The 230,686-nt window shown below is 70.2% G+C and carries 203 protein-coding genes, 4 tRNA genes, 1 pseudogene and 1 riboswitch (2 of these 209 only partly in view); of the genes and pseudogenes, 112 read left to right on the top strand and 96 right to left on the bottom strand.

Features of this window, described 5'->3' with window-relative positions; genetic code table 11:
• The 13 genes from OG266_RS06970 to OG266_RS06910 all read left to right on the top strand — a co-directional run.
• Window positions 1–811, top strand: the 3' portion of a protein-coding gene (locus tag OG266_RS06970) for an ABC transporter permease (protein WP_371543832.1). The gene continues 209 nt to the left of window position 1, outside the view; the window shows 811 of its 1,020 coding nt (coding positions 210–1,020); its start codon lies beyond the left edge, outside the window; its stop codon occupies window positions 809–811.
• Between the two features lie 74 nt (window positions 812–885).
• The gene (locus tag OG266_RS06965; protein WP_371543830.1) at window positions 886–2,622 is read left to right on the top strand and encodes an ABC transporter substrate-binding protein; all 1,737 of its coding nucleotides are present in this window, start codon (window positions 886–888) and stop codon (window positions 2,620–2,622) included.
• Between the two features lie 13 nt (window positions 2,623–2,635).
• Window positions 2,636–3,613, top strand: coding sequence for an ABC transporter permease (locus OG266_RS06960; protein WP_371543828.1), 978 nt, complete (start codon window positions 2,636–2,638; stop codon window positions 3,611–3,613).
• Window positions 3,610–4,635 carry an ABC transporter ATP-binding protein gene (locus OG266_RS06955; protein ID WP_371543826.1) on the top strand — a complete coding sequence of 342 codons (1,026 nt, stop codon included), beginning with the start codon at window positions 3,610–3,612 and terminating at the stop codon, window positions 4,633–4,635. Before OG266_RS06960 ends, OG266_RS06955 begins: the two co-directional genes overlap by 4 nt.
• Complete coding sequence (locus OG266_RS06950) at window positions 4,632–5,690, top strand: ABC transporter ATP-binding protein (protein ID WP_371543824.1); 1,059 nt, start codon at window positions 4,632–4,634, stop codon at window positions 5,688–5,690. The genes OG266_RS06955 and OG266_RS06950 overlap by 4 nt, the downstream gene beginning before the upstream one ends.
• A gap of 46 nt (window positions 5,691–5,736) precedes the next feature.
• Window positions 5,737–7,584, top strand: a complete 1,848-nt coding sequence (locus OG266_RS06945) for an immune inhibitor A domain-containing protein (RefSeq protein ID WP_371543823.1) — start codon at window positions 5,737–5,739, stop codon at window positions 7,582–7,584.
• Between the two features lie 116 nt (window positions 7,585–7,700).
• Complete coding sequence (locus tag OG266_RS06940; RefSeq protein WP_371543821.1) at window positions 7,701–8,264, top strand: GNAT family N-acetyltransferase; 564 nt, start codon at window positions 7,701–7,703, stop codon at window positions 8,262–8,264.
• 110 nt (window positions 8,265–8,374) lie between these two features.
• The gene (locus OG266_RS06935) at window positions 8,375–9,373 is read left to right on the top strand and encodes a LacI family DNA-binding transcriptional regulator (protein WP_266473024.1); all 999 of its coding nucleotides are present in this window, start codon (window positions 8,375–8,377) and stop codon (window positions 9,371–9,373) included.
• Window positions 9,374–9,518: 145 nt separating this feature from the next.
• A complete protein-coding gene (locus tag OG266_RS06930) occupies window positions 9,519–10,868 on the top strand; it encodes an ABC transporter substrate-binding protein (protein WP_371543819.1) in 1,350 nt (449 codons plus the stop codon).
• Between the two features lie 8 nt (window positions 10,869–10,876).
• A complete protein-coding gene (locus OG266_RS06925; RefSeq protein ID WP_371543818.1) occupies window positions 10,877–11,839 on the top strand; it encodes a carbohydrate ABC transporter permease in 963 nt (320 codons plus the stop codon).
• A complete protein-coding gene (locus OG266_RS06920) occupies window positions 11,836–12,711 on the top strand; it encodes a carbohydrate ABC transporter permease (protein WP_266473020.1) in 876 nt (291 codons plus the stop codon). Before OG266_RS06925 ends, OG266_RS06920 begins: the two co-directional genes overlap by 4 nt.
• A 39-nt stretch (window positions 12,712–12,750) precedes the next feature.
• Window positions 12,751–14,361, top strand: a complete 1,611-nt coding sequence (locus tag OG266_RS06915) for a glycoside hydrolase family 13 protein (RefSeq protein WP_371543817.1) — start codon at window positions 12,751–12,753, stop codon at window positions 14,359–14,361.
• An 85-nt stretch (window positions 14,362–14,446) separates the two neighbouring features.
• Entirely contained in the window at window positions 14,447–16,594 is a 2,148-nt protein-coding gene (locus tag OG266_RS06910; protein WP_371543815.1) for a discoidin domain-containing protein, read from the top strand.
• Here OG266_RS06910 and OG266_RS06905 read toward each other — a convergent pair.
• From OG266_RS06905 to OG266_RS06890, 4 genes are read right to left on the bottom strand one after another with little or no spacing between them, the layout of a single operon-like run.
• Window positions 16,566–17,372, bottom strand: coding sequence for an ABC transporter ATP-binding protein (locus OG266_RS06905; protein ID WP_371543814.1), 807 nt, complete (start codon window positions 17,370–17,372; stop codon window positions 16,566–16,568). The two genes, OG266_RS06910 and OG266_RS06905, sit on opposite strands and share 29 nt — an antisense overlap.
• Window positions 17,373–17,392: 20 nt before the next feature.
• Window positions 17,393–18,172, bottom strand: coding sequence for an ABC transporter permease (locus OG266_RS06900; protein ID WP_371543812.1), 780 nt, complete (start codon window positions 18,170–18,172; stop codon window positions 17,393–17,395).
• A complete protein-coding gene (locus OG266_RS06895; protein ID WP_371543811.1) occupies window positions 18,169–18,942 on the bottom strand; it encodes an ABC transporter permease in 774 nt (257 codons plus the stop codon). Before OG266_RS06895 ends, OG266_RS06900 begins: the two co-directional genes overlap by 4 nt.
• Window positions 18,939–19,910, bottom strand: a complete 972-nt coding sequence (locus OG266_RS06890; RefSeq protein ID WP_266473013.1) for an ABC transporter substrate-binding protein — start codon at window positions 19,908–19,910, stop codon at window positions 18,939–18,941. The genes OG266_RS06895 and OG266_RS06890 overlap by 4 nt, the downstream gene beginning before the upstream one ends.
• A gap of 187 nt (window positions 19,911–20,097) precedes the next feature.
• Between OG266_RS06890 and OG266_RS06885 the strand changes: the two genes are divergently transcribed.
• Entirely contained in the window at window positions 20,098–20,913 is an 816-nt protein-coding gene (locus OG266_RS06885; protein WP_266473011.1) for an IclR family transcriptional regulator C-terminal domain-containing protein, read from the top strand.
• Here the strand turns inward: OG266_RS06885 and OG266_RS06880 are convergent.
• The 3 genes from OG266_RS06880 to OG266_RS06870 are packed head-to-tail and all read right to left on the bottom strand — an operon-like array spanning window position 20,864 to window position 23,018.
• Window positions 20,864–21,790, bottom strand: coding sequence for a 2Fe-2S iron-sulfur cluster-binding protein (locus OG266_RS06880; RefSeq protein WP_371543810.1), 927 nt, complete (start codon window positions 21,788–21,790; stop codon window positions 20,864–20,866). The two genes, OG266_RS06885 and OG266_RS06880, sit on opposite strands and share 50 nt — an antisense overlap.
• Entirely contained in the window at window positions 21,787–21,957 is a 171-nt protein-coding gene (locus tag OG266_RS06875) for a hypothetical protein (protein WP_329544403.1), read from the bottom strand. The genes OG266_RS06880 and OG266_RS06875 overlap by 4 nt, the downstream gene beginning before the upstream one ends.
• Window positions 21,954–23,018, bottom strand: coding sequence for a Rieske 2Fe-2S domain-containing protein (locus tag OG266_RS06870; RefSeq protein ID WP_371543809.1), 1,065 nt, complete (start codon window positions 23,016–23,018; stop codon window positions 21,954–21,956). The genes OG266_RS06875 and OG266_RS06870 overlap by 4 nt, the downstream gene beginning before the upstream one ends.
• Window positions 23,019–23,313: 295 nt before the next feature.
• Between OG266_RS06870 and OG266_RS06865 the strand changes: the two genes are divergently transcribed.
• Window positions 23,314–24,801 (top strand): hypothetical protein, encoded by a 1,488-nt coding sequence (locus OG266_RS06865; protein WP_371543808.1) that lies wholly within the window; start codon window positions 23,314–23,316, stop codon window positions 24,799–24,801.
• Between the two features lie 25 nt (window positions 24,802–24,826).
• The gene (locus OG266_RS06860) at window positions 24,827–25,153 is read left to right on the top strand and encodes a hypothetical protein (protein ID WP_266473005.1); all 327 of its coding nucleotides are present in this window, start codon (window positions 24,827–24,829) and stop codon (window positions 25,151–25,153) included.
• Between the two features lie 32 nt (window positions 25,154–25,185).
• On the opposite strand, the gene OG266_RS06855 is transcribed toward OG266_RS06860, so the two are convergent.
• From OG266_RS06855 to OG266_RS06820, 8 genes are all read right to left on the bottom strand, one after another.
• Window positions 25,186–26,523, bottom strand: a complete 1,338-nt coding sequence (locus tag OG266_RS06855; protein ID WP_266473004.1) for a protein kinase — start codon at window positions 26,521–26,523, stop codon at window positions 25,186–25,188.
• Window positions 26,520–27,473, bottom strand: a complete 954-nt coding sequence (locus OG266_RS06850; RefSeq protein WP_371543806.1) for a PP2C family serine/threonine-protein phosphatase — start codon at window positions 27,471–27,473, stop codon at window positions 26,520–26,522. Before OG266_RS06850 ends, OG266_RS06855 begins: the two co-directional genes overlap by 4 nt.
• Entirely contained in the window at window positions 27,467–28,147 is a 681-nt protein-coding gene (locus tag OG266_RS06845) for a VWA domain-containing protein (RefSeq protein ID WP_266474964.1), read from the bottom strand. The genes OG266_RS06850 and OG266_RS06845 overlap by 7 nt, the downstream gene beginning before the upstream one ends.
• 99 nt (window positions 28,148–28,246) lie before the next feature.
• On the bottom strand, window positions 28,247–28,372 hold the full coding sequence (locus OG266_RS06840) for a hypothetical protein (RefSeq protein ID WP_326719421.1): 126 nt from the start codon (window positions 28,370–28,372) through the stop codon (window positions 28,247–28,249).
• Window positions 28,373–28,446: 74 nt separating this feature from the next.
• Window positions 28,447–30,090: a hypothetical protein gene (locus OG266_RS06835; protein WP_371543804.1), complete on the bottom strand. Its 1,644-nt coding sequence runs from the start codon at window positions 30,088–30,090 to the stop codon at window positions 28,447–28,449.
• Window positions 30,090–32,639 carry a GTPase-associated protein 1-related protein gene (locus OG266_RS06830; RefSeq protein ID WP_371543802.1) on the bottom strand — a complete coding sequence of 850 codons (2,550 nt, stop codon included), beginning with the start codon at window positions 32,637–32,639 and terminating at the stop codon, window positions 30,090–30,092. The genes OG266_RS06835 and OG266_RS06830 overlap by 1 nt, the downstream gene beginning before the upstream one ends.
• Window positions 32,636–33,877, bottom strand: a complete 1,242-nt coding sequence (locus tag OG266_RS06825) for a hypothetical protein (protein ID WP_371543801.1) — start codon at window positions 33,875–33,877, stop codon at window positions 32,636–32,638. Before OG266_RS06825 ends, OG266_RS06830 begins: the two co-directional genes overlap by 4 nt.
• Before the next feature lies 1 nt (window position 33,878).
• Window positions 33,879–36,041, bottom strand: coding sequence for a hypothetical protein (locus OG266_RS06820; RefSeq protein ID WP_371543800.1), 2,163 nt, complete (start codon window positions 36,039–36,041; stop codon window positions 33,879–33,881).
• Window positions 36,042–36,470: 429 nt separating this feature from the next.
• Between OG266_RS06820 and OG266_RS06815 the strand changes: the two genes are divergently transcribed.
• Together OG266_RS06815 and OG266_RS06810 are read left to right on the top strand one after the other, a co-directional pair.
• On the top strand, window positions 36,471–38,522 hold the full coding sequence (locus OG266_RS06815; protein ID WP_371543798.1) for a phosphocholine-specific phospholipase C: 2,052 nt from the start codon (window positions 36,471–36,473) through the stop codon (window positions 38,520–38,522).
• 64 nt (window positions 38,523–38,586) lie between these two features.
• Entirely contained in the window at window positions 38,587–39,438 is an 852-nt protein-coding gene (locus OG266_RS06810) for a phospholipid scramblase-related protein (RefSeq protein ID WP_266472993.1), read from the top strand.
• 64 nt (window positions 39,439–39,502) lie between these two features.
• On the opposite strand, the gene OG266_RS06805 is transcribed toward OG266_RS06810, so the two are convergent.
• Together OG266_RS06805 and OG266_RS06800 are read right to left on the bottom strand one after the other, a co-directional pair.
• Window positions 39,503–40,480: a DMT family transporter gene (locus OG266_RS06805; protein ID WP_371543797.1), complete on the bottom strand. Its 978-nt coding sequence runs from the start codon at window positions 40,478–40,480 to the stop codon at window positions 39,503–39,505.
• Complete coding sequence (locus OG266_RS06800) at window positions 40,477–41,328, bottom strand: phosphatase PAP2 family protein (RefSeq protein ID WP_371543795.1); 852 nt, start codon at window positions 41,326–41,328, stop codon at window positions 40,477–40,479. The genes OG266_RS06805 and OG266_RS06800 overlap by 4 nt, the downstream gene beginning before the upstream one ends.
• A 229-nt stretch (window positions 41,329–41,557) precedes the next feature.
• Between OG266_RS06800 and OG266_RS06795 the strand changes: the two genes are divergently transcribed.
• Window positions 41,558–42,172 carry a TetR/AcrR family transcriptional regulator gene (locus tag OG266_RS06795; RefSeq protein ID WP_266472990.1) on the top strand — a complete coding sequence of 205 codons (615 nt, stop codon included), beginning with the start codon at window positions 41,558–41,560 and terminating at the stop codon, window positions 42,170–42,172.
• Window positions 42,173–42,312: 140 nt separating this feature from the next.
• Here OG266_RS06795 and OG266_RS06790 read toward each other — a convergent pair whose 3' ends face one another.
• Genes OG266_RS06790 through OG266_RS06780 form a run of 3 tightly spaced genes read right to left on the bottom strand, consistent with a single transcriptional unit; the run spans window position 42,313 to window position 45,794 of the window.
• On the bottom strand, window positions 42,313–43,284 hold the full coding sequence (locus OG266_RS06790) for a DUF2510 domain-containing protein (protein WP_371543793.1): 972 nt from the start codon (window positions 43,282–43,284) through the stop codon (window positions 42,313–42,315).
• Between the two features lie 55 nt (window positions 43,285–43,339).
• Entirely contained in the window at window positions 43,340–44,494 is a 1,155-nt protein-coding gene (locus tag OG266_RS06785; RefSeq protein WP_371543792.1) for an anhydro-N-acetylmuramic acid kinase, read from the bottom strand.
• A gap of 4 nt (window positions 44,495–44,498) precedes the next feature.
• Window positions 44,499–45,794, bottom strand: a complete 1,296-nt coding sequence (locus OG266_RS06780; protein WP_371543791.1) for an MFS transporter — start codon at window positions 45,792–45,794, stop codon at window positions 44,499–44,501.
• A gap of 258 nt (window positions 45,795–46,052) precedes the next feature.
• Here OG266_RS06780 and OG266_RS06775 point away from each other — a divergent pair, with 258 nt between their 5' ends.
• Window positions 46,053–48,722: an AAA family ATPase gene (locus tag OG266_RS06775; protein ID WP_371543790.1), complete on the top strand. Its 2,670-nt coding sequence runs from the start codon at window positions 46,053–46,055 to the stop codon at window positions 48,720–48,722.
• Here the strand turns inward: OG266_RS06775 and OG266_RS06770 are convergent.
• The 8 genes from OG266_RS06770 to OG266_RS06735 all read right to left on the bottom strand — a co-directional run bounded on the left by OG266_RS06770 (window position 48,719) and on the right by OG266_RS06735 (window position 56,120).
• A complete protein-coding gene (locus OG266_RS06770) occupies window positions 48,719–49,528 on the bottom strand; it encodes an SDR family NAD(P)-dependent oxidoreductase (RefSeq protein WP_371543789.1) in 810 nt (269 codons plus the stop codon). The two genes, OG266_RS06775 and OG266_RS06770, sit on opposite strands and share 4 nt — an antisense overlap.
• 140 nt (window positions 49,529–49,668) lie before the next feature.
• Window positions 49,669–50,814 (bottom strand): 3-oxoadipate enol-lactonase, encoded by a 1,146-nt coding sequence (gene pcaD, locus OG266_RS06765; protein WP_371543787.1) that lies wholly within the window; start codon window positions 50,812–50,814, stop codon window positions 49,669–49,671.
• Window positions 50,811–52,139 carry a 3-carboxy-cis,cis-muconate cycloisomerase gene (gene pcaB, locus OG266_RS06760; RefSeq protein WP_371543785.1) on the bottom strand — a complete coding sequence of 443 codons (1,329 nt, stop codon included), beginning with the start codon at window positions 52,137–52,139 and terminating at the stop codon, window positions 50,811–50,813. Before pcaB ends, pcaD begins: the two co-directional genes overlap by 4 nt.
• Window positions 52,136–52,699, bottom strand: coding sequence for a protocatechuate 3,4-dioxygenase subunit alpha (gene pcaG / locus OG266_RS06755; RefSeq protein WP_371543784.1), 564 nt, complete (start codon window positions 52,697–52,699; stop codon window positions 52,136–52,138). Before pcaG ends, pcaB begins: the two co-directional genes overlap by 4 nt.
• 2 nt (window positions 52,700–52,701) lie before the next feature.
• Complete coding sequence (gene pcaH, locus OG266_RS06750; protein ID WP_266472980.1) at window positions 52,702–53,472, bottom strand: protocatechuate 3,4-dioxygenase subunit beta; 771 nt, start codon at window positions 53,470–53,472, stop codon at window positions 52,702–52,704.
• 10 nt (window positions 53,473–53,482) lie between these two features.
• A complete protein-coding gene (locus OG266_RS06745) occupies window positions 53,483–54,685 on the bottom strand; it encodes an acetyl-CoA C-acyltransferase (RefSeq protein ID WP_371552673.1) in 1,203 nt (400 codons plus the stop codon).
• A gap of 8 nt (window positions 54,686–54,693) precedes the next feature.
• Window positions 54,694–55,338, bottom strand: a complete 645-nt coding sequence (locus OG266_RS06740) for a CoA transferase subunit B (protein ID WP_371543782.1) — start codon at window positions 55,336–55,338, stop codon at window positions 54,694–54,696.
• Complete coding sequence (locus OG266_RS06735) at window positions 55,338–56,120, bottom strand: CoA transferase subunit A (RefSeq protein WP_326719402.1); 783 nt, start codon at window positions 56,118–56,120, stop codon at window positions 55,338–55,340. Before OG266_RS06735 ends, OG266_RS06740 begins: the two co-directional genes overlap by 1 nt.
• Window positions 56,121–56,371: 251 nt before the next feature.
• Between OG266_RS06735 and OG266_RS06730 the strand changes: the two genes are divergently transcribed.
• Window positions 56,372–56,836 carry a MarR family winged helix-turn-helix transcriptional regulator gene (locus tag OG266_RS06730; RefSeq protein ID WP_266472977.1) on the top strand — a complete coding sequence of 155 codons (465 nt, stop codon included), beginning with the start codon at window positions 56,372–56,374 and terminating at the stop codon, window positions 56,834–56,836.
• Window positions 56,837–56,865: 29 nt separating this feature from the next.
• On the opposite strand, the gene OG266_RS06725 is transcribed toward OG266_RS06730, so the two are convergent.
• Both OG266_RS06725 and OG266_RS06720 read right to left on the bottom strand, forming a co-directional pair.
• Window positions 56,866–57,861 (bottom strand): DUF3048 domain-containing protein, encoded by a 996-nt coding sequence (locus OG266_RS06725; protein ID WP_371543780.1) that lies wholly within the window; start codon window positions 57,859–57,861, stop codon window positions 56,866–56,868.
• A gap of 174 nt (window positions 57,862–58,035) precedes the next feature.
• Window positions 58,036–59,106 carry an ATP-dependent DNA ligase gene (locus OG266_RS06720; RefSeq protein ID WP_266472975.1) on the bottom strand — a complete coding sequence of 357 codons (1,071 nt, stop codon included), beginning with the start codon at window positions 59,104–59,106 and terminating at the stop codon, window positions 58,036–58,038.
• Between the two features lie 74 nt (window positions 59,107–59,180).
• On the opposite strand from OG266_RS06720, the gene ligD reads away from it, so the two are divergent.
• Complete coding sequence (gene ligD, locus OG266_RS06715; protein ID WP_371543778.1) at window positions 59,181–60,197, top strand: non-homologous end-joining DNA ligase; 1,017 nt, start codon at window positions 59,181–59,183, stop codon at window positions 60,195–60,197.
• A 55-nt stretch (window positions 60,198–60,252) separates the two neighbouring features.
• Here the strand turns inward: ligD and OG266_RS06710 are convergent, their stop codons facing one another.
• On the bottom strand, window positions 60,253–62,469 hold the full coding sequence (locus tag OG266_RS06710) for an OmpL47-type beta-barrel domain-containing protein (RefSeq protein ID WP_371543776.1): 2,217 nt from the start codon (window positions 62,467–62,469) through the stop codon (window positions 60,253–60,255).
• The gene (locus OG266_RS06705) at window positions 62,469–64,988 is read right to left on the bottom strand and encodes a ThuA domain-containing protein (protein WP_371543774.1); all 2,520 of its coding nucleotides are present in this window, start codon (window positions 64,986–64,988) and stop codon (window positions 62,469–62,471) included. Before OG266_RS06705 ends, OG266_RS06710 begins: the two co-directional genes overlap by 1 nt.
• Window positions 64,989–65,172: 184 nt before the next feature.
• Here OG266_RS06705 and OG266_RS06700 point away from each other — a divergent pair, with 184 nt between their 5' ends.
• From OG266_RS06700 to OG266_RS06690, 3 genes are all read left to right on the top strand, one after another.
• On the top strand, window positions 65,173–66,126 hold the full coding sequence (locus OG266_RS06700; protein WP_371543772.1) for a multicopper oxidase domain-containing protein: 954 nt from the start codon (window positions 65,173–65,175) through the stop codon (window positions 66,124–66,126).
• Window positions 66,127–66,226: 100 nt separating this feature from the next.
• Complete coding sequence (locus tag OG266_RS06695; RefSeq protein ID WP_371543770.1) at window positions 66,227–67,273, top strand: LacI family DNA-binding transcriptional regulator; 1,047 nt, start codon at window positions 66,227–66,229, stop codon at window positions 67,271–67,273.
• A 378-nt stretch (window positions 67,274–67,651) separates the two neighbouring features.
• Entirely contained in the window at window positions 67,652–67,867 is a 216-nt protein-coding gene (locus OG266_RS06690; RefSeq protein ID WP_266472966.1) for a DUF6243 family protein, read from the top strand.
• 190 nt (window positions 67,868–68,057) lie between these two features.
• Here the strand turns inward: OG266_RS06690 and OG266_RS06685 are convergent, their stop codons facing one another.
• Window positions 68,058–69,524: a hypothetical protein gene (locus tag OG266_RS06685; RefSeq protein ID WP_371543767.1), complete on the bottom strand. Its 1,467-nt coding sequence runs from the start codon at window positions 69,522–69,524 to the stop codon at window positions 68,058–68,060.
• A 94-nt stretch (window positions 69,525–69,618) separates the two neighbouring features.
• On the opposite strand from OG266_RS06685, the gene OG266_RS06680 reads away from it, so the two are divergent.
• The 5 genes from OG266_RS06680 (at window position 69,619) to OG266_RS06660 (ending at window position 72,631) form a co-directional block, all read left to right on the top strand.
• Window positions 69,619–70,410 carry a VOC family protein gene (locus OG266_RS06680; protein ID WP_371543765.1) on the top strand — a complete coding sequence of 264 codons (792 nt, stop codon included), beginning with the start codon at window positions 69,619–69,621 and terminating at the stop codon, window positions 70,408–70,410.
• Between the two features lie 200 nt (window positions 70,411–70,610).
• A complete protein-coding gene (locus OG266_RS06675) occupies window positions 70,611–70,859 on the top strand; it encodes a WhiB family transcriptional regulator (RefSeq protein ID WP_371543764.1) in 249 nt (82 codons plus the stop codon).
• Between the two features lie 247 nt (window positions 70,860–71,106).
• Window positions 71,107–71,178 (top strand) — tRNA-Ser (locus OG266_RS06670).
• An 8-nt stretch (window positions 71,179–71,186) separates the two neighbouring features.
• A tRNA-Glu gene (locus tag OG266_RS06665) sits at window positions 71,187–71,258 on the top strand.
• A gap of 35 nt (window positions 71,259–71,293) precedes the next feature.
• The gene (locus OG266_RS06660) at window positions 71,294–72,631 is read left to right on the top strand and encodes an SDR family NAD(P)-dependent oxidoreductase (protein ID WP_266472960.1); all 1,338 of its coding nucleotides are present in this window, start codon (window positions 71,294–71,296) and stop codon (window positions 72,629–72,631) included.
• Window positions 72,632–72,758: 127 nt separating this feature from the next.
• Here OG266_RS06660 and OG266_RS06655 read toward each other — a convergent pair whose 3' ends face one another.
• Together OG266_RS06655 and OG266_RS06650 are read right to left on the bottom strand one after the other, a co-directional pair.
• Window positions 72,759–74,591, bottom strand: a complete 1,833-nt coding sequence (locus OG266_RS06655) for an AAA family ATPase (RefSeq protein ID WP_371543762.1) — start codon at window positions 74,589–74,591, stop codon at window positions 72,759–72,761.
• A gap of 29 nt (window positions 74,592–74,620) precedes the next feature.
• Window positions 74,621–76,021 (bottom strand): hypothetical protein, encoded by a 1,401-nt coding sequence (locus tag OG266_RS06650; protein ID WP_371552671.1) that lies wholly within the window; start codon window positions 76,019–76,021, stop codon window positions 74,621–74,623.
• Between the two features lie 88 nt (window positions 76,022–76,109).
• On the opposite strand from OG266_RS06650, the gene OG266_RS06645 reads away from it, so the two are divergent.
• Window positions 76,110–76,192, top strand: a tRNA-Trp gene (locus OG266_RS06645).
• Between the two features lie 44 nt (window positions 76,193–76,236).
• Here the strand turns inward: OG266_RS06645 and OG266_RS06640 are convergent.
• Window positions 76,237–77,142 carry a hypothetical protein gene (locus OG266_RS06640; protein ID WP_371543761.1) on the bottom strand — a complete coding sequence of 302 codons (906 nt, stop codon included), beginning with the start codon at window positions 77,140–77,142 and terminating at the stop codon, window positions 76,237–76,239.
• 83 nt (window positions 77,143–77,225) lie between these two features.
• On the opposite strand from OG266_RS06640, the gene OG266_RS06635 reads away from it, so the two are divergent.
• Window positions 77,226–80,825, top strand: a complete 3,600-nt coding sequence (locus OG266_RS06635; RefSeq protein WP_371543760.1) for a hypothetical protein — start codon at window positions 77,226–77,228, stop codon at window positions 80,823–80,825.
• Window positions 80,826–80,856: 31 nt separating this feature from the next.
• On the opposite strand, the gene OG266_RS06630 is transcribed toward OG266_RS06635, so the two are convergent.
• The 3 genes from OG266_RS06630 to OG266_RS06620 form a co-directional block, all read right to left on the bottom strand.
• Entirely contained in the window at window positions 80,857–81,834 is a 978-nt protein-coding gene (locus tag OG266_RS06630) for an acyl-ACP desaturase (RefSeq protein ID WP_266472956.1), read from the bottom strand.
• A 224-nt stretch (window positions 81,835–82,058) separates the two neighbouring features.
• Window positions 82,059–82,835 carry a dimethylargininase gene (ddaH, locus tag OG266_RS06625; RefSeq protein WP_266472955.1) on the bottom strand — a complete coding sequence of 259 codons (777 nt, stop codon included), beginning with the start codon at window positions 82,833–82,835 and terminating at the stop codon, window positions 82,059–82,061.
• A 151-nt stretch (window positions 82,836–82,986) separates the two neighbouring features.
• Window positions 82,987–84,621: an ABC-F family ATP-binding cassette domain-containing protein gene (locus OG266_RS06620; protein ID WP_329544334.1), complete on the bottom strand. Its 1,635-nt coding sequence runs from the start codon at window positions 84,619–84,621 to the stop codon at window positions 82,987–82,989.
• A gap of 353 nt (window positions 84,622–84,974) precedes the next feature.
• Here OG266_RS06620 and OG266_RS06615 point away from each other — a divergent pair, with 353 nt between their 5' ends.
• Window positions 84,975–85,652, top strand: a complete 678-nt coding sequence (locus tag OG266_RS06615) for a GPP34 family phosphoprotein (protein WP_371543758.1) — start codon at window positions 84,975–84,977, stop codon at window positions 85,650–85,652.
• A 142-nt stretch (window positions 85,653–85,794) separates the two neighbouring features.
• On the opposite strand, the gene OG266_RS06610 is transcribed toward OG266_RS06615, so the two are convergent.
• A complete protein-coding gene (locus OG266_RS06610) occupies window positions 85,795–86,211 on the bottom strand; it encodes an SsgA family sporulation/cell division regulator (protein ID WP_371543756.1) in 417 nt (138 codons plus the stop codon).
• 295 nt (window positions 86,212–86,506) lie between these two features.
• Here OG266_RS06610 and OG266_RS06605 point away from each other — a divergent pair, with 295 nt between their 5' ends.
• The 3 genes from OG266_RS06605 (at window position 86,507) to mmpA (ending at window position 88,572) form a co-directional block, all read left to right on the top strand.
• Window positions 86,507–87,571 carry an oxidoreductase gene (locus tag OG266_RS06605; protein WP_266472951.1) on the top strand — a complete coding sequence of 355 codons (1,065 nt, stop codon included), beginning with the start codon at window positions 86,507–86,509 and terminating at the stop codon, window positions 87,569–87,571.
• Between the two features lie 72 nt (window positions 87,572–87,643).
• Window positions 87,644–88,363 carry an endonuclease V gene (locus tag OG266_RS06600; RefSeq protein ID WP_266472950.1) on the top strand — a complete coding sequence of 240 codons (720 nt, stop codon included), beginning with the start codon at window positions 87,644–87,646 and terminating at the stop codon, window positions 88,361–88,363.
• A 62-nt stretch (window positions 88,364–88,425) separates the two neighbouring features.
• A complete protein-coding gene (gene mmpA / locus OG266_RS06595; RefSeq protein ID WP_266475083.1) occupies window positions 88,426–88,572 on the top strand; it encodes a morphogenic membrane protein MmpA in 147 nt (48 codons plus the stop codon).
• 36 nt (window positions 88,573–88,608) lie between these two features.
• Here mmpA and OG266_RS06590 read toward each other — a convergent pair whose 3' ends face one another.
• Window positions 88,609–89,826, bottom strand: coding sequence for a trans-acting enoyl reductase family protein (locus OG266_RS06590; protein ID WP_371543755.1), 1,218 nt, complete (start codon window positions 89,824–89,826; stop codon window positions 88,609–88,611).
• Between the two features lie 130 nt (window positions 89,827–89,956).
• Here OG266_RS06590 and OG266_RS06585 point away from each other — a divergent pair, with 130 nt between their 5' ends.
• The 7 genes from OG266_RS06585 (at window position 89,957) to OG266_RS06555 (ending at window position 98,824) form a co-directional block, all read left to right on the top strand.
• The gene (locus OG266_RS06585; protein WP_371543753.1) at window positions 89,957–90,337 is read left to right on the top strand and encodes an MmcQ/YjbR family DNA-binding protein; all 381 of its coding nucleotides are present in this window, start codon (window positions 89,957–89,959) and stop codon (window positions 90,335–90,337) included.
• Window positions 90,338–90,523: 186 nt separating this feature from the next.
• Window positions 90,524–91,663, top strand: coding sequence for a CaiB/BaiF CoA transferase family protein (locus OG266_RS06580; RefSeq protein WP_371543752.1), 1,140 nt, complete (start codon window positions 90,524–90,526; stop codon window positions 91,661–91,663).
• Window positions 91,660–92,802 (top strand): acyl-CoA dehydrogenase family protein, encoded by a 1,143-nt coding sequence (locus tag OG266_RS06575; RefSeq protein WP_371543751.1) that lies wholly within the window; start codon window positions 91,660–91,662, stop codon window positions 92,800–92,802. Before OG266_RS06580 ends, OG266_RS06575 begins: the two co-directional genes overlap by 4 nt.
• 21 nt (window positions 92,803–92,823) lie before the next feature.
• A complete protein-coding gene (locus OG266_RS06570) occupies window positions 92,824–94,038 on the top strand; it encodes an acetyl-CoA C-acetyltransferase (protein ID WP_266472945.1) in 1,215 nt (404 codons plus the stop codon).
• Window positions 94,039–94,070: 32 nt separating this feature from the next.
• Window positions 94,071–96,287: a 3-hydroxyacyl-CoA dehydrogenase NAD-binding domain-containing protein gene (locus OG266_RS06565; protein ID WP_371543749.1), complete on the top strand. Its 2,217-nt coding sequence runs from the start codon at window positions 94,071–94,073 to the stop codon at window positions 96,285–96,287.
• Between the two features lie 107 nt (window positions 96,288–96,394).
• Window positions 96,395–98,020 (top strand): thiamine pyrophosphate-binding protein, encoded by a 1,626-nt coding sequence (locus tag OG266_RS06560; protein WP_371543748.1) that lies wholly within the window; start codon window positions 96,395–96,397, stop codon window positions 98,018–98,020.
• A 63-nt stretch (window positions 98,021–98,083) separates the two neighbouring features.
• On the top strand, window positions 98,084–98,824 hold the full coding sequence (locus OG266_RS06555; protein WP_266472942.1) for an IclR family transcriptional regulator: 741 nt from the start codon (window positions 98,084–98,086) through the stop codon (window positions 98,822–98,824).
• Window positions 98,825–98,966: 142 nt separating this feature from the next.
• Here the strand turns inward: OG266_RS06555 and OG266_RS06550 are convergent, their stop codons facing one another.
• The 3 genes from OG266_RS06550 to OG266_RS06540 all read right to left on the bottom strand — a co-directional run bounded on the left by OG266_RS06550 (window position 98,967) and on the right by OG266_RS06540 (window position 102,662).
• Window positions 98,967–100,454, bottom strand: a complete 1,488-nt coding sequence (locus tag OG266_RS06550) for a sugar ABC transporter ATP-binding protein (protein ID WP_371543745.1) — start codon at window positions 100,452–100,454, stop codon at window positions 98,967–98,969.
• A 1-nt stretch (window position 100,455) separates the two neighbouring features.
• Complete coding sequence (locus OG266_RS06545; protein WP_371543744.1) at window positions 100,456–101,499, bottom strand: sugar ABC transporter substrate-binding protein; 1,044 nt, start codon at window positions 101,497–101,499, stop codon at window positions 100,456–100,458.
• A gap of 104 nt (window positions 101,500–101,603) precedes the next feature.
• Window positions 101,604–102,662, bottom strand: coding sequence for an ABC transporter permease (locus OG266_RS06540; protein ID WP_371543742.1), 1,059 nt, complete (start codon window positions 102,660–102,662; stop codon window positions 101,604–101,606).
• Window positions 102,663–102,803: 141 nt separating this feature from the next.
• Here OG266_RS06540 and OG266_RS06535 point away from each other — a divergent pair, with 141 nt between their 5' ends.
• On the top strand, window positions 102,804–103,529 hold the full coding sequence (locus tag OG266_RS06535; RefSeq protein WP_371543740.1) for an SDR family NAD(P)-dependent oxidoreductase: 726 nt from the start codon (window positions 102,804–102,806) through the stop codon (window positions 103,527–103,529).
• A gap of 21 nt (window positions 103,530–103,550) precedes the next feature.
• On the opposite strand, the gene OG266_RS06530 is transcribed toward OG266_RS06535, so the two are convergent.
• Window positions 103,551–104,249, bottom strand: a complete 699-nt coding sequence (locus OG266_RS06530; protein WP_371543739.1) for a MerR family transcriptional regulator — start codon at window positions 104,247–104,249, stop codon at window positions 103,551–103,553.
• A 159-nt stretch (window positions 104,250–104,408) separates the two neighbouring features.
• Here OG266_RS06530 and OG266_RS06525 point away from each other — a divergent pair, with 159 nt between their 5' ends.
• Window positions 104,409–104,888, top strand: coding sequence for a macro domain-containing protein (locus tag OG266_RS06525; protein WP_371543738.1), 480 nt, complete (start codon window positions 104,409–104,411; stop codon window positions 104,886–104,888).
• 115 nt (window positions 104,889–105,003) lie between these two features.
• Window positions 105,004–105,945: an adenosine kinase gene (locus tag OG266_RS06520; RefSeq protein ID WP_371543736.1), complete on the top strand. Its 942-nt coding sequence runs from the start codon at window positions 105,004–105,006 to the stop codon at window positions 105,943–105,945.
• Here the strand turns inward: OG266_RS06520 and OG266_RS06515 are convergent.
• On the bottom strand, window positions 105,939–107,450 hold the full coding sequence (locus OG266_RS06515; RefSeq protein WP_371543734.1) for a M1 family metallopeptidase: 1,512 nt from the start codon (window positions 107,448–107,450) through the stop codon (window positions 105,939–105,941). The two genes, OG266_RS06520 and OG266_RS06515, sit on opposite strands and share 7 nt — an antisense overlap.
• Window positions 107,451–107,632: 182 nt before the next feature.
• Between OG266_RS06515 and OG266_RS06510 the strand changes: the two genes are divergently transcribed.
• The 3 genes from OG266_RS06510 to OG266_RS06500 all read left to right on the top strand — a co-directional run bounded on the left by OG266_RS06510 (window position 107,633) and on the right by OG266_RS06500 (window position 112,629).
• Entirely contained in the window at window positions 107,633–109,594 is a 1,962-nt protein-coding gene (locus OG266_RS06510) for a Xaa-Pro dipeptidyl-peptidase (protein ID WP_371543732.1), read from the top strand.
• Window positions 109,591–110,874, top strand: a complete 1,284-nt coding sequence (locus OG266_RS06505) for a M14 family metallocarboxypeptidase (protein WP_371543731.1) — start codon at window positions 109,591–109,593, stop codon at window positions 110,872–110,874. The genes OG266_RS06510 and OG266_RS06505 overlap by 4 nt, the downstream gene beginning before the upstream one ends.
• A gap of 81 nt (window positions 110,875–110,955) precedes the next feature.
• Window positions 110,956–112,629: a BCCT family transporter gene (locus OG266_RS06500; RefSeq protein WP_371543729.1), complete on the top strand. Its 1,674-nt coding sequence runs from the start codon at window positions 110,956–110,958 to the stop codon at window positions 112,627–112,629.
• A gap of 60 nt (window positions 112,630–112,689) precedes the next feature.
• On the opposite strand, the gene OG266_RS06495 is transcribed toward OG266_RS06500, so the two are convergent.
• A complete protein-coding gene (locus OG266_RS06495; RefSeq protein ID WP_371543727.1) occupies window positions 112,690–113,682 on the bottom strand; it encodes an FAD-dependent oxidoreductase in 993 nt (330 codons plus the stop codon).
• A 66-nt stretch (window positions 113,683–113,748) separates the two neighbouring features.
• On the opposite strand from OG266_RS06495, the gene OG266_RS06490 reads away from it, so the two are divergent.
• Window positions 113,749–114,768 carry an oxidoreductase gene (locus OG266_RS06490; protein ID WP_266472930.1) on the top strand — a complete coding sequence of 340 codons (1,020 nt, stop codon included), beginning with the start codon at window positions 113,749–113,751 and terminating at the stop codon, window positions 114,766–114,768.
• A 61-nt stretch (window positions 114,769–114,829) separates the two neighbouring features.
• Entirely contained in the window at window positions 114,830–116,470 is a 1,641-nt protein-coding gene (locus OG266_RS06485; RefSeq protein WP_371543725.1) for an ABC-F family ATP-binding cassette domain-containing protein, read from the top strand.
• 241 nt (window positions 116,471–116,711) lie between these two features.
• Here the strand turns inward: OG266_RS06485 and OG266_RS06480 are convergent, their stop codons facing one another.
• Window positions 116,712–119,090 carry a Tex family protein gene (locus tag OG266_RS06480; RefSeq protein ID WP_371543723.1) on the bottom strand — a complete coding sequence of 793 codons (2,379 nt, stop codon included), beginning with the start codon at window positions 119,088–119,090 and terminating at the stop codon, window positions 116,712–116,714.
• Window positions 119,091–119,211: 121 nt separating this feature from the next.
• A complete protein-coding gene (locus tag OG266_RS06475; protein ID WP_371543721.1) occupies window positions 119,212–120,078 on the bottom strand; it encodes a hypothetical protein in 867 nt (288 codons plus the stop codon).
• Between the two features lie 124 nt (window positions 120,079–120,202).
• On the opposite strand from OG266_RS06475, the gene OG266_RS06470 reads away from it, so the two are divergent.
• The gene (locus OG266_RS06470) at window positions 120,203–121,156 is read left to right on the top strand and encodes a GlxA family transcriptional regulator (RefSeq protein WP_371543719.1); all 954 of its coding nucleotides are present in this window, start codon (window positions 120,203–120,205) and stop codon (window positions 121,154–121,156) included.
• Window positions 121,157–121,166: 10 nt separating this feature from the next.
• Window positions 121,167–121,802, top strand: coding sequence for a DJ-1/PfpI family protein (locus OG266_RS06465; protein ID WP_371543717.1), 636 nt, complete (start codon window positions 121,167–121,169; stop codon window positions 121,800–121,802).
• Here the strand turns inward: OG266_RS06465 and OG266_RS06460 are convergent.
• A complete protein-coding gene (locus tag OG266_RS06460; RefSeq protein WP_371543715.1) occupies window positions 121,789–122,544 on the bottom strand; it encodes an enoyl-CoA hydratase/isomerase family protein in 756 nt (251 codons plus the stop codon). The two genes, OG266_RS06465 and OG266_RS06460, sit on opposite strands and share 14 nt — an antisense overlap.
• A gap of 260 nt (window positions 122,545–122,804) precedes the next feature.
• Between OG266_RS06460 and OG266_RS06455 the strand changes: the two genes are divergently transcribed.
• Window positions 122,805–123,311, top strand: coding sequence for an ATP-binding protein (locus OG266_RS06455; RefSeq protein ID WP_371552669.1), 507 nt, complete (start codon window positions 122,805–122,807; stop codon window positions 123,309–123,311).
• 15 nt (window positions 123,312–123,326) lie between these two features.
• On the opposite strand, the gene idi is transcribed toward OG266_RS06455, so the two are convergent.
• The 3 genes from idi to galE form a co-directional block, all read right to left on the bottom strand.
• Complete coding sequence (gene idi / locus OG266_RS06450) at window positions 123,327–123,920, bottom strand: isopentenyl-diphosphate Delta-isomerase (RefSeq protein ID WP_326719358.1); 594 nt, start codon at window positions 123,918–123,920, stop codon at window positions 123,327–123,329.
• Window positions 123,921–124,233: 313 nt separating this feature from the next.
• Window positions 124,234–125,172, bottom strand: a complete 939-nt coding sequence (locus tag OG266_RS06445; protein WP_371543713.1) for a cation diffusion facilitator family transporter — start codon at window positions 125,170–125,172, stop codon at window positions 124,234–124,236.
• Window positions 125,173–125,306: 134 nt separating this feature from the next.
• Complete coding sequence (galE, locus tag OG266_RS06440; RefSeq protein ID WP_371543711.1) at window positions 125,307–126,287, bottom strand: UDP-glucose 4-epimerase GalE; 981 nt, start codon at window positions 126,285–126,287, stop codon at window positions 125,307–125,309.
• 317 nt (window positions 126,288–126,604) lie between these two features.
• Between galE and OG266_RS06435 the strand changes: the two genes are divergently transcribed.
• The 20 genes from OG266_RS06435 (at window position 126,605) to OG266_RS06340 (ending at window position 147,760) form a co-directional block, all read left to right on the top strand.
• Complete coding sequence (locus OG266_RS06435) at window positions 126,605–128,401, top strand: DUF5941 domain-containing protein (protein ID WP_371552667.1); 1,797 nt, start codon at window positions 126,605–126,607, stop codon at window positions 128,399–128,401.
• On the top strand, window positions 128,398–129,150 hold the full coding sequence (locus OG266_RS06430; RefSeq protein ID WP_371543709.1) for a sugar phosphate nucleotidyltransferase: 753 nt from the start codon (window positions 128,398–128,400) through the stop codon (window positions 129,148–129,150). Before OG266_RS06435 ends, OG266_RS06430 begins: the two co-directional genes overlap by 4 nt.
• Window positions 129,138–130,199: an iron-containing alcohol dehydrogenase family protein gene (locus OG266_RS06425; RefSeq protein ID WP_266472913.1), complete on the top strand. Its 1,062-nt coding sequence runs from the start codon at window positions 129,138–129,140 to the stop codon at window positions 130,197–130,199. The genes OG266_RS06430 and OG266_RS06425 overlap by 13 nt, the downstream gene beginning before the upstream one ends.
• Window positions 130,177–130,959 (top strand): CDP-alcohol phosphatidyltransferase family protein, encoded by a 783-nt coding sequence (locus tag OG266_RS06420; RefSeq protein WP_371543707.1) that lies wholly within the window; start codon window positions 130,177–130,179, stop codon window positions 130,957–130,959. Before OG266_RS06425 ends, OG266_RS06420 begins: the two co-directional genes overlap by 23 nt.
• A gap of 8 nt (window positions 130,960–130,967) precedes the next feature.
• A complete protein-coding gene (locus OG266_RS06415) occupies window positions 130,968–131,876 on the top strand; it encodes a glycosyltransferase family 2 protein (protein WP_371552665.1) in 909 nt (302 codons plus the stop codon).
• Window positions 131,877–131,976: 100 nt separating this feature from the next.
• Window positions 131,977–132,906 carry an ABC transporter permease gene (locus OG266_RS06410; protein ID WP_266472911.1) on the top strand — a complete coding sequence of 310 codons (930 nt, stop codon included), beginning with the start codon at window positions 131,977–131,979 and terminating at the stop codon, window positions 132,904–132,906.
• Window positions 132,899–133,678, top strand: a complete 780-nt coding sequence (locus OG266_RS06405; RefSeq protein WP_371543705.1) for an ABC transporter ATP-binding protein — start codon at window positions 132,899–132,901, stop codon at window positions 133,676–133,678. The genes OG266_RS06410 and OG266_RS06405 overlap by 8 nt, the downstream gene beginning before the upstream one ends.
• A 357-nt stretch (window positions 133,679–134,035) precedes the next feature.
• Window positions 134,036–134,938, top strand: a complete 903-nt coding sequence (hpnC, locus tag OG266_RS06400) for a squalene synthase HpnC (RefSeq protein WP_371543703.1) — start codon at window positions 134,036–134,038, stop codon at window positions 134,936–134,938.
• Window positions 134,935–135,885: a presqualene diphosphate synthase HpnD gene (gene hpnD / locus OG266_RS06395; RefSeq protein WP_266472906.1), complete on the top strand. Its 951-nt coding sequence runs from the start codon at window positions 134,935–134,937 to the stop codon at window positions 135,883–135,885. The genes hpnC and hpnD overlap by 4 nt, the downstream gene beginning before the upstream one ends.
• Window positions 135,885–136,025 carry a DUF6380 family protein gene (locus OG266_RS06390; RefSeq protein ID WP_353962480.1) on the top strand — a complete coding sequence of 47 codons (141 nt, stop codon included), beginning with the start codon at window positions 135,885–135,887 and terminating at the stop codon, window positions 136,023–136,025. Before hpnD ends, OG266_RS06390 begins: the two co-directional genes overlap by 1 nt.
• A complete protein-coding gene (gene hpnE, locus OG266_RS06385) occupies window positions 136,022–137,437 on the top strand; it encodes a hydroxysqualene dehydroxylase HpnE (protein WP_371543700.1) in 1,416 nt (471 codons plus the stop codon). The genes OG266_RS06390 and hpnE overlap by 4 nt, the downstream gene beginning before the upstream one ends.
• Window positions 137,437–138,564 (top strand): polyprenyl synthetase family protein, encoded by a 1,128-nt coding sequence (locus tag OG266_RS06380; RefSeq protein ID WP_266472903.1) that lies wholly within the window; start codon window positions 137,437–137,439, stop codon window positions 138,562–138,564. Before hpnE ends, OG266_RS06380 begins: the two co-directional genes overlap by 1 nt.
• Window positions 138,565–138,675: 111 nt before the next feature.
• Window positions 138,676–140,679 carry a squalene--hopene cyclase gene (gene shc, locus OG266_RS06375; RefSeq protein WP_371543698.1) on the top strand — a complete coding sequence of 668 codons (2,004 nt, stop codon included), beginning with the start codon at window positions 138,676–138,678 and terminating at the stop codon, window positions 140,677–140,679.
• Window positions 140,679–141,320, top strand: coding sequence for a 1-hydroxy-2-methyl-2-butenyl 4-diphosphate reductase (locus OG266_RS06370; protein WP_266472900.1), 642 nt, complete (start codon window positions 140,679–140,681; stop codon window positions 141,318–141,320). Before shc ends, OG266_RS06370 begins: the two co-directional genes overlap by 1 nt.
• 5 nt (window positions 141,321–141,325) lie before the next feature.
• A complete protein-coding gene (gene hpnH, locus OG266_RS06365; RefSeq protein ID WP_266472899.1) occupies window positions 141,326–142,348 on the top strand; it encodes an adenosyl-hopene transferase HpnH in 1,023 nt (340 codons plus the stop codon).
• Window positions 142,349–142,352: 4 nt separating this feature from the next.
• Entirely contained in the window at window positions 142,353–143,510 is a 1,158-nt protein-coding gene (ispG, locus tag OG266_RS06360; RefSeq protein WP_371543696.1) for a flavodoxin-dependent (E)-4-hydroxy-3-methylbut-2-enyl-diphosphate synthase, read from the top strand.
• A 28-nt stretch (window positions 143,511–143,538) separates the two neighbouring features.
• The gene (dxs, locus tag OG266_RS06355) at window positions 143,539–145,434 is read left to right on the top strand and encodes a 1-deoxy-D-xylulose-5-phosphate synthase (protein ID WP_371543695.1); all 1,896 of its coding nucleotides are present in this window, start codon (window positions 143,539–143,541) and stop codon (window positions 145,432–145,434) included.
• A complete protein-coding gene (locus tag OG266_RS06350) occupies window positions 145,431–146,831 on the top strand; it encodes an aspartate aminotransferase family protein (protein WP_371543693.1) in 1,401 nt (466 codons plus the stop codon). Before dxs ends, OG266_RS06350 begins: the two co-directional genes overlap by 4 nt.
• Window positions 146,832–146,966: 135 nt before the next feature.
• Window positions 146,967–147,611, top strand: a complete 645-nt coding sequence (locus tag OG266_RS06345; RefSeq protein WP_371543691.1) for a helix-turn-helix domain-containing protein — start codon at window positions 146,967–146,969, stop codon at window positions 147,609–147,611.
• A 32-nt stretch (window positions 147,612–147,643) separates the two neighbouring features.
• Complete coding sequence (locus OG266_RS06340; protein WP_371552663.1) at window positions 147,644–147,760, top strand: DUF6126 family protein; 117 nt, start codon at window positions 147,644–147,646, stop codon at window positions 147,758–147,760.
• 31 nt (window positions 147,761–147,791) lie between these two features.
• Here OG266_RS06340 and OG266_RS06335 read toward each other — a convergent pair whose 3' ends face one another.
• Window positions 147,792–148,589, bottom strand: a complete 798-nt coding sequence (locus tag OG266_RS06335; RefSeq protein ID WP_371543689.1) for a tyrosine-protein phosphatase — start codon at window positions 148,587–148,589, stop codon at window positions 147,792–147,794.
• 204 nt (window positions 148,590–148,793) lie between these two features.
• On the opposite strand from OG266_RS06335, the gene OG266_RS06330 reads away from it, so the two are divergent.
• The 4 genes from OG266_RS06330 to OG266_RS06315 all read left to right on the top strand — a co-directional run bounded on the left by OG266_RS06330 (window position 148,794) and on the right by OG266_RS06315 (window position 154,109).
• Window positions 148,794–150,863 (top strand): alpha-galactosidase, encoded by a 2,070-nt coding sequence (locus OG266_RS06330; protein WP_371543687.1) that lies wholly within the window; start codon window positions 148,794–148,796, stop codon window positions 150,861–150,863.
• Between the two features lie 300 nt (window positions 150,864–151,163).
• A riboswitch (cyclic di-AMP (ydaO/yuaA leader) is annotated at window positions 151,164–151,320 on the top strand.
• Window positions 151,321–151,324: 4 nt separating this feature from the next.
• Window positions 151,325–152,248 (top strand): peptidoglycan DD-metalloendopeptidase family protein, encoded by a 924-nt coding sequence (locus OG266_RS06325; RefSeq protein WP_371543686.1) that lies wholly within the window; start codon window positions 151,325–151,327, stop codon window positions 152,246–152,248.
• 211 nt (window positions 152,249–152,459) lie between these two features.
• Window positions 152,460–153,179 (top strand): DUF6250 domain-containing protein, encoded by a 720-nt coding sequence (locus OG266_RS06320; protein ID WP_371543684.1) that lies wholly within the window; start codon window positions 152,460–152,462, stop codon window positions 153,177–153,179.
• Between the two features lie 144 nt (window positions 153,180–153,323).
• On the top strand, window positions 153,324–154,109 hold the full coding sequence (locus OG266_RS06315) for an SGNH/GDSL hydrolase family protein (protein ID WP_266474952.1): 786 nt from the start codon (window positions 153,324–153,326) through the stop codon (window positions 154,107–154,109).
• Between the two features lie 103 nt (window positions 154,110–154,212).
• On the opposite strand, the gene OG266_RS06310 is transcribed toward OG266_RS06315, so the two are convergent.
• Window positions 154,213–154,833: a TetR/AcrR family transcriptional regulator gene (locus OG266_RS06310; RefSeq protein WP_371543682.1), complete on the bottom strand. Its 621-nt coding sequence runs from the start codon at window positions 154,831–154,833 to the stop codon at window positions 154,213–154,215.
• An 82-nt stretch (window positions 154,834–154,915) separates the two neighbouring features.
• Window positions 154,916–156,094, bottom strand: a complete 1,179-nt coding sequence (locus tag OG266_RS06305) for a Glu/Leu/Phe/Val dehydrogenase dimerization domain-containing protein (protein ID WP_371543680.1) — start codon at window positions 156,092–156,094, stop codon at window positions 154,916–154,918.
• 361 nt (window positions 156,095–156,455) lie between these two features.
• On the opposite strand from OG266_RS06305, the gene OG266_RS06300 reads away from it, so the two are divergent.
• The 12 genes from OG266_RS06300 to OG266_RS06245 all read left to right on the top strand — a co-directional run bounded on the left by OG266_RS06300 (window position 156,456) and on the right by OG266_RS06245 (window position 167,544).
• On the top strand, window positions 156,456–157,670 hold the full coding sequence (locus OG266_RS06300) for an MBL fold metallo-hydrolase (protein ID WP_371543678.1): 1,215 nt from the start codon (window positions 156,456–156,458) through the stop codon (window positions 157,668–157,670).
• 407 nt (window positions 157,671–158,077) lie between these two features.
• Entirely contained in the window at window positions 158,078–160,321 is a 2,244-nt protein-coding gene (locus tag OG266_RS06295) for an ATP-binding protein (RefSeq protein WP_371543677.1), read from the top strand.
• A 74-nt stretch (window positions 160,322–160,395) separates the two neighbouring features.
• The gene (locus OG266_RS06290; protein WP_266472882.1) at window positions 160,396–160,830 is read left to right on the top strand and encodes a roadblock/LC7 domain-containing protein; all 435 of its coding nucleotides are present in this window, start codon (window positions 160,396–160,398) and stop codon (window positions 160,828–160,830) included.
• 2 nt (window positions 160,831–160,832) lie between these two features.
• Window positions 160,833–161,204 carry a DUF742 domain-containing protein gene (locus tag OG266_RS06285; RefSeq protein ID WP_266472880.1) on the top strand — a complete coding sequence of 124 codons (372 nt, stop codon included), beginning with the start codon at window positions 160,833–160,835 and terminating at the stop codon, window positions 161,202–161,204.
• The gene (locus OG266_RS06280) at window positions 161,182–161,781 is read left to right on the top strand and encodes an ATP/GTP-binding protein (protein ID WP_326719336.1); all 600 of its coding nucleotides are present in this window, start codon (window positions 161,182–161,184) and stop codon (window positions 161,779–161,781) included. The genes OG266_RS06285 and OG266_RS06280 overlap by 23 nt, the downstream gene beginning before the upstream one ends.
• Window positions 161,782–161,841: 60 nt before the next feature.
• A complete protein-coding gene (locus tag OG266_RS06275; RefSeq protein WP_266472878.1) occupies window positions 161,842–162,444 on the top strand; it encodes a GAF domain-containing protein in 603 nt (200 codons plus the stop codon).
• A gap of 165 nt (window positions 162,445–162,609) precedes the next feature.
• On the top strand, window positions 162,610–163,638 hold the full coding sequence (tdh, locus tag OG266_RS06270) for an L-threonine 3-dehydrogenase (RefSeq protein WP_326719334.1): 1,029 nt from the start codon (window positions 162,610–162,612) through the stop codon (window positions 163,636–163,638).
• A 99-nt stretch (window positions 163,639–163,737) separates the two neighbouring features.
• Window positions 163,738–164,931: a glycine C-acetyltransferase gene (locus OG266_RS06265; RefSeq protein ID WP_266474950.1), complete on the top strand. Its 1,194-nt coding sequence runs from the start codon at window positions 163,738–163,740 to the stop codon at window positions 164,929–164,931.
• Window positions 164,932–164,987: 56 nt separating this feature from the next.
• Window positions 164,988–165,890, top strand: coding sequence for a LysR family transcriptional regulator (locus OG266_RS06260; RefSeq protein WP_371543675.1), 903 nt, complete (start codon window positions 164,988–164,990; stop codon window positions 165,888–165,890).
• Window positions 165,891–165,986: 96 nt separating this feature from the next.
• Window positions 165,987–166,574 carry a helix-turn-helix domain-containing protein gene (locus OG266_RS06255; protein ID WP_266472874.1) on the top strand — a complete coding sequence of 196 codons (588 nt, stop codon included), beginning with the start codon at window positions 165,987–165,989 and terminating at the stop codon, window positions 166,572–166,574.
• Complete coding sequence (locus OG266_RS06250; RefSeq protein WP_371543673.1) at window positions 166,571–167,116, top strand: N-acetyltransferase family protein; 546 nt, start codon at window positions 166,571–166,573, stop codon at window positions 167,114–167,116. Before OG266_RS06255 ends, OG266_RS06250 begins: the two co-directional genes overlap by 4 nt.
• Window positions 167,117–167,184: 68 nt before the next feature.
• A complete protein-coding gene (locus tag OG266_RS06245; protein ID WP_266472872.1) occupies window positions 167,185–167,544 on the top strand; it encodes an MmcQ/YjbR family DNA-binding protein in 360 nt (119 codons plus the stop codon).
• A 14-nt stretch (window positions 167,545–167,558) separates the two neighbouring features.
• Here the strand turns inward: OG266_RS06245 and OG266_RS06240 are convergent, their stop codons facing one another.
• Together OG266_RS06240 and OG266_RS06235 are read right to left on the bottom strand one after the other, a co-directional pair.
• A complete protein-coding gene (locus OG266_RS06240; protein WP_371543672.1) occupies window positions 167,559–168,470 on the bottom strand; it encodes a transketolase family protein in 912 nt (303 codons plus the stop codon).
• A gap of 65 nt (window positions 168,471–168,535) precedes the next feature.
• Window positions 168,536–169,237, bottom strand: coding sequence for a transketolase (locus OG266_RS06235; RefSeq protein ID WP_266472869.1), 702 nt, complete (start codon window positions 169,235–169,237; stop codon window positions 168,536–168,538).
• 178 nt (window positions 169,238–169,415) lie between these two features.
• On the opposite strand from OG266_RS06235, the gene OG266_RS06230 reads away from it, so the two are divergent.
• Window positions 169,416–169,489: transfer RNA gene (locus OG266_RS06230), tRNA-Pro, on the top strand.
• A 466-nt stretch (window positions 169,490–169,955) separates the two neighbouring features.
• Here the strand turns inward: OG266_RS06230 and OG266_RS06225 are convergent.
• The 10 genes from OG266_RS06225 to OG266_RS06180 all read right to left on the bottom strand — a co-directional run bounded on the left by OG266_RS06225 (window position 169,956) and on the right by OG266_RS06180 (window position 179,619).
• Window positions 169,956–171,737: an FAD-dependent oxidoreductase gene (locus OG266_RS06225; RefSeq protein WP_371543670.1), complete on the bottom strand. Its 1,782-nt coding sequence runs from the start codon at window positions 171,735–171,737 to the stop codon at window positions 169,956–169,958.
• Window positions 171,737–171,997 (bottom strand): UBP-type zinc finger domain-containing protein, encoded by a 261-nt coding sequence (locus OG266_RS06220; RefSeq protein WP_371543668.1) that lies wholly within the window; start codon window positions 171,995–171,997, stop codon window positions 171,737–171,739. Before OG266_RS06220 ends, OG266_RS06225 begins: the two co-directional genes overlap by 1 nt.
• A 6-nt stretch (window positions 171,998–172,003) precedes the next feature.
• A complete protein-coding gene (gene trxA / locus OG266_RS06215; protein WP_371543666.1) occupies window positions 172,004–172,462 on the bottom strand; it encodes a thioredoxin in 459 nt (152 codons plus the stop codon).
• The gene (clpB, locus tag OG266_RS06210; protein ID WP_371543664.1) at window positions 172,459–175,098 is read right to left on the bottom strand and encodes an ATP-dependent chaperone ClpB; all 2,640 of its coding nucleotides are present in this window, start codon (window positions 175,096–175,098) and stop codon (window positions 172,459–172,461) included. The genes trxA and clpB overlap by 4 nt, the downstream gene beginning before the upstream one ends.
• A complete protein-coding gene (locus tag OG266_RS06205; protein WP_371543662.1) occupies window positions 175,089–175,457 on the bottom strand; it encodes a chaperone modulator CbpM in 369 nt (122 codons plus the stop codon). Before OG266_RS06205 ends, clpB begins: the two co-directional genes overlap by 10 nt.
• On the bottom strand, window positions 175,457–176,392 hold the full coding sequence (locus tag OG266_RS06200; RefSeq protein WP_371543661.1) for a DnaJ C-terminal domain-containing protein: 936 nt from the start codon (window positions 176,390–176,392) through the stop codon (window positions 175,457–175,459). Before OG266_RS06200 ends, OG266_RS06205 begins: the two co-directional genes overlap by 1 nt.
• Before the next feature lie 6 nt (window positions 176,393–176,398).
• On the bottom strand, window positions 176,399–176,983 hold the full coding sequence (locus OG266_RS06195) for a nucleotide exchange factor GrpE (RefSeq protein ID WP_371543659.1): 585 nt from the start codon (window positions 176,981–176,983) through the stop codon (window positions 176,399–176,401).
• 10 nt (window positions 176,984–176,993) lie between these two features.
• Window positions 176,994–178,910: a molecular chaperone DnaK gene (gene dnaK, locus OG266_RS06190; RefSeq protein ID WP_371543657.1), complete on the bottom strand. Its 1,917-nt coding sequence runs from the start codon at window positions 178,908–178,910 to the stop codon at window positions 176,994–176,996.
• A gap of 68 nt (window positions 178,911–178,978) precedes the next feature.
• Window positions 178,979–179,254 (bottom strand): hypothetical protein, encoded by a 276-nt coding sequence (locus OG266_RS06185; protein WP_371553183.1) that lies wholly within the window; start codon window positions 179,252–179,254, stop codon window positions 178,979–178,981.
• Complete coding sequence (locus OG266_RS06180) at window positions 179,155–179,619, bottom strand: general stress protein (protein ID WP_371543656.1); 465 nt, start codon at window positions 179,617–179,619, stop codon at window positions 179,155–179,157. Before OG266_RS06180 ends, OG266_RS06185 begins: the two co-directional genes overlap by 100 nt.
• A gap of 101 nt (window positions 179,620–179,720) precedes the next feature.
• Here OG266_RS06180 and OG266_RS06175 point away from each other — a divergent pair, with 101 nt between their 5' ends.
• Both OG266_RS06175 and OG266_RS06170 read left to right on the top strand, forming a co-directional pair.
• Window positions 179,721–181,481 carry a PucR family transcriptional regulator gene (locus OG266_RS06175; protein ID WP_371543654.1) on the top strand — a complete coding sequence of 587 codons (1,761 nt, stop codon included), beginning with the start codon at window positions 179,721–179,723 and terminating at the stop codon, window positions 181,479–181,481.
• Window positions 181,482–181,848: 367 nt separating this feature from the next.
• Window positions 181,849–182,058: pseudogene (locus tag OG266_RS06170) on the top strand (Hsp20/alpha crystallin family protein); the annotation flags it as partial.
• Between the two features lie 613 nt (window positions 182,059–182,671).
• Here OG266_RS06170 and OG266_RS06165 read toward each other — a convergent pair.
• A complete protein-coding gene (locus OG266_RS06165; protein ID WP_371543652.1) occupies window positions 182,672–182,812 on the bottom strand; it encodes a hypothetical protein in 141 nt (46 codons plus the stop codon).
• A gap of 26 nt (window positions 182,813–182,838) precedes the next feature.
• Between OG266_RS06165 and OG266_RS06160 the strand changes: the two genes are divergently transcribed.
• Both OG266_RS06160 and OG266_RS06155 read left to right on the top strand, forming a co-directional pair.
• Window positions 182,839–183,384, top strand: coding sequence for an ABC transporter permease subunit (locus OG266_RS06160; RefSeq protein WP_371543650.1), 546 nt, complete (start codon window positions 182,839–182,841; stop codon window positions 183,382–183,384).
• Window positions 183,385–183,414: 30 nt separating this feature from the next.
• Window positions 183,415–184,215: a sugar phosphate isomerase/epimerase family protein gene (locus OG266_RS06155; protein WP_371543648.1), complete on the top strand. Its 801-nt coding sequence runs from the start codon at window positions 183,415–183,417 to the stop codon at window positions 184,213–184,215.
• Between the two features lie 80 nt (window positions 184,216–184,295).
• Here the strand turns inward: OG266_RS06155 and OG266_RS06150 are convergent, their stop codons facing one another.
• The 12 genes from OG266_RS06150 to OG266_RS06095 are packed head-to-tail and all read right to left on the bottom strand — an operon-like array spanning window position 184,296 to window position 196,650.
• Complete coding sequence (locus OG266_RS06150; RefSeq protein WP_371543646.1) at window positions 184,296–185,507, bottom strand: LLM class flavin-dependent oxidoreductase; 1,212 nt, start codon at window positions 185,505–185,507, stop codon at window positions 184,296–184,298.
• Window positions 185,504–186,865: an NtaA/DmoA family FMN-dependent monooxygenase gene (locus tag OG266_RS06145; RefSeq protein ID WP_371543645.1), complete on the bottom strand. Its 1,362-nt coding sequence runs from the start codon at window positions 186,863–186,865 to the stop codon at window positions 185,504–185,506. The genes OG266_RS06150 and OG266_RS06145 overlap by 4 nt, the downstream gene beginning before the upstream one ends.
• A gap of 12 nt (window positions 186,866–186,877) precedes the next feature.
• The gene (locus OG266_RS06140) at window positions 186,878–187,780 is read right to left on the bottom strand and encodes a fumarylacetoacetate (FAA) hydrolase (protein ID WP_266472843.1); all 903 of its coding nucleotides are present in this window, start codon (window positions 187,778–187,780) and stop codon (window positions 186,878–186,880) included.
• Between the two features lie 35 nt (window positions 187,781–187,815).
• Complete coding sequence (locus OG266_RS06135; RefSeq protein ID WP_371543644.1) at window positions 187,816–189,114, bottom strand: pyridoxal phosphate-dependent aminotransferase; 1,299 nt, start codon at window positions 189,112–189,114, stop codon at window positions 187,816–187,818.
• A 34-nt stretch (window positions 189,115–189,148) separates the two neighbouring features.
• Complete coding sequence (locus OG266_RS06130; RefSeq protein WP_371543642.1) at window positions 189,149–190,837, bottom strand: AMP-binding protein; 1,689 nt, start codon at window positions 190,835–190,837, stop codon at window positions 189,149–189,151.
• Window positions 190,834–191,952, bottom strand: coding sequence for a Glu/Leu/Phe/Val dehydrogenase dimerization domain-containing protein (locus tag OG266_RS06125; RefSeq protein WP_371543640.1), 1,119 nt, complete (start codon window positions 191,950–191,952; stop codon window positions 190,834–190,836). Before OG266_RS06125 ends, OG266_RS06130 begins: the two co-directional genes overlap by 4 nt.
• Window positions 191,953–191,991: 39 nt before the next feature.
• Window positions 191,992–192,555, bottom strand: coding sequence for a type 1 glutamine amidotransferase (locus tag OG266_RS06120; protein ID WP_266472836.1), 564 nt, complete (start codon window positions 192,553–192,555; stop codon window positions 191,992–191,994).
• Between the two features lie 11 nt (window positions 192,556–192,566).
• Window positions 192,567–193,370, bottom strand: coding sequence for an acetylglutamate kinase (locus OG266_RS06115; protein ID WP_266472835.1), 804 nt, complete (start codon window positions 193,368–193,370; stop codon window positions 192,567–192,569).
• On the bottom strand, window positions 193,367–194,422 hold the full coding sequence (argC, locus tag OG266_RS06110) for an N-acetyl-gamma-glutamyl-phosphate reductase (protein WP_266472833.1): 1,056 nt from the start codon (window positions 194,420–194,422) through the stop codon (window positions 193,367–193,369). Before argC ends, OG266_RS06115 begins: the two co-directional genes overlap by 4 nt.
• A complete protein-coding gene (locus tag OG266_RS06105) occupies window positions 194,419–195,270 on the bottom strand; it encodes a RimK family alpha-L-glutamate ligase (protein WP_371543638.1) in 852 nt (283 codons plus the stop codon). The genes argC and OG266_RS06105 overlap by 4 nt, the downstream gene beginning before the upstream one ends.
• A 1-nt stretch (window position 195,271) precedes the next feature.
• Window positions 195,272–195,457, bottom strand: coding sequence for a lysine biosynthesis protein LysW (locus OG266_RS06100; protein WP_266472829.1), 186 nt, complete (start codon window positions 195,455–195,457; stop codon window positions 195,272–195,274).
• A gap of 41 nt (window positions 195,458–195,498) precedes the next feature.
• Window positions 195,499–196,650 carry an isopropylmalate synthase gene (locus OG266_RS06095; protein ID WP_371543636.1) on the bottom strand — a complete coding sequence of 384 codons (1,152 nt, stop codon included), beginning with the start codon at window positions 196,648–196,650 and terminating at the stop codon, window positions 195,499–195,501.
• A 206-nt stretch (window positions 196,651–196,856) separates the two neighbouring features.
• Here OG266_RS06095 and OG266_RS06090 point away from each other — a divergent pair, with 206 nt between their 5' ends.
• A complete protein-coding gene (locus tag OG266_RS06090) occupies window positions 196,857–197,609 on the top strand; it encodes an arylmalonate decarboxylase (RefSeq protein WP_371543635.1) in 753 nt (250 codons plus the stop codon).
• 46 nt (window positions 197,610–197,655) lie between these two features.
• Here OG266_RS06090 and OG266_RS06085 read toward each other — a convergent pair whose 3' ends face one another.
• The 4 genes from OG266_RS06085 to OG266_RS06070 form a co-directional block, all read right to left on the bottom strand.
• The gene (locus OG266_RS06085) at window positions 197,656–198,321 is read right to left on the bottom strand and encodes a response regulator transcription factor (RefSeq protein ID WP_266472826.1); all 666 of its coding nucleotides are present in this window, start codon (window positions 198,319–198,321) and stop codon (window positions 197,656–197,658) included.
• 29 nt (window positions 198,322–198,350) lie between these two features.
• Window positions 198,351–199,505: a transposase gene (locus tag OG266_RS06080; protein ID WP_371543633.1), complete on the bottom strand. Its 1,155-nt coding sequence runs from the start codon at window positions 199,503–199,505 to the stop codon at window positions 198,351–198,353.
• Between the two features lie 623 nt (window positions 199,506–200,128).
• Complete coding sequence (locus OG266_RS06075; RefSeq protein WP_371543630.1) at window positions 200,129–201,361, bottom strand: MFS transporter; 1,233 nt, start codon at window positions 201,359–201,361, stop codon at window positions 200,129–200,131.
• Between the two features lie 96 nt (window positions 201,362–201,457).
• A complete protein-coding gene (locus OG266_RS06070; protein WP_371543628.1) occupies window positions 201,458–202,015 on the bottom strand; it encodes an SDR family oxidoreductase in 558 nt (185 codons plus the stop codon).
• Window positions 202,016–202,199: 184 nt separating this feature from the next.
• Here OG266_RS06070 and OG266_RS06065 point away from each other — a divergent pair, with 184 nt between their 5' ends.
• On the top strand, window positions 202,200–205,823 hold the full coding sequence (locus OG266_RS06065) for a BTAD domain-containing putative transcriptional regulator (RefSeq protein WP_371543626.1): 3,624 nt from the start codon (window positions 202,200–202,202) through the stop codon (window positions 205,821–205,823).
• A 46-nt stretch (window positions 205,824–205,869) separates the two neighbouring features.
• On the opposite strand, the gene OG266_RS06060 is transcribed toward OG266_RS06065, so the two are convergent.
• On the bottom strand, window positions 205,870–206,541 hold the full coding sequence (locus OG266_RS06060) for a ScbR family autoregulator-binding transcription factor (RefSeq protein WP_371543623.1): 672 nt from the start codon (window positions 206,539–206,541) through the stop codon (window positions 205,870–205,872).
• A gap of 181 nt (window positions 206,542–206,722) precedes the next feature.
• On the opposite strand from OG266_RS06060, the gene OG266_RS06055 reads away from it, so the two are divergent.
• The 3 genes from OG266_RS06055 to OG266_RS06045 all read left to right on the top strand — a co-directional run bounded on the left by OG266_RS06055 (window position 206,723) and on the right by OG266_RS06045 (window position 209,756).
• Window positions 206,723–207,685 (top strand): ScbA/BarX family gamma-butyrolactone biosynthesis protein, encoded by a 963-nt coding sequence (locus OG266_RS06055; protein ID WP_371543620.1) that lies wholly within the window; start codon window positions 206,723–206,725, stop codon window positions 207,683–207,685.
• A gap of 222 nt (window positions 207,686–207,907) precedes the next feature.
• Entirely contained in the window at window positions 207,908–209,080 is a 1,173-nt protein-coding gene (locus tag OG266_RS06050; RefSeq protein ID WP_371543617.1) for an acyl-CoA dehydrogenase family protein, read from the top strand.
• Complete coding sequence (locus tag OG266_RS06045; RefSeq protein ID WP_371543614.1) at window positions 209,073–209,756, top strand: HAD family hydrolase; 684 nt, start codon at window positions 209,073–209,075, stop codon at window positions 209,754–209,756. Before OG266_RS06050 ends, OG266_RS06045 begins: the two co-directional genes overlap by 8 nt.
• A gap of 59 nt (window positions 209,757–209,815) precedes the next feature.
• Here the strand turns inward: OG266_RS06045 and OG266_RS06040 are convergent, their stop codons facing one another.
• Complete coding sequence (locus tag OG266_RS06040) at window positions 209,816–210,352, bottom strand: TetR family transcriptional regulator (protein WP_371543612.1); 537 nt, start codon at window positions 210,350–210,352, stop codon at window positions 209,816–209,818.
• A gap of 463 nt (window positions 210,353–210,815) precedes the next feature.
• Between OG266_RS06040 and OG266_RS06035 the strand changes: the two genes are divergently transcribed.
• The 5 genes from OG266_RS06035 to OG266_RS06015 all read left to right on the top strand — a co-directional run bounded on the left by OG266_RS06035 (window position 210,816) and on the right by OG266_RS06015 (window position 215,895).
• The gene (locus tag OG266_RS06035) at window positions 210,816–211,838 is read left to right on the top strand and encodes a substrate-binding domain-containing protein (RefSeq protein WP_371543610.1); all 1,023 of its coding nucleotides are present in this window, start codon (window positions 210,816–210,818) and stop codon (window positions 211,836–211,838) included.
• Between the two features lie 213 nt (window positions 211,839–212,051).
• Window positions 212,052–214,487, top strand: a complete 2,436-nt coding sequence (locus OG266_RS06030) for a nitrate- and nitrite sensing domain-containing protein (RefSeq protein ID WP_371543607.1) — start codon at window positions 212,052–212,054, stop codon at window positions 214,485–214,487.
• A gap of 11 nt (window positions 214,488–214,498) precedes the next feature.
• Window positions 214,499–214,927, top strand: a complete 429-nt coding sequence (locus tag OG266_RS06025) for a roadblock/LC7 domain-containing protein (RefSeq protein WP_266472805.1) — start codon at window positions 214,499–214,501, stop codon at window positions 214,925–214,927.
• A 1-nt stretch (window position 214,928) separates the two neighbouring features.
• Complete coding sequence (locus OG266_RS06020; RefSeq protein ID WP_266472804.1) at window positions 214,929–215,285, top strand: DUF742 domain-containing protein; 357 nt, start codon at window positions 214,929–214,931, stop codon at window positions 215,283–215,285.
• Window positions 215,272–215,895, top strand: a complete 624-nt coding sequence (locus OG266_RS06015; protein WP_371543604.1) for an ATP/GTP-binding protein — start codon at window positions 215,272–215,274, stop codon at window positions 215,893–215,895. Before OG266_RS06020 ends, OG266_RS06015 begins: the two co-directional genes overlap by 14 nt.
• 178 nt (window positions 215,896–216,073) lie before the next feature.
• On the opposite strand, the gene OG266_RS06010 is transcribed toward OG266_RS06015, so the two are convergent.
• From OG266_RS06010 to OG266_RS06000, 3 genes are all read right to left on the bottom strand, one after another.
• Window positions 216,074–216,739 (bottom strand): NAD-dependent epimerase/dehydratase family protein, encoded by a 666-nt coding sequence (locus OG266_RS06010; protein WP_371543602.1) that lies wholly within the window; start codon window positions 216,737–216,739, stop codon window positions 216,074–216,076.
• Between the two features lie 175 nt (window positions 216,740–216,914).
• A complete protein-coding gene (locus tag OG266_RS06005; protein WP_371543599.1) occupies window positions 216,915–217,463 on the bottom strand; it encodes a DUF1062 domain-containing protein in 549 nt (182 codons plus the stop codon).
• An 89-nt stretch (window positions 217,464–217,552) separates the two neighbouring features.
• On the bottom strand, window positions 217,553–217,768 hold the full coding sequence (locus OG266_RS06000; protein WP_371553181.1) for a hypothetical protein: 216 nt from the start codon (window positions 217,766–217,768) through the stop codon (window positions 217,553–217,555).
• A 384-nt stretch (window positions 217,769–218,152) separates the two neighbouring features.
• Here OG266_RS06000 and OG266_RS05995 point away from each other — a divergent pair, with 384 nt between their 5' ends.
• Window positions 218,153–220,132, top strand: a complete 1,980-nt coding sequence (locus OG266_RS05995; protein ID WP_371543597.1) for an ABC transporter ATP-binding protein — start codon at window positions 218,153–218,155, stop codon at window positions 220,130–220,132.
• 74 nt (window positions 220,133–220,206) lie between these two features.
• Here OG266_RS05995 and OG266_RS05990 read toward each other — a convergent pair whose 3' ends face one another.
• The 3 genes from OG266_RS05990 to OG266_RS05980 all read right to left on the bottom strand — a co-directional run bounded on the left by OG266_RS05990 (window position 220,207) and on the right by OG266_RS05980 (window position 223,233).
• Window positions 220,207–220,632: an HPP family protein gene (locus OG266_RS05990; RefSeq protein ID WP_371543594.1), complete on the bottom strand. Its 426-nt coding sequence runs from the start codon at window positions 220,630–220,632 to the stop codon at window positions 220,207–220,209.
• A 493-nt stretch (window positions 220,633–221,125) separates the two neighbouring features.
• A complete protein-coding gene (locus OG266_RS05985; protein WP_371543592.1) occupies window positions 221,126–222,547 on the bottom strand; it encodes an ATP-binding protein in 1,422 nt (473 codons plus the stop codon).
• Window positions 222,544–223,233, bottom strand: coding sequence for a response regulator transcription factor (locus tag OG266_RS05980; RefSeq protein ID WP_266472796.1), 690 nt, complete (start codon window positions 223,231–223,233; stop codon window positions 222,544–222,546). The genes OG266_RS05985 and OG266_RS05980 overlap by 4 nt, the downstream gene beginning before the upstream one ends.
• A gap of 315 nt (window positions 223,234–223,548) precedes the next feature.
• Between OG266_RS05980 and OG266_RS05975 the strand changes: the two genes are divergently transcribed.
• From OG266_RS05975 to OG266_RS05960, 4 genes are all read left to right on the top strand, one after another.
• Window positions 223,549–224,955: a ferric reductase-like transmembrane domain-containing protein gene (locus OG266_RS05975; protein WP_371543588.1), complete on the top strand. Its 1,407-nt coding sequence runs from the start codon at window positions 223,549–223,551 to the stop codon at window positions 224,953–224,955.
• A gap of 99 nt (window positions 224,956–225,054) precedes the next feature.
• Complete coding sequence (locus tag OG266_RS05970) at window positions 225,055–225,297, top strand: hypothetical protein (protein WP_266472794.1); 243 nt, start codon at window positions 225,055–225,057, stop codon at window positions 225,295–225,297.
• Window positions 225,298–225,570: 273 nt separating this feature from the next.
• Window positions 225,571–225,990: a class I SAM-dependent methyltransferase gene (locus tag OG266_RS05965; protein ID WP_371552660.1), complete on the top strand. Its 420-nt coding sequence runs from the start codon at window positions 225,571–225,573 to the stop codon at window positions 225,988–225,990.
• Window positions 225,882–226,175, top strand: coding sequence for a helix-turn-helix domain-containing protein (locus tag OG266_RS05960; protein ID WP_371543585.1), 294 nt, complete (start codon window positions 225,882–225,884; stop codon window positions 226,173–226,175). The genes OG266_RS05965 and OG266_RS05960 overlap by 109 nt, the downstream gene beginning before the upstream one ends.
• On the opposite strand, the gene OG266_RS05955 is transcribed toward OG266_RS05960, so the two are convergent.
• Window positions 226,097–226,261: a hypothetical protein gene (locus OG266_RS05955; RefSeq protein ID WP_266475081.1), complete on the bottom strand. Its 165-nt coding sequence runs from the start codon at window positions 226,259–226,261 to the stop codon at window positions 226,097–226,099. The genes OG266_RS05960 and OG266_RS05955 overlap by 79 nt on opposite strands.
• A gap of 41 nt (window positions 226,262–226,302) precedes the next feature.
• Complete coding sequence (locus tag OG266_RS05950) at window positions 226,303–227,721, bottom strand: ferric reductase-like transmembrane domain-containing protein (protein ID WP_371543582.1); 1,419 nt, start codon at window positions 227,719–227,721, stop codon at window positions 226,303–226,305.
• A gap of 160 nt (window positions 227,722–227,881) precedes the next feature.
• On the opposite strand from OG266_RS05950, the gene OG266_RS05945 reads away from it, so the two are divergent.
• The gene (locus tag OG266_RS05945; RefSeq protein ID WP_371543579.1) at window positions 227,882–228,448 is read left to right on the top strand and encodes a DinB family protein; all 567 of its coding nucleotides are present in this window, start codon (window positions 227,882–227,884) and stop codon (window positions 228,446–228,448) included.
• Window positions 228,449–228,762: 314 nt separating this feature from the next.
• Window positions 228,763–229,725: an NAD(P)H-dependent flavin oxidoreductase gene (locus OG266_RS05940; protein WP_371543576.1), complete on the top strand. Its 963-nt coding sequence runs from the start codon at window positions 228,763–228,765 to the stop codon at window positions 229,723–229,725.
• A gap of 35 nt (window positions 229,726–229,760) precedes the next feature.
• On the opposite strand, the gene OG266_RS05935 is transcribed toward OG266_RS05940, so the two are convergent.
• Window positions 229,761–230,686, bottom strand: the end of a protein-coding gene (locus OG266_RS05935; RefSeq protein WP_371543574.1) for a TerD family protein. It continues 991 nt past the right edge of the window; the window shows 926 of its 1,917 coding nt (coding positions 992–1,917); its start codon lies off the right edge, out of view; its stop codon occupies window positions 229,761–229,763.

Raw genomic sequence — 230,686 nt, 5'->3', positions numbered from 1 at the left:
GTACGGCAAGGACCCGTACACGCTGTACGGCACCGACATCCTGGGCCTGCTCAACGAGTTCAACTACCCGGTCAAGCCCAACGGCGGCATCGACGGCGAGTTCTGGCTCGGCATCGAGCCGCAGCTCGGCCGCGACGTACTCACCCAGCTCCTGTACGGCATCCGCACCTCGCTGCTGATCGCCGCCGCGGTCGTCGTGATCGTCACGGTCGTCGGCAGCCTCGTCGGCATCGCGGCCGGCTACCTCGGCGGCAGGGCCGACTTCGTGATCAGCCGGATCATCGAGGTCACCATCGCGTTTCCTTCGACCCTGCTGTTCATCGCGGTCACCCCGATCGTGCTCTCGTACTTCGTCGCCTCCGACGAGAACACCCCGACCTGGATGCGGGTCGCCACCCTGGTCATCGCACTGTCGCTGTTCGGCTGGACGCGGATCGCCCGGCTGCTGCGCGGCCAGGTCCTCTCCCTCCGCGAGAGCGAGTACATCAAGGCGGCCAAGGTGTACGGCGCGAGCCCCTGGCGGATCGTCACCAGGGAGCTGCTGCCCAACCTCTGGACGCCGATCCTGGTGTTCGTCACCCTCGACCTCCCCGCGATCGTGACCTCCGAGGCCGCCCTGTCCTTCCTCGGCGTAGGCATCCAGGAGCCCACCCCCGACTGGGGCCGCATGATCAAGCAGGGCGCCTCCTACTACCTGGACGACTTCACGTTCATGGCCGTCCCCGGCGTCGCGATGATCGTCTTCGTCGTCGCCTTCAACCTCTTCGGCGACTCGGTCCGCGACGCGCTGGACCCCAAGTCCCACCGCTGACCCACCCGTTGAAGCCTCCCTGCCCTGCCACCACCCTGCCGTTTTCTCCCGTACCCGAGAATGGAACACCCGACATGAACCGCCGACTGTTCCTCCAGTCCGCCGCCGCGATGGTCGCCGGCACCGCGCTCACCACCGCCTGTAGTTCGGGCGGTGGCGGCGGCACCAGCAGCAAGAAGGGTGCGGCCAAGGCCGTCTCCGCCCTGAAGGTGAAGATCGGCACCGCGGCCGACTCCCAGGGTCCGGTCACCGTCAAGGGCGCCACCAAGGGCGGCACGGTCAACGTCATCGAGGCCCTCGACATGGCGCACGCCGACCCCGGCCGGGTCTACGACTCGCAGTCCGGCACCCTCGCGCAGCTGGTGCACCGCCGGCTCACCTCGTACAAGCGCGTCGGCGACGAGCTGATCCTGGTCGGCGACCTCGCCACCGACACGGGCACCGCCTCGGACGGCAACAAGACCTGGACGTACACGCTGAAGGACGGCGTCAAGTTCTCCGACGGCACGGCGCTGACGTCGAAGCACATCAAGTACGCCGTCGAGCGGCTCTGCGACAAGGACATCACCGACGGCCCGACCTATCTGCCGATCTGGCTCTACGGCGAGAAGTTCTCCGGTGCCACCCCGGACGACGACGCCATCGAGACCCCGGACGACAGGACCGTCGTCTTCCATCTCAAGGCGCCGCAGACCGACTTCCCGTTCGCCTGCGCCTTCGCGGTGACCGCCCCCGTCCTGGAGGAGGCGGCGAAGGACAAGGACGCCTTCGACAAGATGTCGATCGGCACCGGGCCGTACAAGTTCGTCAGCCGCACCGACACCGAGATCGTCCTGGAGCGCAACACCCACTGGGACGCCGGAACCGATCCGGTCCGCGCCCAGTACCCCGACCGTTTCGAGTACACGATCGGCACCGCCTCGCCGCAGCTCTCCCAGGAGCTGGCGAACGCCACCGGCGACGGCAGCGCCAAGATGACCAACATCACGGTCGTCGACTCGACCTATCTGCAGCGGGTCAGCACCGACCCCGAGCTGAAGGCCCGCACCCTCAGCGAGCGTGGCATCACCCTGCGGTACGCGGCCGTCAACTGCAGGCGGATCACAGACGTCCAGGTCCGCAAGGCCCTGATGACCGCCTTCCCGAAGTCCGGTGTCCGGGGCATCTTCGGCGGCGCAGCCTGGGGCGACATCGCCACCGACATCCTCACGCCGGTGACCCTCGGCTTCACGAAGAACGACGTGTACGGGCTTCCGGACGCCGGTGACCCGGCCGCCGCCAAGGCGATCCTCAAGAAGGCCGGCAAGAGCGGCCAGAAGATCGTCTTCGCCTACTCGCAGACCGACCAGTGGGACAAGGCGAGCCTCATCGTCAAGAAGGCCCTGGAGAAGGCCGGCTTCACGGTCGTCGTCAAGCCCCTGGACGCCGCCACCTACTGGACCCAGATCGGCGCGACCGACAACGAGTTCGACATGTACGTGGCCGGCTGGACCCCGGACTGGCCGACGGGCGCGGGCACCATACCCACAGCCTTCGACGGCCGGCTGATCTTCGACGGTTCCTCGAACTACTTCATGTACGACAACGACGAGGTCAACGCCGAGATCGACCGCATCAAGAACGAGGTCACGGACGCCGACGAGGCGGGCAGGGCCTGGTCCGCGCTCGACAAGAAGATCATGGAGGACGCCCCGCTCGTCCCGTGGGGCCTGGAGGCCAAGACGTATCTCCACGGCGAGCAGCTGGGCGGCGGATACATCGCCATGTCGCCCACCGGTTTCCAGGGCACGCACGTCTACGTGAAGAAGTAAGGCGCGCCCCGCAATGCTCCGTTATCTCCTGCGCCGGCTCCTGGGCGCGTTCGCGATTCTGCTGGTGGTCGTCGGTGTGACGTACTTCCTGTTCTTCGCGGCGCCCCGGGACCCTGCCCGGCTCGCCTGCGGCACGGTCTGCCCCGAGACCACGCTGAACCAGATCCGCCACGGCATGGGGCTCGACCTGCCCGTGTACGAGCAGTTCTGGATCTACCTCTCGGGCCTCTTCGCCGGCCGGACGATCGGCGGCAAGGCCTGCGAGGCGCCGTGCCTCGGCTACAGCTACTTCAAGCATGAACCGGTGCTCGACATCCTGGCCCAGAAGTTCCCCGCCACGGTCTCGCTCGTGGTCGGGGCGGCGGTCTTCTTCCTGCTCCTGGGGGTGGGTGCGGGGCTGCTCGCGGCCGCCCGGCGCGGCACGAGGACCGACCGGCTGGTGTCCGGCTTCGCGCTGATCGGCGCGGCCGTGCAGATCTACTTCATCGGCCTGGTCGCCCAGTACTTCCTCGTGGACAAGTACAAGATCCTCGACCGGCCCGGCTACACCTCGCTGTTCGAGGACCCGGGAGCCTGGGCGGGCGGACTGCTGCTCGCCTGGCTGGTCCTCGCGATCGTCTACACGGCCTCCTACGCCCGCTACTCCCGCGCCTCGATGATCGAGGCGCTGAACGAGGACGCGGTCCGCACCGCCCGTGCCAAGGGCCTGGCCGGACGGGTGGTCTTCTTCAAGTACGCGGGCCGCGCCGCCGTCACCCCGATCGTCACCCTCTTCGGGCTCGACCTGGGCCACCTCCTCGGCGGCGCGATGATCACGGAGACCACCTTCAACATCCCCGGCATAGGCAAGGCCGCCGTCGACGCGGTCACCCAGAACGACCTGCCGATCATGATGGGCGTCACGCTGATCGCCGCCACGCTGATGGTGCTCTTCACCCTGATCGTCGATCTCCTGTACGCCGTCATCGACCCCCGGGTGCGCATCGCATGAGCCTCATCCATGTAGAGGACCTGAGGGTCCGGTTCGCCACCGAGGACGGCATCGTGAAGGCCGTCGACGGGCTGAGCTTCGACGTCGAACGCGGCCGCACGCTCGGCATCGTCGGCGAGTCCGGCTCCGGCAAGTCCGTCACCAACCTGGCGATCCTGGGTCTGCACAACCGTGCCAAGACCACCGTAGAGGGGTCCATCACCCTCGACGGACAGGAACTCACCACCGCCTCCGAGAAGGAACTGGAGAAGCTGCGCGGCCGCAAAATGGCCATGATCTTCCAGGATCCGCTGACCGCCCTGTCGCCCTACTACACGATCGGCGAACAACTCGCGGACGCCTACCGCAAGCACACCGGCGCCTCCCGGAAGGCAGCCGCGGCCAGGGCGGTCGAGATGCTGGACCGCGTCGGCATCCCACAGCCGGACCTGCGCGCGGAGTCGTATCCGCACCAGTACTCGGGCGGTATGCGCCAGCGCGCGATGATCGCCATGGCCCTGATGTGCGACCCGGAGCTTCTGATCGCCGACGAGCCGACCACCGCACTCGACGTGACCGTGCAGGCACAGATCCTCGACCTGCTCACCGACCTCCAGAAGGAGTTCGGCACGGCGATCATCCTCATCACCCACGACCTGGGCGTGGTCGCGCAGACCGCGCACGACGTGATGGTGATGTACGGCGGGCGCTGCGTGGAGAAGGGCACGGTCACCGAAGTACTGACCGCGCCCCGACACCCGTACACCTGGGGCCTGCTGGGCTCCATGCCGACGCTCGACGGCGACCCGGACGCGGACCTCACACCGATCGAGGGCACCCCGCCCTCGCTGCTCGATCCACCGACGGGGTGCGCCTTCCACCCGCGGTGCGCCTTCGTCGACCGGATCGGCGAGAAGTGCCTCGCCGAACGGCCCGCACCGACCGGGGGCGCGCACTCCGCAGCCTGCCACATCGAGCCGGGGCGGCGCCGCGAGATCTTCCTCCAGGACGTCCTGCCACGACTGCAGGGGAGCACCACATGAACGACACCCCCCTCCTCGAAGTCGAGGACCTGAAACAGCACTTCCCCCTCAAAGGCGGCGGACTCTTCGGCGGTACCTCGGGCCACGTCCGGGCCGTCGACGGCGTCGGATTCACCGTGCGCGAGGGCGAATCCCTGGGCCTGGTGGGCGAGTCGGGCTGCGGCAAGTCCACCACGGGACAGATGATCGCCCGGCTGCTCGAACCCACCGGCGGCACCGTCCGCTACCGGGGCCGGGACATCACCCACGCCTCGCGCAAGCAGCTCGCGCCCATCCGGTCGGAGATCCAGATGGTCTTCCAGGATCCCTACTCGTCCCTCAATCCGCGCCAGACCGTCGGCTCGATCGTCTCGGCGCCGATGGAGGTCAACGGGGTCGAGCCGCCCGGCGGCCGGCAGGCGCGCGTCCAGGAACTCCTGGAGACGGTCGGCCTCAACCCGGAGCACTACAACCGCTTCCCGCACGAGTTCTCCGGGGGCCAGCGCCAGCGCATCGGCATCGCCCGCGCTCTCGCGCTCAGCCCGAAGCTGATCGTGGCGGACGAGCCGGTGTCGGCCCTGGACGTGTCCATCCAGGCCCAGGTGGTCAACCTGCTGCGCAGACTCCAGCGCGAGCAGGGGATCGCCTTCCTCTTCATCGCCCACGACCTGGCGATCGTGCGCAACTTCTCGCACCGGGTCGCGGTCATGTACCTCGGCAGGATCGTCGAGATCGCCGACCGGGACGAGCTGTACGGGAATCCGCATCACCCTTACACCCACGCCCTGTTGAGTGCCGTACCCGAGCACGACCCGCGCAGGCTCGGGCAGCGCGAGCGCATCCGGCTCACCGGCGATGTGCCGAGCCCGGCGAACCCGCCCTCCGGCTGCCGCTTCCGCACCCGCTGCTGGAAGGCGCAGGACGTCTGCGCGAGCGAGGAGCCTCCGCTGGCGCCCATAGCCGACGGCCATTTGACGGCATGTCACTTCCCGGAGGCCCGGGGCGACGACGGCCGGCTGCCGTCCGTGGTGTCCATTGCCTCCGCGTCCCCGGCCGGTTCGGCCGGGGGCTCCTGATTCCCGCTCCTTTCCCTGTTCCCAATTCCCTGAAGGAGGAAGTCCGTTGAGCAAACACAAGCGTGCCCGCAGACCCCTGGCCGCGGTCGCCGCCGTACTGGCCGTCGCCGCCTCGACCGTCACGGTTTCGGTGTACGCCTACGGTGACGAGCAGACGTCGGCCGCCGCGATCGGTGGGCACGACGACGAAGAGCACGACCTGCTCAGCGACAAGGAGCTGACGCTCCGCGAGAACCGGGTCGCGGCGGTCGACAAGGTGTTGCAGGGCGAGGCGACCGCGGAGACCAAGGGCGCCTCGAAGCGGATCGAGTACGCAGAAGGCAAGTACTCGGAGACCAGTCGCACCACGGACCGGGTCTTCGTGCTGCCGGTGGAGTTCGGCGACACCGTCGACACCACGTATGGCGGCCTCGCCGGCCCCTCGCACAACGAGATCGCCGAACCCGACCGGAGCGTGGACACCTCCACGGTGTGGACCGAGGACTACAGCCCCGCCTACTACCAACGGCAGCTGTTCGGCACGGCGAGCGCCAAGACCGGCGACACGCTCAAGTCGTACTACCTGCGGCAGTCGAGCGGCGCCTACGAGCTCACCGGCACCGTCCAGGAGTGGACCAGGGTCGACTACTCGATCTCGCACTACGGCACCGATGCCTGCAAGAAGAACGGCGCCTCGATCTCCACGTACTACTGCAACGAGCAGCTCACCACGGACGGCCTCAACGCCTGGTACGAGGGCCGGCTCGCGGCGGGGCAGACCAAGTCGGAGATCGACAAGTACCTTGCCTCCTACGACAAGTGGGACCGCGACGACTTCGACGCCGACGGGATCTTCAACGAACCCGACGGCTACCTCGACCGCGTGATGATCACGTTCGCGGGGGAGTCCCAGACCAACGGCGGCGGTGTGAACGGCACCAACGCCATCGGCGCGCACCGGGGTACCGTCAGCTACCTCCAGGACGACGCCGACACGCTCGGCCCGGACAACGGCAACCTGGCCGGCGGCAGCGAGGTCGGCGACTCCGGCATCTGGGCCAACGACTACACGATGACCAACGAGAACCGGGGACTTGGCACCATCGCCCACGAGTACGGCCACGACCTGGGCCTGCCCGACCTGTACGACACCTCCGGCGGAGAGAACTCCACGGGCTTCTGGACGGTGATGTCCAACGGCTCGCTGCTCACGGACGATGAGCAACTGTCCGCCCACCCGGGCGACTTGGGCGCCTGGAGCAAGCTGCAGCTCGGCTGGCTGGACTACGAGACCGCCCAGGCCGCCACCGCGTCCACCCACACCCTGAACGCGCTGTCCGTCGACAGTTCGGTCAAGGGCGCCGAAGCCCTCGTGGTCAGTCTGCCCGACGACGCCAACGGCAAGGCCCGCTACTACATCGTCGAGAACCGCCAGTACGTCGGCGACGACCGCTACCTCAAGAACGGTCCCTACAACCTGGGTTGGGCCTCCACCTACCCGAAGAAGAAGGAGCGTCTGTCGTACGAGGAGGGGGTGATGATCTGGTACTGGAACACCGCCTACGCCAACAACAGGACGAAGACGAACGCCGGTTACGGCCGGATCCTCCCCCTGGACTCCCACGCGGAGCCCGCCCTCGACACGACCGGAGCGGTCGTCCGCAACCGCCTCCAGTCCTACGACGCGCCCTTCGGCCTCAAGGACACGACCGCCCTCACCTTCCATCTGGGCGGAGTCGAGGCGACGATCCCCTCGCACGAGGGCGTCGCGGTCTTCGACGACATCAACGGCACCTACCACTACGACACCGCGCCCTACGGCTCCAGCTACGACGCCGACTCCGGCACCACCGTCACGGTGAAGCAGGAGTACGGCGACGGCCGAGTGAAGATCGCGGTGGGTGCCTCGGAATAGCTCCTGGACGACCAGTCGGCCAGGCCCCCGGCCCCGGACACACCGGCGCGCCGGGGGCTGCCGCAGGCTCGCCGCGCCCACTCCGCGGCATCCTCCACGACAGGGAAGCAGCACCGATGACCAGTGACAACATCACCCGCCTCAACTTCGCCCCACAGGTCCGGCTGACCGGTGAGGGACTCGTCCTGCGGGAGTGGGCCGACGCCGATCTGCCCGTCATGGCCGAGCTGTTCGACGACCGGGACATCGCGTACTGGACCCCGCTGGTCTCACCCTTCGACGCGGCCGCGGCCCGCGCCTATCTGGCCAGAGCCCGGCAGGCCCGCGCCGACGGCACAGGCCTGCGACTGGCCATCACCGCCGACGGCGCCCTGCCGTTGGGCGAGGTCCTCATCTTCCGCAAGAGCGCCGACGACCCCGCCGTAAGCCTTGGTTACACGGTCGGGTCCGCCCACCGCGGTCAGCGCCTGGGCTCCCGGGCCCTGAAGCTCCTGACGCACTACGCGCACCACGAACTCGGCCTGCCCCGGGTGACGCTGGGCATCGCGACGGAGAACGCCGCCAGCATCGCGGTCGCCCGCTCCGCCGGCTACCGCCCCACGGACGAGCCGCCGCTCGACGTCGTGACGAAGGGACGCCCCCAGGCCATTCGGACCTGGGCACACGACTGCCGGGACTGAATGGAAGACTGTGTTCCGACGCGGGCGACGGGCCGAGGTCGGCGTAAAGCGCGGCTGAGAAGTCGCACTTTACGCAAGCCGTTTGCATATCTTGCGCTATTCTTGCGCGCATGACGCGACGACTTGCTCAGGTGGCGAAGAAGGTCGGGGTCAGCGAGGCCACGGTCAGCCGGGTGCTCAACGGCAAGCCCGGAGTCTCCGATTCCACTCGGCAGGCGGTTCTCTCCGCGCTGGACGTGCTCGGCTACGAGAGGCCCACGCAGCTGCGCGGTGAACGCGCCCGCCTCGTCGGCCTCGTGCTGCCCGAGCTGCAGAACCCGATCTTCCCGGCGTTCGCCGAAGTGATCGGCGGCGCGCTCGCCCAGCTCGGACTCACCCCGGTGCTGTGCACACAGACCAAGGGCGGCGTCTCCGAGGCGGACTACGTGGAGCTGCTGCTCCAACAGCAGGTCTCCGGCGTGGTGTTCGCGGGCGGTCTGTACGCGCAGGCGGACGCGCCGCACGACCACTACCGGCAGCTCGCCGACCGCAACATCCCGGTGGTGCTGGTGAACGCGGCCATCGAGCACCTCGGGTTCCCCTGTGTCTCCTGCGACGACGCCGTTGCCGTCGAACAGGCCTGGCGCCACCTGGACTCGCTCGGCCACGAGCGCATCGGTCTCGTCCTCGGCCCCGGCGACCACATGCCCTCGGGGCGCAAGCTCGCGGCGGCCCGCGTGCTCGCCCCCGACCTGCCCGACGAGCACGTCGCCCGGGCCATGTTCTCCCTGGAGGGCGGCCAGGCCGCGGCCACCCGGCTGCTCGACCGGGGCGTCACCGGCATCATCTGCGCCAGCGACCCCCTTGCCCTCGGCGCCGTACGGGCCGCCCGCCGCAAGGGACTCACCGTCCCCGGCGAGGTCTCCGTGGTCGGCTACGACGACTCGGCGTTCATGAACTGCACCGAGCCGCCGCTGACCACCGTGCGCCAGCCCATCGAGGCCATGGGGCGCGCGGCCGTCGAGCTGCTCAATGCTCAGATCGGCGGCAGCAGTGTCACCGCCGAAGAACTGCTGTTCGAGCCGGAGTTGGTGGTGCGTGGTTCGACAGCGCAAGCGCCGCGCCACTGAGCAACAGGTGACTGTCAAATAATTCCATATTCTGCGCGACATCTTGCGGACCGATGTCGTCGGTGCTTGAGTGTGCGGCGCCCACCGCTCCAGGCCACGGGTTGCCAAAAGGGTTCCACCCGCTCCTGCCCAAAGGGGTCCACCGATGAGAAGCACCGGGTTCCGCCGTACCTTCATCACGCTCATGGCGTGTTCTTTCGCGCTCACCGCCACCGCTTGCGGTTCGGGCGACGACGACGCGGCCGACGGCAAGACCAGCATCACCGTCAACTGCATGCCGCCCAAGAGCGCCAAGGTCGACCGCTCGTTCTTCGAGGCGGACATCAAGGCCTTCGAGAAGGCCAACCCGACCATCGACGTCGTCGCGCATGACGCGTTCCCGTGTCAGGACCCCAAGACGTTCGACGCCAAGCTGGCCGGCGGCCAGATGGAGGACGTCTTCTACACCTACTTCACCGATGCCAAGCATGTCGTGGACATCAACCAGGCCGCGGACATCACGAGTTACGTCAAGGACCTCAAGAGCTACGACACCATCCAGCAGCAGTTGCGCGACATCTACACCGTCGACGGCAAGATCTACGGCGTCCCGCGCACCGGTTACTCGATGGGCCTGATCTACAACAAGAAGCTGTTCAAGGACGCGGGCCTCGACCCCGAGAAGCCCCCGGCCACCTGGGAGGAGCTGCGCACGGCCGCCAAGGCGATAGCCGGGCTCGGCAACGGCACCGTCGGATACGCCGACTACAGCGCCCAGAACCAGGGCGGCTGGCACTTCACCGCCGAGCTCTACTCGCAGGGCGGCGACGTCGTCAGCGAGGACGGCAAGAAGGCCAACGTCGACACCCCCGAGGGCAAGGCCGTCCTGCAGAACCTCAAGGACATGCGCTGGACCGACAACTCCATGGGCACCAAGCAGCTCCTCATCCTCAATGACGTCCAGCAGATGATGGGCTCTGGGAAGCTCGGCATGTACCTCTCCGCGCCGGACAACATCCCGATCCTGGTCAAGGAGAAGGGCGGCAACTACAACGACCTCGCCCTCGCGCCCATGCCCGGCGGCAACGGCACGCTCGTCGGCGGCGACGGCTACATGTTCAACAAGAAGGCGACGCCGGAGCAGATCAAGGCGGGCCTGAAGTGGCTCGACTCGATGTTCCTCACCCCCGGCGACGGCTTCCTCGGTGACTACGCCCGCGCCAAGCAGAACGACGCGCCCGTCGGCCTGCCCGAGCCCCGCCTGTTCACCGGCGCGGCCGACGAGAAGGACCAGCAGGTCAAGGAAGCCAACGCCAACGTCCCGGTGGAGAACTACCAGGCCTTCCTCGACGGCAACCAGAGCCTGGACATGAAGATCGAGCCCCCGCAGGCCCAGCAGATCTACTCCGTCCTGGACGGCGCCGTCTCCGCGGTGCTCACCAAGAAGGACGCCGACATCGACAAGCTCCTGAGCGACGCGTCCGGCAAGATCGACTCCATTCTGGCCCGGGGCTGACACCGTTCATGAAGACCGCATCGAAGCCCGCGGTGCCTCCACCGACGACTGTACGGCCGGTGGAGGCACCCAGGCCCGGACCTCAACGGCCGCCGCTGCGGCGGCGCCTGGCCGACCAGTCCCGCGCGTACGCCTTCCTCGTCGGCGGCCTGCTCTGCTTCGCGCTGTTCTCGTGGTACCCGGCGATCCGCGCGGTCGTGATCGCCTTCCAGAAGTACACGCCGGGGGCGGAGGCGGAGTGGGTCGGCACCGAGAACTTCACCCGCGTCTTCCACGACCCGGAGTTCACGGCAGCCTGGCGCAACACCCTGACCTTCACGCTCCTCGCCCTGCTCATCGGCTTCGCCGTCCCCTTCGTGATGGCGCTGGTGCTGAACGAACTCCGGCACGCGAAGGCCTTCTTCAGAGTCGTGGTCTATCTGCCGGTGATGATCCCGCCGGTGGTCAGCGCCCTGCTCTGGAAGTGGTTCTACGATCCCGGAGCGGGCCTGGCGAACGAGGCGCTGCGCTTCCTGCACCTGCCCACCTCGAACTGGTCCAACGGCGCCGACACCGCCCTCGTATCGCTGGTCATCGTCGCCACCTGGGCCAACCTCGGCGGCACCGTCCTCATCTACCTGGCCGCGCTGCAGAGCATCCCCGGTGAGCTGTACGAGGCTGCCGAGCTGGACGGCGCGAACATCTGGCAGCGCGTCCGCCATGTGACGATCCCGCAGACCCGCTTCATCATCCTGATGCTGATGCTGCTGCAGATCATCGCCACCATGCAGATCTTCACGGAACCGTTCGTCATCACGGGCGGCGGCCCGGAGAACTCGACCGTGACGGTCCTGTACCTGATCTACAAGTACGCCTTCCTCTACAACGACTTCGGCGGAGCCTGCGCCCTGAGCGTCATGCTCCTCGTCCTGCTCAGCGCCTTCTCGGCGCTCTATCTGAAGCTGACCAGCTCCGGAGGTGAGGACTCATGAGCACCCGCACGCTCGTCTCACCGCTCACCCTGGCCCGCCGCCGAGGCAAGACCCTCTACTGGACGGTCTTCTCGGGCATCGTCCTGCTCTTCGCGCTCGCCTTCCTCTTCCCCGTCTACTGGATGGTCACCGGCGCCATGAAGTCGCCGGATGAGGTCACCCGCACACCCCCGACGCTCGTCCCCGACAAGTGGAGCCTCACCGGCTACACCGACGCCTGGGACCTGATGGACCTGCCCACCCACCTCTGGAACACGGTGGTGCAGGCCACCGGCGCCTGGATCCTTCAACTCGTGTTCTGCACGGCCGCCGCGTATGCCCTGTCCAGGCTGAAGCCCGCCTTCGGAAAGATCATCCTCGGCGGCATCCTCGCCACCCTGATGGTCCCGGCGCAGGCACTGGTCGTCCCGAAGTACCTGACCGTCGCCGACCTCCCGCTGATCCACACCAGCCTGCTCAACGACCCGCTCGGCATCTGGCTGCCCGCCGTGGCCAACGCCTTCAACCTCTACCTCCTCAAGCGCTTCTTCGACCAGATCCCGCGCGATGTCCTGGAGGCCGCCGAGATCGACGGCGCCGGACGGCTGCGCACCCTCTGGTCGATCGTGCTGCCCATGTCCAGGCCGGTCCTGGGAGTCGTGTCGATCTTCGCCCTTGTCGCCGTCTGGCAGGACTTCCTCTGGCCGCTGATGGTCTTCTCCGACACCGACAAACAGCCCATCAGCGTGGCCCTCGTCCAGCTGTCCCAGAACATCCCGCTGACCGTGCTGCTCGCCTCGATGGTGATCGCGAGCATCCCCATGGTGGCGATGTTCCTGGTGTTCCAGCGGCACATCATCGCCGGGATCAGCGCGGGCAGCACGAAGGGCTGACCCCCACCCCTTCCAGAGCTTCACAGAAAGGTAGGCACCGTGGGACAGCATTCCCCTGCCCGCACTCAGGGCGAATGGTGGCGCTCCGCCGTCATCTACCAGGTGTACGTCCGCAGCTTCGCGGACGGCGACGGCGACGGCACCGGCGACCTCGCGGGCGTCCGCGCCAAACTCCCCTACCTCGCCGAACTCGGCGTGGACGCCCTGTGGTTCAACCCCTGGTACCTGTCACCCATGGCCGACGGCGGATACGACGTCGCCGACTACCGCGCCATCGACCCGGCCTTCGGAACCCTCGCCGAGGCGGAGAAACTCATCGCCGAAGCGCGGGAGCTGGGCATCCGCACCCTCGTCGACATCGTGCCCAACCACGTCTCCGACCAGCACGCATGGTTCCGCGCCGCCCTCGCGGCCGGCCCTGGCAGCCCGGAGCGCGAGCTGTTCCACTTCCGCCCAGGACGCGGCGAACACGGCGAACTCCCGCCCAACGACTGGCCGTCCCAGTTCGCGGGCTCCACCGAACCCGTCTGGACCCGGCTGCCCGACGGCGACTGGTACCTCCACCTGTTCACGCCCGAGCAGCCCGACCTCAACTGGGCGCACCCGGCCGTCCGGCAGGAGCACGAGGACGTCCTGCGCTTCTGGTTCGAGCGGGGCGTGGCCGGCGTCCGCATCGACTCGGCCGCGCTGCCCGCGAAGGACCCGGACCTCCCCGACTTCGTCGAGGGCCGCGACCCGCACCCCTTCGTCGACCGCGACGAACTCCACGACATCTACCGCTCCTGGCGTGCGGTCGCCGACGCCTACGACGGCATCTTCGTGGGCGAGGTCTGGCTCCCGGACACCGAGCGCTTCGCCCGCTACCTCCGCCCGGACGAACTGCACACCGCCTTCAACTTCTCCTTCCTGTCCTGCCCTTGGGACGCCGGACGGCTGCGTACGTCGATCGACGAGACCCTCGCCGAGCACGCCCCGGTCGGCGCGCCCGCCACCTGGGTCCTGTGCAACCACGACGTGACACGCACGGTCACCCGCTACGGCCGCACCGACACCGGCTTCGACTTCGCCACCAAGGCCTTCGGCACCCCCAGCGACCTCGCCCTGGGCACCCGGCGCGCCCGCGCCGCCGCCCTGCTCTCACTCGCCCTGCCCGGCGCCGTCTACGTCTACCAGGGCGAGGAACTCGGCCTGCCCGAGGCGGAGATACCGCGCGAGAGCATCCAGGACCCGATGCACTTCCGCTCCGGCGGCACCGACCCGGGCCGGGACGGGTGCAGGGTTCCACTGCCGTGGACCGCCGACGCGCCCCACGCCGGCTTCGGCGGTGAGCCCTGGCTTCCGCAACCCGCGGACTGGCCGGCGTACGCGGCCGACCACCAGGCAGCCGACCCCGCCTCGATGCTGGCCCTCTACCGCGCGGCGCTCCGCATCCGTCGCACGGAGCCCGGCTTCGGCGACGGCCCGCTGACCTGGCTGCCCACCCCCGAAGGTGTTCTCGCCTTCGCCCGCACGGACGGCACGCTCTGCGTGGTCAACCTCTCCGACACCCCCACCGAACTCCCCGGCCACACCCAACTCCTCCTCACGAGCGGCCCCTTGGACGCCGAAGGCCACCTCCCCCAGGACACGGCGGCCTGGCTGCGCGCCTGACGCCGCAGCCCGGCCGCCGTTCCACCCCGCTATCCCGCAACCCCACGATGAAAGGGATCAGCACATGCCAAGAGCTGACAGGAGCATGCCAAAAACAGCAATCGCAGCGGTGACCGTCGCCCTCGCCGCCGGCATGCTCAGCGCCACCACGGCCCACTCCGCGGTCGCCGCCGCGGGCGCCACCCTCCCCTTCACCTCCGTCGAGGCCGAGACCGCCACCTCCACGGGCACGAGGATCGGCCCCGACTACACCCAGGCCACGCTTGCCTCGGAGGCCTCCGGACGGCAGGCCGTACGGCTGACCGCGGGCCAGCGTGTCGAGTTCACCGTCCCCCGAGCGGCCAACGCGGTGAACGTCTCCTACAGCGTCCCGGACGGCCAGTCCGGCACCCTCGACGTCTACGTGAACGGCGTCAAGCTCGCCAAGACCCTCGCCGTCACCTCCAAGTACTCCTACGTCGACACCTCCTGGATCGCCGGCGCCAGGACCCACCACTTCTACGACAACGCCCGGCTGCTCCTCGGCCAGAACGTGCAGGCCGGCGACAAGGTCGCCTTCCAGGCCACCGCCGCCCAAGTCACCGTGGACGTGGCCGACTTCGAGCAGGTCGCCGCTGCCGCCGCCAGACCCGCGGGTTCGGTGTCCGTCACGGACAGGGGCGCGGACCCCACAGGCCAGGGCGATTCGACGCAGGCCTTCCGGGACGCGATCTCCGCCGCACAAGGGGGAGTCGTATGGATCCCGCCGGGCGACTACCGCATCACCTCCTCGCTCAGCGGCGTCCAGAACGTCACCCTCCAGGGCGCGGGCAGCTGGTACTCCGTCGTACACACCTCGCGCTTCATCGACCAGAGCAGCTCCTCCGGAAGCGTCCGGCTCAGGGACTTCGCGGTCATCGGCGAGGTCACCGAGCGCGTCGACTCCAACCCGGACAACTTCGTCAACGGCTCCCTGGGCCCGAACTCCACGGTCTCCGGAATGTGGATCCAGCACCTCAAGGTCGGCCTCTGGCTGACGGGAAACAATGACAACCTTGTCGTCGAGAACAACCGCATCCTCGACACCACCGCCGACGGCCTCAACCTCAACGGCAACGCGCACGGCGTCCGCGTCCGCAACAACTTCCTGCGCAACCAGGGCGACGACTCGCTCGCCATGTGGTCGCTCAACTCGCCCGACACCAACAGCAGCTTCGAGAACAACACCATCTCGCAGCCGAACCTGGCCAACGGCATCGCGATCTACGGCGGCACCGACATCGCGGTGCGGAACAACCTGGTCTCCGACACCAACGCGCTCGGCAGCGGCATCGCGATCTCCAACCAGAAGTTCCTCGACCCCTTCCACCCGCTGGCCGGCACCATCACGGTCGACGGCAACACGCTCGTGCGCTCCGGTGCGATGAACCCCAACTGGGGCCACCCGATGGGGGCGTTGCGGGTCGACTCGTACGACAGCGCGATCAATGCCACGGTCAACATCACCAACACCACGATCACCGACAGCCCGTACAGCGCCTTCGAGTTCGTGTCGGGCGGCGGGCGCGGCTACCCGACGAGCAACGTGAACGTGACCGGCGCGACGGTCAGCAGGGTCGGCACCGTCGTCGTCCAGGCCGAGACGCAGGGCGCGGCGAGGTTCAGCAACGTCCAAGCCACCGGTGTGGGCGCGGCGGGCGTCTACAACTGCCCCTACCCGAGCGGTACTTTCACCCTCACCAACGGCGGCGGCAACTCCGGCTGGGACACCACCTGGTCCAACTGCTCCGCCTGGCCCCAGCCCGGCTCCGGAAACCCGAACCCCGACCCGACCACCAACCTCACCAAGGGCCGCCCCGCCACGGCCACCGGCTCGGTGGACGTCTACACACCCGGCAAAGCCGTCGACGGCGACGCCAACACCTACTGGGAGTCCACCAACAACGCCTTCCCGCAGGCCCTGACGGTCGACCTCGGATCGACCCAGGCCGCGCGCCGGGTCGTTCTGAAACTCCCGCCCGCCGCGGCCTGGGGCGCGCGCACGCAGACCATGTCCGTGCAGGGCAGCACGGACGGCTCCTCGTACTCGACCGTCGTCGCCTCGGCGGGCTACCGCTTCGACCCGGCCACCGGGAACACGGTCACCGTGTCCCTGCCCGGCGGAACGAACCTGCGCTACCTGAGGGTGAGCGTCACCGGCAACACGGGCTGGCCGGCTGCCCAGTTCAGTGAGGTGGAGGCGTATCTTTCGTGAGATCCAGGGGTGTCCCGCGCTTGGCCGCCTGGATCTGCTCGTACACATGGGTCCGCAGTTCGGCGAAGCGCGGGGCGACCCGGGTGTGCAACTGGTCCCGCTCGTCGGGGAGATCGACCTTCAGCTGCTCCTGTACGACGGTGGGGGAGGCGGAGAGGATCAGCACCCGCTCGCCCAGGTAGACGGCCTCGTCGATGTCGTGGGTGACGAACAGGATGGTGATCCCGCGCTCCCGCCACAGCCTGCGCACCAGGTCTTCCAGATCGGCGCGCGTCTGTGCGTCCACCGCCGCGAACGGCTCGTCCATCAGCAGCACATCGGGTTCGTACGCGAGCGCGCGGGCGATGGCGACGCGCTGCTGCATACCGCCGGAGAGCTGCCAGGGGTACGCCCCCGCGGCGTCCGTGAGCCCGACCGACTCCAGTGCGTCGGCGACCAGCTCCCGGCGCCGCGTCTTGCTCAATGCCTTCTGTCTCAGCGGGAGTTCGACGTTCTCGCCGACCCGCATCCAGGGAAACAGGCTGCGCCCGTACTCCTGGAACACGAAAGCCATCCCGGGCGGCGGCCCGCTGACCCGTTGGCCGCCGAGGAGCACTTCACCGGCGGTAGGGGTGAGCAGTCCGCCCATGCATTTCAGGAGCGTGGTCTTGCCGCACCCCGACGGGCCCACCAGACAGACGAGTTCACCCGCCTCCACCGTGAAGGTGAGGTCCCGTACCGCCTCCACCCGGCGCCCGGATCCCTCGTAGACCTTGTTCAGGCCGCGTACGTCGAGCATGGACCGCCCTTTCGCGAGTTTCACGGGGACCGCCGGGAGGAAGCGCGCCGACCGTGGTACCAGCCGAGCACCCGGCGCTCGACCAGCTGGAAGACCACGGAGAGAAAGAATCCGAGCAGGCCCAGGACGAGGATTCCGGTCCACATGTCGGGGATCGCGAAGCCTCGTTGGAACTGGACGATGCTGAAGCCGAGGCCGTCGCTGGCTCCGAACATCTCGCTGATGACCATCAGGATGATGCCGATGGACAGCGCCTGCCGCAGACCCGCGAAGATCTGCGGGCTCGCCGCACGCAGGACCACGTACCGCAGCCGGGCGACCCCCGTGATGCCGTACGAACGTGCCGTCTCGGCCATCACGGAGTCGACCGCCCGCACGCCCTCGACGGTGTTGAGCAGGATCGGCCAGACGCAGCCGATCGCAATGACGATGATCTTCATGGTGTGGCCGATGCCCGCGAACAGCATGATGACCGGGATGAGTACGGGCGGCGGTACCGCGCGCAGGAATTCCAGGACCGGCTCGCAGAAGGCCCGGACCCGCCGGTAGGAGCCGATGACCGTGCCCACCGCCACGCCGACGACCGCCGCCGACGTGTAGCCGGCGAGGAGCCGCAGCACGCTGGGCAGGACGTCGGCGCGCAGCCGTTCGCCCGTCCAGACGTCGGGGAAGGTCTTGAGGATCGTGCGCAGGGGTGGCCAGAAGACGTCGGTGCTGCCGTCGGACGCGAGCCACCAGACCGTGACGAGCAGCGCGGGCAGTGCGACGACGTAGAGCGACCGCAGAAGTATGTGCCTCACACCGCCACCTCCCCGCGCACCGACTGGTGCCAGGCCAGCACCCGCCGCTCCACCGTGCGGGCACCCACATTGATCAGCAGGCCGAGGAGACCGGTGACGACCAGCAGGGCGTACATCTCCGGGACCGCCTGAGAGGCCTGGGCGATCCCGATGTTCTTACCCAACCCCGGTGCTCCGATGACCAGTTCGGCGGTCACGGTGAGGATGAGGGCGACCGCGGCGGCCAGCCGGACGCCTGTCATGACGTACGGGAGGGCCGTTGGCCAGAGCACATGCCGGGTCCGTGCCCAGGTGCCGAGACCGTACGAGCGTGCCGTCTCGTCCGCCACCGGGTCGACGTCCTGGACGCCGTACAGGACCTGGATGAGGATCTGCCAGAACGAGGCGTACACGACGAGGAGGAGGACGGAGCGGAGTTCGGTGCCGTAGAGGAGGACGGCGAGGGGGATCAGGGCGACGGAGGGGATCGGGCGGAGGAACTCGATGGTGGAGGCGGTGGCCTCGCGCAGATGGGGTACGACCGAGATCACGACGCCCGCCAGGATTCCGGCGGTCACCGCGATCGCCAGGCCCAGGGCCCAGCCGGTCAGGGTGTCCCCGAGCGCCGTCCAGAACACCTCGTCCTTCAGCTCCCGCCAGAGCGCTTCGGCGATGCGGCTGGTGGGCGGGAAGTAGTCCTCTTTGACAAGACCGAGCCGCGGCACCGCCTCGCCCAGAGCGAGGAAGGCCGCGAGCCCGGCCGCACCCAGTGCGGCGTTCAGTCCCTTCACGGAAGCAGCTTGTCCAGGTCGGGGGTCGTCTTGAACAGCCCGTCCTCCTCGCCCAGCTTCATCAGCGCCTCGATCGAGGCACGGTTCGGCTCGGCCGGCCACTTCGGCAGGACCACGTTCGCCAGCACCGCCGCGGGGATCTTCGTGTACGTGGTGACGATCTCCCGGGCCTCGTCCGGGTGGGAGTCGGCGTAGGCGAGGGACTCCGCGGTGGCCTCCTGGAACTTCTTCACCAGCTCGGGGTTCTGCTGCTCGTACTGGGTCGACGTGAAGTACATGGCGACCGTGAGGTCCTTCGCGACGTCGACCAGCGACGAGGCGATCTCGACGGCACCCTGGCTCTTCACGGTGGCGAGCGCCGGCTCGACGACCATGGCGGCGTCGATCTGGCCGCCGTCGAGGGCGGCGGGCATCTGGTCGAAGGCCAGCTCCACGAACTTCACCTTGGACGGATCGCCGCCCGCCTTGCGCACCGACTCGCGCACCGCGGTCTCGTTGATGTTCTTGAGGGTGTTGACGGCGACCTTCTTGCCCTCCAGGTCCTTCGCGGACTTGATGGGGCTGTCCTTCTTCACCGTGAGGGCGCCGAAGTCCTTGCCGTCCACGCCCGTTGAGGCGATTCCGTTGGCGACGGCCTTCACGGGCACGTTCTGGGACTGGGCGATCATCAGCGAGGTCATGTTGGAGAACCCGAACTGGAACTGGCCGCTGACCACGCCGGGCACGATCGCCGCGCCGCCCTGAGCGGTCGTCATTTCGAGCTTCAGGCCCCGCTTGCTGTAGAAGCCCTGCTTCTGGCCCAGGTAGATGGGCGCGACATCGACGATGGGGATGATCCCCACCTTGACCGTGGTGGTCCCGCCACCGGACGACGAACTCTTGTCCGACGACCCGGAGTCGGACGAACCGCAGGCCGATGCGGCCACCATCAAGGATCCGACCGCGAGACCGGCAAGCAGACGACGCATTACTCCTCCTGTGCAGACGAGAGTGTTCCGACAGGCTGTGCGCACACCGCACAATAGTGCTCAGCGGGAAACTAGGACCCCGTTTCGACGGGGTCAATCCTTTTCGCTGACAATATTGTTGACAGTTACCGAAATGCGTCCTGGAGTGCGCAGAAGGCGCACTCCGTGCGTCCATCTGGAGGCGACGATGCCTGCAGCAGCCCGCGCGCCCCATTTTGTCCGGTCCTTCGAACGGGGCCTCGCCGTCATCCGTGCATTCGACGCGGACCACCCGGAGTTGACGCTCAGTCAGGTGGCTCGGACCTGCGACATGACCCGCGCGGCGGCCCGCCGCTTCCTGCTGACGCTCCTCGACCTCGGATATGTGCACACCGACGGCCGGATGTTCCGGCTCACCCCGCGTGTGCTGGAGCTCGGCTACTCCTACCTCTCCGGCTTCACCCTGCCCGACCTCGCTGAACCCCATCTGGAGCAACTCGTCGCGCAGGTACGGGAGTCGTCCTCGCTCTGCGTCCTGGACGGCGACGACATCGTGTACGTGGCGCGTGTCCCCACCAGCCGCATCATGACCGCGACTATCACCGTCGGCACCCGCTTCCCGGCCCATGTGACCTCCGTGGGACGGGTGATGCTCGCCCATCTGCCGGACGAGGAGATCGACGCCCGGCTCGCCCGCGCCGAACTGCGGCCCCTGACGGCACGCACGATCGTCTCGGCCGAGTCGCTCAAGGCGGAGCTCCTGCGGGTACGGCGCCAGGGGTACGCCATCGTCGACCAGGAACTGGAGGAGGGGCTGCGCTCGGTCGCCGCCCCGGTGCGGGACCGGGACGGCGAGGTCGTGGCGGCCGTGAACATCCCGGTGCACGCCAGCCGCAACTCCATGGACTCCGTGCGCCGCGACCTGTTGCCCCACCTGCTCGCCACCGTGGCCCGTATCGAGGCGGACCTCAAGGTCACAGGTCCAGCACGAGCCGCCTCTCCAGACAGCGAGAGACGCAGATGAGCATCGTCTCGCCGGCCGCCCGCTCCTCGTCGCTGAGCACCGAGTCCCGGTGGTCCGGGGTCCCTTCGAGGACGTCCGTCTCGCAGGTCCCGCAGGTGCCCTCGGTGCAGGAGTAGAGCACCTCCACGCCCGCGGCCCGCACGGTGTCGAGGACGGAGACATCGGCGGGGACGGTCAGGGTGCGCCCGCTCCGCGACAGCACCACCTCGAACTCCCGGTCCGGGCCGCTCTCCTGGACCTTCGGCTGGAAGCGCTCGACATGCAGGAGCCCGGCGGGACACCGCTTCTCGACCGCGTCCAGGAGCGGGCCGGGTCCGCAGCAGTAGACCAGGGCGTCAGGAGCGTCCAGGGGAGCCAGATCCAGCAGCCCGGTCTCGTCCTGCGGGGCGATGGTCACCCTGTCCCCGTAGCGGCCCAACTCCTCGGTGAACGCCATGGATTCGCGCGTACGCCCGCCGTACAGCAGCGTCCACTCCGCGCCCGCCGCCTCGGCCGCGGCGAGCATCGGCAGGATGGGGGTGATGCCGATGCCGCCCGCGACGAACCGGTAACGCGGGGCGTCCTGGAGAGCGAAGTGATTGCGCGGGCCGCGCACCCGCACCTTGTCGCCCTCGCTCAACTCCTCGTGCACGTACGACGATCCACCGCGCCCGTCCGGCTCGCGCAGCACCGCGATCCGCCATGAACGCCGGTCGGCCGGATCACCGCACAGCGAGTACTGCCGCTCAAGCTCCGGCCCGAGCGCCACGTCGATATGGGCGCCCGGCTGCCAGCCGGGGAGTTCCTCGCCGAGCGGGTGGCGGAGGGTGAGGGCGAGTACGCCGTCGGCGGCGAACTCCCTCTGCTCGACGACGAGTTCGGCCTCGTACAAGGTCATTGTGCCTGTCCTCGTGGCTCGTGGCCTTCGGGGTGGCCGAGCATCCACTCCCACATCTCGATCGGGTCCTGGGCGGCGTGCTCGGCACCGCAGTGACAGGTGCCGTGCAGGATGTCCGTGCCCGGCACCCAGTCGATGCGGTAGATCTCGCCGGTCGGGCTCGTCACAGCACCTTCTCCATCGGCTTGTCGCCCTCCTCGACAAGGCGGGCGAGGATACGGCGGGCGGCCAGGCCGCCGGTGTCGATGTTGATGCTGAGCTCCTGGTAGCCGCCGCGCTCCGAACCCAGCGTCTTCTGCAGCAGGTTGAGCGCGTCCACGTCCTGCATGACGACGGTGTGGTTGTTGCTCCGCAGGAACTCGGTGACCTCGGTGTCGTCCGTGGCCCAGTCGCGCGAGACCGCCCAGAAGTCGTACACCTTGCCGTCCGAGGAGGGCGTGATGGCGTAGGTGATCTCGGTGTGGAAGCCGTTCGGGTCGCTGCCGTCCGCCTCGGGCAGCACACCGGCCGGTGCGATGCGGCTGTGCAGGAGGTAGAGACACGGGGCGTGGTACTCGATGTCCTGCCAGCGGGTGATCCGGCCCTCGATGCCGGTCGAACGGGCGTAGAACGGCGGGCACTCGGCGTCGGCCATGTGCCGGCTGACCCGCACGATCCCCGCGCCCTCGTCGACCTCGGTGGTGATCGGTGTCTCGGCGACCTCGGGGCTGCCGATGTAGCCGCCGTGCAGATACGTCTCGTGCGAGAGGTCGAGCAGGTTGTCCACGAGCAGCCCGTAGTCGGCGTCGATCGGCTCCATGCCGCGGACCGTGAGCCAGTCGGGGGAGTCGAGGTGGCGGGCGCGCGGGATGGCCTCCGGGTCGGCGAGCGCCGGGTCACCGATCCAGACCCAGATCAGGGAGTCCTGCTCGACCAGCGGGTAGGAGGCGACGCGGGCGGTGCGCGGTATGCGTTTCTGCCCCGGCACGTACACGCACGCGCCCGTCGTGTCGTACGTGAACCCGTGGTAGCCGCACACGATCCGGTCGCCGTCGAGCCGGCTCTCCGAGAGCGGGAACCGGCGGTGCACACAGCGGTCGGACAGGGCGACGGCCGTCCCGTCGTCCTCGGTCCGGTAGAACACGAGCGGTTCCCCGAGGATCGTCCGACCGAGCAGCTCGCGCCCCACCTCGTGCGAGTAGGCGGCGACGTACCACTGGTTCCTGGCGAAGGAGGTCATGTGAGGCATGGCGTTCCCGTCCCTGAGAGCGGGGCCTCGTCGCCCCGCTGGGCACCAGGTTCGTGACGGGCACCACAGGTCGGCAAGGCTGCTTCCGTCAGACGGAAGGCTTGGCCGGTGTGGATCGCGGCCCCAGGACCAGGTACCGGAGAACGGTGGGCGGCAGAACGGGAGTTGAGCGAAGTGCTGCCCCGCTACCTGCGCAAGCTCTACCGTGGAAGGAGCGCACAACACCGGATACCGGGATGTGCTGGGCAGCCGCCGGGGGGAACGTATGCCGCTCACCAGTGCCAGTCTCACGCCCTTGCCGAAATACCGTACGGACCTTGTCACACGCCGGCTGTGCGCCACGGTCCATCTCGACGAGGTCCTCGCGCGGGCGGTGTGGGAGGAGTACGTGGAGGACGGGCTGCAGGCGGTGGCGCTGCCGCAGGGGATCAATCTGGTCGCCCTGGTACGGCATACGCAGCAGGCCATCGCCCGGTGGCGGCACCGGGACCAGGCGCTGGCCGTCGCGGCGATCGTGCTGCCGGCGGCGACGGCACTGGCGCTGTGGCAGGTCGTCGCAGGTAACCAGGGCATGGCCGCGGTCTCGGCCGCAGTGGCCGTCGTAACGCTGGTGGCCGCCTGGTGGGTGGCCCACGGGGCCGAGTTGGGGGCACGGCGCGCGGCGCTGGTACTGGGGCGGGAGGGAGCCCCCGCGATGGACCTGGCGCCGCCGCTCGGCCCGGAGGTGGAGCAGCGGCTGGAGTCCATGAAGCGGGCGAACTTCGTCGCGTACAACGCCAAGGTGGAGCGGATCAATCCCTTCGTGGGGAGCGGCTGGCGGATCACCGAGTCGGTCTGGGACGCGGTCGACGTGAGCCGTCCGGCCAAGGACGACCAGGGCCGGGACAAGCAGATCATTCCGTTCGACGCCGCCGATCTGCACCACTACCTGGCCGTCGAGATGCCCAAGATCGTGGGCCTCGAGACACTCCACGCCCGCAATCGCCTGTACGTCCGCGGGCTGCACGTGTCGTACCTGGGGAAGGACGTGCTGCCGGACGCGACCCGCCCGCCGGTCGTCGTCGTGCCCAAGCAACTGGTGAAGAGCGGGACGGTGCAGACGGGCGCGGGCGCGGAGACGTATCTCTGTCTGCGCATGCTGGGACCGGGCGGACGTGTGGTGGTGACCATGCATCTGCGGGCCCATCTGCTGATGCCCCGTCTGACGTGGGAGGTCACCGCGTATGTGATCCCGCCGCTGTCCGAGCGTTTCGACGCGGTGGAGTACCTGCCGACCGGCCCCGTACGGCTGTGGTGGCACACCGTCCGCACGGTCAACCGTGGCTTCCGGCACACACTGTTCGGCGCTCTGGGGCGACTGAACGGGGAGGGTGCGCGGATGCGCCGCAAGGCGCGCCTGCTGAGCCAGATCCGCAAGGAGATCCGCAAGGGCCGGACGGACTGGGACTACGGCGCGGAGAACGGGCTGCGCGAGGCCGTCGCGGACTGGGACCGCATGGGGTACATCGAACGGCGGGACACCTCGCACTACTTCAAGCGGCTGGAGCAGGGTGTGCTCCTGGCGACCGGGGCCTTCCTCAGGGCACACAACGTCGACACCTCCGACTTCGAGGAGACCGAGAAGCGGATCGTCAACGCGCAGACCTACAACTTCGCGGGCCCGATCACCGGCCCCGCGCAGTTCGGCAACCACCTTCAGCAGGTCAACCACCAGCAGCACACACCCCCGCCCGGTCCCGCGCAGGGCGGCGGAGGCCAGCAAGGCCCGCCCGGCCGTCCGTGAGCAACTCCCCGAGGAGGCAGCACCCATGAGCAGCAACTTCAACTTCAACGGTCCCATCAGCGGCCCCGTCCAGGCGGGTGACCACACCGTCCAGCACAACACCGTCTACAACAGCGGGACTTCGACCGCCGAAGCGCTGCGGCTGGCCACCGACCTCGTCCGCGAACTCGGCCCGTCGGCACCGCCCGAGGCCGAAGCGGTACGCGCCGAACTCGCCCGCGCCGAGGCGAGCAACGAGCCGCCCGACCACGGCCGGATCCGGGCCTGGCTCAACACCGTGAGCCTGGGGGTCGGCACCGGCAGCAGCGCGCTGGTCCTTTCCGAGGGCATCATGCGCGCGCTCGGCGGCTGACCGGACCCGACACAAGCCGACGGGCCACCGGTTCAGGACGAGTGCACCACGGCCTCCGCCCCGCCGCCCAGATCCACCCCGAGCCCCGGCCGCAGCGAGACCGAGCGGCCGGGTTCGACCTCGTGCGCCGTGCCGTCCGTACGGCGGGCGTGCCAGGTCTCCTGGGAGCGGTTGGTCAGCCCGAACTGGCCGGGGCGCTTGGGGTTCTCCGACAGTTCCGCGATGACCGCGCCGGGGGAGTAGTCGTGGCGCTTGGGCTCCGCCTCCAGATGATGGCCGTAGAGCCGGGCGTCCCGGCCGAGCCGAACCGTGCGGACGGTGCGCGGATGCGCGGTGGTGACCACCAGCCAGGCGGGCATGACCAGGGTCTTTCCGCAGCTCCAACAGGAGGGGCCGGTCTGGGAGTCGGGCTCGGTCATGTTCTGCCGGCCGCAGTCGGAGCAGATCACGATGGTGTCGCGGATCTTGCTCAGCGTCTCCCGCCACTGCGACTCGCGCACTCGCCGGGACGGCTCCCTGAGCCCCTCCGTGAAACTGTGCACGAACAGATCCTGCAGGGCGGGAGGCGCGGCGCCCCAGGTGGCCAGCACGGTGGTCTGCTCGTGCGCGTCGGGGCGGTTGGACTGATCGGCGGGATCGAAGACGAACACCGGGTTCGTGCCGTACAGCTTCTTCTCGGCGGCCTCGTCAAGGCAGCGGATCCGCAACTCCGCGACGCCCTTCAGGGGGTGATGGTTCATCAGCAGCATGAAGAGGAGTACGGCCAGGGAGTGCAGGTCCGTCTGAGTGCTTGGTGTCGCGCCGTCGTCGCCGCGCACCAACTCCGGGGCCATGAACTCCATCGTCCCTGCGATGCCCGAGACGGCCCCCTCCACCACCGCGTTGTCGTTGTCGCAGACCAGTACGTCCCCGGTGGCCGGGTCGAAGAAGATGTTGCCCCAGGAGATGTCGCGGTAGGCGACTCCTCTGGAGTGCAGGGCCTTGTACGCCTCCACCATGTGGATCCCGGCGGTCACCAACTCCTGGTAATGGACGCTCACTTGGCGGCGGAAGAGCTCCGGCAGACCCCGGAAGCGGTCCGGGCGCAGGTCCATCAGATAGCCGAAGCCCCCGGCGTTGTCCGATACGACCTGCTGGGGCCAGAGGAACCGCTCGTCGGTGAACCCGCGGCCCACCAGATCCTCCACGATCTGCAGTTGCTGATCGGTGGCGCAGCCGGGGTAGTACCACTTCAGGGCACGCTCCCCGGCGGGGGTGCGCACCCGGTAGACCTCTCCCTGGCCCCCGGAACCCAGGAGACCGACGATCATGACACCCGCGCCGTCCTCGTCGGTGAGCGTGGTGCCAGTGGGGAGCATGCCGTTCGTCATTCTTCCTCCGTACCGGTCCAGGTGCTCGCCGCGGTGCCGCTGGGGCTCGCCGCAGTGGCGCTCGGGCTTGCCGCGGTGCCGCTCGGGCCCGCCGCGGCCCGCCAGGCCGCGGCCACCGTCGTGTCGTCGCCCGAGTACTTCGCCGCCTGGGCCAGCCACTTGGGCAGATCGTCCGCGACCGCCGAGGGGCCCTGCTCCCGCAGCCGTTCATAAGTGCCCCGGACGAAGTCCTGGTAGCCCTGGCGGTCCACGAAGCTCTTGGAGAGCCCGTCCGTCGACAGCAGCACCAGCGCGGGCGAACTGTCCGCGGCGGTGATCGGGGACCAGTGCACCCGCATCAGGTCCCAGGCCTGCCGGCTGCACAACGAGTCCGTCTCGTCGCCCAGTTCCGGCCGGCCCGAATCGAGCGGCAGCCGGATCTTCCCCCGCGGGTCGACCATCGCCAGCTCGCCGTCCCCGAGCTGCCAGCCCACCAGGAGCCCCGGGGTGATGACGGCACCGATGAGCGTCGTCCCGTACGGCACCAGATCCTGTTGCCGCACACCTTCCGGGGCGGGCGGCACAGGGCCCGGCCCGGTGGCGTTGCGGCGGGCGTGCTCCAGGACCTCGTCCTGCCAGCACCGGACCAGCTCGCGGGGCATCCGGTCCCGGGCGTCGGCCTTGAGCCGGGGCAGGGGCAGTGAGCCGAGGGCGCGTTCCGCGAACTCCTTGCCCAGCCGGCCGAAGATCTCCACCGCGTAGCGGGCGCCCACATCGCTGTGGGCATGGGCGGCCGAGCCGTGTCCGTCGGCGACCGCCAGCACCGCGGCGTCCTGGCCGGGGACCAGGTCGGCGTACACGCAGTCCTGGTAGTTCTTCTTGTGCGGGCCCATCACGTGTTCGCAGAGGATCCGCCAGTGGTCACCCGAGGACAGGCCGGTCGCTTCAGCCGCGCCGGGCACGGTCACCACACGTCGTCATCGTCGTCGGCCGTCGTCACGGTGGGCGGGGCGTAGGGCGCGTACCCGCCGCCCAGCGTCTTGTTGTCGGCCGCGGCCGCGACCGGGGTGGAGGCCGCCTTGACGGCCACCGTCGAGGCCCAGCGGATGGCGGCGGCCAGTTGCTTGGGGCTGTTGGCGTCGAACGGCTCCAGCTCCGGGTTGGCGAGGAACTCCTTGAGCATGGCCCGGTCGACGTCCTCGCCGATGCCGATCGAGACCCGCACCGCGCGCTTGCCCCAGGGCGTCGCGTCGACCGCTCTGAGACCGGAGCGCCAGTCGTCGGTGGGCTGCCCGTCCGAGACCAGCGCTAGGACCGGCTTCAGGGCCCGCTCCGGCATGGGCGGCATCTCCAGCTCACGGGCCACCAGCTTCAAGGCCTCGCCGAGATTGGTGATGCCGTCCGGCTGGACGTCCTGCCAGTGGAAGTCGTCCACCGGTGTGGAGGTCGGCTGCTGCCAGCGCGCGCTGGTGGAGAAGGTGAGGGCCCGCACCATCAGCGAGGCCGCCGGATTGTCCTTGGCCACCGCCCGCATCTCGGGCAGGGCCTCCTTGATGGCGAAGTTGAGCGCGCCGATCTTTCCGTTGACCCCCATGGAATACGAGGTGTCCAGTATCCAGAAGAAATGGACCGGACGGCTGGCCATCGCTCCGCCTGGGATATCGCTCACGGTTCGTCCCCCTCAGTCTGATCGGCTGTCCGCCTGATCGGCCATCCGCCCGATGCGCGCTGTCCGCCCGATCGGCTATCCGTTCGTGAGAGCGAGGACCAGGGCGCCCAGGGGGAGCAGCAGGACGGCAGCCACCGACACCGCGAACATCCCGAGAATCACGCGGCGCTGCCGGCACACGTGGGTGGGCACCTGCGTCATCTCCGGCTCCCCCTCCGCAGACTCGCCCATTTCCGGGCTGCCTCATCGAAGATACTCGTGGCTCTGAGCTGCCGTCAGGAGCTTTCGGCAACACCCGGATCCGTCGTCGGCCGTGGCGGAATCCGACCGGAGGCAACCGCCGGGCGCGCCTTCTTGATCCGCAGTCCGGTCCGGCGCAGAAGCCACAGGACCGGCTCCGCCGCATGCCGCCGTTCGGCCGGGTGGGGCTGTGTGCCGACGGCGTCCTGCGCACTCAGCGCGGTGAACCGGCAGGCCCCGAAGTCGTGTTCGAGGCCGCGCACCAGATTCTCCAGCCCCACCGCCCGCAGCCAGCCGTCGACGCCGTCGGTCAGTGTCGGCAGTGAGTCCAGTCGGTGGAGCACGTCCTTCTTGGTCACCACGACCGCCACCGGAGTCTGCCGGCGGCGTCCCGACATGGCGGCCAGTTCACCGGAAAGCCGTTCGTAGGTGTGCATCGGGCTCTCCGCCGAAGGGGAGGCCAGATCGGCCCGCGTCCGTTCGTCGGGAGGCAGCCCGTCGTAGACCGAAGGGTCGGCCAGCGCGTCCACGACCAGCACGAGGGCGTCGGCATGGGCGAGATACTCCTGCTCGCGCAGCCGCTCGTGGGATTCGAGGTTCTCGCCCCGTGGGTCGTACAGGTACAGCAGCCGCTTGCGGTAGCGCTTCCCGACGTACAGCATGACCGCGGTCGGCTGGACGGCCGTCGTCTTGCCGATGCCCCCGCCGGACGCCAGCTGGGCCGCGTCGCGTTCGTACTCGCGGCGGTCCGCGTCCCGGGCGAACCGGACCGAGAACTCCCCGCCGTTCATCCGCGCGAGCAGCCCGGCGACCATCGCCTGCAGCAGCATCGACTTGCCCGAGGACGTGCCGCCGATCAGCGGCACATGAACGAGCCGGGCCGAGCCGAGGCCGTCCGGGAGCGGGAGGGAGCACTCGGGGCACTCGGCGTCGAGCCGGTGCCGCCCGGTGAGGAAGCTGGTACGGAGCACCTGGCCGCATTCGCAGACGCGGCGCAGGACGCCGTAGCGGCCGGGCCGCAGCGAACGGTGCGGATGGCGGCAGCCGGGACACCGGTACACGGGGAGCGCCACCGAGTGATAGCACCCCGGGTGGGGGCACTTCATCCGGATCCGTCCCACGACCAGCCGGCCCGAGTCGATGCCGCGCAGGCACAGGGCGGCCAGGACCAGTGCGGTACAGCCGGCGCCGAGCAGCACCCCGAACACCAGCGTCGTGGCGGCGGCGGTCGCGGCGGCGGCGAGGCTGCCGAGGAGCGCGCCCAGGGCGACGCCGACGCTGAAGAACCGCAGGAAGAGCACCTCCCACGTCTCCCGCCTCCCGTACGGTTTCCGGTACAGGTTCCACATCGAGCGGACCCGGTCCTTCATCCATACGTCCACCACGCGCCGCCAGATGTCGGTCGCGCCCACCGCCGTGGCGCTGACGGCGTCCGTCCACGCCTGCTGTGCCCAATAGGCCCGGTAGGCGGGTTCGGTTCCGCCGGGCGGCCGCACCCGGGCGTCATAGGTTCCGGGCCGCCACGGACCCAGGCTCTTGCCGGTCTCCGCGACGAACCGCGCGTACGCGACGGGAGCGGAACGCAGCAGGTTCCAGACGATGACCGGCGACTGTATGAAGAGCAGGACGACGAGGGCCGACACCCACGGGGAGCCGGAGAAGAGATCGCTCGGCGACATCAGTGTTCCTCCGCTCCCGGTTGCGTCTCCACCGTGCCGGGGCCCGCGTCCCGCCAGCTCTTCGACGGGCGGCCGCCGCCGGCTCCGGATCCGCGCCGGCGCCCCCAGCGGCGGGCCAGGCCAGGCCGATACCAGTCCCGCCACCGGTCGGCCCAGGTGCCACTCACCTCGGCCAGCTCCGACTCGGCCGCCGACAGATGGGGTTCCGGCAGTCTGCGTACGGCCGGTTTCAGGAACTGGTCGAGCAGGCGGAGCCGGACGCGGTCCCAGGCCGGGTTGAAGTCGCCGAAGCTGTTCCACGCGATGAACAGGGCCGCCAGGTGACAGGGGTCGCGCTGCAGCCGGTCAAGGGTCACCGAACTCCGGGCCTCTGCCTCGTAGGTGTCCATCAGGCCCTCGTCGCCGTAGCGCACGAGTTGCTCCAGCTCGTCCTTGAGCAGCATCCCGGCCACGCCCGGGCGGACCCTGGCCTCGGGGGCGGCGCCGCTGAGGATGCGGGCCACGAGACCGCGGGCCAGCCTGCGTTCCAGGCTGTCGTCCAGCGGGCGGGCCCGGTCGCGCAGCGCGATGGCGTACGAGGTGAAGCCGCGCTCGGCCTGGCCGGTGCGGATGTCCTCGGCGTGCAGCAGCAGGTTCAGTCCGTCACGCACACGCGGTTCGGTCAGCCCGATGCCCGGTGGCAGGGCGGACAGCAGTTTCCGGGCCACTTCGGGGGCGTCCGGGTCGGAGGCGTCGGCGGCGAGCGCGGTGCGGGCCAGTTGGTGATCGAGACCACTGGCCGTCAGCAGATCCGGCGGGGTCTGGGCAAGGAGCATCAGCGCGTCGTCCATCGACGGCCGCCGCCCGGGCCAGGTCAGCAGGAAGGCGGTCCGCAGGACGGACGGATCGGCGGCTTCCTGCCACTTGGCCTCCCGGATCAGCCGGTTCATCATCCGCAGTCCGCTGTCGGGATCCCGCGTCCCGCGTCCGGCGGCCGCGACCGCGCGCAGATGGGGATAGTCGGCCAGCTCGGCCGGGTCCAGCGTGGCGTCCAGGCCGGCCAGTACGGGAACCACCGGGATCGGGTCGCCGGACAGGGCCACGTCGTTGAGGCGGTCGAGCAGGGCGCCGCGCACTCCCCGCGACCCGGGCCCGGACACCGCGGCCGCCACTTCGCGGGCGGACGGGCCGGAACCGGGGGAGCCGTCCGCGGCGCGCGCCAGCAGATGGTCGGCCAGCCGCACTCCCGGCGCGGCCGGCGGCGGGTGTCCGACGAGGTCGGTGGCCAGCGTTTCGCCCAGACTCAGCAGGGTGAGGAGCCGCTCGGTCGGCACGTCGGGATCGGCGAGCAGGACGGTGAGCCGGGGACCCAGCTCCCGGGCGAGCTCGACACAGGCATCCGGGGTCAGCGCCGAGCGGAGACTGCCGGGCACCGCGCCCCGGCCGTCGATCACGGCGCGCACCGTGCCGCGCGCCAGGGGTTCGGTGACCTCGGGCGGCCACCGGGCAGCGAGGGCGTCCAGCAGCCCGGGCAGCGCGTCGGATCCGGTGCCGTCGGCGTCCTCGGCGAGCAGGGTCTCCAGGAAACGCTGCCAGAAGACCTCGTCCCGCTGGTCCGCGTGGCTCAGCGCCCACGCGGTGCCGGCGGCCCGGCCGGCCGACTCCAGGGGGATGCCCTCGTACAGCGCGTGGGACGCCAGTACCTCCGTGTCGAAGGGCGCGTCGGCCGCCGCCCGCATCAGGAGGTCGGGCCGGCCTGCCAGCCAGACGCGGGCGGCCACCTCCGCCCAGGGCGCGGTGCGGGGCTCGCTCGAGGTGCCGCCGAGGCAGTGGTGGAAGCGGAACTGGTGGCCCAGGTCGGCAGCGGCGTACCCGAATTCGGCGTCCGCGAGCACCCCCACGATCTGCTGTTCGGCGAGGTAGGGGCGACGGGTGTACGTGGTGAAGGTCAGCGTCGGCGCGTAGGCGGGCGGCAGCGCCGCACAGGCCAGGGCGACCCACAGGGCGACTTCCTCCGCACCCTCCTCGACCATCACCAGGGTGGGCGCCCGCTCGTCCTCGAACAGCCGCCGCACGTCCGACAGGAACGGCGCGAGGCGTTCGGACCGGCGCCGGGCGAAGGCCGTGAGCTGCTGCCGTCCGATCCGGTCGCCCGGGCTCAGCGCCTCCAGCGGCGGCGCACCGTCCACCGGCGTGACGCTCCGCCAGTCCGGCGACTCCCAGGCAGCGATGGGCAGCATCCGGCCGGGCAGCCTGGCGCCCGGCGGGACCAGCAGGGCGTGCGCGTGGAAGTTGCCGTAGCGGCCGCTGTAGTCGGCGCCTGTGTAGCGCGTACGGCTGAGCACTCCGGTGCCGTCGGGCAGCAGGCTGAAGCCGAACGCGACGGGGAAGGCGGGCAGTTCGGCCTCGGTCGGCCTGGCCGGGGCGTCGCGCGGCGGCTCGTAGCCAAGGAGTGGTTCGGCCAGCCGCAGCTGAGCGGGGTCGGTGTCCGGGCTCGTGGCGGTGAAGCGGAAACCGGAGCCGTCGGGGCCGGGTGGGGCGGAGGTGTAGTGCAGTTGACGGAGCGTCATCGGGGCTCACGTCCCTTCCGGGCGGTACGGGCCGTGCGGACGGGAAGCAGGCCGCGCCGGCCGAGCAGCCACAGCAGTGGATCCTCGACGCGCAGCGGCCGGGGCCCCGACTTCGGGGCGTCCGAAGGTGATTCGGCGGGCGGTGGCGAACCGAGCGCGGAGAGGCAGAAGAGTGAGAACTCGGCGAAGTCCCGGTCGAGTTGGCGGTAGAGCACCCCGCCGTCCCACTCGTCGAGGAGGGCCCGCGCGTCCTGGTCCACGGCGACCCGGTCGCTGTCGTCCAGGGCTCCCGCGCGGACGGCCGGACGGCCGAGGGTCGATCCGTGTGGCAGCCAGGCACTCAGGACGTCGCTCTTGGTGATCGCCACCGCCAGCGGTGTGGTGACCTTGCCCTTGCCCTCGCCTCTGCGGCGGCCGCGCAACTGGGCGGCGAGGTCGGCGGCTATCTGCTCCGGGGCGGTCTCCACCGGCGGCAACTGCCCTGCCAGCTCCGGCAGTTGCTCCCGTACGGTCCGCAACTGCAGTGGGTCCACCAGCAGGATGACGCCGTCGGCCGCGGCCAGATAGGCGGTGTAGCGGTCCATGGCCTCGGCACTGGCCAGGTCCTCGCCCGCCGCGTCGAAGAACACCAGGGCGGTGTGCCTGCTGCCGTCGCGCAGACCGCCCACTCCGTGCCGAGGTGTGCTCAGCCGGAAGATCAGCGGGTCGTTGAAGCGCATGGCGGCCGGCTGGGTGGGCCCGGGCAGCAGCAGCCGGTGGTAGAGGTCGTCCTCCATGGCCCGGTACCGCTGCTGTGTCGCGCTGCCCATGCTGGCCAGGGCCGCGTTGAACTCCCGCCCCACCCTGTTGCGCAACTCGTGGGCGAGCACGGTGACGTAGGTGCTCTTTCCCGCACTCTTCGGGCCGATCAGGGCGATGATCCGGCTGCTCTGGTCGCAGTAGTCGCTGGGCAGGTCGTTGTGGCAGTTGCGGCAGACCCGCACCGGGGTGCCCACACCGCACGCGGGGCAGGGCGCGCGCCCGCGCCCGGTGCGCAGGCCGCGCGGCGCGTCGAAGCAGGGACCGCGCTGGGCGGCGGGCCCGCCGGCCGGAGCACCGGTGAACGCCGCCCACCTGCCGTCCGGTTCGGGCGCGCAGGGCGCCGCACCGCGCACACCGGTACGCGCCATCAGGCAGCGGTAGGCCAGCCGGGAGGCGCGGTCGGAGGTGAAGCAGTAGGGGCAGACGATGGTCGTCATGTCAGCGCACCACCAGAGTGTCGGACGGCGGATGGTCCAGTTGCGCGTCGGGAGCGCCGGCTCCGAGCAGGAAGCCGCGCAGCAGATAGGGCTTGGTCCGGCCGCGCAGGTCGATCTCGGTGCGCACCGGCTCCCCGGCGGCCAACCGGTCCCCGGTCAGGCGCAGTTCCTCGATGCCGTGCCGCGGATGCAGCGGGGCGATGCTCTCCCGGCCGACCAGCAGGAAGTCCGGGCAGTCGGTCGTGCCGGGTGAGGCGCCGGGGAGTTCGGCCCGCACCTCGACCATGCGCCGCGCGCCTGCCCGCCAGCCCGGTTTGACCAGCCGGTAGGAGAGCCGTATCCGGGACGGCACCCGTATGTGTCCCTCCCCGGAGATCACGAACTCCGCGTCGCCGGAGGGCAGCGGGGCCACGGCCACGTCGAGGGCCTCGCCGCCCGCCGTCAGGCTCAGCCCCTCCCGCAGATAGGCGCTGCGGGTCACCCGCCGCTCCCGGGCCACACCGCTCTGTCGCCATCCGACGAGTACCACGGGGGCCGGATCGGGCCACTCGAAACCGAGCCGCACCGTGTCGCCGGGGCCGCGCTCGGCGGTCATTCCACGGACCGGGGTCTGGGCCTCGACCAGCACACTGGGGCCCGCGACGGCGTGGCGGCCGAGCACCGTCACCGCGGTGATCCGCACCGAGGTGCCCGCCGCCGGCTCGAGCAGGGGAGAGGACAGGGGCGGCTTGGGCAGCTTCGTGGTGAAGCCGTCCGGCAGTTCGGCGCCGGGCTCGGGCGGCGGCCCGCTCCACGCCACCAGCAGGACCTCGCCCCGGGCCGGCGGAATCCAGCTGAGCCGTACCGGACCGGTCGCCGTGTGCTGCTCGCCGGTCAGCGACTCGACCGGCCGGGGCCACTCCTCGACCTCCACGCGGGCGGTCACGCCCAGGGAGCGGACGGTCCGCCGGTCGGGCCCCGCGTACTCGCAGTGGATCTCGTAGGAATACGTTCCGGGCTCCAACGGCCCGTCCTCGAAGCTGTCCTGACGGCATGTCACTTCGGTTTCGCCGCCGCCGTGTTCGCGCAGCGCGCGGATCGCCACCGCCGCGGCGGGTGCCCGCCAGGTGGCGCTGACGCCGTGCCGTCCGGTGGTCAGCGTGAGTTCACGCACCTCGGGGGCGACCAGCAGGGGGTCGCTGATCCGGGGCCGCCCGGCGATCCGTCCGTCCCGCAGCGGGAGGATCGCGTAGCGCACCCTGCTGCCGGGTACGGCGGCCGTGTCGGTCACCTGGGTCGCCGTGCCCGGCACGCCGACCTCGGTGTGCCGGTGCGGCTTGCCCGGTGGGTGGCGCAGGACCCGGTAGAGGATGGTCCCGGCTTGGTCGGTGGCGGCGTTCCAGGTGACCGTCACGCCGTCGTGCCCGGCCTCCGCGCGGACCGGAAGGAGACCCGGGGCCACGGGTGCCCCGGCCTCCGCGGCCCGCAACAGACCGGTGAGCGCCCTCGGTTCGTCGACGGCGTACCGGGCCGTGACCAGATAGCCGGTGGCCGCCTGCCGGTATTCGCCCTTCCGGTGCAGCGTGTCCGCCCGGGCCAGTGCCTCGTCGGTGCCGGCGCGCAGTTCGGCCACGGACGCCAGCAGCCCGCGCAGCTCCGGGTCGGCCATGACCCCGGCCAGCCGGGCCGCGTACCGTTCCGCCCGGCACAACTGCCGACCGGTCAGGGCCTCGTGGATACTCCCGGCCGCCTCCCCGTCGAGCCGCCCGGCCGGCTTCAGGCACGCGGACACGGAGGCGACCAGCTCCGCCGCCTCGTCCTTGTCCACGCCCAGCTCCACGGCGGCCGGGACACTGATTCCGTCGGGGTGGTCCTGGAGCAGCAGCACCAGTTCGTGGACGACGACACGGCGCAGGCCCATCGGGTCGGCGCCCAGGATTTCCGCCGCCCGGTCGAGGAGGGCCGGCGCCTTCGCCCGGTGCGGCCCGCCCTCGCGCCGCCAGTGCTCCCGCTGCGCTTCGACGTAGGCCTCGTCGACGCGCAGCCACGTCATGCCGCGCCCCCGGAACCAGAGTCCGTCGAGCACCTTGAACTCGGGGCGTACGCCCCAGGCGCCGAGCAGTTCGGCGGTGTGCCGGAAGCCGAGGGAGCGCAGCGCCGAGGACCAGGCCGCGTGACCGGTCATCCCAGGAGTCAACGGCAGTTCGAGAGGCGCCCACGCGCTCCCCGGCCGCTTCCCCCGCCCCCCGTGATACGGCACCCCGCGACCCCCCGCCGCATGTCGCCCACCCCTGACCGGTCTTGGGCATCGGCAGGTCCGGGACAGGCTGGAGAGACCATTGCAGCAGATTCGACAGGTGTCCGCCGTGCCTTTGACAGGTCGGACCCGGGCCGCGGAACGCGATGCCGCGGCACGTGCCGACACCGCTCGCAAAGCCGTGCCGCAGGGGCCTCTCGGGAAGCGGCAGTCGCCGAGCATCTCCCGTACCGCCGACTTTCACATCAGCGACACCCGACCCTTTCCTGACGTTTGGTGTGCCTGCAAAACTCCCTTCGCGCAGGTTCCATCATCATCGGGCGATACGCGCCCCGTCAGGACAGAGGTCACCCACCCATGCCTCAAGTGAATCGGCGCCGCTTCCTCCAGCTCGCCGGCGGCACCGCGGCGTTCACCGCGCTGTCCAACAGCATCGAGCGTGCGGCGGCGCTGCCCGCGCACCACGGTTCCGGCACGATCGACGATGTCGAGCACATCGTCGTCCTGATGCAGGAGAACCGTTCTTTCGACCACTACTTCGGCTCGCTCAGGGGCGTCCGCGGCTTCGGCGACCCGGTTCCGGCCACGACGTCGGGCGACAAGTCGGTCTGGTACCAGTCGGACGGCACCAAGGACGTGCTCCCGTTCCGGCCCGACGCCGACGACCTGGGCATGCAGTTCATCCAGGACCTCCCGCACGGCTGGAGCGACGGGCACGCCGCCTTCAACAAGGGCAAGTACGACAAGTGGGTGCCCAACAAGTCGTCGACGACGATGGCGTACCTGACGCGTGAGGACATCCCGTTCCACTACGCGCTCGCCGACACGTTCACCATCTGCGACGCCTACCACTGCTCGTTCATCGGCTCCACCGACCCGAACCGCTACTACATGTGGACGGGTTACACCGGCAACGACGGCACCGGCGGCGGCCCGGTCCTCGGCAACGACGAGGTCGGCTACGACTGGACGACGTACCCCGAGCGCCTCGAAGCGGCCGGCGTCTCCTGGAAGATCTACCAGGACGTCGGCGACGGCCTGGACGCGAACGGTTCCTGGGGCTGGATCCCCGACGCCTACCGGGGCAACTACGGCGACAACTCGCTGCTGTACTTCAACAAGTACCGCAATGCCGAGCCTGGCGACCCGCTCTACGACAAGGCCCGCACCGGCACGGACGCCCGCAAGGGCGAGGGCTTCTTCGACCAGCTGAAGGCCGACGTCAAGGGCAAGAAGCTGCCGAAGATCTCCTGGATCGTCGCACCCGAGGCGTTCACCGAGCACCCCAACTGGCCCGCGAACTACGGCGCTTGGTACATCGCCCAGGTGCTCGACGCGCTCACCTCCGACCCCGAGGTCTGGAGCAAGACGGCGCTGTTCATCACGTACGACGAGAACGACGGCTTCTTCGACCACCTCGTGCCGCCGTTCCCGCCGCAGTCGGCCGCGCAGGGCAAGTCCACGGTCGACGTCGGCCCGGACCTCTACGCGGGCGACGCGAGCCGCACGGCGGGCCCGTACGGGATGGGCCAGCGGGTGCCGATGCTCGTCGTCTCGCCCTGGAGCAAGGGCGGTTACGTCTGCTCCGAGACGCTCGACCACACCTCCATCATCCAGTTCATGGAGCGCCGCTTCGGCGTGCACGAGCCCAACATCTCGCCCTGGCGGCGCGTGGTCTCCGGTGACCTCAGCTCGGCCTTCGACTTCGCCCGCAAGGACACCAGGCCGGTCGCGCTGCCGGACACCGACGGCTACCAGCCGCCGGACGGCGACCGTCACCCCGACTACGTGCCGACCCCGCCCGCGAACCCCGCCCTGCCCAAGCAGGAGCGCGGCTCGCGCCCGGCCCGCCCGCTCAAGTACGCGCCCCTGGTGGACGGTTCGGCGGATGCGGCGGCCGGAAAGTTCACGCTCACCTTCGGCTCCGGCGCCAAGGCCGGCGCCGCCTTCCTCGTCACGTCCGGCAACCGCACCGACGGCCCCTGGACCTACACCACCGAGGCGGGCAGGAAGGTTTCGGACACCTGGAACTCGGCGTACTCGAACGGCGCGTACGACCTGACCGTGCACGGCCCGAACGGCTTCCTGCGCACGTTCAAGGGTTCCGGCAGGAAGGCCGGACCCGAGGTCACCGCGCGGCACACGGGCGGCAACGTCGAGCTGACCCTCACCAACAAGGGCTCCGGCACGGTCGACCTGAAGGTGAGCAGCGGCTACGGCGGCCCGTCGAAGTCGTTCAAGGTACGGGCGGGCGCGACCGTGGAGCACACCTTCGACCTGCGGGCGAGCAAGCGCTGGTACGACCTGACCGTCGTGTCGGCCACGGACGCGAGCTTCCTGCGCCGGTTCGCCGGACACGTGGAGAACGGCCGCCCGGGCGTGAGCGACCCGGCGATCGTGACCGCCTGACGGAGCACAGGATGCCTAACCAACTGCTGGTTGATTTCAAGACATCTCGCGGTAGTGTGCCCCGGTGACCACGCATTCGAACACACCTGCAGGCTGGTACCCGGATCCGAACGGGGCGCCCCAGACACAGCGCTACTGGGACGGCTCGCAATGGACCGAGCACACGAATGCGGACCAGCAGGCCCAGTCCGCGCAGCAGATTCCGCAGCAGCCCCAGCCGGCGTACGCCCCGACGCAGCCCGCCGCGGGTCCCGACCCGCGCGTGCAGCGTCAGGTGCACCAGCAGGCCGGGGTCGCGGCGAACGGCGCGGGCGGCGGCACCCTGTTCACCGAGCCGGTCCTGGTGGTCAACCAGAAGGCCAAGCTCATCGAGCTGACCAACGAGTACAAGGTCATGGACCAGCAGGGCAACCAGCTCGGTTCGGTCGTCCAGGTCGGACAGAGCGCGCTGAAGAAGATCCTCCGCTTCGTCGCCAGCATCGACCAGTTCATGACCCACAAGCTGGAGATCCGTGACGCGTACGGCCAGCCGCAACTGCTGCTGACGCGCCCCGCGAAGTTCATGAAGTCGCGGGTGCTCGTGGCGCGTCCGGACGGTTCACCCGTCGGCGAGATCGTCCAGCAGAACATGATCGGGAAGATCAACTTCGCGATCAACGCGAACGGTCAGCAGGTCGGCGCGATCAAGGCGGAGAACTGGCGCGCCTGGAACTTCGCGATCGTCGACCAGTCGGACAACGAGGTCGCCCGGATCACCAAGACCTGGGAAGGCCTGGCCAAGACGATGTTCACCACCGCGGACAACTACGTCCTGCAGATCCACTACCAGCTCCCCGAACCCCTGTTGAGCCTGGTCGTGGCAACGGCACTGACCGTCGACACGGCCCTCAAGCAGGACTCCCGCGGGCTGGGCTGACACGACACCACAAAGGAAAGGGCGGCCGCGAATATATCCGCGGCCGCCCTTTCCCGTGGCGGTTCTAGTGGGCCGTCAAATGCCCAGGGTTCGGTTGCTGCGGCAGCAACGAGGGTTCGTACGCCGCCGACTCGGGTTCCAGGGCCAGCACCGCGGCGACCGGGTGGTCGTCGACAGCCAGGACTCGGACCGGTAGATCGTCGGCCATGGACGCGAGGACGAGCTCGGGCGCCGACCGCGACAGCGTCACCACGCCCCACGCCGCGACCCCGGCTCCCATGAGAGCCAGCAGTACGCCCGCCGCGCCGCCCTGAAGGCGTTCGCCGAGCAGGGACAGGCCGATCACCGCGGCGGCCAGCGGATTGGCGAGTGTCACGACGGCCAGGGGCGCGCCGAGGCCGCCCCGGTACGCGGTCTGCGACAGGAGCAGTCCGCCCGCCGCGAAGGCCGCCACCAGCACGGCCACCACGATCACCTGGACACTGAGCAGCGACTCCGAGCGGTCCGTCGCGGCCACCGTCACCGTCTGGGTGAGCGCCGAGGCGACACCGGAGGCGAAGCCCGAGGCAGTCGCGTGCCGCAGCCCGGGCCGCGCGCCCCGTCGCGCGAGAGCGCCGATCAGTACGGCCGTCGTGCCGGCGACGGCCAGCGCCTGCGGCACGCTCAGCACGTCGTCGGGCGCGGGCCCGGACGCCGTGACGAGCAGCGCCGCAAGGCCGATCAGGGTGAGCGCGGTGCCGCGCCACTCGACCGGGCTGACCCGCCGCCCGGCGACCCGCGCACCCAACGGCACCGCGGCCACCAGGGTGAGCGCACCGAGCGGCTGCACCAGCGTCAGAGTGCCGTACTTGAGCGCGGCCACATGCAGCAGCGCCGCGGACGCGTTCAGCGCGACCGACCACCACCAGGCCCCGCTGCCCAGCAGGCGCAGCATGCCCGAGTCGGAACTGCGGGAGGCGAGCCGCTCCTGCGCCACGGCCGCGGCGGCGTACGCGACGGCCGAGAACAGCGACAGGACGATGGCGGCGCCGGTGGCGTTCATCGGCCGGCTCCCACAAGCTCCGGTATGTCCCGTACGGAGTCGTCGGCACGTTCCTGAACGCGCCCCGCCGTTGTCGTCGTCCGGTGCGGCAGGTGGATCACCGCGAGGGCGATCCCGAGCAGCGCGGCCGCCACGATCGCGTCGAGCCAGTAGTGGTTGGCCGTACCGACTATCACCGCCAGGGTGACCAGCGGATGCAGCAGCCACAGCCAGCGCCACCGGGACCGGGTCGCGGCGATCAGGCCGATCGCGACCATCAGGGCCCAGCCGAAGTGCAGCGACGGCATCGCCGCGAACTGGTTCGCCACCGCGTCGGTCGCGGGATGCGCCCCGTACACCGTGGGCCCGTACGCCTGCCCCGTATCCACGAGACCCGCGGCCTTCAGCAGGCGCGGCGGCGCGAGCGGGAAGAAGAGGTGCCCGACAAGGGCGGCGCCGGTGACCGCCGCGAGGACGCGGCGCGCCCACACGTAGTGGGCCGGGCGCTTCAGGTACAGCCAGACCAGGAAGGCCACCGTGGCCGGGAAGTGGACGGTCGCGTAGTAGGTGTTCGCGATGTGCACGAGGGTGTCGCTGTGCAGCAGCGCGTTCTGCACGGCGCCTTCGCCGGGCAGGTGGAGGGACCGCTCCCAGTCCCACACGCGGTCCGCGTTGCGGAAGGCCTCGGCGGTGTGGCCGGTGGCCAGCTGCCGGCCGACCTTGTAGACGAGGAAGAGTCCCACGACGAGCAGGAGCTCGCGCAGGAGCGGCGGGCGTGCGGCGGTGTCTTCCGGCGACGCCCGGCGGCGTACGGCCGTGTCGGGCTCCGGTTCTGTCTCGGACTCTGCAGGCTCGGTACGGGAATCCATCCCCCGGCCCCCTTGCTGACGGTCTTGCGCGGGGTGGTGCGTGGTGAGCCCAGGACAAGGTCCACTCCCCGCAGGTCCACTCGACACGGGAGTAGGTCCTGTCCAAGGCTCATCGATACGCCAGTGTACCGATACGCCGCCGTATCGGTACACTGGCGTATCGATTAGACTGTGTGAAGAGCACCACCGGAACGAACCCAGTCGCCCCGAACCGAGCGAGGAGAAGAGCATGACGTCGCAGGCCGCGGACGGACCGGAGACGGTCGTCGCCTCGCGCCGCTCCAAAATCACGCCCGAGCGTGAGCAGGAGTTCTACGACGCCGTGATCGACCAGCTGCGCGAGTGCGGCTACGACGCGTTCACCATGGAGGGCGTGGCGGCCAGCACCCGGTGCAGCAAGTCCACGCTCTACCGGCAGTGGAAGACGAAGCCCCAGTTCGTGGCCGCGGCGCTGCGCGCCAACCGCTGTCCGCGGTTCATGGGTATCGACACCGGCTCACTCGCGGGGGACCTGCGCGAAGCGGCGCGCGCCGCGGGCGAGTGGTCGGGCCAGGACACCCAGCTGCTCCAGGCCCTCGGCCATACCGTGATGGCGGACGAGGAGCTCCAGCGGGCGCTGCGCGAAGCGCTGGTCGAGCCCGAGGTCGCCTCGCTCAAGGAGATGATCGACCGGGCGGTCGACCGGGGTGAGATCGCCGCCGATCACCCGGCGCTCGGGTTCATTCCGGCGCAGATCATCGGCGTCATGCGGGTCCGCCCCGTCCTGGAGGGCGAGTACGCGGATGCGGCGTATCTCACACAATTCGTGGAGGCGGTCGTGATTCCGGCCCTCGGCCTCACCTGAGACCCAGGCCGCCGTCCGCGGGATGACCGGACGTCGGCCTGCTCGCGCCGCACCGTGGGGACGGGGGCGGCGCGCACCCCCCGGCCGGGTGGGGTTCCTCTTGAGCGGAGAGGCGCCTCACCCGGCCGAACTGTTTCCTGCTACACGCCCTGGCCGCTGCCGGACGCAACCTTGATGCCCTTCGTGATCGTGTCGATCACGTCCTGCTTCTCGCTGACGTCGACGCCGAAGCGGATCACGACGAGCTGCTCGGAGCTGAGGGGGGAGGGGAAGGCGAGCGACTCGACATAGCCGTCCTCGCCCTTGCTGGTGACCGCCTTCCAGCGGACCAGGTAGCCCTTCTGTCCGGCCACGGTGACCGCCTTGGAGGCGAGTACCTCGTGCGAGGTGATCTCGCCGTAGGACTTTCCGCCGTAGGACTCCTCCGCGTTCTTGGAGATGTCCTCCTTGGCCGCCGCCTCAGCGGTGGTCGCCTTCAGCTCCAGGGCCAGCGCGGGGGCCGAGTACAACCCGCCGGCGGTGCAGGTCGCCGTGGTGTCGCCGGGGCACTTGTAGGAGTCGTCCGAGGTCACCTGGGCGCCCACCGAGATGCTCGAGCCGGTCCAGCCGTCGGGCACGGGGATGCTGATGCCGTTGACCGCGTCGGTGGCGAAACCGTCCTCGGTCTGCGGCTGCCCGGACTGACCCGGCGCCGGGGTCTGGCCGCCGGAGCCGCCCGAGCCGCCGCCGGGACCACCGGGAGCGCCGCTGGGAGCACCCGAAGGACCGCCCGTACCGCCCTGGAGCCCGCCGGGACCCTGGGAGTTGGCGGTGGTGTCGCTGGAGCCGTCGTCCTTGGTCAGCGCGTACACACCACCTCCGATGCCCGCCAGGACCGCGATCGCCGCGGCGACCGCTATGCCCGTACGCAGCCCCCGCCGCGGTGGACCCGGCGGAAAGGCCGGATACGGTCCGGCGCCCGGTGGGTGCACCGGGGGACCCCATGCGGCGGCCGAACCGACGGGGCGGGTCTGGTCCGTCCATGTCTTGCCGTCCCACCAGCGCTCGGCGGCGGGACTGTCATCTGTCTGCCCGGGGTCGGGATACCAGCCGGGAGGAGTCACCTGCGTCATGGGGCCCACCGTATGAGGCGTGGGTGAAAGACGGATGAGAGGGGGCGGGCAAGGTTCATTTCAGGACCAGTCGAAGAGGTGCCCGATCCGCTCTCGGCAGTGGCGGCAGCCCGTCCCGCCCTGGCGTGACCGAGCCGAGCACGCTGGGATGCCGTGCCCCGGTGCTCGCCGGGTCGGTACCCGCGAGCCCGTGCACCGTCAGAAATCCCAGTACGGCGAAGGCGTACGCCTCCTTGGCGGCCGAGGGCAGGCCCAGCGCGTCGGAGCTGCGCAGGGCGACCCCGGGGAGTTCGGCGCCGAGCATCGCCATGAGTACGGGATTGCGGGTGCCGCCGCCGGACGCGATCACCTCGGTGGCCCGCACCGCCCGCACCGCGTCCGCGACCGTGCGGGCGGTGAGCGCGGTGAGCGTCGCGATGACGTCCTCGGCGGTCAGCGTCCCGAAGCCCGTCAACGCGTCGCGCAGATAGCCGAAATGGAACAGCTCCTTGCCCGTCGTCTTGGGCGCGGGCAGCGCGTAGTAGGGCTCCGCAAGCAGGCGTCGCAGGAGCGGTCCGTGCACGGTGCCGCGGGCGGCGAGGGCACCGTCCACGTCGTGGTCGAGGCGGCCTCCGCTCAGGCCCCGCACCGCGGCGTCGAGGAGCGCGCACCCGGGCCCCGTGTCGAAGGCGGTGCCGTCGGGTGCGGTGAGGTTCGCGATACCGCCGAGGTTGAGCGCCACAGGCGTCCCCGGTCTGCCGCGCAGCCACAGCAGGTCGAACAGGCTGACCAGGGGCGCGCCCTGGCCACCAGCGGCGATGTCGCGCGGGCGGAAGTCGGCGACCACGGGCAGCCCCGTCGCCTCGGCGATCCAGGCGGGCTGCCCGAGCTGGAGGGTCCCGTGCACCCGTCCGTCCGCCACCCAGTGGTAGACGGTCTGGCCGTGCGAGGCGATCAACTCGGCTCCTCCGTCGCACAGTTCGCGGTCGGCGCGGACGGCCGCCGCCGCGAAGGCCTGCCCGATCAGGGTGTCGAGGCGGCACACCTCGGCCAGGCCGGTCGTGGCCGGAGGCAGCGCCGCCGCCAGCGCGCCGCGCAGTTCGGGATCGTACGACTCGCTGACGAGCCCGAGCGGCCGCAGTACGAGGCTGTCCTCGTCGAGGGTCAGCTCGGCGGCCGCCGCGTCGATGGCGTCGTACGACGTGCCGGACATCAGGCCGATCACCCGCACGCTCTCAACTCCCTTGCCTCTGACGCCCCCTGGGGAGCGTAGCCAGTGCGAAGACGCTGACGGCGCAGGTCGCCGCCGCGTAGTACCCGGGAATGTCCACGCTCCCCGTCCGTTTGACCGTCTCCGTGATGATGAGCCCCGCACAGCCCGAGAACACCGCATTGGACAGGGCGTAGGCGAGTCCGAGGCCCGTGTAGCGGACGCTCGTGGGGAACATCTCGGAGAGCATCGCCGGTCCCGGCCCGGCCATCAGCCCCACCACCGCACCCGCCAGGAACACGGCCGCACCCTTCAGCGCATGCGAAGTCCCGCTGTCCTGAAGGAGGTTGAGCAGCGGTACCGCCAGCACGGTGACCAGTACGGCACCCGTGAGCATCACCGGACGGCGCCCGATCCGATCGCTGAGCAGGCCCGCAGGGATGATCGTGGCCGCGAAGCCGAGGTTGGCGACGACGGTGGCGAGCAGCGCCTGCTGGAAGGTGGCGTTCAAGCTGCTCTGGAGGTATGAGGGCAGCACGACCAGGAAGGTGTAGCCAGCCGCCGCCCAGCCCATCACACGCCCTGCGCCGAGCGCGATCGCCCTGACCAACTCCCGTACGGGTGGACGCTCTTGCAGCCGCTCCCGCTCGAAGGCCGGTGTCTCGTCCAGCTTCAACCGCAGCCACAGTGCGCCCAGACCGAGCGGCAGCGTCAGCAGGAAGGGGAGCCGCCAGCCCCAGTCGCCCAACTCCTCGGCGCCGAGCATCGTGGCAAGCAGCGCCGCGATCCCCGCGCCGGCCAGCAGCCCCAGCGCCACCGTGAACGACTGCCAGGACCCGTAGAGACCGCGCCGGCCCGGCGGCGCGAACTCCGTCATCACCGACACTGCGCCCCCGAACTCCCCTCCCGCGGACAGCCCTTGGAGCACCCGGAGAAAGGTGAGCAGCCACGGGGCGAGAGCGCCGACGGTGGCGTATGTGGGCAGCAAGCCGATCAGGGTCGTCGCGGCGGTCATCAGGACGATCACCAGGATCAGCACCGGACGGCGCCCGATCCGGTCGCCGAGCCGGCCGAACAGCGCGGCGCCCACGGGCCGGAAGAAGAACGCGAGTGCGAAGGACGCGTACGTCTTCACCAGGGCCTCGACCTCGCTGCCGCCCTCCGGCGTGAAGAACCGCGCCGCGATGATCGTCGCGAAATAGCCGTAGACCCCGAACTCGTACCACTCGATGAAGTTGCCCATGGAGCCCGCGAGCAGGGCCCTGCGGGAGTGTCCGGGCGGGGAGGCGCGCAGGTCGGAGTCGTGCGCGGGGGCGCTCATGCCGGTTCCTCCCGGGGCGTGCCGGGGCCGGGCGGTGCCGGCCGTTGGCGGAGACGGATGCAGGAAAGTTAGTTTCAATTTATGGGTTTTGACTGTCAATAACTTCCACGCAGGCTGGTCGGCGCTTCGGCGCGTCGCCTTCGCAACCCTGCCGTCACTCGTCTCGGCAACAGCTGCCCCGACCGGCCGACATGGCGACTCCGGGAGGGCTAGGCTCGTTGCCTGTACGTCGTTTGGGCGACCTGGGGAGGTAGCGGGATGACGGAGGCACGGCCAGGAGTGGTCGCCTCGGCTCCCCTGTGGGAGCGCGACGAGGAAGTCGCCACTCTAGAACAGGCGATCGGCGCCCTGTGTGCGGACTCCGACTCTTCGGGAAGCCTGCTGGTGTTCAGCGGCGACGCGGGTCTCGGCAAGACCTCGCTCCTCGCCGAGGCGCGCCGGATCGCGGAGAGCAGCGGCTGCGCGGTGTGGTCGGCACGCGGCGGCGAGACCGTCACGTCCGTCCCCTTCAATGTCGTACGGCAGCTCCTGCAGCCCGCCCTGGTGTCGCTGCTGTCCGAGGAGGCACGCGAGTACCTGGGCGACTGGTACGACATCGCGGGACCCGCGCTCGGCATAGCGGAACCGGGCGACCGCCAGCCCGACCCGCAGGGCGTCTGCGACGGCCTGGTCGCGGCCGTGCGACGGCTGGCCAAGCGCGAGTGGCCGCTCGTGCTCCTCATCGACGACGCGCACTGGGCCGACCAGGAGACCCTGCGCTGGCTTGCCGCGTTCGCCGAGCGCCTCGACGACCTGTCGGTGCTCGTCGTGGTGGCCCGCCGCCCCGGCGGTGTGAGCGGTGTGAGCGCCGGTCATCTCGACACCATCGCCGCCGCGGCCCGGCCGATCGCCAACCTGAGCGCGCTGACCCCCGCGGCGGCCGAAGGGCTGACCCGCGCCACGGTCGGAGAGCACGCCGACGCCCCGTTCTGCCGTGAGGTGTGGGCGGTCACCGGCGGCAACCCGTACGAGACCGTCGAGCTGCTCGCCAAGGTGCAGGACAGCGGACTCGATCCGGTCGAGGGATCGGCCGCCGAACTGCGCGCCCTGAACCGCTCGGCCCGCGGCCGCGGACTCGTCGCCCGCCTCGAAGGGCTCGGCATCGACGCCACGCGGTTCGCCTGGGCGGCCGCGATCCTCGGCACCGGAATCTCCCTCGACCTCGCCGCCCACCTCGCCGGAATGCCGGCCGAGGAGGCACTGCGCTGCGCCGAACGGCTCGGCGCCGCCCGCATCCTGACCAAATCCGAGCCGGTGAACGGCCGGGCGAGCGAGGGCGACCTGGAGTTCGTGCACCCGCTCATCGCCAGCGCGGTCTACCGCTCGATCCCGGACGCGCTGCGCACCGCGATGCACGGCCAGGCCGCGTGGGCGGTCACCGACTCCGGACGCGGCGCCGCCGCCGCGTCCCGCCACCTCCTCGAAGTGCACCCGGACGAGGACCCCGAACTCGTCGAGCAGATGCGCGAGGCCGCCCGCGAACACCTCGCCGTCGGCGCGCCCGACGCGGCCAGGCGCTGTCTGGAACGCGCACTGGCCGAGCCTCCGCCCTCCGAGGTCCACGCGCGCGTGCTCTTCGAACTGGGCTGCGCCACCCTCCTGACCGCGCCCGCCAAGACGATCGGCCATCTGCAGGCCGCGCTCGACCGGCCCGGCCTCGAAGGCGATCTCCGCGTGGACGCCGTCTTCCGCCTCTCCCAGGCGCTCCTCCACAACGACCAGCTGGAAGAGGCCGTCCGCACCGTCGACATGGAGGCCGCCCGGCTCGATCCGGGCCCGGCCCGGATGCGGCTCCAGGCCGTGCACTACATGTGGGAGGGCATCCACGCCGGCGAGGAGCGGACCTCCGGACGCTCCAACGGTCTCGCCGAACTCGCCAAGACCTGCACCGGACGCGACAACTCCGAGCGCGCGCTCCTCATACTGCGCGGCTTCGACGCCATGACGCGCGGCGAGAACGCCGAGGAGGTCGCGGAACTCTGCGACCGCGCCCTCGTCAACGGCCGCCTCGCACCCGGCCTCGGCTGGACCGACACCGAGTGGGGCATCGAACTCCTCCTGATGCTGGGCAGCGCGTACGCCTACAGCGACCGGCTGGACCGTGCCGAAAGCCTGTTCAGCGAGGCCCTGCACGCCTACATGAAGGCCGGCTGGAGCGGCGGCCACCTCTCCCTGGCCAACGCCTACCTCGGCCTCGCACACCGCAGACGGGGCCGCCTCGCCGACGCGGAGACCTACCAGCGCGAATCACTGCGCCTCGCCGAACGGGTCGGGCGCGGGCTGCCCCTGTACTGGTCCGCGACCTGCGGGCTCATCGACACCCTGCTCGCCCGCGGCCATGTCCTGGAGGCCGAGGAGATCGCCGAGGAGTACGGCTTCGCAGCGCCGTACCCGTCCACCATCGTCCTCCCGGACACCCGCTCCGTACGCGGCCGTTTGCTGCTCGCCGCCGGCCGCGCCAAGGAAGGCATCAACGAACTGGAGGCAGCCGAGAAGGCCGCCGCCGTACGAGGTCACCACAACACCGTGCTCGCTCCCTGGGCGGTCGACCTCGCCCGCGCCCTCGCCACGGAGGACCCGGCACGCGCCGCCGCCCTGGCGGCCGACGCCCGCCGCCAGGCCGAGCGCTTCGGCACGGACACGGCCATCGGCGAGGCCCTGCGCTGTGCGGCCGCCCTGGAGTCGGGCCAGCGCGCGGTACGGCTCGCCGGCCAGGCGGTCACCTATCTGGAGGCCTCTCCCTGCCAGTACGAACACGCGGCGGCCCGCGTCGAGTACGGCATTCTGGCCCGGTCGGTGTCCGAGCTCAACAAGGGCCTGACGCTGGCGCGTTCATGCGGGGCGGACGGGGTGGTGGCGCAGGCGCAGCGGGCACTGGACGGCTTCTAGCCGGTCGGGTACGGGCCTTCGAGCAGCCGCTCGGTGGTCGCACCCAGTCGCTTCCAGACCTCGCGGTCGTACGCTTCCTCGTGCGCCCGCGAGGGGCTCGTACCGTCGAAGTACTCGCCCGTGCCCAACTCCGTTGTGGCCAGAGCGAGTACACCCCTGGCGCCGTCGGCCACGGAGGACCAAGGGCTGACACCGGCCTCGCGGACCATCGCGGTGTCCATGTAGGTCGCGGGGTGCAGGACGTTCACCGAGACGCCGCTGCCCGCCAGCTCCTCGCCCAGTGCGAACGTGTGCGCCGCGAGCGCGAACTTGCTGCGGCAGTACGCCGATACGCTGCTGTAGCCGCGGGTGAGTTCGGGGTCGTCGAAGTCCAGCGGTTCCTGGCCGGCGGAGCCGACGTTGACGATGCGGGAGGGGGCGCCCGCACGCAGCGCGGGCAGCAGCGCCCGGGTCAGCGCGACCGGGGCGAGGTAGTTCACCGCGAGGCGGAGCTCGTGCCCGTCGACGCTCTCCTCACGGCCTGCGCCGCGGGAACCGCCGCCGACGCCCGCGTTGTTGACCAGCAGGTCGAGGCGCGGATAGGCGGCCGCGACCTCCGCACCCAGTGCACGCACCTGCGCCAGCGAGGCCAGATCGGCGACGAACCCGTGCGCCTCACCGCCCTCCGCCCGCAGCTCCGAGACAAGCTGCCGGGTACGCGCACGGTCGCGTCCGTGAGCGAGGACGACGTACCCGGAGCGGACCAGCTCGAAGGCGACGTAACGGCCGAGGCCGGAGGTGGCGCCGGTGATCAGGACAGTGGGCACGCGGGGCTCCGTTCGCAGAGGATCTCCGTCCAGCGTAGGCACAGGGCGAGCACCGGTGCCTGGTGCAGTCGTCACCACCCTTGGCAGGGTTGCCGTGCTGAATCGCCTCTGCGGATCAGGCTCCCGATCGCCTCTGCGGATCAGGCTCCCGCCTCGTCCTCCTCGGCCAGTACCCGCTGGGCCACCGCGAATGCCGAGTTGGCCGCGGGGACACCGCAGTACACGGCCGTCTGGAGCAGGACCGCGCCGATCTCCTCGGGCGTGAGCCCGTTGCGGCGGGCCGCGCGGACGTGCATCGCGAGTTCGTCGTAGTGGCCGTGGGCCACGAGCGCGGTCAGTGTGATCATGCTGCGCTCACGGCGGGCGAGCGTCGGATCCGTCCAGATCTCGCCCCAGGCGTAGCGGGAGATGAAGTCCTGGAAACGGGCGGTGAAGGGGGTCTGGCGTGCTTGCGCGCGGTCCACGTGGGTGTCGCCGAGTACCTGGCGGCGTACCTCCATGCCGCGTGGCGCGTACCCGTCGAAGTGCCCGCGCAGCGCGGCGAGCACGGCCTCCGGGCGCTCGGCCGGCGCCAGATGCGAGGCGCCCGGGATCTCGGTGAGCGTCGCGCCGGGCACCGCGTCCGCGATCTCCCGCAGATGCGCGGGCGGCGTCGCCGGATCCTCGCGGCCGGCGATCAGGAGGGTCGGCGCGCCGATCGACGTCAGCCGGTCGCGGAGGTCGAACGCCGCGAGCGCGTCACAGCAGGCGGCGTACGCCTCCGGGTCCGCGGTGCGGTGGTCCTCGACCAGCTCCGGCACGGTGAAACCGGGCGTGAACCAACGGGAGTTCGCGGTCTCCGCGAGCGCGGCAAGGCCCTCGCGGCGAACGGTGGCGGCCCTTTCCTCCCACCCCTTGGCGCCGTTGAAGTGGGCCGAGGAGCAGATGACCGCGAGGGACGACACCCGCTCCGGGCGGTACACGGCCAGGTGCAGACCGACCGCGCCGCCCAACGAGACGCCCGCGTAGGCGAATCGGCCGATGCCCAGCGAGTCGGCGAGGGCCAGCACCAGATCGGCCAGGTCGGCGATGGTCGCGCCGGGCCCGATCAGGTCGGCAGGCGAGCCGCCGTGGCCCGGCAGGTCCCAGCGGATCACCCGATGCGTCACGGACAGCTCGGGCGCGACCTTGTCCCACAGGGCGGTCGACGTGCCGAGCGAGGGCCCGAGCAGCAGCGGGGGAGCGGTGGCCGGCCCCTCGGCGCGGTAGTGCGGCAGCTTGCCGTTCGGGAAGGTCGGCGGTGTCAACGTCGCTCCAGGGCACGGTCGGTGAGGGCTCCCGCGGAGCCCGTGTAGCGGGTGGGGTCGGTGAGGTCCGCGAGATCGAGGTCCTTGAGCTCCGGCTCCTCGCCGAGCAGCTCCAGGAGGGGCCGGTTCTCGGCGACGGCCCGTTTCGCGGTCGCCGTCAGCAGCTCCTTGGCACGGGCCCGCCCGAGCACGGGAGCGAGCGAGGCGGCCAGCCGCTCGGAGACGATCAACCCGTGGGTGAGGCCGAGGTGTTCACGCATGACGTCCGCGTTCACCCGTAGCCCCTCGGCCAGTTCCACGGCATCGCGCGCCGCCCCGCCGACGAGCCGCAACAGGTCCCGCAGCGGCTCCCATTCGGCATGCCAGGCCCCGGCGGGCCGCTCGTCCTCGGCCGCCATCGCCCCGTACAGCGTGGCCGCGAGCTGCGGTGCGCGCCGGGCCCCGGCGGCGATGAGGGTGGCCCGCACGGGGTTGGCCTTGTGCGGCATGGCGGACGAACCGCCGCCGGTACCTTCGGCGAGCTCCGCGATCTCGGTACGGGCGAGCGTGAGCACGTCGACAGCGGTCTTGCCCAGCGCCCCCGCCGTGAAGGCCAGCGCTCCGGCCAGATCACCGATCGGCGTACGAAGGGTGTGCCAGGGCAATACGGGCTCGGCGAGACCGAGTTCACGGGCGTACGCGGCGGTGAGGGCTCGGGTGTCCTCGGCGCCGAACACACTGAAAGCTGCCAAGGTCCCGGCGGCACCGCCCAGTTGGGCGGGCAGCGAGCCCCGTACGGCCGAGACCCTGTCCCTGGCGTCAAGGATCAGCGACCGCCACCCGGCCGCCTTCAGCCCGAAGGCCGTCGGCACCGCGTGCTGGGTCAGCGTCCGACCCGGCATCACCGTGTCCCGATGCTCCGCCGCGAGCCGGGCCAGCGCCCGCTCCGTACGGTCCAGATCCCCCAGGACCAGATCCAGTGTGCGCGCGGCGACCAGCATGGTGGCCGAGTCCATGATGTCCTGGCTCGTCGCACCCCGGTGGACGTACGCCCCGTACTCCTCGCCGACCGCCGTCGTCAGATCCGCGACCAGCGGGATCACCGGATTGCCGCCGTCACGGGCCCGCAGTGCGATCGCGCGTACGTCGAAGCGCGAGGCGTCGGCGGCTGCGTCCACCGCGTCGGCCGCCTCCGCCGGAGCCAGTCCCAGGAACGCCTGGGCGCGGGTCAGCGCGGCCTCCGCGTCGAGCAACCCCTGCAGATACGCGGTGTCGCTGGTCGCCGCCGACGCCGGGGAGCCCGCCCACCCGGGGGCGAGCAGGGCTTCGGAATCACCGAATGTCACTGGAACTCCAGGAAGACCGTTTCGCCTTCGCCCTGAAGGCGGATGTCGAAACGGTACGTCCGGTTCGCGCCCTCGGCCGCGATCAGCGTGGCGCGCCGGTCGGCCGGGAGCGAGTCGAGCAGCGGGTCGGCGCCGTCGGCGAGGTACGCGCGGGTGAAGAGGTGGTTCGTCAGGCCGCGCGCGAACACGCACACGCTGATGTACGGCTGCCCGGTGTTGCCCGGCGGCAGCGTGGAGAGCGCGTAGTGCCCGTCGGCGTCGGTGGGGACCCGCCCGAAGCCGGTGAAGTCGGTGCCGTTGCGGCCCAGGAAGCCGCCCGTGGACGGGTCGCGGCGCATCGAGCCGGGGGCGCCCGTCAGGGAGCCGTCGGGTGCCGCCTGCCAGAAGTCCAGGAGGGCGTCGGGGATCGGCTTGCCCGCGCCGTCGAACACGTACCCGTGCAGGGTGATCGCCTCTGGGTGGCCCTGGGGTGCGACCTGCCCGCCTTCGGGAAAGGGGAGCGCGTAGCCGTAGAAGGGGCCGATGGTGTGGGACGGGGTGGGGAGCAACCGCTCGGTCATGCTCAACGGCCTTCCTCGATCCAGGTGGCGGAGGGACCGTCGAGGACGATGTCCCATTCGTAGCCGAGCGAGAACTCGGGCGCCGAGAGGTCGTGGTTGTAGGTGGCGATCAGGCGGTTGCGGGCCGCCGTGTCCGTCACGGAGTTCAGGATCGGGTCGTACGGGAACAGCGGGTCGCTCGGGAAGTACATCTGCGTCACGAGCCGCTGGGTGAACGCCGTGCCGAAGACCGAGAAGTGGATGTGGGCGGGCCGCCACGCGTTGGTGTGGTTGCCCCAGGGGTAGGGGCCCGGCTTGATCGTGGTGAACGAGTACCGGCCCTGATCGTCCGTCAGGGTCCGCCCCACACCGGTGAAGTTGGGGTCCAGAGGCGCCGGGTGCAGCTCGCGCAGATGGGCGTAACGGCCGGCGGCGTTGGCCTGCCAGACCTCGACCAGTTGGCCGCGCACCGGACGGCCGTCGCGGTCGAGCAGCCGGCCCGAGACGGTCATGCGCTCGCCGATCGGCTCGCCCCGGTGGTGGCGGGTGAGGTCGTTGTCGATCTCGGTGATGTCGGTGACGCCGAAGACCGGACCCGACAGCTCGACCGTCTCCGGGTCGCCACCGCTCACGGCGACCAGCGGCTGCTTGGGGTGGCGCAGCACCGAGCTGCGGTACGGGGCGTAGTCGCGCTGCGCGTGGTTCAGGACCACTCCGCCGCCGGCCACCGCCTTGTCGTACGCGTCCTGGCGGTCCTTGATCTCGACGTCGATGTCCGACTGAGTGAGAGCCATGGTCGACTTCCTATCGTTCCAGGACGAGGGCGAGGCCCTGGCCCACGCCGATGCAGAGGGTGGCGACACCAACTCCACTTCCCTTGCGGGCGAGTTGGTGGGCGACGGTTCCGGCGAGGCGGGCTCCGGAGGCGCCGAGGGGGTGCCCGAGGGCGATCGCGCCGCCCTGCGGGTTGAGGATCTGGGGGTCGAACTCGGGCCACTCGGCGACACAGCCGAGGACCTGCGCGGCGAACGCCTCGTTCAGTTCCAGGGTTGACAGGTCGTCAAATGTCTTGCCCGCCTTGAAGAGTGCGCGGTTGACGGCCTCGACCGGAGCGAGTCCGAAGTACTGCGGCTCGATCGCGGAGACGCCGGTCGCCGAGACGCGGGCCAGCGGCTCGCGGCCGGTGGCTTCGAGCCCCTCCTCGTCGACGAGGAGCAGGGCCGCGGCGCCGTCGTTCAGCGGGGAGGCGTTGCCCGCAGTCACGGTGCCGTTCTCGGTCCGGAACGACGGCTTGAGCTTGGCCATCGCCGTGAGGGAGGCGTCGTCGCGTACGCATTCGTCGGCGCCGAAGACGAGCGGCTCGCCCTTGCGCTGAGGGATGGAGACCGGGGCGAGCTCGCCGTCGAAGAGGCCGTCCGCCTGGGCCCGGGCGGCCTTGCGGTGGCTGGCGAGGGCGAACTCGTCCTGCTGCTCGCGCGTGATCTTGTGCTTGTCGGCGATGAGTTCGGCCGACTCGCCGAGCGGGATGGTCCACTGGGGGTCCATCTTCGGGTTGACCATGCGCCAGCCGAGCGTGGTGGAGTACAGCTCGGTGTGCCCGGCCGGGAAGGGCCTGTCGCTCTTGGGGAGGACGTAGGGGGCGCGGGTCATCGACTCGACACCGCCGGCCAGGGCGATGGAGGCGTCGCCGACCGCGATGGCCCGCGCGGCCTGGATGACGGCTTCGAGCCCGGAGGCGCACAGCCGGTTGACGGTTACGCCGGGCACGGAGGTGGGCAGGCCCGCGAGGAGCGCGGCCATACGTCCGACGTTGCGGTTCTCCTCGCCGGCGCCGTTGGCGTTGCCGAAGTAGACGTCCTCGATCCGGGAGGGGGCCAAGTCCGGTGTACGGGCGAGGAGTTCACGGATGGCGTGGGCGGCCAGGTCGTCCGGGCGGACGGTGGCCAGGGAACCGTTGTACCTGCCGAACGGGGTACGGACGGCATCGACGATGTAGACGTCGCGCAGGCCGGTCATCAGTTGACTCCCTCGGGGATGTGAACCTTCGCGGCGGTCTTCGCCACGATCTCTTCCACCGCCACGCCGGGCGCGGTCTCCACAAGCACCAGGCCCTCCGCGGTGACGTCGAGAACACCGAGATCGGTGATGACCCGGTTCACACACGCTTGCCCGGTGAGCGGCAGCGCGCACTCCTCCAGGATCTTCGGGGAGCCGTCCTTGGCGGTGTGCGTCATGACGACGATGACGGTGCGGGCGCCGTGCACGAGGTCCATCGCGCCGCCGATCCCGGTGATCATCTTGCCTGGGATGGCCCAGTTGGCGAGGTCGCCGCCCGCGGAGACCTGCATGGCCCCGAGTACGGCGACGTCGATGTGGCCGCCGCGGATCATCCCGAAGGACAGCGAGGAGTCGAAGTAGGAGGCGCCGGGCAGGACCGTGACGGTCTCCTTGCCGGCGTTGATCAGGTCGGGATCGACCTGATCCTCGGTGGGGTACGGGCCGGTGCCGAGGATGCCGTTCTCCGACTCCAGGATCACCTCGACGTCGTCCGGCAAGTAGTTCGGGATCAGCGTGGGCAAGCCGATGCCGAGGTTCACGTACTGGCCGTCCTCGAGCTCGCGCGCGGCGCGGGCGGCCATCTGTTCGCGGGTCCAGGCCATCAGCTGCTCACCGTTCCGTTGGCCGCGGGCGCCGAGACCGTCCGCTGCTCGATCATCTTGGCGTTCGCCTGCTCGGGCGTGAGGGCGACGACACGCTGCACGAAGATGCCGGGCAGGTGCACCGCGTCCGGGTCGATCTCCCCGGGCTCGACGAGTTCCTCCACCTCGGCGATCGTCAGCCGCCCGGCCATCGCGGCCAGGGGGTTGAAGTTCCGGGTGGACTTGTTGAAGACCAGGTTCCCGTGCCGGTCGCCCTTGGCGGCCCGTACGAGGGCGAAGTCGGTGCGGATGCCGTGCTCGAGCACGTACTCCGTGCCGTCGAACTCCCGCACCTCCTTGGGCGGCGAGGCGAGCGCGACGCCGCCCTCACCGTCGTAGCGCCAGGGCAGTCCGCCGTCCGCGACCTGGGTGCCGACACCGGCCGGGGTGTAGAACGCGGGAATCCCGGCGCCGCCGGCGCGCAGCCGCTCGGCGAGGGTGCCCTGCGGGATCATCTCGACCTCGAGTTCGCCGGCCAGGTACTGGCGGGCGAACTCCTTGTTCGCGCCGATGTACGAGCCGGTGACGCGGGCGATCCGCCCGGCCGCGAGCAGCACCGCGAGGCCGGACTCCATCGCGCCGCAGTTGTTGGAGACCACTCCGAGCCCGGTGACACCGCGCTCGTACAGGGCCTGGATCAGCACGTTCGGCACGCCGCTGAGGCCGAAACCGCCGACCGCGAGTGTCGCGCCGTCCGGCACATCGGCCACCGCCTCCGCGGCTGTGGCGACCACCTTGTCCATCCGAGAAGCCCCATCTCTCCCGAGCGTCCAGCGCCCCAATTAGTCAGGGCACTGATTATTTCTTCGAGGTTTCAAATACGCTGCCACCCGGACCCACTTCAGTCAAGACCTCCAGGGAATGTGCAGGTGAGAGTCTTGGAACGCGGCGAGACAGGTGGCGGTGTGGCCGGGTATCGTTCAGTACACCAACGAATTTGATCCGTACGAGTGGCGCCTACGCGGCGCCGCACGGGCCGAGCCGAGGAGCGCACATGGCCGCGGTGGACCTCTCCACCCACCCCGGGCACCTGGCCCGGCGACTGCAGCAGGCGCACTACCTGCTGTGGAACACGATGGTGTCCGAGGAGATCACCTCGCCGCAGTTCGCGGTGCTCAACGCGCTCGTCGCGGAGCCGGGCATGGACCAGCGCACGGTGGGGGAGCGGGTGGGCCTGGACCGGTCCACCATCGCCGAGGTCATCAGCAGGCTCGGGCGGCGCGGCCTGCTCGACAAGGTGCGCGACCCGCAGGACGGCCGCCGCTTCCTGCTGCGCCTCACGGACGAGGGGACGCGCACGCACCGCAAGCTGACCGTCCGCACGGCACGGATGAACCAGGTCTTCCTGGCCCCGCTCTCCACCGACGAGCAGGCCCTGTTCTTCGACCTCATCCGGCGCGTCTCGGACGCGGCCGAGGGGCTCCGCAATCCGGCGGAGCCGCTCGTCACCCAGCGCTAGCCACGTGCCCGGACGCTCGGCCTTCGGGGTCAGGCCTTCGCGAAGACCACCCACACCTGGCCCTTCGCGAAGTTCATCGGCGCTCCGTCCGCCGTCGTGAACTCCGTACCGTCCGTGGCGCTGGGGCGCGCCCAGTTCACGTTGAAGACGCGGCCATTGCGCAACACCTTCGCGGTCCCCGAGCCCACCGTCTCCGTGTACGGCGAGTTGCTGCCGAGGATGTCGTGGTACTTGGACTTGCGGACCTTCACGTACTGCACGACGACCGTCGCGGGAGCCACCGTGTTCCCGTCGGTCGTCACCGTCGGGGTTCCGTCCATGGCCACCAGCCAGCGCTGCCGGCTCTCGGACCAGGTGAAGGTGAAGCGGGCCGCGGGGAATTTCACGGTGCGTGAGGTCTCCGGGCTGCCGCCCGCGGGCGCCGTGCCGAAGTGGAACCCGGTGGTGAGGGCCCCGGAGCCCGGTGCGGATGCCGCCAGCCGCTGGGGGCGCAGATAGAGATTGTGCGGGGCGGACTTGCCCGTGCCCCGGTAGTAGGCGTCTTCGGATGCATTGCCGGGCGGGTGTGCGCGCAGCGGCGCCTTGTTGATCAGCGGCAGCAGCTTGCGCTGGGCGCCCGAGAAGGCGAGCGTCGGCTCGTCGAACTGGCGCAGCAGCTCAAGGTCCGACTCGCGCGCGCTGCGCACCGGGCCGACCACCTTCGGCAGCTTGCTCGCGTAGACCGCCATCAGCCGGCTCAGACCGCCCTCGACCTGCTCCGCGTACACGATGTCCGCCGCTTCCAGACCCGTCTGGGGGCGGGCCGCACGCACATTGTCGATCTTCACGGCGAGCACCGAACCGGCGCTCGCGGGAGGGGTGGGGCTCTCGGTCCCCTGGCTCGGGCCCGGGATCTGGTTGTTCCCGCGCCCGTCGTCGATCGCGTCGCCGCCCGCGGTGCAGCCCGTGATCAGGGAGCCCGTCATCGAGGCGGCCAGCAGCGCCGCCGTCATCGCGCCGCGCCGCATCCGCGCCATCTGTCGCATGCCCACCGTGGCCACCCTGTCCCGTGTCATCGATTGTGCGCTTATAGGTTCATCGGTGGCCATACCCGTTCGGTTGTGATTGCGCGCGTCAAGTGAGCTGTTCGGCTCAGCGGGATGCATCGGAGGAGGTTCGGGGCTTCGGGGGAGGGTGGGACGAGGGGCTGATCGGCGTGGTCAGTCCTGTGGGCTGAAGATCTCCGCGAGGTCGTAGCCCACCGGCTCCTCCAGCTGGCTGTACGTGCAGCTCTCGGCGGTGCGGTCGGGGCGCCAGCGGCGGAAGCGGGCCGTGTGGCGGAACCGCACACCGTTCTCCATGTGGTCGTACGCCACCTCGGCCACCCGCTCGGGCCGCAGCGGCACCCAGGAGAGGTCCTTCTTCGACGACCACCGGCTGGGCGCGCCCGGCAACCGTGCCGTCTCGTGCGCCGACTCGTCCGCCCAGGCGGCCCAGGGATGCTCCCCGACGTCCTCGAGACGCAGCGGCTCCAGCTCCTCCACCAGCTCCGCGCGCCGCTTCATCGGGAACGCGGCGCTCACCCCCACGTGCTGCAGGGTGCCCTTGTCGTCGTACAGACCCAGGAGCAGGGAACCGACGATCGGCCCGCTCTTGTGGAAGCGGTAACCGGCGACGACGACATCCGCCGTCCGCTCGTGTTTGATCTTGAACATGGCGCGCTCGTCCTGCCGGTAGAGCAGATGGATCGGCTTGGCGATCACACCGTCAAGACCCGCGCCCTCGTACTGCTCGAACCACTGGCGTGCCACGTCGATGTCCGTGGTCGCCGGGGCGACGTGGACCGGAGCGGTGACGCCGGACAGCGCCATCACCAGCAAGGCGCGCCGGTCGCCCAGCTCGACGTCGAGCAGCGAGCGGTCGGCCAGTGCCAGCAGGTCGAAGGCCACGAAGGAGGCGGGCGTCCGCTCGGCCAGCGTGCGCACCCGGGAGTCCGCCGGATGGATCCGTTCCGTGAGCGCGTCGAAGTCGAGCCGCCCGTCCCTGGCGATCACGATCTCGCCGTCCATCACACAGCGCGCCGGCAGCCGCTCCCGCAGCGCCTCCACCAGCTCGGGAAAGTACCTGGTCAGCGTCTTCCCGGTGCGACTGCCGATCTCGATCTCGTCGCCGTCCCGGAACACGATCGCCCGGAAGCCGTCCCACTTCGCCTCGTAGTGCATGTCCGGCGGAATCTTCGCCACGGACTTGGCGAGCATCGGCTTCACGGGGGGCATCACCGGCAGATCCATGCTTCGATTCTGCGCGGTTCCGGAGCCGTCCGCCCGGTGTGCGGGGCAACCATCGTGGGCCTACCGTGGCTCGCATGGGCGAAGCGGTGGAACTGGAAGCAGCCGGGAGGACGGTACGTCTGTCCAGCCCGGGCAAGGTCTTCTTCCCGGAGCGCGGCTTCACGAAGCTGGACCTCGCCCAGTACTACCTGGCCGTCGGCGACGGCATCCTCCGCGCGCTGCGCAACCGCCCCACCACCCTGGAGCGGTACCCGGACGGCGTCGCGGGCGAGTCCTTCTTCCAGAAGCGGGCGCCGAAGAACATGCCCGACTGGATCCCGACCGCCCACATCACCTTCCCCAGCGGCCGCAGCGCCGACGAGATGTGCCCCACCGAGCCCGCCGCGGTCCTGTGGGCGGCCCAGTTCGGCACGCTCACCTTCCATCCGTGGCCGGTGCGCCGCGACGACGTCGACCACCCCGACGAACTCCGCATCGACCTCGACCCGCAGCCCGGCACGGACTACGCCGACGCCGTACACGCCGCCCATGAACTGCGCGCCGTCCTCGACGAGTTCGGCGGGCTGCGCGGCTATCCGAAGACCTCCGGCGGCCGGGGCCTGCATGTCTTCGTGCCGATCGAGCCGCGCTGGACGTTCACGCAGGTGCGCCGGGCCGCCATCGCCGTCGGGCGCGAACTGGAACGCCGGATGCCCGACCGCGTGACCATCAAGTGGTGGAAGGAGGAGCGCGGGGAGCGGATCTTCGTCGACTACAACCAGACCGCCCGCGACCGCACCATCGCCTCCGCCTATTCCGTACGCCCCCGCCCGCACGCCCCCGTCTCCGCGCCCCTGCGCTGGGACGAGGTGGACGACGCCGTGCCCCGCGACTTCGACCTCGTGACCATGCCCGCGCGGTTCGCCGAACTCGGCGACGTGCACGCCGACATGGACGACCACGCCTTCTCCCTGGAAGCCCTGCTGGATCTCGCCAACCGCGACGAGCACGATCACGGCCTGGGCGACCTGCCGTACCCGCCCGAGTACCCCAAGATGCCGGGCGAGCCGAAGCGGGTGCAGCCGAGCAGGGCCAAGCACGAGGAGAGCTAGTAGCGAACGGGGAGACTCCGGGGCATCCCCGGAGCCTCCCCGCGCAGAGTGTCGGCTACAGCTCCTTGATCCGGATGTCCCGGTACGAGACCACATCCGTGGTGCCGTGCACCTGGAGCCCGACATAGCCGGAGGCGAACCGCCGTCCGTCCGTGCCCGGGTCGTCCGAGCGCGGCGGGGTGAAGTCCTGGCCGCCGATGTTGTCGAACTCGTTGATCAGCACACCGTTGCGGAACACCGAGTAGTGCTGGTCGACCACGCGGATCTCGTAGTCGTTCCAGGTGCCCTTCTGGGTGACGCCCGCACCGGCGAGGCCCACCCGGTCGAAGCCGTAGACCGAGCCCGTCTTGTACATGTCGCCGTCGGGCCGGTCGAGCACCTGCACCTCGTGCCCGTACTTGATGGCGACCCACTCGGGACGCGACTCCTCCGGGTGGTCGTGGACCCACGGGAACCGCACGAACACACCGGAGTTGGCGTTCCCGGTGCCCGGAGCGTCGTCACGCCACTGGAGCTTCAGCGAGAAGTCGCCGTACTTGCGCTGCGGGAACCACAGCATGCCGAGCCCGCCCACCGAGGTGCCGGAGGTGATCGACCCGTCCGCGTTCAGCCCGAACGAACCACCGCCCACCTGCGCCCACTTGGCGAACGACTCCTGTGAACCGTCGAAGATCTTGCTGTAGCCGTCGGTCTGGCCCGGCTTGCCGATGCCGGACTGCCTGGCCGCCTTGTAGACCGCGTTGTACTCCCGCTGGTCGATGACGCCTTCCTTGAGGAGCTTGTCGAGGACGGTCCTCGCGTGCTTGAGGAACAGCGCGTGGGAGGTCCACTCCTTCTCGTCCTCGATCAACTCGTTGATGCGGCAACGGTTGTTGGTCACCCGGTTCGGCACACCCGAGTCGACCGTGCCGACGATCACCGTCAACCGCTCGTCGAATTCAGGGCAGTTGGGCGCCGGAACCCCGCCGCCCGGTGCGACCGTGAAGCTCACGGTGCGTGGCCCGGACGTATTGCCCGCCTTGTCGCTCGCCCGGTACGCCACCGTGTGGGCGCCGACGCGGTCGACCAACACCGGTGCGGTGTACGCCAGATAGGGCCCGGCGTCGAGCGAGTACTCGATCGCGGCGACACCCGAACCGCCCTCGTCCGTCGCGCTCACGGTCACCTTGGCGCTGTTCACGTACGCGCCGTCGGAGTTCTTCGTCCCGTCGACGGTCACCCCGGTCACCGGCGGCGTCGTGTCGGAGACGGGCGGCTCGACCACCGTGAAGGCGACGCTCTTCTCGGGCGCTGTGTTGCCCGCCTTGTCGGTCGCGCGGTAACGCACCTGGTGTGCGCCGAGTGAGTGCACCATCACGGGAGCCGTGTACGGCTGCCAGGCACCGGAGTCGACCGAGTACTCGATGGTGTTGACGCCGGAACCGGTGTCCGAGGCGGAGACGGTGACGGTCGCCATCGACAGGTACTCGCCCTGATCGTTCTTCTCCCCGGTCACGGTCGCCGAGGTCTCGGGCGCGGTCGTGTCGTCCGTCGGCGGGGCGACCACGGTGAACTCCGCCGTCTTCTCCGCGGCTGTGTTGCCCGCTTTGTCGACCGCCCGATAGCGGACCTTGTGGGAGCCGACCTGGTCGATCACGACAGGCGTGGTGTACGGCTGCCAGGCCCCCGTGTCACCGATGGCGTACTCGATCCTGTCGACGCCCGATCCGGCATCGGAGGCGCTCAGCGTCACCGTCGCCGAACCGACGTACGCGCCCGCCGAGTTCTGCGTACCGCTCACGGCGGCCGAGGTCTCGGGCGCCGTGGTGTCCTCGCCGCTGCCCTCGGTGACCACGAGGATGCCCTGCATCGATCCATGGCCCGGAATCGTGCAGTGGTAGAAGTACCGGCCGGGCGTGAGGGTGACCTCGGCGGTGTGCCGGCCGCCCTGGTCGTCGAACGGGTTGGCCAGGATGTTGAGTTCGACGTCGTTGTTGAACTCGGGGTCGGAGGTCACGAACGTCAGGGTGTGCGGCATCCCGGTCGTGTTGCCGGTCGCCGCGCTGTTCTCGAAGACGATCGTGGTCGGTCCCGCCACGGCCGTCACCGGCGCGGACGTGTACTTGGTGATGTCGTCGCCCGCCGTCCAGGTGAGCGTCTGTGCGGCGGCGGCGCCCGAGGGAGCGTCCTCCGTACGCCCGAACGCCGACGTCGACGTCAGCCCGAGCACCATCAGCAAGGACGCCAGCAGGGCCGTCCACAGACGTCCTGTTCTTCGCCTTCGTACGCGCATCACTCCGCCTTCCTGGCGAGCTGGTCGGCGGCCGGAGTCGGCCCACCGCCCGTGTAAGTCACCCTCCACAGCGCCGACTTGGCGTCCGAGGTGAAGAAGCCGCGCCCGTAGTCGAGGACATAGAGCGCGCCGTCCGGTCCGAACTTCCAGTCCATGAGGTTCTTGATGCCGTCGTTGCCGATGGGCACGATCTTCTTCAGCGACTCCGAGTGGATCGGGAGGCCGCCGTCCCCGGCCGTCTTCGGGTCGGTGATGACGGCATTGCGCGGCTGGTCGGAGTCGTAGAAGTCGCCGACGAACCACTTGCCGTCCCAGTAGGCGGGCCATTTCGCGTCGCCCGTGATCGAGGAGTCGTACCGGTAGACCGGCCCGTTCATCGCCGCCTGACCGCCGCCCTTGAGCCACGGCAGCAGGTACGTGGCCTCCTCCTGCTTGTAGGAGGGGATGCCGTTCGCGTCGCGCGGATAGTCCGGGGCGCCGCCCTGGGGCGAGTACCAGATGTTGTTGCCGGTGACCGGCGGGAGGTTGACGAGACCGTCGTTGTTCGGGGACTCGTTCTTCGGGTGGGCGCAGTCGTACCAGCCCAGCGGCTTCGTCGGGTCTGGCAGATTGCGGTCGCGGTAGGGCTGCTTGTTGCCCATGCAGTACGGCCAACCCCGGTTGCCCGCCTTGGTGATGGCGGCGAAGGTGTCGTACTTGGCCGGGCCCCAGGTCGTCGACGGCGCGCTCGCGTCGGGGCCGACCCATCCGGCGTACAGGGTGTCGGTGTTCTTGTCGACGGAGATGCGGGCGGGGTTCCTGACCCCCATCACATAGATCTCGCCGCGCGTCTTGCCGCCGCCCTCGTCGGTCTCCTCGCCCGTGAAGAGGTTGCCTGCCGGCAGCGTGTACGTGCCGTCGGTCTCCGGGTGGATGCGCAGGATCTTGCCGTTGAGGTTGTTGGTGTTGCCCGCGGTACGGCGCGCGTCCGCGAACGAGACGCCCTTGTAGTTGGGTTCGGGGTTGTTGCCCGAGTAACCGCCGCTGAAGCCGCTGGAGTTGTTGTCACCCGTCGCGATGTACAGGTTGCCCTTGGAGTCCCAGGCCATCCCGCCGCCCGCGTGGCAGCAACTGTGGATCTGCACCGGCCACTTGAGGAGCACCTTCTCGCTGCTCAGGTCCAGCTTGTTGGTGGCGGGATCGAGCGTGAAGCGGGAGACCCGGCGCTCGGCCATCCGCGTATCGCGGTTGATCTGCGAGTGGGGTGTGTAGTGCAGATACACCCAGCCGTTCCGCTCGAAGTCCGGGTCGATCTCGATACCGAGCAGCCCCTCCTCGACCTTGACCAGCTCGTCGCCGCCGCCCTTGTTGCCGAACACGGTGAGCGCTCCGGCCAGGGTGACCTTCTTGGTCTTCGGGTCGTAGACGTGGATCTCGCCCCTGCCCTTGCCGATGTCCGGGTTGTTCCAGTCGGTGATCACGGGCTGGGAGGAGTCCGCTCCGCCGCGGCCGATGTAGAGCACCCGTCCGTCGGGCGCGGTGACCAGGCCGTGCGGTTCGCCGATCTGGTCGTTCTGGCCCGGCTGGTTGGGCTGGGTCAGGCGCTCCGCCTTGTAGTTGGCGTTGATCGTCGCCTTGCAGTCGGCCTGGGCGAGGCGGGTCGTCCAGAGCAGGGCGCCGCGCAGATGGGTACGGAAGTCGGTCTCGTCGTACGAGGAGACCGTGCCGCCCATGCCGGTGTAGAAGGAGCGGCCGCCGTCGTAGTCACGGCACCAGCTCACCGGGTGGTCCCAGCCGTTCTTGCTCGCGCCCGGCTGATACGTCGACTCGCGCACCCGCGCCACCGTGTGCACGTCGCCCGAGGGGTTCTTCACCCAGTTGAGCCACTGGTCGGGGCGCTTCCACTGGACCGGCAGATCCTTGCTCGCGGGGTGCTGCCGGTCGCCGACCTCAACGGTCGCTCGCTGCACCGTTGTCGGGCTGGTGCTTGCCGGGCGTGCGCCGACGAGCCCGGTGAACCAGTCCGAGTACGGCTCGGCGCGGGCCGCGTCGTGGATGCCTACGAAACCGCCGCCCGCCTCCATGTAGGCCTCGAGGCCGGCCTCCTGCTCCGGATCGAGGACATCCCCGCCACCCGTCAGGAAGACGATGGCGTTGAGCCGGCCCAGCTTCGTCTCGTTGGTGAAGACCGACGCGTCGTCCGTCGCCTCGACCTTGAACTGCTGTGCGGCCGGACCCGACAGACCGATCTTCTCGATCGCCTCGATCCCGGCGTTGACGACCGGCGACTCGTCCTCGGCGGCCGCCGAGCCGTAGAAGACCAGCACCCTTGCGTTGGCGCCGCCCGGTGGCGACGTGATGGACATCGTTGTCAGAGCCGGATCGGGGGCGGGGCGCGCACTCGCGGACGGCGCCGAGAGCGCCCCGGCGGTGACAGCTCCGGCGGCCAGGGCGGCTGCCCAGGCGCGGCGGTGCCTTCTGCGTCTTCTCGCGCTCAACTCTCGTAAAACTGACGGTGTTTGATGCGATGTGAGCCGCATGTGGTCATCCACTCCTCGTCGGTCACAGACAGCGCAAAGGAAGCTAGACCTCTTTTCGCGGCTCGCCAATAGGTATGACCGGGATGGAACAAACTTTGTCCTGAGTGTGGATAAACGAGGGCGGCGCGGCTACGGTCTCACAGGTTCATCTCCGTAAATTCCGTACCAGCGTGGGGAGTTCGGCATGGACAGACGCGGCTTCAATCGGCGGATGCTGCTGGGCGGGGCGGCGATCGCGACCGGTGCGACATCGTTGTCCTCGGCCACACAGGCCGTGAGCGCCGGTGGTCCGGTGCGGACCGCGCCGGCCGGCGGGGAGGTCCGGCACATCAAGCTGTACGCCGAGAAGCTCGCCGACGGGCAGATGGGCTACGGCCTCGAGAAGGGCATGGCGTCGATACCGGGCCCGTTGATCGAGCTCAACGAGGGCGACACGCTGCACATCGAGTTCGAGAACACGATGGACGTGGCGGCGAGCCTTCATGTCCACGGTCTCGACTACGAAATCTCCAGCGACGGAACGAAGTTGAACAGGAGCGACGTCGAGCCGGGCGGCACCCGCACCTACACCTGGCGCACCCATGCGCCGGGCCGCCGCGCCGATGGCACCTGGCGCGCGGGCAGCGCGGGGTACTGGCACTACCACGACCACGTCGTCGGCACCGAGCACGGCACGGGCGGCATCCGCAAGGGCCTCTACGGCCCGGTGATCGTCCGCCGCAAGGGCGACATCCTGCCCGATGCGACCTTCACGATCGTCTTCAACGACATGCTGATCAACAACAAGCCCGCCCACTCGGGCCCCAACTTCGAGGCCACGGTGGGCGATCGCGTGGAGATCGTGATGATCACGCACGGCGAGTACTACCACACCTTCCACATGCACGGTCACCGCTGGGCCGACAACCGCACGGGGTTGCTGACCGGCCCCGACGACCCGAGCCAGGTCATCGACAACAAGATCGTCGGACCCGCCGACTCGTTCGGTTTCCAGGTGATCGCGGGGGAGGGGGTCGGAGCGGGGGCGTGGATGTACCACTGCCACGTGCAGAGCCACTCCGACATGGGGATGGTGGGGCTGTTCCTGGTGAAGAAGACGGACGGGACGATTCCGGGGTACGAACCGCACGAGCACTAGGCGGTCGTCCCCAACGGGCCTTCGGTGATCCGAGAGCGCTCTCACACGTGGGCGGCGGCGCGGCTATCCTGATCGGCATCCGTCGAGGAGGTGCCCAGAGGTGACCGAGACAGCGTCGCGCCCCACGTTGGAGGCCGTGGCCGCGCGGGCCGGGGTCTCCCGGGCCACCGTGTCGCGCGTCGTGAACGGGGGCGACGGGGTGCGCGAGCCGCTCGTCGAGCGAGTCAGGCGGGCCGTCGAAGAACTGGGATACGTCCCCAACCAGGCCGCCCGCAGTCTCGTCACCCGGCGCCATGACGCGGTGGCCGTCGTGGTCGCCGAACCGGAGACCAGGGTCTTCGCGGACCCCTTCTTCGCACTCCAACTCCGCGGCATCAGCAAGGAGTTGACGGCACACGACTCGCAACTCGTGCTGCTGCTCACGGAGGGCCGCGACGACCACGCGCGCGTCGGCCGCTATCTCGCCGGCGGCCATGTCGACGGCGCACTCGTGTTCTCGCTGCACCTCGACGACCCGCTGCCCGGTCTGATCCATGGCGCGGGCGTGCCCACCGTCTTCGGCGGGCGGCCCGGCTGGGGCGACGGTCCCCGGAACGCCGTATCGGCCGTCTATGTCGACTCCGACAACCGGGGCGGCGCCCGCGAGGCCGTACGTCACCTCGTCGGGCTCGGGCGTACGCGCATCGCCCACATCACCGGCGCCCTCGACCAGACGTCGGCGGTGGACCGGCTCGACGGGTTCCGGGACGTCATGGTCGACGGCGACCCGGGTCTCATCGCCGAGGGCGACTTCACGCCCGCGGGTGGCGAGCGCGCGATGCGGGAGCTCCTGGAGCGCCGCCCCGACATCGACGCGGTGTTCGTCGCGAACGACCTGTCGGCCTCCGGCGCCCTGCGCGTCCTGCGCGACCAGGGGCGCCGGGTGCCCGAGGACGTCGCCGTGATCGGCTTCGACGACATGCTGCCGGTCGCCGAACAAACGGACCCGCCTCTTACGACGGTCCGTCAGGACATAGAGGAAATGGGCCGGTTGATGGCCAGGCTGCTGCTGCGCGGCCTTGACCGCCGGGGCGGCGAGGCGGGTCTGGGAGGCGCGCCGTCCAGCGTGGTGCTGCCGACGACGTTGGTGCGACGCGTTTCGGCGTAGGCATGTGGCGTCGTCCGTCCACCGGACACTCTTCTGCCGCAGAGTCGATCGGCCGGAGAGGACTCCTAAAGGCGGCCCAGTAACGCCCATCTGGACCTGCCCCGGGCGGGCGGCGACCACCGGCGGGTGCCGGCGGTGCTGAGATTCCCGGAAGGAAAAGGCTGACCTCGGGCGCTCGCCGAAGGCCCCGCCGACGCCGGGGCGGCGAAGAGGTTGGTGTGCGGGGCCGACGGAACCGGGTAACGTCCTTGTCATGTTCTTCCAGGCGCCGATTTACGAGTGAGAGCGTGATGGGCCCCTGCTGACGTCCTTCGACGTCGCCGCCCGTCCCCCACCGATGAATCCGTAGATCACTTCACATCACTACCGGGAGAACCCGTGACCGTGAGCAAGAACATCAACAACCCCGTGGGCATGGGCGGCGGCCAGCGCAAGAAGCAGTCCCGCGCCGAACGGCAGAACCACGGTCCGCACCGCAACCTCGACCGCCAGAGTGCAGCCGACAAGAAGGCGGAGCTGGTGCGCAAGATGCGTGAGAAGACAGGCGCAGCTGAGGGCGCCGCGCAGGCGGGCGACGACACCGCACAGAGCTGACGCGCCGCCGCCGCCGGGCGGCACCGCACGGGGCAGGGCCCGGACCGCGTGTCGCGGTCCGGGCCCTGCTTCCGTACCGGGCGCGGCCGGTCCCGCTACGCTCTCGGCCGACCGCCCGGGGCAGCCGCAGATTCGGCAGCCCCGTCACCGCCACCACCCCGCGTCTCCGGCATGATCCGCCGGACAGGCCCTAGGCGCGAAGGTTCGTCAAGGCGTCCTCCAACAGCTCTGTCCGGTCCTGCGCGTCGGGGTAGACGGGGTCGGTGTGCCGGTCGGCCCAGCCGGTCTTCTGCAGGTGGGCGACGCGTTTGATCAGAGCGGTGCGGATCGGGCGCGGCATCCGAGGGTCCGAAGTCCGCGTGGCGGCGAGGGCGACGACCGGCATGAACCGCCAGTGCGGGTCGGGGAGTTCGAGCTCGGTCAGCAGTCTGGGGAACGCGTCCGGCGCGCCTTGGCCGAGCCGGTCGGCCAGGCTCTGGGCGCGAATGGCGGGGACGGCCGAGTCGGCGTGGCGGGCCAGGGCTGAGGACGCGGCGCTCGCGTTGTCCTGGCTGCTGTACTCGCCCCGGTGCAGCGCGCCGGCGGCACACTGCCGCACCTCGTCATCCACGTCCTCGTCCAGCAGACGGACCAGGGCGTCCACCGCCGAGGCCTCCTTCGGGTGCCCCGGGGCGAGATGCGAGAGCCCGAGGGCCGCGGAGCTGCGGACCTGGGCGGCCGGGTGCCGGACCTTGTCCAGGAAGAGATTCAACGGCGGGTCGGGCAGCGGGAGCTCCGCGTGCATGAGGCTGTAGCAGTCCAGGATCTCGCCGAGCGTGAACGGCTCCTGGTCCCGCGAGGCGAGATCGTCCAGGGTTTCGCGCACGCGGTCCCGCCGGATCCCGTCGTGCAGCGTCACCAGACAGCCCAGCACCTCCATACCCAACGCCACCAGGTCCTCTTCGCCGCTCCCGCAGAGCGAGAGCGCCTCATCGACGCGAAGACCGGTCCGGGCGCGGTCCGACCACGAGTCCTCGTCGGGCAGCGCGGCCAGCGGCATGAGCTGATCGGCGCCTTCCGTGCTGCCCCGAGGGTGCGGCAGCGCCTTCTTGAACACGGCTCGTGCTTCCACGCGGGTGAGCTGCGCGTCTTCTTCGGAGAGTGGCGATCCGCGGCGTACGGCGGCATGGATGGCTGAGACGGCAATACCGAATTGCAGTTCGAATATAAATGTTCCCGGTTGGACCCCGGGCAGTCCCTCCGGCGTCCAGCCCTGCTTCCGCAAGGCCTCGAGGCGCAGGCGGGCGTCGTGCCGGAGGTCCGCGTCGATCACCTCCAGGGCCGGCGCTCCACCCAGCTCCGCGACCAGTGCCGTCCACTCACGCAGGACGCCCTCGGGATCGTCCAGGTTCCGCGCGAAGACCCGCACCGCGCGCCCCCGGAGTGCTTCATCCCGGCATAGCGCGTCGGAGAACGCTCCGGTCGCCGCCACGAAGGCGTCCAGTGACGGTTCGTGATCGAGCGCCTGGGCCAGTTCGCGCAGCGCCCACTCCAGGTCACGCGTCTCGGCGACCTCGGCGGAGGCCTTCTCGCGGACCGTGGAGTCGGGCGACCTGAGCCGCTCGGAGAGGGTGAGGAGGAGCTCCTGTCGCTTCTGTGCCCGGCGCCGAGAGAACATCCGGGAATTCTAGGTGGCGGCTCCGCCAGCGATTGTCAGTGGGCGGTGGAAGACTCGGCGGTGCAGGCAACGGGACCCCTCAAAGGAGGGCATTATGCTCACCACCCGTTTTGTCACCGGCGCTCCGAACTGGGTCGATCTCGGCACACCCGACATCGAAGGCGCCACCACCTTCTACGGAGGCCTCTTCGGCTGGCAGTTCCAGTCCGCGGGGTCCGAATCCGGCGGCTACGGCTTCTTCCAACTCGCCGGAAAGTCGGCGGCGGGCGGTATGCAGACCACGCCGGACCAGGGCCCGCCCTCCTGGACCGTCTATTTCCAGACCCCCAACGCGGAAGCCACGGCCAAGTCGACCGAGCAGGCCAAGGGCTCGGTGCTGATGCAGCCCATGGACGTGATGAGCGAGGGCCGCATGGCGATCCTCGCCGACCAGGCGGGGGTGCCCTTCGGTATCTGGCAGCCGGACCAGCTCAAGGGCATCGACGTGGCAGGGGACCCCGGCTCGCTGTGCTGGGTCGAGCTCTACACCCCGGACATCGCCTTGTCGGCCGTCTTCTACAACTCGGTGTTCGGCTGGGAGACCTCGGCCCAGCCGTTCCCCGGTGGCACGTACACCTGTATCAACCCCGCGGGTGCCGGGGAAGAGGACATGTTCGGCGGTGTGGTCCCGCTGGCCGACGACCCGATCGAGGTGGAGACAGGCTCGTACTGGCTGCCGTATTTCGAGGTCGAGGACACCGACGCCACGGTCGCCAAGACCCAGGAACTGGGCGGCAAGGTCCGTATGCCCGCCATCGACGTGGAGGGCGTGGGCCGCATCGCCAAGCTCGCCGACCCGTACGGGGCACGCTTCGCGGTGATCAAGAGCGCGCCGCAGCACGGCTGACGGCCGGCCCCAGGACTTGGGGGCGGGCGGGGCGGGCACGGCCGCCGGGAAAACTCGGCGACCGTGCCGCGCGCCGCCGTGCGGGCCCTGCCCCCGCCGGGCCATCATCACGGATGTCGTGGCGCCTGTAGGCGCCGGATTGACACGGCGTTGATGAGTCATTGATCGAACGTTTTTCGTCGGGCGGCACGATCCTCGCCATGCACACCGACACCATCACCCCGCCCGACATCGCCTGGCAGGACCAGGCGCTGTGCGCGCAGACCGGGGCCGAGTTCTTCTTTCCCGAGCCGGGCAGTTCGGTCCGGGAAGCGAAGCGCATCTGCGGTATGTGCGCGATGCGCTCCGCCTGCCTCGAGTACGCCTTGAACAACGACGAGCGCTTCGGAGTCTGGGGCGGCCTCTCCGAGAAGGAGCGGCTCAGCCTCCGGCGCGCGGAGCAGAACTGACCGGGTTCGTCAGCTGGTCCCTCAGTCGTACGACACCGTCAACTGCCATGTCCTGGCCGGGATGTATGTCTCCCACGCCCCGCGCGAGCACTGCTCACCCAGTACCCAGCGGATCCCGTCACCGGTGGCCTGCTTCAAGGCGTCGAAGGGCGCCCAGAGTTCGGGTACTTCGGTGCGTCGATCCGTTTCGCCGCCGTAAATCGATGCGGCGGCCCGAAGGGCGTGCGGTTAGGATCCGGGGGCGCGTCCGGGCGTAGCGCAGAGGCAGGCGCACCGCCTTGCTCAGGCGAACACGCCGGTTCGAATCCGGTCGCCCGGATCACGCGGGGGCCTGTAGAGCAGAGGCAGACTCACCGCCTTCTCAGGGCGGATACGCCGGTTCGAATCCGGCCGGGCCCACCGAGAACACCAGCAACACGCGGGGGGCGGGACGCATGGCCGACGGCGACGGGATCACCGAGGAGGAACTGGCGGCTTTCCACCGTACGGTCGGGAAGCTGCGGGCACTGCCCGTCGACGACCCCGTGCGACTGCGGGCCGAGCAGGTCGCCGCATCCTTCGCGCGCGACGGGCGGTTGCGCCGGCGGAAGACGCGCGGCGCCGAGGTGACCGTGGCCGATGCGGCCGCGATGGCCGCGACCGCGACGGGCGCGCTCGACCGGCGGGAGGACGCGCCCCTGGACACGCCCGGCGCGCAGGGCGTCTTCGCGAAGCCGCGGGCGTGCTACGTCTGCAAGACGCCCTATCGACAGGTCGACTCCTTCTATCACCGGTTGTGTCCGGACTGCGCCGCCGACAACACCGCCCGGCGTGCGCTCAGCACCGACCTGAGTGGTCGCCGCGCCCTGCTCACCGGCGGCAGGGTCAAGATCGGCTTCCAGCTGGCCCTGATGATGCTGCGCGACGGCGTCGAACTCCTGGTCACCAGCCGGTTTCCGCACGACACCGTGCGCCGGTTCCGTGCCGAGGCGGGCAGTGAGAAGTGGCTGGACCGGCTGACCGTGCTGGCCGTGGATCTGCGGGATCCGCGTCAAGTCCTCGGTCTGTGTGAGCAGTTGAGGCAGGAGGGTGAGCCGCTCGACATCCTGGTGAACAACGCGGCGCAGACGGTGCGGCGGCCTGCCGAGTCGTACGCCGTGCTGGCCGCGGGGGAGTACGCCGAACTGCCCGAAGGCGCCCGGCATGCACCCGGGTTCACGCCGATGCGGGCGTTGGAGGGCGGCGGTGCCTCCGCGCTGCCCGTGATGCTTCACGAGGCCGACGAGGCCGGGCTGCTGCCCGACCCCTCGCCGGAGAACTCGTGGTCCGCCCGGCTGGGTGAACTGGACCCTGCCGAGGTGCTGGAGACCCAGTTGGTCAACGCGCTCGCCCCGGCCCTGCTCTGCGACCGGTTGCTGCCGCTGCTGCTCGCCTCGCCGCACCCGCGCCGGTATGTCGTCAACGTGACGGCCGTCGAGGGGCGCTTCGCCGTCCGTAATAAGACGGCCGGGCATCCGCACACCAACATGGCCAAGGCCGCGCTGAACATGCTCACGCGTACCAGTGCCGGTGAACTCGCGGAGTTGGGGGTGCACATGTGTGCCGTGGACACCGGGTGGATCACTGATGAGAACCCCGCTCCTAAGAAGGAGCGGATGGCGGGGGCCGGGTTTCGTACGCCCTTGGACATCGTGGACGGGGCGGCTCGGGTGTACGACCCGATCGTGCGGGGGGAAGCGGGGGCGCCTGTGTCCGGGGTGTTCCTCAAGGACTACCGGGTGGCGGAGTGGTGAGTGGGGGGTGAGGCGGTGGGTTTTTCGCCCCCTCCGCCCCTACCCTTCCCGTCCCTGGGGACTGCCGCCCCCAGACCCCCGCATCGCGCTGACGCGCTCGTCCTCAAACGCCGGACGGGCTGAAAGATCAGCGCCGCATCCCCACGAATATCTCCGTCCAGAATCGCTGCTGCCCCTCTGTCGCCCCCACCAGGTACGTCGCCCGTAGCTTCGGCGGCAGTAGGGCCACCAGTCGGGCGACCACCTTCCGGTGCTTCTTCAGCTGGGACAGTTCGGCGTTGGCGAGGATCTGGTGGACCACGTCGCTGTCGTCGGCGCCCTCGTCGGAGTGCTCGGCCGCTCGGCGCAGCCGGGCCTCCCAGGTGTCCGCCTCGCGGGCGAGCTCGCGCAGGCCGGTCACGGGGCGTCCGCGCAGCCGGTCGATGAGGGCTGTCAGCGGCACGGGGGCGTACTCGCCGTCGCCGAGGTAGACCGTTCCCATCTCCAGCGGCAGCCCGCGCCGGTGCAGCTTGATGAGCCGCTCCAGGGTCCGCTTGGTGATCCAGGCGCGGCCGTCGTCGTCGATGTCGTGCTTCCACCACTCGAGGACGGTCTCGGCATCCGAGCCGTACCGTGCGAGCAGCCACTCGTTGGCCGGGATGTCCTCGGGATCGACCGTCAGCGAGGCCGTGAAGCGGGTCGCCTGGGCGATGTTGTTCCGGGAGACCAGGAGCTTGCGGCCAAGGTGGTAGGGCGGATTCTGGACGGCTATCTGCGCGCGCAGGTTCTCGATCCGCCGCCCCGCGAGGGACCACTCCTGGGTGATCTCCATCAGTTTGGCGAACGCCGCCTTGTCCTTGGGCCGGTTGTACTCGTCCCAGACGATCGCCTTCGGCTCGGGACCGGTGAAGTTCGCCGCGAGCAGGTTGTCCAGGGTGCCGTCCGCCGACGGGATCGGGGCGCACAGGTCCTCGACGTTGGTCACCGGCAGCGAGAAGTACAGCGGCGGCCGGCCAAGGGCGTCGCGCACCGTCTCCCGTACGAGCTCCGTCTTGCCGCAGCCCGGCGGGCCCTGGAGCAGCACCGTCCAGCGATTGCGCAGTGCGGCTCGCACCACCTGGCGTACGGGATCGGGAAGAGCCGCCGGATTGGACACGCCCAGGTACTCGGCGATCCGGTCCAGGATCTCGGCCGTACGGTTCTGCCCCGGCTTGCCGTCCGGGCGGGGCTCGACGAGGCGCAGCCGGTCGCCGCCCACCAGGGGCAGGCCCCAGCGCAGCGGGAAACCCTCGCGGGCGTTCGCCAGGACGTGGTCCAGGGTGCGCGGCGACAGCAGCTCGCGGAGCGTGGGGGAGAGGGACGCCCACAGGGAGAAGACCGGATTCAGGTCCCACTCCCGGTATTTGGCGGCCAGATTGCTCCGCCACGAGGTGTCGTTCGCCGAGATCCGTATCGTGACCATGCGGTCAAGGAGCGCGAGGTCGCTGCGCCGCGCCGAGGTCTCGGCCAGCGACTCGTTGTCGGTGAGGAAGACGCCGACGCAGCCCAGGGCGCGCAGATCGTGCTCGCCGAGCGTCCAGTCGCAGGCGATCTGCATCAGCTGCGACTGGATCGTCTCGCCCGCCTGGAGCGAGTCGTCGATGAGCAGCACGAAGGGGGTGCCGGGCTTGAGCTGGCTCATCACGAGCTGGCGCAGCACGAGTTCGCCGGTCCGAGGGTCCCGTACCGGAGCGTTGACCAGCAGGTCGTCCGGTGTGAGGTTGGCTGCCGGCACGTAGACCAGCGTGGCGTCGGGGCGGCTGCGTGCCACGTGCGAGAAGAACGTCGCCGTCTTTCCGATGCCGTGCTCGCCGAAGATCTGACCCGTCTGCCCCATGCCGATCATCGCGTCGATGAACGACTCGAGCCGGGAGGGCGCGGGCGGGGTGCCGCCGCTGGGGCTGGGCCGTGAGTTGGGCCTGGGGTTGGTGGCGGTCGTCATCCGTCCTGATCCTGTGCTGAGTTGATGGGTTACCGCGATCCCGTGGTGACGCGATGACAGTCCATGGCCGGTGTATGGGTCTCGGGCCATTCATGACCGCCCTCGGTGATCAGCCAGATCCACTTGTCGGGCTCGGCCGGCGTGATCGGTGGGGCGTATCCGTCGGTGAGCATGACCACGGCGTCCGGACTCGCCTCGCAGAGGCGGCCGTTCACCTCGGCGCGCCCCTCCACGTAGTCCGCGACGGCCTGGAAGCTCGTGCCGCCTCCGCCGTATACGCGTTCGCCCGCCGCGAAGGGCATCACCACGGTGTCGAAGGACAGCCAGTGCGCCTCGACCCCGTCGATCCGTCCGACGAGTTCGGTGAGCCACTCGATCACCCGGTGCGGCATGGAGCCCGAGGTGTCGTACGCGATGACGAGCACCTTGTCGCGCACCGGGCCGCGGCGCGACAGCATCGGGTCCTGGCCGAGCGCCGCGAGCAGCGCGCCCCGCTTCTTCGGGTACACCAGCCGCTCGCCGTCACGCAGCTTCGAACCGAGCACGTCCACCAGCCAGCGCTGCCACCAGTCGACCGTCCGCGTCCGCGTGGTCTCGCCGCGCAGCATCCCGGCGCCCAGCTGCCCCCAGATCTTCGCGGCACGTGCCGAGGCGCCCTCGGTACGGCCCATCAGGTCAAGCAGCTCCTGCTCGGCGCCGGCATGCCCACGGCGGGCCGCGAGCAGAGAGTTGAGCAGCGCGGAGGAGGTCACCTCGTCGACGGTCTCCTGGTCGGCGGGCACGTCGGACGTCAGATGCGCGCACGACGGCCGCACGGGCACGGGCGGCTGTCGCATCCTCCTCAGCTCGCCGTACACCGTCAGATCGGTCTCGGTGAACTCGCCGTACGTGACCGGCTCCAGCCCCTGCCCGAGCAGATCCTCTCTGTACGCCTCGTGGACCTTGCGTGGATCGATGCCCGTCGGACGGCCGTCAAGGAGCGGCATTTCCTCCCGGCCGAGCCGCACCAGCGCCACATGGTTGATGGACACCTCGGTGGCTACCTCGAAGACGGGGTCCGCACGCAGCTCGGGGTCGGCGAACAGATGCCGCTGCACCAGGTGCCGGGCCTCGTGGAACAGCACGAACTTCACGCCGTCCAGGCCGAGTCGTACGAAGAAGTCCGGGTTGTAGAGCAGCAGACAGGAGCCGTCGCCCGAGGCCACCACCGCCGCCGTGTCCACCGCCGTGGTCGCCAGCTGGTGGTGGCACTTCGCGTACAGCCAGGAGGCCACCGCCGACTCCGTCAGCCCGAAGTCCAGCAGCGCGGCCTCCTTGAGCCGCCGCGCCTGCTCCATGACCTCGGCGTTGGCCGGGCGGTACCGCTCCAGCGCCCTGCGGTCCGCCAGATCGACCACGGGGCGATGCCGTCCCCGCACTCCGTACGCCATGACCCGCCCCCCGTGTCGTGTCTCCCCCATTGCCTCCTTGGTACCAGGTGCGACTGACATCGGGCCAAGGCATTACGCTCGGCCCCAAGGGCGGGGCCGTAGCGCAGAGGCAGGCGCACCGGTCTCCAAAACCAGAACACGCTGGTTCGAATCCAGCCGCCCCGCCCCCCATCTGCCGTACGGGAGAAGGATCCCAGAGCGTTCGGACAACGCCCTCAGGCAATCGCCCCCGCCGTGATCACCAGTTCCGGGATCGTCCGGTGGTAGGTCCCGATCAGCTGGGCGAGTACGGCCCAGGCCTCCTCGCGGTCGCCCAAGTGGTCGCGCACGAGCGGCCGTAGCGCGTCCTCGGCCTCCCCGACGCGGGACGGGAACATCGTCCGGCCAAGGGACAGCACTTGCAGCACCTGGGCGGCGGGGTTCCAGGACAGCGCGTACTGCGCGGCGCTGTCGATGACGCCGGCCTGCCGCACCCGGTGAGTGAACTTCGCGTGCGAGCCGAACTGGGTGCGCAGAGCGGGCGGGCAGTCGGGGCGTACGGCCAGGACCCAGCGCGCATAGCCGGGCAGCGGATGCTCCTGATCTGCTTCCGTGACCGCCTGCCAGTCGGCGGCTCCCAGGACCATGGATCCCGCGCTCCTGGCCGGAGCCATGGACGTGGACGCCCGCAGCGCGCCGATGAGCCCGTACTTGGTGAAGTGCTCGGGAACCGGCGGCTCTTGGCTGCGGCTCAGGGGATGCGTCAACGGTACGGGGGTCGTGCGGTCGGCGCCGTACGGGATTCCCCTCGCGATGGCGCGGCGCATCGCGTCGTCCGCGTTCATGTGCCGCCACACGATGGCGTTCAGCTCCGGATCGTCCTCCTCCAGAACCCACAGCAGCACGGAGGACGGCACGGGTGTCTGCGTCCACCGGGAGTACAGCTTGCGGCGCGCGTCCAAGGAGTCCTCGGACTGCTCGTCCTTCTCGGACTTCCTGCCCAGGAACGACTGCAGGCCTGTCCGCTGCTTGCTCTGGAGCGGTCGCAGTCCCATCCGCTGCCGTGCCCGCTCGGCTGCTTCGGCCTCGATCAGACCGAGCAGGAACTCGACCGCCCGTTCTGTCGTGCTGTTGTCATGCATGGCCGAATGATGCCGCAGGTGCACCCGGGCCCGCACCGGGAAATCGGTCCGCCGCACCGCCCCGAGCAGGCACAATCCCCGGCATGACCCGCACCCCGCAGCAGCGCGCCGAGAGTTTGCTGAACGCCCTCGATCCGCTTGCTCATCCGCAGCGTATGCGTGAACTCGCCCTGCGGGTACGGGAGATGGACCAGTTGCGGCCCGTGCTGGAAGAACTCGAAGCCCGCGGCCCCTACGAGCGCGGGATCGCCGTCGTCGCGGCGTCCGTCGGCCGGGACGCCGGGTGGATCGCTGACCGCATCGCCGACCCGGACGCGTTCGTACGCGGTCATGCGCTGCGCGTCGCCGACAGTCTCCAAGTGCCGGACTCCGCCTACGAGTCGGCGCTCGACGACGCCCCGGAGGTGGTCCGCAGAGAGCTGCTGCGCGCCATCGTCGCGGGGCCGCGCACCGCGCTCGCCGACCGGCTGGTGGACGCGCTGCGGCGGGAATGGGGCGATGCGGAGGCGGCGCGGCTGCTGCCCGGCTGCGCGCCGGAGACGGTCGCCAGGCTGCTGCCCGAACTCTTCCACGCCGTCACCGGTTGGAAGGCACTCGCCGAACGGCACCCCGGCGCCCTTCTCGACGTCGCTGAACGGGAGTTGAGCACGCTGCCCGAGGGGCTGCGCGAAACCTGGTGGGACCGGTACGCGCGGGGCGTGGCCGCCACGGTCGCAGTGGAGCCGCTCCGGGTGTTCGACCTGCTGGAACGTTTCGGGCCACCCGCAACCCTGCCGCACCAACTCCGTGACCGCTTCGGCGAGTTCGCGTCGGCCGAACCGGGCCGACTGCTGAGGCTGCTGCTCACCCCGGCCGGACTCGCCGCGCTGCGCGGCAGGGCCCTGAGCCCCGCCGTACTACGCCGACTGGCCCGCTCCGACGCCCCCGAACTCGCCGCGTACGGACAGATCCTGGCCGGGTGGGGCGAACTCGCGCCGCTCGTGAAAGCGCTGCCGCCGGCCGAGCGGCACGCCTTCTACCGGGACGCACACGAGGGCCGGGGAGCGGGACCCGCCACCCTCGACGGAGCCGGACCCGTCACCGTCGACGCGGTCATGCTCGAAGTGCTGCCGCGCAGTTGTGTCGCCGAGGAGGCCCGGCGGATGGCCGCCGTCGCCCGTGAACGCGGCGCACTGTGGGACACCCTGCTGCTCGCCGATTCCTTCCTGCCCGTCACCGAGGTGCGCGAGCGGCTCGTCGAGGCCACCCGGCGCCCGGCCGCCGAAGACCGCGCCAAGGCCTGGCCGTTGCTCATCGCCAATGCCGCGCGCTCCGGCGATCCCGCCGCGATCACCTCCGTACTGGAGGAGATGGCGCGGCTGCGCAACGAACAGGACCCGGTGCGCTCGGCCGCGCTCCACGCGCTCTGCGGAGTCCGGCCCACGCTGTTCACCGAGGACGCCGAGCCGCACCTCGACCGCATCACCACGGACGCCGTCGAGGCCCGCGACTCCTCGCCCGGCACCCGGCAGAACCTCAGCCGGCTGGCCCTCGTCGTCCTGCGTGAGCATGCGGCGGGCGGGCAACGGGACCTGGTGAACTGGGCGTTGCGCACACTGGTCCGAATATCCGGCAACACCGGAGGCGCCGACCTCGGCAGGCTCGACGCGACGCTGCGCCGTGGCCAGGAGCACCAGGTGTACGAGGCGCTGAGCCCCTGGATCGAGGCAGGCGCCGAGAGGGTCGACTACAGCCTCGCCTTCGCGCTCGCCCGCGCCGTGGGACGGCGCGCCGCGGGCATGCCCGAGTTGCAGCAACTCCTGTGGCAGGCCGTCCGGTACGGCAACGACGCCACCGTACGCGCGGCGGTCGCCCTGTGGTTGGAGCCTCCCGCGACCCGGGACGAGCGGGTGGCGCGGATCCTGGCGCTGGAACCCTCCTCCGCCGCGCTGTGGCCCGTCCGCGAGGTCGTCACCCGGCGCCGCACCGATCTCCTCGACCCGCTGCTGGCCGACGCCCCGCCATACGGGCGCTTCCTCACCAAGGGCGCGACCTGGAGCGCACCCGTCGGGCGGGACGTACGGCGCTGGGTGCCGCGTCAACAGGCGGCGGCGGTCCGGCAGTTGGCGTCAGAGGCGGAGGATGCCGGATCGCCGCTGTACCAGCGGACGTCCGCGATCGCACGGTGCGCGTTGATCCCAGGCCGCGGAGCCGATCTCGTACGCCGCTGGACGGGTTCCCCGGAGGTGGTGCTCGCCGAGGCCGCCCTCGGCGCGCTCGCCCGCACCGACCGGCCCGCCGAGGCACTGCCCGAACTGCTGGCGTACGCGGGTGGTGACCGTGCCCGTGTCGCCGTGTACGCGGCCACGCAGGCGTCCCGGTACGCGGCGCCGTCGCGGCTGGCCGAGCAGCTGCGCGCCCTGCTGCTGGCGCCGGACGCCAAGGTGACCAGCCGGAAGGAGGCCGCCCGGCTCGCCGCCGTACGGCTCCCGCTGCCGCGCGCGGCAGAGCTGGTGACACAGGCGTACGCGGCACCCGGCGCTCACCTCGACGTCCGTGCCGCCTGCGTCGCCGTCGCGGGCGTGCTGCTCTCCGAGGAACCGGTCTGGGACCTGCTGCGCGACGCCGCCGGCGCCGAGTCCGTACTCCGCACCGCCGTCCTGCGGACATCGCCCCTGGACCTGCCTGAACCCGCTCGCGAGCGCTACGCCCGCCTGATCCGCGACGTCTGCTCCACCGACGACCCGCAGACAGCCACCCTCGCCTTCGACGCGCTCGCGAGCTGGGCGCCCTGGTCCCCGGACGCCCCCACGGTCCTCGCCGACGCCACCACCGACCTGACGGAACGCACGAGCTGGCGTGCCGCGGCCAACGGCCTGGTGACAGCGGCGGCGGGCTCGCCACGGGGTGGCGTGGGCCTCCAGCAGGCGCTGCGGACCCTCGCCGAGGCGGAGGCGCGCTACGCGGTTGCCGGCGGGGGAGTGCGGCGGTCGGATACGGAGCCCGCAGGCGGTGACGCACAGCGTGACGTTCGTCCAGCCTCGGACCGTGCCGGGACCATCCCCTCAGCAGATGTGATCGACTCCGCCGATGCCGTGGAGCGCGATGCTCCGCCCACCCAAGAGCACGCCGGGACCGTCACCAGCACAGAAACACTCGGTTACGCCGGAGCCGGACTCGATGCCGAAGCCGGCGAGCGCCGTGACCGCCCCGCTCGCCAACGCGTCGAGTACCTCGTCGCCCGCCTCGCCGAGCACGCGAGGACTGCCTCGGGGCCCATCCGGCCCGCGGCCCTCGCCGCGGGCGAGCTGCTCGCCGGGTACGACGCCTTCGTGCCCCAGGCCGCCGCGATCACGGTGTTCCACTTGGACCTGAACGCGGAACCGGGCGGCCTGGACCGCCTGGCCGCGCTCACCGAAGGCCGCCCGGCGCTCGGGGCCCGGACGGCCGCGGAACTCGCGACGCGGCTGCGGGGACGGGGACAGGCGCACGAAGGTGATCCTCAAGTGCTGCTCGACACGGCCCGGCGGCTGACCGCGCACGGCGGTCACGGCGAGGGACTGCTCGCAGCGGCCCTCACCGGGGCGATCGGCACCCGCACGGGCTGGGCCGCGCCCTGGCGGGAGCAGCTGAGAGCACTGCGCCGCCACCCGGTGGCCGACGTGCGGGACGCGGCGTTGGACCAGGTGACGGCGTACGAGTGAGGGCTCCGGAGGGTGTCCGGAGGGTGGGGTGTCAGCCGGCGGCGCGGGCTGCCATGCGGGCCTTGCGGGCCGCGAGCTTCTCGTCGAACTTCGAGGCTTCCGAGTCCAGGCCGTTCATGTAGAGGCCGAGCTCCTCCTGGGCGCGCAGGCCCTCGGGGCCGAAGCCCTCCATCTCCAGGACCCGCAGGTGGCGCAGTACCGGCCGCAGCACGTCGTCGTGGTGGATGCGCATGTTGTAGACCTCGCCGATGGCCATCTGCGCGGCGGCACGCTCGAAGCCGGGCATGCCGTGTCCGGGCATCCGGAAGTTGACGACGACGTCACGCACGGCCTGCATGGTGAGGTCGGGGGCCAGCTCGAACGAGGCCTTCAGGAGGTTGCGGTAGAAGACCATGTGCAGGTTCTCGTCGGTCGCGATGCGCGCCAGCATGCGGTCGCAGACCGGGTCGCCCGACTGGTGACCGGTGTTGCGGTGCGAGACACGGGTCGCCAGCTCCTGGAAGGCGACGTATGCGACGGAGTGCAGCATCGAGTGGCGGTTGTCCGACTCGAAGCCCTCACTCATGTGCATCATGCGGAACGCTTCGAGCTGGTCGGGGTCCACGGCGCGCGAGGCGAGCAGGTAGTCGCGCATCACGATGCCGTGGCGGCCCTCCTCCGCGGTCCAGCGGTGCACCCAGGTGCCCCAGGCGCCGTCACGGCCGAAGAGGGAGGCGATCTCGTGGTGATAGCTCGGCAGGTTGTCCTCGGTGAGGAGGTTGACGACCAGCGCGATCCGGCCGATCTCGGTGACCTTGGACTGCTCCTTGCCCCAGGCCTCGCCGTCCTCGAAGAAGCCGGGGAAGTTACGGGCGTCGCTCCACGGCACGTACTCGTGCGGCATCCAGTCCTTGGTCACCTTGAGGTGGCGGTTGAGCTCCGTCTCGACCACTTCCTCCAGCGCATACAGCAGCCGAGCGTCGGTCCAGTCGGAGGACGGGCTGCCGAGGTGGGGAGAAGTGATCGTCACGGGGGCTCCAGGGGGACGGGAGGGTTGAGCGGTGCTGAGCGGTTTTGAAACCTACGGCATCGTAGGCTACGTATCCGTAGGTTACGAAACCGTAGGTTAAGCACTGTGTAAAGACCCCCTGATCAGCAGGGGTCTCCGTTGGAGATCGAGTACCCTTCGGCACTCGTTCGAACCGGCTTCGGACCCGCAGTTCACGGGGCCGAACGGGCGACTCGATCACCCGTTCAGACGTACAGATCCCGAAGCCGGACCGAGAGGCATGTCACACAGCCTTCGAGCTTTTCGAACTCGCTGATGTCCACGAGAACGGGTTCATGGCCGAGGTCCGCGAACAGCTCCGCGGTCTTCGGGGCGCTCGACGCCATCAGCAGCTTTCCGCCGCCGAGCAGTACCACGTGCGCACCGGACTCCTCCGGCACCGGCAGGAAGCGCGGGAACAGCGAAGGCGTGTCCACCTCGGGGATGTGGCCGATCACCGTCCCGTCCGGCAGCGCCGTCACCGCGGACTTCAGATGCAGCACCTTGCTCACGGGTACGGCGACGACCCGGGCCCCGAGCGGTTCGAGCGCCGCCCGCAGCTGCTGGACCCCGGCCGCGTTGGTGCGACCGCCCCGGCCCACGTACACGGTGTCGCCGACCTTCAGGATGTCACCGCCGTCCAGGGTGCCCGGGGGCCAGATCCAGTTCACCGAGCAGCCCAGACGGGCCACGGCCTCCTCGACCCCGGCGGTCTCGCCGCGCCGGGACTCGGCGCCGGGGCGGGCGATCAGCGCGACGTTGCGGAAGACGACCACGGTGTCCTCGACGAACACGGAGTCCGGGCAGTCGTCGGCCGGATCCACCTCGACGGTCTCCCAGCCGTGCGTACGCAGGGCCTCCGCGTACGCCTCCCACTGCTCGACCGCCAGGTCGACGTCCACCTTCTCGCGCTCGATGTGCGTCACCAGCCCCTCGGCGAGGCGGGGGCTGGGCCGGCGTATGAGCGCTTTCTGGCTGGGCACGTGCGGTCTCCGAATCGGCAGGGGGCGTCGGCGCACATCATGCAGCGCCGATCCGCGCCGACAACAGCCCCCAGGACCACATGAGGCGGTCCTGGCCGGCGAGGCCGGGCGGCCCCTGCCTCCGAAGCTATGCGGTTCCCCGTGCCCGCCGCTAGGAGGGATACCCGACAGCTTCCCGCCCGATTTCTTTCAGTTCTCCTCCTTCCATGAGCAGCCGGCGCGTGATTCCTACCGATTCGAGGAACGGCATGTCGTGACTGGCGATGATCAGCGCCCCCTCGTACGACTCCAGGGCCGTGGTGAGCTGCCGGACGCTCGCCATGTCGAGGTTGTTCGTCGGCTCGTCGAGCATCAGGAGCTGCGGCGCGGGCTCGGCCAGCATCAGCGCAGCGAGCGCCGCGCGGAAGCGCTCGCCGCCGGAGAGCGTGGCAGCGCACTGGTCGGCCTTCGCCCCCTTGAACAGGAAGCGGGCCAGCCGCGCCCGGATCCGGTTGTTGGTGGCGGCGGGCGCGAAGCGGGCCACGTTCTCGACGACGCTCAGCTCGTCGTCGAGGACATCGAGCCGTTGCGGCAGGAACCGCAGCGGCACATGGGCCCGCGCCTCTCCGGACACGGCGTCCAGCTCCCCGGCGATCGTGCGCAGCAGCGTCGTCTTGCCCGCGCCGTTGCGCCCGATCAACGCGATCCGCTCGGGCCCGCGCAGGTCGAAACCACCGGCCACACGCGCGCCGTACCTCAACTCCAGGTCCTGGAGGGTGAGGACGTCACGGCCCGGCGGCACGGCCGTGTACGGCAGCTCGACGCGGATCTCGTCCTCGTCCCGTACGGCGTCCACCGCCTCGTCGAGGCGCTCCTTGGCCTCGGCGAGCTTCTCCTCGTGCAGGCCGCGGTACTTGCCGGCGGACACCTGCGCCGTGCGTTTGCGCACCCGCATGACAGCCCTCGGCTCGCGCTTCTGGTCGAACATCTTCTGCCCGTACCGTTTGCGCCGGGCCAAAGTGACCTGGGCGTCGACCAGTTCACGCTTCTGCTTCTTCATGTCGGACTCGGCGACGCGCACCATGCGCTCGGCCGCCTCCTGCTCGACGGCGAGCGCCTCCTCGTACGCGGAGAAGTTGCCGCCGTACCAGGTGACCTCACCGGAGTGCAGATCGGCGATCTGGTCGACCAGGTCGAGGAGTTCGCGGTCGTGGCTGACCACGACCATGACCCCGGACCAGGCCTCGACGGCCGCGTACAGCCGTCGACGCGCGTACAGGTCGAGGTTGTTGGTCGGTTCGTCCAGCAGGAGTACGTCGGGACGGCGCAGCAGGAGCGCGGCCAGCCGCAGCAGTACCGACTCGCCGCCCGACACCTCACCGATGGTGCGGTCCAAGTCGATGTGGCCGAGCCCGAGTTCGCCGAGTGTCGCGAGCGCACGCTCCTCGACGTCCCAGTCGTCTCCCACGGCGTCGAAGTGCTCCTCGGACGCGTCGCCCGCCTCGATGGCGTGCAGCGCGGCTCGGGTGGCCGCGATGCCGAGCGCCTCGTCGACACGCAGGCCCGTGTCGAGCGTGACGTTCTGCGGCAGATAACCGACCTCGCCCGCCACGCGCACCGTGCCGTCCGCAGGGGTGAGTTCCCCGGCGATCAGCTTCAACAGGGTTGATTTCCCCGATCCGTTGACACCGACGAGTCCGGTCCTGCCGGGGCCGAAGGCGATCTGGAGGTCGTCGAAGACGGCGGTGCCGTCCGGCCAGGCGAAGGTGAGGGAGGTACAGGTGATGGAGGTGGGGAAGGTAGACAAAGTGGCCTCGCGGTTTGCCGGGTGTGGTCAGGGGCACGTGTGGGGGACACCGCGAGGTGGGACGGCCAAGGTACGAGGCAGATCAAGTCCGAGGACGGATCCGGTTCCGAGGACGGATCCGTTCCGAGGGCAGCGAAAAGGCCCTGTACCGGAAGGACGGCTCGTACGCCGAGGTCGCACGCTGCGCACACCGAGGCCGACAGGAGCCGGCTGTGTGACGCGGTGTCTCAGACCTCAGACGAGCAACGTCCTTCTCCAATCGACGGCAACAGGACCGCTACACACGGTAGGAGCGGGCCCTCACCGCTGTCAAAGGAATTAGCGTGGCCGTCAGACGACGCGAAGGAGACCCTGTGCCCGACGACTCGCTCTCGCTGCCCGCCCGGCTCTACCTGCTGTCCTGGGACACCGAGAAGCTCAAGGTCACCGGCGCGACCGACCTCCACCACCTGGTGCGCGCCGGCGCCCTCACCGAACTCGCGCAGCGCGGACTCCTCGCGGACGTGGAGGGCATCGCCACCCCCGTCGATCCCGACGCCTCCACGGGGGATCTCGTCCTGGACGGCCTCCTGGAACTCGTCGAGGAGTCCCGGCCACGGAAATGGAAGGCGTGGGTGACCCTTCGGGCGCGCGTCACCCTGGACGCCGTACGCGCGCAGCTGGTGGCCGAGGGATACCTGCGGGCGGAGAAGAAGCGGGTGCTCGGGCTGTTCCCGTCCGTGGAGTACGAGCTGGCGCGGGCGTCCGCCGTTGACGGACTGCGCGCGGAGGCACGGCAGGTGCTGGTGGGGCCGGTGCCCGTCGCCGACGTCTCCGACCGCGACGCGGCCCTGGTGGCCCTCGCCGCCGCGGCCGGACTCCGTACCCTCCTGCCGGGCAAGGACCGCAAACTCTACAAAGACCGCATCGAGGAACTGACCGACCGCAGCGGCGCGGCGGCTCCGGCCCTGAAGAAGGTCATCCAGGAGGTGCGCACAGCGGTGATGGTCGCGGTGACCGCGGGGGTGGCGACGGGGGCCGCCGGCGGTTGAGGACGCCGGGCGCGTCGTGGTGTCTCGTGCCGCGCGGGAGCTGCGGGGCACGGGAACCTACGACTCGCCGGCGGCAGGGCTCGACCGCACCGAGCTCGACGCGCTGATGAGTGGCAGTTGCTGAGGAAGGTCGGGGAGCCGCTCAGCAGGGGCCGCGCATGAGCTCCGCGAGGTCGTGGTCCAGGTCCACCTGGAGGTGTTCGAGCCCCATGGGCACGAGGTCCGTGGAGCGGCTCAGGAAGCTCCGTACGTCACCCGAGCGCACATGCACCACCGCGGTGCCCTCGGGGGCGTGGAACTCCAGAACGGTGCGGTCGTAGCCGTACGGGCGTACGCGTACGTCGCCGAAGCCCACCGCGCCCTCCAGTCCGGACACGAGAAGCTCGCGCCCGAACGTCCAGCAGACCTCCACGCCTTCCAGGGTGGCCGGGGCGGGGAAGGTCATACGGACGGCGAAGGGATCGCTTCGGTCGTAGTGGAGGGTTGCGGGAATGCTCGGCATCCTCGGCGCGGCGGCGACGAGACGTGCCTCTACGGGCTGCTCGATGACGATGGACAACGCCTTGCTCCCTTTGTGACAGCTGAACGAACTCCGGGCGGATGAGGCCGGTCAATTGAAGAGACGAAAGAACGAGTCGATCCGTGCACATGAAACCTGAGTGACCTGTGTCACCGCTTTCATTTGCTGTGGTGATCCAGTTCCCGTCCTGTGGTGTCCGGACATCCAAGAGGACACCCAGTAGAGGTCTCCGGGTTCCCGGAGGACGCCATCTGGACGTCACCGGGGGAGTGGGCTAGCTTCGCCCGCCATGAGGGGCTTGGGAAAGACGCGACGCACGAGACGTACGAGTCGGATGGCCACCGTGGGACTGTGCGCGACCGCACTCGCCGCCGTGCTGACGGCGGCGCCCGCGCAGGCGCAAACGGTGGCGGAGGCGGCGGCGAAGATGCCCCACTGGGAGCTGAAGGACAGCGGCGCGGACGTACGCTTCCGCGGGCTGTCGGCCGTCAGCCGGAACACCGCCTGGGTGGCCGGTTCCGGCGGCACCGTGCTGCGTACCGTCGACGGCGGCGCGAACTGGCGGAACGTCTCGCCGCCCGGCGCCCAGGACCTGCAGTTCCGCGACATCGAGGCCTTCGACGCGCGGCGCGCCGTGGTCCTGGCCATCGGTGAGGGCGAGGCCTCCCGGGTGTTCAGGACCGATGACGGCGGCGCGACCTGGACCGAGTCGTTCCGCAACACCGACGCCAGAGCCTTCTACGACTGCGTCACCTTCTTCGACAGCCGCCACGGTCTGGCGATGAGCGACCCGGTGGACGGCAAGTTCCGCATCCTTTCCACGAGCGACGGCGGCCGCTCCTGGAAGGTTCTGCCCGACGACGGCATGCCCGCGGCCCAGGCAGGCGAGGCGGGCTTCGCGGCCGGCGGGCAGTGCCTGGTGAGCTCGGGGCCTCGTGACGTGTGGCTTGCCACCGGCGGGGGTGCACGCGCGCGCGTGCTGCACTCCGCCGACCGGGGCCTGACCTGGACGGCCGCCGACACGACCATTCCGGCCGGCGACCCGGCGCGCGGCGTCTTCGCCCTCGCCTTCCGCGACCGCACCCACGGCCTCGCGGTCGGCGGCGACTACCGCGCCGACCAGGCCTCCCCGCAGGCGGCGGCGCTCACCCCCGACGGCGGCCGCACCTGGACGCCCGCGGCACAGCCGCCGCCCGCCTACCGCTCCGGCGTCACCTGGCTCCCGCACAGCCGCACGTCCGCGCTCGCCGTCGGCCCCACCGGCACCGACCTGACGACCGACGGCGGCCGCACCTGGCGCACGCTGGACACCGGCTCGTACGACACCGTGGACTGCGCCCCCGACCTCGGCTGCTGGGCATCCGGCGAACAGGGCCGGGTGGCACGCCTGGAGCGCTGACCTGATCCACGGCCGCTCGGACATGGACAGGCCGCGACCGGCCCGCTTCGTGGTCGTACGCTCGTGCCCACCATGACGACCGTAAGGATCCCCGCGGGCTGGCCCGCCACCGAAGAGCAAGCGCGCGCAGTGCAGGACGAGTTGCGGGGGCGGGTGGTCCTCGGTGAACCGGGACCGCCGCCCGGCACCGGCCATGTGACCGGTGTCGACGTGGCGTACGACGACGAACGGGACGTCGTCGTGGCCGCGGCCGTCGTGCTCGACGCGGCGACGCTCGATGTCGTCGCGGAGGCGACCGCCGTCGGCCAGGTCTCCTTCCCATACGTTCCCGGACTCCTCGCCTTCCGTGAACTCCCGACCGTCCTGGCCGCACTCGACGCCCTGCCCTGCGCACCGGGTCTCGTCGTCTGCGACGGCTACGGCCTGGCCCACCCGCGGCGCTTCGGCCTCGCCAGCCACCTCGGCGTGCTCACCGGGCTGCCCACCATCGGGGTCGCCAAGAACCCCTTCACCTTCTCGTACGAGGAGCCGGGCGCCCGGCGCGGCAGCGCGTCCCCGCTCGTCGCAGGCGAGGACGCGGGCCAGGACGAGGTGGGACGCGCCCTGCGCACCCAGGACGGTGTGAAGCCGGTTTTCGTGTCGGTCGGCCACCGGGTGAGCCTCGACAACGCGTGTGCGCACACGCTCGCGCTCACCCCGAAGTACCGCCTCCCGGAGTCCACCCGACGAGCGGACTCCCTCTGCGGACGGGCCCTCCAGGAGGCAACTCCTGGAGGCCGCCCCGTTGACTGAGTACGTGATCTGAGTATCTGTACGGATGTCGGGGCACGGTCATGATCGGCAGGCTGTGTCCCATGACGACGCACCGCGCCCCGAAGCCCGAAGCCCACCCCACCCAGCCCGTCGAGCGCGCCGTGATGGGCGCGCTGTTCCTCGCGGTGATCGCCGGAGTCGCCTGGATAGGCGGGATGATCTACACGGTCACCGGGTGGGCCCAGTAGAGCCCAAGCCGTTCAAGTGGGCCCAACAGAGCCCGTTCAGAGGGTGGCCGCCACCCGGAACGTGATCCCCGCCCCGCGCAGCCGCTCCGTCAGCGCGTCCCCCATCGCCACCGCCGTCGTGACCTGCCCGGCCGTCTCCGGCAGTTCGTCGAAGGCCAGGGACAGCGCGGCCTCCGCGAGCATCTTGGCGGTCTCGTCGTAGCCGGGGTCGCCACCCGCGACCTCCGTGAAGACGCGGCGCCCGCCGCCCTCACCGACGAACCGCACCGAGAACGAGCTCTTCGCACGCAGCGCGGCGCTCGGTCCGTCCCCGGGCTTGAACCGGTCGGACAACCAGCGGCGTGCGGGCGGCAGTTGGGCGGCCGCGAAGACCGCACCCGCCGCGGCGACGCCGCCCACCGCGATGGGCAGCCGTTCGACGGCCGCGTAGTGGCGGTAACGGAAGTCGGGCCCGTACCGCTCCAGGGCCCGTGCGGACCGCTGCACCACCTGGGGGTCGATCGTGGGCAGCGGCAGCGCCCATGCCCCGACCTCCTTGGCGAACCGTGGTGCGCTCGCCGGCGTGGAAGCCCGGCGGCCCACCAGCCGCGGCTCGTGCCGCCTGCGGTCCCGCGCCGCGGCCAGAATGTGCCGCCCGCGCGAGAATTGGGTGAGCGCCGAGGCGAACGTGCCGCCGGAGAACATGGCGTGGGTGCGCACGTACCCGTCGACCCGCAGCGGAACGCCCTCGGGAAGCTGCCGCACGGTGAAGTAGGCGCCCAGGTCGTGCGGGACCGAGTCGAAACCGCAGGCGTGCACGAGCCGTGCCCCGGTCTCCCGCGCGCGTGCGTCGTGCCGGACGTACATCAGGTCGACGAACTCGGGCTCACCGGTGAGGTCGACGTAGTCGGTACCGGCGTCCGCGCAGGCGGCCACCAGTTCCTCGCCGTACGTGATGTACGGCCCGACCGTCGTGGCCACCACGCGCGCGTGGTGGGCGAGTTCGCGCAGCGACTCCGGATCGGACACGTCCGCGTGAAGGACACCGGGGACACTGGGCGCAGTCGCGGTGCCGGGGACACCGGGGGCTTCGGCCAGCCGCTCCCGCAGCCGCTCCAGCTTCTCCGGGCTGCGCCCGGCGATCGCCCACCGCAGCCCCTCGGGCGCGTGTGCGGCGAGGTACTCCGCGGTGAGCGCCCCGACGAACCCCGTGGCTCCGAAGAGCACGATGTCGTACGCGCGATCCGCGTGATCCGTCCCGTTCAGCCTGCTCATGACACTCCTGCTCGTGATCCGGCCAGCCGTGCGCGAAGCGCCGTTGTCGGTGGCTGAGGCTAGCGTGAGGTACGAGCAGCCGAACGACGAGGTCCGAAGAAGAGGCAGGACGAACAGGCCGGAGGTAGCCGTGGCGGTGCCGAAGAACGCGCTGAAGAAGTGGGAGAAGGTGCGCGAGTTCGCCCTCGGGCTGCCCGGCGCCACCGAGGAGTTCCCCTGGAGCGAATCAGTCGCCAAGGTGAACAAGAAGGTGTTCGTCTTCCTCGGCATGGACGACGGCAGCTATCCGCTGGGCGTCACGCTGAAGCTCAAGGACGAGGAGGCGCACGCACACGCCCTGACCTCGCCCGGCGCCGAGCTCGCCGGCTATGGCCTCGGCAAGTCCGGCTGGGTGCGCATACCCCTGGAGGAGCAAGGGGCTCCGGCAGCGGAGCTGCTGTGCGACTGGGTCGAGGAGAGCTATCGCGTGATCGCGCCGAAGAAGCTGGTCGCGGAGCTGGACGCCCGCTAGTACCGGGCGCCGAGGCGCCGTGCTCGGTTGCCTGCCGGGTGTTCGCGGGCGCGTTCGCGCGCTTGCCGCCGTCTCGATCGCACTGGAATTTAACTAAGCGCTTGCTCGTCAGGGGCTTGCCCGATGTGGAACACGTTCTTAACATCACTGATGTCACATCAGTAGTGTCACAGCGCTGGGGGCTTGATGGGAGTGACAGGTACGGCAGCGCACGGTCCGCTCGCCGGAGTGCGCGTGGTCGAGCTGGCGGGGATCGGGCCCGGCCCGTTCGCCGCGATGCTCCTTGCCGACCTCGGCGCCGACGTCGTGCGGGTGGACCGGCCCGGCGGCGCCGGACTCGCCGTCAATCCCGAGTACGACGTCACCAACCGCAACAAGCGCTCGGTGCTGGTCGACCTGAAGTCGCCCGACGGCGCCGCACGCGTCCTCGACCTGGTCGACCGCGCCGACATCCTGATCGAGGGCTACCGCCCGGGCGTCGCCGAGCGCCTCGGCGTGGGCCCCGAGACCTGCCACGCCCGCAACCCCCGGCTGGTCTACGGCCGGATGACCGGCTGGGGCCAGGACGGCCCCCTCGCCCAGCGCGCCGGGCACGACATCGCGTACATCGCGCTCACCGGCACCCTCGGCATGATCGGCACCCCGGGGGAGCCCCCGCCCGCCCCTGCCAACCTGCTCGGCGACTACGCGGGCGGCTCGCTCTACCTGGTCGTCGGCGTCCTCGCCGCCCTCCACCACGCGCGCGCCACCGGCACCGGCCAGGTCGTCGACGCAGCCATCGTCGACGGCACAGCCCACCTCGCCACGATGATCCACGGCATGCTCGCCGCAGGCGGCTGGCAGGACCGGCGCGCCGCCAACCTCCTCGACGGCGGCTGTCCGTACTACGGGACGTACGAGACCGCCGACGGGAAGTACATGGCGGTGGGCGCCCTGGAGCCGCAGTTCTACGACAGGTTCGTGGACCTTCTCGGCCTCGCGGAATTCGCGGACGCCCGCAAGGACTGGACCCGCTGGGCCGAACTGCGCCGGACGGTCGCGGCCCGCTTCAAGACCCGTACGAGGGACGAGTGGACAGCCGTCTTCGAGGGCTCCGACGCGTGTGTGGCGCCGGTCCTCTCGCTGCGCGAGGCCCCTGCCCACCCGCACCTCGCCGCCCGCGGCACCTTCACCGACCACGGCGGCATCACCCAGCCCGCCCCCGCACCCCGCTTCTCCGTCACCCACACCTCCGTCCGCAGCGGCCCCGCCCAGCCGGGCGCCGACGTCGCGGACGTGGCCCACGACTGGGACGTACCGGACCTCCTGAAGGGCAGTCCCGAATGAAGCGGCAGATCTTCGAGCCCGAGCACGACGCGTTCCGTGAGACGGTGCGCACCTTCCTCGCCAAGGAGGTGTTGCCGTCCTACGAACAGTGGGAGAAGGACGGGATCGTCTCGCGCGACGCCTGGCTGGCGGCCGGGAAGCAGGGGCTGCTCGGGTTCGCCGTGCCCGAGGAGTACGGGGGCGGCGGCAACGCCGACTTCCGCTACAGCGCCGTACTGGCCGAGGAGTTCGCGCGCGCGGGAGCCGCCGGGATCGCGGTCGGGCTGCACAACGACATCATCGGGCCGTATCTGACGGGCCTGGCCACCGCGGAGCAGAAGCGGCGCTGGCTGCCCGGGTTCTGCGACGGCTCACTGATCACGGCGATCGCGATGACCGAACCCGGCGCCGGATCCGACCTCCAGGGCATCACGACGCATGCGGAGGACCGGGGCGACCACTGGCTGCTCAACGGCTCCAAGACCTTCATCTCCAACGGGATCCTCGCCGACCTGGTGATCGTGGTGGCGAAGACGACTCCCGAGGGCGGTGCGAAGGGACTGTCCCTGCTCGTCGTCGAGCGCGGCATGGCGGGCTTCGAGCGGGGGCGCAATCTCGACAAGATCGGCCAGAAGGCGCAGGACACGGCCGAGTTGTTCTTCAACGACGTGACCGTGCCCAAGGAGAACCTGCTCGGCGAGCTGAACGGCGCCTTCGTCCATCTGATGACGAACCTCGCGCAGGAGCGGATGACCATCGCCGTCGGCGGGATCGCCGCCGCCGAACACCTGCTGGAGATCACCACGGAGTACGTCAAGGAGCGCGAGGCCTTCGGACGGCCGCTGTCCAAGCTCCAGCACATCCGCTTCGAGATAGCCGAGATGGCCACCGAGTGCGCCGTCACCCGGACCTTCCTCGACCGCTGCATCGTCGATCACTCGAACGGGGAACTCGACGCCGTGCACGCCTCGATGGCCAAGTGGTGGGCCACCGAGCTGCAGAAGCGGGTCGCCGACCGCTGTCTCCAACTGCACGGCGGCTACGGCTACATGACCGAGTACCGCGTTGCCAAGGCCTTCACCGACGGCCGCATCCAGACCATCTACGGCGGGACCACCGAGATCATGAAGGAGATCATCGGCCGTTCCCTCCTCGGCTAACCCTCCTGAAAGGCTTGACCAGTGAGCACCGAAGCGTACGTGTACGACGCGATCCGCACCCCGCGCGGCCGCGGCAAGGCGAACGGCGCCCTGCACGGCACCAAGCCCATCGACCTGGTCGTCGGGCTCATCCACGAGGTCCAGCGCCGCCTCCCCGGTCTCGACCCCGCGGCGATCGACGACATCGTGCTCGGTGTGGTGGGCCCGGTCGGCGACCAGGGCTCCGACATCGCCCGGATCGCCGCGATCGCCGCCGGACTGCCCGACACGGTCGCCGGCGTCCAGGAGAACCGCTTCTGTGCCTCGGGCCTGGAGGCCGTCAACCTGGCCGCGATGAAGGTCCGTTCGGGCTGGGAGGACCTGGTGCTCGCGGGCGGCGTCGAGTCGATGTCGCGGGTGCCGATGGCCTCGGACGGCGGCGCCTGGTTCGCCGACCCGATGACCAACCTGGCCACGAACTTCGTACCGCAGGGCATCGGCGCCGACCTCATCGCCACCATCGAGGGCTTCACACGCCGCGATGTCGACGAGTACGCGGCGCTGTCCCAGGAGCGGGCGGCCGCCGCATGGAAGGACGGGCGCTTCGCGAAGTCCGTCGTCCCGGTGAAGGACCGCAGCGGGCTCGTCGTCCTCGACCACGACGAACACCTGCGCCCCGGCACCACCGCCGACTCGCTCGCCAGGCTGAAGCCGTCGTTCGCCGACATCGGCGACCTGGGCGGCTTCGACGCCGTGGCGCTGCAGAAGTACCACTGGGTGGAGGCGATCGACCACGTCCACCACGCGGGCAACTCCTCCGGCATCGTGGACGGCGCGTCCCTCGTCGCCATCGGCTCGAAGGAGGTCGGCGAGCGCCACGGCCTCACCCCGCGCGCGCGGATCGTCTCCGCGGCCGTCTCCGGCTCCGAGCCCACCATCATGCTCACCGGGCCCGCGCCCGCGACCCGCAAGGCGCTCGCCAAGGCCGGTCTGACCATCGACGACATCGACCTCGTCGAGATCAACGAGGCCTTCGCGGCGGTCGTCCTGCGCTTCGCGCGGGACATGGGCCTGTCCCTGGACAAGGTCAACGTCAACGGCGGCGCGATCGCGCTCGGCCACCCGCTCGGCGCCACCGGCGCGATGATCCTCGGCACGCTCGTCGACGAACTGGAGCGCCAGGACAAGCGCTACGGCCTCGCCACGCTCTGTGTCGGCGGCGGCATGGGCATCGCGACCATCGTCGAACGCGTCTGAACCCTCCCAACGGATCAACGGAGCAACCCCTGATGAGCACTGAGCCCACCACCATCCGCTGGGAACAGGACGAGACCGGCGTCGTCACCCTCGTCCTCGACGACCCCGACCAGTCCGCCAACACCATGAACCAGGCATTCAAGGCCTCGATCGCGGCGATCGCCGAACGCGCCGAGGCCGAGAAGGACTCCATCCGCGGGATCATCTACACCTCCGCCAAGAAGACCTTCTTCGCGGGCGGCGACCTCAAGGAGATGATCCAGGCCGGACCGGAGGACGCCCAGCAGGCCTTCGACGCCGGTACGGCCATCAAGTCCTCCCTGCGCCGCATCGAGACCCTCGGCAAGCCGGTCGTCGCCGCCATCAACGGCGCGGCCCTCGGCGGCGGTTACGAGATCGCCCTCGCCTCCCACCACCGCGTCGCCCTCGACGCCCCCGGCTCCAAGATCGGCCTCCCGGAGGTCACCCTCGGCCTGCTCCCCGCGGGCGGCGGCGTCACCCGCACCGTCCGCCTGATGGGCATCGCGGACGCGCTCCTGAAGGTGCTGCTCCAGGGCACCCAGTACTCCCCGCAGCGGGCCCTGGAGAACGGCCTCGTCCACGAAGTGGCGGCCACCACCGAGGAGTTGCTCGCCAAGGCGCGCGCCTTCATCGACGCCAACCCCGAGTCGAGCCAGCCCTGGGACAAGCCGGGCTACCGGATCCCGGGCGGTACGCCGGCGAACCCGAAGTTCGCCGCCAACCTGCCCGCGTTCCCGGCCAACCTCAGGAAGCAGCTGAACGGCGCCCCCTACCCGGCGCCGCGCAACATCCTCGCGGCCGCCGTGGAGGGCTCCCAGGTCGACTTCGAGACCGCGCTGGTCATCGAGGCCCGCTACTTCACCGAGCTGGTCACCGGGCAGACCGCGAAGAACATGATCCAGGCGTTCTTCTTCGACCTCCAGGCGGTCAACTCCGGCGCCAACCGCCCCAAGGACATCGAGCCGCGCAAGGTCCGCAGGGTCGCCGTCCTCGGTGCCGGGATGATGGGCGCGGGCATCGCGTACTCGTGCGCCCGCGCGGGCATCGACGTCGTCCTCAAGGACGTGTCGGCCGAGGCGGCGGCCAAGGGCAAGGCCTACTCCGAGAAGCTCTGCGCGAAGGCGGTCTCCCGGGGACGTACCAGCCAGGAGAAGGCCGATGCGCTCCTGGCCCGCATCACGCCCACCGCGGACCCGCACGGCCTGGCCGGCTGCGACGCCGTGATCGAGGCCGTCTTCGAGGACACCTCGCTCAAGCACAAGGTGTTCCAGGAGATCCAGCACATCGTCGAGCCCGACGCGCTGCTCTGCTCCAACACCTCGACCCTGCCGATCACCGTGCTCGCCGAGGGCGTGGAGCGGCAGACCGACTTCATCGGACTGCACTTCTTCTCGCCGGTCGACAAGATGCCGCTCGTCGAGATCATCAAGGGCGAGCGGAGCGGAGACGAGGCGCTGGCCCGCGCCTTCGACCTCGTACGGCAGATCAACAAGACGCCGATCGTCGTCAACGACTCGCGCGGCTTCTTCACCTCGCGCGTCATCGGGCACTTCATCAACGAGGGTGTCGCGATGGTCGGCGAGGGCATTGAGCCCGCGTCCGTCGAGCAGGCGGCCGCGCAGGCGGGCTACCCGGCCAAGGTCCTGTCCCTCATGGACGAGCTGACGCTCACCCTCCCACGCAAGATCCGCAAGGAGTCGAAGCAGGCCGTCGAGGAGGCGGGCGGCACCTGGACGACGCACCCGGCCGAGGGGGTCATCGACCGCATGGTCGACGAGTTCGGCCGCACGGGCCGCAGCGGCGGCGCGGGCTTCTACGAGTACGGCGCGGACGGCAAGCGCGGCAAGCTGTGGCCCGGCCTGCGCGAGCACTTCACGAAGCCGGGATCCGAGATCCCCTTCCGCGACATGCAGGAGCGCATGCTCTTCTCCGAGGCACTGGACACCGTCCGGCTCCTGGAGGAGGGCGTGCTGACCTCCGTCGCGGACGCCAACATCGGGTCCATCTTCGGAATCGGCTTCCCGGGCTGGACCGGCGGCGTCCTGCAGTACATCAACGGGTACGACGGCGGCGCCGGGGCAGGTACGGGCGGTGGGGCCGGTACCGGCCTGCCGGGATTCGTGGCACGCGCGCGTGAACTCGCCGAGCGCTACGGGGAGCGGTTCACGCCTCCGGCGCTGCTGGTGGAGAAGGCGGAGAAGGGGGAGCGGTTCACCGACGCCCGCTGACGACGGCGATGACGTGTCGCTGAGTGACATGCCGCCCTTGCTCCCGGTGGTTCGGGGACCCGACGCTGACCGCGAACCGGTCCCCGCCCCCTGCCGAGGAGTTCCCCATGGGTCGCCGCCCCGCCCTCGCCCTGCTGGAGATCCTGCGCGGCGAGGGCGTGGACCGCGTCTTCGGCAACCCCGGCACCACCGAACTGCCCTTCCTCGCCGCGCTGATGGACGCCGAGGACGCACCCGAGTACGTCCTCGGCATCCACGAGGGCGCCGTCGTCTCCATGGCCGACGGGTACGCCCGCGCCACCGGCCGGCCCGCGTTCGTCAGCCTGCACATCGCGGCGGGGCTCGCCAACGGTCTCATCGGACTGCTCAACGCCCGCCGCTCCCGCACCCCGTTGGTGGTGATGGCGGGACAGCAGGACAGGCGCCACCTCCAGCAGGACCCCATGCTGTCGGGCGATCTGACCGGCCTCGCCGCACCCGCCGTGAAGGCCACCTTCGATGTCCAGCACGCCCGTGACCTGCCACTCGCCGTGCGCCGCGCCTTCGCCCTCGCCGTACGGCCGCCCGCGGGGCCGGTGTTCCTCTCCGTACCCATGGACCTGCTCACCGAGGACACCGAGGTCGAGGTTCCGGCCCGCACCCCGACACCCCGCGCCGGAGCGGCCGTCGGCCTGGACCGTGCCGCGGTCCTGCTCGGCGGCGCGGCCCGCCCGGTGATCGTCGCCGGGGACGGCGTGGGCCGCGAGAACGCCCTCCCTGCGCTCGTACGCGCCGCCGAGGCCTGCGGCGCGCCCGTCCACCATCAGCCGATGGCCGACTATCTGGACTTCCCCACCACACACGCCTTGTACGCGGGCATGCTGCCGCCGCGCCACGAGGCGATCCGCGAGGCCCTCAAGCCGTACGACACCGTCCTCATCGCCGGTGCGCACGCGTTCACCCCGCACCACTACAGCCCGGGCCCTCCGCTGCCGCCCGGCATCACGGTCGTGCAGCTCGACTCCGACCCGGACGAGATCGGCCGCAACTTCCCCGCCGACACCGGGCTCGTCGGCGCCCTCGCGCCCTCGCTCGACCGGCTGGCCGAGCTGCTGGCCCAGCGAGTGCCCGCGCACACCGCGAAGGCCCGGGTGCTGCGGGCGGGTGAACGGCACACGGCCGAGCGCAACCGTACGGAAGCCGCAGCCCGCGCCGTGTACTCCCCGGCGCCGCTCGCGCCCTGGGCCGCCGCCCACGCCGTGGCGCGCGGCCTGCCACCCGACGCCGTGGTCGTCGAAGAGGCCATCACCGTGGGCCTGTTGCTGCGGCGGCTCGTGCGCCTCGACCGCCCCGGCAGCTATACGCATACTGTCGGCGGCGGTCTCGGCTGGGGGATCGGGGCGGCTGTCGGCCGTGCGCTCGCCGAGCCGGAGCGGCCGGTGGTCGCGGTACTCGGCGACGGCTGTGCGCTGTTCGGGCTGCAGGGGCTGTGGAGCGCGGCGCGCAGTGCGGCACCGGTGCTGTTCGTGGTGCTGAACAACGGCGCCTACCGCACCCTTCAGGACACGTACGAGGCCATGGGCGGCCAGGGCCCCTGCCCCGGCACCGAGTTGGGCGCACTCGACTTCACACAGGCGGCACGGTTCTTCGGGATCGACGCGGTGCGGGCGGTGAGCGCGGACCAGCTGCGCGAACTCGTCTCCGACGCAGGCGAGTTGACCCGCCCGATGCTGATCGACGTACCACTTCGGTGAGCGCGGCCGACCAACACTGACCCGCACCTTGTCAACTTCCCCTGGGCGCCCCACCATCGGTCCATGACGGACGGGACGGCGCCCAAGTCGGTGCTCGCTCGCGGAGCGGCGCTGCTACGTGCCTGCGGGGACTCCGAGGGTGCGCTGAGCCTCGCCGAGCTCGCGCTCCGCACAGGGCTGCCCAAGCCGACCGCGCACCGCCTGATCGGCGAGCTGGTCCGGCTCGAACTCGTCGAGCGCACCGACGACGGCCACTACCGGATCGGGCTCGACCTCTTCGTACTCGGCCAATCAGCGCCGTCCGCACGGGAGTTGAGGGACATCGCGCTGCCCTACCTCGGCGACCTCCATGAGGAGACGCACGAGAACGTGCATCTCGCCGTCCCCGACGGGACCGACACCCTCTTCCTGGAAAAGATCACCGGCCGCCGCGCCACCCCGATCGTCTCGCGCGCCGGCGGCCGCCTGCCGGCCCACTGCACCGCCACCGGCAAGGTCTTCCTCGCCCACGACCCCAGGCCCCCGCACCTCTCCCTGCCCCGCCTCACCCCGCGCACCCTCACCCTGCCGGGCCAGCTCGCCCGCGACCTCGCCGCGACCCGAGTCCGCGGCTACGGCGTCAACCTGGAGGAAGCGGAGATCGGCATCTCCGCGGTAGCCGCCCCGGTCTACGAACGCGCCCGCGGCCCCCGCCCCATAGCCTCCATCTCCGTCACCGCGGGCACGCGGCGTTTGGACGTGGACCGGATAAGCGCGCGGGTGTGCGCGGCGGCACGGGCGCTGACGCGCGCGTTGTCGGCTTGAGCTGGAAATCTTCTAGCCCGTCCGGGGGAGATCTTTCAGCCCGTCCGGCGTTTGAGGACGAGGCCGTTCAGGCCGAAGCGGGGGTCTGGGGGCGGCAGCCCCCAGGAGCAAGGGACGGGTAGAGGCGGAGGGGGCGAAAAACCTAGTCCCCAGCCGACCGCGCAACCCCCGACTGCACCGCCACAGCCAACGCATGCTCCGTGAGCCGCTCCCCGTACACCTCACCCACCACCCGCCCCCGCACGAACACCAACACCCGATCGCACACCTCGGTCAGCTCCGCCAAATCCGTCGACGCGAGCAGAACCGCCGCCCCACCCGCAGCCAACTCACCCACGATGCGATGCATTTCGGCCCGCACCCCGACATCCACACCCCGCGTCGGATCGTCCAGAACGACAACCCGCGGCTCGGTGGCAAGCCACTTGGCGAAGACGACCTTCTGCTGATTGCCCCCGGACAGCCGGCCGACGACGTCGTAGGGACCGCCACGCAGCCGCAACCGCTGCGTCAAGTCACCGGTACGCCTGACCAGTTCACCCTGCGAGGGGAGCACTCCACCACGCCCCAGAGCCAGCCAGCTCACCGAGGTCGCGTTCTCCCAGACCGTACGCTCGGCCATCAGCCCGTACCGCTTACGGTCACTGGGCACGAAAGCGACCCCCGCACGGACGGCGTCCCGCAGAGAGCGCGGCAGCCCCTTGCCCCCCACATCGACACGCCCCGCCGAGATCGACGCACGCCCGCACACCACCTCCAACGCGTCGAGATGGCCCGCCCCTTGGAGCCCGGCCACACCGACCACCTCCCCGGCGCGCACGGTGAAGGTGACGTCGGAGAGCCGCCCCGGCACACTCACCTCGGACAGCACCACCGGCGGCGGCCCGTCGGCGACGACCCGCGTGCGGCGTACGGGCGGAGGCGGCTGTCCGCCCAGCATCGCCGTCACCAGCTCCGGCACGTCGACCTCCTCGCGCCGGGCACCGGCCAGTGCGACGCGCCCGTCCCGCAGCACGGTCACGCGCTGCGCGAAGCGCATCACCTCCTCCAGGAAGTGGGTGACGTACAGGACCGCGATGCCCTGCCCGGTGAGGGTGCGCAGCACCTGTTCGAGGCGGTCGACGGCGGCGGCGGGCAGTGCGGAGGTCGGCTCGTCGAGGACCAGTACTTTGGGGCGCCGCAGCAGCGCCCGCGCGATCTCCGTCAACTGCTGGTCGGCCAGGGTGAGTTCGCCGAGACCCGCACCGGGGTCGACGTCGAGTCCGAGCTCGGCGAGGACCGGACCGGCGGCGCGGTCCATGGCACGCCGGTCGAGCAGGCCGAAGCGGCGGGGCGGCCGGTAGGGGTAGAGGTTCTCGCGGACGGTGAGGTCGGGGAAGAGGCTCAACTCCTGGGAGACGACGGCGATTCCACCCGCCCGCGCCTCCTCCGCGAGGTCAACGGTCCCGGCGTCCGCCGCCACCGTGCCCGACAGGATTCGCACCAGCGTCGACTTACCGGCGCCGTTCTCGCCGACGAGCGCGTGCACTTCGCCGCCGCGCAGCCTGATGCCCGCTCCGTCCAGCGCCTTGACCCCGCCGTAGGACTTGACGAGGTCCCGCGCCACGAGCATGTCGTCGCCCTCACTCATCTCAGCGCGCGTCCTTCAGGGGCTTGAGCTGGGCCTCCTGGTCGCCGAGCAGCTTGTCGATCGTCGGTTTGTACCAGTCGTACGCCGCCTCTGGGGTCTTCTGCCGCGCGATGATGTCGTCGATGTTGGTCTTGTCCACGACCCCGCCGGGGGACAGGAACCAGCCGTCGAGCAGCTTGCCGTCGTTCTCGCGCACCGCCTCGATCAGCATCGCGGTCGACAGATAGCCCTTGAGGAAGTGCTGCGGGTCGATGGTGACGAAGTTCGAGCCGTCCTTGACCGCGTCGAGCGTCTTCGGGTCGACGTCGAAGCCGGCCGTGAGCCAGGTGCCCTGCTCGGCCTTCTTGATCTTCGCGAGGTTGTAGCTGTCGGCGTCACCGACGCCCAGGAAGGCGAGCGCGTCGGGGTGCGCGTTCACCTGCGCCGACCAGGAGCTGTAGTTCTGCCCGGGGTCGCTGTACGTCTGGAAGGGGCCCAGGACCTTCACGTTCGGGGCCTCCTTCGCGAAGGTGTCGGAGATGCCCTTGGCCCGGTTGTCGAGCACTGGCGTCCCCGGGTTGGGCACGCCGATGACGATCTCCCCCTTCGGGTCGTCGCCGAGCCGCTTCAGAGCTTCCGTCGCCATGAGCTCGCCGAGTGCGTAATTGTCGTTGCCCACATAGAAGTTCACCTTGCTGCCGTCGGTCGGCGAGGTGTCCAAGGCGACGATCGGGATGCCCTGGTCTACGGCGCGCGCGGCGGGCCGGGTGAAGATCGGCGGGTCGAGGTTCTCCAGGACGATGCCGTCCTTGGCGCGCGCGGTGAGGTTCTGGAAGAGCTGCACCTCGGCGGGCCCGTCGGTGTTGGGCGGACCGACCGCCTTGAAGTCGATGTTCCCCGCGTGGTCCGCCGCGCTCTCGGCGCCGAGGACCATCTCATGGGCGAAGTTCAGGCTGATGTTGGCGACCGCGATGCCCATGTTCAGCTTTCCGCCCGAGCCTGAGCCCGAGCCGTTCCCGTCGCCGCAGCCGGCGGCGGCAGCGAGGAGAGCAAGCGCGGCGGGCACGGCGAACAACGTACGCAATCGGGGGTGCATCACGGCCTCCACATCAGACGGTCCTTGTGACCGGTCCACATCCGACGGTGCTTGGTCCTTGTGACCGGCGGCCATCATCGGCGTCGCCGTCCGCTGCGGCGCAGCGCGCTGTCCGCCGCCACGGCGACGAGAATCACTCCGCCGGTCGCGAACGACGTCCAGTTGATGGGTACTTCGAAGAACACGAGCCCCGAGGCGACGACCGACAGGATCATCGCTCCGGCCACTGCCCCGACCACCGATCCGCGCCCTCCCGCGAGCGGAGTGCCGCCGATGATGCAGGCGGCGATGGCCTGCAACTCGTAGCCCTGGCCTAGAGTCGGGTCACCTGCGCCGTAGAAGGCGAGCGCGAGCGCCGCCGCGCAGGCCGTGGTCAGCCCCGACAGGGCGAGCGCCTGGACCCGGGTGCGGACGACGGGGATGCCGCTGAACTCGGCGGCGTCCGGGTTGGATCCGATCGCCCGCACCCGGGCGCCGAAGCGCGTCCGGGTCAGTACGACCGTCAGCACCACGACCACCGCGACCAGCACCCACAGGGCGAACGGCACACCGCCCGCGTCGCCGCCCGCGAGCGTGAAGAACGAGTCGTTCAGCGGCAGATCGGTGATCTGCTTGCCGTCGGCGAGCGCGAGCCCCACGCCTCGGAACAGCATCAGAGTGCCCAGCGTCACGATGAACGAGGGCAGCGCGAGCAGCGTCGTGACCAGCGCGTTGAAGACACCGAGCAGGGTCCCGGTGAGCAGGATCACGGGGACCGCCAGCCACGGTGCCGTGCCGTCCCGTATCAGCAGCGCCCCGACGACCAGGCACATCGCGTAGGTGCCGCCCACCGACAGATCGACCTCGCGCATGGCGAGCGCGAACACCATTCCGCACGCCATCAGCGAGATGTAGACGGAGTTGTGGGCGGTGGTGAGCAGGTTGTCGGTGTCGAGGAAGTCCGGGTACGGGATACCGATCCCGGCGATCAGCAGCCCGAGGACGACCAGCACGCCCAGCTCGTCCGGGACCAGTCTCCGGACTCGGGACCAGTGCGGCCGGGGCCAGCCGGACGGCAGCCTCAACCGCCGTTCGTCGCCGCCCTGTTCACGGGCGCGCTCGGCGTCGTCCACGGCACGCTCGGTCTCGGTCATCGGGCACGGCTCCCGTACGGCTGACGCTGGCTGGGCGTTCGCCCCGCAGACTGGGCCTCTCGAACGCCCGCGGCAACAGGGCCGTTCCGGCGAGTGGAATGCGCTCTTGCCGACCGACTGACGGTTCATCACACTCGCCCCATGGAGACACGTACCGCCCTGGTGACCGGAGCGGCACAGGGCCTCGGGCAGGAGTTCGCCGTCGCGCTCGCCGGGCGTGGCTACCGAGTCGCGGGGATCGATCTCGTTCCGCAGCCCGAGACGGCCAAACGGGTGCTGGACTACGTGGAGTTGATCGCCGACGTCACCGACGAGGAGCAGATCAGGGACGCGCTGGAGCGTGTCATCGACCGGTTCGGGACACTGCACGTCCTCGTCAACAACGCTGGCGTGTACCCGGAGTTGGACTTCGAGGACACCACGCCCGAGGAGTGGCGTCGGGTCATGCGAGTCAATCTGGAGGCGCCGTTCCTGCTGTCCCGCGCCGTGCTGCCGTATCTGAAGGAGGCGGGCTGGGGCCGGATCGTGAACATCGTGTCGGCGGCCGTTCTGACCGCGCCCCCGACGATGGTCGCGTACGTCTCCTCGAAGGCGGGCCTGATCGGCTTCACGCGCGCGCTGGCCTCCGCGCTCGGGCCCTGCGGCATCACCGTCAATGCGATCGCGCCGAGCATGGTCCGCACCGCCACCGCCGAGCGGACCGTCGGCGCGGACGGCGGCTTCGAGCACGTCCGCGCCCAGCAGGCCGTCCCCAGGACCCAGGAGCCGTCCGATCTCGTCTCGACCCTGCTGTACGTCGTCGACGAGGGCAGCGGTTTCCTGACCGGCCAGACCCTCAATGTGGCCGGCGGTTCCGCCTACTTGTAGTTGCTTGCGGAGCCGGGTGGCTCAGGACTCCTTGAGCCACTCCCGGAGCTCTTCCTTCAGCGAGCGCTGGAACGTGGTCAGCAGCGCCTGCACCACCAGCGGCTGCATATGCGCCGACAGCGACTTCACCGCCGCCACGGACTCGCGCTCGCCCACCGCGTCACGCAGCAGCGCGGACAGCTCGTGGGCCGCCGCGCGCGAGTGCTCAAGGAGTACGGTCCGGGCCGCGAGGATCGTCTCGTGCGCGATGGGTACGTCGAGGAGCTGTACGCCGAGCCGCAGCAACCCCGGGTCCACGCGGAACGAGTCCGCGGTCCGAGTGATGACGCTCATCGCGGCGAGCCGGTCCAGCTCCTCCTCGCCCAGTGAGCGCCCTGCCCGCCGCTCCAGCTCCTCGCGCGTCACGTCCTCCGCCGCGTCGGGCGCCCAGGAGGCCACCACGGCACGGTGGATGGCGAGGTCGTGGGCGCTCAGGCCGGCCGGCAGCTGCTGGAGATGACGCTCGATCGCGGCCAGCGTCATGCCCTGGCGCTGCAACTCCTCGATGAGCGCGAGCCGGGCCAGATGCTCCTGGCTGTAGTGCCCCACGCGCCGAGGACCGATCACCGGCGGCGGCAGCAGCCCCTTGGTGCTGTAGAAACGGACCGTACGGACCGTGACCCCCGCACGCGCGGCCAGCTCATCGACCGTGAGCGCCGGCTCCTCGGTGTCCGTGGTCATGGCGGATCCTGCCTCTCCGGGTTGTGCAGCGGTCGGATGCAACGGGTTGTGCAGCGATCAGGTGCAACAGTATTGCTGTCTCACCAGTGTTGTGAAAGCCGCGCCCCGCTGTCCGCCCGCCCGACGGTCACTGTCAGTGGCACCGCCTACCGTGGCGTCATGTCAGAGATCGCGTACGTTCGCGGTGACGCCACCGTGCCATTGGGGAAAGGCGTCAAGGTGATCGCCCATGTCTGCAACGACATCGGGGGATGGGGGAAGGGCTTCGTACTCGCCGTCTCCCGCCGCTGGCCGGAACCCGAGGCGGCGTACCGAGCCTGGCACCGGGACCGCGCACGCAACGACTTCGGCCTGGGGGCGGCGCAGTTCGTCCAGGTCGAGCGGTACGTGTGGGTGGCGAACCTGGTCGGCCAGCGGGGCATACGCACGGGCAGCAAGGGGGTGCCCGTGCGCTACGAGGCCATCGACGCCGCCCTCGGACTGCTGGCCGGCAAAGCCGCCGGGCTCGGTGCGTCCGTCCACATGCCCCGGATCGGCTGCGGTCTGGCCGGTGGCAAGTGGTCCCGCGTGGAGCCGCTCGTCATGGAGCGGCTGGTGAAGCCGGGGATCGCTGCGACGGTGTACGACCACGGGGGCTGAGTACCGCCAACAGCCAAGCAGAGCAACGGCAATGACTTGCGGAAAGATTCTGCAAGTCATTGCCGGACCTGGCGGACCCTGCTTGACTCACCTGCTCAGAGCCGAGAGGAACCCCATGAGCACCGAGATCGACGTCCTCGTCCTGGGAGGCTCGGGCGTGGACACGATCGTGTACGTCCCCGAACTCCCGCTCCCGTACGCCGACAGTTACATGATCCGGCCCGGCATCGAGACCCGCGCCGGCCAGAGCGGGGACTTCGTCGCCCTCGGCGTGCACACCCTGGGCCTGCGCACGCACCACCTCGACATGATCGGCGACGACCACGAGGGCGAGCTGATCCGCGCGCTGCACCGCGACCGGGGCATCCCGCTCACCGAGGTCCACCAGCCCGGCGGCACCAAGCGCGCGGTCAATCTCGTGGACCCCGAAGGACGGCGGCTGTCGCTGTACGACGAGAGCCGCTCGCGGGAGACCGACCGGCTGCCCGAGGAGACGGTCCGGGCGCTGGCCGGGGCCAGCCGTCACGCGCATGTCGTCATCACCTACCCGTGCGCCTTCACGCTCCTCGCGCTGCGGGAGGCCGGGGTGACCCTCTCGACCGACCTGCACAACTGGGACGGCGAGAATCCCTACCACGAGGCGTTCGCCCACGCCGCCGACGTCGTGTTCGTGTCCACCACCGCGCTGCCCGACCCGGAGCGGACGATGCGGCAGATCGTCGAGCGGGGCCGGGCAGAGGTGGTCGTCGCCATGGCCGGAGCCGACGGCGCGTACCTGCTGGCGGACGACGAGGTGACCCACATCCCGGCGGTCACACCCCCCGCCCCGGTGGTGGACTCCAACGGCGCGGGCGACGCCTTCGCCTCAGGCTTCCTCCTCGGATGGCTGGCCGGCGAGCCGCCCAAGCGTTGCGCCCTGTACGGCGCGGTGGCCGGCGCCCACGCCTGCACCGTGCCGTCGACGCGGGCGGACGCCATCAGCCGCGAGGAACTCCTGACCCGCGTCAAGGAGTTGGAAGCCGATGGCGCCCACCCGCCTCACGTCACACCTCAGTGATCGTGCACCGAGTCGGTCGCGGCGATCTTCTTCCAGGACTTCGGCTGAGAAGGAGTCCCCGAAGCAGCCCCGTCCGTCCCCGCGGCCCGGGCGATCGACGCGCCCTGCGCCGCAGGCGCCCCCGGCTTCGACGGCTGGAACAGCCAGGTGTCGAAGAGCGAGCCGAGCGACAGGCCGGACACGTCCTCCGCGTACTTCTGGAAGTCACCGACCGACGCGTTCCCATACGCGTGCTCGCTCGGCCACCCCTTCAGGACGGCGAAGAACGCGTCGTCCCCGATCTCGTTGCGCAGCGCCTGAATGGCGAGTGCCCCTCGGTCGTAGACCGCGATGTCGAACTGGTTCTCCGGACCCGGATCCCCGGGCGCGACCGTCCAGAAGGCGTCGTCCGCCGGGTGCGACGCGTACACGTAGTCCGCGAGCTCCTGCGCCGTCCCCTCACCCTCGTGCTCCGACCACAGCCACTGCGCGTACCGGGCGAAGCCCTCGTTGATCCAGATGTCCTTCCACCCGGCGACGGACACCTCGTCCCCGTACCACTGGTGGGCGAGCTCATGGACGACGACCGACACGTTCGAGCCGTTCGCGAACTGGCGCGGGCTGTAGAACGGCCGCGTCTGCGTCTCCAGCGCGTACCCGGTGGTGGTGTTGGGGACGTACCCGCCGAGCGCGTTGAAGGGGTAAGGACCGAAGTACTCCGTGAGGAAGTCGGCGACCTCACCGGTGCGCTCGATGCTCGCCCGCGCCGCCCCGGCGTTGTCGCCCAGGTCCTTGCTGTACGCGTTGATGACCGGGATACCGCTCTCGGTCGTCCCGGTCGTGATGTCGAACTTGCCCACCGCGAGCGTCGCGAGATATGTGGCCTGCGGCTTGTTGGACCGCCAGTTGTAGCGCGTCCAGCCGAGCCGTGAACTGGTCGACTGGAGCGTGCCGTTGGAGATGGCCTGGGTTCCGTCGGGAACGGCCACGGACACGTCGTACGTCGCCTTGTCGAGCGGGTGGTCGTTGCTCGGGAACCACCACCACGCCGCCTCGGGCTCGTTCGCGCCGACGCCGCCGTCCGGCGTGCGGTGCCAGCTGGTGAAGCCGTACGCCGTCTTCGACGACGGCACACCGCTGTAACGCACCACGATGGTCACGGTCTTGCCCTTGGCCAGCGGCGTCTTCGGGGTGATCTCCAGTTCGTGCTCCCCGGAGGTGGCGAACGACGCCTTCGCGCCATTGACCCGCACCTCGCTCACATCGAGCAGAAAGTCCAGATTGAAGCGGGAGAGATCCTGCTTGGTGGTCGCCAGGAGGGTCGCCGTACCCTCCAACTCATCCGTCTGCGGCTGGTACTGGAGCCGCAGATCGTAGTGCGAGACGTCGTATCCGCCGTTGCCGTAGGCCGGGTAGTAGGGGTCGCCGATGCCCGGCGCCCCGGGGGAGTAGCTGGCCGCCGATGCCGGGATCGCCAGCAGGAAGGAGGCCGCGAGAGCGCCCGGGGCGATGAGTCTGCGGTGCACGTCAAGCTCCAAGTCGTAGGGCCGTGAAGTCTGTCCGGAGCCTATTCAGACCCTGTGGCCCCGGTCATGTCCACGGCCACCCCTGTCACACGATCGCCATTCGGCCGTCATGAGCAATCCCGCCCCACAGACCTTTCACAGACCCTCTTTTGCACGGGAGTTGACCGGGGTACCTTCCGCGCATGCCGATACGTGCGCGCCGTATGCGCTTCACGACCTGGAGAACGCTCGCGACGGCGGCCACGGCCGCCCTGATGGCAATCCTGCTCACCCCGGTCGCTGCACACAGTGCCCCGCGGGAGAGCACCCCGATCTACTCGTACGACAACGCGATCCGCGAATCCGTGTGGGTGGACACCGGCCTCGACGGCGACAGCGACGGGAAGGCCGACCGCGTCGCCGTCGACATCGTCCGGCCCCGCGAACTCGCCGCGCAGGGCCGCAAGATACCCGTGATCATGGACGCCAGCCCGTACTACTCCTGCTGCGGACGCGGCAATGAGAGCCAGAAGAAGACGTACGACGCGAACGGCAACGTCGTCCAGATGCCGCTGTTCTACGACAACTACTTCGTGCCCCGCGGCTACGCCTTCGTCGGCGTCGACCTGGCCGGCACCAACCGCTCCGACGGCTGTGTGGACGTGGGAGGCCGCTCCGACATCCAGTCCGCGAAGGCGGTCGTCGACTGGCTCAACGGCCGGGCCAAGGCGTACACCACCCGCACCGGGACCGCCACGTCCAAGGCGACCTGGACCAACGGCAAGACCGGAATGATCGGCAAGAGCTGGGACGGCACCATCGCCAACGGCGTTGCCGCCACCGGCGTCAAGGGCCTGGAAACCATCGTGCCGATCAGCGCCATCTCCTCCTGGTACGACTACTACTTCAGCGAGGGCGCCCCACTCTACGACTCAGGCCCTGACTGGCTGTCCGACTACGTCGACAGCCCCGACGCCCGCGCCAAGTGCGCCGCCGTCCAGCAGAAGATCGTCGACGGGGCGCCGCGCACCGGTGACTGGACCCCGTTCTGGACCGAGCGCGACTACGTGAAGGACGCGAGCAAGGTCAAGGCCAGCGTCTTCCTGATCCACGGTGCTCAGGACCTCAACGTCCGCACCCAGCACGTCGGCCCGTGGTGGGACGCCCTCGCCGAGAACGGCGTCGACCGCAAGATCTGGATCTCGCAGACCGGCCACGTCGACCCCTTCGACTTCCGCCGCGCCGAGTGGGTCGACACCCTGCACCGCTGGTTCGACCACGAACTCCTCGGTTACGACAACGGCATCGACGACGAGCCCATGGCCGACATCGAGCGCCACCCCGACCAGTGGGTGACCTCCGGCGTCTGGCCGCCGCGCGCCACCGACACGACCACCCTCCGCCCGGCCACGGGCTCCGCGGCAGGCGTCGGCACCCTCGGGCTGACCAAGGGCTCCGGAGCCGAGACCTTCACCGACAACCCGCAGCTGAGCGAGACCGACTGGGCCGCCTACATCGACCAGCCGACCCCCGAGAAGGCCGGCTTCGTCACCCAGCCGCTGACGAAGGACCTGCGTCTGTCCGGCTCGTCGAAGGTGACGGTCACCGCCACCCCGACGTCCTCAACGGCCCATCTCACCGCGGTACTTGTCGACCTCGGCCCGGACACCATTCGCGACTACGCCGCCTCCGGTGAGGGCATCACCACCCTCACCGACCGCACCTGCTGGGGCCCGAGCACGACCGGCGACAGCTCCTGCTTCAAGGTGACGCAGTCGAAGAACGCGGACGTCGACTACACGGTCTTCAGCCGCGGCTGGGCCGACCTCGGCAACTACGCCTCGGAGGCCAAGGGCGTGCCGCTCACCCCCGGCAAGGCGTACACGATCACCCTCGACCTCGCCTTCACCGACCACGTCGTCCCCAAGGGCCACCGGCTCGCCCTGATCGTCGCGGGCACCGACAAGGACCTCATCGACCCGCCGTCGAGCACGCCGACCCTGACGCTCGACCTGACCCGTACCTCGGCCAAGGTCCCGCTGGTCGGCGGCGCCAAGGCCTTCACCAAGGCCACGTCGGGCTCCGTCGCGGCTCCGAGCGCCTCCGTCCTCGACGGCGTACGCGACCCGAGCACCGCCCTCCGAGTCCCGGGAGAGACCAGTTGACCGGCTTACGCATCAGCGCCCTGGCCGTGGCGGTCACCGCCACGGCCCTGGCCGCGCCCCTGCTGACCGCACCGGCGTACGCGGCGGAGACCCCGCCGCGCACCGGCTTCGAGCAGACCGACGGAGCCCGCTGGACCAGCCAGCCCGAGGAGCAGGACTTCCTGGCGGTCGTCGACCGGGCGAGCGACCGTGTCTCGGTGGCCCGGATCGGCACGACCAAACAGGGCCGCCCGCTGCAACTGGTCCGGGTGGGCGCCCAACGCGCGGCCACCACCGTGCTCCTGGTGTGCAGCCAGCACGGCGACGAGCCGTCCGGGCGCGAGGGCTGTCTCACCACGATCCGCGACCTGGCGTACGCGCGGGATCAGAGCACCGAGCGCTTCCTGAGGAGCACCACCCTGCTCGTCGTGCCCACCGCCAACCCGGACGGCCGCGCCGCCGACACCCGCGGCAACAGCGACGGCCTCGACATCAACCGCGACCACCTCGCGCTCCAGACCGCCGAGGCCCGCGCGATGGCAGCGGTCGTCCGCGACCGCGAACCCGACGTCGTCTACGACCTGCACGAGTACGGCGCCACGCCCCCGTACTACGACAAGGACCTCTTCGACCTCTGGCCGCGCAACCTCAACACGGACACGGCCGTGCACGACGAGGCGCAGACCCTGTCGCTGGACTACGTACGGCCCGCCGCCCAGGGAGAGGGGTACTCGACGGGCACGTACGGCATCTGGACGGACCCCGTGACCGGCGATCCGATCCAGCAGGTGGCGGGGGACGGCCAGGAACGCATCCTGCGGAACATGTCGGGTGTCAAACACTCCGCGGGACTCCTCATAGAGAGCCGCGTCGACCCCCTCACGGATGCCGAACAGGCGGACCCGGCCCTGAACAACCGTCGCCGGGTCGACTCCCAACTGGCCGCGCTAGGGGGCCTGTTCACCTTCACCGGTGAGCGTCGGCAGCAGGTCGAGGCAGCGACCTCGGCCGCCAGGCTCACGGGCTATCTGGACACCGGCCCGGTCTACCTCGGCGGCGCGGACAACGACCCGGCCGAACCCGCCGAGGTGATCCAGGACCCGCCCTGCGGATACCGGCTCACGGCGGACCAGTACACGGACCTGCGCGACGAACTCGCCCTCCACGGCGTCCGCGTACAACAGGAGGCCGACGGCGTACTCGTACCCCTTCGGCAGTCCCTGCGCGCACTCGTCCCGCTGCTCCTCGATGAGCGCGCTCCGTACCACCTCACGGCAGGGGAGCCCGACACCGACTGCTGAGACGCGGAGAACGGCCGTGCCTGTGATAGGGCGTATGGGTGCAATAGCACCCATACGCCCTACCCGCGAAAGGCGCTGCCCATGACGGGGCAAAGAGACGAGACGGCCCACGGCGGGCGGACCGATCGCGTGGTGTTCGGCGTCACCGCCGTGCTCACCGTGGCGTTCGTGATCTGGGGCTCGGCCGCGACCGACTCCCTGGAGAGCGTCTCGACCAGGATGCTCAACGGGCTGATCCACAACGGTGGTTGGGCCTTCATGCTGGCCGCCTCCTGCTTCGTGGTCTTCGCCCTCTGGCTCGCGATCAGCCGCTACGGCAGGATCCACCTGGGCGCCGAGGGCGAGGAACCCGAGTTCCGTACGGTGTCGTGGGTCGCCATGATGTTCAGCGCCGGCATGGGAATCGGCCTGATGTTCTACGGCGTGAGCGAGCCGCTGTCGCACTACACGACGCCCCCGCCGGGTACCACCCCCGCCGACTCCGGTGAGCGCATGGAGACGGCGATGGCCACGACCCTCTTCCACTGGACACTGCACCCCTGGGCGATCTACGCGGTGGTCGGCCTCGGCATCGCCTACAGCACCTTCCGCAAACGCCGACGCCAGACGATCAGCGCGGTCTTCACCCCACTCATCGGCGAGCGGCACGCCAACGGAGCCGCGGGCCGGGTGATCGACATCCTCGCGATCGTCGCCACCGTCTTCGGCTCCGCCGCTTCCCTCGGCTTGGGCGCGCTCCAGATCGGCTCCGGATTCACCGAGCTGGACTGGATGGACAAGGTGAGCGACGGTCTGCTCGTCGCGATCATCGCCGTGCTGACGGTGGCGTTCGTCGCCTCGGCCGTCTCCGGCGTCGAGAAGGGCATCCAGTGGCTGTCCAACATCAACATGGTGCTGGCCCTGATCCTCGCGGTCTTCGTGTTCATCGCGGGCCCGACCATCATCGTCCTCGACCTGCTGCCCACCTCGATCTTCGCCTACCTCGGTGACCTGCCCCAGCTCGCCGGACGCACCGAGGCCAGCGGCGGCGAGGGCGTCGCGGCCTGGCTGGGCAGCTGGACCGTCTTCTACTGGGCGTGGTGGATCTCCTGGACGCCGTTCGTCGGCATGTTCATCGCCCGCATCAGCCGCGGCCGCACCATCCGGCAGTTCGTCGGCGGCGTGATCCTCGTCCCCAGCACCGTCAGCCTGGTCTGGTTCGCGGTCTTCGGCGGTACGGCGATGAAGCTCAAGGAGAGCGGACAGCTCGCGGGGGAGTCGACACCCGAGGGCCAACTCTTCGGTGTGCTCGCCGAGTTCCCGATCGCCCCCGCCACCAGCCTCCTCGTGATGATCCTGGTCGGCATCTTCTTCGTCTCCGGAGCAGACGCCGCGTCCATCGTGATGGGCACGCTCTCCCAGAAGGGCGCGCTCGAACCCGGCCGGTTCGTCGTGGTGTTCTGGGGTGTCCTGACCGGCGCAGTCGCCGCCATCATGCTGCTCGTCGGCAGCGAGGGCGACGCGCTCACCGGCCTCCAGAACCTCACGATCCTCGCCGCCGCCCCATTCGTCCTCGTCATGATCGGCATGTGCGTCGCGCTCATGCGTGACCTGCGCAAGGACCCGCTCATGGTGCGGGGGGAGATGGCGTCCGAGGCCATCGAACTCGCCGTGATCGAGGGGCACAAGCAGTACGACGGCGAGTTCGAGATCAGTATCGGTCCGGGGCCCGGTACGGACACGGAGGGGGATCCGATCGGTCACGACCACGGGTGACCAGGTCTGCTCTTCGGCGGCGCCGCGATCGGCGACACCGGGTGTGATCGCAGTCGACCGTCAGCGGGAGGCGAGCGCCGCCGCCTCCCACGCGCACCCCCACGCCACCGTGACGCCCGCACCGCCGTGACCGTAGTTGTGCACCAATACCCGGCCGTCCGGCAGCGGTTCACGCTCCAGCCGGACCGTGTCGCGCACCGGCCGCAGCCCCACCCGGTGGCCGAGCACGCGCGCTCCGGCGATCTCGGGGCGCAGCGCCGCACACCGTTTGACGATCTCGGCGGCCACCGCCGGATCGGGCGTCAGCGACCAGTTGTCCTCATCCGCCGTACCGCCAAGGACCAGCCGGTCCCCGTGCGGGAAGAAGTAGGTGCTGTTCCCGGTGTCCGAGTCGGTCGAGGCGAGCCAGGTGGTGACACCGGGGTTCTCCACGATCACGAGCTGCCCGCGCACGGGCCGTACGGCCGGATCCGGGACGAGCTCGCGGGCGCCGAGCCCCGTGCAGTTGACGACGACGGGCGCCGCCACGTCCGCGAGGTCGGTCACCAGGCGGACCTCGACCGCCCCTCCCCCAGACTTCGTCCGGAGGGACCCCCATCTCGCTTCGCTCGCCCGCAGGAACCGCTCACGCAGCCACCGCAGATGCACCGGCATGTCCAGCAGCGGCAGCCGCGCCCACAGCCCGGTCCCCGGGTACTCCTCGGCCGTCGAGGCCCGCAGCCCCGGCACCCGGGCGGCGGCCCATGGACCCTGCTCGTCCAGCCGCGACTCGCCCAGTACGCCCTCGACCATGCGTACGCCCGTCTCCTCGGGCCGCGCCGCCAACTCCTCGTACACGGAGAGTGATTGAAGAGCCCAGTGGCGGGCAAGTGCCTTGGGCCGGATGAGGTGCGGCCACCACAGCGCACCCGCAACCGCCGAGGTGGTCCGCTCGGCGGGCTCCCGCGTCCACACCCGTACGCGTCTGCCGCTCTCCGCCAGCACCACGGCCGTCGTCAGCCCGATGACACCGCCGCCCACCACGATCACATCGCCGCTCGGATCGATCCCCACGCGGGGACGGTAGCGGAATATGTCATGCCGTGCTCAGATCACTCCCACTCTGGGGATACTCACACCATGTCTGCCGAGTACGCGACCTTCGGCCTGGCACCGGCGATGCGTGCCGGTGGAGTCCTCGCCAACGGTGACTACCAAGTGCACCGGGACTTCGTCGACTTCATCGTCGACGGACGCCCGCTGCTTTTCCACCTCTCCGACCTCGACGCGGTGTCCCCGCTCGCCTCCGACGTACCACCCGCGATCTTCACCGCGCAGGTGCGCAGCCTCCTGCTGGAGGCCGACGCTCCGCTCACCGGCGGCCGGTACGTCATCTACGGCTGCCCTGAGTGCGAGGGCCTCGAATGCGGTGCCGTCACCGCCGTCATTGAGAAGGCGGGCGACGACTATGTGTGGCGCGACTTCGCCTGGCAGACCGACGAGCGGCCCGATCTGGAGCTCAACGGCTACCACGGGATAGGGCCGTTCCGCTTCCACGGCGCCGAGTACCGCAGCGCCCTGAACTCCCTGCTGAACGGCGACGCAGGACCCCGCCGCCGCGTCCTCCTCATCGGCGCGCGCGTCGCCGTCCTCGCCAAGCTCGCCGCCGCCCTGCGCACCATCGGCATCGGCGCCGACATCACACGGGACGCCACGAACGTCCCGGCCGACGAACTCCGTACATACGGCGCGGTGGCCTTCGGACGCGCTGTCGGAGAGGAGGAACGTGCCGCCGTACGCCGCTCCTTCGAACACGCGAACGTCGAGGTGGCATACGTCGAAGGCCTCGCCCCGATCATTCCGCTCCTCGTCGCCCAGATAGAACACGCCCTGGACCGCAGCCCGCGCGAACTGCGCCGGCTCACGCGCCTGGTCGCCGCCGACGGCGAGGCCGGCATCGAGGTCACCTCGACCTGCCGCGTCCAGCTGACGGCCTACCGCCTCGACCGCCTGTACCGCACCCACGCGCAGGAGGTCTTCGACGGAGTCCTGGAGACGGGCCGGCACCGGCTCGCGCTGGATGCCAGGGCCGTGCGGGGAGAGTCCTTCATCGTGGCGCGGACATCGGGGAGTGTGCTGGTGGAGCCGATGGCCCACTGACTGTGAGCACGGAAAACCGGGGCGAGGGGAGGGCGGCCGGGCCGTTAGGATCGGCGTCCTGATGACTGCCACCCTCGTCGCCAAGAATCTCGCCGCCGGACATGGCGACCGCTCCCTCTTCGCCGGGCTCGACCTGGTCGTCGCGCCCGGCGACGTGATCGGGCTGGTCGGTGCCAACGGCGCGGGGAAGTCCACGCTGCTCCGACTGCTCGCCGGTCTCCTCACCCCCGAACAGGGCGAGCTGCGGCTTTCGCCGCCGTCCGCGACCGTCGGTCACCTGCCGCAGGAACCGGAGCGGCGGGAGGGCGAGACCGTACGGGACTTCCTCGCGCGCCGCACGGGTGTGGCCGAGGCGCAGCGTGTGATGGACGAGGCCACGCAGGCGCTCGTCGACGGCGCGCCCGGCTCGGACGACGCGTACGGGACCAGCCTGGAGCGCTGGCTCGACCTCGGCGGCGCCGACCTCGACGAGCGCGCCGAGGAGGTCACCGACTCCCTCGGGCTCGGCGTCGGCCTCGACCAGCTGATGACCTCCCTCTCCGGCGGGCAGGCGGCCCGCGCCGGACTCGCCTCGCTCCTGCTCTCCCGCTACGACGTGTTCCTCCTCGACGAGCCGACGAACGACCTGGACCTGGACGGCCTGGAGAGGCTCGAGCGATTCGTGAGCGGCCTGCGCGCGGGCACGGTCGTCGTCAGCCACGACCGCGAGTTCCTGACCCGAACGGTCACCAAGGTGCTCGAACTCGACCTGGTGCAGCAGCAGATCACGCTGTACCGCGGCGGTTACGAGGCGTATCTGGAGGAGCGCGACACCGCGCGACGGCACGCCCGCGAGGACTTCGACGAGTACGCCGACAAGCGGTCGGCGCTCGAAGGCCGAGCCCAGATGCAGCGCTCCTGGATGGACAAGGGAGTGAAGAACGCCCGGCGCAAGGCGAGCAACGACAACGACAAGATCGGCCGCAAGTTCCGCAGCGAGGCCAGCGAGAAGCAGGCCTCGAAGGCGCGGCAGACCCAGCGCATGATCGAACGGCTCGACGTCGTCGAGGAGCCGCGCAAGGAGTGGGAGCTGCGCATGGAGATCGCGGCGGCACCGCGATCCGGCGCGGTCGTCGCCACACTGCGTGACGCGGAGGTGCGTCGCGGTGACTTCGCCTTCGGCCCGGTGACGCTGCAGATCGACTGGGCGGACCGGGTCGCGGTCACCGGCGCGAACGGCGCGGGCAAGTCGACGCTCCTGGGCGCCCTGCTCGGCCGCGTCCCGCTGGACGCCGGCCATGCCTCCCTCGGCCCCGGTGTCGTCGTCGGCGAGGTCGACCAGGCTCGCAAGCTCTTCCTCGGCACCGAGTCGCTGCTCGACGCGTTCTGCGCGGCCGTCCCCGACACCGAGCCCGCCGAAGTCCGCACCCTCCTGGCCAAGTTCGGCCTCAAGTCCCACCACGTCCTACGCCCGGCAGCCACCCTCTCCCCGGGCGAACGCACCCGCTCCGCCCTCGCCCTCCTCCAGGGCCGAGGCGTCAACCTCCTGGTCCTGGACGAGCCGACGAACCACCTCGACCTACAGGCGATCGAGCAACTGGAGTCGGCCCTCGACTCGTACGAGGGCACACTCCTGCTGGTCACCCACGACCGCCGAATGCTGGACGCGGTCCACACGACCCGCCGCCTGGAGGTCGCGGCCGGCAAGGTGACGGAGCGCTAGCGGCGGGTGGGGTTTTTCGCCCCCTCCGCCCCTACCCATTCCCGTCCCTTGGGGGCTCCGCCCCCAAACCCCCGCTCCTCAAACGCCGGACGGGCTGAACACCTTCAGCCCGTCCGGCGTTTGAGGACGAGGCCGTTCAGGCCTACAGCGGGGGTCTGGGGGCGGCAGCCCCCAGAAACGGGACGGGTAGGGGCGGAGGGGGCGAAAAACCCTCCACCCCAGCCCCGGCGCCACAGAAACGTCAGCCCCGCCCCCGCTTGGGATCCGTCAACCCCGCCCGCCGCAAAGCATCCGCCATCGCACTGTTGGCAGGCGGCGCCGCCTGCCGAGACCCCCCGCCGGAACGGCCCTGCCCCTGACGCGCCTGCTGCTGCCGCTGCTGAGGAGGCCGCCCCCCACGCTGAGGCCGCTCACCCTGAGCCTCCGCAGCCACCGCCTCATCATCCAACCGCAGCGTCAACGAAATCCGCTTCCGCGGAATATCGACCTCAAGCACCTTCACCTTGACGATGTCCCCGGGCTTCACCACATCCCGCGGATCCTTGACGAAGGTCTTGGACATCGCGGACACGTGCACAAGCCCGTCCTGGTGGACGCCCACATCCACGAACGCCCCGAACGCGGCGACATTCGTGACGACCCCCTCAAGGACCATCCCGGACACGAGGTCGGACAGCTTTTCGACGCCGTCCTTGAAGGTCGCCGTCTTGAAGGCGGGCCGGGGGTCACGCCCGGGCTTCTCCAGCTCCTTCAGGATGTCCGTCACGGTCGGCAGACCGAACTTCTCGTCCACGAAGTCGACAGGCTTGAGCGACCGCAGCACCCCGGAGTTGCCGATCAGGGAAGCGACTTCGTTCCCCGCCGTCTTCACCATGCGTCGCACCACGGGGTACGCCTCGGGGTGCACGCTGGACGCGTCCAGCGGATCGTCCCCGCCGCGGATCCGCAGGAAGCCCGCGCACTGCTCGTACGCCTTCGGTCCGAGCCGGGCCACGTTCTTGAGGGCGGTACGGGACTGGAAGGGCCCGTTCGCGTCACGGTGGGACACGATGTTCTCGGCGAGTCCGGAGGTGATGCCGGAGACGCGGGAGAGGAGCGGCGCCGACGCGGTGTTCACGTCCACACCCACGCCGTTCACACAGTCCTCGACCACCGCGTCAAGGGACCGGGACAGCTTCACCTCGGACAGGTCGTGCTGGTACTGCCCGACCCCGATGGACTTCGGGTCGATCTTCACCAGCTCGGCCAGCGGGTCCTGGAGCCGGCGGGCGATGGACACGGCGCCGCGCAGCGACACGTCCATGTCGGGCAGCTCCTGGGAGGCGAACGCGGACGCCGAGTACACGGACGCACCGGCCTCGGAGACCATCACCTTGGTGAGGTTCAACTCCGGGTGCTTGGTGATGAGTTCACCGGCGAGCTTGTCCGTCTCGCGGGACGCCGTGCCGTTGCCGATCGCGATCAGCTCGACCGTGTGCTCCTTGGCGAGCCGTGCGAGCTTGGCGACGGCCTCGTCCCACTTGTTGGCGGGGACGTGTGGGTAGATGACGTCCGTGGCGAGGACCTTGCCGGTCGCGTCGACCACGGCGACCTTCACGCCCGTACGGAACCCGGGGTCGAGGCCCAGCGTCGCGCGCGTGCCCGCCGGGGCGGCCAGCAGCAGGTCCCGCAGGTTCGACGCGAACACGTTGACCGCCTCGTCCTCGGCGGCCGTACGCAACCGCAGGCGCAGGTCGATGCCGAGGTGCACCAGAAGGCGGGTCCGCCAGGCCCAGCGGACCGTGTCCTTGAGCCACTTGTCGCCGGGACGGCCACGGTCGGCGATCTGGAAACGGTGGGCGACGATCCCCTCGTACGAGGACGGTCCTGGCTGCTCGGCAAGCTCCTCGGGCTCCAGGACGAGGTCGAGGACGTCCTCCTTCTCGCCGCGCAGCATGGCCAGGACACGGTGCGAGGGCAGCGCCTTGAAGGGCTCCGCGAAGTCGAAATAGTCGGAGAACTTCGCGCCCGCCTCCTCCTTGCCGTCCCGCACCTTGGCGACGAGCCGTCCGCGCACCCACATGCGCTCACGGAGCTCGCCGATCAGGTCGGCGTCCTCGGAGAACCGCTCGGTGAGGATCGACCGGGCACCGTCGAGCGCGGCCTGCGGATCGGCGACGCCCTTGTCGGCGTCGACGAAGGCCGCGGCCGCGGCGAGCGGATCGACCGAGGGATCGCCGAGCAGGCCATCGGCCAGCGGCTCCAGGCCTGCCTCGCGCGCGATCTGCGCCTTCGTGCGCCGCTTCGGCTTGAACGGCAGATAGATGTCCTCGAGACGCGCCTTCGTGTCGGCGCCCCGGATCTGCGCCTCGAGCTCCTCCGTGAGCTTGCCCTGCTCGCGCACCGACTCGAGGATCGCGGTGCGCCGCTCCTCCAGCTCCCGCAGATAGCGCAGCCGCTCCTCGAGGGTGCGCAGCTGCGCATCGTCGAGCATCTCGGTCGCTTCCTTGCGGTAGCGGGCGATGAAGGGCACCGTCGATCCGCCGTCGAGCAAGTCGACGGCGGCCTTGACCTGCCGCTCCCGTACGCCGAGTTCCTCGGCGATCCTGCCTTCGATGGACCCTACGAGGGGTGTCGTCACGATCCCGTACCGCCTTCTCCACTGAGGTTGCGCGGCAATTGTGGCAGGTGACACCGACAACGGTGGATCAGGGCGGCACGGGACGCGGGGACCGCCCCGGAAACGGAGCGGTGCCGGCGGCTCACCCCTTGCCGATCATGCCCTCCGGGAATGCGCCGGCGGCGAACGCCGTCATCAGCAGTTCCTTCGCCAGCTCGGTGAGCCGTTCCACGCCCGCGGCGCCGAGATGCTCGTACGGCGCACGGTCCAGGCGGTCCGTGCGTGCCTCGATGTCCTTGCGCAGGGCCGTGCCGGCGTCGGTCAACTCGCCCTCCGCGTCGAGCAGTCCGCGCTCCCGCAGCCGTGCGACCGCCGCCTCCCAGTCCCCGCGCGACCAGCCGCGCGTGCCGAGCGCCCACTTCGGGGTCATGCCCCTGCCGGTGGCGGTGTGGCTCACCAGGGCCTCGACCGGGTCGAGTTCCGCGTCGAGCAGCGCCGCGAGGTGACCGTCGCCGCGGTGCTCACGCAGCAGGGTGGCCGCGTGGTAGAGCGCGAGGTGCGGCGCGTCGGGGACGGGCAGGTCCGCGTGGGCCGCGTACAGGGGGCGCGCGGACCTGCCGCAGGCCTCGGCCGCCCGCAGCGCGAGGTCCGCCGCCTCGGCCAGCTCCTTGGAGGCGATGACGTCCTCGCCGAGCAGCCGCCGCAGCGTCGCGTCGACGGCACGCGTGCGTGCCGCGAGCACGGTCTCCGGGGAGGCCACCTGCCACACCGCGGGTACGTGCTCCGCGATCAGCTCGTGGCGGAAGTTGTAGAACGTCGCCGTCACCGTGCCCGGGCCCACCGCGCCCATGGCCGCCGCCCGCGTCGCGAAGTACGCGCCGTTGCTGTCCTCGATCCCGATATCGGCCAGTTCCCGGCCCAGGTCGGGTGAGAAGTACAGCGTCGCCGCAATCGAATTGAGGACGTTGTGGCAGCGCCGCCCGGCGCGCTCCGGCAGAGGTGTCGTCATGACCCGCACGTTACCGACTGGTTGGTACGGAGGGAATCCCGGGGGACCCAAGGGCACGGACATGGCAGGAAAGGAGGGGTACTCGTCATTGCGGACACCTCCATGCCCGCCAACAATCGAGGACATGCGAACCGTCCTGGTCGTCCTCTTCGACGACGTGCAGAGCCTCGACGTCACGGGCCCCGTGGAGGTCTTCGCGGGCGCCGAGGCCGGCCGCGCCGGGTCGTACCGCATCCTCACCGCCTCCCTGGACGGCGCCCCGGTGCGCACCTCCAGCGGCCTCACCCTCGTCCCGGACCACGCGCTCGCCGACGCACCCGCCCCGCACACCCTGCTCGTCCCCGGCGGCGCGGGCACCCGGCACCTCGACCCCCGCCTGACCGACTGGCTGCGCGAGCACGGGCCGCGCGCCGAGCGGCTGGTCTCCGTCTGCACCGGAGCCATCCCGCTCGCCGCGGCGGGGCTCCTGGACGGCCGCCGCGCCACCACCCACTGGGCGTACTGCGACAAGCTCGCCCGCGACCACCCGGCGATCGACGTCGACCCGGACCCCATCTACGTACGCGACGGCCAGGTCTCCACCTCGGCGGGCGTCACCTCGGGCATCGACCTGGCCCTCGCCCTCGTAGAGGAGGACCTGGGACGGGACGCCGCACTCATGGTGGCGCGTTACCTGGTCGTCTTCCTGCGGCGTCCGGGCAACCAGGCCCAGTTCAGCGCCCAGCTCGCCGCCCAGACCGCCCAGCGCGAACCCCTGCGCGAAGTCCAGCAGTGGATCACCGAACACCCCGACGCCGACCTGAGCGTCGAGTCCCTCGCCACCCGCGCCCGGCTCTCGCCCCGCCACTTCGCCCGCGCCTTCCAGGCAGAGACCGGCATGACGCCGGGCCGGTACGTCGAACGGGTCCGCCTCGAACACGCCCGGCGCCTGATGGAGGACACCGCCGACGGCATCGAGGAGATCTCCCGAACCTGCGGCTACGGCACCCCTGAGGCGATGCGCCGCGCCTTCGTCAGAACCCTTGGCTCGGCACCGGCCGAGTACCGACGCCGGTTCAGCCCGGCATCCACCCGCTGAGGAGAACCTCATGCAGATCGCCATCGTCCTGTTCGACCGCTTCACCGCCCTGGACGCGGTGGGACCGTACGAAACCCTCGGCCGGCTGCCCGGCGCGGAGGTCGTCTTCGTCGCCGAGCAGACCGGTCCCGTCCGCACCGACACAGGCAAGCTGGCACTCACCGCGGACAAGACCCTGGCCGAGGTGGAGCACCCCGACATCGTCGTGGTCCCCGGCGGCCCGGGCCAGACCCCGCAGATGGAGAACCAGGCCCTCCTGGACTGGCTGCGGGCCGCCGACGCCACGAGCACCTGGACGACATCGGTGTGCACGGGCTCGCTGCTCCTGGCCGCCGCCGGGCTCCTCGAGGGCCGCCGCGCCACCTCGCACTGGCTGGCGCTCGACTTCCTCAAGCAGTTCGGTGCCGAGCCGACGGGGGAGCGGGTCGTGTTCGACGGCAAGTACGTGACCGCGGCCGGTGTCTCGGCCGGCATCGACATGGGGCTCACCCTGCTCGGCCGGATCGCGGGCGACGAACACGCCCAGGCCGTACAGCTGTTGACCGAGTACGACCCCCAGCCGCCCTATGACGCGGGATCCCCCCAGAAGGCGCCCGCGCACCTCGTCGAGGAGTTCCGCGCCAACAGCCGCTTCACCCTGACGTAGACACACTCCACGTGAAGCGCGGCGGCCGGCGCTCCAGGAAGGCGGCGACCCCCTCCGCGGTGTCGCCGCTGCCCCGCGCCCGCTCCGCCCAGTAAGCGTCCCGGTCCGTCCGCCCGTTCGCGAACTCCTTGGCCGCCGCCTGTGTCAGCAGCGAGCGCCCGGCCAGTACGCGCGTGAACTCCCCGACGCGCTTGTCGAGTTCGCCCCCGGGCAGCACCTCGTCGACCAGGCCGGTCCGCAGGGCCCGCTCCGCGTCGATCAACTCGCCCGAGAACAGCAGGTACTTCGCGGTGGCCGGACCCACCAGCGACACCAACCGCCGGGTGGAGGAGGACGGATAGACGATCCCCAGCTTCGCCGGAGTCACCCCGAACAGCGCCCCCTCCTCCGCGAACCGCAGGTCGCAGGCCGCCGCGAGCTGTGACCCGCCGCCCACGCAGTACCCGCGGATCGCCGCGAGCGTCGGCTTCGGGAAGGCCGCGAGCGCCTCCTCGGCGAGCACGGCCAGGCCCTGTGCCTCGTCCGGCGAGCCCCGCAGCGTCGAGATGTCGGCCCCGGCGCAGAACGTGTCGCCCTCACCGGTGAGCACCAGCGCGTGTACATCGGCGTCATCGGTCAACTCGTCGAGCAAGGGCGGTAGCGCCCGCCACATGCCGGCCGTCATGGCATTGCGCTTGGCCGGGTGGTTGATGACGACGGTGGCGACCCCGTCCGTGACGCTGTGCGGCAGCTGCGGCTCCATGTGCCGGATGCTATCCACACGGAGGTGGCCACTCCGCACGGGACGGACAGGGCGAGCCCGGCGTCAAACCCGTACAACCCGAATAGTTTCCGAAGTCGGCACAACCGGTACAGGATCAGTCCCACAAGTGACCGTGTCATGCGCCGACGATCAGAAGCTGTCGATAGTCGCTGACTTCTGTTCAGTACTCCGGTGCGGACGGGCCCAGTACCAACACTCATTGGGTGGTGACAATCGAGCGCAAGGGTGGCGACCGGACGATGGAGAACCTCGGGCGGGGGTCCGACCCGAGCCCTGAAGTCGGCGGGGAGATCCCTCCCGACGGGAGACCGCCGGGCCCGTTGCCGTACGAGGGAGTGTGGCGGTTCACCGCTCCCGCCGTCGACGCCTCGGTACCGCAGGCGCGGCACGCCGTGCGGGACCTGCTGGTCCGCCAAGGAGTGCCCGTCTCGGACGAGCTCGTCCAGGGTCTCCTTCTGATCGTTTCCGAACTCGTCACCAACGCGGTCCGGCACGCGGCGCTCCTCTCACCGGTGCTGGCCGTGGAGGTCGCCGTAGGCGCCGAGTGGGTGCGGGTCTCCGTGGAGGACAACCACCCCTACCGCCCGACCGCCCTTGAAGCGGACCACGGGCAGACCGGTGGCCGGGGCCTGCTGCTCGTGCGGGAGGTCACCAGGGAATCGGGCGGAGTGTGCGACGTCGAGCACACCTCGGGCGGCGGCAAGGTGATCTGGGCCGCCCTGCCGCTCACCACCGGCGTGATCTAGCTCAGCGGACTGTTCTCACCAGTCGGCGGAGGGGCCGGTCAGCTCCCGGACCGCCGGACGGGCCGCGTCCAGGACCGTCATGAACCACGACGAGAAGGTCTCCTTCGCGTGCCGCTCCGCCAGCTCGGCGGCGGTCACGAACGCGGTCGCCTCGACCTCCTCCGGGTCGGGGCGCAGTGGCGACTGCACCATCCCGACGAAGAGGTGGTTGTACTCCTGCTCCACCAGGCCCGAGTCCGGGTCCGGGTGGTTGTATCGGACCGTGCCGGCCTCGGCGAGCAGCGAGGGGGAGACCCCGAGCTCCTCGTACGTCCGCCGGGCCGCCGCCGCGAAGGGCGCCTCGCCGGGGTAGGGGTGGCCGCAGCAGGTGTTGGACCAGACGCCGGGGGAGTGGTACTTGCCGAGGGCGCGCTGCTGGAGCAGCATCCGCCCGCGCTCGTCGAAGAGGAACACCGAGAACGCTCGGTGCAACTGCCCGGGCGCCTGGTGCGCGGCGAGCTTCTCCGCCGTACCGATCGTGTTGCCGTCCTCGTCGACCAGTTCCAGCAAGATCGCTTCAACGGTGCCGTTCGACGAACTGTGCGTCGCGGTGGCAGGTGTGATCGGCATACCCATCCTTCGCATCGGTCTTCGAGCCCCAAGTCTGCCGTACGAAACCGGCACTCCCGGCACTTCGCTGCTCCCCGCATGTCCCGCTCCGGGAGCTCGGACCGGGACGCGCGGGGCGGCGTACGTCACGCACCGAAAGCGCCGGATACCTGTTCGTGCCCGGTGCCACGGACGAGGAACCGTCCGGGACAGGGGCCATCGGGTGTTCGGGCGGCAGGCGAAATCCGGGCCGGATGCCGTACTCCGAAGCGGGCGGACTGCCGTACTGGGCGTACAGCGGCCGGTCCGTCCCCTCCGGGTCCGCGGGGCCGGGTCAGTGACAGAGCTTCGCCTCGTGCTCCGCGTGTCCGCTCGGCTCCAGCTGGAACGTGCAGTGCTCGACGTCGAAGTGGTCGCCGAGGCAGACCTGGAGTTCGTGGAGCATCTTCTCGTGACCGATGGCGTTCAGGACGTCCGAGCTGACGACCACGTGCACGGAGAGGACCGGCATACCGGAGGTGATGGTCCAGGCGTGCAGGTCGTGGATGTCCTCGACGCCGGGCAGCGCCAGTATGTGCGCGCGCACCTCCGCCATGTCGACGCCCTTGGGAGCCGCCTCCAGGAGCACGTTGAGCGTCTCCTGGAGCAGCTTCCAGGTGCGCGGGACGATCATGAGGCTGATGACGATCGAGGCGATCGGGTCGGCGGCCTGCCAGCCCGAGGTCAGGATGACCACCGCGGCGATCAGCACCGCCACCGAACCCAGCGCGTCGGCCACCACTTCCAGGAACGCGCCCCGCACGTTCAGGCTGTCCTTCTGCCCGCGCATCAGCAGCGTGAGCGAGATCATGTTCGCGACCAGGCCGATCAGAGCGAACACAACGGTCAGACCGCCGTGGGTGTCGGCGGGCGTCATGAAGCGCTGGATCGCCTCGTACAGGACGTAGCCGCCGACGCCGAGCAGCAGCAGGCAGTTGGCGAGGGCGGCGAGGATCTCGGCCCGCGCGTACCCGAAGGTGCGGTTCTCGCTGGGCGGGAGGTTGGCGAAGTGGATCGCGAGCAGTGCCATGCCGAGGCCCAGCGCGTCCGTCGCCATATGGGCCGCGTCCGCGATGAGCGCGAGCGAATCGGCGAGGACGCCGCCCACGATCTCGACCACCATGACGGTGAGCGTGATCGACAGCGCGATGCGCAGCCTCCCGCGGTACGCCGCTGCCGCCGTACCCGTGGTGGGAGCACCGTGCGCATGCCCGTGATCGTGCCCAGCCCCCATGGAAGCCGCCTCCTTCGCTCTGCCCGGAATCACAGTGAACTACGGGCGGGGGGTATCGGGCAACGCGGCACTGAACACCGTTGTCATATGCTCTGACCTGCGGAAACGATTCGCAGGTCAGAGCACCCACAAGATCACACGGCTGGTGTCCTGGAGTGGTGCAGCTGCCACCCCTGCCATGCCGACTCGACCATTTCGCGTACCCCGCGCCGCGCGCTCCAGCCCAGCTCCCGCGCGGCAAGCTCGGCCGAGGCGACCGCGCGCGGCGCGTCACCGGGACGGCGCGGCCCGACGACCGCGGGTGTGCTGTCGCCGCTCACCTCCGCGATGACCGTGATGAGTTCGCGGACCGAAACACCCTCCCCGCGACCGATGTTGACCGTCAGGTCGCCCGTCGCCCCTTCGGTGAGCCGCCGGGCCGCCGTCAGATGGGCCTCGGCGAGATCGGCGACATGGATGTAGTCGCGTACGCAGGTGCCGTCCGGTGTCGGATAGTCGGCACCGAAGATCCGGGGGGCCTCGCCGCGGGTGAGGCGGTCGAAGACCATCGGGATGACGTTGAACACGCCGGTGTCCGCCAGCTCGGGTGCGGCCGCGCCCGCCACGTTGAAGTAGCGCAGGCACACCGTCGCGATGCCGTGCGCCCGGCCCGCCGCCCGCACCAGCCACTCCCCGGTGAGCTTCGTCTCGCCGTACGGGCTCATCGGGGCGCAGGGGGTGTCCTCCGTGATGAGGTCCACATCCGGGTTGCCGTAGACGGCCGCCGAGGAGGAGAAGAGGAAGCGCTTGACGCCCGCCTCGGCGACCGCCTCCAGGAGTGTCGCGAGACCGCCCACGTTCTCCTGGTAGTAGTACGCCGGCCGGTCCACGGACTCGCCGACCTGCTTGCGCGCGGCGAGATGCACCACACCCGTCACGTCGTACTCGGCGATGACCTTCCTCACCAGGTCCCCGTCCAGCGACGAGCCCCGCACCAGCGGGACGCTTTCCGGGAGCCGGCCCGGAACGCCCGCCGAGAGGTCGTCGAGGGCGACGACGCGCTCCCCGGCCCCGGCCATTGCCCGCGCCACGTGTGCGCCGATGTATCCGGCCCCGCCTGTGATCAGCCATGTCATGGGCGCCAACCCTATGCCGGTCCGCTGTTCCGGCAGCTCGGCGCCGGTGCGGCCGGGGCGTGAGGGCCCGCCCCTGATGTCGTAATTGGTAAGAAATGGCGGCACGGTTTGTGGCGCGGCCCTTGGATCCCTGATGATGATCGCGGCGGAGGCGGCTAGGCAGATCTGGTTGATCGGGCCGTGAACGGGTGGTGAACGCCCGCTTCCATTCATCCGATAGCCTCTGCCGACATGTCGCCCGGTCCAGGCCGCCGGGTGCCCCATCACCTACAGCCCCGGTGCGGCAGGCCGTGCCGGCCACCCAGGGAGTGAGTTCGCTGTCGACCGCCATCCTCACCGGCCAGCCGGTTCCCGGATCGTCGATCGAGGGCGATCTGCGTTCGCTCGGCTTCGACGTGCGGCTCGCCTCCGACGCGGGTGACACCGGGACACTTCTGGCCGCCGTGCCGGCCGACCAGCGGGTCGCCGTCGTCGACGCCCGCTTCGTGGGACACGTGCACGCGCTGCGCCTCGGCCTCACGGACCCCCGGTTCCCCGTCGCCGCGGTGCCCGGCGCCGTCTCGGTGCAGCCCGCCGCACGCCGTGCGCTGAGCAGGGCGATGGCCCACGAGAGCTCCGCCGCGGGCGGCGTCGCCATAGCCACGGAGAACGTCGCCGACCGCATCGTCACGGCCCTCGACGCGGACGGCGTGGACGTGCACCGCCCCGAGCTCGGCACGCTCGTCGCAGCCGTCCCGGCCGACCCGCAGCAGCGCAACGAGATCCGGCAGGCCGTCTCCGCCGTGGACGACGAGGCCGTACGTCTGCGCAGCGCCGTGAAGGCCCGCGACGGCTTCTTCACCACCCACTTCATCAGCCCGTACTCGCGCTACATAGCCCGCTGGTGCGCCCGCCGAGGCCTCACCCCGAACCAGGTGACGACCGCCTCACTCCTCACCGCCCTGATAGCCGCGGGCTGCGCCGCCACCGGCACCCGCGCCGGCTTCGTCGCCGCCGGCCTGCTGCTCCTCTTCTCCTTCGTCCTGGACTGCGTGGACGGCCAGATCGCCCGCTACTCCCTCCAGTACTCCACGCTCGGCGCCTGGCTCGACGCGACCTTCGACCGAGCCAAGGAGTACGCCTACTACGCGGGCCTCGCCCTCGGAGCGGCCCGCGGCGGCGACGACGTATGGGCACTCGCCCTCGGCGCGATGATCCTGCAGACCTGCCGCCACGTCGTCGACTTCTCCTTCAACGAGGCGAACCACGACGCCACCGCCAACACCAGCCCCACCGCCGCTCTCTCGGACAAGCTCGACAGCGTCGGCTGGACGGTCTGGGTGCGCCGCATGATCGTGCTGCCCATCGGTGAACGCTGGGCGATGATCGCCGTACTCACCGCGCTGACGACACCGCGCATCACCCTGTACGCGCTGCTCATCGGCTGCGCCTTCGCGGCGACGTACACCACGGCGGGCCGCGTACTGCGCTCGCTCACCCGTAAGGCCCAACGCACGGACCGCGCGGCCAAGGCCCTCGCCGACCTCACGGACTCGGGGCCGCTCGCCGAGCTGCTGACCCGCTTCACCCGCGGGGTCGCAAGCCTCGGTCCGGCGTACGTCGCCTTCGTCGCCGGAGCCCTCGTCGTGCTCGGCGCCGCGCTCGCCCCGTACGGCAGCTGGTGGCCCGTTCTGGGCGCCGTGATCTACGTACTGCTGTCGCCCGTGGCCCTTGCGAGGCCGCTCAAGGGCCCCCTGGACTGGCTCGTTCCGCCGATCTACCGCGCGGCCGAATACGGCACCGTTCTCGTCCTCGCAGCTGAAGCGGAGGTGAACGGAGCACTTCCCGCAGCTTTCGGCCTGGTGGCCGCTGTCGCCTACCATCACTACGACACGGTGTACCGCATTCGCGGCAACGCCGGCGCGCCGCCGCACTGGCTGGTGCGGGCGATCGGCGGGCACGAAGGCAGGACGCTGCTGGTCGTCGTGCTGGCCGCGCTGCTCACCGCCGCGCAGTTCAAGGTCGCGCTCACGGTTCTCGCCGTGGCCGTGGCACTGCTGGTGCTCGTCGAGAGCATCCGCTTCTGGGTGTCCTCCGGGGCGCCCGCCGTACACGATGAAGGAGAACCCGCATGATCGGCCTCGTGCTGGCGGCCGGCGCCGGCCGGCGTCTGCGCCCCTACACCGACAGCCTTCCCAAGGCTCTGGTGCCGGTGGGCCCCGCGGGTGCGGAGGACAGCATCACGGTTCTGGACCTGACCCTCGGCAACTTCGCGGAGATCGGTCTGACCGAGGTCGGCATCATCGTCGGCTACCGCAAGGAAGCCGTGTACGAGCGCCAGGCGGCCCTCGAGGAGAAGTACGGCCTCAAGCTCACCCTCATCGACAACGACAAGGCCGAGGAGTGGAACAACGCCTACTCCCTGTGGTGTGGACGTGACGCCCTCAGGGACGGTGTGATCCTCGCCAACGGCGACACCGTGCACCCGGTCTCCGTCGAGAAGACGCTGCTGGCCGCCCGCGGCGACGGCAAGAAGATCATCCTCGCCCTCGACACGGTGAAGAAGCTCGCCGACGAGGAGATGAAGGTCGTCGTGGACCCCGAGAAGGGCGTCCGGAAGATCACCAAGCTCATGGAGCCCGCCGAGGCCACCGGCGAGTACATCGGTGTCACCCTCATCGAGGGCGCGGCCGCCGACGAGCTGGCCGACGCGCTGAAGACGGTGTGGGAGACCGACCCGCAGCAGTTCTACGAGCACGGCTACCAGGAGCTCGTCGACCGCGGCTTCCAGATCGACGTCGCGCCGATCGGCGAGATCCCGTGGGTCGAGATCGACAACCACGAAGACCTTGCCAAGGGACGTGAGATCGCGTGCCAGTACTGACGAGGCTCATCCCCTCGCCGGTCGTCGTCGACATCCGTCCGGGTGCCCTGGACGACCTGGCGGGGGTGCTCTCCGACGAGCGGATCTCGCACTCGGGGAAGCTGGCCGTCGCGGTGAGCGGCGGCTCCGGCGCCAAGCTGCGCGACCGGATCGCCCCGGCACTGCCCGGCGCCACCTGGTACGAGGTCGGCGGCGGCACCCTCGACGACGCGATCGAGCTGGCCGGCGCCATGAAGGCCGGGCACTACGACGCGGTCGTGGGCCTGGGCGGCGGCAAGATCATCGACTGTGCGAAGTTCGCCGCGGCGCGCGTCGGTCTCCCGCTGGTCGCGGTGCCCACGAACCTGGCGCACGACGGCCTGTGCTCGCCGGTCGCGACGCTCGACAACGACGCGGGCCGCGGCTCGTACGGTGTGCCGAACCCCATCGCGGTCGTCATCGACCTCGATGTGATCCGTGAGGCCCCCGCGCGTTTCGTGCGCGCCGGAATCGGCGACGCCGTCTCCAACATCTCCGCGATCGCGGACTGGGAACTGGCGAATCGTGTCAACGGCGAGCGGATCGACGGCCTCGCCGCCGCGATGGCGCGCCAGGCCGGTGAGGCCGTCCTGCGACACCCCGGCGGCATCGGCGACAACGCCTTCCTCCAGGTGCTCGCCGAGGCCCTCGTCCTCAGCGGGGTGGCCATGTCGGTGTCGGGCGACTCACGCCCCTCCTCCGGCGCCTGCCACGAGATCAACCACGCCTTCGACCTCCTCTTCCCCAAGCGCGCGGCGAGCCACGGCGAGCAGTGCGGCCTGGGCGCGGCCTTCGCGATGTACCTGCGCGGGGCGCACGAGGAGTCGGTGTACATGGCCGAGGTGCTCCACCGGCACGGACTGCCGGTGACACCGGAGGAGATCGGCTTCACCGTCGACGAGTTCTGCCAGGTCGTGGAGTTCGCTCCGCAGACCAGGCCCGGCCGCTACACGATCCTCGAACACCTAGACCTGAAAACCCACCAGATCAAGGACATCTACGCCGACTATGCCAAGGCCATCAGTAGCTGAACTCCGCCCCGTCGTTCACCCCGAAGGGGTGAAGGACCGGCGCAGTGGTGAGCACTGGGCGGGACGCCTGTACATGCGAGAGATCTCGCTGCGGGTGGACCCGTTCCTGGTCAACTCCAGGATCACGCCCAACCAGCTCACCTACCTGATGGTCGTCGCAGGCGTCCTGGCCGGTGCGGCACTCCTCATACCTGGCCTGACCGGCGCGCTGCTCGGCGCGATCCTGATCCAGCTCTATCTGCTGCTCGACTGCGTCGACGGCGAGATAGCCCGCTGGCGCAAGCAGACCTCGATCACCGGCGTCTACCTCGACCGCATAGGCCACTACCTGTCCGAGGCGGCCCTCCTCGTGGGCTTCGGTCTGCGGGGCGCGGACCTGTGGGACGGCTCAGAGGGCCCCGAGTGGCTGTGGGCCTTCGTGGGCACCCTGGCCGCGCTCGGCGCGATCCTGATCAAGGCCGAGACCGACCTGGTCGACGTGGCGCGGGCCCGCAGCGGTCTGCCCGCCGTCAAGGACGAGGCGTCCACGCCGCGCTCCTCGGGGCTCGCCCTGGCCCGCCGGGCGGCCGCGGCCCTGAAGTTCCACCGGCTGGTGGGCGGCGTCGAAGCCAGCCTCTTCGTACTCTTCGTCGCGGTCCTCGACCTGATCGGCGGCGACCTCTTCTGGACCCGCCTCGGCATCGCGGTCCTGGCCAGCATCGCGATCCTGCAGACCCTGCTGCACCTCGTGTCCATCCTCGCCTCGAGCAGGCTGAAGTGAGCGCGGCGATGGAGGCGGGTGCGGTGACGAACGCGGGTCCGGGCGCGAAGGTGGGCGCGGTCATCATCACCATGGGCAACCGCCCCGAGGAACTCCGAGCCCTACTGGACTCGGTCGCCAAGCAGGACGGCGACGCGGTCCAGGTGGTCGTGGTCGGCAACGGCTCGCCGGTGCCCGACGTCCCCGAGGGCATACGCACGGTCGAACTGCCCGAGAACCTCGGCATCCCCGGCGGCCGCAACATCGGCATAGAGGCCTTCGGCCCCGGCGGCAGCGACGTGGACGTCCTCCTCTTCCTGGACGACGACGGCCTCCTCGCCCGCCACGACACCGCCGAGCTGTGCCGTGAGGCCTTCACGGCCGACCCGAGGCTCGGCATCATCAGCTTCCGCATCGCCGACCCGGAGACGGGCGAGACCCAGCGCCGCCACGTCCCGCGGCTGCGGGCCTCCGACCCGATGCGCAACTCCCGGGTCACCACCTTCCTCGGCGGCGCCAACGCCGTACGTACGAAGGTCTTCGCCGAGGTCGGAGCCCTCCCGGACGAATTCTTCTACGCACACGAGGAAACCGACCTGGCATGGCGTGCCCTCGACGCGGGCTGGATGATCGACTACCGGTCCGACATGGTGCTGAACCACCCCACGACCGCGCCCTCCCGGCACGCGGTCTACCACCGCATGGTGGCCCGCAACCGCGTCTGGCTCGCGCGCCGCAACCTCCCGGCCCCCCTCGTCCCGGTCTACCTGGGCGTCTGGATGCTCCTGACGCTGGCCCGCCGTCCATCGAGGCCCGCCCTGAGGGCCTGGTTCGGCGGCTTCCGGGAAGGCTGGACCAGTCCATGCGGCCCCAGGCGTCCCATGAAGTGGCGTACGGTGTGGCGGCTGACCCGACTGGGCCGACCTCCTGTCATCTGACAAGCTCATTTCTGAGAGCATTCGTGGCCGTACCCCGGTCCCTGGCTCATGCCTATGCCCGACCAGGCTGTGCGCATCTTGAAGACGAAAGTTTCCACTTGTGAGTGAGACAACGCATGACGGCGGAGTCGCGGTGAGCGAACGACCGTCGCCCGATGACGGGCTCTCCGCGGCCGAGGTGGCCGCCAAGTACGGGCTCGCGGTCAGCGGTGCCCGTCCCGGGCTCGCCGAATACGTGCGTCAGCTGTGGGGCAGACGGCACTTCATCCTCGCCTTCTCGCAGGCGCGACTGACCGCGCAGTACAGCCAGGCCAAGCTCGGCCAGCTGTGGCAGGTCGTGACGCCGCTGCTCAACGCGTTCGTGTACTTCCTGATCTTCGGGTTGATCCTGCAGGCCGACCGCGGCATGTCGATCGACGTGTACATCCCGTTCCTGGTGACGGGTGTCTTCACCTTCACCTTCACCCAGAGCTCGGTGATGTCGGGAGTCCGGGCGATCTCCGGGAACCTCGGGCTTGTCCGGGCGCTGCACTTCCCGCGCGCGGCGCTGCCCATCTCGTTCTCGCTGCAACAGCTCCAGCAGCTGCTGTTCTCGATGATCGTGCTGTTCGCCGTGGCGATCGGCTTCGGCAGCTACCCGAGCCCGTCGTGGCTGCTGATCTTCCCGGTCCTCGCGCTGCAGTTCCTCTTCAACATCGGCCTCGCGCTGATCATGGCGCGGCTGGGTTCCAAGACCCCGGACCTGGCGCAGCTCATGCCGTTCGTGATGCGTACGTGGATGTACGCGTCCGGTGTCATGTACTCCATCCCTGTGATGCTCGCCGACAAGCCGCAGTGGATCGCCGACGTCCTGCAGTGGAACCCGGCCGCGATCTACATGGACCTGATGCGCTTCGCCCTCATCGACTCCTACGGCTCCGAGAACCTGCCCCCGCACGTCTGGGCGGTCGCGGGCGGCTGGGCCGTACTCGTCGCGCTCGGCGGGTTCGTCTACTTCTGGAAGGCGGAAGAGAGGTACGGCCGTGGCTGAGCCGAGCAAGGACTCCCACATCCCCACCGTCATCGCGGACGAGCTGCACATCGTCTACCGCGTGAACGGCGCCAAGACGGGCAAGGGCAGTGCCACCTCCGCCCTCAGCCGCATCCTCAGGCGCGGCGAGGAGCGCGGCGTACGCAAGGTGCACGCCGTCCGGGGCGTCTCCTTCACCGCCTACCGGGGCGAGGCCGTCGGCCTGATCGGCTCGAACGGCTCCGGCAAGTCGACCCTCCTGCGCGCCATCGCCGGGCTGCTGCCCGCGGAGAAGGGCAGGGTCTACACAGACGGCCAGCCCTCCCTGCTCGGCGTCAACGCCGCTCTCATGAACGATCTGACGGGCGAGCGGAACGTCATTCTGGGCGGGCTCGCGATGGGCATGACCCGCGAGCAGATCAAGGAGCGGTACGAGGAGATCGTCGACTTCTCGGGCATCAACGAGAAGGGTGACTTCATCACCCTCCCCATGCGCACCTACTCGTCCGGCATGGCGGCCCGCCTGCGCTTCTCCATCGCGGCCGCCAAGGACCATGACGTCCTGATGATCGACGAGGCCCTCGCCACCGGCGACCGCAAGTTCCAGAAGCGCTCCGAGGAGCGCATCCGCGAGCTGCGCAAGAGCGCCGGCACGGTTTTTCTGGTCAGCCACAACAACAAGTCGATCCGCGACACCTGCGACCGCGTGCTCTGGCTGGAGCGCGGTGAGCTGCGGATGGACGGCCCGACCGAAGAGGTCCTCAAGGAGTACGAGAAGTTCACGGGCAAGTAGCCCGTTTCGCCCAGGGCCCCGCCGGAACTCTTCGGCGGGGCCCTGCGTCTGCAAAGGAAACGCCAACTCCTGGCGGCCTTAGGAATCTTGACGCCAATCGGTGTGTTGTTGTGATGTGCAGGACACCCCGACGGACTGTGCCGCGTTGTACAACGTAAGCTGTACCGGTGCTGATTCGCGGCAAGTAGGGCGATAATGCGCGCACCCGGCACGGCAGCGCCGCGCGGACGTCCGGGCGGCGTGTCCGAAATGGGCACTATTGGGTCAGCAGTGTAGAACGGGAGATGTGACGGCAATGGCTACGGAAACTCTCCAGCTCCGCGATGCGTGTGCCGTCCCCGCGCCGGGCGGCGAGCGGTGACCGAAGCCGGGACGGCGCGTACCGGAGACCCGGAGCGCGGCACCCTCGACAAGGCCGCGGACGAGAACTTCCCGGTGGCGCCCTTCTTTCTGCCCAAGGCCTGGCGTGACGATCTGATGGCCGTGTACGGCTTCGCCCGCCTCGTCGACGACATCGGTGACGGCGACCTGGCCCCCGGGGGCGCGGACGCCCGCCTCCTCGGCGTGTCGCCCACGGAGGCCGAGGACCGCGTCGTCCTCCTCGACGCCTTCGAGACCGACCTCCACCGGGTGTTCGACTCGACCCCGCGCCACCCGTTGCTGCGCCGCCTCCAGCCCACGGTCCGCCGCGCCCGCCTCACCCCCGAGCCCTTTCTCGGCCTGATCGCGGCCAACCGCCAGGACCAGCTGGTCAAGCGGTACGAGACCTATGACGACCTGGTCGCCTACTGCGAGCTGTCCGCCAACCCCGTCGGCCGCCTCGTGCTGGCCGTCACGGGCACCGAGACCCCGGAGCGCGTCCGTCGCTCCGACGCGGTGTGCACGTCACTGCAGATCGTCGAGCACCTCCAGGACGTGGCCGAGGATCTCGGCCGCGACCGTATCTATCTGCCCGCCGAGGACATGAAGCGCTTTCATGTCCAAGAGGCGGATCTGGCCCCGGCCACGGCAGGCGCATCGGTGCGCGCACTGGTTGCATACGAAGCAGAACGCGCCCGGAACCTCCTGAATGAAGGCACCCCCCTCGTGGGTAGCGTCCACGGCAGACTGAAGCTGCTGCTCGCGGGGTTCGTTGCGGGGGGAAGGGCGGCAATCCGTGCGATTGCCGCCGCCGAATACGACGTACTTCCAGGCCCGCCCAAGCACGGCAAGCTCCAGCTGCTGCGCGAGGTGGGAGTGACTCTGCGAGGAAAGGGGTGATCCGGACCGTGGAGTCTGAACAACACGTGCCCGCACCGGTACTCGCCGCTTACAGCTACTGCGAAGCAGTAACCAGTCAGCAGGCCCGTAATTTCGCGTACGGCATCAGACTTCTGCCGACGTCCAAGCGCCGCGCGATGTCGGCGCTGTACGCGTTCTCACGTCGTGTCGACGACATCGGCGACGGCACGCTCGCAACGGACGTGAAGGCGTCCCGTCTCGAGGACACCCGGGCCCTGCTCGCCCGGGTCCGCGAGGGTTCCGTGGAGGAGGACGACACCGACCCGGTCGCGGTCGCCCTCAGCCATACCGCCGAGTACTTTCCGGTACCCCTCGAAGGCCTCGACGAACTCATCGACGGCGTCCTCATGGACGTACGCGGAGAGACGTACGAGACCTGGGACGACCTGAAGGTGTACTGCCGGTGTGTGGCCGGGGCGATCGGGCGGCTCTCGCTCGGCGTCTTCGGTACGGAGCCGGGGGCGCGCGGAGCTGAGCGTGCGCCGGAGTATGCCGACACACTCGGGCTCGCGCTCCAACTCACCAACATCCTGCGGGACGTACGTGAGGACGCCGAGGGCGGACGTACCTATCTGCCCGCCGACGACCTCGCCAAGTTCGGCTGCTCGGCCGGGTTCAACGGGCCGACACCACCGCCCGGCTCCGACTTCGCGGGCCTCGTGCACTTCGAAGTGCGCCGGGCCCGCGCTCTCTTCGCCGAGGGCTACCGGCTGCTGCCGATGCTGGACCGGCGCAGCGGCGCGTGCGTCGCGGCGATGGCCGGCATCTACCGCCGCCTCCTCGACCGCATCGAGCGCGAGCCCGAAGCCGTGCTGCGCGGCCGTGTCTCGCTGCCCGGACGTGAGAAGGCGTACGTCGCCGTGCGCGGCCTCTCCGGCCTGGACGCCCGGCATGTGTCCCGCCGGACCGTCAGGAGGCGTACCTGATGGACAATTTGGGCCAAGGTGATTCCAACGGCGAAAAGTGGCACGCAACCCTCCGGAGCCGCGGGGCGTCCCTGACTGCAATGGCCTGCCGCACACCGCTCGAACACCGCGGCACGGCCGAGGGGGAGGGTGCACGATGAGCGAGGTCACGCGGCCCGTGGACACCACGGGCCGCCCGGACACGGCAGCCGCCGTGGTGGTCGGCGGAGGGCTCGCCGGCATCACCGCCGCGCTGGCGCTCGCCGACGCCGGGGTGCGTGTGACGCTCCTCGAAGGCCGGCCGCGGCTCGGCGGGCTCGCCTTCTCCTTCCAGCGCGGCGATCTCACCGTGGACAACGGACAGCACGTGTATCTGCGCTGCTGCACCGCCTACCGGTGGTTCCTCGACCGCGTCGACGGAGCCTCGCTTGCGCCACTGCAGGATCGTCTCGACGTGCCCGTTCTCGACGCCGAGGCGAAACCTGGGCGGCGGCTCGGCAGAATCGGCCGCACCGCGTTGCCCGTACCACTGCATCTGGCGAAAAGCCTCGCGACCTATCCACACCTGTCACTCGCCGAGCGCGCCAAAGTCGGGCGTGCCGCCTTGGCGCTCAAGGGGCTCGACCTCGCCGATCCGGCGCTCGACGCGCAGAACTTCGGCAGCTGGCTGGCCGCGCACGGTCAGTCCGAGCGTGCCGTCGAGGCACTGTGGGACCTGGTGGGGGTCGCCACCCTCAACGCGGTGGCCAAAGACTCCTCGCTCGGGCTCGCCGCGATGGTGTTCAAGACCGGTCTGCTGTCCGACCCGGGCGCGGCCGACATCGGCTGGGCGCGCGTCCCGCTGGGCGAACTGCACGACACTCTGGCTCGCAAGGCGCTCGACTCCGCGGGCGTCCGCACCGAAGTCCGTACACGCGTCACCTCCATCTCCCAGAACGAGAACGGCCGCTGGAGCGTTCGGGTTCCCGGCGAGACGCTCGACGCCGACACGGTCGTCCTCGCCGTACCGCATCGCGAGGCCCACGATCTGCTGCCCGAGGGCGCGCTCGACGCCCCCGAACGGCTCCTTGAGATCGGCACGGCGCCGATCCTCAACGTCCATGTCATCTACGACCGCACGGTGCTCACCCGGCCGTTCTTCGCGGCGCTCGGCTCCCCGGTGCAGTGGGTCTTCGACCGCACCGAGGCCTCCGGGCTCCGGGAGGGGCAGTACCTGGCCCTCTCGCAGTCGGCCGCGCAGGACGAGATCGACGAGCCCGTGTCCGTGCTGCGCGAGCGCTATCTGCCGGAGCTGGAGCGGCTGTTGCCCGGCGCGCGCGGCGCGGAAGTGAAGGATTTCTTCGTGACCCGGGAGCGTACGGCGACGTTCGCCCCCACCCCAGGCGTCGGGCGGCTGCGGCCCGGCGCTCGCACCAAAGCTCCCGGTCTGTACTTGGCCGGAGCGTGGACCGCCACAGGGTGGCCCGCGACCATGGAGAGTGCGGTCCGCAGTGGTGTCAGTGCGGCGGGAGCCGCGCTGGGCGCCCTGGGCCGGCCTCGCGATCACCTCTTCGAAGTCGAGGAGGCGGCCTGATGCTCGATCAGCGCGCGGCGGACCCCCGCACCCCCGGTACCGCAAAAAGAGGAGAGACTGTGCCCACTGTGCCCCCGGCCGAAACGGCTGCCGACGCGGTGGACGTGACCGCGCTCCTGGAGCGCGGCCGGACCCTGGCCACACCGGTGCTGCGGGCGGCCGTCGACCGCCTGGCGCCTCCCATGGACACTGTCGCCGCCTACCATTTCGGCTGGATCGACGCCGAGGGGAACCCCGCGGACGGTGACGGCGGCAAGGCCGTACGCCCCGCGCTCGCCGTTCTGTCCGCGCAGGCCGCCGGTGCCGCCCCCGAGGTGGGCGTGCCGGGTGCGGTCGCCGTCGAACTGGTGCACAACTTCTCGCTGCTGCACGACGACCTGATGGACGGCGACGAGCAGCGCCGCCACCGCGACACCGTCTGGAAGGTGCACGGCCCCGCCCAGGCGATCCTCGTCGGCGACGCCCTGTTCGCGCTGGCCAACGAACTCCTGCTGGAGCTCGGCACGGTGGAGGCGGGCCGCGCCACCCGGCGCCTGACCACCGCCACCCGCGCCCTCATCGACGGCCAGGCCCAGGACATCTCCTACGAGCACCGCGAGCGGGTCACCGTCGAGGAGTGCCTGGAGATGGAGGGCAACAAGACGGGCGCCCTGCTCGCCTGCGCCTGCTCCATCGGCGCGGTGCTCGGCGGCGCCGACGACCACACCGCCGACACCCTCGAGAAGTACGGCTACCACCTCGGCCTCGCCTTCCAGGCCGTCGACGACCTCCTCGGCATCTGGGGCGACCCGGAGGCCACCGGAAAGCAGACCTGGAGCGATCTGCGCCAGCGCAAGAAGTCCCTGCCGGTGGTGGCCGCGCTCGCCGCGGGCGGGCCCGCCTCCGAGCGCCTCGGCGAACTGCTTGCCGCCGACGCCAAGGCCAGTGACTTCGAGAACTTCTCCGAGGAGGAGTTCGCCGCGCGCGCCGCGCTCATCGAGGAGGCCGGCGGCCGCGACTGGACCGCCCAGGAGGCGCGTCGCCAGCACGCGATCGCCGTCGAGGCCCTCGACGCGATCCATATGCCGGAACAGGTACGGGCCCAGTTCGTGGAGCTCGCCGACTTCGTCGTCGTACGGAAGAGATGATCAGTATCGGTCGAATAAACCTCGCGTAGTCGCCGGCCGGTGCCGCGGGAAACGCGCACCGGCCGACGGCGGACCCACAGCAGAGACATGCCACTGCACGAAGGGGAAGCCATGACAGCGACGACCGACGGAAGTACCGGGGCCCTGCCGCCCCGCACTGCCTCGGCCCGCGAAACCGCAGAAACGACAACTCCCGGGGCGGCCGGGACAGTCGAGACCCGAGACGCCGCCACGCGCGCGATAGAGCGCGCCACAGATTTCCTGCTCTCGCGGCAGGACGCCCAGGGCTGGTGGAAGGGCGACCTCGAGACGAACGTCACGATGGACGCCGAGGACCTGCTTCTCCGTCAGTTCCTGGGTATCCGCGACGAGACGACCACACGCGCCGCCGGACTCTTCATCCGCGGTGAGCAGCGCGAGGACGGCACCTGGGCCACGTTCTACGGCGGACCCGGCGAACTCTCCACCACCATCGAGGCGTACGTCGCCCTGCGGCTGGCCGGCGACAGCCCGGACGAGCCGCACATGGCGAAGGCGTCCGCTTGGATCCGCGAGCGGGGCGGCATCGCCTCGGCCCGTGTCTTCACCCGGATCTGGCTCGCCCTGTTCGGCTGGTGGAAGTGGGACGACCTGCCCGAACTCCCGCCGGAGCTCATCTACTTCCCGAAGTGGATGCCGCTCAACATCTACGACTTCGGGTGCTGGGCGCGGCAGACGATCGTGCCGCTCACCATCGTCTCGGCGAAGCGTCCGGTGCGGCCCGCGCCGTTCGCGCTAGACGAGCTGCACATCGACGCCCGCAATCCCAACCCGGTCAAGCCGCTTGCCCCGGTGGCGAGTTGGGACGGCGTGTTCGAGCGACTCGACAAGGTTCTGCACCAGTACCGCAAGGTGGCGTCGCGTCGCCTGCGCAGGGCCGCGATGAACACCGCGGGGCGCTGGATCATCGAGCGGCAGGAGAACGACGGCTGCTGGGGAGGCATCCAGCCGCCCGCCGTCTACTCGGTCATCGCGCTTCATCTGCTCGGCTACGACCTCGAACACCCGGTGATGCGTGCCGGGTTGGAGTCGCTGGACCGTTTCGCCATCTGGCGGGAGGACGGCGCCCGGATGATCGAGGCCTGTCAGTCGCCGGTGTGGGACACCTGTCTCGCCACCATCGCGCTCGCAGACGCGGGCGTTCCCGCGGACCATCCGCAACTCGTGAAGGCGGCGGACTGGATGCTGGGGGAGGAGATCGTCCGGCCCGGTGACTGGTCGGTGAAGCGGCCCCGACTCCAGCCCGGGGGCTGGGCGTTCGAGTTCCACAACGACAACTACCCCGACATCGACGACACCGCCGAGGTCGTCCTCGCGCTGCGCCGGGTCAAGCACCACGACCCGGAGCGCCTGGAGAACGCCATCGGACGTGGAGTGCGCTGGAACCTCGGCATGCAGTCGAAGAACGGTGCCTGGGGCGCCTTCGACGTCGACAACACCAGCGCCTTCCCCAACCGGCTGCCGTTCTGCGACTTCGGCGAGGTCATCGACCCGCCGTCCGCCGACGTCACCGCGCACGTGGTGGAGATGCTCGCCTACGAGGGGCTCTCGCACGACCCGCGCACCCGCCGGGGCATCGAGTGGCTGCTCACCGAACAGGAGGCGAACGGCTCCTGGTTCGGGCGCTGGGGAGTCAACTACGTATACGGAACAGGGTCGGTGGTGCCTGCACTGGTCGCCGCCGGACTGCCCGGTTCACATCCGGCGATCCGCCGGGCCGTGGCCTGGCTGGAGACCGTGCAGAACGAGGACGGCGGCTGGGGCGAGGACCTGCGCTCCTACCACGACGTCGCCGAGTGGAGCGGCCGCGGTGCCTCGACGGCCTCCCAGACCGGGTGGGCGCTGCTAGCGCTGCTCGCGGCGGGGGAGCGGGACTCCAAGGCCACCGAGCGCGGGGTCGCCTGGCTCGCGGAGACCCAGCTGGCGGACGGCTCCTGGGACGAGCCGTACTTCACCGGCACCGGGTTCCCGTGGGACTTCTCGATCAACTACCACCTCTACCGCCAGGTCTTCCCGCTCACCGCGCTCGGCCGGTACATCCACGGCGAGCCGCTCATCGAGGCCAAGGGGGGCTGATGGACAGCAAGCCTGCGCCGGCCCCGCTCCTCATCGCCTGCGCGCTCGGCATCGAGCACCTCGCCCTGCGCAGCGGCGACCGAGGCGGTGCCGACGGGCCCGTCACCGTGCTGCGTACGGGCATGGGCCCCAAGGCCGCCGAGCGCTCGGTGACGCGGATCCTCGCGGACCCGGCGCTGCGCGAGGCGGCGGTCCTGGCCACGGGATTCTGCGCGGGGCTCGCCCCGGGCATGCACCCCGGGGACCTGGTCGTCGCCGAAGAGACCCGGGACCCGCGCGGCATCACGCCGTGCGTGGGTACCGAGCTGCTGGTCAAGGAACTGGTGCGTGCCCTGCCCGGGCGCACCGTCCACACGGGGCCGCTCATCGGCTCCGATCACGTCGTCCGCGGTCACGAGCGGTCGGGTCTGCTCGCGACCGGCGCGATCGCGGTCGACATGGAATCGGCGTCCACGCTCCACAGCGCCGTGCGCACGGGCGCGCGCCCGGTTGCGGCCGTACGGGTGGTCGTGGACGCTCCAGAACATGAACTCGTCCGAATCGGGACGGTGCGCGGTGGAATATCAGCTTTCCGTGTTCTTCGTGCCGTCCTTCCCGCTTTTTTTGAATGGCACCGTTCTTTGCTGCTCCCTCGGAGGTGAGCCAGATGGCCATGCCGCTTCGGCAGTCCATGAAGGTCGCTGCATACCTGTTTGAACAGAAGCTCAGGAAGCGGGACAAGTTCGCGCTGATCGTCGAGCTGGAACCCCTCTTCGCATGCAACCTCGCGTGCGAGGGCTGCGGGAAGATCCAGCACCCCGCCGGGGTGCTGAAGCAGCGGATGCCCGTGGCCCAGGCCGTGGGCGCGGTGCTCGAATCGGGTGCGCCGATGGTGTCCATCGCCGGCGGCGAGCCGCTGATGCACCCTCAGATCGACGAGATCGTGCGGCAGTTGGTGGCCAAGAAGAAGTTCGTCTTCCTCTGCACCAACGCGATGCTGCTGCGCAAGAAGATGGACAAGTTCAAGCCCTCGCCGTACTTCGCGTGGGCCGTGCACATCGACGGGCTGCGTGAGCGGCACGACGAGTCCGTCGCCAAGGAAGGCGTCTTCGACGAGGCGGTCGAGGCCATCAAGGAGGCCAAGCGGCGCGGCTTCCGCGTCACCACCAACTCGACGTTCTTCAACACCGACACCCCGCAGACCATCATCGAGGTCCTCAACTTCCTCAACGACGACCTGAAGGTCGACGAGATGATGCTCTCGCCCGCCTACGCCTACGAGAAGGCTCCCGACCAGGAGCACTTCCTCGGCGTCCAGCAGACCCGCGAGCTGTTCAAGAAGGCCTTCGCGGGCGGCAACCGGCGCCGCTGGCGGCTCAACCACAGCCCGCTCTTCCTGGACTTCCTGGAAGGCAAGGTCGACTTCCCGTGCACGGCCTGGGCGATCCCGAGCTACTCACTCTTCGGCTGGCAGAAGCCCTGCTATCTGATGAGCGACGGGTACGTGCAGACGTACAAGCAGCTCCTGGAGGAGACCGACTGGGACGCGTACGGCCGCGGCAAGGACGACCGGTGCGCGAACTGCATGGCGCACTGCGGCTACGAGCCGACCGCCGTGCTCGCCACCATGAGTTCCCTCAAGGAGTCGCTGCGCGCCTCCCGTGAGACCTTCACGGAAAGCCGCGGGTGACGTCATGACCGCCGTTTCCTTGGGCCTCCCCGAGGTGCCGGTCCGACCGATCGCGGAGCGCCGTGTTTCGCGGCAGATCCAGGTCGGACCGGTGGCGGTCGGGGGCGGAGCGCCTGTTTCCGTGCAGTCGATGACGACGACGCGTACGTCGGACATCGGCGCCACCTTGCAGCAGATCGCGGAACTCACCGCGTCCGGCTGCCAGATCGTCCGCGTCGCCTGCCCTACGCAGGACGACGCGGACGCCCTCGCGACCATCGCGAAGAAGTCGCAGATCCCGGTGATCGCGGACATCCACTTCCAGCCGAAGTACGTGTTCGCGGCCATCGACGCGGGGTGTGCGGCGGTCCGGGTGAACCCGGGCAACATCAAGCAGTTCGACGACAAGGTGCGGGGGATCGCGCGGGCGGCCCTGGACGCCGGCACCCCCATCCGGATCGGGGTCAACGCAGGGTCGCTCGACCAGCGGCTGCTGAAGAAGTACGGCAAGGCGACGCCCGAGGCGCTCGTCGAGTCGGCGCTGTGGGAGGCGTCGCTCTTCGAGGAGCACGGGTTCCGGGACATCAAGATCTCGGTGAAGCACAACGACCCGGTGGTCATGGTCAACGCGTACCGGCAGCTGGCGGCGCAGTGCGACTACCCGCTGCACCTCGGTGTGACGGAGGCAGGACCGGCCTTCCAGGGGACCATCAAGTCGGCCGTCGCCTTCGGGGCGTTGCTCAGCGAGGGCATCGGGGACACCATCCGGGTCTCCCTGAGCGCACCGCCCGCAGAGGAGTGCAAGGTCGGCATGCAGATCCTGGAGTCGCTGGGGCTGCGGGAACGGCGCCTGGAGATCGTCTCGTGCCCGTCCTGCGGGCGCGCCCAGGTCGACGTGTACAAGCTGGCCGACGAGGTCACGGCCGGTCTGGAGGGGATGGAGGTCCCGTTGCGCGTCGCGGTCATGGGCTGCGTCGTCAACGGTCCCGGCGAGGCGCGGGAGGCGGACCTGGGGGTCGCCTCCGGCAACGGCAAGGGGCAGATCTTCGTCAAGGGCGAGGTCATCAAGACCGTGCCCGAGTCGAAGATCGTGGAGACCCTCATCGAAGAGGCGATGAAGATCGCCGAGCAGATGGAGAACGACGGCGTCGCGTCCGGCGAACCTGCCGTCACCGTGAGTTGATCAGCACGGACCGAGAGGGGGCCCGAGCGTGACGATTCTGGAGAGCATCCGGGGACCACGCGACCTGAAGGCGCTGTCCGAGGCGGAGGTCGGTGAACTGGCCGATGAGATCCGGGAGTTCCTGGTGCACGCGGTCGCAAGGACCGGCGGTCACCTCGGGCCCAATCTGGGGGTGGTGGAACTCTCCATCGCACTCCACCGGGCCTTCGAGTCGCCCGTCGACCGCATCCTGTGGGACACCGGCCATCAGAGCTACGTACACAAGCTGCTGACGGGACGTCAGGACTTCTCCAAACTGCGCGGCAAGGGCGGCCTGTCCGGCTACCCGTCGCGTGAGGAGTCCGAGCACGACATCATCGAGAACAGCCATGCCTCCACGGCGCTCGGCTGGGCGGACGGCCTCGCCAAGGCCCGCCAGGTGCAGGGCGAGAAGGGGCACGTCGTCGCGGTCATCGGCGACGGAGCGCTGACCGGCGGCATGGCGTGGGAGGCGCTGAACAACATCGCCGCCGCCAAGGACCGGCCGCTGATCATCGTCGTCAACGACAACGAGCGCTCGTACTCGCCGACCATCGGCGGTCTCGCCAATCACCTGGCGACCCTGCGTACGACGGACAGTTACGAGCAGATCCTCGCCTGGGGCAAGGACGTACTCCTGCGCACACCGGTCATCGGGAACACCGTCTACGAGTCGCTGCACGGCGCGAAGAAGGGGTTCAAGGACGCCTTCGCCCCGCAGGGCATGTTCGAGGATCTGGGGCTCAAGTACGTCGGGCCGATCGACGGGCACGACGTGGGGGTGGTGGAGTCCGCGCTGCGACGGGCGAAACGGTTCCACGGGCCGGTTCTTATCCACTGCCTGACGGAGAAGGGGCGCGGCTACGAGCCCGCGCTCGCGCACGAGGAGGACCACTTCCACACGGTCGGTGTGATGGACCCGCTCACCTGCGAGCCCCTCGCGCCCTCCAACGGGCCTTCCTGGACGTCGGTGTTCGGTGACGAGATCGTCAGGATCGGGGAGGAGCGGGAGGACGTCGTGGCGATCACGGCGGCCATGCTGCATCCGGTGGGGCTCGCCAAGTTCGCCGAGAAGTTCCCCGACCGGGTGTGGGACGTCGGCATCGCCGAGCAGCACGCCACGGTGTCGGCGGCGGGCCTTGCCACCGGCGGGCTGCATCCCGTGGTCGCCGTCTACGCGACCTTCCTCAACCGGGCCTTCGATCAGCTCCTGATGGATGTGGCCCTGCACCGGTGCGGCGTGACCTTCGTGCTGGACAGGGCCGGAGTGACGGGCGTGGACGGCGCCTCGCACAACGGCATGTGGGACATGTCGATCCTCCAGGTCGTGCCGGGGCTCAGGATCGCCGCGCCGCGCGACGCCGACCAGCTGCGGGCGCAGCTGCGGGAGGCGGTCGCCGTCGACGACGCGCCGACGATGATCCGCTTCCCGAAGGAGTCGGTGGGGCCGGCGATTCCGGCGGTCGACCATGTGGGCGGGATGGACGTCCTGCACAGGGGGGAGCGGCCCTCGGTGCTCCTGGTGGCCATCGGAGTCATGGCACCGGTCTGCCTCCAGGCCGCCGAACTGCTCGAAGCCCGCGGAATCGGGTGCACCGTCGTCGACCCGCGCTGGGTCAAGCCGGTCGATCCCTCGCTGCCGGGGCTCGCCGCCGAGCACCGCCTGGTGGCCGTCGTCGAGGACAACAGCCGGGCGGCCGGGGTCGGCTCGGCGATCGCGCTGGCGCTGGGGGACGCCGAAGTCGACGTACCCGTACGGCGGTTCGGCATTCCGGAGCAGTTCCTCGCGCACGCCAAACGTGGTGAGGTGCTGGCCGACATAGGTCTCACGCCCGTGGAGATCGCCGGTCGGATCAGCGCCGGTCTGGCAGTCAAGGACGAGCTGTCCAAGGAGAAAAAGGAATGACCACGCCTTCCGGGAAGCAGGAGTTCGACCTCGGCGCGCTGCTCGCCGAACGCGGGGCCGAGCGCTACGAGCTGCACACCAAGTACCTGAACCACCAGCTCCCGCGCATGCTGCACACCATCGGCTTCGACAAGGTGTACGAGCGAGCCGAGGGCGCGCACTTCTGGGACGCGGACGGGGAGGACTACCTGGACATGCTCGCCGGGTTCGGGGTGATGGGCCTTGGCCGACATCACCCCGTGGTCCGCAAGGCGCTGCACGACGTCCTCGACGCCTCGCTCGCCGACCTCACCCGCTTCGACTGCCAGCCGCTGCCCGGACTCCTCGCGGAACGGCTGCTCGTCCACAGCCCGCACCTGGACCGGGTGTTCTTCGGCAACAGCGGTACGGAGGCCGTCGAGACCGCGCTGAAATTCGCCCGGTACGCGACCGGGAAACCGCGGATCCTGTACTGCTCGCACGCCTTCCACGGGCTGACCACCGGGTCGCTGTCCGTGAACGGCGAGGACGGTTTCCGGGACGGCTTCGCACCGCTGCTGCCCGACACGGCCGTCCCGCTCGGTGATCTCGACGCCCTGGCAGGGGAGTTGAAGAAGGGCGACGTCGCCGCCCTCATCGTCGAACCCATCCAGGGCAAGGGGGTGCACGAGACACCGCCCGGATATCTGCGCGCCGCACAGGAGTTGCTGCACAAGCACAAGGCGCTGCTCATCGTCGACGAGGTGCAGACGGGTCTTGGGCGGACCGGGGACTTCTACGCCTATCAGCACGAGGAGGGTGTGGAGCCGGACCTGGTGTGCGTGGCCAAGGCGCTGTCCGGCGGTTACGTGCCGGTCGGTGCCACGCTGGGCAAGGACTGGATCTTCAAGAAGGTCTACTCGTCCATCGACCGGGTCCTCGTGCACTCGGCGAGCTTCGGGTCGAACGCGCAGGCCATGGCGGCGGGGCTGGCCGTGCTCTCGGTCATGGAGAACGAGCAGATCGTGGCCAACGCCCGGGCCACGGGTGAGCAGTTGAAGTCCCGGCTCGCGGCGCTCGTGGACAAGTACGAGCTGCTGAGCGACGTACGCGGCCGGGGACTGATGATCGGCATCGAGTTCGGGCGGCCCAAGTCCCTGAAGCTGCGCAGCCGCTGGACGATGCTGCAGGCCGCGCGCAAGGGTCTGTTCGCGCAGATGGTGGTCGTACCGCTGCTGCAACGGCACCGCATCCTCACCCAGGTCTCCGGCGATCACCTGGAGGTGATCAAACTGATCCCGCCGTTGGTCGTCGACGAGCGGGACGTGGACCGCTTCGTGGAGGCCTTCACGGCCGTGATGGACGACGCGCACGGCGGCGGCGGACTGATGTGGGACTTCGGGAAGACGCTGGTGAAGCAGGCGGTGGCGAACCGCTGAGAGAGCGGGCGGTGCCGGACCGCTGGCAGAGCAGGCGATGGCGGACCGGAAAGAGCGGGCGATGGCGAACCGTCGGGTTTTTGCCTCTGAGGTAAGAAATTTGCCCCAGAGGTAAGGCTCGGGCTCAATGGAGGCATGAGCACCGCCGAGGGTTCGAACCCTTCCCCGCAGAGGGCCGCCGACGACCTCCATGTCGTCGCACCCCAGCTGCGTGAGCTGCGCCGCCGTGCCTCACTGACCCTGGAGGCCGCGGCCCGCGCCGCCGGGCTCTCGCCCGCCCACCTCTCGCGCCTGGAGACCGGGCAGCGCCAGCCCTCACTGCCGATGCTGCTCGCACTCGCTCGTATCTACGGTACGACCGTCTCGGAGCTGCTCGGCGAGACGGTCGCGGAGCGGGACGCCGTGGTGCGTGCCGCCGACATGGAGCCGACAGCGGCGGGCGGCTGGACCTACTGGCAGGCCGGCGCCTCCGGGCGCGGGATGCAGGCCCTGCGGGTGCATGTCCCGTACGGCTCGCAGGGCGACATCGTGCGGGTCCACCCCGGCGAGGAGTGGCTCCATGTCCTGAGGGGGCGGCTGCGGCTGCGCCTCGGTGACACCGCGCAGGTGCTCGCGCCGGGGGACAGCGCGCACTTCGACTCGCTCACCCCGCACCGCATCGCCGCCGCCGACCGGGACGGCGCCGAGCTCCTCTTCGTACACACCCTGCTGCAGAGCCCCACCGCCGCGCTGTGCCTCGGCCCGGCGACGGGGCACCCCACCCTGGGAGAGACACCATGACCGAACCGACGGAATCCGGCCCCCGCCGCGACATGGACGACAGGCTCCCCCGCGCTCTGTGGGTGCGGCTGATCATCTACGTGGCCGTCGGCCACCTCTTCGCGGCCTTCGTGTACCTGCTGTTCACGCTGGGCGCGCAGAACCAGTAGGGGCCGCTCGGAGGGGACCAGGAGGCCTTCGTCAGTCGACGAGCCGCTCGCGCAGCCGGTCCCGCAGCTCCGGGGTGCCCCCCAGCGCCTGCTCCAGATAGGCGTCGACTCCGCCCCAGGTCTCCTCGATCGTCTCGAAGGCCGCCGTCAGGTATTCGGCGCGCGCGTCGAACAGCGGGCTGAGCAGTTCCATGACCTCAGGGGAGTACGCCGAGGCGGAGGCGCTGCTGCGGTGGACCTTGTAGCGCCGGTGCGCGGCGTTCGATTCCAGGTAGTCGGCCACGATGGCCTCACGCTCGACGCCGACGGCGAGGAGCGTGATGGCTATGGAGAGGCCCGCGCGGTCCTTGCCCGCTGCGCAGTGCATCAGGGCGGGCACGCTGTCCTCGGCGAGGGAGTGCAGCACCTGGGAATGCTCCGCGGTGCGCTGCTTCACGATGGCGCGGTAGGAGTTGATCATTCGGTTCGCCCCCTTGCCGTCCGCGAGGAGAGCGCGCAGCTGGTCGAGATCGCCGTCGCGGACCATCTTCCAGAACTCGGCGCCGTCGGCCGGGTCGGTCAGCGGAAGATTCACGTTCCGCACGCCCGGCAGCTCGACGTCCGGGCCCTCCAGCTTCTGGTCCGAGGCATTGCGGAAGTCGAAGATCGTGTGCAGGCCGAGGGAGGCGAGGAACGCGGCGTCCTCATCGGTGGCGTGCGCGAGGTGGCCGCTGCGGAACAGCACCCCGTACCGCACCCGTCGGCCGTCCACGGTGGGCAGACCGCCCACATCGCGGAAGTTGCGCACTGCGGCCAGTTCGGGCTCGGTCGACGGGATCTGCTGCGTCACGGGAACTCCTCCCAATAAACCGTCGGCGCTGCTCGGCGTCGCCCGCCGACGGACGTTGCGCTATCGACGATACGACATGGGTACCTGGGGCAATGAGTTGTCCACAGGCGCCGTCTTCGCAGGTGCGGAGGCGTTGCCTCCAGGGCACGGAGCGCGTGATGATGTTGGTACCTGATCGCACCTGTTCGTATCTGTGGGGGATTGATGACGGAGATCGGCGCGGACGGTCGTACCTGGCTTCTTTCGGGGCCGACGAGCAGCTATGCACTGCGGCTCACCGAACTCGACGAGCTACTGCATCTCCACTGGGGCCCGCGCATCACGCTCGCCGACGCCGAGGCGCTGGCCGCCCTGCCGGCACCCCAGTACTGGCCGTTCGAGTCGCCGCTCGACGGGCGTGAGGAGTACCCGGTCGAGGGCGGCCCCCGCTTCACCCGCCCCGCCCTGTCCGTGCGGACGGACGAGCGGCGCGGGACCGAGTGGCGCTTCGAGGAGTACGAGGCGGACGGGGACGAGCTGCGGCTGCGCTTCTCCGACTCCGGGCTCGCCATCACCCTCCACTACCGGATGCGCGGCGATGTCGTCGAGCGCCGGGTGAGCCTCGTCAACGCCGGGCCCGCCCTGGAGCTGCTGCGCGCCGACTCCGCGACCTGGACACTGCCCGAGCGTGACGGCTGGCGGCTGTCCCAGCTGCACGGGCGGTGGGCGGCCGAGTCCCGGCTCGTACGATCGCACCTCACCTACGGCGAGAAGGTCATCGGCAGCCGACGCGGGCACACCGGGCACCAGCACCTGCCGTGGGTCGCGCTCGACAGCGAGGCGACCGAGGAGAGCGGCGAGGTGTACGGGTGCGCGCTCGGCTGGTCGGGCTCGTGGCGGATCTCCGTGGCCCAACTCCCCGACGCGCGCGTGCAGATCACCGGCGGCGCCGGGTACGACGACTCGGGTCTGCTGCGCCTGGAGCCGGGGGAGTCGTTCACCACGCCCGTCTTCGCGGGGCTCTGGAGCGACGGCGGCTTCGGCGGGGCGAGCCGCGCCTGGCACGCGTACCAGCGCATGTACGTCATCCCGGACGTGGACCAGGACCGGCCCGTGCTCTACAACTCCTGGGAGGCCACCGACTTCGGCATCTCGGAGGACCAGCAGCGCAAGCTCGCGCGGCGGGCCGCGGCCATGGGTGTCGAGCTGTTCGTGGTCGACGACGGCTGGTTCGGGGCGCGCACCAGCGACCGCGCGGGGCTCGGCGACTGGACGCCCAACCCGGACCGCTTCCCGGCCGGCCTGAAGCCGCTCGCCGAGGACGTACACGCGCTGGGTATGCGGTTCGGCATCTGGGTCGAGCCGGAAATGGTCAATCCGGACAGCGAGCTGTACCGCGCGCACCCCGACTGGGTGCAGTTCCAGCAGGGGCGAACCAGGACGGAGTACCGCAATCAGCTCGTACTGAATCTCGCGCGCCCGGACGTCCAGGAGTACCTGTGGGAGCAGCTCGACGGACTGCTCTCCAGCGCCCCCATCGACTACGTGAAGTGGGACTTCAATCGCTGTTTCACGGATGCGGGTTGGCCGGGCGAGCGCTATCCGCAGAAGCTGTGGGTGGCGCACGTGGAGGCCCTGTACGGCCTTCTGGACCGGCTGCGGGCCGCGCACCCCGGTGTCGCGTTCGAGTCCTGCTCGGGCGGTGGCGGCCGTATCGACCTGGGTGTCATGGCCCGTACGGACCAGGTGTGGACCTCCGACAACACCGACCCGCTCGACCGGCTCGCCATCCAGGACGGCTTCAGCCAGATCCACCCGGCCCGGATCATGGCCGCCTGGGTCACGGACAGCCCGAACACGCAGCTCAACGGGCGGGTCAGCTCGCTGCGCTTCCGGTTCGTGAGCGCGATGGCCGGGGTACTCGGCGTCGGCGGCGACCTGAGTGAGTGGAGTGAGCAGGAGCTCGCCGAAGCGCGGGACTGGGTGGAGCTGTACAAGGAGATCCGGCCCGTCGTGCAGCGCGGTGACCTCTACCGGCTGCGGCCCCCGGAGGGTGGGCTGAGCGCGGTGCAGTACGTCCATGGCGACGAGGTCGTCGTCCTCGCCTGGCTCCAGGCCCAGCGTCACGGTGAGCCGGTCGCGCGGCTCCGGCTACGCGGACTCGACCCGACACAAGCGTACGAGTGCCGCGAAACGGGCGAAATGCACAGAGGTGCGGTACTGCTGCATCACGGGGTGAGGGCGGGGCTGCGCGGGGATCTCGATGCGACGGTTATCCGCCTGCGTCGCATGTGACTGTTCTGTCCGAATTAGCTGCTTCATTACAACTGGCCCTGGAATAAGGTGCCGTGGGTCGACGTGCGTGAGCAGCGTCATATTCGTGACGATGTGTTGCGACACCTTTTTGTCAACCTGCCCGAATTCCCGGGCTATTTGAGAGGCCGGAAAGGTCATCAGTCCACAGAGGGTGACGGGAATTCCGGCATGGATCAAGGGGGTGACGTCCACAGAAAGCCCACATGGTTGTCGACGCGCTCTCATTTCGCTTACGTTCGCCATCAATCCGGACGGACGCCCAATCCTGCCGCCGCCCGGAATCCGCACTCACCCGTATGTGGCAGGAGCGGGGGACCCACAGGTAAGACGCCTGTTCCGGTCTCCGGAACGGCTAGGGGTATAGCCGCGCAGCCGCGTGGCCGGGCATCTCCAGCCCGCACCCGACAGCTCACCTCGCAGGCGCCGGAGAGGAATTCGTCATGCCCGCGAAGGGTAAGCACCGCCGTCCCAAGTCCCAGCGTTTCACGCGCTCGATCGCCGTTGCCGGAACGGGTGGCGCCGCGCTCGCGCTGCCACTGATGGGGGCCACCGGTGCCCATGCAGCGACTCCGACGGCCACGGTTTCCTCGACTCAGGAAAAGGCCGCAACGGCTCAGGAAAAGGCCGCCACCTCTGCTCCGGCCGCCGCCAAGAAGACCGCGACGAAGACCTACGCGGTAAAGGCGGGCGACTCTCTTTCGAAGATCGCCACCGACCAGAGTGTCAGCGGCGGCTGGAAGAAGCTGTACTCGGACAACCGCAAGGCTGTCGGCGAGGACCCGGCTCTCATCCATCCCGGCCTGAAGCTGACGATCGGCAAGAAGGCCGCGTCGAGCGGCACCACTGAGTCGTCCGCCAAGTCGAAGTCGTCCACCCAGTCGTCCAAGTCTTCCGAGTCGTCCACCAAGACGGCCGCCGAGACCACGACCCCGGCGACCGACACGGCGAGCAGCTCCGGCTACACCCTGCCGGTCGAGGGCGCCACCGTCGGCACCGCCTACAAGACCGCCGGCAGCATGTGGTCCAGCGGCTACCACACCGGCGTGGACTTCGTGGTCCCGACCGGCACCACCATCAAGTCCATCGCCGCGGGCACCGTCGTCTCGGCGGGCTGGGGCGGCGCGTACGGCAACCAGGTCGTCATCCAGCACGCCGACGGCCAGTACTCGCAGTACGCCCACATGTCCTCCCTCTCCGTCTCGGCGGGCCAGACCGTGACCGAGGGGCAGCAGATCGGCCTCTCCGGCGCGACCGGCAATGTCACCGGACCGCACCTGCACTTCGAGATCCGCACGACGCCGGACTATGGCTCGGACGTGGACCCGGTCGCGTACCTGCGCGCGCACGGTGTCACCGTCGGCTGACGCCTCTCCCTCACCTCCGAAGGCCGGACCCCACGATCCCCGGGGTCCGGCCTTCGGTGTTTCGTGGCCGACGGACCGCGTTCCTTCGGATTCATGAGCGGCACATTGCGGTCTTGTGGACAGCCCGGACGAGGTGTCGACAGACGTGCCGCGGTGGCCGCACAGTGATCTCCGTAAGCGCTTTCTAATCGCCTCGGAGGTCCGCTTTCCCGTGACGACCACTCGTAGAACCTTCGGAGCCCTGGCCGCCGGTGCCGCTCTCGCGGCGCTCGTCCCGGCCACCGCCGCGAGCGCCTCGCCGCGCTACCGCCGGGGCGAGCTCCTGGCCCACGACAGCTTCCGGCACGGACTCGGTCAATGGGCCGCCGAACTGGAGAACGGCGGCACGGTCATGGCCTCGCGCGGTGTCCTGGACATCGACGTGCCGGACGGCGCGACGGTCTGGTTCAGACGGAAGCTCGAAGGGCCGTACGTCATCGAGTACACCGCGACGCCGGTCTCCGCGGGCGGTGTCAACGACCGGGTGTCCGACCTGAACAACTTCTGGAACGCCGTCGACGTCCGCTCCCCGGAGGACCTCTTCGCCACGCCTCGGGGCGGCGCGCTCGCGGAGTACGACTACTTGAAGGCGTACTACGTCGGATACGGCGCCAACACGAACACGACGACGAGGCTGCGCCGTTACGTCGGCGAGGCCGGCGTGCGTCCACTGATCAGCGACTACACGGAGCCGCTGCTCACGGCGAACGAACCGAACCGGGTGCGGATCGTGTCGGACGGCTCCACCGTCCAGTGGTGTAACAACGGGCGGCTGGTCTTCGACTACAGCGACCCGGAGCCGTACACGAGTGGGCACTTCGCGTTCCGCACCACCTGGAGTCACTTCAGGATCACGGACTTCCAGGTGTGGCGGCTGTTCAACCGCCCCTGACAGGCCCTTATTCCGAGCTTGACCCAGACTTTATGAGTGGCTTATCTCACCACACGTCAACCCCTTCCTACGGTCGCGTAGCTCACACCCGAAGGTGAATCATGGGCCGATGTGGCAGACGATTCGAAGAGTGTCAACAGATCAGTGATCGGGTCGTACGTGGCGGTGGGGGACAGCTTCACCGAGGGCGTCGGCGACCCCGGGCCTGACGGGGCCTTTGTCGGCTGGGCCGACCGGTTCGCGGTACTTCTCGCGGACCGGCAGCCCGAAGGCGACTTCAACTACACCAATCTCGCCGTGCGCGGCAAACTGCTCGACCAGATCGTCGAGGACCAGCTCTCCAGGGCGAAGGAACTCGCGCCGGACCTGGTCTCCTTCTGCGCGGGCGGCAACGACATCATCCGGCCCGGCGTCGACCCCGACGAGGTCGCGGAGCGTTTCGAGCGCGCGGTCGCCGATCTCACCTCACATGTCGGCACCGTCATGGTGACGACCGGATTCGACACCCGTGGCGTGCCCGTGCTGAAGCACATGCGCGGCAAGATCGCCACGTACAACGGGCATATACGGGCCGTCGCCGACCGGTATGGCTGCCATGTCCTCGACCTGTGGTCCCTGAAGACGATTCAGGACCGCCGCGCCTGGGACGGCGACCGTCTGCACCTGTCACCCGAGGGCCACACCCGCGTCGCGCTCCGGGCCGGCCAGGTCCTCGGCCTCGAAGTGCCGGCCGACCCGGACCAGCCGTGGCCGCCCCTTCCGCCGCGCGGCACGCTCGAGGCCAGGCGCGACAACATCCACTGGGCGCGCGAGTACCTGGTCCCGTGGATCGGGCGGCGCCTGCGCGGCGAGTCCTCCGGGGATCATGTGGCGGCCAAGGGGACGCTCTCGCCGGACGAGATCAAGACGTGGATCGACGCGGTGGCCTGAACCGGGGCGCGATGCCGGGCTCGACGGCTGAGTGAGGGGTGGTTGGTGGTGCCGGGACCCGGCACCACCAACCACCCCTCGACGTTCCGGAGAGGCGCGTGCCTCAGCGCACCGCCGCCGTCAACGCCTCGCGGTCGAGGCCCAGTTCGCGTGCGAGCGCCTCGTCCACCCACTCGTGGGTCCGCGCTCGCGAAACGGCACCCGCGTACGAGGTCATCTGGACGGCGAGACCGTCGAGCAGCGCGGTGAGCCGCAGGGCCGTGCCGGTGGGGTCCGGGCAGCGGAACTCACCCGCGGCCACTCCCTCCGCGATTACCTCGATGATCGCGGCCTTCCACTGCTTGTCGAGGTAGCACGTGACCTCCCGCAGCGCGGGCTCGCGCAGTGCGGCCGCCCAGCCCTCGATCCACAGCCGCCAGCCCTTGGCCTGCCCGGTCGGCGCGTACCAGCGCACCGCGGCCCGCAGCCGTCGCAGCGCCGACGTACGACGGCCGAGCAGCTTGCGCAGATGGGCCAGATCGTCCTCGGCCGCGTATGTGAACGCCTCGGCGACCAGCTTCTCCTTGGTCGAGAAGTGGTACAGCACCAGCGCGTTGCTCACTCCGAGTGCCGAGGCAACATCGGCGATCCGTACCGCCGCCACGCCGCGCGCCTCGATCTGTTCGACGGCGGCGCGCAGCAACTCCTCACGCCGCTCCGCCACGTTCAAACGCACTCTCGCCACGCGGCAACCCTAATCCCTCGCCAGAGGTGGTGTTGGAGCCGGGTCTCCTTGGTTCGCGCTGGTCGTGCCGGTGGTCCCGCCGTCATCCGTACCAGCCGAACCGCTCCGCGATCACCGGCAGCCGGTCGGCGACGATGGCGTGCGCGGCGGCCCGCGGTGTGATCCCGTCGGCCTCCGCGCGGGCCAGCGTCCGGTCGATGAGGGCGCGCATGGAGTGCCGTGTGTACGCGAACGCCTCGTCCGCGTCCGCGCCGATGTCGCCGAACAGCGTCCACCACCACCAGGCGTTCGTCCCGGAGTTGACCACGACGTCCGGCAGCACGATGACCCCGCGCGCCGCGAGCAGTTCCTCCGCCTCCGCCAGAACCGGCATGTTGGCCGCCTCGACGACCCAGCGGGCGGTGATCCGGCGCTGGTTCACGGTGTCGATCGCGTACGAGACCGCCGCGGGCACCAGCACCTCCGCGTCGACGGACAGCCAGGCGTCGCCCGGCAGTTCACGGTCGGCCGGGCGCAGCGCCGAACGGTCGACCGTCCCGTACGCGTCCCGTGCCGCGAGCAGCGCGTCGACGTCGAGGCCCTCAGGGTTGGCGATCGTGCCCTTGATGTCGGCGACGGCCACCAGCGTGAGTCCCGCGCGCGTGAGGAAGCGTGCCGTGGCCCCTCCCATGGTGCCAAGTCCCTGCACGGCGAAGCGCGTTCCCGCGTACGGCGTCCCGGCGCGGTCCAGAGCCGCGAGCACCGACTCGGCGACACCGCAGCCGCCGACCAGCTCGTCGAGCCCGATCCCGTCCACCTCGACCGCGAAGGCGTCCGCGAGCCGCCGTCTGGCCGCCACCTCGTCGTCGAGCAGCGGGTACACGGCCTGGATGGACGAGACGAGCCCCGCCTCCTCGGCGGCCCTGTCGACCAGGTCCTGGGTGAGGCCGAGATCCTCGCCCGTGGTCCAGAAGCTCTCGATGTACGGGCGCATGGCGCGCAGGTAGCGCACCAGAAGGCCGTACGCCGCCGGGTCCTGGGGATCGCAGTCGATGCCGCCCTTGGCGCCGCCGAGCGGGATGTAGCGGCCCTCGGGGTTGTAGTGCAGGGCTTCTTTCATGGTCATGCCCCGGGCGAGCCCCGCGACCTCGTCCAGCGTGCAGCCCGCCCGCATCCGCAGCCCGCCGCTGGCGACGCCCCGTACGAGCCGGTCGACCACGAGGAATCCCTGGTGGCCGGTGACGTGGTCGGTCCAGGTGAGCAGCATCAGGGGGGCGGTCACGGGGTCTCCTCGGTACGGCGGTCAGGGGGCTGGAGGGCCGGCGCGAGGCCCACCGCCGTGGGGGTGTCGGAGTCCTCGGTACATGGTGTCTCCAAAGGCGGCCGGATGTACGGGGCCGGACGGTCACATTACGCGTACTGAACCGTCAGTCAGTAACCGGGCTCGCGTCGTGGAACCGAACACGCGTCCGCCCCGTGGACGGCGGAACGCGCGTCCCGTGGCCAGGAAGAAGAGCGGGCGCCGTGGGGTTGTGGAGATACAGGCCATGGGGTCACGGAAATTGTGCTGTGACAGGGCCGACCCGGCGCTGTCAGAGGCGGCGACCATAATGAAAGCCTGACTGACTCCACCTGGAGGTACTGTGACCGGTTTCCGTACCCTGAGCTCCGGGCTCCGCGCGCTGCGGCCCGCCGCCTTCGGCGCGGATCCGGCGGGTGAGCGCCTGGAGCGCATCCGCAGATCGCCGAACTTCGCGGACGGTGTCTTCAAGAACCCGGCGGGTACCCCTCGGCCGGACGGCGCGATGCGCGAGTTCGCGAAGACCTTCTTCCGCAAGGAGGAGCGGGTCCTGCGCGCCCCGGCGGGCACGGTGCCGGTGCACGCCACGACGCTCGCCGACCTGGGTAGGCCCGCGCCCACCGGGCTACGGCTCACGTGGATGGGGCACTCCAGCGTCCTCGCCGAGATCGACGGGCACCGCGTGCTGTTCGACCCGGTCTGGGGTGAGCGCTGTTCTCCGTTCGACTTCGCCGGACCCAAGCGGCTGCACCCGGTACCGCTGCCGCTGGCCGCGCTCGGCCCGGTCGACGTCGTCGTCATCTCGCACGATCACTACGACCATCTCGACCTGCCCACGATCAAGGCCCTGGCCGACTCGGACACGCTGTTCGCGGTGCCGCTCGGTGTCGGCGCCCACCTGGAGCGCTGGGGTGTGTCGGCGGACCGGCTGCGTGAGCTGGACTGGAACGAGTCGACGAAGGTCGGGGGAATCACCCTGACCGCCACGCCGGCCCGCCACTTCTGCGGCCGGGGCCTGCGCAACACCCAGCACACGCTCTGGGCGTCCTGGGTGGTGGCGGGCGATGAGCACCGGATCTACCACAGCGGCGACACCGGCTATTTCGAGGGCTTCAAGGACATCGGCGCCGAGCACGGCCCGTTCGACGCCACGATGATCCAGATCGGGGCGTACAGCGAGTTCTGGCCGGACATCCACATGACGCCCGAGGAGGGCATGCGCGCCCACCTGGGCCTTCAGGGCGGGCGGACCAGCGGCGTCATGCTGCCGATCCACTGGGCGACGTTCAACCTGGCGGCCCACCCGTGGGCGGAGCCCGGCGAGGGGTCGATCGCGGCCGCGGACGCGGCCGGTGCGCGGGTCGCGCTGCCCCGCCCCGGAGAGCCCTTCGAACCGACGGCCGAGACCGTTCCGTCCGAGCCCTGGTGGCGCGCCGTGGCCGTCACGCCGGAGGGTGGCTGGCCCGCTGCTCAGAAGACCACGGTCAGCACACCGGGTGACGTCGCCGCCGGGACCAAGGAAGGCACCGGGGAGCCGGAAACGGTGCCCGCGGGCTGATTCTCGGATCACGGGGGCTGATTTTTCGATCGACGGCGAGGGCCGGGGAGCGCACTGCTCCCCGGCCCTCGCCGTTTGTTCCCGACCGCTTCTGACCAGCTCTGATCGAATCCGGACCGCGACGCGAACACGTGTCCGAGGGTGTTATCGGTCTGTCGTACGAGGCCTCATACCAGAGCGGGACCCTGGCCGTGGGAGTTTGTCAACTGCCCACCGCACATGATGCGTTGCCGACTACTGTCAGTTGCCGTCGGGCGACGCGGGGTCGAATTTTTCGGCTCTCTCGACCGGCACCGCGATGACGCACGACCGAGTCGCGCAGACCTGCGGGAGCCCCAGGGGGCATCCGACCCGTCTCCGACCCGTCAGAGGCCCCCCACCCCCGACGTACCAGTACGAGGACGCCGATGTCTCACCTTCGCGCACCGGCCGCACGCGCAGACCGCCGTGAGGGCGGACGGCACGGACGGCCGGTCGCCCACACCGCACCCTCGCTGCCCGAGACCCACCTGCGGCCCCAGCTGCTGCGCCTCGCGGTGCTGCCGCCGACCGCGGTGGCCCTCAGCGCGTGCGCGGCTGTGCTCTTCACCGTCCGCTCGACCGGCGCACGCCCCACGCTCATCCTGTGGGCCGTGCTCGCGGGCGCCGTGGGCGTGGCGCTCGCGGGCATCGTGATCGCCGCCGTGGCCGCCGACCGGGCCGCCACGTCCGTGCACGAGCGGATAGGCGCCCTGCGCCGCACAACCGCCCGCACCGAGGGCGACCTGCGTGCCCTCGTGGAAGGACTGCGCCGAGGCGAGAGCCCGCCGGCGCGCAAAGCGCGTCGCCAGCCCCCCGCCGACGCCGACGACTTCGAGCTGCTCGCGGCCGACCTCTCGCGCGCCCACGACGGCGCCGTCACCGCCGTCGTACAGGCCGCGCAGCTCTCCAGCCACGCGGGCAGCGAGCAGAAGGTCGAGGTCTTCGTCAATCTGGCGCGGCGGCTTCAGTCTCTCGTGCACCGCGAGATCTCGATCCTCGACGAGCTCGAGAACGAGATCGAGGACCCGGATCTGCTCAAGGGGCTCTTCCACATCGACCATCTCGCCACCCGCATCCGGCGGCACGCCGAGAACCTCGCCGTGCTCGGCGGCGCCGTCTCGCGCCGGCAGTGGAGCAACCCCGTCTCCATGACCGAGGTGCTGCGGTCCGCGATCGCCGAGGTCGAGCAGTACTCGCGGGTGAAGCTGGTGCCTCCGATCGACGGCACCCTGCGCGGGCACGCCGTCGCCGACGTCATCCATCTGCTGGCCGAACTCGTCGAGAACGCCACGGTGTTCTCGGCCCCGCACACCCAAGTGCTGCTGCGCGTCAATCTCGTGACCTCCGGACTCGCCGTCGAGGTCGAGGACCGGGGCCTGGGCATGCCGCTCGGCGAACAGAACAAGATGAACGCCCTGCTCGCCGATCCCGACCAGGTCAATGTCGCCAGCCTGCTCCAGGACGGCCGCATCGGGTTGTTCGTGGTCTCGCAGATCGCCCGGCGGCACGGCATCCATGTGCGGCTGCAGAACAATATCTACGGCGGTGTCCAAGCCGTACTCGTCGTGCCGCAGGCGCTGTTGGGGACGGCGCAGGGCGACCCCGGAGTACTCACACGGGCGCAGCCGCAGGAGCCGGGCGCGGACCGGCGCCCGCCGGCCAGACCGCAGGCCGTGCAGGCGGGTCCGGTGTCCGCCCCGCCCGGGGGCGTGTCTCCTGTGCCTCGGCAGGCGCCGCGGGAGCAGGCTTCGCGGGACCAGACGCCGCGGAACCAGGCGTCGCGGGGCGCGGGGGCCATGGGGCGCAGCGGTCCGGCGCCGCTGCCCGTGCGCGGTAGCCACCTGGAGCGGCCCAACCCGGCGGAGGCCGTGCCCGGCATCCGCCCCGACGACCGGCACGCGGTGACGGAGCACGCGGGCAAGCCGCCCACGGCGCGAGGTGGTGCGGTCCGCGGCACCATGGGCAAGCCCCAACTGCCCACGCGGCGCGCCCAGGAACACATCGTCCCCCAGCTGCGTGAGGGGCCCGCACCCCGCCAGGACGCGGAGCACGTCGCCGGTCACGACCCCGGCCTCATGGCGGCGTTCCAGCGGGGGATCGGGCTCGCGGAGGCGGCCCATGCGGAGTCGGCGCGCACCGAGGCTCCGCGGGACCGGGCACACCTGGACCTGGTGGACACGGGTTCGCTGCCGCCGCTGGAGATGGTCCGGGTGGATGTGCCGATCGTGGGTGCGGGGGGTAGGGACACCGCCGCCATGGACAGCGCCGCCATGGACTCCGGCCACATGGATACCGCCCCTATGGATGCGGGCCATAGGGGTGCGGAGCACATGGACGTCCCCGATGCTCCGCGCGTTGAGCAATCACACGTGGATGCCTCACATGTGGATGCCTCCCACATGGAGCGACCGCACAGGGAGCGCCCGCATATGGATGGGCTGCACATGGACGGAGCGGCCCGAGTCGACGGAGTACCCGGAGCGCCCATCGGCGCGGCGCACATAGCCGAAGCGCACACGGCCCATGCGCCCGCGCCGCACGAGGCGCAGGGGGCGCGCGACGCCGCGCCCGCGCCTGCGCCGGGACAGGACTTCACCACCCGGCACGACGGGAGCGCACCGGCCGGATGACCAGTGGCCTCTCCACCCCCACACCCACCCCCTCCGCTCCCACAGACCTTCGTACCTCAAGGAGTCGATCCACCATGGCGAGCGATGCGCCGACCGGCCAGGTATCCGATCTCGACTGGCTGATGAGCGGCCTCGTACAGCGCGTACCGCACACCACGAGCGCGGTACTCCTGTCCTGCGACGGACTCGTGAAGTCGGTCCACGGCCTCGACACGGACAGCGCCGACCACATGGCGGCGCTGGCCTCCGGCCTCTACTCCCTCGGCCGCAGCGCGGGCATCCGCTTCGGGGACGGCGGCGACGTACGCCAGATCGTCGTCGAACTCGACTCGACCCTGCTGTTCGTCTCCACGGCCGGCTCGGGCACCTGTCTCGCCGTACTCGCCGGGCGCGAGGCCGACGCGGCGGTGCTCGGCTACGAGATGGCGATGCTGGTCAAGAGCGTCCGGCCGTATCTGATCACCGCCCCCCGGCAGCCCGCGGCCGAACCCTCGGCGATGAGGCCTTGAGCGTGGCCGCGGCCGGCGACGGGCCCTGGCTCGACGACGCGGCCGGCCGGCTGGTGCGCCCCTACACGGTCAGCAACGGCCGGACCCGGCCCACCACCGCGCTCGACCTCCTGTCGCAGGTCATGGCCACCGGCGCCACCCCCCTCGGCTACCTCGGGCCCGAGCACTCCCAGGCACTCGAACTGTGCCGGGCCCCCGTCTCGGTCGCGGAGATCGCCGCACACCTGAAGCTGCCGGCGGCGGTCACCAAGGTGCTGCTGTCCGACCTCGTCGACTGCGGGGCGCTGACGACGAAGCCTCCGACCTTCCACCACAACCCCACTGACCAGTCTCTTCTGGAGGCAGTGCTCGATGGACTACGACGACAGCTCTGACCCCTTCCCCACCGCACTGAAGATCCTGGTGGCGGGAGGGTTCGGGGTCGGCAAGACGACCTTTGTCGGCGCGGTGAGCGAGATCGCGCCGCTCAGTACCGAGGAGCTGCTCACCACGGTCAGCACCGCGACCGACAGTCTCGACGGCATCGAGAACAAGGTCGAGACGACCGTGGCGATGGACTTCGGCCGCATCACCCTCGATCCGGAACACGTGCTGTATCTGTTCGGAACGCCCGGACAGGAGCGGTTCTGGTTCATGTGGGACGAGCTCTCCGAGGGTGCGCTCGGGGCGGTGATCCTCGCCGACACACGACGCCTGGAGGACTGCTTCGCGGCCGTCGACTTCTTCGAGCAGCGCGGTCTCGGCTTCATCGTCGCGGTCAACGAGTTCGACGGCTCCTACCGCTACGACCCCGAGGAGGTGCGCGCGGCCATCGACCTCGACCCCGGGATCCCCGTCGTGCGCTGCGACGCCCGGATCTCCAGCTCGGGCGTGCAGACCCTGCTCGTTCTGGTGCGGCACCTTCTGGCGCATGCGCCGGCACCCGCGCCGAGCCACGGGGCCCACATGTGAGGCCCGCACCGAACCACGGAGCCCGTGTATGACATCTGCCCCAAGTCGTGGAGTCCGTATATGAGTTATGAGCCCGCGCGTCCTGCCGGTCGTCTGCTGCTGACCCCGCAGGACAAGGACGTCGCCGCCCGGGTGCGGCGGCTGCGCAGGCTGGGCCTGGGGGCGCGCGCGGAGCCTGCCTTCGACGCCTTCGCGGACCGGCTCGCCGAGGTCACCGCCGTGCCGTACTCGATGGTCAACTTCATCGACGAGAACCGGCAGTTCTTCGCGGGCCTGCACACTCCGGACGGCGGTGACCTGGACGGTGGCCTCGGCGGAGAGCTTGGCGGGGAGCTTGGCGGTGGTCCTGGCGTGGGCCGCTATATGGCCCGCGACTATGGCTTCTGCCCCCATGTGGTGGTCCGACGCAAGGCGCTGGTCCTTGAGGACGTCTGCGACTACCCGAGGTTCGCCGGGAATCCGGTCGTCGACGAGATCGGTGTCCGTTCCTACCTCGGCGCCCCGCTGATCGACCACACGGGCATCGTCCTCGGCACGGTCTGTGCCGTCGACATCGAGCCGCGCCCGTGGGGGAGAGCGGGCCTCGAGATCATCAAGTCGATGGCGGCGGAGCTGGTCGAGCAGATCGAACTGCGGGAGGGCGGGGGGCTGCCCGAGGGGTGAGGCGCACGGCGGCGTGAAGCAAAGCTGCGGCGGTGCTTAAGAAATCCTCGATGGACCAGGGCGCCGTCGTACGGCAGATTTCTACGGGATCTCACCCCTCTCCCCGGTACGGGCCGGCCGTTCCGGCGTGCCCTGCTTCGGGACCTCACCCACAGGAGCCGTTGCGTGAAGGCGCTGGTCAAGGAGAAGGCGGAGCCCGGGCTCTGGCTCGTGGACGTTCCGGAGCCGCAGGCCGGCCCCGGCGATGTACTGATCAAGGTCCTCAGGACCGGGATCTGCGGCACCGATCTGCACATCCGGTCCTGGGACGGCTGGGCGCAACAGGCCATCAGTACGCCGCTGGTGCTCGGGCACGAGTTCGTCGGCGAGGTCGTCGAGACCGGTCGCGATGTCGCCGACATCAAGATCGGTGACCGGGTCAGTGGCGAGGGCCATCTGGTGTGCGGCAAGTGCCGCAACTGTCAGGCCGGGCGGCGCCACCTCTGCCGTGCCACGGTCGGCCTCGGCGTCGGCCGCGACGGCGCGTTCGCCGAGTACGTCGTCCTGCCCGCCGCCAATGTGTGGGTGCACCGCGTCCCCGTCGACCTCGACGTCGCCGCGATCTTCGACCCGTTCGGCAACGCCGTGCACACGGCCCTATCCTTCCCGTTGGTCGGCGAGGACGTACTGATCACCGGCGCCGGACCCATCGGCCTGATGGCCGCCGCGGTGGCCCGGCACGCGGGCGCCCGCAACGTCGTCGTCACCGACGTCAGCGAGGAGCGCCTGGAGCTCGCCCGCAAGATCGGTGCGAGCCTCGCCCTCAATGTCTCGAACGCCACGATCGCCGACGGCCAGCGTGAACTGGGGCTGCGCGAGGGCTTCGATATCGGTCTGGAGATGTCGGGACGTCCCGAGGCGATGCGCGACATGATCGCCAACATGACGCACGGCGGCCGGATCGCGATGCTCGGCCTGCCCGCCGAGGAGTTCCCGGTCGACTGGTCCCGGATCGTCACCTCCATGATCACGATCAAGGGCATCTACGGCCGCGAGATGTTCGAGACCTGGTACGCGATGTCGGTCCTCCTCGAAGGCGGCCTCGACCTCGCGCCCGTGATCACCGGCCGGTACGGCTACCGCGACTACGAGGCGGCCTTCGCCGACGCGGCGAGCGGTCGCGGCGGCAAGGTCATCCTCGACTGGGCTGTCTGAGACCTTCCCTGGCCGTCCGAGATCTTCCCTGGCCGTCCGAGACTTTCCCTGGCTGTCCGACACTTGCCCGGACCGCTTGAGACTTCTAAGGAACTGATGATGTTCGATTCCGTACGCGACGATCTGCGCACCACCCTCGACGAGATCCGCGCCGCCGGTCTCCACAAGCCCGAGCGCGTCATCGGCACCCCGCAGTCGGCGACGGTGAGCGTCACCGCGGGCGGGCGACCCGGCGAGGTCCTCAACTTCTGCGCGAACAACTACCTGGGCCTCGCCGACCACCCCGAGGTCGTCGCCGCCGCCCACGCGGCCCTCGACCGCTGGGGCTACGGCATGGCGTCCGTGCGCTTCATCTGCGGTACGCAGGAGGTGCACAAGGAGCTGGAGCAGCGGCTGTCCGCGTTCCTCGGCCAGGAGGACACGATCCTCTACTCCTCCTGCTTCGACGCCAACGGCGGCGTCTTCGAGACCCTCCTCGGCGCCGAGGACGCGGTCATCTCCGACGCCCTGAACCACGCCTCGATCATCGACGGCATCCGCCTGTCCAAGGCACGCCGCTTCCGGTACGCCAACCGTGATCTGGCCGATCTGGAACAGCAGTTGAAGGAGGCGGCGGGCGCCCGGCGCAGGCTGATCGTCACGGACGGCGTCTTCTCCATGGACGGGTATGTGGCCCCGCTGCGCGAGATCTGCGACCTCGCCGACCGCTACGACGCCATGGTCATGGTCGACGACTCGCACGCCGTCGGCTTCGTCGGCCCCGGCGGCCGCGGCACCCCCGAACTGCACGGCGTCATGGACCGCGTCGACATCATCACCGGCACGCTCGGCAAGGCACTCGGCGGTGCCTCCGGCGGTTACGTCGCCGCCCGCGCCGAGATCGTCGCACTGCTGCGCCAGCGCTCGCGTCCGTACCTCTTCTCGAACACGCTCGCCCCGGTGATCGCGGCCGCCTCCCTCAAGGTCCTCGACCTGCTGGAGTCGGCGGACGACCTGCGGGTACGGCTCGCCGAGAACACCGCGCTGTTCCGCCGCCGGATGACCGAGGAGGGCTTCGACATCCTCCCCGGCGACCACGCGATCGCGCCCGTCATGATCGGGGACGCGGCGAGGGCGGGACGCCTGGCGGAGCTGCTCCTGGAGCGCGGCGTGTACGTGATCGGCTTCTCGTTCCCTGTCGTGCCGCAAGGACAGGCGCGTATCCGGGTTCAGCTGTCCGCCGGGCACTCGACCGAGGACGTGAACCGCGCGGTGGACGCGTTCGTGGCCGCCCGCGCGGAGCTGGACGCCTGAGCGAGGGCCGTTCCGGTTCGCCCGACCTGTTTGCCCGACCTGAGAGAATCGGTCGCATGATCGAAGCGCGGCGGCTCCACATCCTCCGTGCGGTGGCCGACCACCGCACGGTGACAGCGGCTGCCGCCGCGCTCTATCTCACGCCCTCGGCCGTCTCCCAGCAGCTGACCGCCCTGGAGCAGGAGACGGGTCACCGGCTCGTGGAACGCGGCGCGAAGGGCGTACGGCTGACTCCGGCCGGGGAGATCCTGCTCAGCCACACCAACACCGTCCTCGCCCAGTTGGAGCGGGCCGAGGCGGAGCTCGCCGCCTACAGCTCGGGCGCGGCCGGCACGGTCACCGTCGCCTCCTTCGCGACCGGCATCGCCCTGGTCGTGGCCCCCGCGGTGGCCCGCCTCGCCGTGTCGGCGCCCGGCATCCGCATCCGCGTCCAGGACGCCGAGGGCGACGCCAGCCTGCCGATGGTCCTCGACCGGCAGGTCGACGTCGCGGTCTCCGTCGAGTACCGCGGGGCCCCGCCCGCCGACGACCCCCGCCTGACCCACGTACCTCTGTACGCCGAGCCCTTCGACGCGGTCGTCCCGGTCGGCCACCGCCTCGCCGACGCCGACGAAGTGCCGCTCGCGGAGCTGGCCAAGGACACCTGGATCGGCCCGTACCCCGGCAATCCGTGCCACGAGGTGGTGGTTCTGGCCTGCGAGAGCGCCGGCTTCCAGCCCCGCCTCGAACACTCCTCGGACGACTTCCGCGCGGTGGTGGCCCTGGCCTCGGCCGACGCGGGAGTGGCGCTCGTACCGCGCTCGGCACTGCGCGGCATGGACCTCACCGGTGTGGTGGTCCGCCCGGTCGACGGGGTGGCTCCGACACGGCGGGTCTTCGCGGCCGTACGGCGGGGAGCGGAGGGGCATCCGCTGATCCGGCCGGTGCTGGACGCGCTCCGGGGTGCCGCGGAGGGGTAGCGCGGGCCGCTTGTACGGGCCGGTGCTGCTGTTGCGTGAGACGCACCTGCCAACTCCGCTCCCGGCGTTTCTCGGATATGGGATATCGTCCCTGATATGAAACGGCCTGATGGAGACGGTCTTGCCCCGGACCCCGTCGATGCCCGGCTCGCCGCACGCCTCGGGGAGCTCCGGGCCGAACGCGGCTGGTCGCTCGGGGAGCTGGCTGAACGCAGCGGGGTGAGCCGTTCCACCCTGTCCCGGGCCGAGCGCGCCGAGATCAGCCCCACCGCCTCGCTCCTCAACCGCCTGTGCGGTGTCTACGGGCGCACCATGTCGCAGCTCCTCAGCGAGGTCGAGGCGGAGCCCGCGCTGCTGGTGCGCGCCGTCGAGCAGACGGTGTGGGAAGACCGGGACTCCGGCTTCGTACGGCGTTCGGTGTCGCCGCCGCACTCCGGGCTGCGCGGTGAACTCGTCGAGGGACGGCTCGCGGGCGGCTCCGACATCGCGTACGACCGACCCCCCGTACCCGGCCTGGAGCAGCACATCTGGATCCTGGAGGGGGCGCTGGACGTGACCGCCGGGGACGTCGAGCACCACCTCGGCGTCGGTGACTGCCTACGGCTGCGGGTGTGGGGGCCGACGCGGTTCCGGTGCCCCGGCCCCGACGGCGTACGGTACGCGCTGGTCGTGGTGGAGCCGTGAACGCCGTCTCAAGGCTGAGCGCGCCCGAACTCCTGGCCTGCGCCGAGGAGTTGGCCGACCTGCTCGCCGACACTGTGGACGGTGGCGCCTCGGTCGGCTTCCTCGCTCCGCTCAACCGCGCCGCGGCCCTGTCCTGGTGGGAGGACCGCGCGGACGCGGTGTCGTCCGGCCACCTCGCCGTCTGGGTGGCACGGACCGAGGGCCGGCTGCTCGGCACCGTGAGTCTTGCCTTCCCCGACAAGCCCAACAGCCGCCACCGCGCCGAGCTCGTGAAGCTGATGGTGCACCGGGCCGGCCGTGGACGGGGCCTCGGCCGCACCCTCCTGACGACGGCCGAACAGGCGGCAGCCGCGGCGGGAGTGACCCTCCTGCACCTGGACACCGAGACCGACAGCCCCGCCGAGTCCTTGTACTGCTCCGCGGGTTGGACCCGGCTCGGGGCGATACCCGACTACGCCGCGACGCCTTCGGGCGAGCTGCGGCCGACCACGATCTTCTACAAGAGGGTGGGGACGGGGAGTGTCGGCGCAGGTGACAGGTGAGGGGTGGCCGGACTGGGTGGGGCGGTGGGGCGGGGCGACTGTCGGTGCCATTGACTACGGTGCTTCTCATGCCGGATGCCGAAGACGTACGACGTATCGCCCTCTCCCTGCCGGACACGACGGAGAAGATCGCCTGGAGCATGCCCACATTCCGGGTCGCGGGAAAGATGTTCGCCACGCTGCCCGAGGAAGAGACCTCCATCGCCGTGCGCTGCCCGAAGGAGGAGCGGGACGAACTGTCCAGGGCCGAGCCCGGGAAGTTCTGGATCGCCGATCACGAGGCGGGCTTCGCCTGGGTCCGCGTCCGCCTCGCGGCGCTGGAGGACACCGACGAGCTGCGCGACATCCTCGCCGACTCCTGGCGCCAGGCGGCCCCGACCCGACTGCTCGAGTCCTACCCGGAGTTGGGTCTTCCGGCCGTCGACTGAATCTGACCTGACGTTCACCGGCGGACGCTTGCTCCCAGGAAGCCGCTGATCCGCTGCCGCAACGAGCCCGCGTCGAGACCGTGTGCGGTCAGGTGCTCGTCGACCTGCCCGTAACGGCGCAGCTCACGGCGGCCCACGCCCAGGCCGAGGACGCGGTGGGGCACGTCGGCGAGAGCGTCGCCCGCGAAGGCCGTGGACGTGCCGGCCAGGTATGGCTCGACGAGGACGACATCGGTGCCCGCCGCCTCACTGGCCCGGCGCAGCGCGGCTGTGTCGAAGGGGCGGACGGTCGTCGCGTACAGGACGGTGACGTCGAGCCCTTCCGTGGCGTCGAGCACGGCGTCGAGCATCGGGCCGACGGCCAGGACCACCCCGGCGCGCCCTTCGCGGACGGTGATGAAGCGCGCCCCGTCGACCGGAAGCGCCTGCGCGTTGGACTGCACCGACAACCGGACGTACACCTTGTCGTCCCCGGCGGCGATCGCGTGGCGCAGCAGGGTCTCGGCCTCGTCCGGGTGGCCCGGCACATGCACGGTCCAGCCGTCCAACGTGTCCAGCAGGGCCACATCGCCGGGGGCCATGTGCGTGTACCCGCCCGCGGGCCAGTCGAAGGACGCGGACGCGCTGACCAGCACCGCACCCACGTCCTGGTGCCCGAGGTCGAGCTTGACCTGCTCGAAGGGCCGCTCGACGAGGAAACTGGCGAAGGTGTGCACCACGGGCCGCAGCCCGGTCAGCGCCAGGCCGGCACCCGCCCCGACGAGCAGCTGTTCGCGGATGCCGACGTTGATCACCCGCTCCGGGTGCCTGCGCCGAGCCTCCGTGAAGCCGTCCGTGCCGATCTCGGCGAGAACGACGGCGACGCGTGGATCCTCGTCGAGCAGCTGGGTGACGACAGGGGCGAAACGGTCACGCATGGTGTCCATGGGTACTCGTGTCCTTCCAAGGGGCTTACGGAACGGAGAGGTGCGGGACGGGGCACGGCCGAGCCTCAGTCGAGCTTCGGCTCGACCTGGGCGACGACCACCCGCGGACGGCCCGGGTGAGGGGCGGTGAAGGCGGCGTACAGCGCCTCGTGGTCACGGCCGTCGACGGTCGCCGTGGACCAGCCGGCCGCCTCGAACCGCGCGGCGATGCCGCCCGGCCGGGCATGGCTGGCCGAGGAGTTGTCGATCACGACGGTGTGCAGCCGTTCCAGACCGGCCGGACCGGCGTACGCGATCGCCTCGTGGTTGCTGCCCTCGTCCAGCTCGGCGTCGCCGGTCAGCACCCATACGCGCGGTTCGTCCAGCCCCTGCGCCCGCAGCCCCAGGGCCATGCCGACGGCGATCGGCAGCCCGTGCCCCAGCGACCCGCTCCCGATCTCGGCACCCGGCACCAGCACCCGGTCCGGGTGGTGCCCGAGCGGCGAGTCGTACGACCCGAACCCGGGCAGCCACGCGACGGGCACGAACCCCTTGGCCGCCAGCACCGCGTAGTACGCCATCGGCCCGTGCCCCTTGGACAACAGGAACCGGTCCCGCTCCGGATCGCCCATCCGCTCCGGCCCCACCCGAAGCACCCGGTCGTACAGCACCCACAGCGCGTCCAGGGTGGACGTCGCCGCCGGCCCGTGCTTCTCGTCGCCGGTCATCAGCCCCATCAAGTGGGGCAGGTCCGCGTACACGTAGCTCTGTTCCGCTGTCGTCGTCATACAGACGACTCTGCAACCTCAACCAAACTTCAGGTCAACTCGGGACGCGGGCCCTCGTACGACCCGTATAGACGCAGGCCCTCGCACGGCCCGTATAAACGAGGGCGCGATCAGCAGCGCGAGTGCGGTATTGTTTCGATGCACGTTCAGCCGGGGGAAACCCCAGGTCAGACGGCACCGGGACGTGGCGCAGCTTGGTAGCGCACTTGACTGGGGGTCAAGGGGTCGCAGGTTCAAATCCTGTCGTCCCGACGGTGCGAAGGGTCTTCGCAGGCGAGAGCCTGCGGGGGCCCTTTTCGTATGAGGCGTTGCCGATCTTCGGGGTTGAGCACGCCGCTCATAGGCGCCTTCACTCGGAGGCCGGCGAAAATGCTGCTACTGGACCTGGACAAGATCACTGCGGGATTGTCGAAGACCTGGTCGGGGTTTCCGCGGGACTGGGATCGCTCGCTGCGGTCGGGGAATTACCTGGAGACCACCCGGTACAACTACCTGCTGGCGGCCGCGCAGTTGGGCCGCTACCTGGGGGAGTGTTCGCCGTATCCGGAGGTGCCTCATCCGGATACGGGCGGGAGAACGCCCTCTACCTCCACTCACAGGGGTGGAACGTCATTGCCAAGGGGCCTGTCCTGCATTTCGCCAGCACGGTGGCGCCGGACGGGCGTGGCCGTTCCCCTCGCCGCATTCTCCGTCTTGTGATCTCGTCGCCCGCTGGGTGTCACGCGAGCCAAGCGGACTCCTTCGGACGGATGTGCGGGGAGCTGTCGCTGCCGCCTGGCGCGGCCGTGTGGTCCAGGTAGCGGTGCACGAAGTGGATGCTCATCGCGCCTTCGCCGACCGCGGAGGCCACGCGCTTCACCGAGCCGCTGCGGACGTCGCCGGCGGCGAAGACGCCAGGCAGGCTGGTCTCCAAGGTCAGGCAGTCGCGGCCCTGGCTCTGCCACAGTTCGGGAACGGAGCAGGCTTGTGCCTCCGCGCCGGTGAGCACGTAACCGCGTGCGTCGAGGGCGAGCGCGCCGGACAGCCACTCGGTGTGAGGGTCGGCGCCGGTGAAGACGAACAGGGCCCGCACCTCGAGGTGGCGGTGCTCGCCCGTACGGTGGTCGACCACGTTGACCGCCTCCAGCGCCTTGTCGCCGAGTGCCTCCGCCACCTCGGTGTGCAGCAGGACGCGCACCCGCGGGTGGCGCTCGATCTGATCGATCAGGTAGCGGGACATGTGCGCATCGAGGCTCGGCGCACGGACGAGCAGGTACACCTGCGGTGCGTACCCGGCCAGGAAGAGCACGGCCTGGCCCGCGGAGTTGCCGCCGCCGACAACCGCCACCGGGTCGGTACGGCACTGCTGGGCCTCGTAAACGGTCGCCGAGTAGTGGACGCCCGTGCCCTCCAACGGCTCGATGCCGGGCACATGGAGGCGGCGGTAATGGGCGCCGGTGGCCAGGACGACGGTACGGGCGGTGATCTCGCTGCCGTCGGCGAACCCGACGGCGTAGTGGCCGTCCCGCCGTTCGAGCCGGGCCGCCTCCGCCGGGACACTGATCCGGGCACCGAACTTGCCCGCCTGGAGCACCCCGCGCTCGGTGAGTTCGGCGCCGGAGATGCCGGAGGGGAAGCCGAAGCAGTTCTCGATGCGGGAGGACGTCCCGGCCTGGCCGCCGGTGGCCATCGCCTCGACCACGGTCGTGCCGAGGCCCTCCGAGGCGGCGTTCACCGCGGCGGCGAGCCCGGCCGGTCCGGAGCCGACGATCAGGAGATCGCCGCGGCCGTTGCCCGACGGCAGGGGCGGCAGGCCGATCAACCGGGCCAGTTCGGCGTTGCTCGGATTGCGCAGCAGGGTCGTGTCCCGCCAGATCACCAGCGGCGTCTGCTCCGGACCGACCGCGAAGCGGCGCAGCAGCGCCTCGGCCTCCGAGTCCGACTCCAGATCGATCCAGCGGTGCGGCAGCCGGTTGCGGGCGGCGAACTCGCGCAGGCGCCGGGTGTCGGGCGAGTAGCGCGAGCCGATGATACGGAAACCGGCGCCCTGTCCGACGAGCAGGGCACGGCGGCCCAGGCAGGCGCGCAGCACCACGTCACCGAGGGTGGAGTCCCGGGTCACCAGGTCACGCAGCTGGTCCATGGACAGGGCGAGGATCTCGCCGGGGTCCCTGACCACGGCGGTGTAGAAGGCCACCTGTCCGTTCAGGAGGCCGAGTTCGCCGATGAAGCGGCCAGGGCCGTGCACACGCAGCAGGCGTTCACCGGGCGTGCCGTAGCCCTCGACGATGGCGACCGAGCCGCTGAGGACGACGTAGAACGTCTCGCACCGCTCGCCCTCCCGGATCAGCACGTCACCGGCGTCCACCGGGCGCCTGCGGCCATGCTGGGCCAGACGGGCCATCGTGTCGTCCGGCAGGCGGGGATAGGCGCCGTAGATGTCGGGGGTCTCGAAGGGGACGCTCTCCTCCGCCTCCTCCGGCACGGGCGCTTCGCCCGTCCGCGTCTCGTCGCCGGGCATCACACGAACGCCTCGTGGACGTAGCACCACCGCCAGTCCTCGCCGGGCTCCAGCGACGCCACGATCGGATGGCCGTCGGCGGCGGCGTGACGGCGGGCGTGCCGGTTCGGAGAGGAATCGCAGCAGCCGACGTGGCCGCAGGTCAGGCAGAGCCTGAGGTGGACCCAGGGGGAGTGCGTGGCCAGGCATTCCTCGCATCCCGCGGCGCGCGGGGTGACGGGGCGTACGAGGGCGAGGTGGGGGTCGGTCCGTACGGTCATGGCCGATCATCCTTTCCCGGCCGGTTCGCGGCCGGCGATCGACTGCTCCACCCACCGCCGCAGGGCAGGGGCAGGTGCGGCACCCGCCTGCCGGGCGATGGTCCGTCCTTTGTCGAGGACCAGCAGCGTCGGTACGGCCTGGACCTCGAACCGCCGCGCCAGGCGCGGGTTCTTGTCGATGTCGACCTTGACCAGCTTGATCGTTCCCGCGAGATCGGCGGCGACGTTCTCCAGCGCGGGGCTCACCATGCGACAGGGGCCGCACCAGGTGGCCCACAGGTCCACGACGACGGGCACGGTGGCCTGCTCGACGACCTCGGTGAAGTCGTCGTCGCCTGCGTCGGCCATCCACGGCAGAGGCTGCTTGCAGTTGCCGCACCTGGGACGGCCCTCGGCGGCCACGGGTACCCGGTTGATGCGCCCGCATTGCGGGCAGGTGACGGTGGTGGCCTGCACGGTACTCATGCCGCCCTCGGTCCCTTCACGTCCTCGGACTGGTCGTAGGTGACCACCAGCTCGCCGTGCTCGGCGTCGACGCGCACCGTCGCGCCGTCCTGGACGTCGCCGCGCAGCAGGGCGCGTCCGACCAGTGTCTCGACCTCGTGGGAGATGTAACGCCGCAGCGGCCGGGCCCCGTACACCGGGTCGTAGCCCTGGTGGGCGATCAACTCGCGAGCCGCATCGGTGAGTTCGACGGTGATGCGGCGTTGGGCGAGCCGCTGCCGCAGCTCGTCGAACTGCAGCTCCACGATCCGCTCGATCTGCCGCTCACCGAGCGGCTTGAACAGCACGATGTCGTCGACGCGGTTGAGGAACTCCGGGCGGAAGTGCCCGCGCAGCTCGCCCATCACCAGGGCGCGGGCGTCCGGCTTGATCTCCCCCTCGGCGGTGGCGCCGTCGAGGAGGTGCTCGGAGCCGATGTTGGACGTCATGATGATCACGGTGTTGCGGAAGTCGACCGTGCGGCCCTGTGCGTCGGTGATGCGGCCGTCGTCGAGGATCTGCAGCAGGGTGTTGAAGACATCGGTGTGCGCCTTCTCGATCTCGTCGAACAGCACGACCGAGTACGGCTTGCGGCGTACGGCCTCGGTGAGCTGGCCGCCCTCCTCGTAGCCGACGTATCCGGGCGGTGCACCCATGAGCCGGCTGACGGTGTGCCGCTCCTGGTACTCGCTCATGTCGAGGCGGACCATGTTCTCCTCGGAGTCGAACAGGGTCCGGGCGAGGGTCTTGGCCAGCTCGGTCTTCCCGACGCCCGTGGGGCCGAGGAAGATGAACGAACCGATGGGGCGGCGAGGGTCGCGGATGCCGGAGCGGGCGCGGATGATGGCGTCGGTGACGAGCTTGACGGCCTCGTCCTGGCCGATGACGCGCTCGCGCAGGATGTCGTCGAGGCGCAGCAGTTTCTCGCGTTCGCCCTCCTGGAGGCGGGAGACGGGGATGCCGGTCCAGGCGGCGACGATCTCGGCGATCTCCTCCTCGGTGACGACCTCGCGCAGCAGCCGGTTCTGCCCTTGTTTGGCGGCCAGTTGCTCCTCCTCTGCGGCGAGTCGGCGCTCCAGGCCCTGGAGGCGGCCGTAGCGGAGTTCGGCGGCGCGGTTGAGGTCGTAGGCGCGTTCGGCCTCCTCCGCCTCGTGGCGGACCTGCTCCAGTTCCTGACGCAGCTCCTGCACGCGGCGGATCGCCTGCCGTTCGGCCTCCCACTGGGCGTGTTTGGCGTCAGCCTCGCCGCGCAGGTCGGTCAGTTCCCTGCGCAGTTCCTCCAGGCGGGCCTTGCTGGCGGGGTCGGTCTCCTTGGACAGGGCCGCGTCCTCGATCTCCAGGCGGGTCACCCGGCGGGTGATCTCGTCGAGTTCGGCGGGCATGGAGTCGATCTCCGTACGCAGCCGGGCACAGGCCTCGTCGACGAGGTCGATGGCCTTGTCGGGCAGGAAACGGTCGGTGATGTAGCGGTGGGAGAGCGTCGCTGCCGCGACCAGCGAGGTGTCCTGGATCTTGACACCGTGGAAGACCTCAAGGCGTTCGCGCAGGCCGCGCAGAATGGAGATGGTGTCCTCCACGCTGGGTTCCTCGACCAGTACCTGCTGGAAGCGGCGTTCGAGGGCGGCGTCCTTCTCGATGTGCTGCCGGTACTCGTCCAGGGTGGTCGCGCCGATCATGTGCAGTTCGCCGCGCGCCAGCATGGGTTTGAGCATGTTGCCCGCGTCCATGGCGCCCTCGGCGGCGCCCGCGCCGACGACGGTGTGCAACTCGTCGACGAAGAGCAGGATCCGCCCCTCGGCTGCCTTGACCTCGCTCAGTACGGCCTTGAGGCGTTCCTCGAACTCGCCGCGGTACTTGGCGCCCGCCACGAGCGAGCCCATGTCGAGGGCGAACACCGTCCTGTCGCGCAGGCCTTCGGGGACGTCGCCGCGAACGATGCGCTGGGCCAGGCCCTCGACGATGGCGGTCTTGCCGACGCCGGGGTCGCCGATCAGGACGGGGTTGTTCTTGCTCTTGCGGCTGAGGATCTGGGTGACGCGGCGGATCTCGGCGTCCCGGCCGATGACGGGGTCGAGCCGCCCGGCCCTGGCCTCGGCGACCAGGTCACGGCCGTACTTCTCCAGGGCCTCGTAAGCCACTTCGGGGTTGGCAGAGGTCACGCGCTGGTTGCCGCGGACCTGGGTGAGCGCGCCGAGGAAGGACTCCCGGGTCACGCCATGCTCCTTCAGCAGATGCCCGGCGGCGGTCGCCGAGCCCTCCTCGGCCAGGGCCAGCAGCAGGTGTTCCACGGACACGTACTCGTCCTTGAGGCGTTTGGCCTCCCGCTCGGCCGAGTCCAGCAACCGGGCGAGGCGCTGGGTGACGAAGACCTGGCCCGGCGTCGCGCCCGGGCCGGTCACCTTGGGCCGGCGGGAGAGCTCCTCGCGTACGGCCGCACGCAACTCCTTGGGCTCGGTGCCCGTCTGCTGCAGCAACCGCGGGATCAGGCCCTCCTCCTGGTCGAGGAGGGCGAGCAGCAGATGCTCGCCGTCGACCTCGGTGTGCCCCAGTCGGCCGGCGGCGCTCTGGGCCTCCTGCAGGGCTTCCTGGGACTTCTGGGTCAGGCGGTTCATGTCCATGGTGGTAGATCACTCCTCATGCCTGCACGCCGCAGTGCGGCTTCGAGCAAGCTGATGTGGTCGAGCAGGTCGAGCACCAGACCGATGGATGCGTAGTTCAGGCACAGCCCTGTGCGCAACCGCTGGACGCGGGCCAGGGCGGCCGGAGCCGTGGGAGCGAACACCATCCGTCCGGAGGCGTCGAGGCCGGCGTCCACCAGTCCGAGGGCGACGAACCGACGGATCAGGTCGGGATGGAGGCCTGAGCTGCGGGCCACGGCCTCCAGGGAGAGCACGGGCACTGGCACGATCGCGTACTGCACGCCCACCTCGGTCGTGCGTACGCGGGACGGGCGGGCCTCGGCCGGTCGGTCGCTCATCAGGTCCTCCTGGGGTCGAACGAGGAGACAGCGGCAAGTTCCTCCAGCAGCTCGCGCTCCCGGTCGCTCAGCCGTGGCGGCACCATGATCCGCAGCTCCGCGTACAGGTCTCCGTTCGCGCCGCGCGGGCCCGGCATGCCCTCGCCGCGCAGCCGCAGGCGCCGTCCGCTGGAGGACCCGGCGGGCACGGTCACCTTCGCCGTGGCGCCGCTCGGAGTGGGCACCGGTACGGTCGCGCCCAGCGCCGCCTCCCACGGGGTGACCTGAAGACTCACGTGGACGTCCCGGCCGTCGAGGCGGAACTCGGGGTGCGGCCGGATCCGCACCCTCAGGTACAGGTCCCCGGCGGGAGCGTCGTCGCCGCTCCCGCGCCCGCCCTCCCCGGCCAGCCGGATGCGCTGCCCGTCGGTGGTGCCGGGCGGCACGTCGACCTGGTAGCGCCGTTGCCCGGCCGGCCCGGCGAGGGTGACCGTACGGCGGCCGCCCCGATAGGCCTCCTCGACGGTGAGTGGCAGTTCGGCCTCCTGGTCGGCGCCGGGCACACGCATCCGCCCGGCACCGCCGAACAGCGAACCGAACAGATCCTCCACGTCGACCCCCTCGCCCCCGAAGCCTGCCGTGGAGTACCGCACCCGGGGACCGCCGCCGGTGGTCCAACGGGAGCCGTTGCCGGCTCCCGCGCCGGCGGCCACGCGCTCTTCCCAGTCCTCCGGGACCTGCCGGAAGTCCTCGCCGAAGCGGTCGTACCGGGCTCGCTGCTCGGGATCGGACAGGACGCTGAAGGCTTCGTTGATCTCCTTGAACCGCTCCTCCGCCTGGGGGTCCTTGTTGACGTCGGGGTGGTACTTGCGGGCCAGGGTGCGATAGGCCCGCTGGATCTCGTCCCGGTCGGCGGTGCGCGAGACACCGAGCACCTCGTAGAAGTCGCGTGACATGGACGGTCACTCCCGCTTGGCGACGGTCACGGCGGCCGGCCGCAGCTGCCGTTCGGCCTCCCCGTAGCCGGGTCGCACCACCTGGACCACGGTGTTCGGATCGGCATCGGGATCCTGGACCACGCCGACCACCTCGTGCCGGGCCGGGTCGAACGCCACGCCCTTCTCTGCGTGGCGCGGGTAGCCCAGCCGCTCCAGGACGTTCACGGCCTGGTCACGCACGGCCCGGACGCCTTCGACAATCGCACCGGGGTCGGCGGCCGCGTGGCTCAGGGCAAGTTCCAGGTTGTCGATGACGGGCAGGAAGGCCGCAGCCGTACGGGCGCGTTCGGCCGCGGCCTCCCGCTCCAGCTCCCTGGCGTGGCGTTTGCGCAGGTTGTCGAGGTCGGCCAGGGCGCGGCGCCAGCGGTCCTCGACCTCTGCCAACGCGGCCGCGTATGCGTCGTCAGGTGCGGCGGCGCCGGTTGCGGCGTCGGGCCCCGGCTCGGCCTCCTCGGTCGGCTGTCCGGACTGCGCAAGATCTCCGCGCGGCGGCTGTACGGCGCCTTCCGGCGGCGGGTGGGGCTCTGGGTCCTGCGGTGGGATGGGCATGGCGGGCACCTCAGCCCTTGTCGAACTCGGCGTCGATCACATCGTCGTCGCCCCCGGCGCCGCCCGGCGCGGCGCCGCCGGTACCGGATCCGTCCGGTGAGCCGGTGCCCGCCGGACCGCCCGCGGCGGATCCCGCCTGGTGGGCCGCGAGCCCCGCGAAGACCTGCTGGAGTTCGGATGTCAGCGGCCGGACCTTGTCCACCCCGGCCTCGTTCTTGACCGCCTCGCGAGCCTCGGCCACCAGCATCTCGGCGCGGGCCTTCTCATGTGCGGGTGCGGCGTCGCCGAGCTCGCCGAGGCGCTTTTCGACCTGGTAGGCGATGGCGTCCAGTTCGTTGCGGGCGTCGACTGCCTCGCGCAGGGCCTGGTCCTGGTCGCGGTTGTGTTCGGCCTCCTGGACCATCCGCTCGACGTCGCCGCGGTCGAGGTTGGAGCTCTCGCTGATGGTGATGCCCTGCTCCTTGCCGGTGTCCTTGTCCCGCGCGGTGACGTTGAGGATGCCGTTGGCGTCGACGTCGAAGGTGACCTCGACCTGCGGCTCGCCGCGCGGCGCGGGGCGGATGTCGGTGAGCTGGAAGCGACCCAGGACCCGGTTGTCGGCGGCCCTCTCACGCTCGCCCTGCAGGACGACGACGTCGACGGCGGGCTGGTTGTCCTCGGCGGTGGAGAAGGTCTCGGTGCGGCGTACCGGGATGGTGGTGTTCCGCTCGACGATCTTCGTCATCACGCCGCCGCGTGTCTCCACACCCAGCGACAACGGGGTGACGTCGAGCAGTAGGACGTCCTTGACCTCGCCCTTGAGGACCCCGGCCTGGATCGCGGCACCCAGCGCCACGACCTCGTCGGGGTTGACACTCATGTTGGGTTCCTTGCCGCCGGTCAGCCTCCGCACCAGGGCTTGGACGGCGGGGATGCGGGTGGAGCCGCCGACGAGGATGACCTCGTCGATGTCGTTGTCACTGACCTTGGCGTCGTCCATGGCCTGCCGTACCGGGCCCAGGCAGCGCTCCACCAGGTCGCCGGTGATCTGCTCGAACGTGGACCGCATGATCGTCGTGGTCAGATGCTTGGGCCCGGAGGCGTCGGCCGTGATGAACGGCAGGCTGATCTGCGTCTGGGTCACCGAGCTGAGCTCGGTCTTGGCCTTCTCGGCGGCCTCGAACAGGCGTTGCAGCGCCTGGGGGTCCTGGCGCAGGTCGATGCCGTTCTCCTTCTGGAAGCCGTCGGCGAGCTGGTCGACCAGCCGGCGGTCGAAGTCGTCGCCGCCCAGATGGCTGTCGCCCGCCGTGGACCGTACTTCCACCACGCCGTCGCCGACGTCGAGGATGCTGACGTCGAAGGTGCCGCCGCCCAGGTCGAAGACGAGCACGGTTTCGTGCTCCTTCTTGTCCATCCCGTAGGCGAGCGCGGCCGCGGTCGGCTCGTTGATGATCCGCAGCACTTCCAGGCCGGCGATCCGTCCGGCGTCCTTGGTAGCGGTGCGCTGGGCGTCGTTGAAGTAGGCGGGCACCGTGATGACCGCCTCCGTGACCCGCTCTCCCAGCTGCTTGGAGGCGTCGTCGGCGAGCTTGCGCAGCACCTGCGCGCTGATCTCCTCGGGCGCGTGGAGCTTGTCGCGCACCTTGAAGCGGGCGGCGCCGCCGTCTCCCTCGACCACGTCGTACGCGACGGCCCTGGCCTCTTCGGAGATCTCGTCGAAGTGCCGGCCGATGAACCGCTTGGCCGAGTAGATGGTGCCCTTGGGGTTGAGGATCGCCTGGCGGCGGGCCAGCTGGCCCACCAGGCGCTCGCCGGTGTCGGTGAAGGCCACCACGGACGGTGTCGTGCGGTTGCCCTCGGTGTTGGGCACGACTGTCGGCTCGCCGCCCTCCCAGACGGCGATCACCGAGTTCGTGGTGCCCAGGTCGATGCCTACTGCCTTGGCCATGAGGAACTCCTTCCGCGACGGACGGTCCCCGTTTGCCCTCGGGGTCGCGCCCGGTCTTCCGCATTCGCTCAGGTGGCGGCGGGACCGCTCCGCGGGAGGCCGCCCTTCCGAGCCCCGCTGCTGGTGCCGGTCCCGCTGCGCAGCTCGGCCGGCAGCTGCACCGCCTCGTCGGTGGCGACGTCGTACCGGCCGGGCTGCGTGCAACTCACCGGGGCGAAGTCCCGGCGGCCACGCTGGGCCGCGTTCACCAGCAGGCCGGACAGAGCGCTGACGAGTGCTCGGAGAACCAGCCCGTACAGGGCGAGTAGCAGTCCCGACACGAGCAGGTCCAGCCGGTTGAGCAACCCGGAGACCCCCCGATCGGTGCCCCGCTCGCCGCGCCGTGCAGCGCGGCCCCGCCATGTCCCATGCGGCCGGTCATCTGCTCCACCAGGCGCACGTCCTGCCTGATGGCCGGCCTCTGGACCGGGAAACCCGGATCGGAAAGGTGATCGACGGCGCGTTCAGCCTCTCGGTAGTCGTGTACGAGGCGATGGTCCTGCGGGCCTCCTCGTCCATCAGCCAGTCCTTCCTGCCATGGCCACCGATGCTCCAGGCGATGCCTGACAAGCCCAGAGTGGCAAGAGAGCAGCGCGCTCCGCCTGCACCCGGCAGGTCGGAAATCGACGCAGCCGGTCGGTCCACGAGAACAAGTCCCAAATTGGGACAAGTCGCATTTCCTTGCCTAGGCTGGGTGCTCAGGGCTTGCCCAGGCGTGGATCCCGCAACTCGCTCGACGGCCTCCGATGACCGGGGGAAATGGAGTGATCTATGGCCCGCCATCCGTCACAGAGGCTGTCCCCTCACGTCTCCGACCAGGAAGTGGTGCGCCACCCGAGCAACACCGCAGGCACCGAACGGCACGACCCCCGTCCGCTCGCGGCGCTGGACCCACACGGACTGCTGGTGCTGTCCCACACCCTGTTCACCTGCGCGGAGCAGAGTGAGATCGTGCGGTTGGCCATGCGGCATGTCAGTGCCCTTGGGTCCTATCACGCCGAGGCCGGATACCTCGCGACGGGCGACGGTTTGTCCCGCGTACCCGGCCATGACGCGGGAGCATCAACGGTCGACGACACACAGATGAAGGAGTTGGGCGAGGCCGACGGCTCCGTATCCCTTCCAGAGCGGTCCTGGAACTGGGCGTTCGGCCTGCGCGGAGTCGGCGGTCTGCTCGGCTACATCGTGGTTTCCTCCCACTCCCGGCCTGATGAGCAGGGGCACATCCTCCTCTCGACCCTCATGGGGCTCACATCGGTGGCCCTGTCACTGGCGGGCACGCGCACCGTGCACCACGACGACGTCGGCGAACTGAGCCGACTCCGCACCGAACGGGACACCGCACTGCGGCAGTTGGACACAATGCGCTCCGAGCTGAATCTGCAGAGGACCGTGCACGAGACTCTCGCCCGTGTCACTGCCCGGGGCGGCGGCGAGGACGCCATCACCCAAGCGCTGTACGAGCTCACCGGGCTGCCGACGCTCATCGAGGACCGGTTCGGCAACCTGAGGTCCTGGGCCGGTCCCGACCGGCCCGACCCGTATCCGGTGCGGTCCCAGACCCACCAGGAAGAGATGCTGCAGCAGGTCGCGCGCGAAGCGGGCCCGGTCAGAGTCAAGGACCGGCTGATCGCCCTGGCCCGGCCGCGCGGCGACGTCCTCGGTGTACTCGCCGTCGAGGACCCCGAGGCGACGGCCAACGAGCACACCATGTTCGCCTTGGATCACGCCCAGCGGCTGCTGGCCCAAGAGCTCATGCATATGCGCGAACTCACCGAGGTCGAACTGCGACTGCGGCGCCAGCTGATCGACGACCTGTTGGAGGGTACTGACCGGAAGAGCGCCTACGCCCGGGCCGAAGCCGTCGGCCATGACCTGCGACGCACCCATTATGTCGTCGTGGTGCATTCGCCGGGCAACGCAGCAAGCGACTGCTTCGCCCGTGCTGTCGAGCAAGCGACGGCCACGACAGCGGCCCGTCCGCTGATCACCCGTCGCGGCGACCAGGTGGTTCTGCTGACCGAAGCGATGCCCAACCACGATGCCGTACACGCGGCGCTGGCCCATGAGCTGGTGACGCCCGACGGAGCGATCGGGGTGAGCACCCGCTGCGACTCTCCGGACAGCGTTCCCCGTTGCTATCAGGAGGCACTGCGGGCCCTGGAGGTGCGGCAGAACTCCCGCCAGCGCAGCGGGACGACGTTCTTCGACAACCTCGGGCTGTACCGGATCCTGGGACCCGGCAACGATCTCCAGGAGCTCGAAGGCTTCGTGCGAGAGTGGCTCGGCCGGCTGATCGACTACGACGCACGGCACGACACGCAGTTGGTGGAGACGCTCACGCGCTACTTCGACTGGGGAGGCAACTACGATGACGCGGCTGTCGCGCTGACGGTCCACCGCAGCACCCTGCGCTACCGGCTGCAGCGCATCCGTGAGATCAGCGACCGGGACCTGGCGGATGTGGACACCCGGCTCAATCTGCAGGTGGCAACGCGCGTCTGGAAGATCATTCTGTGTGGCGGGCGCTGACCGCGGACATCCGGAGGGCCGGCGTTGCGGGTCGGCCCGGCACAGAGTCGATGTCGACCAGTCCCCCCGGCCGTCCCGGCGATTCGAGGTACAGGCGGTGCTCACCCTGCTGTTGCTCCGCAAAGGGCAGGTCATCCCCCGGCGGGGCGGCGCGGCACCCGCGGACGTCCTGCGCCCGTGGGTCGAGCAGACCCTCCCCGGACACCGGCCCGGCCCGCCTCCGCAAGGGGCATGAGGACTGTCCAGGCCGGCCTGCGCCGGTTCGTCGACGGCGCCGACCGGGTGCTGATGTCCGCTGCCGCCGGGCCCTCCACGCCGTCACGGTTTCCAGGGCGGCGGGCACGGCCGGCCACCCTGAACTGGGCTTTCACCGGATGGTGCACAGTTGATCGCGGCCGAACGCCCGACCGGGACGTGCAGCCGTCAGCTGTTCCTCGGCGACAGCCTCGACACTGAGCGGATCGACGCCTCGTACGACGCCGGGGTCCTTACGCTCCGCATCCCGGTGGCCGAGCAAGCCAAGCCGCGGAAGATCCAGATCTCGGGCGGCGAGCCTCCGAAGCAGATCGACGCGTGAAACGGGCTGCACCCGGTTCCCGGCAGGAGCCCTCGCTTTGCACTGCCGGGGCCGGCAGCCGGCCCATCTCGTACACGCACCGGCAGACCCCGGATCAGGCTTTGAACCCGTACACCACTTCCCAGGACGCAACCCGCGGCCGCTGGGAGGGTAGGGGCTCGACGAAGATGTTCCTTTGAACGACTCGCACTGCCAGATGGGGTCTCGACGGCATGTTGGCCAGAGTCGCCGCAGAGTGTAAGGAACGTATACGTGTTCCGAATTGCTGGCTCTTGGCAAGCGAGACGATGGAAAGGTCAGAGTTCGTTGCGGTTCCCTCGATGAGCGGAAGTTGAGGCGCGAGGCGGTCCGGCGGAGGCCTGAGTGCACGGACTCTTTTACTCGGCTGAGTACGCTGGACACTGACCTCGAAGAGCGCCCCATCGCACGCCGCTCAGGGGCTCCGCAACTGGGGGTCAAGGGGTCGCAGGTTCAAATCCTGTCGTCCCGACGGTGCGAAGGGTCTTCGCGGGCGAGAGCCTGTGGGGGCCCTCTTCGTGTGGGTTGTTTCCGATCTTCGGGGTTGAGTACGCCGCTCAAGGCGCCTCTACTCGGAGGCCGGCGAAGATCCCCGTCACTCGGGCGTGTCCGGCGCGCCCGACATGAGCCGGTGGACCACCGTGGTCAGTAGGTCGGTGCCCGCGCTGATGTCCTGGTCGTTCGTGGACTCGCCCTCGTTGTGGGAGATTCCCTCGATGCTGGGCACGAACAGCACGATCGGGACCGTGGCGGCAACTGCAGATGATCACCCTGCCGTTGCTGTCGTCGGTCAACAAGGTGCTGGTCCTCGTGATGTTCCTGCACACCTTCAACGACTTCAGCACCCCGTTCGCTCTGTTCGGCGGCTCGGCACCGCCGGCGGGGGACCTGATCTCCGTGCACATCTACCAGACCTCGTTCGCCACCTGGAACTTCGGCCTCGTGTGGATGCTGGTCGGGTACTTCGACACCGTTCCGCGCGACCTCGACGAAGCGGCGAAGGTGGACGGCGCAGGACCGCTGCGCACCCTGCTGCAGGTCATCGTGCCCGCCGCGACACCGGGAATCGTCGCCGTGTGCATCTACGCGTTCATGACGGCCCAGGGCGAAGTGCTCTTCGCCTCGGTCCTCACCGACACACAGACCCGCACACTGGCCGTGGGCCTACAGGCCTACTCGACCGAGGCAAACGTCTACTGGAACCAGGTCATGGTCGCCTCGCTGGTCGTGTCCGTTCCGGTGGTCGCCGGATTCCTGCTGCTCCAGCGCTTCCTCATCACCGGATTCACCGCCGGTGCGGTGAAGTGACCAAGTGGCCCCGACAGATTGGAACTTGGCATGCCGGCCATCGGCTTGCAGCTCTACACGTTGATGAACGTCCTGGAGGACCGTCCCGCCACGCTCGCCAGGATCGCCGACCTCGGGGTGACCTCGGTGGAGCCCTTCCGCCTCGGCCGCAGCGAGCTGAACCGTGCAGCGCGCCTCGCCGAAGCACGCTCGCTGAAGGCCGACATCGATGCCGCCGGCCTCACGGTCTCCTCGACCCATGCCCGGCTGCCCGACGCGGAGGATCCCGGCTGGTTCTTCGAGGAGATGGCCGAGGCGGGCGTGCCCATCGCCATCGCCTCCACCCCCGAAGCCCTCCCCGGGTTCACACGTGACGCCCTGGTCTCGGCCGACGGGGTGCGCCGGTACGCCGACCGGCTCAACGCCCTGGCCGAGGCGGCGGCCGCCCACGGTCTGCGGGTCGGCTACCACAACCACGACTGGGAGTGGACCCCGATCGAGGACGGCCGCTACGGCTACGACGTGCTGTGGGACGCCCTCGACCCGTCGGTCGTCGCCGAGGTCGACCTCTACTGGGCGCAGACCGCGGGCCAGGTCCCCGCCGAGGTGGTCGCCAGGCTCGGCGAGCGAGTCGAACTCGTCCACGTCAAGGACGGCCCGGCGGTACGCGGCGAACCCCAAGTCGCCGCCGGGCAGGGCTCGGTGGCCCTGGCGGACGCGCTCGACGCAGGCCGGGACTCGATCCGCGTGCACATCATCGAGGCGGACGGCATCGCCGAAGGAGCGGACATCTTCGACCTGGTCGGGGAGAGCGTGGCTTGGCTGAAGGAGCGGCAGGGCGGCGGGGCGTGAGTCACTGCCCTGCCAGGGGTCCGGACGCGATATCTCTGCGGCGGGGCGGTGAACGGGATCGCCGGCTGCCAGTGTGATGGTCAACTCGCGTGCGCGTAACGGCTGTTCGGGCGTGCCAGACCCAGGTGTCCGCGCAAGGTCGTGGCGTCGTACGCGGTGCGGAACGCGTCGCGTCGCTGCAACTCCGGGACCAGGGCACGGGTGATCGCGGCGAGGTCGTGCGGCAGGGTGCCGGGGCGCAGGCGGAAGCCGTCGAGGCCGGCGGTGCGCCAGTCGAGCAGCAGGTCGGCGAGGTCGCCGGGCGTGCCCGTGAAGATCTCGGCGTCCGAGGCGAGTTCGGCGCTGTCCAGCGCGTCCAAGGAGGCCTTGCGGCGGGCGGCGGCGCCCGGTTCGTCGTCCAGGAAGACGAGCAGGTCCGCGAACCGCTTGAGCGGCCGGGCCCGTACGTCCCGGCCCACCGCCGCCACCGCCTCGTCGACCTGCCCGAGGATCGCCCCGGCACCCAGCCGGTCGTGGGGGGTCACGAACACGACATCGGAGGCGTGCGCCGCGAACTCGTACGGCGTGGAGGCGTGCGCCAGGCTCACGACCAGCGGCTGGCCCTGCGGCGGACGGGGCGTGATCGAGGGGCCCTTGACGGTGAAGTGCGGGCCCTCGAAGCCGATGTGGTGCAGCTTGCCGCGGTCGATGAAACGGCCCGTCGCCGTGTCCCGTATCTCCGCGTCGTCCTCCCAGCTGTCCCACAGCCGCCGCGCCACTTCCACCACGTCGACGGCCTCGGCGAACAGCGGTCGCAGCCGCGCCGCGATCAGTTCAGGGTCGCGCACATCGTCGTCGGTCAGCTGCGGTGTCGTACGGCGGCCGAAGTGGGCGGCGTCGGCGGCGCGTGCGGAGATCTGCGGGCGCCAGCCGGCCCGGCCCTCGGCGGCGTGGTCGAGGGTCGCGATGCCGATGGCGAGGTGGAACGGCTCGGTGTGCGTGACGTTCGTGGTGGGGACCAGGCCGATGTGCGTGGTCAGCGGGGCCAGATGGGCCGCGAGCAGCACCGCGTCCAGCTGGCCCCGGACCTGGTCGACGCGGTCGTCGGGGCGATGGAAGGCCGCGGACTGCGGGCCCAGGGCGTCCTCCAGGGTGACGAAGTCGAGGAGGCCCCGCTCGGCCTCGGCCACCAGGTCCGCCCAGTATCCGGGCGTGAACAGCTCGCCGGGCCGGGCGCCCGCGGCGCGCCAGGCCGCCGGATGCCAGCCGGCGCCGTCCAGGGCGACGGCGAGGTGCAGCGGGGTGCCGGTCAAGAGTCCTCCTCGGTGGACGTGCGGGTGCGCGGGCGCAGGCCCAGGTGGTCCCGGAGCGTCGTCCCCGTGTAGTCCTCGCGGAAGACGCCCTTCTCCTGCAGCAGCGGCACCACCCGGTCGACCACGTCGTCGAGGCCGCCGGGCGTCAGATGCGGGACGAGGACGAAGCCGTCGGCCCCGTCGCTCTGCACGAAGTGGTCGATGGCGTCGGCGACGGTGCGCGGGCCCCCGACGAAGGTCTGGCCGCCGTGGACCTCGATGACCAGCTCGCGGATGCTCAGCCCCCGCTCCTCGGCCAGCTTGCGCCACCGCCGTGCCGTTTCCTCCCTGCCCTTGCGGAACACCGAATGCCCCTTCAGGAGCTGGGAGTCGGGCTCCGGGTCGACGTCGGGCAGCGGCCCGTCCGGGTCGTACGCCGACAGGTCGCGGCCCCACACCGCCTCCAGGTGGGCGATCGCGGTCCCCGGGCTCACCTGGGCGCGGGTGATCTCCTCGGCGTACGCCACGGCCTCCGCGTCGGTGTCGGCGACCACAGCGGTGGCGGTCGGGACGACCAACAGGTCCTCGGGGCGGCGGCCGTACCGGGCCAGGCGTCCCTTGACGTCCCGGTAGAAGGTGCGGGCCTCGTCGAGCGTGTTGTACTTGCTGAAGATGACGTCGGCGTCCCGCGCGGCGAACTCCCGCCCCGCGTCGGACTCCCCGGCCTGGATGACCACAGGGTGTCCCTGCGGGCCGCGCGGCGTGTTGAACCGCCCCGAGATGTCGAAGTGGGGCCCCCGGTGCGCGAACGCACCCGCGCCGGAGCCGGCGAACTCACCGGCCCGCGCGTCCGCCCGTACCGCGTCGTCGGCCCAGCTGTCCCACAACTCCCGTGCCGCACGCAGGAATTCGGCGGCCCGGGAGTAGCGGTCGGCCTCGGCGAGGAAGCCGCCCCGGCGGAAGTTCTCGCCGGTGAACGCGTCGAAGCTGGTGACCACGTTCCAGGCCGCCCGCCCGCCGCTGAGGTGGTCCAGGGTCGCGAGCCTGCGCGCCACCTCGTACGGCTCGTTGAAGGTGGCGTTGACGGTGGCGGCCAGTCCCAGCCGGTTCGTGACGGCGGAGAGCGCGGCGAGCATCGTCAGGTTCTCCGGGCGGCCCACGACGTCCTGGTCGTAGAACTCGCCCTTGTGCTCGCGCAGTCGCAGTCCCTCGGCGAGGAAGAAGAAGTCGAACCTGCCGCGTTCGGCGGTCCGCGCGAGCCGTACGAAGGAGTCGAGGGCGATCTGGCTCCGTGACCGCGGGTCGGACCAGACGGTCACGTTGTGGATGCCGGGCAGCTGCGCCGCGAGGTGCACCTGTTTTCTGACGACCGCGGTCATGGGGCCTGCCTCTCAGACGAGGGGAGCGGGGGAGACGTACCGCACCGTGTTGTCGAAGGCCACGCCGTGGCTCTTGACGTCGATGGCGATGCGGTCGCCGTCGGCGATCCGGAAACCGTCGTGGAAGCTGGCCTCATCGGCGCCCAGGAGAACGTAGTTGACCAGTCCGGGCCGGCGTACCGCGGGGAACGAGAAGAGGTGCTCCGCCATGTCCCGGATCCGGAAGTACAGGGCGTCGTCGCCGCAGTCGAAGCTGCCCTCCCAGGCGGTCGCGCCGTCCCGCTCGATGGTGACCCGGCCGGTCACCGAGGCCGGCGGCTCGCCGAGGAACAGCCAGGGCGTGAGGGCGGTGTCGCACAGCTTGCAGTACGGGTTGTATCCGGGGTCCTGGCGGTGCAGGCCGATGTCGCACAGGTCGTTGCCGAAGGTGTAGCCCGCGTAGTGCGGGGTGCCGTCGGCGTCGTTGACGTAGACGAGGGCGACCTCGGGCTCCTCGATGAGGGCGACCGGGTTCGCGGGCACGGTCAGCGGCTCGCCCGGGAGCCGCACCCAGTCGCCGAAGCCCTTGAAGAACCACTTGGGCGGCGTGAACTCGCCCTCCGGGGCGCTCTTTCCGCCCCACTTCTTCTTGTGCGTGCCCATGAAGCCGCTCAGCAGGGCGTTCCCGGTGGCCGTCGGCAGCAGCGGCGGCAGCGGCCGCACCTCCGGGTCGCCGACGGTGACGGTGACCGTCTCGGCGCCTTCGGTGACGGCGGCCTTGATCGCGTCCGCCGAGCCGTCGGTGGCGATGAACGCCGCCGCGAGCTGCCCGTCGGCGACCCGGTACAGGGTCTGCTCGGTGCCCGGCTCGGGGAGGCCGAAGCCGACGTGACGTTCGCCCTGGTAGAGGGCTTCGAAGAGGATCGGGTCAGACATGGGGAAGGTTCTCCTGGGCTCGTGGGAGTGGGGAATCAGGACTGCGGGGTGAGGGAGAGAGCGGTAGTGCCGGTGAGGTCGGTCAGGATCGCGCCCACGCGATCAACTGCCTCACGGATCCACGGCAGTTCGAGAGGGTCGGGTGCCGCGAGGGCGGCCCGGCGCTGCTCGTCCGTGTCGCCGTAGAGGCGGCTGGTCGCGGCCCGGATGCGCAGGGCGTGCCGGGACTCGCCGAAGGCGCTCGCGGGGAGTACGCCGAGGCCGTGTCGCTCGGAGAGGAAACGGGCCAGGTCGTTGCCGTCGAGGATGCCGTGCGTCCGCGCCAGATGATCCCGGAGGTGTTCGAAGTCCGGGTAGAGGTAGCAGGTCGCGCGGACCGGGGCCAGGGTGGCGCCGGCCGCGGTGAAACGGGCGGCGACCGCGCGCACCACCGCCTCGTGCAGCCGACGGCTCGCCGCGATGTGCCCGGTGATCTCCGGGGGCTCGCCGAAAGCGTAAGCGGCCGCCGTCTGCACGGGTGCCGTCGGGCTGGACCAGATCTGGCTGGCGATCGAGACGAGCCGGCCGTGCAGGGCCCGCCCGAGCTCGCTGTCCGGCAGCCGGGCCACCCCGGTGCGCCAGCCGCCCAGCGCCAGGTTCTTGGTGAGCCCGGTGGTGACGACGGTGCGCTCGGGGGCGTGCCGGGCCGGGGAATCGGCGGGCGCCGAAGGGGCGTACACGAGGTCGCAGTAGATCTCGTCCGAGATGATGACCAAATCCAACTCACGTGCCACCAAGGCCAGTTGACGCACCACTTCGGGCGAGGCGACGGTGCCTGTCGGGTTGTCCGGCACCGTCACCACCACGGACCGCGGGTCCTGCCCCGCGGCACGCGCCACGGTGACCGCCTCGCGCAGCCGCTCCGGGTCCGGTACGCCGCCCTGGCCCGGCAGGGTCGGTACGCCGAGGGGGCGGGCCCCCGCGAGCCGGGCCTGCGCCGCGTAGCTCACCCAGCTCGGCACGGGCACGACCACGTCGCCGCCGACGGCGAGCAGCAGCGCGAACAGCAGCGGCTTGCTGCCCGGCCCGGCGACGACGAGTGCGGGATCGGTGGCGAGTCCGCGGCGCCCCCAGTACCCGGCGGCGGCCGCACGCAGCGCCTCACTGCCGGGCACGGGGCCGTACGCGTTCTCGTCCGCCGCGGCGGACAGCCGCTCCCGCAGGGCGGGGTGGGCGGGCAGGCCGATCTCGCCACTGGTCATCGACAGCACCTGCTCCCCGGCGCGACGCCGCCGGGCCATGGCCTCGTCGGCGGCGAGCGTCGCCGACATGGCGACCGGTGCGGGTTCGGGCATTTCTGGCTCCAACAGGGAGGGGGAGGAGGGGAGTTCAGCTCGTCGGCGCGGCGTACCGCTGCCGCAGCTCCGCCTTGCGGACCTTGCCGGTCAAGGTCTTCGGGAGAGCCGGGAGCAGTTCCAGACGGTCCGGGAGGAAGCGGGGGTCCTGGCCCGACTCGTTCAGGTGCCTGCGGATGCCGTCGAGCGACGGGTCCGCGCCGCCTGCCGGGACCACCACCGCGCAGATCTCGGTCCCGCCGGGGGCCGTCTCCGACGGCAGACCCACCACCGCGGCCTCGACCGCGTTCGGGTGGCTGCCGATCAGCGCCTCCAGCTCCGTCATCGGCGCCACCAGGCCGTCGCGGACGATCGCGTCACGGGCGCGGCCGATGATGCGGATGCCGCCCCGGCCGTCGTCCCGCGCCAGGTCCCCGGTGTCGAACCAGCCGTCCGCGCCCAGCTCCGCCGCGAACGCCTCCTCGCGCCGGTGGTAGCCGAGCGCGAGGGACGCGCCGCGCACCCGGAGCCGGCCCACGGAGTCGCTCTCGCCGTTGATGTCCGACAGGTCGACGCGGGTCTCCATGGCGTCGATGGCCCGGCCGTTGCTGTGTGCCGCCCAGTCGGCGGGGTCCTCGGGCCGCGTCATGGTGACCGGACCGTTCTCCGACATGCCCCACAGGGAGTGGGCGCGGGCGCCGAGGGCGTCGTGGACCTCGGCGGCCAGCTCGGCGAGGACCGGCGCGGAGCCGATCACCACGTGCTTCAGGGAGCTCGTGTCCCGCTTCCGGGTCCGCTGCGAGGCGGCCACGTCGGCGAGGGTGGCGGGCGGCCCGTACAGGAGTGTGGCGCCGTAGTGCTCGACCAGGTCGAGCAGCGCCTCGTTCCTGCGGATGTCCTGGAACGCCACCGTGCCGCCGAGCATGACGCCCGCGAGGACGCCCTGTGCGAAGCCCGAGTAGTGGACGAGCGGCGTGGACACGGCGGCGACCCAGTCGTCGCCGAGCCCGAAGGCGTCCACATAGCCGCGTACGGCCGAGTGGACGGTGTTCTGGCTGTGCAGCACGCCCTTGGACTCGCCCGTGGTGCCGGAGGTGAACAGCACGACGAACGGCTCGTCGGCCGTCAGCGCCAGGCCGTCCAGGTCGGCGGCCCCGAGCCCTTCGCCGGCCCCGAGCTCCTCGCGGGCCGTGGCCACGAAGTGGTCGTGGAAGGACAGCGCGCCCTCGGGAGCCTGCCCGTCCACCACCAACACGTGGTCGAGGGAGGGGAGTTCGTCCTTTAGGCCGGTGACGATCTCCGCCAGCGGGGTGCCCGACCACTCCGGGAGCGTCACGCACACCCGGGCCTCGGTGAGGCCGAGACGGTGGCGCAGCTCGTCCTCGGGGCAGACCGGCGACATGGGACAGATGACGGCGCCGACCCGCATGCAGGCGAACATCAGCGCCACCATCTCCCACTGGTTGGGGAGCTGGACGGCGACGAAGTCCCCGCGCCGCACGCCGAGTTCGAGCAGGGCCAGAGCGAACCGGTCGGTGAGGCGGGCCAGTTCGGCGTAGTCGAGGGTGTCGGTGCGGGACTCGGCGATCCGGCGGCCCGCGATCGCGAGCTTGTGCGGCCGTAGCTGTGCCTGGCGGTGCAGGTCGTCGAGGAAGGTCTCGTCCCGCCACCAGCCCCGGCGCCGGTACTCGGCCGTGTGCGGGGCCGGGTCCGGGGTGGCGCGCTTGGTCGCCGCCGTGGTCATCCGCGCTCCTTCCCGCGGACGTCGAGCAGCTCGGTCAGAGGGTCGCCCGGACTGGCGGCGGCGATCTCCAGCAGATCCCGGGTGTTGCGGCGTACGCAGTCGCCGACCCAGTCGAAGACCCATGCCTTCCGGGCCTCCGCAGGCAGGTCGAAGGGCACTACCCGGGTGACGGCCAGGGCGGCGGAGCCGGCCCCGCCGATGTTGGCGATCACGCCCGGCACCAGGAAGGCGCCCGAGGCCCGCACCTTGTCCCGCGCCTCGGCGGTGGAGCTGATGTTGCCGCCCTCGACCACAAGACCGGCCCGCAGCCGGTGGGCGTTGTCCGCGTTCAGCGCGTGCTTCTGCGCCGCCAGGATCAGCAGGTCGGCGTCGACGTCGAGCCAGGCGTCCGGTTCGGAGGTGACGGTGACCTGCTGCGGCAGCCGGGAGCGGTCGATCCGCCCGAACTCGTCGGTGACGGCGACCAGATCGGCCACCGGCAGCCGGTCGGCGCTGATGGTGCCCTCGACGTCGGCGACGCCCACGATCACATGCCCGCGGTCCTCCAGGAACCGCGCGACCGCCCGGCCCACCGCGCCGAAGCCCTGCACCACGACCCGGGCCGAACCGGTACGGCCGCTCGCCTCCAGGGCGGTGACCGCCGCGACCCCGACGCCGTGTCCGGTGCAGTCGATCAACGGCTCGTAGTAGGTGCGCCAGTCGATCGGCATGTCCGGGGCGCCCAGTCGGTAGCGGGGGTCGTAGCCGGCCGTGTCGAAGAACACGGCCCGGTCGGCCGGGGTGACGCCCATGTCGATGCCGAGGTGGATACCGCCGTGCAGCAGCGGCTTCACGGTGCGGCCGAAGGTACGGAAGGTCTCCTCGCGGTCGGTGCCGTCGGAGACGATGCCGCCCTTGGCGCCGCCGATGGGCAGCCCGGCCAGCGTGAACTTCTGGGTCATGTCACGGGCGAGGCCGGCCACCTCCTCCTCGGTGACCCCCGGGGTCATCCGTACACCGCCCATGGCCAGACCGTCGTACAGCGTGTCGACGACCACCCAGCCCTTGAGCGCGCCGCCGCTGCCGTTCAGATGGACCGTGAACGCGGGGTCCTGCGAGGTTTCCAGATCACTCATTGCCTAGTCCAAATCCTTGAGTACGGGGATGCGGGGCCGTCACCGGTAGAGCTGGGCGAAGCCGCGCAGGATCTCCAGGCCGTCGCTGCGGAACTCGAGATGCGCCTGGGCGCCGAAGATGCGGCCGTCGTCGGAGCGCAGGAACTCCACGGGCGCGTGCTCGGAGCGGCCGATGGAGCGGAAGCCCTCGGGGGCCTCCTGGAGGTAGAGGGTGTGCCGGTGGAAGACCGTCACCGTCGGCTTCACGTAGGTGAAGAGCGGCTCCGACTTGTCGACCTGCGCCTCGTGGCCGCCGACCCGCTGCGGCCCCTCGGCGAGCCGGCCGCCGGCCGCGACCGCGAGGATCTGCATGCCGCCGCAGATCCCGAGGACCGGGACGTCGGAGGTCATGACGAGGTCCACGAGCGGCTTGTAGTAGTCGCGGTCGTAGGCCCGCACCTTGGTGCCGCTCAGGACGATCGCCTGGTAGCGGCCGTCGAGCCGGGCGGGCACCGACGCGGCGTCGACCGCCTCGGTGTCCGAGCCCAGCTCCTCGAACCGGGTGCGGAGCTGCTTCAGGGACAGCGTTCCGTTGTTGACGACGAGTACGCGGGAGTGCGCCACGTGCTTGCTCCTCAGGTGCGGGTGATGGCGGTGCCGGTACGGGCGGCGAGCAGGTCCGTGACGGTCGCGCTGCCGATGACGACGCGCTCCACGCCCCCGTCCAGTGCCTCGCCCGCGGCACGCAGCTTCTTGCGCATGCCGCCGGTGGCGCCCTTGTCGCGGAAGGTGCCCGCGGCCTTCGCGGTGATCCGGCGCACAGGCTCCCCGTCGATCAGCAGATGGGCGACATCGGTGACGAGCACCAGGTCGGTGGCGCCGGTGGCGGCGGCGATGGCGGCGGCGGCCCGGTCGGCGTCGGTGTTGACCTCCTGGCCCGCCGCGTTCCTGGCCAGCGGGGTGACGAGGTAGGCGTGGCCCGGCTGGAGGTTCTTCAGCGCCGCCGGGTCCACCCCGGTGATCGGGCCGACCAGGTTCTCCAGCTCGACGAGTTGCCTGTCCTGCCACCACCAGCGCTCGCCCTCGCCGGCGGCGACCAGCCCGTCGCTGCCGAGCAGCCGTTCCCCGGTGATGCCGCGCTGTTCGAGGCGGCCGAGGACGTCCTCGCCAAGGCGGGCGCTGACGGTCTTGATGTCCGCGATGACCTCGGGCGTGGTCCAGCGGCTCTGGTTGCCGTACCGGTCGCGCAGGATCGCCGACGGCTCGCTGTAGCGCGGGCTGAGCCGCTTCAGCGGCTTGGACCAGCCGTGCACCAGGACCAGCGGCCGCTCCCGGCCGTGCCGGGCCAGGTCGTCCCACCAGTCGCCGGCCAGGTCGTCCAGGCAACTGCCGCCCAGTTTCACCACGGTTGGTGTGGTCCCGGATGTCGTCTCGCTCATGCGGGCATCACCGGCTGCATCGTCAGACCTGTCTCCTCGGGCAGCCCGAACCGGATGTTGGCGGCCTGGACGGCCTGGCCCGCCGCGCCCTTGACCAGGTTGTCGAGGGCGGCGAGTACGACGATCCGGCCGCCCTCCTCGTCGTGCAAAGCCGTCACGTCGCAGTAGTTGGAGCCCAGCACGGCCTGCGGGTCGGGTACCGGGATCAGCGTCTCGGCGTGCCGGCGCACCCGCACGAAGCGGTGCTCCTTGTAGTAGCGGATGTACGCCCGCTGCAGCTCGCGCTGGTCGACGGGGTCGTCGGTGAACACGTAGGAGCTGGTGAGCAGGCCGCGCACATGTGAGACGCCGTACGCGGACATGCTCAGCGAGCCGATGGTTCCGGGCTTGCCGCGCTCCAGGAAGTCGCCGACCTCGGCGGCGTGCCGGTGTCCGGTGGGGGAGTACGGGGTGATGGCGCCGCTGCGGAACGGGTGCAGGTCGGAGGTGCGCAGCTGCAGGCCGCCGCCGCTGGAGCCGCTCTTGCCGTCCACCACCACGGTCTTCAGGTTCAGCCCGAGGCCGAGGGTGAGCGGGGCGAGGCCCAGGGTGATCGCGGTGGCGTAGCAGCCGGGCAGCGAGATCAGCGCCGCGTCCGCCAACTGGTCGCCGATCAGCTCCGGTACGCCGTACACGAAGCGGTCCGCGAGGTCGGTGCGCCGCTTGACCTTCGGGTACCAGCGGTCGTGCAGCTCCGGGGTGCGGATCCGGAAGGCGCCGCTGAGGTCCACGACGGCCGGTACCCGGTCAGCGAGCAGCGCGGCCAGCTCCGCCGACACGGGTGCCGGCGTGGCCAGGAATACGACGTCGACCTGGTCGGCGATCTCCTCGGTGACCGGCTGCACCGTCAGTCCCAGGTCGAGACGGAGATTCGGGTGCAGCTCGGCCGGGCGCCGGCCGATGTTGGAGGAGCCGCCGAGGAAGGTCAGCTCCATATCGGGGTGTTGGGTGATCAGTCGGATGAGATCGCCGCCGGCGAGCCCGGAGGCGCCGACGACTCCCGCGCGGATCATGCGATCAGCTCCTGGACGTAGCGGGCGACGGCCGACGGGATGTCCGCCCCGGTCGCCGAGGCCACCGCCCGGAAGCCGGGCGCGTGGTTGACCTCGTTGACGACGTAGCCGTCGGGGGTGCCGAAGAGGTCGACTCCGTAGATCCCGGGCCCGAGTTCGGCCACCACCCCGTCGACGATCTTCAGTACGTCGGGGTCGTGGGCGACGGCGCGGCTGCTGTTGCCGAGCGCCGCGTTGTTGCGCCAGTCGGTGCCGCCGGAGGCGAACTCCGCGGCGCCGACCAGCTCGTGCCCGACGACCAGGCAGCGCACCGAGGTGCCGCCGCCGAGGTACGGCTCGACCAGGCAGGCCTGCTCGAAGGCGTGGCCGAGATCCTCGACGTAGTCGTACACGGACTGGGCGGTGTCGGCGTGCCGGATCAGGGTGACGCGCTTGCCCATGCCGCCGTAGACCGGCTTGAGGACCAGGGGCAGTTCCAGTTCCTCGAGGGACTTCTCGAAGTCCTTGCGGGACAGCACGAGCCGGTACTCCGGCACGGGCACCCCGGCGGTGCGCAGCACCGTGCGCAGGACGGCCTTGTTCTCACAGGCGCTCACCGCCCTCGCGGTGTTGAGGACCGGCACGCCGGCCCCCTCGGCGAGGGTGGCGATCAGGCCGCCGCGGGTGTAGCTGCGGCTGCGCAGCAACAGCGCGTCGTAGTCGCGCACGGACGGGGCGTCCGGGTGGCCGAGGCACAGGGACTCGTCGTTGACCCACTCGATGTTCAGGCCGAAGTCCGGCCCGGCCTTGATCAGTTCGCGTTCCTCCCAGCTGATCCGGTCCGCGACGATGGCTACCGACTTGGTCATCTCACTGACCCCAGTCGCGCAGCTGCACCTCGACCATCTGGAGGGACAGCCGCCCGTCCTGGACGTCCTCGACGCGCAGCGTGAGCATGCACTCGGGGCAGGAGAGGGTCTCGCCCCGGTCGATCGGCGGCACGGTCAGGTCGGTCTCGCACTCGGGGCAGACGCCGTTGAGAGTGGCGGTGGGCATGGCACAACTCCTGGTGTGTCGAAGTGAATCGGGGTGGGTGTTCAGGCGGCCTGGAAGTCGATGGCGGCCTTGCGGATGGCGTCCCGGTCGAGCAGCGGGCTGTCGGCGCGCTCCTGCCGGCCGACCAGCCACGGTGTGAACGCCTCGACGTCGACGAAGACGCCCGAGCCGTCGAGCGCCCACTTGACGAGCGCGGGTGTGAGGCGGCTGCGGACCCGCAACTCGCGGGCGTTGCCGACGAGTTCGGCGGGCAGCGTCTCGTACGCCGCCGGATGGTTGAGCTGGCCGGGCAGCTCGTAGGCGAAGGCGTGCGGTGTGGTCGGCCCGGACTGGAACGCCTCGCCGAGCCCGGCGCCCTTGAGCGCGACACGCGACAGCTCGGTGAGATGGCTCAGGTCGAAGCGGGTGTCGCCGTGGATGACGCGCAGCGAGGTGAGCAGCTCGGCCAGCGGTGCGTTGCCGCCGCGCTCGCCGATGCCGCCGACGGTCGCCGAGATCCACTGGGCTCCCGCGCGGACGGCGGCGAGGGAGTTGGCCACGGCCATGCCGAGCATGTTGTGGGAGTGGATCTCGATCTCGGAGCCGTCGATCGCGGTGAGACCGGCGATCACCTTCTCCATCTGCCAGGGCGACAGATACGCGACGGTCTCCGCGAGCCGGAACCGGTCGGCCCCGGCCTCGAAGCCCGCGGCGACATAGGGAACGAGCCGCTCCTTCGGAGTGCGGGCGCCGTCCTCGCCGCTGAAGGTGACGTGGAAGCCGCGCTCCTTGGCCTGCGTGATCGCCGAACGGGCCAGCGTCTGCAGGAACTTGGGGCTGGACGAGCCGAGCTTCAGCTTGGCGTGCTCCTCCGAGGTGGGGATGGAGTACATGATGTGGCGTACGCCCAGCCGCTCGGCCTCGTCGAGGGCCTTGGCGACCTGCTGGCGATCCCGCACGACGACCAGCGTCATGCTGCGCTCGGGGCCGACGGCCTCATGGGTGGCGAGGACGAGATCGGCGTCCTTCGAGCCCGGTCCCGACACCATGCCCACCTCGACCAGCTCGATGCCGGTCTTCACCAGCAGCCGGGCGATGGTCGCGGCGTCCTTCGGGCCGAACTCCACGCCGGCCATGTGCGCGGAATCCCGCAGGGTCGCGTCGGAAATGCGGGGCTGCGCCGGTATTTCCTCGGGGATTACTTCGGTGGTCATTGCCTTCACTCCTCAAGGGTTCGGCAGGCCGTGGTCCATACGCTCTCCCGAACTCCGGTGCAGAACAAGGGGATTGGGGTCAGGTCTCTGTGAGGGAATGTCAAGGAGTGTCAAGTAGGAAAGAGAGTGCAAGGCCGGTGTGCGCCCGACGTCATTTCCGGGGAAGTTGTCCGCCGCCGCTGTGACGCGCGTCCTACGGTGCTGTCATGGACCTTTTTTCACTGCCCAGGCTCGGGCTCGTCGTCCCGCCGGAAAACCCCACCGCGGAACCGGAGTTCAACCACTTGGCCGGCGCCGGAATGAATGTGTTCACCGCGCGTTTCCCGGTGACGCCCGGCACGGAACTCAGGGAAATGCTGGAGACGTACAACCGCGTGCTCCCCGACACCCTCGGCGACTTCGGTGAACTGCGCCTGGACGCCGCCGTGGTGGCCTGCAGCGCTTCGCACTACCTGCTGAACCCCGACGGCGACCGGGCGCTGTGCGAGGAACTGTCGGAGCGTGCGGGCTATCGCGTGGCGTCCTCGACGCAGGCGATCCTCGCGCTGTGCGAGGCGCTCGGCGTGGCCCGCCTGACACTTGTCTCGCCCTACCAACCGTGGCTCACCGACACCTCCCGCGCCTTCTGGGAGCGGGCCGGGCTGAAGGTCGACGACGTGGTGCTCGTCCCGGCGGCGCGGAACCAGGACGGGAGCGAGCACTACGACCCGTACCGGGTGACCACGCGGGAGATCCTGCGGCGCATACGGGAACGCAGGGTCGCCGACGGCACCGCGCTGCTGTTCACCGGCACGGGCATGGGCACCCTCGCCACCCTCACGGAGCTCGCCCGCGAGGACCCCGGCCGCCCCATGTTCTCCTCGAACCTGGCGTCCGTCTGGTGGGCCCGGCGCGCACTGGGCGACGACACCGCCGCCGCCCACCCGCTGCTGCGGGGCCTGGACGACCGGATGGCGTGACACAGCAGAGGGCCCCGGGTGACCTTCGTCGCCCGGGGCCCCTGTCTCAGCCGGCGTGGCCCATTCGATAGCCGACGCCGCGGACCGTGATGATCCATCCGCTGGATCCGAGTTTCGCCCGCAGACTGCTCACGTGCGTGTCGATGGTGCGACTCGTCCGTGACCAGTTGCTGCCCCACACCTTCGCCATCAACTCCTTCCGGGTCACCACGGTTTCCGGATTGGCGGCCAGCAGATGAAGCAGCTCGAATTCCTTCGACGTGACGTCGACTATCCGGTCGCGCACACGCACTTCCCGGGTTCGCGGATCGATGTGGAGCGGGCGCAGCGAAATGGTCTCGGAAATGATCGACCGTGGCCGGGTACGGCGCAGCACCGCCTCGATGCGGGCGCCTATTTCCCGGAATCCCCAGGTTTTCACGACACAGTCGTCCGCGCCCGCCCTGAGGGCGAGAACCCGTTCGAGTTCCTCGTCGATGCGCGTGAAGGCGATCATGGGGATGTCACTCTCGGCCCGTAAGGACTGACACACTTCCAGCCCGTCGATATCGGGCAGTTCCAGGGAGAGCAGGACGAGATCGGCGTCACGGTAGATGCGAAGGGCGCGCGCACCGGTGTCGACACTGAGTGTGGTGTATCCCTGCCGGCGCAGATCACGCATGAGGGCTTCGGCGGTGCAGGCGTCCTGCTCCACCACGAGTACGTTGCTCATATGTGGGGGGCCTTCCTCTTCGCGGCGCGTCAGCTCGCGGCCATGGCCGCCGCGGCGGGTACCGGCGCCACGGGTGCCAGGCCTGGGCCGGCGGGGAGATTTCGGAAGGCGTACGCGGCCGAGGCCATGGTCATGTGGTGGTGCCAGCCGGGGAAGGAGCGGCCTTCGAAGTCGAGGGCGCCGAAGTCCTTCTGCAGTGCGGTGACGGCCGTGTGGACGGCGGCGCGGCTGCGTACCGGGGCGATGACTTCCTCCACGCTCCGGTCCGTGAGGCTGGTGATCCAGTACCGGGCGGCCCGGCGTCCGTCCGGGGCACGGAGCTTCAGGATGCGGTAGCTGACCGAGCTGTCGTCCCGGCCGGTGCTGCGCCGCGGCAGGCGCACGGTCCCGGCGTAGGCGTGCATCGGTATCGCCTTGATGGTGCCGTCCGCCGCCTGCCGCGTGATCACCTGCGGCTGCCGGGCGTACCGGCCCTCCATCAGCTCGCCCACGGTGATCACCGTCGGGAAGCTGTCCCCGGTGAACACGATCTGGCCGGGGTCGACCTCGCAGACGATGTCCAGCCGCTGCCTGGCCAGCCCGGCCAGGACGCCGCTCGCGTCGTCGCAGCGCGTCAGGTCGAGCACCCAGGGCACGGCGGGCAGCCGGGGCCGCGCCACGACGTCGGCGGCGAGGTCGAGGACATGGCCGCCGACGGGACGCGCGGTCTCCGACTCCGGTATTCGTGCCCGGAGTCTGCGCTGCCGGTCCCGGCCCCAGGTGTCGTTCAGTACGAGACTCCAGTCCACGGGGAAGCAGTGGGCGCCCGCGGCCAGGAACAGCCCCACCGCGCGCTGGCAGTTGACGGTCAGTCCGGTCCCGGCGTCCAGGCGGCGGTGCACGCCCACCGAGTGCTCGCCGCGCTTGGGGATGATGAGTTCGGCGACGGTCCAGGCGTACGGCGTGGTGCTCGCGGCGACCCGCAGAGCGAGCCGGCCGCGGACCGGCGCCCAGTCCCACGGGCTGGCGTTGATGAACTGGTGCAGGCCCTGTGCCGCGGCCGGCGGCAGCGCCTCGGCCCGCGCCATCCGCCGTGGCGTCTTCCGGCAGGTGCCATGGAGCAGGCCCCGTAGATACGCCCGGGCCCAACGGCGTTGTTCCGCCCGGTGGAGCGGGCTGAAGATCTCCTCGAGGAACGTCTGCATGCGGGCCTCTTGGCCCGCAGCGGCCGCACGTATCTCTCCTGACGACATCTGACGTCACGCCCCCTAGAACTAGATCGCTCGCACCCCGGCAGGTGTACCGAGCATCCTCGCGGCCACAAAAATACCTTCTCGAAGGAAAATTTCACGGGCTGCGCGGCGACTTCGCGACTTCGCCCTCTGACCAGGGCGGAAAGGACACCGGGAGGTGTGACGGGTGGCACACATGCCGGAGAACCGGCTTGCGGGGAGTGTGCTGTCCGGGGGTCGGACGCAGTGTCAACAGATCGTGAACAAAAGGCCGATGACCGCCGAAGGCCGGGGGAGGTACCTTCGGCGGCCGTTCATGGCCCGGCGGGGACGCGTCGGCATCCGGCCGCCAGGGTGTCGGTCGGCCGCCCGACGGGCAGCCCACGACCGGGGGTTGGTGGAGGCGCGCGTTGCGGCCGGCGCCGTCCGCCGCCGCGTACGGCAGGTGCGGACGGTCCTCCAGGAGCTCCAACTGCTCACCCCGGCCGACGAGATGGTCCTGACGCCCGGTCCGGTCACCGGAAGGCGCGGCCCATCACCGGGACGGCCCCCGAACTCCCCTGAGGCGGGGGGACGTTCGGAGGCCGTCCGGTGTCCTACGCGCCGAGGCGCTTCGCGGGGAAGCCGTGGTTGCGAGAGAGGACGACGACCACGAGCACCGGCAGCAGGAGCAGCAGCATGGTCCAGGGGAAGGAGCCGGGGCCGCTCACGTCGAGCAGGATGCCGCCGATGACACCGCCGGCCGCCATGGCGACGTTCCACAGCGTGACCAGCATCGCCTGGGCCGCGTCGGCCGATTCGCCGCCGGCCTCGCCCGCGGCGGTCTGCAGCAGGGTCGGCACGCCGCCCCAGCCCAGGCCCCACAGGAGGGCGGCGACGTACACCAGGGCGGTGTTGTCGGAGAGCACGGCAAGGAGCGCCGCCGACACGGCCACCAGCAGGGTGCTGGCGATGGTGAGGGAGCGCAGCCGGAGGTGGATCTGGGCGCCCACGATCCAGATGCTGAGCAGGGAGGCGGCACCGAAGACGAGCAGCACCACATCGGTGTCGCCGCCCATGCCCAGGTCCTCAAGGAACGTGGCGACGTAGGCGTACAGGATGGTGTGGGCCAGCACGAAGGCCAGCGTGACGAACAGCACCGGGGCCACGCCCGGGACGCGCAGTGCGTCCCGCATCTTCGGGCGCTCACCGGCCTGCTGCCCGGGGTAGTCCGGCACGGCCACCAGGATCCATCCCAGCAGCACCACCGTGAGCACCGTCATCGCCACGAACGCCGTGCGCCAGCCGAGCGTCTCGCCGAGGAAGGTACCGGCCGGCACACCGAGCGAGAGCGCCAGCGGAATACCGGCCATGGCGACGGCGATCGCCTTGCCCTGCAGCGCGACGGGCGCCATGCGCCGTGCGTATCCCGCGAGCAGCGCCCAGGCCACACCGGCGGCGACACCCGCGACGAACCGCGCCACCATCGTCAGACCGTAGTTCGACGACACGGCGGTGACGGTGTTGGCCACGGCGAAGCCCGCCATGGCGGTCAGCAGCAGCACTTTGCGCCGCCAGGCGGCGGTGGCCGCGGTCAACGGGATCGCGGTCAGTGCGGTGCCGATCGCGTAGATCGTCACCGTCTGGCCGGTCGCGGACTCGCTCATGTGGAGGTCGTCGCTCATCGCGGGGAGCAGGCCCGCCGGGAGGGTCTCGGTGAGGCTGGTGATGAAGACGGCCGTGGCGAGGGCCAGCAGGGCGAAGAGCGGGAGCTTCTGCCGTTCCTCGCCATCGGGTGCGGCGCGGGTGTCCTTGCCGGGGGTGGTCGTGGTGTTCGACGACGTGCTCATGCCGTGATCTCCGGATCATCTGGGGACGGGGTGCGTCCGGGTTTCTGTGTGCGGGGCTTTTCGTGTGCGGGGCTCTTGTGTGTGCGGGGCGAACGGCTAGGGGTGGCCGAGACCGCCGTCGACGGGGAGTTGGGCGCCGGTTGTGAACGTCGCGTCCGTGGCGAGGAACAGCGCGGCCCGGGCCACCTCCTCGGCGGAGCCGAGGCGCCCCAGCGGGGGCAGCGGTGCGGCGTCGCTGGCCGGCGCCTCGATACAGCTCGGGGCCACCGCGTTGACGCGGATGCCGCGCGAGACGAGCTCGGCGGCGAGCGTGCGTACGGAGGCCGGGGTCGGGGCGGCGGCGGTGAGCACCACCGCGCCGCCGTCGTCGAGGTGCGGCAGCAGCGGACGAGCGGTCGGTACGGCGTCGGCGAAGACGAGGTCGACGCCGCGGTGGCCGGTGCCGTCGACCGGTCCGAGGGCGGACTCGACGGCGTCCGGGGCGACCACCCGGGCGGCGGAACCCAGTTCGGCGCTCGCATACGCCCGCTCCTGCGCGGTGCCCGCGGTCAGCAGGACCTCCGCGCCGCCCTCCACGAGCCGCTTGGCGATGGCCAGACCGATCCCGTTGGCCTGGTCGACGACCACGGCCCTCCTGCCCGCGTACCTGGTCATGGCTGCCGCTCCTTCCTGATGATTCCGCTGCCGGGCACCCCACGTCGCCCGGCGGGAACGACTGTGCGCGCCGGCGCTTCGGAGAGACTTCGGAGCCGCTTACGGTTCGCTGACGGTCGACCGTCGCCGCAGGTGGGCGCCCTGCACGCGGGCCCGCCGCAGCCGGACATGTACGGTTGCCCGCATGCGGTTCGGGGTGCTCGGGGCACTGGTGGTGTGGGACGACGAGGGGGAGACGGTCAGGGTCCCCGAGCTCAAGGTCCGGGCACTGCTGGCCGATCTGCTCACGCACGACGGGAAGCCGGTCTCCGCCGACCGCCTCGTCCAGGACCTGTGGGGCGACGAACCGCCGGGCAAGCCGACCGGCGCACTCCAGGCCAAGGTCTCCCAACTGCGCCGGGTCCTCGGCCGGGACCGCGTCGTACTGCAGGCCCCCGGCTATCGTCTGCGGCTCGACCCCGCGGCCGACGAGGTGGACGCCGGCCGGTTCCACGCCCTCGTGGCCGAGGCCCGCCCCGTCCGGGACCCGCACACCCGGGCCGTGCTGCTCACCGAGGCGCTCGACCTGTGGCGGGGGCCCGCCTACGCCGACTTCGCGGACGAGGAGTTCGTACGGGGGGCCGTGCGGCGCCTCACCGAACAGCGGCTCTCCGTACTGGAGGAGCAGGCCGAGGCCCGCCTCGAGTCCGGGGACCATGTGCTGCTCGCCGGCGAACTGGCCGACCTCGTGGCCAGCCACCCCCTGCGCGAGCGTCTGCGCGCCCTCCAGATGAGGGCGCTCTACCTGGCCGGCCGCCAGAGCGAGGCCCTCGCCTCCTACGAGTCCCTGCGCTCCCGCCTCGCCGATGACCTCGGCGTCGACCCCGGCCCCGCCCTCAGCGCCCTCCACCAGGCGGTACTTCGCCAGGACCCGGGGTTGGGCCAGACCTTCGGCATGGCGCCCGGAACGGGCATGCGGGCACCCGGTACAGGCGTGCGGGCCCCTGGTACGGCTGCGGTGGCGCCGGGTGCGGGTGCGACCTCCCCCGGTGAGGCCGCGGTTGACCGCGGCGGCGCTGCGGGGCTGTCCGGTACGGCCACGACGGCACTGGGCACGGGTGCGATCTCCCCCGATGAGGCCGTGGCTGACCCCGGCGGCGCTGCGAGGGTGTCCGACACGGCCACATCGGCACCGAACGCGCCCGCTCCTGCCCTCGGTACAGATGAGGCCACAGCCGTACCCGGCAGCCCTGCGGAGCCGTCCGACACGGCCACAACGGCACCGAGCGCACCCACTCCCGCCCCCCGAACCACCGCGACGCCCCCCGCCCTCACCCCGCCGGCCCCGAACCCCCTCACCGGACCACCCCACTCGAACCTCCCCGCCCCCCTGACCCCCCTCATCGGCCGCGCCGAAGCCCTGACCGGGCTCTCCCAACTCCTCACCACCGCCCGCCTGGTGACCCTCACCGGCCCCGGTGGCGTGGGCAAGACCCGGCTCGCGGGGGCGGCGGCCGGGACGGCGAGGGCGGATGAACTCCCCGACGGCGTCTGGCTCGTGGAGTTCTCCGGAGTCCGGGGCGGTACCGCCGCCGACCTCGCCCAGGTCGTGGCCTCCGCTCTCGGGATCCGGGACGACGCCCCGTCCGCACTGCCGGGCGCCGGGGCCGGGGTACCCTCGCCGTCCCCGGCGCACCGCCTCGCCGCGGTCCTGCGGGACCGCCGCACCCTGCTCGTCCTGGACAACTGCGAGCACGTGGTCGACGCCGCCGCCGAACTCGCCGAGCTGTTGCTGCGCACCGCGCCCGGGCTGCGGGTGCTGGTCACCAGTCAGGAACCGCTCGGCTTGGCGGGCGAGGCCGTGTTCCTCGTGGAGCCGCTCGGAACCGACGACGCCGTACGGCTGTTCACCGAGCGTGCCGCCGCCTCCGCACCCGGCTTCCCGCTCGACCCGGACACTGCCGACCCGGACGACCGCGCCGCCGTCGCCGAGATCTGCCGCCGCCTCGACGGCATCCCGCTCGCTCTGGAGCTCGCCGCCACCCGCGTACGCGCCCTGGGCGTAAGGGAGTTGGCGGCCCGGCTCGGCGACCGGTTCCGGATCCTGACCGCCGGGCAGCGAGGTGCGCCCGCCCGTCAGCAGACGCTGCGGGCGATGATCGACTGGAGCTGGGAGCTGCTCAGCGCACCCGAGCGCATCGTCCTGCGCCGCCTCGCCGTACACAGTGACGGCTGCGACCTGGCCGCCGCCGAAGCGGTGTGCGCGGGCGACGGCGTGGCCCGCGAGGAGGTCCTCGACCTGGTGACCCGGCTCGTCGACCGGTCGTTCGTGGTCGTCGTGCAGGGCCCCACCGGCCCCCGTTACCGGCTCCTGGAGTCCGTCGCCGCGTACGCGATGGAGCGCCTGCACGAGATGCAGGACCTGACCGCCGTACGCGACCGCCATCTGCGCCACTATCTCGCGCTCGCCGAACGCGCCGAGTCCCGGCTGCGCTGTGCGGGCCAGCGATCCTGGCTCGCCCGCCTGGACGCGGACGCCGGCAATCTGCGCGCGGCGCTCGACGAGGCGGTGCGCCGCGCCGCCGACGGGCAGCCCGAGGAGGCCGTACGACTGGCCACCGCGCTGTCCTGGTGGTGGCTGCTGCGCGGCCGCCTCACCGAGGCACGCCGCAGCCTGTCGACTGTCCTCGCCGCCGCTCCGGACGCCGCCGCCCCCGAACTCACCCTGGTGCACGCCGCGTTCGCGCTGCTCACCGGCGACCCCACGGAGGCGACGGCCACGGCGGCGGCCGACGCCGTCCCCGATCCGGTACGCCGGGCCCGCGCCCTCTGGCTGTGCGCGTACGGCCTGTTCAGCGCGGGCGAGGCGACCGCGAGCGCGGAGCTGAACGCCCGGGCCCTCGACCTCTTCGACACGGCCGACGAGCAATGGGGTACGGCTGCCGCGCTCGGCCTGCGGGCCACGCTCGCCCTGGTCCGCGGCGACCTCGGCGCACTCGGCCGGGACGGACTGCGCAGCGCCGAGCTCTTCGGTGAACTGGGCGACCGCTGGGGCGAGTTGCAGACCGTGTCACCGCTCGCCGCGCTCGCCGAGATCAAGGGCGAGTACGAGGAAGCGGCCCGCCTGCAGCGGGAAGGGCTGCGCATGGCACGGGAGTTGGGCCTGGAGGCGGAGGTGTCGGCGCGGCTGTCCGGGCTCGGCCGGCTCGCGCTGCTCGCCCGCGACTGGGATCAGGGCCGGGCCCTGCACGAACAGGCACGTCGCAGCGCCGCCGAGCAGGGCTACAGGTACGGCGAGATCCACGCGGAGATGGGCCTGGCACTCGGCGCCCGCCGCTCGGGCGACCTCGATGCGGCGCAGGCGCACCTGCTGCACATCCGCGACGGCCACGCCGACGTCTCCTCGGAGGCGGGCGACCATCTGCTCCTCGCGGAACTCGGCTTCATCGCCGAAGTCCGCGGCGACGCCGGTCAGTCGGTCCGTCATCACCTGCACGGCCTGGACGTCGCCCGCTCCCTCGGCGAACCGCGGGCCCTCGCCCTGTCCCTGGAGGGCCTCGCGGGCGCGGCCTCCCTGGGCGGACCGGGGATGCCGGCCGAGTGCGCCGCGCTGCTGCTCGGGGCGGCGGACGCGGCCCGCAGAGGGGTGGGCGCCCCGCTGCCGCCCGCCGAGCGCGGCGACGTCGACCGCGTCGCGGCGGCGGCACGGGCTGCCCTGGGCGGACCGGCCTTCACGGAAGCTTTCGAGTGCGGCGCGCGGCTGACCGCCGAGGAAGCGGTGCGCCATGCCCATACGGCCCTCGACTGGCCGGAGAACACGGCCGGTTGAAGGTCGTCCCACAGTTCGGTGTCCTGACAGTTCGGTGTCCGGAGCCTCAACATCGTCGTGGCGCGGACGGACACAGCTGGATGTCCTCCTCGGCCGACGGAATGATCGTCCGCACCAGCGCGGTCGTGCGCTCCACCAGGTCGGCACGGTCGTCGAGCACCCAGGAGATGTGCTGGGCGCCGAAGAAGGCGGAGACCAGCACGGTGGCGAGCGTGTCGGGCGGCGGAAGTTCGTCCCGCGCACCCGTCTCGCGATCCCTGGCCAGCCACGAGGTGATCAGCTCGGTGTACCCCTGGAAGGGCAACGGAAGCCGAATGCCGATCAGTTGGCGTTCGAGCTGGAGTCGTGCCCCGGCCTGGAGGACCGTCTCGTCCCGGAACGCCGTGGCCGTCCGCAGCAGCAGCTCGGCCACGGAGCCGATGGGGGAGAGGTCCAACTCCTCGACCGCGTCGGCGATCTCGCCGATCCGGCGGTAGAACAGGTCGGTCACCGCGAGCGCGAGGGCGTCCTTGTTCTCGTAGTGGAAGTAGACGGCGCCCTTCGTCATGCCGGCTGCCTCGGCCACGTCCAGGATCGTGACCGCGGGATAGCCCTTGGCGGCGAACGCCTGGGCGGCGGCCGCGAGTATGCGCTCCCTCGTCCGCACCGCCCGCTCCTGCTTCAGCTCCCTGGTGCCCGCGGGGAGTTGAGGGCCGAAAGCATCGCCGGCGATTCCCATGATGATCCACTTTCGCTCTTTTGAAGAAACCTGCTCGAAGGTATATTTGGCGACCGGGGGGCAGGCTGCGTCGGCTTGACCCGATTTTTAGGGGGAGACGAGGATGTATCAGGGTCGGCTACGGCGAGAAACTCCAGGTGAACCGGTCCTTGCGGATCCGGAGCTCGAATTCCAGCGGACGGTGGCCCGACGTCTTGTGCACCGGGCCGCCGTGGCGGAGGTCTTCGTCACGGATGCGGTGGTGCTCGGCGAGGACCACTTCCTGATCGGCAGCCAGTGGCCGCGCGACCACACGCTCTATCATCCGGACGTCCACCGGAGAAGCGACCCGCTGCTGTTCGCCGAGACGATCAGACAGGCGCTCGTCTACCTCGCCCACTGGCACTACGGAGTCCCGCTCAGCCACCGCTTCGTGGGGTACGACATGGACTTCGAGATCACCGACCCGGGCGCCATGTGTGTGGGCGGCAAGCCCTTGCCGGTGGAACTGGACGCGCGCTGGCAGTGGACCGACCGCAGGCCGCCACGCCGCTACGGCGCCCGCCTCGAGGTGACACTCTCCGTCGGCGGCCGGAGCTGCGGCCGCGGCAGTCTGCGGGTCGTCGCGCTCGACGAGCGCAGCTATCGGATCATCCGCGGGCGCATCGGCGGAGCCGAGTCCGCCGCCGTCTCGCCCGAGGAGCCGAGCCTTCGGCTGGCGCCGGGCCTGGTCGGCCGGCTGCGGAACAAGGACAGTGTGCTGGCCCCCGGTTCGTCGGCCGCCGAATGGCTGCTGAGACCGGACCTCGATCACGCCGTTCTCTTCGACCACCCCACCGACCACCTGCCGTTGATGGTCCTGTTGGAGGGTTTCCGCCAACTCGGCCACCTGATGACCCAGCCTGCGACGCCGCACCCCGGCGGTCCCGCACTCACCCTCGTGTCGGCGGCCGTCGACTGTCTGGCCTTCGGTGAAGTCGGCGTACCCACCCGCCTCGTCGTGCGCGAGGACGTGACGGCCGTGGACCCATGGGCCGAACGCCGACTGCGCCTCGACGCGCTCCAGGGCGACACGCCGATCGCGAGCTGCGCTTCGGTGTGGGCTCCGATGCGACCGGCGACGGCAGGGGAACTGCCGGTCGGTCTGCCCGTGCCCTGTGCCTGAGGTCTGAGCGCGGACGTCACCGTCCCGCACGGGCACGCACCAACTCCCCATGCCCCGCCTCCACTTGTTGTCTGCGGCATGGTCGGCGAGCCGCCACATACCGTCGGGAAGGAATTGTACTGAAGGGTGGCCAAAAATCGAAGGCTTCCCTGTACGCGCTTTCCATGCCTGGCGGCATGCCTCAACAGCCCACGTCTGATTGCCGATTGACAGAAGGACGTCATGACTGACGCCGAAATACGACGAGTTCGCGCCACACCGCTCGGTCAAGGCGGCGCGCTGAGCCCGGAAGCCGTTCGGCGGGCGGCCGACACGGCCCGTCGGGACTCCCGTGAGGCCCAGCGCGAGCGGCGGTTGACACCGGGGACGGTCGCCGCCCTGGAAGCCGCGGGCTTCGCACGCCACTTCGTCCCCCGGCGCTGGGGCGGCGAGGAAGGGACATTCGGCGAGGTGTTCCGCGCGGCCGTCACGGTGGGAGAGGGATGCGCCTCGGCCGCATGGTGCGCGGTCCTGTGGGCGGCACACGGACGGTTCGCGTCGCTGCTGCCCGAGGAGGGGCAGAAGGAGATCTGGGGCGAGGGGCCCGACGTCCGGATCGCCGCCGCCCTCATGCCCCGGTCGGGCAGCGCGTCCAGGGCGCCCGGAGGATGGCTGCTGCACGGCGAATGGGACCTGGCCAGCGGCGTCGACGGCGCCCACTGGATCCTGCTGGTCGCGCCGGAGGTGACGGAGCCGGACCGTCCGGCACGCCTCTTCGCTGTCCCCAGAAGCCTCGTGACCGTCCACGACACCTGGAACGCCACGGGCCTGCGCGCCACCGGCAGCAACACGGTCGTTCTCGACGCGACCGTGGTGCCCGAAACCCGCAGCATCCGCCTCGCCAAGTTGTTGGCCGGCGACGACACGGGCGTGCCCCGGTGCCACGCGGCGCCCGCCCATCTCGCGGGCGGCCTCATGTTCTGCGCGCCCGCGGTCGGCGCCGCCCGCCGCGCCCTGGCCGTCTGGACCCGGTGGGCCAAGGCGGACACCCCCGGTGACGTACGGCCCCTGGACCGCCCCTCCGTGCAGGAGCGTCTGGCCCGCTCGGCCGCCGAGATCGACGCGGCCGAGCTGATGCTGCGTACCGCGGCGCAAAGGGCGGACACCGAACCGATCACTCCGGGGGCGGTCGCCGTCAACCGCCGGGACGCCGCCGTGGCCGTGGAGTGGCTGGCCACCGCGGTCGACCGGCTGTTTCGCACCGGCGGCGCCCATCTTCGCGACGTGGACGGTGAGTTGCACCGGCATTGGACGGACGTCCTGACCGTCGCCTCCCACGGCGCACTGCGCCTGGAACCCGCCGCAGAAGCCTTCGCCCGTTCCCTCGACACCGTCGGCGGGTCCGAAGATGCCTGACACACCCCGCCGGCTGGTGTTCAGCGACGTCGACGAGACGCTGATCAGCGGCAAGAGTCTGTTCGACTTCCTGGACTTCTACTTCGCCGCCCGGCACGGCACCGACGGAGCCCTGCACGCGGCCGGAACACGGCGTCGTATCGCCGCCCTGGTGGCCGGAGGCGCCCCGCGCGAGGTCGGAAACCGTGCGTACTACGAGGCCTGGAGGGGCGAACGCCTCGACGTCGTGACGGCCTGGGGAACCGAATGGTTCGCGCAGCGCAGCGCCATGCCGGGCTTCTATGTGCCGGCCACGCACACGGCACTTCGCGAGCACCGGGAGGCCGGGGACCGGCTCGTTCTGGTCTCGGGTTCCTTCCCCGCGGTGGTGGACCCCGTCGCGGCCGACATCGGCGCCTGCCATGTGCTCTGCACCCGCCCCGAGGCGAGGGACGGGATCCTCACCGGAGCGGTGACCGGAGAGCCGTGCATCGGGGAGGGCAAGCGGAGAGTGGTACGGGACCTGGCCGAGGGGTACCCGGACCTCGACTTGGCCGACTGCTACGCGTACGGAGACCATCCGTCCGACCTGCCGATGCTCACGGAGGTCGGACACCCTGTTGTGGTGGGCGGCAGCGCGGAGTTGCTGGCTGCGATTCCCGGGGCCCGGGTTCTGCCGGTGGGTGCGGTGGTCTGAGACTCCGGGGGACTGGAGCCGCTGGGGAGTGTCTGCCGTTGTTCCGCCCCGGTCTGCCGTCACTCCGTGTCATTGACGGAGAGCAATTGCCAGACCTGGCGCACCTGTTCGGCGTTGTCGCCGATTCCGGTCGCCGGTGCGGTGTAGTACATCCCGAACATCAGGGCCACCACGAGCGAGCTGATCAGTTCCGGATGCTGCCGGTTGGTCAACTGCTCCTTCTCCTGGGCGTCGCCGACGAGCCGGGTGAGCGCGGCCGAAATGTCGACGATGAGGGCCGGTACCCGTCCCTGGGTGCAGGCCTCCTCGGATGCGAGTCGGAGACCGGCGCGGAAGCGCAGGTCCGACTGCATACGTCGGACGAAGCCGATCGTGACGTGGCGCAGGCTCGTCAGCGGCGGGTCGCCCTCACCGATCTCCTGCAGCAGCTCGTGCCCCACCCGGTCGAACGCGGCGGTGAACACGGCGGCGAGAGCGTCCTTGGACGGGAAGTGGGCGTACAACGCCCCCTTGGTCATGCCGACATGGGCTGCGATGCGCTGGAGATTGGCGCCCGCGTAGCCATGGCGCGAGAACTCGTGGGCCGACGCGTCCAAGAACCGCTCATGAGTCCTCGAAGCCCTTTCCTGTTTCACCATGATGCCCCTCCGTCGACACTCGGTCACTCGCAATAACAGTCGCTGACGAATCTTTTCTTGCCGACGGACCGCTTACAAGCCTGGAAGGGGGATACGGCTCAGTTGTGACTGCGGCTGGTCGGGCTGCGGGAGCCGCGCAGGTCGTCGAGGGCGTGGCCGACGCTCGTCGGCGAGTTCGTGGCGGGTGCGGCGGATCGGGCCGGAGGGAAGCCCCCTGCAGGCCGGTTGGGCATGCCGGACCTCGTGTCTCAGGCATGTCCGCCGGACACCCTGAGCAGGTGCTCACTTGACTACCAGGCGTCACACGCGCTTTGCTCCGGCAAGCGATAGTCAGACAGTCGGTCCACATCTCGCCGACGGTCGTACCGACTTGACGCCCCCCATCCGCTTGCCCGGCCGCACAGCGAGGTGCTGCACCACCATGAACATGACTCCCTCACGTCACCTGTCCGGCAGTTCCGTGCGCGGCACGGCCCTGGCCTCCGCCTTCGCCGCCGTCTGCCTGCTCGCCGCAGGCTGCTCCGCCTCCGGCGGGTCGGAATCCGGCAGCGACGCCGCCCCGGCAGGCCAGGCGGGAACTCCCCGGCTCAAGATCGCCCTGATCACCCACAGCGCCCCGGGGGACGTGTTCTGGGAGCTGGTGCAGAAGGGCGCGCAGGCGGCGGCCGCGAAGGACAACATCGACCTGACGTACACGAACGACCCCGTCGCCACGGGTCAGGCGGACCTGGTGCGGGACGCGGTCGCCGACCGGGTCGACGGCATCGCGGTGACCCTGGCCAAGCCGGAAGCGATGAAGAGCGCGGTCGGCCAGGCCGAGGCGGCCGGCATCCCCGTCGTCGGCCTCAACTCCGGTATCGACGCCTGGCAGTCGGAGGGCCTGCTCGAGTACTTCGGCCAGGACGACAGTGTCGCGGGCCAGGCCGTCGGCGACAGACTGGACGGCTACAACGCCAAGCACGCCCTGTGTGTCATCCACGAGCAGGGCAACGTCGGACTGGAGGCGCGCTGCGCCGGTGTGAAGAAGACGTTCGGCGGCGACACCGAGAATCTCTACGTGAACGGCGCCGACATCGACACGGCGACCGAGGCCATCACGGCCAAGGTGCGGCAGGACCCGACCATCGACGAAGTCGTCACGAACGGGGCGGGCTTCGCACTCGCTGCGGTGAAGTCCGTGAAGGAGGCGGGCAGTAAGGCCAAGGTCGCCACCTTCGACCTCAATACGGACCTGGTCAAGGCCGTGCAGTCGGGGGATGTGCAGTTCGCGGTGGACCAACAGCCCTATCTGCAGGGCTATCTCGCCGTGGACTCGCTCTGGCTGTACAAGACCAACGGCAATCTCAGCGGCGGCGGAGTGGCTCCGGTGCTCACCGGTCCGGCGTTCGTCACCAAGGAGAACGTCGCCGCGGTCGCGGAGTTCGCGGCCAAGGGGACCCGCTGATCCGCCGCCGTCATATAACGGCGTGACCAAGGTTTCGGGTACTCACCGTGTGTACGGTCACTTGTACGGATAGCATCCTGCACACCCCTTGGGGTTGTACGGACATACGGTCACCCCCGCCGCGCTCGTCCGAAACCCCTCCCCCGCTCACCATGCCCGCTCCCTCGCCCCCCCCGCAGCCCACATCCGCTTGTTGATCGCCCTAGGACGACCATGTCTCCACGGACAGGTGCCCGGCGCCGTCTCGGGTCCATACGACTCTCGCTGATCCTTCTGGCTCTGGTCCCCAGCGTCACCCTCGCCGCCATCTGGGGTGTGACGACGATCCAGATGTTCTCCGAGGGTCTGCGGCTGCTGGACCAGACCGGACTGAGCAAGTCGACCGGAGCCATGGGCACCGAGGCGACGCTCGCGCTGCAGCAGGAACGCAGCCTGTCGGCCGTGCTGTTGGCCTCGCCCGACAGCTCCCGGACCGCCCTGGACGAGCAGCGGAAACGTACCGACGAAGAGGTCGCCAAACTGGTCGGCCAGTCCGATGCGATCCAGCAGGCCCCCGAGCGGATCGCCGACCGGATGTACTCGGTCATCGCCTCGATGGGGAGCCTGGAGTACTACCGGGGTCAGGTGGACAACCCCACCAACATGACCGGCGACCAGGCACTGGCCCAGTACACCTCGATCATCGACGACCAGATCCACGCCTTCCAGGAGCTCTCCCAGGTCGACGACGGTGACCTCACCTCGCAAGCCGGGCCGCTCGTCGCCCTTGAGCACTCGGCGGAACTGGTCTCCCAGGAGGACGCCCAACTGCACCTGGCCTGGCCGTCGGGGCGGCTCGACGAGAAGTCGTGGGACCAATTCACGCAGCTGGTCAACGTACGGCGCTGGCTCGTCGAGGACCAGCTCCAGCCCTCGGTGCGCGGCACGTTGAAGACACAGACCGAGCGGGTCCTCCAGAGCCCGGAGTGGAAGACCCTGGAGGCCGTCGAGGACCAGGTGCTCGCGGCCCGGGCCAAGGGCCTCACCGATGACCGTGAGATCGCTCTGCCGGACGCGCAGAAGCGGTGGAGTGCCGCACTGGCCAAGCTCTCGGACGAGTACACGATCCTGATTCGCCAGGAGACGGCCGCACTGCTGGAACGCAGCGACGACAAGGCGCAGGGACTGCTGATCAAAGCGGCCTCGCTGAGCGCCGGCGGACTCGTCGCCCTGCTGGTGTGCGTCGTGATGTCGTGGCGCATCACCCGGTCCCTTTCCCGTCGGCTGCGCGGACTGCGCATCGCCACCCTCAGCCTGGCGGAGGAACGGCTGCCCGACGTGGTTGCCCGGCTCGACCGCGGCGAGAAGATCGACATGGCGTCCGCCGCGCCCCCGCTGGACTACGGCAGGGACGAACTCGGGCAGGTGGCACAGGCGTTCAACACCGCGCAGCGCACGGCCGTGCACACCGCGGTGGAACTCGCCGACACCAGACGCGGCTTCCAGAAGGTGATCCTGGGCATCGCCCGGCAGAGCCAGAACCTGGTCAACCTGCAGCTCAGCAAGCTCGACACCCTGGAACGCGAGCACCAGGACCCGCAGATCCTCAAGGGCCTGTACGAACTCGATTCCAACGCAAGCCAGTTGCGCCGGTACGAGGAGAACCTCGTCATCATCAGCGGCGGGCAGCCCCGGCGCAGCTGGACCGAACCGGTCGCGCTGATCGACATCCTGCGCAGTGCCATCGGTGAGATCGCCGAGTACCAGCGGGTGGAGGTGCACACCGACGAGGAGGTGTTCCTCACCCCGCCCGCGGTGGCGGACGTCATCCACCTGCTGGCCGAACTCATCGACAACGCGACCGCGTACTCACCCGCGCCCAGCCCGGTCGGGATGCGGGCCGGGATGGTGGCCAAGGGACTCGCCGTCGAGATCGAGGACCGCGGCCTGGGTATGTCCGAGGAGGACTACGCGGCGTTCAACGCCCAGTTGGCGGTGCCCCCGCAGTTCGACGTGGTGGCGCTGGCCGACGACCTGCGGCTCGGCATGTTCGTGATCGCCCGGCTAGCCACCCGGCACGGCATCGCCGTCACGCTGCGCTCCTCGCCGTACGGAGGGACCACCGCGATCGTGCTCATCCCGCACGACATCGTGGTGCGGGAGCCCGGCGAATCCCCTTCCACGGACAAGGAGTCGGCGGGTTCGGCGGACTCCCCGGCCCGGGAGTCGGCCGCAGCCGCGAAGGGCTCCACTGCGGACACTCCCGGCCCGGAGCGGCAGACCCACGAGCGCTCGCGGGAGACCCAGCCCGTCGCCCGGGTTCGGACGGCCGCCGCCTCTCCGACCGCCGACGCGTCCCGGTCCGCCTCCGGGATGCCCCACCCGGACTCGAGCGGAGCCGACAGTGGCGGTGACCTTTCTCCGCTGCCGCGCCGGGTACCGCAGACCAGCCTGGCCGCCGAGCTGCGGGAGGACTCCGGGCCCACCGTGGCCGCTGACGACGCCTTCGAGGACTTCAGCGCCGAGCGCGCGGCCTCCTCCCTCGCCGGCTTCCAGCGCGGAACGCTCCAGGCGCGTGACGACGCCACGGATACGACGGGCGACCAAGGGGAAGAAGCCGCACCGGAAGGCGCATCCGTCACCTCGACTCCGCCCGCAGACCGCTCATGAAGGACAGAGAAATGACACGTCCCGTTCCCGCTACGCACAGCCAGCTCGACCAGCTGCTCACCGGACTGGTGGAACGGGTCGCCGAGGTGAACCACGCCGTCGTGCTCTCCGAGGACGGACTGGTCGTCAGCAGGTCCACGGGCTTCCTGCGGGACGACGCCGAGCGGCTGGCGGCGACCGCGTCCGGCCTGATGAGCCTCAGCAAGGGCGTCAGCATGGACTTCCGAGGCGGCCCCGTGCGCCAGGCACTCATCGAGATGGCCAACTGCTATCTGATACTCAGCACGGCAGGACCCGGCGCCCACCTCGCGGTGCTCACCAGCCAGGGCGCGGACGTCGGCGTGGTCGCGTACCAGATGAACATGCTGGTGAAGAAGATCGGCGAGCACCTCAGTGCGGCACCCCGCGCCGGCATCGCCATCACCGACAACGGCGAGTGAGGTGAACGGAGGCGACGCGGCGGGCCGTCTGGTACGGCCGTTCACGCTGACCGGCGGTCGGACCCGGCCCAGCCGCGCCGACTTCACCCTCATCACGATGGTCACCGCGGTGGACCCGCCGCCCGACCGGGCCGCCCGGCCGCAGCCCGAGCACACGCGGATTCTGCGGCTGTGCGCGCAGCCGGTCGTCGTGGCGGAGCTCGCCGCCAAGCTCGACCTGTCGGTGAGCGTCGTCTGCATCATGCTGTGCGATCTGCTGGAAGAGGGCCGGATCACCGCCCATGCGCCGCGCCAGATCTCCCGAACCTCGGACATGGACCTGCTGCAGAAAGTGAGGGACGGCCTTGGCCGGCTCTGACCCCGTCACCCAGGGGACCTCGGCACCCGATGCACCGGACACGGTCAAGATCCTGATCGCCGGAGGATTCGGTGTCGGCAAGACGACCATGGTCGGGTCGGTCAGCGAGATCGTCCCGCTGCGCACCGAGGAACCGCTGACCTCGGCCGGCCTTGGCGTCGACGACCTCAACGGCATCCCGGAGAAGCACGCCACCACCGTGGCCCTGGACTTCGGCCGGATCACGCTCAGCCAGGAACTGATCCTCTACCTCTTCGGCACGCCCGGGCAGCAGCGGTTCTGGTTCATGTGGAACGACCTCGCCATCGGCGCTCTGGGCGCGGTGGTCCTCATCGACGTACGCAGGCCGGAGTCCAGCTTCGCCGCGATCGACTTCTTCGAGCGGCGGGACATCCCGTTCGTCGTCGGCGTCAACGGCTTCCACGGAAAGCATCCGTACGACCCCGAGCAGATCCGTGACTCCCTGGCCCTGCCGGAGGGAACTCCCGTACTCCTCTGTGACGCGCGGGACCGCGAGTCGTGCCGGGACGTACTGATCGCCCTGATCGACCAGTTGATCGCCACCTCGGCCCAGAAGAACAGAAACGGCAGGCCCAGCCGGAGTCTGTGACGCACACGCTCCTCGGGCTGTCGCAGGAGAACGCGGCGCCGCTGCCGAGGCCTGGGCCGGATGCGGATCGGCATCGAGCCGCTTCCCTCTGTCGTCGGACCGTCAAGGTCCCGGCCGCGCCGGTGAAGTGCCATCGCTGGATTCGGGTGATTTCCGGCGGCCTGCCGCCCGTACCTCTCTACGCGCCGAGCCGGGTGATCTCGTCCGTCCGTAGAACGCGGGGTCCGGAACCGTCGAGCCGGGCGACGGCGATCATCGCCCGCCCGAGGTGCTCGGTGCTGGTCACGTAGCGGGGTGTCACGCGGCGCAGGAGTGGATAGAGCCAGGACGTGATCCGGTAGGCCACTCGGTACCACCGTGTTCGGGAGGTCTCCCCGTGGACGGGCTGGATCCATCCGGGACGGAAGGCGTACGCGCGCATGTCCATGGCCATCAGCGCGTTCTCCGTCCGGCCCTTCACCCGGGCCCAGAAGGCTCGCCCCCGTTCCGTGCTGTCGGTGCCTTCCCCCGACACGTACACGAATGTCAGGTGCGGATTCCCGGCCGCCACGACTCGCGCCGCCTCCATCGCGTAGCCGTACGTGATCCTCTCGTACTCCTCGCGATTGCGCCCCACCGACGACACTCCGAGGCAGTAGAAACACGCGTGCGCCCCTGACAACTGCGCCGCGATCGGGGTGAGATCGGAGAGGTCATCGTGCCGCACTTCGCGAAGCTTCGGCGCGTTCTTGCCGAGCGGTCGCCGTACGACGGCGATGACCTCGGCCACCTCGGGGTCTTCCAGGCATGCGCGCAGGACGCCTTGCCCGACCATGCCCGATGCACCGAAGAGAACTACCTTCACGTCGACTCCGTTCCAGGTTTCGTACTTGAGGGTTCCATGATCAGCCCATTGCAGGTGAACGGTCGCCACCGGAATCCGGTGTTTTCCGCGTACGACCACATACCGAGTGCCGCGTTCGGTGGACCAGGGCCTGTCCGGCGCGTCTTGCCGGACAGGCCCTGGTCCCGAGGAGGGCTCAGCGTTGGAGCGTGAAGGTGAAGTCGCCGGAGAGCTTGCCGCTCAGCCGGACGGCCGAAACGAGCTTCCCCTCCGTGATCAGTCGCTCGACCTCGGCCCGCGAAAGACCGCAACCTTCAGCGATCAGTCGCACCGGCCGGACCGGGATCCGCGCCGCGAAGCGGACCGATACGTCGATCACCTCGCGGTCCAGGTGATCCGATCCGCCGGTGTCGAGGCGCCAGGCGTCGTCCCAGTCGAGGGCGATGCGATTACGGCGCCGCACGACCGGATCCTGGAGCAACTCAGCCGCCAGACCAGGGTCGTTGTCGTGCATCCGGTCCAGCAGCTCAGGTCGTACGGAGCGCACATTCATCCGCTCCAGGACCGTGAGCTTGGCCGTGTCCCCGCAACCCGTACAGAGCACGAGGAGCCAGGCGTCGAGGAGTTTGTGGTTTGCGTTGACGCGAAATTTTCCGCTGGTCCGGAAGCGTTCGGACGCGCACGCGTGGCAACGGCGGAGAACGGTTGGCAGGCAGGTGGGCATGACCACCCAGCTATTGAGCACAGAAGTACACCGGTTTCAGTGAGAAGTCCGCAGCAAAAAGGAGCGCGGCGCACATGCGCGACGCGCGACAGATCAGCTCTCGGGAGGTCTCACAGGGTGTACAACGGCACGTCCTTACCCAGACGACTTGGCTCGGCAGCACGGTAGTGGCGCACAGCGGCGCCGTTCCACTGGTTTTTCGAACGACTCAGCTCGACAGGATCTCGACGTACCCGTCCGTCCATCAGGCCGCCGACCTCCGTCACCAGGCCCGCGATTCCGACGAACAGCGGCGACCAGCTGGGGTCCGTGTAAGCCGTGACCATGCTCCGTCGCACGGCCGGTCCCACCACTGGTTCGACGTGACCGCGAATTCAGATGCGGTGGATAACTGCCTCGCCGTCGTCTTCTTAAACTCGCCTCAAGAAGGCCTCCTAATGTCTTCCGTGTCGAAGCCGGACGGCTCCGGCGAAAGGAACCACGCAGCAGGTGAGCTGCGCTTATGGAGGAAATATGAGCTTCAAGAAGGTTGCCGCCATCAAGCACGTCAAGGACGCCAAGCCGGCGAAGCCTGCCAAGACCAAGACGGCGAAGCCGAAGCCCCGCAAGCGCCCGATCAAGCACTGAACGGTTCCGGGGTGAAAGGCGGGTCCGCGGCAGCAAGTCGCGGGCCCGCTTCTGGCATGTCGGAGCCCGATTCAGGAGTGGCAGTGACCTCATACGACGATCAGCAGACGATGCAACTGCGCCTGGCGCAGGTGCCACGCGTAAGAGGCCGTCACCGCCGAGCCGGTCTCCTGCGCCCGCACGGCACCCAGACACTCGTGGGACTTCAGCCGGAGCGTGTAGCCGCCGACCCCGCCGAGGCGGAGGGCGGCGACACGGCCGCGGCGCCCCAGCTCACCATGCGGCAGGCGTTCTCCCGCTTCTGGCCACTGACGAACGACGACCGGCGGTGGCTGGTGCTGATCTGCAGCTGTGTCGTCGTGGCCGCGCTGTGCGAGACAGCGGCGATCCTGCTGTTCGGTGAACTGACCGACCACGCGCTCCAGAAGGGCTCACTCAGCGCCTTCTGGGCACCGGCGGGCCAGTGGCTGGCCGTCGCGCTCCTCGGCGCCGCTGTCGGATACGCCGGCAACTCGGCTGCCGTGTGGACCGCGGAGCGCTTCGTCATGCGGCTGCGTGCCCGCGTCTTCGGGCACGTCCAGGACCTGCCGCCGGACTTCTTCCAGCGACACCGCCAAGGCGACCTGGTGGAGCGGTTGACGGGAGACGTCGAGTCCATCGAGGAGATGGTCGTCTCCGGCGTCGTCGGCATCGTTTCCGCGATCTTCAACGTCGTACTGTTCTCGGCCGCAGCCCTGTGGCTGCGCTGGGACCTGGCCCTCGCCACCTTCACCCTGGCCCCTGTCCTATGGTTCACGGCCAGGAAGTTCTCCGCGCCCATCAAGTCGGTCGCACGCGAGGAGCGCGTCGCCGACGGAGCCATCACCTCGGTCGTCGAGGAAGCACTCGGCAACGTCGTGCTCACCCAGGCCTACAACCGCAAGAACGCCGAGGAGAAGCGGCTGCGGCGCGAAGCCCGCGCATGGATGCGGGCCTCAGTGACCGGGGCACGCATGAGTGAGCTCTACGAACAGGCCGTGGAAGTCATCGAGACGGTGTGCGTCCTCGGAGTGATCGGACTGGGCGCCTGGGAAATCTCCCAGGACCGCATGACCATCGGCCAACTCCTGTCCTTCGCCGCCTTCCTGGGCTATCTGTACCCGCCGCTGCGCAGCCTCGGCCAACTCGGCCTGACCGTCACCGCGGCCACCGCGGGCGCCGAACGGCTGCTGGAAATCCTCGACACACAGCCGGCCGTCACCGACCCGCCCGCGCATCTGGCCATCACCCCCTGGCGCGTGCGCGGGACCGTACAACTCGACCGGGTCGGCTTCCGCTATCCGGGACAGGACGCGCCCACCCTCCACGACGTATCCCTCACCGCACGGCCCGGTGAATTCGTCGTGGTCACCGGACCGAGCGGCGCGGGCAAGTCCACCATCGCCAAGCTGCTCCTGCGCTTCTACGACCCCACCGAAGGAAGTGTCCGGCTCGATGGTGTTGCCCTGGACACCATCCCGGTGTCCTACCTGCGCGAACACGTCACTCTGCTGCCCCAACAGACCTTGATCCTGCACGACACCATCCGCGAGAACATCGCCTGCGGCCGCCCCGGTGCCACCGATCGGGAGATCGAACAGTCGGCCCGCTCCGCGGCCGCCCACGGCTTCATCGCCACACTCCCGGAGGGCTACGACACCCCCATCGACCCCCACACCGCCCGGCTCTCCGGCGGGCAACTGCAGCGCATCGCGATTGCCCGTGCGATGCTTCGCGACGCGCCCGTACTGATCCTGGACGAGCCCACGACCGGACTGGACGCCCTGGCCGCCCGTCGTGTGATCGGCCCGCTCCGCGAGCTGATGTCCGGCCGTACGACCCTCATGATCACTCATGACCTGCAGCTGGCTCCGCAGGCCGACCGTATCGTCGTACTCGACCACGGGCGGCTGGTGGAAGGCGGGACACATCACGAACTCCTCGCCCGCCGCGGGGTCTACGCGGAACTGCAAGGAGCACCCCACGGCGTCCGGCTCAAGAAGTCCGGACCCACCGACGCCCGCTTCGACGAAACCAGTTGGTGAATGCCGTACGACCGCCCCCGCCAGGCGAAGCCGTACGACGGTGTCGGCTCACCACCAGGTATCACCACCAGGTATCACCACCAAGAGGTGGGATAGACCTCTCGCTGCAGACGGGCGGAGACCATCTGCACCACGACGAGCAGCACCGCACCGGCGGCCAGCAGGGGTACGAAGCGGTTGGCGGACGGGTGGGTGACCATGATCATGACTGCGGTCGCCATGGCGGGCGGATGGGCCGCCTTGAGCACGAGCACGAGTCCGCAGGCGATGCCGCAGGCCACGGCCGCGGCCCACGGGCCGTGCCAGCCGAGGGCGAGTACCGCGAAGCAGACGAGGCAGGACAGCATGTGGCCGCCGATGACATGGCGGGGCTGAGCGAGAGGCGACTCGGGAGTCGCGGTGACGATCGCCATCGTGGCGGCGAGCGGTGGCACAAGCACCGTCTGGTGAGTGAGCGTCCCCAAGGCCACCAACACGGCCAGCCCGACGGACGTGGTCACGGCCGCCGATGCGACCGTGCGCCGTGGCGGGCGTGGTTCGCCGTTTTCCCGACGGCGAACGGGAGGCCGCTTCGCCAGGCGGGTCGGGGCGTTCACGGCTTCCCGTATCCCGGGCGCGTCACACGCCATGAATACGACATACCTGTCCCGATGGAAGGCCGACAGTTGCAGCAAGGCCGACAGCCGTAGATCTGCCCAGCCGACAGCGCGCGGCATGCCTCCGCGGCAGGTGGGGAGAAGGAGCGATCTCGGTCCTGCCGGGTGGGGCGCACACCTTCGGGGCGCACGGAAGCAGCAAGGGAACTCCTCGGAACCGTCCCCGCTTCCGGCCCACGGCGGCTCGTCGTCCGTGAAGACGGGGATCACGCCCTGAATCCTGACGTCGCAGGCCAACGCCTGTCCAAGCCCGCCTCGTTATCGCTCGATCGAGGGCCTCTATCGAACCGCTTGTGCCGAGGCCACCGAGCAACAGCCGTTCCCCGCCTCCATGGTTCTATCCACGTCGGGAGTGCGCGGGGGGAGTGACACGGGCGGAGGCAGGAGCGGCCTGTCGCAGGGGGATGGCCAGCGTCGCTTGGAGCCCGCCGCCGTCGGCGTCTCCCAGGGTGAGTGTGCCGCCGTGGAGTTCTGCCTGCTGCTGTACCAGGGCGAGTCCGAGACCGGAGCCGTGGCTGCGGGGCCGACGGCCCCGTGCGAAGCGTTCCTTGACGGCTTCCCGTTGGTCGGCGGGGATGCCGGGCCCGTCGTCGGTGACGGAGAGGTAGGCCAGCGACGAGTCCCATACGAGGGATGCGTGGACCTGCCCGTGGGGTTGCCGCCCGTGCAGGGCCGCGTTGTTGAGCAGGTTGTCCACGGCCAGCCGCAACCCGGCGGGCCAGCCCTGGACGCGGGGAGCGCTGCCGGCAGCGAGGGACAGGGAGTAGGTGGTCGTGGGATGCCGGTGCTGCGCATGTCGTACGGCTTCATCCAGCAGCGCGGGCAGATCCACCGTGGCACGGGGCGGGAGCGCACCGGCATCTCCACGGGCGAGGATCTGCAGGCCCTCCAGCAGTGTCGTGATGCGGTGATGCTCGACGACCATCGCGTCGAGGGCTTCCTGTCGCTGGGCGGCGGGGAGGTGCGGGTTGCGCTGCAGGGTTTCCAGGTTCATGCCGATGGTGGTGAGGGGGGTGCGCAGTTCGTGCCCGGCGTCGGCGGTGAAACGGCGGGTGGCGTGCATGCTGGTCTGGAGCTGGCCCAGCATGCGGTTGAGGGAGGCGGACAGGTCCGCCACCTCCTGCGGCCGGGTGACTGTGGGCAGCTCCTGGTGGGTGTCGGCGGGGCGGATGCGTTGTGCGCCGGTGCGGAGCCGCTGTAGAGGCTGCAGGACCACTCTGGTGATCAGCCACACGCCGCCTGCCGTGAACAGCATGGACAGCACGGCGACGCCGGCCACGATGCGGGTGTTGTCGGCCAGCCGCTGCTCGATGGGGCCGAGGTCCTGAAGCACCTGAAGGCGTTCGCTGCCGGTGTCTTCCACGGGCTGCACCAGGGAACGCCAGGTCTGGCCACCGGCTCGGATGGTGCTCAGGCCGTCCGAGGCGGGGACCGGAATATCGACCGTGAGCTGGTCACCGCGCTGGGCGACGATCTCGTTGCCGGAGATGAGCCGGACCAGGGACTGGCTGCCGGCGAGGAGGCCGCCGTAGTCGTCGCTCCCGACCCGGTCGGCGCCGTCTCCCGTGGAGAGGAGTTTGTCGGCGTCCTCCTGCACCTTGGTGGCGCGGGCGGTGAGCTGCCGGTCGACGTCGGTGCGGTCACGGTGGTCGATGCGGTCCACGATGACGAGGCCGGCGACGCCGACCACGAGGACCACCAGGAGGGCGACACTCGCGGTGATCTGTGAGCGCAGGCTGCGCGGCAGGGGGAGCCTCATGTCCGCAGCGCGAATCCGACGCCGCGCACCGTCTGCAGGATCCGCTTCTCGCCGTCGGCCTCGAGCTTCTTGCGGAGGTAGCCGATGAAGACGTCGACCACGTTGGTGTCCACGTCCCAGGTGTAACCCCACACCTGCTCAAGGAGCTGGGCGCGGCTCAGAACCTGGCCCGGGCGCTGGGCGAGCGCCACCAGGAGATCGAATTCGCGTGTGGTCAGCCCCAGCTCACGGCCCGCGCGCGTGGCCTCCCGGCGGGCGGGTTCGATGGTGAGGTCACCCAGCAGGAGAGGGCGCTGCCGACTGCCCTCGTGGAGGCGGACCAGCGCGTGCAGCCGGGCGGCGAGCTCGGCGACCGAGAACGGCTTGACCACGTAGTCGTCGGCGCCGGCCGCAAGACCCGCCACCCGGTCGTCGACCTCGTCGCGTGCGGAGAGCATGCACACCGGGATGGTGCGCCCTTGCAGCCGCATGCGCCGTACCGCCTCCACCCCGCTGATGCCGGGCATGACGACGTCCAGCAGGACGACCGAGGGCAGCTGCGCGGCAATCGCGTCCAGACCGGCCTCCCCGTCGGGGGCCTCGTGGACGTCGAAGCCCTCGACGGACAGTCCCAGCCGCAGGGCCTGGCGGACGCCTTGGTCGTCGTCCACCACAAGCACCAGCGGCTTTCGCCGGGAAGCCGACATCGCCCCTCACTTTCCGTGCCGGGCGAGACACCCAAGCCGTATCGCAATTGCGGATGACCGGGCCCGGACGAGACGGACGGGCCCGTCCGGCCAGCCACGACCAGGATGGCTGATCTTTCACAAAACAGATTAAGAACGGCGGGGCCACGCCGCTGCCTGCGCCTTCTCAAAGGCGTCATGCCTTCTCGAAGGAGCCGCGACTCCTTAAGGCGCCACGCCTTCTTAAAGGCGCCACAAAAACGCCCTCCACGCTGGTCGTCGAAGCGCCCACCAGGGTGCCTGTCACCCCCGTCACATGTCCGAGGGAAGGTAGTGATGACCACATCCAATGCGGCGGCCACCGGCCACCGAAGGCCGCCCGCGCCGCAGCGCGGCGCCCTCAGGTTGAGCCTCGCCGACCTGTTGGGGCCGGCCGCCATCGCCTCAGTGGTCGCCGTCGTATTCCTCTGGATCCGCAATCAGGGCCTGCTGAGCCTGACCACCGTGGACACCGCCGTCGGATCGCTCGGCCTGCTCACCGGGCTGGTCTCCGCCGATCTGATGCTGCTGCAGGTCGTGCTCCTGGCCCGGATCCCCTGGGTCGAGCGGTCCTGGGGCCACGACCTGCTCACCCGGCGGCACCGCTGGATCGGGTTCGCGTCGTTCTGGCTGATGATGGCGCACGTCGTCCTCTTCGCAGTGCAGCGCATCTCCCGGGACCCGGCCAGTGCTCTGGACGAGCTGTGGAAGCTGTTCATCACCGACCCGTGGATGCTGTTCGCCACGATCGGCACCATCGCGGTGATCATGGTGGTCGTCACGTCCGTCCGGGCGGCCCGCCGCAGGCTGCGCTACGAGTCCTGGCACCTGCTCCACCTGTACGCCTATCTCGGCGTCGCCTTCACCTTCCCGCACATGCTGGAGGACGGCGCCGACTTCCACGAGGCCTGGGCCCGCACCTACTGGTGGACCCTGTATCTGTTCGCGGCGGGCGTCACCGTCCTCTATCGGCTCGGCTGGCCCGCCTGGCGCTCCCTCTACCACCGCCTGCGCGTGGCAGAGGTACGCCCCGAAGGGCCCGGGATCTTCTCCGTCACCATGCGCGGACACCGGCTGGACAGACTGCGCACCGAGTCCGGACAGTTCTTCATCTGGCGCTTCCTCGACGGCCCCGGCTGGTCCCGCGGCAATCCGTACACCCTCTCCGCGGCGCCCACAGCCGACCGCCTGCGGATCACGGTGAAGATCGCCGGAGACGGAAGCGAGCGCCAAGCCCGGCTCAAGCCCGGCACCCGCGTGCTGATCGAGGGCCCGTACGGCACGCTCACGGCACGGCAGCGGCGTCACCCCCGCATGCTCCTGATCGCCGCCGGCATCGGCGTCACTCCCATGCGAGCCCTGCTCGAGGACACCGCCTACGCCCCCGGGGAAGCAGTTCTCCTCTACCGCTACACCGAGGCGGAACACGCCGTGTGCGCCGACGAGTTGAGGCAGATCGCCGGCCGGCGCGGTGTCGAACTGCACTTCATGCCCGGCCCCCGCCGTGCCGACGACTCGTGGCTGCCGGCCGGCGTCGGCACCCATGCCGATGACGCCCAGGTGCTCAAGGAACTCGTCCCAGACGTCGCCAACCGAGATGTGTATGTCTGCGGTCCGCCTGCCTGGCTTTCCGCGGTTCGCAAGGCAACCAGGTCCGCCGGCGTGCATCGAGACAGCCTGCACACCGAGGAATTCGCCTGGTAGCCCGTAAACCGTAGTTCATAACCCGAAATCGATAACCCGTAATCCGGTGGAATCCGCCAATCCGCCAACCGTAATTCGCAAATATCCGAAGGAGTAATCATGCGCCGCATCACCCTTTGGCTCACGGCCACCCTCGCCGTGACCGCCCTTCTCTTCGCCTACCAACTCAACCTTTCCGGGAGCGGTGCGAAGGGAGGCGAGACCAAGGACGAGGAACCCGTCGCGACGGCCCCTGCCAGCCCTGGCACCGACGCGTCCGCGAGCCCCGTCGATCAGGCGAAGCCCGGTGACGACACACCCGGAGACGGCGAGCACGCCGGCAAGCCGGGCGAGAACAAGTAGCTCACCGCCTTGCGCCCTGCCCGCAACATCCTGAGCTGCTGGGACCGCCCTTGACGGGACCGACGGTCCCAGCAACTCGCCATCCCGAGCCGCACCTTGGACCGGGATCACCGCACCTACGTCCACGGTGCGCTGCCCCCGAACGTCCACCCGCTCCGCCGACCCACTCGGATTCATCAGCAAGGCGAAGGTGCCCACGTGACGACCTCGACCGCATCAGCTGCTGTGGCAGAAGCTCTGGCATTTCTCCGGCAGTTCACCCGAACCGCGAAAATGACGGGATCCATCGCGCCCAGCGGAGCCGCCCTGTCCCGTGCTCTCACCCGCCACGTCCAACCGGGCAGCCCGGACCAGCCGCGTGCCGTGCTGGAAGTCGGACCGGGCACCGGAGCTGTTACCCGCCACCTCGCGCAACGCCTCGGCCCCAACGACACACTCGAACTCGTCGAGGCCAACCGCCCGTTCGTCGACCACCTGGCGGCGGCTCTGCGGCACGACGCACGGCTGGCAGCCATCGCCCCGCGTACCCGTCTGCACCACGGCCTCATCCAGGACCAGCAACTCGGGCACTACGACCACATCGTGTGCGGACTGCCCTTCGCGAACTTCCCGCCCTCGCAGATCGAAGCCGTCGTCCGCCAACTCCTGGCGTCGCTCAGACCTGGTGGCCGGCGCGTCCGGGGCGAGTCCTGACACGTGAGTGGCTGCTCAAGTCCCTCTGGGGCGAACAGGGGGGACCCACCTCCAACACCGTCGACTTGTACGTCATGTACTTGCGCCGCAAACTTGAGGCGGGCGGTTACTTCCTTTCCGTACCTGGAGCCGGCATGTGGGTGCCCTGCTCCTTGTCGTTGTCGGTCGGTACCGCGGGGTTGTAGGTCAGACCGCCGGCGTTGACCATGTAGCAGACGACCAGGCCGATGGCGGAGATGACCAGAGCACTCCACAGGGTGATGCGATGCATGACGGCTTCGCTCCTTGGGACCGGGACAGGGACGGTTACGGCTACCAGGCGAAGACTTCGGTGTGTATGTCTTCCTCGCGGACGCCCGCGCGGCGCAGTGTCGCGTGGACCGCGGAGGCCCACGGGGGAGGGCCGCACACGTAGACGTCCCGGCAGGTCAAGTCGGAAACGGCGTGACGCAGTACGGGGATCTCATCGGGTTGGGCGCCGAAGTCGGCCGGCAGCCATGAGCCGTCGGGGCCGCGTCCTCCCGGCAGCAGGACCAGGTCGACGCCGCGGCGTGTGACGAGCTCCTGCAGCTCCGTTGTGAAGAGCCGGTCGTCTTCACTGCTGAAGCGGTAGATCAACGTCGCCTCGCCGGGGCCGTATCGCGTGTCCTCCAGCAGTGCCCGCAACGGCGTGATGCCGATTCCGGCCGCGAGGAGCAGCATCTTCGGCCAGCGGCGCCGACGCGCGGTCATGGTGCCGTAGGGCCCTTCGATCAGCGCACGGGTACCGGGCCGCAGCGTGGCGGCGCGGGCGCTGCCGTCGCCGGACTCGCGGACCGAGATACGGAGCCGGTCGTGCTGAGGTGCCGCGGACAGGGCGTAGGGGTGGCCGCGGGTCCAACCGGGTCCGTCCATGAAACGCCAGATGAAGAACTGCCCCGACCTGGCGTGCAGTTGGTCCAGCCGACGGCCCGTCAGCGTAATCGACACCACGCCGGGCGCTTCGGTGCTCACTTCCTCGACCCGGAGCCGGTGGTACAGAGTCCGGCACAGCGGCAGACCGAGACGGAAGACAAGGATGCAGGCGGCGGCGAGGACGTATTCGGTCCACAAGTACGCCCGTGCCCACTGCGCGTGGAACTCCGGGCCGGTCACGAGCATGTGCGGCAGGATGAGAATCAGGCCGAGGTAGGTGTAGAGGTGCAGCAGGTGCCAGCCCTCGAAGCGCAGTCGCCGACGGGCCCAGCGCATCGACGTGACCATGACGCCGATGATGAGGACGGTGCCGACGGTGGCCGCGAGCATCCACGGTTCAACTACGTAGAGCTCGTAGGTCCGTTGCAAGGCGGTCGACCAGTCGCGGGAGACCCGCTCGAGGGTCTGGGCCACGAGGTGCGCCATCATGAACCAGAAGGACGCGAACCCGATCCAGCGATGCTGTCGAGCCAGGCGGTCGTGCCCCCAGGCTCGTTCCACCCATGGGATCCGCGCCAGGAGGACGACCAGCAGGAGCATGAGCTGCGTCGCGATGAGCGAGGACAGCAGCCCCAGCATGCCGACCGTGGACTTCATGCCCAACGGCAGGGGCAGCCCGTGGTTCAGCAGCCACAGGCCGACAGGGGCGACGGTCGAAAAGACCGCGAGGGTGCCGAGCAGGTCTCCCCACCCGGGCCGGTAACGCTTTGGACGTGGTGACGTTCCGTCCGGAGGCTGGGGCGATCGGTCCGGAGATACCTGATGAATCGTTCCCATGGACACCCTCTCATCACACCCGAGGCGTGTAGCCCAGTCCCGCTACGTGGATGGCGCTGCGCAAATCAGGATGATGGAGTTTTTTGTGACCACTTTAAGAAGGGCCACCCGCTCTTCCGGACCGAAACTCATTGGCGAACTCGGGCCCTCACAGACGAACATGGCACGCATGAGTGACCAACCCGCGCGATGGAGCCAGGCGACCGTCTACCCCGACATGTGGGCCGACCCGGACGACGATCCCCGCAATGAAGACGTCAATCCGGACGGGGAGCTTGCGACGCTGCTGGACTTCCTGGCGAACTACCGCCTGACCCTGCGGATGAAGTGCGAGGGCCTGGACGCGGAGCAACTTGCCCGCCGGTCGGTTCCGCCGTCGACGATGTCGCTGCTCGGCCTGCTTCGCCACCTTGTCGAGGTGGAACGGGACTGGCACAACTGGATCGGCGACGGCGATCCGCTGCCGAAGCTGTACGGCGAGCGCGACGCGGACTTCGACGGAGCCGTCGCCGATCAGGCCCAGGTCGATGCCGCGTACTCCGACCTGGCGCGCGAGCAGGCCGCGACCGACGCCGCGCTGGCCGGGCACCCGGATCTGAGCGAGCGTCTGGGGGAGGACGGAATCACGGTTCGGGGGCTGATGGTGCACAGGGTCGAGGAGTACGCCCGGCACTGCGGGCACGCCGACCTGTTGCGCGAGTGCATCGACGGAAGGGTGGGCCAGTAACCCGGGCCGTGACTTCGCCCTTGGCGGCCGGGGCCGAAAGCTTGAGCTCACCGGACCGGACCTTGGTGAAGGTCCAGACGGATAAATTCCGAAGGCGCTTTCTCTGCCTCATTCATGAGGGTTCCTCAGGTGAATGTGAGAGGTGTTCATAAAATTTCCGCGCGCAGCCGGATGCACGACTCTCCATTTGGTGCGATCGGAATGTTTCCGAATGAATCCGAGCGTCTCCGAGTGTCTCCGAGTGTGAGAAAACGCCTAGGATGTATTTCTCTCAGCCTTGGGTGCCGACGAGTGCGATGCGCGATGATGTGGGCATGGCGTTGTCGACGGCGTTCACGGAACTGTTCGGGGTGCGGCATCCGATCGCGCTGGCACCGATGGGCGGGTCTGCCGGTGGTGCGCTGACGGCAGCCGTCTCGCGGGGCGGCGGGCTCGGGTTGCTGGGCTCGGGGAACGGGGATCCGGACTGGCTGGCCCGCGAAGTGCCGCTCGTCGAGCAGGGCACCGACAAGCCGTGGGGCATCGGCTTTCTGACCTGGCAGATCGACACGCGCGCGGTCGAGCGGGCACTCGAACACCGGCCCAGGGCGGTGATGTTCTCCTTCGGCGACCCCAGCGCGTACACCGAACGCGTCCGCCGGACCGGCGCGGCACTCATCATTCAGGTCACCGACCTGGAAGAGGCAAGACAGGCCGTGGACCTGGGCGCTGACGTCATCGTGGCGCAGGGCACCGAGAGCGGTGGGCACGGGGCCCGGCACGGGCGGTCCACCTTGCCGTTCGTGCCGGTGGTGGTGGATCTGGCAGCACCGGTGCCGGTGCTGGCGGCCGGCGGGATCGCCGACGGCCGCGGCCTGGCGGCCGTCCTGGTCCTCGGGGCCGCGGGGGCGCTCATCGGCACCCGCTTCCAGGCCACCGCCGAAGCCCTGGTCCACCCCTCGACAGTCACCGCAATCGTCGAGGGGCACGGGCAGGACACCGAGCGCAACCGCGTGCTCGACATCGCCCGCGGCTCCCGGTGGCCCGCCCGGTACACCGCCCGCACGCTGGGCCATCGCTACCTCGACCAATGGCGGGGCCGGGAGGCGGAACTCGCCGCGGACGCCCGGGCCCAGACGGAGTATCAGGACGGCGTCGCCCGGGGCGACTTGCCGCCGCTACCGGTCTGGGCGGGTGAGGCGGTCGACCTCATCACCGACCAGCCACCCGCAGCCGACCTCGTCGGCACCCTGGCCACACAGGCGGAGGACGCCCTGAACCGCGCGGGACGGCACTGAGCACAGCACCCGCCCATGCCCGGCGTGGAGTGCGTTCAGTCAGTGATGTCGACCCCGTATCCGCGCGCCAGGACATCGAGCCCATGGTCATAGCCCTGGCCGACAGCGCGCAGGCGCCAGACCGGACCCCTGCGGTAGATCTCCGCAAGCAACATGGTGCGTTCGGTCGTTGCGGCGTCCAGGGTGGCCCGGGCGAGTGGTGCCCCGCTGCTGCCGGGCGCCGCACCGATCTGGATCGCGCCGACGGTCCCGAAGGTGGTGGCGCCGTCGATGGCCGCGGCGATGACGACCTTTCGGGTTGCGGGCGGAAGGGATGCCAGGTCGAGGGCGATGGTCTGTTCGGCGGGACCGCCGGTGAGGAGTCGCACGGTGCCGGCGGGGCTTTCCGGGGCGCCGTAGAAGATGAAGTCCTCGTCGAAGGTGACCTGTTCGTCCTCGTCGAGGATGAAGGCGACGACGTCGATCTCGCAGTCGGCCTGTGGAGCCCAGCCGGCGGTGACGTACCACTTGAGCGCGGGTGTGCCGTTCGGGACGGGCAGGTCGATGACGTCGCCCCTGGGCATTACCTGTGGGTCCTGCGGGCGGGCAGCCGCGGTGTCTTGGTCGGCTACTGCCGGTGCGGTGAGCCAATCTTCGTCATGCACGGGGAGTTCAAGAGCGGTGATGCGCAGCATCCGACGGTCCTTCGCGCCGTCGGCAAGAAGGACGACGTCGGTGACGCTGGCCGACAGGTTGACCGCTGCGGACCCGCCCAACTCGACGACACGGGTACGGGCTGCGGAGGCATCGGCATGGGCGCCGCCGAGCACCAGTACCCGACTGCCCGTCAGCGGCCCGTCCGAGGTGCCGGCCGGGTTCTCAGGTAGGCGCGGAGCGGGAACGGATACGCCGAGGGGGAGCGCCGGGAGGACAGGTACCGCAGGGACGGGTGTGGCAGAGCCTGTGGTGGATACGGGTTCCT

It is taken from the genome of Streptomyces sp. NBC_00554 (assembly GCF_041431135.1).
Classification (GTDB): Bacteria; Actinomycetota; Actinomycetes; order Streptomycetales; family Streptomycetaceae; genus Streptomyces.
Note: the sequence above shows the minus strand (reverse complement) of the source record. Positions and strands in the feature narration are given on the sequence as shown.

Coding starts and splice junctions, on each gene's coding strand:
- OG266_RS06290 (WP_266472882.1), top strand. CDS start 160,396: ATGGCGAGCGATGCGCCGACCGGCCAGGTATCCGATCTCGACTGGCTG.
- OG266_RS06650 (WP_371552671.1), bottom strand. CDS start 76,021: ATGGCGTACGGAGTGCGGGGACGGCATCGCCCCGTGGTCGATCTGGCG.
- OG266_RS06605 (WP_266472951.1), top strand. CDS start 86,507: ATGGCCACCGTGGGACTGTGCGCGACCGCACTCGCCGCCGTGCTGACG.
- OG266_RS06225 (WP_371543670.1), bottom strand. CDS start 171,737: ATGCCCGGCGACGAGACGCGGACGGGCGAAGCGCCCGTGCCGGAGGAG.
- OG266_RS06115 (WP_266472835.1), bottom strand. CDS start 193,370: ATGAGCGAGACGACATCCGGGACCACACCAACCGTGGTGAAACTGGGC.
- OG266_RS06805 (WP_371543797.1), bottom strand. CDS start 40,480: ATGAACGCCACCGGCGCCGCCATCGTCCTGTCGCTGTTCTCGGCCGTC.
- OG266_RS06035 (WP_371543610.1), top strand. CDS start 210,816: ATGAACATGACTCCCTCACGTCACCTGTCCGGCAGTTCCGTGCGCGGC.
- OG266_RS06445 (WP_371543713.1), bottom strand. CDS start 125,172: ATGGGGGCTGGGCACGATCACGGGCATGCGCACGGTGCTCCCACCACG.
- OG266_RS06415 (WP_371552665.1), top strand. CDS start 130,968: ATGGAGGCGGGTGCGGTGACGAACGCGGGTCCGGGCGCGAAGGTGGGC.
- OG266_RS06705 (WP_371543774.1), bottom strand. CDS start 64,988: ATGCGGCTCACATCGCATCAAACACCGTCAGTTTTACGAGAGTTGAGC.
- hpnE (WP_371543700.1), top strand. CDS start 136,022: ATGAGCGAGGTCACGCGGCCCGTGGACACCACGGGCCGCCCGGACACG.
- OG266_RS06195 (WP_371543659.1), bottom strand. CDS start 176,983: ATGCCCATCCCACCGCAGGACCCAGAGCCCCACCCGCCGCCGGAAGGC.
- OG266_RS06090 (WP_371543635.1), top strand. CDS start 196,857: ATGGACCTTTTTTCACTGCCCAGGCTCGGGCTCGTCGTCCCGCCGGAA.
- OG266_RS06925 (WP_371543818.1), top strand. CDS start 10,877: ATGAAGACCGCATCGAAGCCCGCGGTGCCTCCACCGACGACTGTACGG.
- OG266_RS06025 (WP_266472805.1), top strand. CDS start 214,499: ATGACACGTCCCGTTCCCGCTACGCACAGCCAGCTCGACCAGCTGCTC.
- OG266_RS06200 (WP_371543661.1), bottom strand. CDS start 176,392: ATGTCACGCGACTTCTACGAGGTGCTCGGTGTCTCGCGCACCGCCGAC.
- OG266_RS06560 (WP_371543748.1), top strand. CDS start 96,395: ATGGGTCGCCGCCCCGCCCTCGCCCTGCTGGAGATCCTGCGCGGCGAG.
- OG266_RS06175 (WP_371543654.1), top strand. CDS start 179,721: ATGGCCCGCCATCCGTCACAGAGGCTGTCCCCTCACGTCTCCGACCAG.
- OG266_RS06700 (WP_371543772.1), top strand. CDS start 65,173: ATGGACAGACGCGGCTTCAATCGGCGGATGCTGCTGGGCGGGGCGGCG.
- OG266_RS06685 (WP_371543767.1), bottom strand. CDS start 69,524: ATGTTCTCTCGGCGCCGGGCACAGAAGCGACAGGAGCTCCTCCTCACC.
- OG266_RS06125 (WP_371543640.1), bottom strand. CDS start 191,952: ATGAGTGATCTGGAAACCTCGCAGGACCCCGCGTTCACGGTCCATCTG.
- OG266_RS06870 (WP_371543809.1), bottom strand. CDS start 23,018: ATGCCTCACATGACCTCCTTCGCCAGGAACCAGTGGTACGTCGCCGCC.
- OG266_RS06135 (WP_371543644.1), bottom strand. CDS start 189,114: ATGCCCGAACCCGCACCGGTCGCCATGTCGGCGACGCTCGCCGCCGAC.
- shc (WP_371543698.1), top strand. CDS start 138,676: ATGACAGCGACGACCGACGGAAGTACCGGGGCCCTGCCGCCCCGCACT.
- OG266_RS06070 (WP_371543628.1), bottom strand. CDS start 202,015: ATGACCAGGTACGCGGGCAGGAGGGCCGTGGTCGTCGACCAGGCCAAC.
- OG266_RS06955 (WP_371543826.1), top strand. CDS start 3,610: ATGAGCCTCATCCATGTAGAGGACCTGAGGGTCCGGTTCGCCACCGAG.
- galE (WP_371543711.1), bottom strand. CDS start 126,287: ATGACATGGCTGATCACAGGCGGGGCCGGATACATCGGCGCACACGTG.
- OG266_RS06940 (WP_371543821.1), top strand. CDS start 7,701: ATGACCAGTGACAACATCACCCGCCTCAACTTCGCCCCACAGGTCCGG.
- OG266_RS06390 (WP_353962480.1), top strand. CDS start 135,885: ATGGACAATTTGGGCCAAGGTGATTCCAACGGCGAAAAGTGGCACGCA.
- OG266_RS05965 (WP_371552660.1), top strand. CDS start 225,571: ATGACGGGATCCATCGCGCCCAGCGGAGCCGCCCTGTCCCGTGCTCTC.
- OG266_RS06845 (WP_266474964.1), bottom strand. CDS start 28,147: ATGGCCAGCCGTCCGGTCCATTTCTTCTGGATACTGGACACCTCGTAT.
- OG266_RS06590 (WP_371543755.1), bottom strand. CDS start 89,826: ATGAGCAGGCTGAACGGGACGGATCACGCGGATCGCGCGTACGACATC.
- OG266_RS06790 (WP_371543793.1), bottom strand. CDS start 43,284: ATGACGCAGGTGACTCCTCCCGGCTGGTATCCCGACCCCGGGCAGACA.
- OG266_RS06680 (WP_371543765.1), top strand. CDS start 69,619: ATGCTCACCACCCGTTTTGTCACCGGCGCTCCGAACTGGGTCGATCTC.
- OG266_RS06580 (WP_371543752.1), top strand. CDS start 90,524: ATGGGAGTGACAGGTACGGCAGCGCACGGTCCGCTCGCCGGAGTGCGC.
- OG266_RS06050 (WP_371543617.1), top strand. CDS start 207,908: ATGACTGACGCCGAAATACGACGAGTTCGCGCCACACCGCTCGGTCAA.
- OG266_RS06340 (WP_371552663.1), top strand. CDS start 147,644: ATGGACGACAGGCTCCCCCGCGCTCTGTGGGTGCGGCTGATCATCTAC.
- OG266_RS06930 (WP_371543819.1), top strand. CDS start 9,519: ATGAGAAGCACCGGGTTCCGCCGTACCTTCATCACGCTCATGGCGTGT.
- OG266_RS05970 (WP_266472794.1), top strand. CDS start 225,055: ATGCGCCGCATCACCCTTTGGCTCACGGCCACCCTCGCCGTGACCGCC.
- OG266_RS06500 (WP_371543729.1), top strand. CDS start 110,956: ATGACGGGGCAAAGAGACGAGACGGCCCACGGCGGGCGGACCGATCGC.
- OG266_RS06075 (WP_371543630.1), bottom strand. CDS start 201,361: ATGAGCACGTCGTCGAACACCACGACCACCCCCGGCAAGGACACCCGC.
- OG266_RS06735 (WP_326719402.1), bottom strand. CDS start 56,120: ATGGACAAGGTGGTCGCCACAGCCGCGGAGGCGGTGGCCGATGTGCCG.
- OG266_RS06800 (WP_371543795.1), bottom strand. CDS start 41,328: ATGGATTCCCGTACCGAGCCTGCAGAGTCCGAGACAGAACCGGAGCCC.
- OG266_RS06460 (WP_371543715.1), bottom strand. CDS start 122,544: ATGGAGCCGCAGCTGCCGCACAGCGTCACGGACGGGGTCGCCACCGTC.
- OG266_RS06575 (WP_371543751.1), top strand. CDS start 91,660: ATGAAGCGGCAGATCTTCGAGCCCGAGCACGACGCGTTCCGTGAGACG.
- OG266_RS06710 (WP_371543776.1), bottom strand. CDS start 62,469: ATGCGCGTACGAAGGCGAAGAACAGGACGTCTGTGGACGGCCCTGCTG.
- OG266_RS05940 (WP_371543576.1), top strand. CDS start 228,763: ATGGCGTTGTCGACGGCGTTCACGGAACTGTTCGGGGTGCGGCATCCG.
- OG266_RS06950 (WP_371543824.1), top strand. CDS start 4,632: ATGAACGACACCCCCCTCCTCGAAGTCGAGGACCTGAAACAGCACTTC.
- dnaK (WP_371543657.1), bottom strand. CDS start 178,910: ATGGCCAAGGCAGTAGGCATCGACCTGGGCACCACGAACTCGGTGATC.
- OG266_RS06555 (WP_266472942.1), top strand. CDS start 98,084: ATGACGGACGGGACGGCGCCCAAGTCGGTGCTCGCTCGCGGAGCGGCG.
- OG266_RS06045 (WP_371543614.1), top strand. CDS start 209,073: ATGCCTGACACACCCCGCCGGCTGGTGTTCAGCGACGTCGACGAGACG.
- OG266_RS06280 (WP_326719336.1), top strand. CDS start 161,182: ATGGACTACGACGACAGCTCTGACCCCTTCCCCACCGCACTGAAGATC.
- OG266_RS06910 (WP_371543815.1), top strand. CDS start 14,447: ATGCCAAAAACAGCAATCGCAGCGGTGACCGTCGCCCTCGCCGCCGGC.
- OG266_RS06830 (WP_371543802.1), bottom strand. CDS start 32,639: ATGACGCTCCGTCAACTGCACTACACCTCCGCCCCACCCGGCCCCGAC.
- OG266_RS06730 (WP_266472977.1), top strand. CDS start 56,372: ATGGCCGCGGTGGACCTCTCCACCCACCCCGGGCACCTGGCCCGGCGA.
- OG266_RS06890 (WP_266473013.1), bottom strand. CDS start 19,910: ATGCGTCGTCTGCTTGCCGGTCTCGCGGTCGGATCCTTGATGGTGGCC.
- OG266_RS06380 (WP_266472903.1), top strand. CDS start 137,437: ATGCTCGATCAGCGCGCGGCGGACCCCCGCACCCCCGGTACCGCAAAA.
- OG266_RS06815 (WP_371543798.1), top strand. CDS start 36,471: ATGCCTCAAGTGAATCGGCGCCGCTTCCTCCAGCTCGCCGGCGGCACC.
- OG266_RS06420 (WP_371543707.1), top strand. CDS start 130,177: ATGCCAAGGCCATCAGTAGCTGAACTCCGCCCCGTCGTTCACCCCGAA.
- OG266_RS06510 (WP_371543732.1), top strand. CDS start 107,633: ATGCCGATACGTGCGCGCCGTATGCGCTTCACGACCTGGAGAACGCTC.
- clpB (WP_371543664.1), bottom strand. CDS start 175,098: ATGGACATGAACCGCCTGACCCAGAAGTCCCAGGAAGCCCTGCAGGAG.
- OG266_RS06835 (WP_371543804.1), bottom strand. CDS start 30,090: ATGTCGCCGAGCGATCTCTTCTCCGGCTCCCCGTGGGTGTCGGCCCTC.
- OG266_RS06245 (WP_266472872.1), top strand. CDS start 167,185: ATGCCGGATGCCGAAGACGTACGACGTATCGCCCTCTCCCTGCCGGAC.
- OG266_RS06455 (WP_371552669.1), top strand. CDS start 122,805: ATGGAGAACCTCGGGCGGGGGTCCGACCCGAGCCCTGAAGTCGGCGGG.
- OG266_RS06095 (WP_371543636.1), bottom strand. CDS start 196,650: ATGACCACCGAAGTAATCCCCGAGGAAATACCGGCGCAGCCCCGCATT.
- OG266_RS06675 (WP_371543764.1), top strand. CDS start 70,611: ATGCACACCGACACCATCACCCCGCCCGACATCGCCTGGCAGGACCAG.
- OG266_RS06775 (WP_371543790.1), top strand. CDS start 46,053: ATGACGGAGGCACGGCCAGGAGTGGTCGCCTCGGCTCCCCTGTGGGAG.
- OG266_RS06240 (WP_371543672.1), bottom strand. CDS start 168,470: ATGGACACCATGCGTGACCGTTTCGCCCCTGTCGTCACCCAGCTGCTC.
- pcaH (WP_266472980.1), bottom strand. CDS start 53,472: ATGGCTCTCACTCAGTCGGACATCGACGTCGAGATCAAGGACCGCCAG.
- OG266_RS06370 (WP_266472900.1), top strand. CDS start 140,679: ATGGACAGCAAGCCTGCGCCGGCCCCGCTCCTCATCGCCTGCGCGCTC.
- OG266_RS06635 (WP_371543760.1), top strand. CDS start 77,226: ATGACCCGCACCCCGCAGCAGCGCGCCGAGAGTTTGCTGAACGCCCTC.
- pcaG (WP_371543784.1), bottom strand. CDS start 52,699: ATGACCGAGCGGTTGCTCCCCACCCCGTCCCACACCATCGGCCCCTTC.
- hpnH (WP_266472899.1), top strand. CDS start 141,326: ATGGCCATGCCGCTTCGGCAGTCCATGAAGGTCGCTGCATACCTGTTT.
- OG266_RS06855 (WP_266473004.1), bottom strand. CDS start 26,523: ATGACGAACGGCATGCTCCCCACTGGCACCACGCTCACCGACGAGGAC.
- OG266_RS05955 (WP_266475081.1), bottom strand. CDS start 226,261: ATGCATCGCATCACCCTGTGGAGTGCTCTGGTCATCTCCGCCATCGGC.
- OG266_RS06820 (WP_371543800.1), bottom strand. CDS start 36,041: ATGACCGGTCACGCGGCCTGGTCCTCGGCGCTGCGCTCCCTCGGCTTC.
- OG266_RS06065 (WP_371543626.1), top strand. CDS start 202,200: ATGCGGTTCGGGGTGCTCGGGGCACTGGTGGTGTGGGACGACGAGGGG.
- OG266_RS06130 (WP_371543642.1), bottom strand. CDS start 190,837: ATGACCACGGCGGCGACCAAGCGCGCCACCCCGGACCCGGCCCCGCAC.
- OG266_RS06725 (WP_371543780.1), bottom strand. CDS start 57,861: ATGCGACAGATGGCGCGGATGCGGCGCGGCGCGATGACGGCGGCGCTG.
- OG266_RS06000 (WP_371553181.1), bottom strand. CDS start 217,768: ATGGTCACGGCTTACACGGACCCCAGCTGGTCGCCGCTGTTCGTCGGA.
- trxA (WP_371543666.1), bottom strand. CDS start 172,462: ATGAGTACCGTGCAGGCCACCACCGTCACCTGCCCGCAATGCGGGCGC.
- OG266_RS06825 (WP_371543801.1), bottom strand. CDS start 33,877: ATGACGACCATCGTCTGCCCCTACTGCTTCACCTCCGACCGCGCCTCC.
- OG266_RS05975 (WP_371543588.1), top strand. CDS start 223,549: ATGACCACATCCAATGCGGCGGCCACCGGCCACCGAAGGCCGCCCGCG.
- OG266_RS05980 (WP_266472796.1), bottom strand. CDS start 223,233: ATGTCGGCTTCCCGGCGAAAGCCGCTGGTGCTTGTGGTGGACGACGAC.
- OG266_RS06265 (WP_266474950.1), top strand. CDS start 163,738: ATGTTCGATTCCGTACGCGACGATCTGCGCACCACCCTCGACGAGATC.
- OG266_RS06965 (WP_371543830.1), top strand. CDS start 886: ATGAACCGCCGACTGTTCCTCCAGTCCGCCGCCGCGATGGTCGCCGGC.
- OG266_RS06345 (WP_371543691.1), top strand. CDS start 146,967: ATGAGCACCGCCGAGGGTTCGAACCCTTCCCCGCAGAGGGCCGCCGAC.
- OG266_RS05985 (WP_371543592.1), bottom strand. CDS start 222,547: ATGAGGCTCCCCCTGCCGCGCAGCCTGCGCTCACAGATCACCGCGAGT.
- OG266_RS06960 (WP_371543828.1), top strand. CDS start 2,636: ATGCTCCGTTATCTCCTGCGCCGGCTCCTGGGCGCGTTCGCGATTCTG.
- OG266_RS06145 (WP_371543645.1), bottom strand. CDS start 186,865: ATGACCGCGGTCGTCAGAAAACAGGTGCACCTCGCGGCGCAGCTGCCC.
- OG266_RS06780 (WP_371543791.1), bottom strand. CDS start 45,794: ATGAGCGCCCCCGCGCACGACTCCGACCTGCGCGCCTCCCCGCCCGGA.
- OG266_RS06520 (WP_371543736.1), top strand. CDS start 105,004: ATGAGCACCGAGATCGACGTCCTCGTCCTGGGAGGCTCGGGCGTGGAC.
- OG266_RS06330 (WP_371543687.1), top strand. CDS start 148,794: ATGACGGAGATCGGCGCGGACGGTCGTACCTGGCTTCTTTCGGGGCCG.
- OG266_RS06885 (WP_266473011.1), top strand. CDS start 20,098: ATGCCTGCAGCAGCCCGCGCGCCCCATTTTGTCCGGTCCTTCGAACGG.
- OG266_RS06485 (WP_371543725.1), top strand. CDS start 114,830: ATGACTGCCACCCTCGTCGCCAAGAATCTCGCCGCCGGACATGGCGAC.
- OG266_RS06795 (WP_266472990.1), top strand. CDS start 41,558: ATGACGTCGCAGGCCGCGGACGGACCGGAGACGGTCGTCGCCTCGCGC.
- mmpA (WP_266475083.1), top strand. CDS start 88,426: ATGACGACGCACCGCGCCCCGAAGCCCGAAGCCCACCCCACCCAGCCC.
- OG266_RS06640 (WP_371543761.1), bottom strand. CDS start 77,142: ATGCATGACAACAGCACGACAGAACGGGCGGTCGAGTTCCTGCTCGGT.
- OG266_RS06720 (WP_266472975.1), bottom strand. CDS start 59,106: ATGGATCTGCCGGTGATGCCCCCCGTGAAGCCGATGCTCGCCAAGTCC.
- OG266_RS06660 (WP_266472960.1), top strand. CDS start 71,294: ATGGCCGACGGCGACGGGATCACCGAGGAGGAACTGGCGGCTTTCCAC.
- OG266_RS06600 (WP_266472950.1), top strand. CDS start 87,644: ATGACGACCGTAAGGATCCCCGCGGGCTGGCCCGCCACCGAAGAGCAA.
- OG266_RS06490 (WP_266472930.1), top strand. CDS start 113,749: ATGTCTGCCGAGTACGCGACCTTCGGCCTGGCACCGGCGATGCGTGCC.
- OG266_RS06535 (WP_371543740.1), top strand. CDS start 102,804: ATGGAGACACGTACCGCCCTGGTGACCGGAGCGGCACAGGGCCTCGGG.
- OG266_RS06325 (WP_371543686.1), top strand. CDS start 151,325: ATGCCCGCGAAGGGTAAGCACCGCCGTCCCAAGTCCCAGCGTTTCACG.
- OG266_RS06105 (WP_371543638.1), bottom strand. CDS start 195,270: ATGACCAAGTCGGTAGCCATCGTCGCGGACCGGATCAGCTGGGAGGAA.
- OG266_RS06350 (WP_371543693.1), top strand. CDS start 145,431: ATGACCACGCCTTCCGGGAAGCAGGAGTTCGACCTCGGCGCGCTGCTC.
- OG266_RS06085 (WP_266472826.1), bottom strand. CDS start 198,321: ATGAGCAACGTACTCGTGGTGGAGCAGGACGCCTGCACCGCCGAAGCC.
- OG266_RS06935 (WP_266473024.1), top strand. CDS start 8,375: ATGACGCGACGACTTGCTCAGGTGGCGAAGAAGGTCGGGGTCAGCGAG.
- OG266_RS06920 (WP_266473020.1), top strand. CDS start 11,836: ATGAGCACCCGCACGCTCGTCTCACCGCTCACCCTGGCCCGCCGCCGA.
- OG266_RS06430 (WP_371543709.1), top strand. CDS start 128,398: ATGATCGGCCTCGTGCTGGCGGCCGGCGCCGGCCGGCGTCTGCGCCCC.
- OG266_RS06255 (WP_266472874.1), top strand. CDS start 165,987: ATGAAACGGCCTGATGGAGACGGTCTTGCCCCGGACCCCGTCGATGCC.
- OG266_RS06740 (WP_371543782.1), bottom strand. CDS start 55,338: ATGGCCTGGACCCGCGAACAGATGGCCGCCCGCGCCGCGCGCGAGCTC.
- OG266_RS06880 (WP_371543810.1), bottom strand. CDS start 21,790: ATGACCTTGTACGAGGCCGAACTCGTCGTCGAGCAGAGGGAGTTCGCC.
- OG266_RS06260 (WP_371543675.1), top strand. CDS start 164,988: ATGATCGAAGCGCGGCGGCTCCACATCCTCCGTGCGGTGGCCGACCAC.
- OG266_RS06205 (WP_371543662.1), bottom strand. CDS start 175,457: ATGAGCGACCGACCGGCCGAGGCCCGCCCGTCCCGCGTACGCACGACC.
- OG266_RS06550 (WP_371543745.1), bottom strand. CDS start 100,454: ATGAGTGAGGGCGACGACATGCTCGTGGCGCGGGACCTCGTCAAGTCC.
- OG266_RS06100 (WP_266472829.1), bottom strand. CDS start 195,457: ATGCCCACCGCCACTCTCAACGGCGTCTGCCCCGAGTGCGAGACCGAC.
- OG266_RS06155 (WP_371543648.1), top strand. CDS start 183,415: ATGCCGGCCATCGGCTTGCAGCTCTACACGTTGATGAACGTCCTGGAG.
- ligD (WP_371543778.1), top strand. CDS start 59,181: ATGGGCGAAGCGGTGGAACTGGAAGCAGCCGGGAGGACGGTACGTCTG.
- OG266_RS06160 (WP_371543650.1), top strand. CDS start 182,839: ATGATCACCCTGCCGTTGCTGTCGTCGGTCAACAAGGTGCTGGTCCTC.
- OG266_RS06475 (WP_371543721.1), bottom strand. CDS start 120,078: ATGACGACACCTCTGCCGGAGCGCGCCGGGCGGCGCTGCCACAACGTC.
- OG266_RS06840 (WP_326719421.1), bottom strand. CDS start 28,372: ATGACGCAGGTGCCCACCCACGTGTGCCGGCAGCGCCGCGTGATTCTC.
- OG266_RS05950 (WP_371543582.1), bottom strand. CDS start 227,721: ATGGGAACGATTCATCAGGTATCTCCGGACCGATCGCCCCAGCCTCCG.
- OG266_RS06470 (WP_371543719.1), top strand. CDS start 120,203: ATGCGAACCGTCCTGGTCGTCCTCTTCGACGACGTGCAGAGCCTCGAC.
- OG266_RS06235 (WP_266472869.1), bottom strand. CDS start 169,237: ATGACGACGACAGCGGAACAGAGCTACGTGTACGCGGACCTGCCCCAC.
- OG266_RS06080 (WP_371543633.1), bottom strand. CDS start 199,505: ATGCAGACGTTCCTCGAGGAGATCTTCAGCCCGCTCCACCGGGCGGAA.
- OG266_RS06860 (WP_266473005.1), top strand. CDS start 24,827: ATGAGCAGCAACTTCAACTTCAACGGTCCCATCAGCGGCCCCGTCCAG.
- OG266_RS06565 (WP_371543749.1), top strand. CDS start 94,071: ATGAGCACTGAGCCCACCACCATCCGCTGGGAACAGGACGAGACCGGC.
- OG266_RS06060 (WP_371543623.1), bottom strand. CDS start 206,541: ATGGGAATCGCCGGCGATGCTTTCGGCCCTCAACTCCCCGCGGGCACC.
- OG266_RS06030 (WP_371543607.1), top strand. CDS start 212,052: ATGTCTCCACGGACAGGTGCCCGGCGCCGTCTCGGGTCCATACGACTC.
- OG266_RS06220 (WP_371543668.1), bottom strand. CDS start 171,997: ATGACCGTACGGACCGACCCCCACCTCGCCCTCGTACGCCCCGTCACC.
- OG266_RS06905 (WP_371543814.1), bottom strand. CDS start 17,372: ATGCTCGACGTACGCGGCCTGAACAAGGTCTACGAGGGATCCGGGCGC.
- OG266_RS06295 (WP_371543677.1), top strand. CDS start 158,078: ATGTCTCACCTTCGCGCACCGGCCGCACGCGCAGACCGCCGTGAGGGC.
- OG266_RS06655 (WP_371543762.1), bottom strand. CDS start 74,591: ATGACGACCGCCACCAACCCCAGGCCCAACTCACGGCCCAGCCCCAGC.
- OG266_RS06275 (WP_266472878.1), top strand. CDS start 161,842: ATGAGTTATGAGCCCGCGCGTCCTGCCGGTCGTCTGCTGCTGACCCCG.
- ispG (WP_371543696.1), top strand. CDS start 142,353: ATGACCGCCGTTTCCTTGGGCCTCCCCGAGGTGCCGGTCCGACCGATC.
- idi (WP_326719358.1), bottom strand. CDS start 123,920: ATGCCGATCACACCTGCCACCGCGACGCACAGTTCGTCGAACGGCACC.
- argC (WP_266472833.1), bottom strand. CDS start 194,422: ATGATCCGCGCGGGAGTCGTCGGCGCCTCCGGGCTCGCCGGCGGCGAT.
- OG266_RS05945 (WP_371543579.1), top strand. CDS start 227,882: ATGGCACGCATGAGTGACCAACCCGCGCGATGGAGCCAGGCGACCGTC.
- OG266_RS06530 (WP_371543739.1), bottom strand. CDS start 104,249: ATGACCACGGACACCGAGGAGCCGGCGCTCACGGTCGATGAGCTGGCC.
- OG266_RS06525 (WP_371543738.1), top strand. CDS start 104,409: ATGTCAGAGATCGCGTACGTTCGCGGTGACGCCACCGTGCCATTGGGG.
- OG266_RS06140 (WP_266472843.1), bottom strand. CDS start 187,780: ATGTCTGACCCGATCCTCTTCGAAGCCCTCTACCAGGGCGAACGTCAC.
- OG266_RS06465 (WP_371543717.1), top strand. CDS start 121,167: ATGCAGATCGCCATCGTCCTGTTCGACCGCTTCACCGCCCTGGACGCG.
- OG266_RS06540 (WP_371543742.1), bottom strand. CDS start 102,662: ATGACCGAGACCGAGCGTGCCGTGGACGACGCCGAGCGCGCCCGTGAA.